The organism is Streptomyces geranii (assembly GCF_002954775.1).
Taxonomy (GTDB): Bacteria; Actinomycetota; Actinomycetes; order Streptomycetales; family Streptomycetaceae; genus Streptomyces; species Streptomyces geranii.
Genome location: NZ_KZ672952.1, coordinates 600,659 through 831,344 on the forward strand (window position 1 = coordinate 600,659; position 230,686 = coordinate 831,344).

Sequence of the window (230,686 nt, forward strand, 5' to 3'; positions counted from 1 at the left end):
TACCACCGGTTGTTCGGCGGACAGCTGCTCGCCCAGTTCGTGCGGGCGGCCTCGCTCGCCTGCCCCGACAAGCGGGTGAAGTCCGTGCACGCCCTGTTCGCCCGCGCCGGGCGGACCGACGAGCCCGTCCGGTACGAGGTGACGCGTCATCACGAGGGCGCCACCTTCGCGACGTTGGGAATCGTCGCCCGTCAGTCCCCCGGCGCCATGGCCACCGCCTCGGTGTCGCTGCACGCCCCCGAGGACGGCCCCGACCACCAGACGGCGTTCCGACTCCCCGCCGTACCGGGCGAGGAGCACTCCGTGGACCTGGATCTGCTCCCCTGGGAGACCCGCGCGGTCACCGACCTGGACACTCCGAAGGCGGAGTCACCCGAGTACGACCTCTGGATGCGGACCCCGGCCGTCGCGCCCGAACTGGCCCCGGCCCTCACAGCGTACGCCACCGATCTGAGCCTCATCGGCACCGCGCTGCGGCAGATCGAGGGGGTCGGTCAGCAGGACGCGAACAAGGTGTTCACCTCGGCCGTGACGGCACACACCGTGCGCTTCCACCGGCCCTTCCGGACCGACTCCTGGCTGCTCCTGCGCCAGCACAGCCCCCTTGTGGCACACGGCCGTTGCTACGGCCGAGGCGATGTCCTCACCGAAGAGGGCTCCCTGGTCGCCTCGTACGCCCAGGAAGCCCTGCTCCGGTTCAAGGACACGAAGAACTGACCGGACGTCAACTCACGGCGCGGGTACCTCGATCACCGTCGCCGAGCCCATGCCCCCGCCCGCGCACATCGCGGCGACACCGATTCCGCCGCCGCGTCGGCGCAGTTCGTGCACGAGGGTGACCAGCATGCGGGCGCCGGTGGCGGCGACCGGGTGGCCGAGCGAGCAGCCGCTGCCGTTCACGTTGACGCGGTCCGGGTCCAGGCCGAGTTGTTTGACGGCGGCCACTGGTACGACCGCGAAGGCCTCGTTGATCTCGTAGAGGTCGACGTCGGAGAGCGAAAGCCCGGCGCGTTTCAGGGCTTTGGGGATCGCGGTCACCGGGGCGAGGCCCATGTCGGCGGGTTCGACGCCGACGGACGCCCACGCCCGGACCGTACCGAGCGCCGGAAGGCCGAGGCGGTCGCTGGCGATGACGAGGGCCGCCGCGCCGTCGTTCGCGCCGCCCGCGTTGCCTGCGGTGATGCTGAAGCCCTCGATCTCGGGGTGCAGCGGCTTGAGCGCGGCCAGCCGTTCCGCGCTCGTGGTCCGGCGCGGGTGCTCGTCGACGGCGAGCAGACCGTGCGGGGTGTCGATCGGGACGAGTTCGGCGGCGAAGCGGCCCTCGTCGATGGCGCGTACGGCGTTCCGGTGCGAGCGCAGCGCCCAGTCGTCCATCTCGGCGCGGCTGACGCCCGCCCGGACGGCCGTGTTCCAGCCGACGGTGATCGACATGTCGGTGTTGGGGGCGTCCGGCGTGGCAGGGTGCGTGGGCGACATCCAGGGTTCCCACTCCCCGTCGACCTTGGTCACCGAACGCGGCGCGGTGGAAGCCGAGTTGACGCCGCCGGCGATGACGAGTTCGTCCATGCCGGCCCGGATGCTCGCCGCCGCGCTCTGGACGGCGGCCTGTCCGGCGGCGCAGTGGCGGTTATGGGCGAGCCCGGGCACCCAGGTGAGGCCGGTGGTCACGGCGGCGTGCCGGGCGATGACCCCGCCGCCGTGCAGGCCCTCGCCGAGGACGATGTCGTCGATGAGGGCCGGGTTCACGCCGTCCGTGGCGGCTGCGGCGGCGACGATGTGGTGGGCGAGGTCGAAGGCCGTGGTGTCGCGCAGGGTGCCCTTGAAGGCGGTGCCGACGGGAGTGCGCAGGGCGGACACGATGACTGCTTCAGGCATGGCTGGTCTCCAGGTCGGCGAGCAGGGCGCGGCGCAGCAGCTTTCCGGTGTCGGTCCTCGGCAGTTCGGCGCGGAAGACGACGGTGTCGGGTGTTTTGGCGGAGCGCAGCCGCTCCCTGACCCAGGCGCGGATCTCGTCCGGGTCGCCCTCCCCGACCAGCACGGCGACGATCCGCTGCCCCCACTCGGGGTCGGGCAGCCCGATCACGGCCGCCTCGGCGATGCCGGGATGGGTGAGGAGTACGTCCTCGATCTCGGCCGGGGCGATGTTCTCGCCGCCCCGGATGATGGTGTCGTCGGCCCGCCCCTCGATGAACAGGTAACCGTCGGCGTCGAGGCGCCCCCGGTCCCGGGTGGCGAACCAGCCGTCGGCGTCGAGCGCGGCGGCGCGTCCGCCGTACTCGCCGGAGATCTGCTCCCCGCGCACGAACACCAGCCCGGTACAGCCGACTTGGACCGGCTCGCCGCTGTCCTCGCCACGGATCTGGATCTCGACGCCGGGCAGCGCGCGCCCCACCGACCCGAGCCGCTCGCGCACCGCCGGTTCGGCGGAGACGAGGGCCTCGCGGTGGTCGTCGGGGCCGAGCACGGCGATCGAGGACGCCGTCTCGGTGAGGCCGTACGCGTTCACGAACCCGGTGTCGGGGAAGGCCCGCAGCGCCCGCTCGACGACGGGTCGCGGGGTGCGGGCGCCGCCGTACGCGAGGCTGCGCAGGGTCGGTGCCTGGGCGGTGGCGCCTTCGGGGACCTCGGCGACGATCCGGGCGAGCATCGTCGGGACGACCAGCGCGTGGGTGACGCGTTCGCGGCGGACGGCGGCCAGCCAGTCGGAGGCGTCGAAGGCGGACTGGTAGACGATCCGGCGCCCGGAGTAGAGGTTCGTGAGCAGGTTCATCAGACCGGCCACGTGGTACGGGGGCACCGCGACGAGGGTCGCCGCGTCGGGCTCGGCCGAGCCGAACTCCTGGGTGTTGAACACGTAGGCGAGGAGGTGCCGGTGGCGCAGGAGGGCCGCCTTGGGCTCGGCCGTCGTACCGCTGGTGTAGAGCACGACAGCGACCGAGTCCTGGTCGCGCGGGGCCGGTTCGCCGTCCGAGTCACCGTCCGGTTCGCCGTCCGGCTCGTGTCCGGCTTCGAGGAGTACGTCGAGGTCGGCGGGGCGCAGCACCAGGGCGCCGGGATGGCGGTCGAGGAGCCGGGCCAACTGGTGTTCGCCGAGGCGGTAGTTGAGGGGAATGAAGGGGACTCCCGCCAGGGCCGCGCCGAACAGGGCGACGGGGTGGGCGAGGTGGTTGGCACCCAGGTACAGGACGGCCGACCGGCGCCGGAAGCGGTGTGCGGCGGCCCGGGCGCGGTCCAGCAACTCCGAGGCGGTCAGGGAACGGTCGTCCGCCGTCACCACCACCCGGTCTCCGGCCGAGACGGCCATCTCCAGAATCATGGATATCGTCATGAGAATGCTATTCTCATCTCACTAGAGCCCTGCTTGCAAGAGAGGAAAACCTTCATGCAGATCAGTGGCAGCTCGGCAGTCGTCGTCGGTGGGGCGGGAGGTCTGGGCGAGGCCACCGTCCGCCGGTTGCACGCGGCGGGGGCGAAGGTGGTCGTCGCCGACCTCGCCGACGAGAAGGGCAAGGCGCTGGAGCAGGAGCTGGGCGTGCGCTACGTCCGGACGGACGCCACCTCCGAGGAGGACGTCCTGGCGGCGCTGGCCGAGGCGGAGTCGGCGGGCCCGCTGCGGATCTCGGTGGACTGCCACGGCGGCCCGGCGAGCGGCGGCCGACTGATCGGCAAGGACGGCACACCGATCAGCCTGGAGGGCTTCCGGACGACCGTCGAGGTCTATCTGACCGGCGTCTTCAACGTGCTGCGTCTGGCCGCCGCCGCGATGGCCAAGCAGGAGCCGACGGAGGACGGCGGCCGGGGCGTCGTCGTCAACACGGCCTCGATCGCGGCGTACGAGGGCCAGATCGGCCAACTCCCTTACGCCGCCGCCAAGGGCGGGGTCGTCAGCATGACGCTGGTGGCCGCCCGCGACCTGTCCCCGCTGGGCATCCGGGTCGTCACCATCGCCCCCGGTACCTTCCTGACTCCCGCCTACGGCAAGGCCGGTGACCAGCTTGAGGCCTACTGGGGCCCGCAGGTCCCGCACCCCCGGCGGATGGGCCGCTCCCCCGAGTACGCGGCGCTGGTCGAGCACATCTGCGAGAACGACTATCTCAACGGCGAGGTCATCCGCCTCGACGGTGCGCTCAGGTTCCCGCCCAAGTGACTGGCGCGAGTGAGCCGTTGGAGGCGCCGGGGTCTGCGCGGTCGCTGAAGGGGAAGGTCGCGTTCGTCGCCGGGGCCAGCCGGGGCATCGGACGGACGGTGGCCGTCGCGCTGGCCGAGGCGGGCGCGTCGGTGGCGGTGGCCGCGCGGACCGAGGAGGCCGGCCGGCTGCCGGGGACGATCCACTCGGTGGCCGACGGGATCACGAAGGCGGGCGGACGGGCGCTCGCGGTGCCGTGCGACGTGAGCAGCGAGGAGTCGGTGGCGGCGGCCGTGGGAGCGGCCGTCGCCGAGTTCGGCGGGATCGACATCCTGGTCGCCAACGCCGGGGTGCTGTGGCTCGGCCCGGTCGAGTCCACCCCGCTCAAGCGCTGGCAGCTGTGCCTGGACGTCAATCTGACGGGCGTCTTCCTCGTCACCAAGGCCGTGATTCCGTACGTCCGTGAGCGCGGCGGCGGTTCGCTGGTGGCCGTGACGACCAGCGGGGTCGGGATGACCGACCGGGGCGCCAACGCGTACTGGGTGTCCAAGGCGGCCGTCGAGCGCCTCTACCTCGGGCTCGCCACCGATCTGCGGGCCGACAACATCGCCGTCAACTGCCTTGCCCCGTCCCGGATCGTACTGACGGAAGGGTGGCAGGCGGCGGGCGGTGGCCGCGAGATCCCGCCGGAGATGGTGGAGCCGCCGGAGGCGATGGGCCGGGCGGCGGTGCTGCTGGCTGGGCAGGACGCGGGCGGCATCACGGGGACCGTACAGCGCTCGGAGTCGGTCGGCTGAGAAGCGCATGCCGGTTGCCAACTGCCTCACAGGAAAGGTCAGTTGGCAACCGAGACTTCCGGTGTGCGCCCTGCCGCCCCACCTATGCCCGTACCGCCGCGCAAGCCCCGCCGTCGATCAGCAGGTCGACGCCCGTGACAAAGCTCGCCTCCGCCGACAGCAGGAAGGCCACCCCGGCGGCGACCTCCTCGGCGCGGCCCGGCCGACCGGCCGCGGACCCGCGTACGAGTGCGTCCATGACCGGCTGCTCCGCGGCCTCCTGCCTCCCCTGCGGAGTGTCGATGACGCCGGGCGAGACCGAACAGATCCGGGCGCCGAGCGGGCCGAGCCGGAGCGCCTCCCGGCGCACGAATCGGTGTACCCCGTACTTGGCCCAGCCGTAGGCGGTGCCGCTGTCCTCCACGGCTGGTCCCAGGGCGTCGCGGAGCCGGTCGAGGAAGCCGTCGTCGAGTGGATCGTCCAGGACGGCCGCGACGGTCGGGGCCGCTTCCAGGTTGCCCAGCAGCGGGGCCATCGAGGCGAAGCACACCAGCGCCGTGCCCTTCGTGGCCAGTGGGCGCAGCACCTCGGCGAGCAGCGCGGTGCCCACCAGGTCGACGGCGAAGATGCTCCGCCAGTCGGCCATCGTGGGCGAGATCCCGGCGGCGTGGGCGACGGCGCGCAGGGTGCCGAGTTCGGCGGTGCGGGCGGCGAGGCGGGCCAGGCCGTCCCGGTCGGTGATGTCCAGGACGAACGGTTCGACGACCGTGCCCCCGTCGGCAGCGGTCAGCTCTTTCGCCGCCGCCGTCACGGTCGTCTCGTCCCGGTCGACGAGCAGCAGCGTGTCCACCGTGCCGAGCATCCGCCGCGCGCACGCCAGTCCCATGCCGCGTCCGGCGCCGGTGGCGATCCCTACCGTGCTCATGCCTCGCTCCCTCCGCCCGCCCAGAACTTCTCCAGCATCGGCTGTGCCGACCGGTCCACGAGTTCGACGAGTACGCCGCCCGGTCCGCGCAGGAAGGCGAAGTCGGACCCGGTGGAGCCGATCCGGGACGCCTCGGCCGTGTAGCCGAGGGCGGCGAGTCCGGCGCTGTCCGTGGCGACGTCGTCGGACCAGTAGCCGACGTGATGGACACCCCCGCCGGGCCCCGCTTCCCAAAGCGTGCCGGGGATGCTCCGGAGGATCTCCAGCCGGGGCGAGGTCCGCGAGTAGACGCAGCTGAGCCGCACGACGGCCTCGCCGGTCGGCAGCGTCACGGTCACCGGGCCGCCGATCTCCGCGCACCACTCGTACCCGAAGGCCGCCGACAGCCCGGCCAGGGTCCCTTCGAAGTCCTCGGCGACGATCCCGAGGTGGAACTGGTCCTCACCCCTCATGACTCCCCCACCCCACCACCGTGCTCGCCCAGCCGGGGCGGCGGCCCGTAGTCGGGCTCGTGGCCCGCGATCCGTACGGGGCTGCGAACCAGCCGGTACTCCCCCGCCGTCACCACGGCCTCCGGTGTGGCGGCGAGCGCCTGCGGGAGGGTCCGTACGGCGGCGGCCGGTACGCCCAGGGGCCGCAGCCTCGCCTCCCAGCCGCCGGCGGTGTCGTCGGCGAGGGCCCGTGTGACGGCCTCCAGTACCTCTTCCCGCCGCGCCGCCCGCTCGGCCATCGTCGGAAACCCCTCTACGCCCGCCTCGGCCGCGAAGGACTTCCAGAAGCCGTCATGGGTGATGAACAGCGCCAAGTGGCCCTCGGCGGTGGGGAAGAGCTGCGCCGGTACGTAGTAGGAGTGCGCACCGAGCGGCAGGCGCCGTGGCTCGGTGCCCTCGTTGAGGTAGGCGGAGGCACGGTAGTTGAGCTGCGAGAGCATCACATCCCGCAGGGATACGTCGACTTGGCCGCCGCGCCCCGAGACGATCTGCGCGAGCAGTCCCAACGCCGCCGTGAGGCCGGTCGAGTTGTCGGCGGCGGAGTAGCCGGGCAGGGTCGGCGGGCCGTCGGGATCGCCGGTGAGCGCGGCGACTCCGGTGGCGGCCTGGACGACGTAGTCGAAGGCGGGTTCGTCGCCCGTTTCCAGCCCGAATCCGGTCAGGGCGACGCACACGAGCCGCTCGTTCCACTTCCGCAGTGCCTCGTAGGTCAGCCCCAGTCGATGGATCGCCGACGGTTTGAGGTTGACGAGCAACGCGTGGGCGTCGGCGGCGAGTTCACCGAGTCGGTCCTGTCCGGCCCCGGTCGTCAGGTCCAGGCAGACGCTGCGCTTGCCCCGGTTGAGGCTGGCGAAGTACGCGTCGCTGACCTGGCGCGAGATGTCCCCGCCGGGCGGCTCGATCTTCGTGACCTCGGCGCCGAGGTCGGCCAGCATCATCGTGGCGTAGGGGCCCGCCAGCATGTGGCCGACCTCCAGGACGCGGATGCCGTCAAGTGGCCCGCGACTCACCGGACTTGCACCGCCAGTGCCGAGAGCATCTCCCGCGTACGGCGCTTGGAGGCGATCAGTTCCTCCCTGCCCTCGCCGATCGGCAGCAGCCGTACGGAGAGGTCGGTGACCCCGGCGTCCGCGAAGCGGCGGAACCGGGCCAGGATCGCCGCCTCGTCGCCCGCCGCGCACAGGTCGCCGATGTCCTGGGCGTCGCCGTACTCCAGCAGGCGCTGGTAGTTGGGCGAGATCTCGGCCTCGCCGAGGATGCGGTTGGCGCGTTCGCGGGCCGCGTCGACCTCCGTCGGCCGGCACAGGCAGACCGGGATGCCCGCGACGATCCGGGGCGCCGGGCGGCCCGCGCCCTCGGCCGCCTTGGTGATGCGCGGGACGACGTGGTCGGCGACCGCTCGTTCGTCGGCCATCCAGAGGACGGTGCCGTCGGCGCGCTCGCCCGCGAGGGCCAGCATGACCGGGCCGAGTGCGGCGATCAGGACGGGCAGCGGGCCTACGGGGCCGAGGTCGAGCGGGTTGTGCACGGTGAAGGTGCCGTTCTCGACGTCGACCGGGCCGGGGCCGTGCAGCGCCGCGTCCAGGACGTCGAGGTAGTCGCGGGTGAACGCGGCCGGCTTCTCGTACGGCAGTCCGAGCATGTCCCGGACGATCCAGTGGTGCGAGGGTCCGACGCCCAGGGCAAGCCGTCCGCCGGTCGCGGCCTGCGCGGACAGCGCCTGGCGGGCGAGGGCGATCGGATGCTGGGCCTGCAGCGGTACGACCGCCGTCCCGATCTCGATCCGTTCCGTGCGCGCGCCCATCAGCGCCACGGCCGTCAACGCGTCGAAGTCCGTGGGTATTTGGGGTACCCACGCGGTGTCGAGGCCCGCCTGCTCGGCCCACGTCACGTCGTCGATCATCCGCGCGACCTTACGCGCGGAATCCCCACGCTCCGGCCCGATCATCACACCGACCCGCACAGTGCCTCCAGGTACGACTGGTATCGACAGGTATCGACAGGTGTCCAGCTACAGGTAGCTCCCAGGTGCTACGGAAAAACCCCCTACTCAGGTGCTACGACGTCGCCCACACCAGCGCCGTCCGCCGCGCGTGCCCTAGGAACCGGTGCCCCCGGCCCCCGTCAGCGCCCGCATCTCCGCCACGAGCACATCGAGCGGCGTCCCGGTCGGAAACACCGCCGCCGCGCCCGCCGCCCGCATCCGGGGTACGTCCGCCGGCGGGATCGTGCCGCCCACGACTACGGCGATGTCGTCGGCCCCGGCCGCCCGCAGCGCCTCGATCACCCGCGCCGTCAGGGCGAGATGCGCACCGGAGAGGATGCTGAGCCCGACCACGGCCACGTCCTCCTGGACGGCGGTCGCCACGATGGCGTCGACGCGCTGCCGGATGCCCGTGAACACCACCTCGAACCCGGCGTCGCGCAGCGTCCGCGCGACGATCTTGGCACCGCGATCGTGCCCGTCCAGCCCGGGTTTGGCGACGAGGATGCGAGCCGCCCTGCCCATCAGAAAACCACCGGTTGCTGGAACTCGCCCCAGACCGCCTTGAGTTCGGCGACCATCTCCCCCACCGTGCAGTAGGCGTTGGCGCAGTCGATCAGTAGGGGCATCAGGTTCTCCGTCCCGTCCGCCGCGCGCGCGAGCCGGGCCAGCCGCTCCCGTACGAGGGCGGCGTCCCGGTTGGCCTTCACATCGGCGAGGCGCTTCAGCTGACGATCACGTCCCTCCGCGTCCAGTTCGTACGTCGCGAGGTCCGGCGGCGGCTCGTCGGAGACGAAGCGGTTGACGCCGACGACCGGCCGCGTGCCCGCCTCGACGTCCAGGTGCAACTGGTAGGCCTCGTCGGCGATGAGCCCTTGCAGATAGCCGTCCTCGATGGCGCGGACCATGCCGCCGTACCGCTCCAGGTCGTCCATGATCTCGACGATCCGTGCCTCGGTGGCATCGGTGAGCGCCTCGACGAAGTACGAGCCGCCGAGCGGGTCCGCGACCCGGGTCACGCCCGTCTCGTGGGCGAGGATCTGCTGAGTGCGCAGGGCCAGCGTCGCCGACTCCTCGCTGGGCAGCGCGAACGGCTCGTCCCAGGCAGCCGTGAACATCGACTGGACGCCGCCGAGTACGGAGGCCAGCGCCTCGTACGCCACCCGGACGGTGTTGTTCTGGGCCTGGGGCGCGTACAGGGAAGCCCCTCCGGCCACACAGCCGAAGCGGAACATGGACGCCTTGTCGGTCGTCGCGCCGTACCGCTCCCGGACGATCGTCGCCCAACGCCGCCGCCCCGCGCGGTACTTGGCGATCTCCTCGAAGAAATCGCCGTGCGTGTAGAAGAAGAAGGAGATCTGCGGGGCGAACTGATCGATCGTCATCCGGCCGCGCTCCAGCACCGTGTCGACATACGTCACCCCGTCGGCGAGCGTGAACGCCATCTCCTGTACGGCGTTGGCGCCCGCGTCCCGGAAGTGCGAACCGGCGACCGAGATCGCGTTGAAGCGCGGCACCTCGGCGGCGCAGAACTCGATGGTGTCCGCGATCAGGCGGAGGGACGGCTGGGCCGGCCAGATCCAAGTGCCCCTGGACGCGTACTCCTTGAGGATGTCGTTCTGGATCGTGCCGGTGAGTTTCGCGCGTGGCACGCCCTTCCGTTCGGCGGCGGCGACGTAGAAGGCGAGGAGGATCGCCGCCGTGCCGTTGATGGTGAAGCTGGTGCTGATCTTGTCAAGCGGGATGTCCTCGAAGAGGATCTCCGCGTCCGCGAGGGTGTCGAGGGCGACGCCGACCCGGCCGACCTCCTCGGTCACTTCCGGGTCGTCGGAGTCGTAACCGCACTGGGTGGGCAGGTCCAACGCCACCGACAGGCCCGTACCGCCCTGTTCGAGCAGATAGCGGTAGCGGCGGTTGGACTCCTCGGCCGTGCCGAAGCCGGAGTACTGGCGCAGGGTCCACAGCCGTCCCCGGTAGCCGGTCGCGTAATTGCCGCGTGTGAAGGGGTAGTTGCCCGGATCGGGTGGTTCGGCGGCCCGGTCGGCGGGGCCGTAGACCGCCTGGAGCGGGAGGCCTGAGGCTGTTTCGTGCGCTTGGGTCATCGCAGTTGGTCCTTCATCACCTTGCCGGTGGCGTTCAGCGGCAGCTCTTCGAGGAACTCCACGGACCGGGGCGCCTTGAACCCGGCCATGCGCTCACGGCTCCAGGCGATCAGGTCGGCCGCCGAGACGGGTGCGCTGCGTACGACGAATGCCTTGCCGACCTGCCCGAGCCGCTCGTCCGGGACGCCGATCACGGCGGCCTGGGCGACGGCCGGGTGTTCGAGGAGGAAGCCCTCGATCTCGGCCGGGTAGGCGTTGAAGCCGCCCACGATGAACATGTCCTTCTTGCGGCCGACGATCCGCAGGTGCCCCCGGTCGTCGAGGGTGCCGAGGTCGCCGGTGTGCAGCCAGCCGTCCGCGTCGATCGTCTCGGCGGTGGCGGCGGGGTCGTCGAGGTAGCCGCGCATGACGCTGTAGCCGCGGATCAGGACCTCGCCGTCGGCCGCGATGCTCACCTCGACGCCCTCGCAGGGGGTGCCGACCGTCGTCGCGATGTCCTCGAAGGAGTCGCCGGGGCGGGAGGAGGTGGCCGTGCCCGCCTCGGTCAGGCCGTACCCGGTCATGATGTGCCGGAAGGGCAGGTCGCTGACGATCCGGCGGATCAGTTCGACCGGGATGTCGGCGGCGCCGGTCACCGCCACCCGCAGCGAGGACAGGTCGTGCCGGTCGCCCGCCGCGAGGAGGGAGTGGTAGAGCGTGGGCGGGCCGGGGAGCACTGTCACCTTCTCCCGTGCCACCAGCTCCAGTACGCGGTCCACGTCGAAGACCGGCACCGGGAGGATGGTCGCGCCCCTGATCAGGGAGGCGATGCAGCCCGCCTTGTAGCCGAAGATGTGGAAGAACGGGTTGACGATCAGATAGCGGTCGCCCTCGCGCAGGGTCGCCAGGTCGCACCACTCGCCGTACAGACGGAGCGTCTGGGCGTGTGTCATCAGGACGCCCTTGGGCCGCCCGGTGGTCCCCGAGGTGAACGTGATGTCGCTGACGTCGTCGCCGCTCACCGTCCGCTCGAACGGCGAACCGCTCGCCAGGAAGCCGGACTTGAGGTCGATCACGGGCACGCCCGGCGGCGCCTCGAAGTCGAGGCCGAGGAAACCCGCCTCCACCAGGACCAGCTTGGCCCCGCTGCGGTGGACGATGTCGTGGGCCTCGGCCGCCTTGAACCGGGTGTTGACCGGGACGAGCACCCCGCCTGCGGTGAGCAGCCCGAAGGCGGCGACGATCCACTCGGCGGAGTTGGGCGCCCAGATCGCGACCCGGTCGCCCTTCCCGATCCCGGCCGCGGCGAAGGCGCCGGCGGCCGTGCGCACCCGGTCGACCAACTCGGTGAAGGTGAGTCTGAGTTCGCCGTCGACGACCGCTTCGGCGTCACCGAAGCGGTCGGCCGCGCTCAGCACCATCCTCGGGATGGTCTCCCAGTTCATTCCGGGATCAGCCTGGAGAGGTTGCCGCCCATGATCTTGGCCTGGTCCGGCACGCTCAGGTGCTGGATGGCGTCGACGTAACTCTGCGGCTGGGCCAGGCCCTCGGGGTGCGGGTAGTCCGAGCCGAACAGGACCCGGTCCACGCCCATCAGGTCGATGAGGTCGCTGAGGTCGTCCTCGTAGAACGGGCTGACGTGGATGCTGTCCTTGACGGCCTGCACCGGGTCGCCGAGGAACTCGTTCGGCATCTTCTTGTAGACGTCCCGGAGTTGGTCGAGCAGCGGCGCCACCCAGGAGGAGCCGTTCTCGATGAGCGCGATCTTCAGCCCCGGCACCCGGAACAGGGCGCCGTGGCACACCCAGGCGGCCACCGCGTCCTGGATCGGCCGCCACTCGGACACCGTACGGAAGGCGTTGGGCTTGAACGGGAGCATCTCGTTCGTCCCGCCCTCCCAGTCGCTGGTGTAGCGGGCGTAGCCGCTGTCCGAGGAGTGCATCGCGATCAGGACGCCGGTCTCGACGGCGCGCTTCCAGAACGGGTCGAACTCGGGCGCGGCGAAGGAGCGTGAGCCGCCGTAGCCGGGGACCGGGGCGGGGCGTACGAGGATCGCGCGGGCGCCGCGCTCGACCGCCCAGTTCAGCTCCGCTATCGCCTTGTCGACGATGGGCAGGGTGATGACCGGGGTGGTGAGGATGCGGTCCTTGTAGTTGAAGCCCCAGGTCTCGTACAGCCACTCGTTGAGCGAGTGGATCACCGCGTGGATCAGTTCGGGATCGTCCCGCATCCGCTCCTCGATGAGGCTGGCGAGCGTCGGGAACATCAGCGTGCGCTGCACACCCAGTTCGTCCAACAGCTCCAGCCGGGGCCCCGGTTCACGGAAGGCGGGGATGGAACGCATGGGATCGCCGAAGATCTCGCGGCGGCTCTTCCCCTCAGGGTTGCCGTACTTGAAGTAGTCCTCCATCGCCCCGGGGCGGGCGACCACCTCGAAGGTGGGGTTGGGGATGTACTCGCTGATCTGCCCCCGGATCGCGATCTTCGTACGGCCGTTCACCTGCACGTACTGGATCGCGCCTTCGTATTGCTTGGGGAGGTGCCTGGTCAGCGCCTCTTCGGTCTCGTACAGGTGGTTGTCCGCGTCGAAAAGCGGATACGGCAGCTCGCGCGACGGCATGGAGATCCTCCTTCGCAGATTACGAGAATCCTATTCTCACTTCGCACGGCCCGCAATGTCCTTGCGGAGAACGAACTTCTGGACCTTGCCGCTGGCGGTACGCGGGAACTCGTCCAGCACGTGCAGTTCCTCCGGCCACTTCTGGCGGGCGAGGCCCTCCCGGTCGAGGTGGGCGCGCATCTCGTCGAGCGTGGGCGCGGGATGTCCGGGCTTCAAACGTAGGACGGCCGCCGCGTGTTCGCCGAGCCGCTCGTCGGGTACGGCCACCACCGCGGCCTCGGCGACGGCCGGCAGGGCGAGGAGCACCTCCTCGACCTCCAGCGCGCCGATGTTCTCGCCGCCCCGAATGATGATGTCGGCCTTGCGGTCGGTGATCGTGAGATAGCCGTCGCCGTCGACGACCCCGATGTCGCCGGTGCGGTACCAGCCGTCGGCGTCGAAGGCGCGGTCGGTCAGCGCGGGGTCGGTGTAGCCGAGGCAGAGGTCCGGTCCCCGGCTGAGGATCTCACCGTCGTCGTCGAGCCTGACCTCGACGCCGGGGAGCGAATCGCCGTCGGTGTAGAGGCGCTTGGCCTCGGGCGCGGTGTGCCGGGAGCCGGTGATCGAGGGGTGCTCGGTGCTGCCGTACGAGCGGAAGACGGTGATCCCGAGCGCCGCCAGCCGGTTGGTGACGGCGGCCGGGACCGCCGAGCCGCCGAGTCCCGCGTATTTCATGCCGGTCAGGTGGCCGGGCGTGAAGTCGGGGTGGTCGAGGAGGCTCGTCATGTAGTACGCGGCGCCGCCGCCGACCGTCAGCCCGTCGCTCTTCATCAGACTCAGGGCCGCTCCCGGGTCCCAGACGTCGGCGAGGTTGACCGGGCTGCCGTCCAGGACGGGGATGAGGAAGGCGTTGATCATGCCGATGAAGTGGCCGACGGGCGCCGAGGTGAGCTGGCGGCCCCGGTCCGGCGGGTAGAGCCCGGCGAGTTGGCGGGTCTCGAAGCCGAGGGTCTGGTGGCTGTGCACAACTCCCTTGGGATCACGGGTCGTTCCGGAGGTGAACGCGACAAGTGCCGGGCCCGCGGGGTCGGTCGGGAGGATGCCGGGGAGGGGTTCGTCGGCGAGCAGGTCGTCGAAGTCCCGTCCCACGACGCCGACCACAGGCACCTCCGCGCTCAGCTCCGGCCGGTGTTCGAGATGGCCGAAGCGGGCGGCGGTGACGAAGACGCGCGGGCGGACGGCGTCCAGGATGTAGCCGACCTCCTTGCGCCCGTAGAAGTGGACGACCGGCACGACCACCGCACCGAGGAACGCCGACGCCCAGAAGACCGCCGCCGCCTCCATCCAGTTGGGCAGCTGGAAGGCGACCACGTCACCGGGGCCCACTCCGCGCGCCCTGAGCCCGGCCGCGAGGCGGCGTGCGACGCGCTCGACGTCGGCGAAGGTTCCCGTCCAGGGCCGTACCGCCGAGTGGACGCGGAACTCCGTGCCGGGGGCGGCCGTCAGCCCGCGTGCCAGCAGGTCGCCGAGCGTGTCGCGGGTCCACCAGCCCTCCGCCTCGTAGTGCTCGGCGAGTTCGGCGGGGACCGTGCGCGTGGGGATCGTTCGCATCGCGGGAACTCCCTCCCTTGTGACGAGAATTGCACTCTCGCAGAGGGAGAAGGTAAATTCCATACATGGTACGAGACCACGGTTTCCACCCGGTCCGGATCAAGCGGATCGTCCAGGAGACAGCCGACACGCGTACATACGTCCTCGACGCGCCCTTCCCCTATCGCGCCGGGCAGTTCTTGACGGTCCGAGCGTGCGGCGCTCTGCGCAGCTACTCGATGTCGAGTTCGCCGGACACCGACAGCGAGTTGATGACCACGGTGAAGCGGGTGCCGGGAGGACTGGTGTCGAACTGGATGCACGATCACCTCTCCCCCGGCGATCTCATCGAGACGACGTCCCCGGCGGGTGTCTTCTGCCTGCGCGAGGGGACGGCGCCGCTGCTCGCCCTCTGCGGCGGCAGCGGGGTCACACCGATCCTCTCCCTCGTGAAGACCGCGCTGGCCACGACCGGGCGCCGGGTTCGAGTCCTCGCCGCGAACCGGGACGCGGGGTCGGTCATCTTCGGCGACACGCTGTCCGAGCTGGCCGAACGGCACGCGGGCCGGTTCGAGATCCGGCACCACCTGGACGACCGGCAGGGCCTCGTGACAGCGCCGGAGATACGGGAGTTCGTGGCCGGCGACCTCGACGCGGACTTCTATCTCTGCGGACCGGCGCCGTTCATGACGCTGGCGGAGGACACGCTGCTCGGGCAGGGGGTCGGGGCCGGGCAGCTCGTCGCCGAACGCTTCACGGTGCCGGAGCCGACGGTCGCTGCCGAGGCGGTGGCCGAGACCGGCGCCGGTACGGTCACCGTCGTCCTCGCCGGGAAGCGGCGCACGGTCGACCAGCATCCCCGGGAGTCGCTGTTGGAGAGCGCCCGCCGGGCCGGCCTGATGCCGCCCTTCTCCTGCGAGATGGGCAACTGCGGCACCTGCATCGCCCGGCTCACCGAGGGCGAGGCCAAGATGCGCGTCAACAACGCCCTGGACGACGACGAGGTCGCCGAGGGCTGGGTCCTGACCTGCCAGAGCGAACCGGTGACCCCGCACGTCACGGTCGAGTACGAGAGCTGAGTGCGAGACACAAGACACGTGAGCCGAGAGCCGAGAGCCGACTGCGAGGACCGAAGCCCGCGCCCGCGCCCCACCGACCGAAGAGGCACACATGGTTGATCTGGAACTCGAACTGGACGACGGCCTGGCGGTCATCACCATCAACCGCCCGCACGCCCGCAACGCCATCGCGCCCGCCACCATGGACGAGCTGGACAAGGCCCTCGACGCGGCGGCGGACGCCCGCGCGCTGGTCATCACGGGCGCCGGTGAGAAGGCCTTCGTGTCGGGCGGCGACCTCAAGGAACTCGCCGCGATCCGCACCGAGGACGAGGCGCTGGCGATGGCCCTGCGGATGCGCGGCGTCTGCGACCGCATCGCCGCATTCCCCGGTCCCGTGATCGCCGCCCTCAACGGCCACGCCTTCGGCGGCGGCGCCGAGGTCGCGGTGGCAGCCGACATCCGTGTCGCGGCCGACGACATCAGGATCGGCTTCAACCAGACCGCTCTGGCGATCATGCCCGCGTGGGGCGGCGCCGAACGGCTCGCCGCACTGGTCGGCAGGGGCCGGGCACTGCTGCTCGCCGGCACCGCGCAGATCCTCGACGCGCCGGAGGCGGCACAACTCGGCCTGGTGGACCGGGTGTTCCCCCGGCCCGCCTTCGAAGAGGGCTGGCGCACGCTGGCCCGCAGACTCGCCACCCGCCCGGCACAGGAGATCAAGCGGGTCGTGTCGGGAGCCCTGACGGCGGACGAGGCGGCGCACGCCTTCGCCCGGCTGTGGGTGTCGGACGAGCACTGGCAGGCAGCGGAAAGGGTGATGTCCCGTGGATGACATACGAGTTGAGACCACAGGTGGGTACGGCGCCGCCGGAGCTGTCGCGGAGGCAGACGCCGACCGCCCACCCAGGTCCGCGCAGGCCGACCTGACCGACGTACGCACCGAGCCTGGTGGCGCGGCGGACGAACTCGGCCCCGTGCACGTCGAGTCGAGCCCGATCGGGCCGATCGTCCGTCCTCCGGACCCCACCGATCTCGTGATCCTCTACCTCCACGGCGACCGGCATCTCTCCGGCACCCCGGAGTCGGCGCTAGACCTCGCCGAGCGGCTCGCGCTGCGCACCGGTGCCGTGGTCGTCTGCCCGCGCTACCGCAGCTCGTTCCCGGGTGCCCTGGACGACGTACACGCGGTGTACGCCTCCTGCCGGGCCCGGGGGCCGGTCGCGCTGGCCGGGGAGCGGCTCGGGGCCGGACTCGCGGCCTCGCTGCTGGTGCGACTGCGGGACATGGGGGCGGCGGCGCCGCAGTGCGCGGTGCTCGGCTCTGCGTTGCTCGATCTGACCCTGGACGCGCCGAGCCTGCTGTTCAACGCGGCGGCCGAGCCCTCCTTCGACCTCGACGAACTCCGGCTGCGCGCCGCCCTCTACGCCGCCGGTACCGAGCCGACCAACCCGCTGCTCAGCCCCCTGCACGCCAACCTCCACGGGCTGCCGCCGGTGCAGCTGCTGGTCGCGGGCACCGATCCGCTGCTGGACGACTCGCTCGCGTTCGCCGCCCGCGCGGCCCGTTCCGGGGTCACCGTGGATCTGCGGGTGCGGGAGGACGCCGAGCGGCTGCGGCCCGAGACGGTGACGGCGATGGCCGGTTTCATTCGGGCGTGGACCCGATCAGAAGGGTCATCACGTCCCGCATGATCTCGGGATAGTCGGACTGCTCGTCGTCCATCAGCCACTGGAGCTGCATCCCGTCGAGCATCGCCACCAGGGCGCTCGCGGCGGCGCGGGGCGTGAGGCCGCTGGGCAGCCGGTCGCCGTAGAGCTTGGTCAGATGGGCGACGGTGTTGTCGCGGATCGTGCGGTAGCGGTCGTGGCAGAACGCGTGGGCCGAATCGTCCCCGATGAGTCCCTCCGCGACCAGCGCGCTGTGGATCTGGACGAGCCCGGCGTTCTGGTGGTCGTATGTGACGACGGCGGCGACCAGGCTCGGCAGGTCCTTGTAGACATGGTCGGCCAGGTGTTCGCGGGCGAGGTCCTCGCGGCGCTGGAGAAGCGCTTGCAGCAGGCGTTTCTTGCTGGGGAAGTAGTGCAGGACGCCCTGCCGGGTCAGCCCGGCCCGCTCGGCGACGGCGTCGATGGAGGCTCTTCGGTAGCCGCGCGCGGCGAACACCTCCAGGGCAGCGTCCAGGATCTCCTCGCGCCGGGTCGTCGTCTCCACGCGTCACCCTCTCCGCCGCCGGTACACCGATGTGCCGGTACGGTCACCTCACCACACCGGCGGCCTTTCCGGCCACTGCCCGGTCGGCAGCGGTTTCCGGCCCGGTGCGCCGAAACACCGACGCCTGCCGCCGAAACACCAACGCCCGCCGGAGAGGCGGGCGTTGATTCGGTTCGGGGCCGGGGTCAGCCGTTGGCGGCAGGCGGCTCGAAGCCCGCGACGATCACCATGTTGGAGTCGGCCGCCGCGTGCCGCAGGGGCTTGGCCTCGCCGTACTCGGCGGACTCGTACCAGGCGCGGGCCGCCTCCACCGACTCGAACTCCAGGACGACGGTCCGGTCACCGTGCCACTCGCCCTCCAACTGCTGCGGCGTGTCGTCGACGGCCAGGACCGACCCGCCGCTCGCGACCAGCGAGGCCCCGGCGGCACGGGCGTAGACCTCCAGGCCCGCCGGATCCTTGATGCTCTCGGTGACGATGACATAGCCCTTGGGCATGGATCTCTCCTCATCTGGGACCACTGTGCCGACGGGCCTCAGCTCAGCACGATGGCCCGCTCGGGGCAACTGCCCACCGCCGTGCGCACCGCGTTCTCGTGCTCGGCGGGGATCTCGGGCACCAGTACCTCGGCGTACCCGTCGTCGGTGAGGTCGAAGACCTCCGGGCACAGGGTCCAGCACACGCCGTGCCCTCGGCAGCGGTCCTCGTCCACGGCGGCCTTCATCGGGCGGGCTCCTCTGCGGGTGCGGGCGTGAACTCCAGGCCGAGGTGGGTCAGTCCGCGCAGGATGTACGTCGGCAGGTACCGGTACCGGCGGGCGTCGGCGGGGCCGTGCACACGGTCCGAGATCCTGATGTCGGACGTGCGGTCGAGGATGCGCTCGATGGCCACCCGGGCCTCGGCGCGGGCCAGGGGTGCGCCGGGGCAGGTGTGGACGCCTCGGCCGAAGGCGAGGTGGTGGCGGGCGTTGGCGCGCGTGGCGTCGAAGGTCTGCGGGTCCTCGAAGTGGCGGGGGTCGCGGTTCGCGGCGCCGTTCAGGACCATGAGCGTGGTGCCGGCGGGGATGTCGACGCCGCCGACGGTGGTGGGTGTGCGGGAGAGCCGGAAGTCGCCCTTGATGGGGCTCTCCATCCGCAGTGCCTCCTCGACGAAGTTGGGGACGCGGTCCCGCTCGGCACGCAACAGGGCCTGGATCTCGGGCTGTTCGGCGATCACCTTGAGCGCGTTGCTGAGCAGTCGGACGGTGGTCTCCTGACCGGCGGCGAAGAGGTTGGTGGCGACGCGGGCGACGTCGGCGACCTCGGGGGTCGAGCCGTCGGGGAAGGTGGCGATGGCGAGGCCGGTGATCACGTCGTCGCGGGGTTCCCTGCGTCGGTCCTCGACGTACTCCGCGAACCGCCCGTACAGGTACTCCAGCGGGCTGTGTGCCATCTCGCCCTTGGTGCTGCCGACACCGGCGCCGGACCGCGGCTGGTGCTGGAGCCGCTCGACGAACTCCTCCCGGTCGGAATCCGGGATGCCGAGCAGGTCGGTGATGACCCGCAGAGTGAAGGGCCCGGCGAAGCCGCCGATGAAGTCGCCCTCGCCCGCGGCCAGATACTCGTCGAGCTGGGCGTCGGCGAGGTGCCACATGGACGCCTCGTTCTCCTTGAGCCGCCTCGGCGTGATGAGCCGCATCAGCAGCCCGCGGTGGGCCGTGTGCAGGGGCGGGTCGAGCGTCGGCAGCTGGTCGCTCATGGGGAGTTCGTCCCGGTGGCGCTCGATCAGTTCGCTGACGTCGTCGCCCTCCAGCGGGACCGGGAACCCCGGGAAGGGCCCGGTCACCGACACGCACGACGAGAAGGTCTCGGAGTCGCTGAAGACCTGCACCGCCTCGTCGTACCCGGTCACCATCATCACGTCGTGATGGCTCTCGCGCTGTACGGGGCATCGGCCGCGCAGGGCCTCGAAGTACGGGTAGGGGTCCGCGACGGGCCCCTCGTCGCGGAAGAAGTCGATCGCGTCGAAGTCGTTCACGGCCTGTACGGCTCCCTTCGTCACCCTGACGACCGACGATAGCAATGCTCTTCAATTATGAGAAGCTCATTTCCGCCACCGGGAACTACCCTGTGAGCCGCCTTACGGAGATCAGTGGCCGTTCGGCCCGCGCCATGAGGGCGAGGGCGTCGTCGGCGGTCCGCATCACGGTCGCGCCCGCCGGTGTCCCGGCGCCCTCGGCGAGGTCGGCCAGCAGTCGCGCGTCCTTGCGCAGCAGCGGTCCGCCATGGGCGGCGATCCGGTCGAGGGTGCCCCCGGCCGCCGCGACCCGGCCGAGCGCGAAACTGGCCCCGCTGCCGTGCGCGAGGACGTCGGCGAGGCCGGCCGGGTCGATGTCGAGAGTGCGCCCGAGGGCGAGTACGTCGGCGGAGGTGGCCAGATTCGCCGTGAACAGGGCGTTGTTGAGCAGCTTGGCGACCTGCCCCGAGCCCAGCGGGCCCATGTGGACGACCGGGTCGCCGAACGTCTCGAAGACCCGTCGGCAGAAGGCGACGGTCCCGGACTCGCCGCCGACCATGACCAGCAGCCGCCCCTCGGCCGCCGCACCGCCGCCTCCGCTGACCGGCGCGTCGACCAGGGTGACCCCGCGCAGACGGGCCCGGTCGGCGAGGCGACGGCAGGTGTCGGGGTGGACGGTGCTGTGCACGGCGATCACCCCGCCCTGGCGGAGCCCGGTGAGGACGCCCTCGTCACCGGCGATCACCTCCTCGACGTCCGCGTCGTCGCCGACGCACACGCACACGAGGTCGCTGGCGGTCGCCAACTCGGCTGCGGATGAGGCCCGTTGGGCGGGCGTACCGGCGAAGGGGGTGAGCGTGGCGGGCCGTCTCGCCCACAGGGTCGTGGTGAAGCCCGCGTCGACGACGCGCCGTGCCATGGGCCCGCCCTGGACGCCGAGCCCGATGAAGCCGACGCGCATCAGCCGGCCTCCTGCGCGGCCGGTTCGGTCGCCGGTGCTTCCGATGCTTCCGGTGCCTTCGCCGTGGGCCGCTCGGGACGCCAGAAGGTCGCGAGCATCCCCGCCGTCGCCGCCACGGCCACGCCGAGCGCGATGCCGCCGCCCGCCCAGCCGGTGATCTCGATGTCCGCCGCGTGGTCCAGGGAGACCTTGCCGGGTCCGAAGACCCCCAGCGCGACCGAGATCACGGCGAGCGTCAGGACGTACTCATAGCCGTCCTTGAACACGAAGAACCCGTTGGTCCGGTGGGCGAGGAGCCCCGCGACCAGCATCACCGAGACGACGGCCGCGCAGGCCAGCGGGGTGAACAGGCCGAGGACCAGCAGCGCGCCCGCGCCGATCTCGGTGACGACGCTCATCCACGCCTGCAGCTTCCCGTGCCGCAGCCCGAGTCCGCCGAACCAGCGGGCCGTGCCCTCGATCTTTCCGCCGCCCCGCCAGTGGTTGAGCCCGTGCGCGATCATGATGACGCCCAGAACCACCCGTACGACCAGCAACGCGACCACTTCCGCGTTCGTCAACTTGCTCTCCCCTGCTGCCGTTCGGCGACCTGCGCCGCCGAAGCCTGTTCCTCGCGTGCGAGCACGCACTCCTCCACGAACGACAGCACCTTGAGGTGATAGGCCAAAGAGGTCAACCCAATGCTCAAGTTGTGTCCACCGCCCGTCTGTTCGTCGACGGCCACCCGGGGCGACGCGGTGAACAGGGAGGCGATGTCGGCGAGCGCCGAGGGTCCGCCGCTCCACACCCGCTCGTGCTCGCCGAGCGTGTAGTGGACGGGGACGCGTATCCGTGGGGCGAGCTGGGGAAACGTGTCGATCCAAGTCCGGGCGACGGCACCCTCGTACGCGGGTGAACGCGACGCGATGCGGGCGCCGCCGACCACGTCGTCCGCGTACAGGCGGGACGGCTGCCACAGCAGGTCGCGCACCCCGGCGTTCGGTGGCCGGTGGCGCCAGTCGCCGAGGATGCCGGCCGCGTCGGCGTGGTGACGGCGTCCGGTGCCGGCGATCTCCAGGCCGAGCAGGCCGGGGCCGCGCCGTTCGTCTGCCGCCATGCGGACCCCGAGTTCGGAGCCGATGGAGTGGGCCAGCACGAAGACACCGGCCCCGCGCGGTCGCGAGGCCAACAGCCGCTCCACGGCTCCGTAGGCGACGTCGACGCGCCGTTCGGCTGAGGTGAACTCGTCGGCGTGCGGGGCCGAACTCCCGTATCCGGGACGGTCGATGGCGATGACGGTGAAGCCGAGGGACTCGCCGACGCGGAGCAGGGACAGCCGGGGCCGGTCCGGGTAGTCGAAGTACCCGGAGAACGCGGCCCCGCCGTGCAGGGCGAGGACGACCGCGCGCGGCTGCCGTGCCTCGCGCAGCAGTGCCGATACGGCGATGCCGTCCACGTCTACGACGACGCGTGAGGCACCGGTCATGTGTCCGCCCGGAAGAGGATCGCACCGCTCGGGGCGAGCCCCCCGGTGCTGACCACGGCGACCCGGGCGTCCGGGACCTGGCGTGCTTCGGCCTCGCCGCGCAGTTGGGTGATGGCCTCGTGGACGAGGCCCAGGCCGTGGGTGCGGCCGTGCGAGAGCTGGCCGCCGTGGGTGTTCAGTGGCAGGAGTCCGTCGCGGGCGATGTTCTTGCCGCCGTCCAGGAAGTCCTTGGCCTCGCCGATCCCGCAGAAGCCCAACGCCTCTATCCAGGAAAGGCAGTTGAAGGTGAAGCCGTCGTAGAGCTGGGCGATGTCGACGTCCGACGGCCGCAGGGAGGTGCGGGTCCACAGGTGGGCGGACTGGCCGAGGACCTGGGGTTCGTGGGTGAGGGTGCTCTGGTCCCACTCGATGCGTTCGAGGAGCTGGGTGCCGACGGCCTCGACGAGGACGGGCGGTTTGGCGAGGTCGCGGGCCGCGTCCACGGCGGACACGATCACGGCGACCGATCCGTCGCAAGGCACGTCGCAGTCGTACAGGCCGAAGGGGGTGGTGACCATCCGGGCCTGGAGGTAGTCGTCCATGGTCATCGGATCGCGGTAGATCGCGGTGGGGTTGAGCGCGGCGTTGGCCCGCTGGTTGAGGGCGATCCAGCCGAGGGTCTCGCGGGTGGTGCCGTAACGGTCGAAGTGGCGCTGAGCGTTCATGGCGAGGGTGTGCGCGGCCGAGTACGCCCCGAAGGGCTTCATCCAGCCCGCCGCCGGTGCGCCGGCAGCAGGCGCGGCGATCCGGCCGCGCTTGACGAGTTCGCCGTACGACGACTCCCAGACCGTACGGAAGCACAGCACATGCCGGGCGAGGCCGCCCGCGACCGCGAGCATCGCCGCGATGAGCGAGCCGCCGGGGCCGAAGGTCTCGCTGCCGCCGTTGTACCAGGTCGGCTGGACGCCCAACGCGGCCTCCAGCGCGGTGACTCCGCCCTCGGCGAAGCCGCCGTAGGCTCCGGCGCCCGGGTAGGCGGCCAGACCGTCGATGTCGGCGATGGTCAACCCGGCGTCGGCGATGGCCCGTTCGCAGGCCTTCACCGTCAACGACAGAGGCGGGACAAGGAGTCGGCGCCCGACCTCCGAGGCGCCGACGCCGGTGATCGCGACCTTGTCCTCGAACTTCTCCGGGGTCACCATCGGGCGTACGTGGGACCGGAATCGGGCCGGTTCGATGGCGTCCGCGGGGAAGGGGGCCGGCTCCGTCTGGTCGGCGGCCGGGCGGAACAGGGGCAGCCACGCGTCCCCGGCCCGCTCGAAGACCACCTCCATGCGCATGCCCAACGTCAGTTCGTCCGGGGCGCATTGGACGGCGTTGGTGGTGAGGCGGACCCGGGGGTCCTCCTCGATGGCGACCTGGGCGACGACGAACGGGGTCGGCAACCCGGGTGCGGGGAAACGGTGGTTGACGGTGAAGCCGATCAACGTCGCGTAGCCGGAGACAGCCCGCACGCCGGTGTCGTGCCCGTGGCAGTAGCGGCACACCGGCTGCGGCGGATGGATGAGGGCCGCGCAGGACCCGCACTCCGTCAGACGCAGCCGGCCGTCCGCGCCGGAGGTCCAGAAGAAGGCGTTCTCCTCCGTGATCTCCGGCGCGGCCCGCCCCGGCGTGCCGGGTGTCTCGTCGGTCATGTGGTGATCTGCGCCTTCGTCTTGCGGACCGTGACCGGTTCGGCGATGCGCTGCTCGTCACAGACCCGCTGCAGCTTCTCCAGCGTCTCGTCGAGCCCCGCGCCGAGCCGGGGGCCCGGGGTGAACGTCGCCGGGAGATGGCGCATGCCCTGGATGACGCCGATGGTCTCGTAGTGCACAGTGCCCTCCGGGTCGCACCGGTAGTCCGGCATTCGGTCGAACACGGCGGTGACCATGCGCTTGAACACCGTGCGGGCGACGTTGGATCCGATGCAGCGGTGGATGCCGAGGCCGAAACTGCTGTGCCGGTTGGCCGGGCGTTCCAGGTGGATGGTGTCGGGGTCGGGGAAGACGGAGGGGTCGCGGTTGGCCATCGCCCAGGACAGCCAGAGCCGTTCTCCCTCCTTGAACTGTGTTCCGGCGATCTCGCAGTCGGCGGAGAAGGTCCGTCCGTCGCCCGGGGCGGGCGTGTAGAAGCGCAGGAACTCCTCCGTGGCAGAGTCCAGCAGGGTGTCGCGTTCGCGGCTGAGGCGGTCCCGCTCAGCGGGATTCTCACCGAGCCACTCCAGTGCGTGCGCGGTGAGCGCGGTCGTGGTGTCGAAGCCGCCGCCGATCAACAGGGCGAGTACGCCGAGGAGTTCACCGTCCGGCGGGGTGCTGCCGTTGATGTCGGCGTGGATGAGGGCGTCGACCAGTCCGGGCCTGGGGTTGGCGCGGATGTCGGCGATGGCCATGGCCAGGCCCATGCCCATGTTCCTGGCCATCTCGGCGACGCGTTTCATGTCTGGCGAGTTGGGTGGCGTGTATACGGAGGCGTGGGCCGGCTCGTTGTAGACGGTCCAGTCCTTGAGCGGGATGCCCATCATCGCGAGGGTGAGGACGGCCGGGACGATGTTGGCGAGGTCGTCGACGAAGTCGATCCGGCCGTCCTCGATCTTCTCGTCGATGGCGGCCCGCACCACCTCGTCGATGACCGGGATCCAGCGGCTGATGGCCGCCGGGGACAGGTACGGGTTGAGGGCCTGGCGGTAGTGGCGCTGTTCCGGCGGGTCCATCTCCAGGAACCCGCCCCGGGCCTGCCCCCGGTCCTTGGACGGCGGCGGGATGCTGATGCCCTGGTAGCCGCGCCGCTCGCCCTCCACGTCGTGGTCGTTGGAGATGAACTCGGCGGCCCGGGCCAGTTCGAAGACCTCGCGGTTGCCGCTGGCGACCCAGTGGCCGCCGTGCGTCTCGCTCCACGCGATGGGGCATTTGGACTGCAACTCGTGGGTGATGTCGGTGAACTGGTCCCGGTACTCGGGACTGTGCCGGTCGAAGTGGACGGTGTGCTTCTTGCGGCCGTCGACGTCATCGTCCGTGGTCATCGTGGTGTCGTTCTCCCCTCAGAAAACGAAGATCCCCTCAGAAACTGAGGATCGCGTCAGGAAACGAAGATCGCGCGTTCCGGGCACGACCTGACCGCCTCGACGACCTGGTCCTGCTGGTCGTCCGGAACCTCCTCCTCGATCACCGACGAGTGACCGTCGATCTCGCTCAGCTCGAACACCTTCGGCGCCCGCATGGCGCAGAGCGTGTGCCCCTGGCAGCGCTCCGGGTCGACTCGTACCTTCACGACCTGCTTCCTTCCTGCCGCAACTCGGTACTCACTACCGCTACTTGAGGTCCGCCATGGACTTGCCGACGTCGGCGAGCGTCATCGGCTTGCCGTAGGACTTCGTGTACTTGTACGCCGGGATGTCGCAGCGGTAGGAGCCCTGGTCCGGCTTGAAGTCGGCGACGGTCCAGCCCTTGTCGGTGGCCTTCACCACGTTGAAGCACGTGGGCGGGTTGGTGACCTTCGTCAGGTCCATGGGGGCCTGGAGTCCGCCCGCAGTCCACTCCGTCTGCTTCGTCGCGTTCTCGTACACGCACTTGCGGGTCAGTTCGTCGCACTGTCCGGCCGCGGTGGCGAACAGCAGCCAGGCGTCGAAGGAGCGCAGCGCGGGCAGCGTGACCTCGGCGTCGGGCGCGTACTTGGCGAAGAGGTCCTCGACCTGCTTGGTCGCCGGGTTGCTGGAGGCCTGTTCCAGCGGGGCGACTCCGCTGAGGTCGGCGTAGTTGTTCTGTTTGGCGATCGCGGTGCCGGTCAGCTGGAGGAAGGCGGGGCCGTAGGCGTTGTTGTTGGTGTCGATCCAGTCGAGCTGGTAGCCGGTGTTTGTGAGTGCCTGTTCGAGCTTGGCGAGCTGGCTGAACGAGCCGTTGAAGATGAGGCCCTTGATCTTCTTGCTCTTGATGGTCTGCGCGTACGGCGTCCAGTCGGAGACCCCGGCCGCCGGGTAGACGTCGGTGTAGGCCACCTTGCCGCCGATCGCCGGGATCAGTTCCTTGGCCTGGTCGGCGAGGACCTTGGTGAGCGGGACGTCGCCGGAGATGATGCCGACGCTGTCGGCGGAGTCCGGGTGGGCCTCCTTGATCAGCCAGGTGTAGTAGCCGGTGTAGGGGGCGTAGCCGACCCCGGCGCCCTGGGCGAGCACCTGGAGGTCCGCGCCGAGGGCGGTGACGGTGCTGGACTGGGCGGGGAAGTCGGGCAGCAGACAGCTGAGCCGTTCCTTGACGCCGGTGCCGTCGAAGGCGGCGCCGCCTCCGACGAGGGCGAAGTCGTCGCGGCAGGCCTCGATCATCCGCTGCTGGACCTCCATGAGCTTGGAGTCGCGGGTGACGGGGACGAGCTTGCGGCCGTTGATGCCGCCCGCCGCATTGCACCAGGAGGTGAACACCTTGGCGGCGTTGACGAATTCGGGGTTCTTGGTGAAGCCGATGTCGCTGAAGACGCCGACCTTGATCTCGCTGTCGGTGACGCCCTGTTCGGTCACGGACTTGGGGCTGCCGGAGTGGCAGACGTTCTTGAGTGTGCCGAAGTCCGCGTTGGCGGCGGCCCCGGACGCGGATGTGGACGGCTCGCCGGCACTGGAGGTGGTGGTGGAGCGGTCTGAACACCCGGCCAGGGCCAGGACGAGCGCGGTCGCGATGAGCAGTCGTCTCATCGGTCCTCCCGGTGAAGTGGTTCTGGAACTACGGGAATCACCCGGCTGGGGTGATCAGGTGACCGTGCCCGCCTCTTTCAGTTCGAGGATGCGGGGCCAGTCCAGGCCCAGTTCGAGGAGGATCTCCTCGGTCTGGGCGGCGAACTCGGGCGCGGGCCCGAGCGGTACGGGGGCGGTGACGTCGAACTGCACGGGGCTGGCGGCGAGTTGGAGTTCGCCGGCCTGCACGAGGTACTCGTTGGCCCGCACTTGTGCGTCCTCGCCGACCTGGAGGGTGTCCTGTACGGGGGCCCAGGGTCCGGCGAGGGTGGCGAAGCGCTTCGTCCAGTCGGCGAGGGTGCGCTTGCCGAGCACCTCGCGCAGGATCTTGACGGCCGACTCGGTGTTGGCGGCGATGAGTTCGGCGGTGGCGAAGCGCGGATCGTCGGCGAGGTCGGGGCGCTCGATGTGGTCGCACACGTCGGCCCAGAACTTGCCTGGCTGCAGCATCACGAAGGCCAGGTAGTGGCCGTCTGAGGTGGCGTACAGCCCGGACAGGGGGTTGGCCGGGGAGCCGTGGGCACCCGCGGGCGGGGCGATCCAGGGCCTGCCGAGGTGGAGGGAGAGAGCGGTGGCGTGTCCCATGGCCCAGACGCCGCTGCCGAGCAGGGAGACATCGACGACCGAGGCCTCGCCGGTGCGTTCGCGTCGTAGGAGCGCCGCCGCGATGCCGCCCGCGAGGTTGGTCCCGGAGATGGTGTCGCCGTAGGCGGGCGCGGGCGGGTTGATCATGCCCTCGGTACCGGCCGGGGTGATGCTGGCGGCGGTACCGGCCCGGCACCAGAAGGCGGTCATGTCGTAGCCGCCCTTCACCGCCTCGGGTCCGCGCGGACCGAGGGCACTCCCCCGGGCGTACACGATGTCCGGGTTGACGGCCCGGATGTCGTCCACGTCGATGGCGAACCGCTCGCGGTGTCCGGGCAGGAAGCTGGTGAGGAACACGTCCGAACGCCTGACCAGGTCGTACAGCACCTCGCGGCCCTCCGACCCCGAGATGTCGAGGCCCAGGCTGCGCTTGCCCCGGTTGGCGTGCTCGACATTCGGGTTCGGATCACCCTCGACGACGAACGTGCCGGTCCGCCGCAGGCCGCGCTGCGGATCGCCGTTGACGGCGTGCTCGACCTTGACGACGTCCGCGCCCCAGTCGGCGAGCACGGCACCGGCCGAGGGGACGAAGCCGTACATGGCGACTTCGAGGACGCGGATGCCCTCCAGGGGCCTCACCGGACGACCGCCGCGAAGGACTTGTACTCCAGGAACTCCTCAAGCCCGGGAACACCGCTCTCGCGCCCGATCCCGGACTGCTTGTAGCCGCCGAACGGCACGTCGGCGGCGAAGTAGTTGCCGCCGTTGATGCTGAAGGTGCCGGTACGGATGCGGCGCGCGAGGGCGATGGCCCGCTCGTCGTCCGCGCTCTGGATGCCACCGGACAGCCCGTACACCGAGTTGTTGGCGATACGGACGGCGTCGTCATCGTCGTCGTACGGGATGACCACGAGCACCGGGCCGAAGACCTCGTCCTGGGCGATCTCGCCGTCCGGGTCGACGTCGGTGAGCAGGGTGGGCGTGAAGTAGAACCCGGGGTCGACCTTGGCGCCGCCGGTGACGAGCGTCGCGCCCGCCGCGACGGCCCGCTGGACCATCCCGTCGACCTTGTCGCGCTGTTTGGCGCTGATGAGCGGCCCGGCGAAGGTCTTGGGGTCGGCCGGGTCGCCCATGCGCATCCGGGCGAGTCCGGCGGCGACCTTCTCGACGATCTCGTCGTGGTGGGCCCGGGGCACGAGGAGCCGGGTGGTGAGCGCGCAACCCTGGCCGGAGTGGGAGCAGATGGTGCCGGCCGCGAACATGGCGGCGGTGGTGAAGTCGGCGTCGTCGAGGACGATCATCGCGGACTTGCCGCCGAGTTCCAGGAACACCTTCTTCACGGTCCGGCTCGCGACCTCCATGATCCGCCGGCCGGTCGCGGTGGACCCGGTGAAGGAGACCATGTCGACGTCGGCGTGGGTGGTGAGCACCTCGGCGGCCTCGACGGAGGTGGAGGTCAGCACGTTGACCACACCGGCCGGGATGTCCGTGTGCTCGGCGATCAGTTCACCGAGGAACAGGGTGGTCAGCGGGGTGTCAGGGGCGCCCTTGAGGACGACCGTGCAGCCCGCGGCGAGCGAGGGGGCGAGCTTGGCGAGGGCCAGCTGGTTCGGGTAGTTGTACGCGGTGATCGCGGCGACGACCCCGACGGCCTCCTTCTCCACCCAGCGCCGGTGCCGCTGGCCCCGGATCTCGACCTCGCCGAGTTCCTCGGTCAGGGGGTACTTGCGCAGCAGGTCGGCGTAGAAGCGCACCAGCTTGACCGGGTCGTCGAGTTGAGGCCCGTAGGTGAGCATGCGGGGTGCGCCGACCTCGGCGATCGTCAGCTCGCGCAGCTCTTCGAGGTGGTCGGTGAGTGCCTGGTGGAGCTGGTCGAGACAGCGGATGCGGAACTGGACGTCGGTCGCCCAGCTCGTGGTGTCGAAGGCCCGGCGGGCGGCGGCGACGGCGGCCTCCGTCTGGGCGACCGTGGCGTCGGGGGCCTGGTCGAGGACCTCACCGGTGGCGGGGTTGAGCGAGGGGAAGGTGCGCTCGGTCTCGACGAGTTGTCCGTCGATGAGCAGCCGTTTCACCGCAAGACCCCCTGTACGTAGCCGAGTTGCCGCCTCACAGCCGCACCCCCTGGCCGCCGTCGACGGCGACGACCTGTCCGGTGAGCCAGCCCGCGGCGTCGGAGAGCAGGAACAGCACGGTCGGGGTCAGGTCGCCGGGCTGCCCCATCCGCCCGAGCGCCAGCCGCTGCGCCATCGCGTCCTGGTGCTCCTTCGGTACGACGGTGGCGGTGGCGTCGGTGTCCGTCGGCCCCGGCGCGATCCCGTTGACCCTGATCTTCCGACCGCCGAGTTCGGCGGCGAGGGAGGCGGTGAGGTGGTTGATGCCGGCCTTGGCGAGCCCGTAGTAGCCGGAGGCCATGTAGGAGGCGGTGGACGACTGGTTGACGATCGCGCCGCCCTCGGTCATGTGCGGGACGACCGCCCGGGTGCAGTACAGGGCGCCCATCAGGTTCACCTGCATGAAGTGGTTGAGGTAGCCCAGGTCGATCGTCGTCAGGCCCTCGCGCTTCATGCTGTGGTAGATCGCGGCGTTGTTGACCAGGTAGTCGATCCGGCCGAACTCCGCGACCGTGGCGGCGGCCAGTGCCTCGGCAGACTCGGGGTCCCCGACGTCGACCCTGACGAAGATCGCCCCGTCGATGTCCTTGGCGACGCGCTTCCCCTGCTCCTCGTTGATCTCGGCGACGACGACCCGGGCTCCCTCGGCGGCCAGCGCCCGTGCGTAGTCCTCGCCGATTCCCTGTCCCGCGCCGGTGACGATCGCCACCTTGTCCTGGAACCGCATCCTGTCTCCTTGCTCGGATGGGGCGGCTTGCTCCAATGTGGCGGAAACTACATTCTCACTTTCAGCAAATCAACCACTCGAACGTGAGAATGTCCCGTACCGATCCCCTACCGATCCCGTTCCGAAGGGAGATCTACATGATCGACACGACGAGGACAGCGGTCGTCACCGGCGGCGGTTCCGGCATCGGCCTGGCCGTCGCCGAGCGGCTGAAGACGGACGGCTACCAGGTCGCGACCCTCGACCTGAACCCCTCCGACTCGGCCCCGGCGTTCGCCCAGATCGCCGATGTCACCGACCGGGCCCAGGTGGACGCGGCGCTGGCCGCCGTCCGGGAGCGGCTCGGGCCGGTCACCGTCCTGGTCAACGCGGCAGGGATAGCCGGCTACAAGCGCTTCCAGGATCTGACGTTCGAAGCCTGGCAGCGGATCATCGACATCAACCTCAACGGCGTCTTCCACTGCACCCAGGCCGTGCTGCCCGACATGCTGGCGGCCGGCTGGGGCCGGATCGTCAACATCTCCTCCTCCAGCGCACAGTCCGGGCAGCAGTTCATGACGCACTACGTCGCGGCCAAGTCGGCGGTCAACGGCCTCACCAAGGCGCTCGCACTCGAACTGGGCCCGGCCGGCATCACCGTCAACGCGGTGCCGCCCGGCTTCATCGACACGCCCATGCTGCGCAAGGCGGAGTCGCGCGAACTGCTCGGCGGGACGGTCGAGGAACACATCGAGCGCACTCCCGTACGACGGGTGGGGCGCCCCGAGGACATCGCCGCGGCCTGCGCGTTCCTGGCGTCGGAGGAGGCCGGGTACATCACCGGCCAGATCCTGGGCGTGAACGGCGGGCGCAACACGTGAACCGCACGCGCCGCGTCACCCCGCTCCCGTACGCCGAGTACATGGAGGCGCTGGGCGCCTCGGCCCCCGACGCCCGCAAACCGCACTCCAACGCGCTCGGGCTGCTGGCCCGGCACCCCGAACTGGCCCGGGCCTTCCTGGAGTTCAACAAGTACCTGCTGGTCGACTCGACCCTGCCGAAGCGCACCCGCGAACTGGCCGTCCTGCGGGTGGCCTGGCGGCGGCGCTGCCGGTACGAGTGGACGCAGCACGTGCAGATCGCCCGCCGGGCCGGGATCACCGACGAGGAGATCGACCAGGTCCGCACCGGCGCTCCCACCCCCCTCAACCGGGCGGTGGACGAACTGGAGTCGGACTCGCGGCTGTCCGACGCGACCTACGAGGCGCTCGCGGCCGATCTGGACGACCGGCAGCTCATGGACCTGGTGTTCACGGTGGGCACGTACGGCCTGCTGGCCACCGCCTTCAACACCTTCGAGGTGGAGCCGGACCCAGGAATCCCTGACGAGAACTTCAATAACCAAGAATGAGAATGCTATTCTCATTACGGAGAAGGGAGTGATCATGCCACACTTCGCCAAGCCGGCGGCCGGAAGCTGGACCGAGCAGTACCCCGAGCTGGGCACGAGTCCGGTGAACTACGAGGACTCGATCGACCCCGCGTACTACGAGGCCGAGCGGGAGGCCGTCTTCAAGCGGACCTGGCTGAACGTCGGGCGCGTGGAGCAACTGCCGAAGACCGGCAGCTACTTCACGAAGGAACTGGCGGTCGTGGACACCTCGCTGATCATCGTGCGGGGCCGGGACAAGGAGATCCGCGCCTTCCACAACCTCTGCAGGCACCGCGGCAACAAGCTGGTGTGGAACGACTTCCCGGGCGAGGAGGTGAAGGGCACCTGCCGTCAGTTCACCTGCAAGTACCACGCCTGGCGCTACGGCCTCGACGGCGAACTGACCTTCGTCCAGCAGGAGCAGGAGTTCTTCGACCTCGACAAGTCGGACTACGGCCTCAAGTCGGTCCGCTGCGAGGTCTGGGAGGGGTTCGTCTTCGTCAACCTCGACCCGAACGCCCAGCCGCTCAAGGAGTACCTCGGCGAGTTCGCCAAGGGCCTGGAGGGCTACCCCTTCCACGAGATGACCGAGGTCTTCACCTACAAGGCCGAGATCGGCAGCAACTGGAAGCTGTTCATCGACGCGTTCGCGGAGTTCTACCACGCCCCCGTCCTGCACATGAAGCAGGCGGTGAAGGACGAGGCGGACAAGCTCTTCAACGTCGGGTACGAGGCCCTGCACTACGAGATCCACAGTCCCCACTCGATGATCTCGTCCTGGGGAGGCATGTCCCCGCCCAAGGACCTGAGCATCGTCAAGCCCATCGAACGCGTCCTGCGCAGCGGCCTGTTCGGCCCCTGGGAGGCCCCCGACATCGAGGGGCTCGACCCCCTGCCCCCGGGCCTCAACCCGGGCGGACACCGCGCCTGGGGGAACGATTCCTTCGAGTTCTTCCCCAACATGACGCTGCTGATCTGGAAGCCCGGCTGGTACCTGACCTACCACTACTGGCCGACGGCGGTGGACCGGCACATCTTCGAGGCCAACCTGTACTTCGTGCCCGCCAAGACGGCCCGCGAGCGGCTCAAGCAGGAGCTGACGGCGGTGACGTTCAAGGAGTACGCCCTCCAGGACGGCAACACCCTGGAAGCCACGCAGACGATGCTCAAGAGCCGGGTCGTGACCGAATTCCCGCTCTGCGACCAGGAGTTGCTGCTCCGCCATCTGCACAAGACCGTCGCCGACCGCGTCAAGGAGCACACCGATGCTGCCCAGTGAGTTCGCGGTTCTCGAACCGTTCACGGCCTGGGTCCTGGAGACCGAACGGGAGCGCTACAGCAAGCGGTTGGCCAGCTCGATGGAGGAGATGCAGGCCTTCTACGACGTGGCGTTCCCGCTCCTGGAGCAGGCCTCCGACCACCTCGACAAGTTCCCTCTCGACGAACTCCCGGAGCCGGAGCGCAACTTGCTCCTGCTGATGTTCTCGCTGGTGAACGTGTCGTTCCCGGTCGAGGTGTGGAAGCAGGCGCGGGTGCCGGACAGCGGGGCGGCCTACATGGACCTCGTCGTCGAGCCCAAGGTCTGACCGGTCGTGGTCACGCTCAGGGCGGCACGTGTACTGCACGTCGAGACCGGGGAGTTCGAGGAACCCGGACTCGTCCACATCGACGGCGACCGGATCGGACCGGCGGGCGCCGGGGGTGACGTACTCGATCTGGGAGACGTCACCCTGCTGCCCGGCCTGATGGACATGGAGGTCAACCTCCTGATGGGCGGCCGGGGCGAGACCCCGGTGCTGTCCATGGTCCAGGACGATCCACCGCTGCGGATGCTGCGGGCCGTGGGCAACGCCCGGCGCACCCTGCGGTCGGGCTTCACCACGGTCAGGAACCTCGGGCTGTTCGTGAAGACCGGCGGCTACCTGCTGGACGTCGCCCTCGCGAAGGCCGTGGACGCCGGCTGGATCGAGGGGCCCCGGATCATCCCGGCCGGGCACGCCATCACCCCGACCGGCGGTCATCTGGACCCGAGCGTGTTCGGCGCGCTGGCCCCCGGCATCATGCCGCTCTCCCTGGAGGAGGGCGTCGCCAACGGGGTCGACGAGGTGCGCAAGGCCGTGCGGTACCAGATCAAGCACGGGGCTCGGCTCATCAAGGTCTGCGCGTCCGGGGGTGTCATGTCCCATACGGGCACGCCCGGCGCGCAGCACTACTCCGACGCGGAGTTGCGGGCCATCGTCGACGAGGCGCACCGGCGCGGGCTCAAGGTGGCCGCGCACACGCACGGCGCCGACGCGGTCCGCTCGGCGGTCGAGGCGGGCATCGACTGCATCGAGCACGGCTTCCTGCTGGACGACGACACCATCGCGCTGATGGCGGAACGCGGCACCTTCCTCGTCCCGACGACCGCGCTGATCGACGGCATGGACGTGTCCCGGGCGGCGCCCGAGCTGCGCGCCAAGGCCGCCGAGGTCTTCCCGCACGCCCGGTCGGTCGTCGCGAGGGCGGCGAAGGCGGGCGTCCGGATGGCGGTGGGCACGGACGCGCCGGCGATCCCGCACGGGAAGGGCGCCCAGGAGATGGTCGCGCTTGTCGAGCGGGGCATGGAGCCGCTGGAGGTGCTGCGGGCGGCAACGGTCAACGCGGCCGAGCTGATCGACGCGGACGATCGGGGGCGGATCGCGGAGGGCCTCCTGGCCGACCTGATCGCCGTACCAGGCAACCCGCTTGAGGACATGTCGGTACTGGCCGACGTGCGGTTCGTGATGAAGGGGGGCAAGGTCTACCGCGACGAGCGGACATGACACGAGCCGCGTGAACAGGGCAGAACAGGGCCGCTCGGCGGGGTACGCCCACCCCCGCCGAGCGGCCCTGTTCACGTACTAGGCCCGGCTGAACTCCCGCACGGCTACTGGCTCTTGATGTGCTCCTTCATGCCCTCAAGCCGGGTCAGCACCGGATACCCGCTCACGCTCAGCGCGTTGCCGTGCCCCGTCTCGTGGATGTCGAACACCGACTGGACGGCCGCGTAGAAGCCCTGCACATCGAGGCTCTGGTTGACCGCCCGCTTGGCCTGCCGGAGCCCGAAGGGCGGCATCTGGGCGATGCGGTCGGCCAGGTCCATGGTGGCCGCGTCGAGTTCGTCGAGCGGGACGACCTGGTTGACCATGCCGACCTTCTCCGCCTCGGCCGCCGTGACGGCTCGCCCGGTGAAGAGGATCTCCTTGGCCTTGCGGGCGCCCAACTCCCAGGTGTGGCCGTGGTATTCGACGCCCCCGATGCCCATGTGGACGACGGGGTCGGAGAATTCGGCGTTCTCGGCGGCCACGATGAGATCGCAGGGCCAGCAGAGCATGAGCCCGCCCGCGATGCACTTGCCCTGCACGGCGGCGATCGACGGCTTCGGTATGTTCCGCCAGCGCAGGGTGTATTCGAGATAGCGGCGGCTCTCCGCGTTGTAGATCCACTCCAGGGTGATCTCCTTCGGGCCCGGCCAGCGGTCCTTGAGATCGTGCCCGGCGGAGAAGTGCCGCCCGTTGCCACGCAGCACGATCACGCGTACGTCCTCGTCGGCCGCCGCCCGGCTCCAGGCGTCGTCGAGATCGTCGAGGAGCGACATGGTCTGGGCGTTGGCGACCTCGGGCCGGTTGAGCGTGATGACCGCGACCCGGTCCTTGACCTCGTACAGAATCTGGTCCATCCGCGTGCTCCCTCTGTCGGTCATCGGTCCCGGCGGCTATCTGGGCAGGCCGAGGATGCGCTCGGCGATGATGTTGCGCTGGATCTCGGAGGTGCCGCCGGCGATGGTCCCGCCGAAGCTGCGCGCGTACCGCTCGAACCAACTGGACGAGAACACCTCCATGTTCATGTGGAAGTGCGCGGCGGTCGAGGCGGGGTGGAGCAGGGACTCGGTACCGTGCGCCTCCAGCGCGCGCAGGGTGGCGTTCTGCACGGCCTCCGAGCCGAACAGCTTGAGCACGGACACCTCGGCCGGGTTCCGGTCGGCGCCGAGCTGCCGGTAACCCAGCAACTTCAGCGCCTGGAAGTCCATGAGCAGCGTGGCGTACCACTCCTCGTCACAGGCCGCGTCCCGGATCAGGTCCTCAAGTCGCTCGGCGTAGCTCAGCCAGAGCAGGGTCCGCTCGTGCCCGAGCGAGCCGTTGGCAACCTTCCAGCCCTCGTTGAGCGGGCCGATCAGGTTCTCCTTGGGCACCCGGACGTCAGTGAAGAACACCTCGTTGAAGTCGAAGTCGTCGGGGTGGGCGATGGACCCGAAGGGCCGCCTGACCACGCCCTCGGTGTCGGTGGGGATCAGCAGAACGCTGATGCCCTTGTGCTTGGGCGCGGTCGGATCGGTGCGTACGAAGGTGAGCAGTACGTCCGCGTCATGCGCCCCCGATGTCCACACCTTCTGCCCGTTGACGACGAAGTGGTCGCCCTCCAGGGCAGCCCGTGTACGCAGCCCGGCGAGGTCGGACCCTGCGCCCGGCTCGCTCATGCCGAGGGCGGCCGTGATGTCCGCACGCAGGATGGGCGCGGCCCACCGCTGCTTCTGCTCCTCGGTACCGAAGCTGAGGATCGAGGCGGCGATGATGCCGACGCCCTGCGGGTTGAAGCTGTGGTAGATCCGGCGCCGGGACAACTCCTCGGCGTGGGCGAGCAGTTGAGGCAGGGAGGCGTTCCGTCCGCCGTACTCGGGCGGATTGCCGGGCACCAGCCAGCCCGCGTCGAACAGCTTGCGCTGCCACTCGCGCGCCCAAGGAGGCACATCCGCGCTGGACTTGGCTCGAGGCACGGCCTCCTCGGCGGTGGGCAGATTGGCGTCGAGGAAGGCGGCGAACTCGGCCCGGAACTCCTCGATCTCGGGATCGGCGGCGAGTCTCATACCAGCAGCGCCTTCCTGTGCACGGCCGCCGTGCCAAGGAGCAGGTCACCGGCCTTGGCCCGTTTGAGGTGGATCTGGAGTTCGTTCTCCCAGGTGTAGCCCATCGCGCCGAAGAGCTGGAACCCGCTCTGGAAGCACAGGCGTTGGCACTCCCCCGCCGCCGCCTTGGCCATCGCGGCGGCCCGCGCCCGCTCCGGGGCGTCCTCGGCGATGGTGAGGGCGGAGTAGAGGGCGAGCGCACGGGCCCGTTCGATCGCGACGTACATGTCGGCGGCCTTGTGCTTGACCGCCTGGAAGGACCCGATGGCCACCCCGAACTGCTGCCGCTGCTTCACATGCGCGACGACCAGATCGAGGATGCGCCGACAGCTGCCGACGGTCGAGATGGCCAGCCCCATCAACGCCAACTCCGGCACACCGGCGACGAGTTCACTCTGCTCGACCCGAGCCACGTGGATAGTTGGATCGAAGACGGCGACCCGCTCGGCACGCACCTCGGCGCCCTCCCGTACGACCACACCGTCCGCCGTGAGAAGGGCGATCTCGTCCGCCCGGTCCGCATCGAGGACGAACTCCCCGACGCCGTCGAAGACGGCCGTCCCCGAGCCGTTCGGGAGCCGTCCGGCCAGCGGAGCGAACCAGGTGGCCGTGGCGAGGAAGGGCGTCGGATCGGCGGCGTACCCCAACTCCTCCAGGATGATCGCCAGTTCGACCGGAGGGGCCTCCAGCCACCCCAACTCCAGATAGGTGGACCAGAGTTGTTCCTCGGGCAGGGCGCGCGACTTGGCCACCGTCTCGCGGACCAGGCGTTGCAGCATCCGCTGGTCCTCGTCGAATTCAAACTCCACGCGCGACCTCCAGAAGAACCTTGCCGATGGCACCCCGGCCGAGCCGCAGCGCGGCTGTGACCTCGTCGAGCGGATAAACGGCATGGATACGAGGGCTGATGACCCCCTCGGCGAACAGTCGGTGCAGTTCGGTGCGGGCGGCGACCAGCGCCTCCCGGTCGTGCCGGGCCCAGCCGCCGAAGTCGAAGCCGTGGATCGTGACGCCCTTGAGCATCGCCAGGTTCAGCGGGATGCTCGGGATCTCCCCGCTCGCGAACCCGACGTTCACGAACCGGCCGCCCCAGCGCATCCCGCGCAGCGCCTGCTCGGAGTGCGGCCCGCCGACCGGGTCGACGACGACATCGGCACCGCCCGCCTCCTGCAAGGCCCGTTTCAGGCCGTCGTACGGCAGGACGGTCTGAGCGCCGACCTTCGCGCAGGCGGCACGCTTCTCCTCGCTCGACGCGACCGCGATCACCTCCGCGCCCAGTAGCAGAGCGAGTTCGACGGCGGCGAGGCCGACCCCACCTGCGGCCCCGAGCACCGCCACCCGCTCGCCCTCCTGCACATCGGCCACCAGGCGCAGGGCGTTGAAGGCGGTGGCGTGCGAGACGCCGAAGGCCGCCGCGCGTTCCATGGGCACGGCGTCGGGGATGTGGTGGACGCTGGTGGCGGGGACGGCGACGCGTTCGGCGAAGGCGCCGACGAAGGTGGAGCCGAAGACCCGGTCGCCGGTGCGGAAGCCGTGTCCGTCCCGGGCGACCACGCCCGCGAACTCGCTCCCCGGGGTGAAGGGCACCTCGGCCTTCACCTGGTAGGCGCCCTCGATCACCAGCACGTCGGCGAAGTTCACCGCCGCGTACGCCACATCCACCAGCACTTCGCCCTGCGGCTCGGGGATCTCCTCCACGACCACCGGGCCGCCGAGGGTGTGACAGCGGGCGGCTCTCATAGCCGGGTCGTCGCGGCCAGTTCGGCGGCCTGGGCGGCCATCGTCAGGACCGTGTCGCCGTAGAAGGCCATCTTCGGGTTGCCGCCCTCGCCCTTGACGTGTCGGGCGTAGCCCCCTTCGAGGACGATGGCCATCTTGAAGCGGGCCAGCACAACGTAGTAGTCGATCTCGCTGACGTCCCGGCCGCTGACCTTGGCGTAGTGCTCCAGGAGGTCGGCGCGGTCAGGCATGCCCTCGTAGCTGACGTACCCCTTCTGGGTGCGGTCCTCGTCGGCGTTCGGCCAGCCCATGATCACCCAGGCGAGGTCGAGGAGCGGGTCGCCGACGGTGGCCATCTCGAAGTCGACGAGGGCGGCGAGGCGCGCGGGTGCGCCGTGCTGGAACATGACGTTGGCGAACTGGTAGTCGCCGTGGATGATGCCCGGGGTCCAGTGGCTGGGCCGGTGGGCGCGCAGCCACTCGGCGGCCGTGTCGAGTCCGGGTATCTCGCGGAACTTGAACTTGGCCAAGTGGGCCTGCCAGCGGTCCACTTGGCGGTCGTGGAAGCCGTCGGGACGCCCGAAGCCCTCCAACCCCTGTGCCCGCCAGTCGACATTGCCCAGCCGGGCGATGCCCTCCACCAACTCGTAGGCCAGGCCCGGGCGTAGGGAGAGGTCGCTCTTGAAGGGTTCGGGCCAGCCGCCCTCGACGTTCATCGGCGACCAGCCGTCGACATGGCCCATGAGGTAGAAGCAGGATCCGATGACGTCGGTGTCCTCGCACACCGCGACTGCCTCCGGGTGTGGGACGTCCGTCCCGTTCAGGGCGTTCAGCACGCGGAACTCGCGCAGCATGGTCTCGTTGCGGCCCGGCGGGACCTTCTCCGGTGGCTTGCGCAGGACCAACTGGCGGTCGCCGCGCCGGACTTCGTAGATGTCGTTGGAGGTGCCCCCGGAGATGAGGGAGATCTCGACGGGTTCGCCGGGGGCGATGTCCTGGCCGTCCAGCCAGCGGGCGAGCGACTCGGTGTTCACAGGTTCTCCAGCTGCTTGCGGGCCCACTCCCGGCGTGCGGGCAGATGCTGGGTGGGCCAGAGTCCGGGGGTGGCCTCGTAGCCGCGCAGGAGATCGCGGGCCACGGTGATCTTGTGGACCTCCGTCGGTCCGTCGACGACGGCCATGACGGCCGCGCCGGTCCACATGTCGGCGAAGGGCATCTCGTTCGAGACGCCGAGGGCGCCGTGCAGATGCATCGAGCGGTAGACGACGTCGTGCAGCACCTTCGGCGTCAGGAACTTGATCGCCGCGATGTCCTTGCGGACGCGTTTGTAGTCGTTGTACTGGTCGATCTGCCAGGCCGTGTAGAGGACCATCAGCCGGAACTGGGTCAACTGGGCGTAGGAGTCGGCGAGATCGGCCTGCACCAGCTGCTTGTCCGCGAGCCGGCTGCCCTGTGTCTCGCGGGACAGGGCACGCTCGGCCATCATGTCCAGCGCCCGCTGACACTGCCCGACGACCCGCATCGCGTGATGGACGCGTCCGCCGCCGAGCCGGGTCTGGGCGATGGCGAACGCCTGGCCCTCGCCGCCGAGCAGCGCGTCACCGGGGACGCGGACGCCGTCGTACGCGATCAGCGCGTGCATGCCGTCCTCGGGGCCCTCGCCGAGCAGCCCGACGTTGCGTTCCATCCGGATGCCGGGGGTGTCGCTCGGGACCAGGAACATCGACATGCCCTTGTACGGGCTGACGTCCGGGTCGGTCACCGCCATCACGATGACGAACTTCGAGGTGCGGGCGTTGGAGGAGAAGTACTTGCGGCCGGTGATGACCCAGTCGTCGCCGTCGCGCTCGGCCCGGGTGGTGAACATCTTCGGGTCGGCCCCGGCCTGCGGCTCGGTCATCGAGAAGCAGGAGAAGCACTCGCCCTCCAGCAGCGGCTGGAGGTAGCGGGCCTTCTGGTCGTCGGTGCCGTAGCGGGCGATGATCTCGGCGTTGCCGGTGTCGGGGGCCGCCGTACCGAAGATGACGGGGGCCCAGCTCGACGTGCCGAGGATCTCGTTGATGAGGGCCAGCTTGACCTGGCCGAAGCCGCGTCCGCCCAGTTCGGGGCCCAAGTGCGGGGCCCACAGGCCCTGTTCGCGGACCTGCCGCTTGAGCGAGCGGACGATCGGGCCGGTCTCGTCGTCGAGGGGATGGTAGGCGCGGTCGGGGTAGAGGAGGTCCAGTGGGTCCACGCGCTCGGCGCGGAAGCGCCTGATCCACTCCAGCTTCTCCTCGAACTCGGGCTCGGTGGAAAAGTCCCATGCCATGTCAGCCGACCCTCGTCTCGACGACTCGATGCGGGTGAGAATAACATTCTCATTCCATGCAAGTAAGGGTCTCGAAAGTTGCGGTGCGTGATTCGGTAGGGAGCTTCGACTGATTACCGCTGGAGTGCAGTATCGTTCTACGCGTGACCGCCATCCCCGAAGAGCCAGCCTGGCGCCAGCGCGCCGTAGAGCGTTCCACCCGCGCCGCGAAACAGCGTGCCGAGCAACGCGTTCAGCGCTTCCTGGACGCGGCGCAGGAGCTCATCGCGGAGAAGGGGACGACCGACTTCACCGTCCAGGAGGTCGTCGACCGCTCGAAGCAGTCGCTGCGCAGCTTCTACCAGCACTTCGACGGCAAGCACGAGCTGCTGCTCGCCCTGTTCGAGGACGCCCTGTCGACGTCGGCGGTCGAGATCCGCGAGGCCACCTCCGGCGCCGGGGAGCCGCTGCCCCGCCTGCGCATCGCGGTGGAGATGCTGTTCGAGCAGTCGCTGCCCAACCCCGGTGTCCAGCGCCCCCTGTTCAGTGACTTCGCCCTCCAACTGCTGGTCAAGCACCCGGCGCAGGTGGCCACCGCGCACCTGCCCCTGTTGACCCTGTTCACAGAGCTTCTGGAGCAGGCGGCCGAGGCGGGCAGCATCCACGCGGACAAGCCCAGGCGGCTGGCGGCGCTCGTCATGCAGACGGTCATGTTCGCCGCCCAGGCCAACGGCGTCCCCTCGGACAGCCACGCCCACCCTGTGACCGCCGACGAGGTGTGGCAGTTCTGCCTCGGCGGAATCTCGGGCGCCTGAACCGCCACTGCCGCTGTCACTGCCACCGCTGCGGAGAGCGGCGTTCTCACTCTCCGCAGCGAGGGGGCTGCCGCCGTCAGCAGTAGAGGTTGCCGCCCGGGCCGACGCCGAGGATCGAGGCGAAGCGCTGGTAGGCGGTGACGCGGCTCTGGACCTGGGCGGGGTTCTTCCCGTCGCACTCCAGTGAGCCGTTGATCGACCGGATGGTCTGTCCGAAGCCGGCCTGGTTGACCATGGCGTTGTGCGGGGTCATCGTGCCGGGTCCCGACTGGGTATTCCAGTACCACAGGCCGGTCTTCCAGGCGACGGCCGCGTCGTTCTGCACCAGCCAGGGGTTGCCCAGCAGGTTGAGGCCGAGCGCGTCACCGGCGGCCTTGTAGTTGAAGTTCCAGCTGAGCTGGATCGGACCGCGCCCGTAGTAGGCCGCCTGGCCCGCCGGGCAGCCGTAGGGCTGGCTCCAGTCGCAGTAGTGCGGGTAGTTGGCGGTGTTCTGCTCCACGATGTGGACCAGCCCGCCGGTCTCGTGGTTGACGTTGGCGAGGAACGCCGCCGCCTCCTGCTTCTTCACGGTGTCGCTGCCGGTCTTCGCGAACGCCGGATAGGCGCTCAGCGCGGCCGTCAGCCCGCTGTACGTGTAGAAGGAGTTCCGGCTCGGGAACATCTGGTTGAACTGCGCCTCGGAGACCACGAATCCGGAGGGTACCGTCGAGCCGTCGCACGCGTACGGCTCCCAGTACCAGGTGCTGATGGTCGGGTCGTAGCCCGGGTTGTCGTGCTCGGCGATGTACGCCTTGCCGTCCGTGTAGCGGACGATGTTGCCGGTGACGTAGGCCTTGCCGGCCACCCAGGCCGGGTAGCTCGAACACGCGGCGGCGGACGCGCTCGGCGCCGGCATGAGCACCGGCGCGGCGGTTCCGAGGACGAGTGCGGTCAGGAGTGCGGAGATACGGCGCCTCGACACAGGGTCAACTCCTTCGCGGAGCACGGCCGTTCCCGCCCGAGGGCAGCGCGGAGCAGGCCCTTGGCGCACGTGCCGGCCTCAGCCGGCCACGGCGTGGGGCGGCCGTGGTGGGGGGTGTGGAGGCACACTCAACTCCCTTGGTCTGGACCAGTCAAGGGTATAGACCAGCCAACAGACCAAGGAACAACAGGAGTTCCGCGAAGAATGAGCGCGAGTCAGCTCAGCGGCTTCGCCAGCAGCGCCTTGCGGTGGCTGAACGTCTCGATCGAGTAGCGGCCGTGGTAACTGCCCATCCCGCTCTCCCCGACTCCTCCGAACGGCAGGTCGGAGACGGTGAGATGCGCGAGCGGCAGGCCGTAGCCGACGGCGCCGGAGGACGTCTCGTCGGCGATGCGCTCCCGGGTCGTGCCGGACTCGGTGAACACGTACAGCGCGAGCGGCTTGTCGCGGTCGTTGATGAAGCCGATCGCCTCGTCGAGCCCGTCCACGGTGACGATGGGCAGGATCGGACCGAAGATCTCCTCGGCCATCACGGGCGAGGCGGGGTCGACGTCGGCGAGGACGGTCGGCGCGATGTACTTGGTCGTACGGTCCTTGGCGCCGCCGGTCACGACACGCCCCGAGTCGAGGAGTCCGGCGAGCCGGTCGAAGTGCCGTTCGTTGACGATCCGGCCGTACTCGGTGGAGGTGGCCGGGTCCGTGCCGAACAGCTTCTCGACGGCCTTGGCGAGCGCGGGCTCCAGCGCGGCGGCGGTCTCCGGGTCGGTGAGGACGTAGTCGGGGGCGACGCAGGTCTGGCCGGCGTTGAGGAACTTGCCCCGGACCAGCCGGTCGGCGACGACGTCCGCGTCGATGCCGGTGTCGACGAACGCCGGTGACTTGCCGCCGAGTTCGAGGGCGACCGGGGTGAGGTGCTCGGCGGCGGCGCGCATCACGATCCGGCCGACGGTGCCGTTGCCGGTGTAGAAGATGTGGTCGAAGCGCTCGGCGAGCAGGGCGGTGGTCTCCGGGACCCCACCCTCGACGACGGCGACGGCGTCCGCGTCCAGGTACTGCGGCAGCAGCCGGGCGACGATCTCCGAGGTGGCGGGGGCCAGTTCGCTCGGCTTGACGACGACCGCGTTGCCTGCGGCGAGCGCGCCGACGACCGGGGTCAGCAGCAGCTGGACCGGGTAGTTCCAGGGTGCGATGACGAGGACGACGCCCAGCGGGTCGTACTGCGTCCAGGCGGTGGCGTCGGCGCCGAGTCGCTCGGGGACCGGCGCGGGTTCGGGGCTCAGCCAGCCGTCGAGGTGGTCGAGGGTGTGGTCGATCTCGCGGATCGTGAAGTCGATCTCCGTGCGGAAGGCTTCGGTCGAACTCTTGCCGAGGTCCGCGTGGAGCGCGGCGGCCACGTCCGTGCCGTGCTCGGTGAGGAGTTCGCGCAGGCGGCCGAGCTGTCCCTTGCGCCACTCGACGGGCTTGGTACGGCCCGTACGGAAGGTGGCGCGCAGCCGCGCCACGATGTCGGCGGGCTGCTCGGTGGGCGTGGGGTGGTTCACGGTGCCTCGCTCATGATGGATTCACACGGTCGTCTCAGTGCGCACAACCAGGATGCGGCAAATTAAATTCCCCATACACGAAGATAACCGTACGCAGTTGTCCGTCACCGCACGTGTCGGCGTCAGACCTGTGCCGTCGTGCCGTCGAGGGTCACGGCCAGGCGGTCCAGCAGGGCGCGCAGGAGTTCGTCGTCGCCGTCGCTGAGCAGCGGCCAGTCGGTGCGGACGTCGCGGTCGAGGCGGCGCCAGTACTCCTGGCCGCGCGGGGTGAGGTGGACGAGGATGCGGCGGCGGTCGTGCGGGTCGACCCGCCGGTGGACGAGGTTCTGGTCGACGAGGTGGTCGACCAGCCGGGTCAGGGTCGGCGGCGGCAGGAAGGCGGCCTCGGAGATCGCGGTCATGTGGTGACCGGCGCCGTCGGAGAGCAGGGCGAGCACGCGCCAGGCGTCGAGCGAGCAGCCGTGCTCGTCCAGGACGGGCTGGAGGCGGCGCGCGGCCAGCCGCTCGGCTCTGGTCAGGAGCCGCAGAAGATCCTGGGGCCGGCGCTGCGAAGGTGTGGTCATCCTGCTGCTCCTCGGTCCCGGGGGTACGTACATCGTATGAGACGGAATCGTACGAGCCGGAGGGGACTCCGCTGCCATGGCGTCGGCCCGTCAGTCGTCGACCTCGCCGAGGAAGGGGCGGACCTCGACCGGCAGAGTGGTCGCCAGGGCGGCCTTGCGGCCCCACTCCAGGGCGGCGTCGAGGTCGGGGGCCATGACCAGGCAGATCCCGCCGAGGAACTCCTTGTGCTCGGCGTAGGGTCCTTCGATCTCCTCGACCTCGTCGCCGAAGGGGCGCAGCACGGTCGCGGCGTCCGGGCGGTGCAGTCCGCCCGCGAAGACCCAGGCCCCGGCCTCGCGCAGCTCGTCGTGGAAGACGGTCAGCCGGTGGTTGATCTCGACCATCGTCTCGGGCGCGGACGGTTCGCCGACCGGCTTCATCGCGCTGAGCAGGTAGTACTTCATGGCGTCCTCCTGGGCATCACGGCTCTGCCCCATCTCCTACACGAAGGGAGCACCGCTGTAGAGACACAACGCACCTCGACACCGGGAGAATCTTGTCCATGACCGTCACTCCGCACCCGCTCGTCCTCGAAGCCCGCCGACTCGCCGCCGAGGTACTCGCCCCGCAGGCCGGCCGGGTCGACCAGGAGGGCGTGCCCGTGAGCAGCATCAAGGCGATCAAGCGGTCGGGGCTGCTCGGGGTGAGCGCGCCGAGGGACCACGGGGGTGCGGGGGCGCCCGCCTCGGTGGCCCGGGAGGTCGCCGAGATCCTGGCCGGGGCGTGCTGTTCGACGTGGTTCGTGCAGACCCAGCACCACACCCCGGTGAAGCTGCTGACGGAGTCTCAGTTCCCGGTTCGGCAGCGCATGTTGGGCCCGCTGTCGACGGGCGCGCTGCTTTCCGGCATCGCGTACGCGCATCTGCGGGCGTTCCCGCGCGTCCTGGTACGGGCGGGATACGAGCGCGGGGGCTGGCGCTTCGACGGGACGGTGCCCTGGTACACGGGCTGGGGACTGAACGACGTAATGCTGCTCGCGGGGCTGACCGACACGGACGAGGTGGTGTTCGCCTTCGCCGACGCGCGCGAGCAGTCGGGGCTGCGGGCCTCGCCGATCATGCGGCTGGCGGCGCTCACGGCGGCCCGTACGGTCTCCCTGGAGCTGAAGGGCCTGCGGTTGCCGGAGGAGGCGATCGTCCTGCGCACCCCGCGTGAGAAGTTCGCCCTGGACGACCTCCCCCGGGCCACCAACACGAGTCCGGCCGTCTTCGGGGTGGCGTACGCGGCCCTGGACCTCCTGGCAGCCCACCCCGACGCGACGGCGACGGCCCGCTCCCTGCGCACCCGCCTGGACGCGGTCCGCCGCAACGCATACGCCCTGGCGGACCACCGCCGCCCCCAGGAGCACATCGCCCAGCGCCTGACCCTCAAGACCCGCGCCTACGACCTGATGCGCACGGCGACGACAGCGGGGATCGTGGCCGGCGGCGGCCGTTCGATGGACCTGACCAGCCCGGCCCAACGCCTGGCCCGGGAGGGCCTGTTCCTCCTGATCCAGGGCCAGACGACGGACGTGAGAGAGGCACACCTGGCCTCATTGGGAGAGTGACAGCGCCCCTGGGAAGGAAGCGCGAAGCGCACCTTCCCAGGGGCGCGGGGAACTGCGCGACCAGCCCCCACCCACTCGCAGCCAAAGAACCTACCCAGCGAACGGCACCTGCGCGGCCGGCGCAGCCACCGCCCCCGAGAACGGATGCCGCCACACCCCCCGCGCCGCCAGCCGAGGCAACACCCCCTCCCCGAACCAGTACGCCTCCTCCAGATGCGGATATCCGGACAGCACGAACTCGTCGATCCCCAGCGCGTGGTACTCGGAGATCCGATCGGCGACCTCGTCATGGCTGCCGACCAGCGCGGTCCCCGCGCCACCCCGGACCAGCCCGATCCCCGCCCAGAGGTTGGGATGGATCTCCAGTCCGTCCCGGTTGCCGCCCCCGTGCAGCGCGAGCATCCGCTGCTGCCCCTCCGACTCGCTCCGCGCGAGCCCCGCCTGGATCTCCCGTACGGTCTTCGGGTCGAACCCGGCGAGGATCCGGTCCGCCTCCGCCCACGCCGCCTCGGCGGTGTCGCGGGTGATGACGTGCAGCCGGATGCCGAACCGCAGGGTGCGCCCCTGCTTGGCGGCGAGCCCCCGCACCCAGGCGATCTTCTCGGCGACCTGGGCGGGCGGTTCGCCCCAGGTGAGGTAGACGTCGACGTGCTTGGCGGCGACCTCACCGGCGATGGGCGAGGAGCCCCCGAAGTACACCTCGGGGATCGGATCGGGCACACGGGCCAGTTTGGCGTCCTCGACGCGGAGGTGTTCGCCGGCCAGGTCGACCGTCTTGCCCTCCCACAACTCCCTTACGACTTGCAGGAATTCGCCGGTACGGCGGTAGCGAGCGTCCTTGTCGAGGAAGTCGCCGTAGGCCTTCTGCTCGTGGCTCTCGCCGCCGGTGACGACGTTGAGGAGGAGCCGGCCGCCGGACTGACGCTGGAAGGTGGACGCCATCTGGGCGGCGAGGGTCGGGGAGACGAAGCCGGGGCGGAAGGCGACCAAGAACTTCAGGCGTTCGGTGTGCTGGCTGACCATGGCGGTGGTCAGCCAGGCGTCCTCGCACCAGGCGCCGGTGGGGGTGAGCGCGCCGACGAAGCCCAGGTCCTCGGCGGCGCGGGCGATCTGGCTCAGGTAGGCGACCGTCGGCGGCCGGTTCTGTCCGAAGGCGGTGGCCGGGGTGCCGTGGCCGCCGCCGACGACATGGCGGCTGTCGCCGTTGGTGGGGAGGAACCAGTGGAAGGTGAGGGACACCGAAGATCTCCGATCGGGAACGTCGCGGGGAACGTCGTCGCGTTGCGGCAGGCCGTCGCGGGTTACAGCAGCCCGTGGCGGGGCGGCTTCGTGCCGTTCAGGACGTAGCGGCCGATGTGCTGGACCTTCCAGCGGGCCGGGTCGTGCAGGGTGTGGGTGCGGGCGTCGCGCCAATGCCGGTGCAGGTTGAGGGAGTTGAGGGCGGAGCGGGTGCCCGCGACCTCGAAGAGGGCGCCGGTGACCTCCACTGCGGTGGTCGCCGCGTGCGCCTTGGCGACGGCCACGGCGATGGACGCCTCGGCCGCCGACTCGTCGGTGAGGTCGGCGCGGGCCGCGTCCACCGTACGGGCCGCCTCGCGCAGCAGCGCCTCGGACGCCCGCAGTTGGACGGCGAGTTCACCGAAGCGCTGGATCAGCAGCGGGTCCTCGGCGGCGGTCTCGGCGCCGCTCTCGAACCAGGGCCGGCTCTTGGTCCGGACGAACTCGGCGGCCTCGGCGAGCGCTCCCCCGGCGATGCCGACGTCGATGGCGGTGTGCAGCAACTGGGCGACGGCGCCGTGGAGTTGGGGCACCTGGAAGGTGAGGTGGTGCGGGAGGACCCGGTCGGCGGGGACGGGGACCGCGTCGAGCCGGACGGTGCCGCTGGCCGTCGTACGCTGGCCCATGCCGTCCCAGTCGTCCACGACCGTGAGGCCGGGCGCGTCGCGCGGGACGTACGCCACTTGGAGGTTGTCGTCCTCGGTGCGGGCGAGGACGGGTATCCAGTCGGCGAACAGGGCGCCCGTCGCGTAGTGCTTGACGCCGTTCAGTACGTACGAACCGTCCGGTCCCGGGCCCAGGCGGGTGCGGATGTCCTGGAGGTCTCTCGTCCCGGCCTCCGACTGGGCGTTGCCGAGCCGTCGGCCCGCGAGGAGTTCCGCGAAGAAGAACTCCCGTTGCTCCGGCGTTCCCTGACGGCGGATCACATTGACGTACGCGAAGTGGCTCTGCGGGATCTGGGCGAGGCTCGCGTCGGCCGAGGCGAGCAGGCGGAAGATCTCGGCGAGAGTCTCCTGGCGTACGTCCGCTCCCCCGTGCTCGGCGGGCACGGTGACCGCGAGCAGTCCCGAGGCGGAGAGCTGGTCCAACTCCGCGCGTGGGAGCCGCCGTTCGGCGTCCCGGGCGGCTGCCCCGGTGCGGAACTCGTCCGCCAGGGCCGCCGCGACGGTCAGGGCCTCCACGTCGTCGGTGATGACTTTCGCGGTCATGGGATCAGACCGCCGCGGCGAGGAGCGGGGTGCGGCCGAGCGCGGTGGAGAACTGGTCGAGGACCTGGGTGAGGGCCTGGGCGGTGGCCGGGGCGACGGCGATGGAGCCGTCCTCGTGGGCCGTGATGTCCTTGTCGAGGGTGAACCAGCCCTGGACGATGTGGGCGGCGCCCATGGAGTTGAGGACCGGGCGCAGGGCGTAGTCGATGGCCAGGACGTGGGCGGTGGAGCCGCCGGTGGCCAGCGGCAGCACGGTCTTGCCGGTGAGGGCGTACTGCGGGAGCAGGTCGAGCAGGGCCTTGAGGACGCCGGAGTAGGACGCCTTGTAGACCGGGGTGCCCACGACGACGCCGTCGGCGCGCGCGAACAGTTCGGTGGCCTCGACGATCGCCGGGTGCTTGAAGTCGGCGCCGAGCAACGCCTCGGCGGGGATGGTGCGGACGTCGAGCGGGATCACCTCGTGTCCCTGTGCGGTCAGCCGGGCGTCGAGGTGACGCAGGAGCTTTCCGGTGCGGGAGGAGACGGAGGGGCTGCCGGAGACGGACAGGACGGTGGCCATGGGTCCTCTTTCTGGAGGCTTTCCGGGGGCGATCCGGAGGTCGGGGTGGCCCCCCGCCGGCGGGGGGCCCCCCGGGGGGCGGGTGAGGGGGATCACGTGGGCGGGGGGGGGGGCGCTGGGGGGGGGGGGGGGGCGCCGCGGCCGGGCGCGCCCACCCCGGGGGAAGTGGTCAGGAGTACCAGGTGGGTTCGGGCAGTTCGCCTTCGAGGACCCAGCGGCCGACCTCGCGCCGCTTGTAGGCGACGGGGTCGTGCAGGGTGTGGGTGCGGACGTTGCGCCAGAACCGGTCGAGTCCCTCGCTGCTCGCCGTGGAGCGGGCGCCGGTCACCTCGAAGATCCGGTTCGCGATCTCCAGGGCGACATCGGTGGCGCGGGCCTTGACCGCGGCGACCCTGACCTCGAAGTCGCCGCGCGTCTTCGCGGTGACGGCGTCGGGGTCGTCGTGCAGCCGCTGCCCCTCGGCGGCGACCGCGTCGGCGAGCGCCTCGACCGCCCAGAGCTTGGCGGTCAGATCGCCGTAGGTGTCGATGACGTACGGCTCGTCGACGGCCCGCTCGTGTCCGCCGTGCAGCCAGGACCGGGACTTGGTGCGGGTGTAGCCGGCCGCCGTGTCCAGGGCGCCGCCCGCGATGCCGAGGTAGAAGTTGACGAACACCAGTTGGATGGTGGGGACGTTGAGGGTGTTGTAGGTGCGCGGCCGGAACTCCTTGCCGACGTATCCGGCGGCCGAGGACCACGGTGTGCGGACCCGGTCGAGGGTGACGCCGCCGCTCTCGGTGAGGCGCTGGCCGATGTTGTCCCAGTCGTCGTGGAAGGTCAGGCCCTCGGAGTCGGAGGGCACGATCGCGAAGACGTGCTGGTCGGTGCCTTCCAGGATGCCTTCGAGGACGGTGACGTCGGAGACCCTGCTGCCGGTGGAGAAGGACTTGCGGCCGGTGAAGAGGAGGTCGTCGCCGTCCTCGGTGACCACGACGTCCTTGTCGCGCGGGTTGACGGCCCCGCCGAAGAACCACTGGCCCCGGGCGGCCTCGGCCTCCACGTGCTCCCACTGTTCGCGGGTGCCGACCAACCGGGCGGCCCAGTTCCAGAGGTAGTGGTAGCCGAGGAGCTGGCCGATGGAGCCGTCGGCCTTGGCGACCTCGCGGACGACCCGGTAGGCGGTGGGCCAGTCCTGGCCCCCGCCGCCGTGCTCCGTGGGGCCGAGCAGGGTGACGAGGCCGGAGTCCTTGAGGAGGCGGACCTCGGCGTGCGGGGTCGCGCCGGCCTGGTCGCGTTCGGCGGCGTCCTCGGCGAGGACGGCGGCCACCTCGGTGGCGCGGGCGATCCAGTCCTGGGCGGTGTGCGGGGCGGGGCGGGTCCGCCAGTCGGCGGGCGTGGCGATGCTCATCTCGATGACCTCCTCAGACCTGGGCGGGCGCGGACTCGGGCGCGGACTCGTGGGCGGCGTCGGGCAGTTGGGCCTCCAGCTCGCGCACGAGCGGCAGCACCCGCTTGCCGAAGTACTCGACCTCCTCGTGGTAGTGCAGGAAGCCGAGGAGCAGCAGGTCGACGCCGAGCCTCTTGTACGCGACGATGCGCTCCGCGATCTGTTCCGGGGTGCCGATGAGGCCCGTACGGAAACCGTCGTTGTACTGGACGAGGTCCTCGAAGGTGGAGTCCTGCCACATGCCCTTGCCGTCGGCTGCGGACTGTCCGGCCTGCTTCACGGCCGCGCCGAAGCCCTCTACGGCTTCCCGGTCGGCGTTCGCGACGATCTCGCGGAGCGTGTCGCGGGCCTCGGCCTCGGTGTCGCGGGCGATCAGGAAGCCGTTGAGGCCGAACTTCGGTGCGCGGCGGCCGACTTGGGCGGCGGAGGCCCGTACGTCGGCGAGTTGCTCGGTGACTCCGTCGAAGTCCTTGCCGTTGGAGAAGTACCAGTCGGAGACCCGGCCTGCCATGGCGCGGGCGGCGGTGGAGTTGCCGCCCTGGAAGATCTCGGGGTGCGGGCGCTCGGGGGTGTTGAGGGGCTTGGGCTTGAGGGAGAAGTCGCGCAACCGGTAGAAGTCACCGGCGAGTTCGGTGTGGTCCTCGGTCCAGATCTGCCGGAGGGCCTGGATGAACTCCTCGGAGCGGCGGTAGCGCTCGTCGTGCTCCAGCCAGGGCTCACCGAGGGCGGTGAACTCGCCCTTGAACCAGCCGGATACGACGTTCACCGCGAAGCGGCCGTTGGACAAGTGGTCGGCGGTGGCGCCCAGTTTGGCGAGGACACCCGGGTGCCAGAGCCCGGGGTGGACGGCGGCGATGACCTTCAGGCGCTGGGTGGCAAGGAGCAGGGCGAGGCTGAAGCTGGTCGACTCGTGCTGGAACTCGGCGCCGTAGCTGGCCATGTAGCGGACCTGGCTGAGCGCGTACTCGAAACCGTTGTTCTCGGCGAGGACGGCGAGTTCGCGGTTGTAGTCGTAACCCCAGTCGGTGCGCTGCTCGATTCGGCTGGTGACGAGTCCACCACTGACGTTGGGGACCCAGTAGGCGAATTTCACGGGCTCTGTCGGAACGGGCTCTGCGGGAACGGCCTCTGCGGACATGCGGAACTCCTGTTGCGGAATGCGCTAGACGTTTCCGGGCACGCCGATTCCGGCCGGAGCGAAATCCGGCTGGATTTCAGGCGGTTGCGGAAAGGGCGCGGCGGATCGGGTCGGGGATCAGGCCGCAGTGCAACAGGAGGCGCTGGAGACGCGCGCGAGGTCGACGTGCCGTCGCCGCGTGAGGTCCAGTCGCTTATTCATGTCCTCGATCGTGACAGCCGCCGAAGAGGGCAGTCAAGGAAAACCCGACCGGTCTCGTATCGCGGACCACCTGATTTCACGAAGGCGTGACAGGGAAACCCTTGAACCGGCCGCCCGGCGGCCCGCATTCTGCTGCGGTGCGCATAGAGCAGCTGGAATACATCGCGGCCGTCACCCGGCTCGGTTCGCTGCGCCGGGCGGCCGAGGAACTCCGCCTCTCGCAGCCCGCGTTGAGCGAGACCGTACGCAATCTGGAACGGGAACTCGGGGTCGACCTGCTGGAGCGGAAACGGTCCGGGGCGACGATGAGCACGGAGGGCCGGGAGCTGCTGCCGCACATCGTCAACGTGCTGGACGCGGTGGACCGGCTCAGGGCGGCGGCGGGCGAACAGCACCGCATCAGCCGGATGGTGCGCGTCGGCACGGTGAACGCGGCGACGGTGCCGCTGCTCATCCCGGCCGTCCGGGAGTTCCGCGCGGCGCACGAGCTGACGCAGGTCGAGGTGGTGGACGTACAGCAGGCGGAGATCCACCGGGGGCTCACCGAGGGCGGTTTCGATCTCGGCCTGGTGAACCAGCTGGAGGGCGACGACGTGCCCGCCGGTTTCGAGAGCACCGTACTGCTGCGCGGACGGCCCGTGGTGTGCGTACGTCCGGACAGTCCCCTGGCGGCCCGGCCGTCGGTGTCGGTGGCCGATCTGCTCGCCGGGCCGCTGATCGCGATGCGCGCCGGCTATGTCATGCACCGCTATCTGCACCGGCTGATGGGCGGCGACGGCGCGGCCTTCGCGTACTCCACGGACGGCGCCGAGATGGGCAAGCTGATGGTCGCGGAGGGGCTCGGGGCGACCGTACTGCCCGACTTCAGCGTGATCGGCGATCCGCTGGAACGGGCGGGCATCCTCACCCACCGGCCGATCGCGGAGGACGACACCACCCAGGTGCTGCTGACGCTCCAGCGCCGCCGGGCGGAGTCCGTGCCGCTGGCCGCGCGGGACCTGCACGACGTGTTCGTGCGCCGGGCCCGCGAGCTGGGCGGGACACTCACCGTGCGGGACGGGGAGCCCAGCGTCACCGAACTACACATAAAGGAAAAGTAAGAGCAGAATGGGATAAAGCGGCGTTCACCGCACACCGCGTCGGACGCGGTACGGCCTGCACAGTCGAAGGAGACGAGTCATGGCCAACGTCTCGCCCACCAGAGGTGACATCTCCAGTCACCCTGACGTACACGAAATGCGGGCGCGGTACGCCCGTATGCTCGGCGGTCGCGATGTGGCGCTCGTGGACGGACCGGTGTTCCTCGTCGGTCTGTACTGCGCGGCATCCCCCTGGATCCTCCACTACACGACGAGCCAGCCCCCGCTCGTGACCCACAACCTGATCATGGGCATCGCGATCGGTCTGCTGGCCCTCGGCTTCACCAACACCCCCGAACGCATGTACGGCCTCAGCGGGGCCCTGTGCGCGATGGGTATCTGGATGATCGTCTCGCCGTGGATCGTCGGCGACAGCCCTGACGCCGGTGTCGTGCTGAACAACATCATCATCGGCGCCCTGGCCCTGTTCCTGGGGCTGCTGAGTGCGGGCGCGACGGCGAAGAGCTCCAACAGGTCATAACCCGGAAGCGGGCCCGGTCCTCGGAGGGGACCGGGCCGCTCGCCGTCCGGCCCACGGTTCAGCTCACGTTGAGCGCCGTGTCGTCGATGACGAAGGACGTCTGGAGCACGGAGCCCTCGACGCCGGTGAACTTGACGGTGACCGTCTGCCCCGCGTAGGCGCTGAGGTCGAAGCTGCGCAGGGTGTAGCCACTGGCCGCGTTGAGGTTGGAGTAGGTGGCGAGGGTCGACAGCACCGTGCCGCCGCTGTTGAGGACCTGCGGTTTGAGGGTGTCGTACGCCGTCGAGGTGGTCGTCTCGGCGGTGTCGATGTGCAGATAGAAGCTCAGGGTGGCCGAGCAGCCGGACGGGATCGTCACCGACTGGGCGAGCGTGTCGGTGTGGGCGGAGGCGTAGCCGTTCAGCCAGGCCTTGTAGGAGCCGGTACGGGCGGCCTGGCTGCTGGAGCTGGTGATGACTCCGCTGGTCGCGGTCCAGGACGAACTGCCGGACTCGAAGCCGGGGTTGGCGAGCAGCTGGGCCGCGGTGCAGTCGCCGTCGCCGCCTCCGTCGTCCCCGCCGTCGTCGTCGGTGGCGCCGGAGAGCCAGGCCGTGGCGTTGAGGGCGAGTTCGGCGTTGGTGCCGGCGGTGTCGTTCCAGCCGTCGTACAGGGTGTTGCCGGACTGGCCGGTGCCGTCGTCGATCGGGGAGCTGTCACCCCAGAAGGCGACCCGGCCGCTGCCGAAGGTGCTGGTGGCGAAGAAGGCGCCGGTGTTGCCGGAGTAGCCGGTGCGGTAGACGAGGCCTTTGACCGAGGAGTTGGCGGAGGGGCTGAGGGTGGCCGTCGTACCGCTGCGGATGATGCTGCCGGTGACCGTGCCGAAGGAGCCGTTGAGGACCGGGTCCGTGCTGCTGGAGACGGCGCTCGGGTCGTCGGTGCTGACGTTGAGGGTGTCGACGGTGAAGCCGAAGGGGTTGGTGCCGTCGACGCTGTTGTTGCTCATCAGGTCGTTGATGATCTCGACGGCGTCCTCGCCGTCGTTGTTGCGGTCGGCGCCGGTGTGGTCGGAGACGAGGAAGAGTCCGCCGCCGTTCTGCACGAAGGTCATCACGGCGGTCTTCTCGGCCGTGGAGAGCAGGACGTTCGGCTCGGGAAGCACGAAGGTGTCGAAGTTCTGCAGGTCGGTGGCGGCCGAGGTGCCGTAGGTGATGGTGCCGCCGGAGGCGAGCGTCTTCAGCGAGTAGTCGCCGGTCCGCTGCAGGGCGACGCCCCAGGCGGAGATCGCGCCGGTCCAGTCGGTCTCGGAGGTCGGGGTGGAGTCCTGGCCCAGCGGGTCCGGCTGGCTGGTGCTGATGATCCAGTCGGCGTTTCCGGCCGTCTCCGCCTTGGAGTTGTCGAACAGGACGCGGTGCGCGGTGGCCGCCTCGGCCGGGGCGGCCGTGGACAGCTGGACGACGGCACCGGCACCGAGGAGACCGAACACGGCCACGGCCGTGGTGACTCCGGAACCGAGTCTTCGCTGCGGGGAGTTTCTGAACGAGGGCATCCGGCGAACCTCCGTCTGGGGTGGGAAGAGGTTGTGCGAGGAGCGAGTCTCCGCGCGTAGAACGACCATCGACGGTCTCCCGCGCAACGCAATGTTGAAATGTACATGACGATTACGAGGCTGAACAGACTGTCCCGGCCGGCAGCGGGCAGTAGTTCAGACACAGGCAATGCGGCATGGAGGGGCGGAAATGACGATCTCCAGCATCATCGGCGCCATCATCATCGGCACCGTCATCGGTGTACTGGGCCGACTCGTCGTCCCGGGACGCCAGCGCATCGGCATCCTCTGGACGATCGGGGTCGGCATCGTGGCCGCGCTCATCGGATCGGCGATAGCCGCCGGATTCGACGTGGCCGACACGGACGGCGTCGACTGGGTCGAGTGGCTCATCCAGATCGGCCTCGCGGCCTTCGGCGTGGCCGCGCTGGACCGGGCGAAGGCGCCGGGGCGCGGCAGGGGCAGCAGGCGGCACTGAGAATTCCGTTGCGGGCACTGAGCGAAGGGCGTTAGACAGGCCCGGCGGAGTCCTGTCGGCGCTTCCCCGCGCCTCCAAGGGGCGCGGGGAAGCGCGTGACCAGCCACGACGGATCTGCAGCCGAAGTGCCGCCGCCACTCACCGCCACGGAGACGACTTGCCCCCACGCATCACCGCCCTCACCGACCCCGACGTCAGCGCGTCGAGCCGAAGGCTCGCCTGGCTGGCCGCGGCCCCGGACGGCACCCCGCTCGGCTCGGCCTTCCTGCGCCTGTTGACCAGGGCGGGCCAGGAGCACCTGGCCGAGCTGGAGATCGCGGTCCATCGCGCCGAACGCCGACAGGGGGTCGGCAGCGGCCTTCTAGAAGCGGCCGTGGCCACGGCCCGGAGCGAGGGCAGACGGTCGGTGGTGGCACAGGCCGAGGAGGACTCCCCCGGCGACCGTTTCCTGGCGGACCGGGGTTTCCGCCGGGTGCTGACACTGACGTACGCCCGGCTGGTGCTGGCCGACGCCGACCTCGCGGAGATCACCCGGGTCGCCGAACTCCCGCATCCCGGTTACCGGTTGACTTCCTGGGAGGGCACCGTGCCGCCCGAGCTGGCGCGGAGCTACGCCGACTCGCGCCGAGCCATGGACGACATGCCGATGGAGGACACCGACTACGGCACGGTGGTCTGGGACGTCGACCGCGTCCTGGCGGCGGCCGAGGCCGTCGCGAAGCGCGGCGATCTGCTGCACACCGTGGCCGCGCTGGACGCGGCGGACGGTTCGGTGGTCGGCTTCTCCGAGCTGGTGACCCCGGGCGACGGCCGCGGCGACGCCCAGCACTACGGCACGGCCGTACTCCCCGAGCACCGCGGCCACGGCCTGGGCCGCTGGATGAAGTCCGAGTCGATCCGCCGGGCCCGGGCGGCCCACCCCGGCCTGACGGGCCTGCTCACCGACACGGCGAGCAGCAACGCGCCGATGCTGGGCATCAACGCGGAACTGGGTTACGTACCCACGCATCGGGCGGTGGAGTTCCAGCTCGACCTGTGAGGCCGCGGGCGACCTCGCTCCCCGTGTCGGCCGACGCCCCCCTCAGGCCTCGTACACGTACGGCGTCGTGGTGGTGAGCGGTTCGAAGCCCAGGCGCTCCAGGACGGGTCTGCTCTGATGGGAGGCGTCCACCTGGAGGTAGCGGTAGCCGCGTTCGACGGCCGCGCGGGCGCGGTGGGCCACCAGCGCGCGGTAGATGCCCTTGCCGCGCCAGCTCTCCACCGTGCCGCCGCCCCACAGGCCCGCGAACCTGGTCCCGGGGACAAGTTCCATGCGGGCCGCGCTCACCGGTTCCTCGCCGGCCAGTGCCACCACGGCCACGACCGTGTCCGGTTCGTCGGTCAGACGGGCGAGGAGTTGGCGTCGCAGGCGGGAGCTGTCGGTGCCGAAGGCCTTCTCATGGACGTCCGCCACCAGGTCGACGCCCGCCCGGTCGGTCACCGGGGCGATCCGGATGCCCTCGGGCGGCTCCGTCTCGAAGGTCAGGGCGGAGACCTCGCCGATCATCAGCGTCTCCTCGGGCTCGGGCGTGAACCCCGCCGCCCGCAGCCGCTGCCCCAGGTCGATGGGGAAGTCGTGGCCGTAGAGCTTCCACTCGAACTCGTGCCCGAGGGCGGTGTAGTGGCGGATCTGCTCGGCGATCGCCTCCTCGGCGGTGTCCGCGTCGAGGTCGGACCAGACCACTCCGTTCCACCCCTGGGCGTCGGCGACCTGGCGCACAACCCCGCCCACCCGTTCGATCCGGGCGTCCGGCCCGTCTGGCTGGGCCCCTTCGCGCATGTCCCGGTCGTAAAGGGCGAGCACTCCTGCATGATCCATGCCGTAACTCCAGCATCCCGCTGCCGCAAGCGCAACGGTATTGACGGCTGCGATACGTCACCCTGCCAGTGGTTCGCATACGCGAAGACCGATTCGGCCGGGCTGCGGCGACATTCCGCCGTCGCCCTGCCTCGCCCGCCGTACGGACGTACCCTGCACCCGGAAACCGCACCACGAGGAGGACCGGTCGGTCATGGTGAAGAGCGACGAACTGCCCTATCTGCGCCGCTGTGTGGAACTGGCCGCCGAGGCGCTCGCGGCCGGTGACGAGCCGTTCGGCTCCGTCCTGGTGGGCGAGGGGGGCGCGGTCCTCGCCGAGGACCACAACCGGGTGGCCTCCGGCGACCGCACCCGCCACCCCGAGTTCGAGCTGGCCCGCTGGTCCGCCGCCCATCTGACCCCGGAGCAGCGGGCGGCTGCCACCGTCTACACCTCCGGCGAGCACTGCCCGATGTGCGCCGCCGCGCACGCCTGGGTGGGCCTCGGACGGATCGTGTACGTCGTCTCCGCCCGGCAACTCACCGACTGGCTCGACGAGTTGGGCGTCCCGGCCGCCCCCGTACGCCCCCTGTCCGTCAACGAGGTCGCGCCCGGGGTGACGGTCGAGGGGCCGGTGCCCGAGTTCGCCGAGCAGATGCACGCCCTGCACCGGCGCTTCCACACCGGGTCCACCCAACAAGGCTGACGGGTACGGGAGTTCGCCGCTAGCCCAGTTCGAGCGTGGTCACCCCGAAGACCCGCTCCCGCGCGAACTCCCGTACCGGGCCCGTGTACATGCGTGCCGTCTCGAAGGACGGTGTGAAGCCGGCCTCCGCCACCAGCGCGACGGCGGCCGTGTTGGGCTCGGGCACGTCGATCGCGACCTCCGTCCCGGCCGCGTCGCCGGTCAGCGCGGCGAACAGGGCCCGGGCGTCGTCGGGCGTGTCGGCGAAGAGCGGGCCGATGCGGGGCGCGTCATGGCCGGGGCGGACGACTCCGTAGCCGGTGACGGAGCGGTTCCCGGAACCGTCGTCCGCCGCCTCGCACACGAAGGCACGGTGACCCGGCGCCGTCAGCCAGTACGCCAGGAAACGGGGGCGGTCGGCGGGCGTGCAGAGGGTGTCGTACGCCGCGATCGCCGCCAGGTCCTCCTGTCGTACGGGACGCACGCGCGCCGGGACGTCGGCGGCGGGGGCGGTTCCGGTGAAGCGGAGGGTGCGGTGGGCCGGTGCGAAGCCGGAGCGGCGGTAGTTGTCCTGCTGGGCGACTACGCCGTCGAGGCCGACGGTACGGGTGCCCGCATGGGCCAGCGCGGTCTGCCAGGTGGTGAGGCCGTAGCCCCGGCCGCGCAGGTCCGGGCGGACCAGATAGAAACCCAAAAAGGCGTACGCGTCACCGTAGTTGACGACCGAGATCGCCGAGACCGGCTCCCCGTCGAACCCGCCGAGCCGTCCGACGAAGAAGCCCTCGGGGTCCTGGGCGAAGAACCCGGCCGTGTCCGACAGCCCCGGATTCCAGCCCTCGTCGGCCGCCCATCCGGTGACCACCGGCCAGTCCTCGGGCGTGGCCCGGGTGACGACCAGGTCTTCGGGGCCTGGGGAGACCGGGCGGGCGGAGGAGGTCATGGGGTGTGCTCCGTTCCGTTCCATGGGGGGATACGACCCCATCCGACCATGACTCCTGGGTGCCGTGCGACCACCCAGTGTCACCGCCGCCTCTGCCCGGCCGCCGGGAGGCGAGCCCCTGGGCGCCCGCTTATCGTGTTCGAGGGCGTCGTCCCGGTCCGCAGCCGGAACCCGTCCAGGGAGGCATTCATGCGGTCCGCGTACCGACGCCGGGCGCTCGCCTCGGCCGCGGCGCTCGCCCTGCTCGGGGCTGGCCCGCCGGCGGTGGCCGCGGCGGCCGACGAGCCCCGCCTGTCCCGCTTCTACGACCAGGAGATCGACTGGTCGGTCTGTGCCGCGGGCGCCGTGGACGAACCGCCGACGGACGGCTTCCAGTGCGGCAAGGTCACCGTGCCGCTCGACTACGCGAAGCCCGACGGCGCCACCATCGAACTGGCGATGGCCCGCTACCGGGCGACGGGCGAGTCGCGGGGTTCCGTGCTGCTGAACTTCGGCGGTCCCGGAGGTCCGGGCGTCAGCCAACTCGCCTATGACGGCAAGGACTTCATGGGCCTGACGAACGGCTACGACGTGGTCACCTTCGACCCGCGCGGCGTCGGCCGGTCCTCCCCCGTCAGCTGCGGCGAGGGCATGGACGCGGACGCCGAAGTCGTCGGCGACGACAACGGGGAAGACGGCGAGAACCCGCGTGTCGTCCTCGAACAGCTGCGCAAGGCAGTCCGGGCGTGCGTCAGGCACTCCGGGCCGGTCCTGCGGCACATCGGCACCGTGAACGCCTCCCGCGACCTCGACGTGATGCGTGCGGCCCTCGGCGACAGGAAGCTCAACTACCTCGGTTTCTCGTACGGGACCCGGCTCGGCGCGGTGTACGCGGCCCAGTTCCCGGGGAAGGTGGGCCGGTTCGTCCTGGACGGCGTCGACACGCTCACCGAGTCGCTCGCCGAGCAGGGGCTCGCGGGCGCCGCAGGACAGCAGACCGCGCTGGAGGCCTTCCTCGCCTGGTGCGTGACCGACATCGCCTGTCCGTTCGGCCAGGACGTGCGGGTCGCGAGGCAGCGGGTCGTCGACCTGGTGGACTCGCTCGACCAGGACCCGCTGCCGACCGGCTACGGCGACCCTTTCTCCGGGCAGGACCTGGTGGGCGCCATCGGCCAGGGGCTCTACAGCAAGCGGATGTGGCCGCCGCTGGAGCGGGCGCTGGCCGGACTGGTCGAGGACGGGGACGCGTGGGGGGTGATGGGCTTCGCCGGGCGAGGTGTGGCGGTTCCGCCGAGGCAGAGTCCCGTACGGCCTCGGTCCGTGGACCGGAGTCCCGCGGGCCTGAGTCCTGTGCGCCTGAGTCCTTCTCCGCCCTCCGACGGGCGGCTGGTCGACGAGGCGGAGGTGCCGATCGACAACTTCCCCGCCGCGCTGATGGCGATCAACTGCGCGGACGACCCCGACCGGCCCACCGCGGCCCGGATCACCGAGGATCTCGCCGCGCTGCAGGCGTCGTACGAGAAGGCCTCCCCGGTGTTCGGCCGCTACCGGCTCACCGAGGTACTGACCTGCTACGGCCGACCCAAGGGCACGGACTTCATCCGGACCCGGGTGCGGGACGTCGACGCCCCGCGGATGCTGCTGGTGGGCACGCGCGGCGACCCGGCCACGCCGTACCGCTGGACCACGGAGACGGCCGCGCGGCTGGGCTCGTCGGCGGTCGTCCTCGACAACAAGGGCGAGGGGCACACCGGGTACGCGTCCTCCAAGTGCGTGCACCGCAAGGTCGACGCCTTCCTGCTGTACGGCTCCCTCCCGGCCGACGGCAGCTCCTGCGGCGCGGACGAGGCCTACTGAGGGCCCCTGGCGCCGCTACTGCTCCCGGCCGCCCTCGCCGCCCGTGGACGGGGCACCGAGGAGGTCGGACAGGCCGCGGTCGACGGCGTCGCCGAGGTCCTCTCTCCCGGCCGCCACGACGGCGAACGTCCGCAGCAGGAAGCGGCGCAGGGCCGGGGTGTCGAACTGGAGCAGGGCCAGGCCGTGCGGCGAGTGCAGCTCCAGGACCGTGCGCGCGGGGCCGCAGGGCCAGATGTGGACGTCGCCGCCCCCGGCGGGCCGCCGTACGCCCTCCTCCAGGAGGCTCCGGGCAAAGGTCCAGCTCACCCCCTCGCCGTCGAGGGCGACCTCGGCGGGGAAGTCGATGTGCACGGCCAGCGGATCGGTCGAGGCGTAGCGGAGCGTGGCGCGGACGGGGAGCTCCTGCTCCTCCGAGGTGATCAGGCGTGCGCGCGCGGGCTGTTCGAGGGTGACGTCCATGGCAGTCTCCGCTCCGGTTCGGGTCGACGATGGCGATGCCGACGCGTTGTGCCGACGTGGTGTTACGACCCCGAAATGGCCCCTCCGATTACGCGGATCCAGCAGCTTTTATTGTGAGCTGCATCACTAACGTGCGCGGTTTTCCACGAGGAACGCGATCCTCCGGGCGATTCAGGGGCAACCTGGCGGTGCGCCCCGGCAACACCTGGCCGCCAATCGCACAAAAGGTCGTCGAACACACGACTGAATGAGATGCCACTCATCTCCATCGGTCCATCAAGTCACGTACCCCGCCTACGACTTGATCCACCCGACGCGTACCGTTTCCGCACGAGGAAAACCGGCCGAGAAGACTGTGGCATATGCCAGAAGCACCACCGCATCGGGTGTTGCCAAATCCCTTACAGGGCGTCGCAGGCTGTGCAACAGTCGTAACCGGTCCTTCCTTCACCCTTGGTCGTACCGTCCCTTCATCGGAGTGCGTCATGCCGCCCCATCTCTCCGCGGACCGTCCAGCCGCCCAGCCGCCGCCGAGCGGCTCGGTCGAGGCGCTCATAAGCCAGGCCCGCCGGCTCAAGGGCGACGTGGACGCCTCGCGACGGGACACATCGGCCGACGGCTCGGACCCGCAGGGCCGCTGGCAGCGCGCCCTGTACGACCTGGCCCTGCATCAGCTCGACGACCTGGACGAGCACCTGGCCCAGCTGCGGGACGGCCCGCAGCCGCTGCCCGAGGCCCCCGCGCCCGCCGACGCACCGCCCGCCGTCCGAGCCGTGCCGACCGCTCCCCGGCGCGGCTCGCTCCTCAGCCGGGTCGGCAGCGCGGAGTGGAACCTCCTGACGGACGAGGCCAGTTGGTCCGGTGAGCTGTACCAGATCCTCGGCCGGGACCCGGCCGCCGAGCCGCTCACCCTCGACGAACTGCCGTCCCTGGTCCTCGACGAGGACCGGCGCAGGCTCACCGTGATGGTCACCGACTGCCTGATCGACGCCAAGCCGATCGACGGCGAGTTCCGCGTCGTCCGGCCCGACGGCGGCGTACGGACCGTGCACATGATGGGCGAGCCCGTGCTCGCCGCCGACGGCAGCACCGCCTCCATGTGGGCCGTGCTGCGGGACGTCAGCGAACTGCGCCGCAGCCAGCGGACGGTGAGCGAGACCCGTGACTCGTTGCAGCGTCACCGGCACCACGCGCAGTCCGAGCGCCGGCTCGCGGTCGAGTTGCAGGAGGCCGTGCTGCCGCCGTGGCGCGGCTCCCTGCGGCTCCCGCGCCAGGGACCGCAGGCCCTGGACCTGGCCGCCCACTACCTCCCCTCCTCGACGAGCGCGCTGATCGGCGGCGACTGGTACGACGCGCTCGAACTGGCCGACGGCGACACCCTGTTGAGCGTCGGCGACCTCACCGGGCACGGGGTGACCGTGACTTCGGGCATGGCGATGCTGCTCGGCGCGCTGCGCGGCATGTCCGTGGCGGGCACCCGACCGGGCCAACTCATGTCCTGGCTCAACCAGTTGCTCGACGCCGCCGTCCAGCCCGCCCTGGGCAGCGCGATCTGCTGCCGCTACCGCCCCGCGACCCGCACCCTCACCTGGGCACAGGCGGGACACCCCGCCCCGCTGCTGTTCCGCGGCGGGACGGGGCGTGTGCTGAACCCGCCGAGCGGCGTGCTGCTCGGCGCGACCTCGGGTGCCGTCTACGGCGAGGCCGAGGAGACCCTGGAACCGGGCGATGTGCTCCTCCTGCACACCGACGGACTGGCGCCCGGACACTGGGAGGACAGCTCCGCCGCGGACCGCCTGCTGGCACTCGCCCCGCGCTTCGGCGAGGCGCGGACCGCGCAGGAATGCGTCCGGGCGGTGGTGGAGGAGTTCGGCGAGACCGAGCGGGAGGACGACGCCTGCGTACTCGTCGCCAAGGTGGCCCCGTAGCGGTCTCCGTAGAAGCCTGCGGGGGCTGAACCCCACAGTAGTCGGCCCCGCAGCAGTCGGCTGGGCCCTAGACCCGCCCGGTGTTGCCGCCGCCTCTCCCCTTCGCCTGCCTCGGCAGCGACAGCTTGATCTCCTCGCGGAGTTCGTTGATCTTCGGGTAGCTGGAGTACTGGGCGGTGAGCCGGTACATCTCGCGCAGCCGGTCCCAGGTGCGGTGGGAGGAGTTGTCGCCCATCGACATCAGCGCCAACCGCGCGTAGTTCGCGGCCTGTTCGGGGTCGTCCGCGATGAAGCAGGCGGAGGCCATGGACAGGTAGTCGAAGATCCTCGACCGCTGGCGGGTCTCGACCCGGATCTCCAGGGCCTTCACCGCGTAGTACTGGGCGTGCACGGCCGCGCCCGGCTCGTGCTCGGCCAGGGTGCGGTAGGCCAGGGCCTGCATGCCGTACAGGTCCTCCGCCGTGAACAGCTGCATCCAGCTCGGCGGCGGCACATCGCCCTTGTCGGAGACGAAGAGGTCCTCCGCCTGGCCGAGGGTGCGGCGCATCGCCTGGCCGTGCCCCATCGACGCCTGCGCCCAGGCCTCGACGGTGTGCAGCATGGCCCGGGTCCGGGGCAGGGTCTCCTCGCCCGAACCGGAGTTGGCGAGCTTCATGAGGTCGAGCGCGTCGTCCGGGCGGCCCAGGTGCACCATCTGCCGGGCCGCCCGGGAGACCGCCTCCCCGGCGCGCGGGCGGTCGCCGCCCTCCCGGGCCGCGTGGGCGGCGATGACGAAGTACTTCTGGGCCGTGGGTTCCAGGCCGACGTCGTGCGACATCCAGCCCGCCAGGACGGCGAGGTTGGCGGCGACGCCCCACAGGCGCTGCTGGATGGGTTCGGGGTGCCGGTAGGCGAGCATGCCGCCCACCTCGTTGAGCTGACCCACCACCGCCTTGCGCTGGAGTCCGCCGCCACGGGCCGCGTCCCATTTGCGGAACACCTCGACCGCGGTTTCCAGTTCCTCGATCTCCTGCCACCCGATGGGGGCGGCCTCGTACCGGTCGAAACCGGCAGGGTCAGCGGTATCCGTGTGCAACGGGTTGTCGAGATCGGGTGCGTCGGCGGAGAGGGTCGGGTCGGTGTGCAGCCAGTCGTGCATGGCACTGCTGAGTGCGGAGCCTGCGGTGAGCGCGACGCCCGCACCCACCAAGCCGCGTCGGTTGAGCATGAGGTCCATTCCCGTGAATTCGGTGAGGACCGCGGCAGTCCGCCCGGGCGTCCACGGCACACCGTCGGGAGCTTCAGCGCTCCCGGCGCCCGGCCGTTTTCCCACACGCCCGTGCCGGACCAGACCTAAGTCCTCTATGGTCACGACACGGCCGAGCCGCTCGGTGAACAGGGCTGCCAGTACGCGTGGCACCGGATCACGCGGGATCTCTCCCGTGTCGATCCACCGCCGCACCCGCGAGGTGTCGGTCGCCAGCTGGGGGTGGCCCATGGCCGCCGCCTGCCGGTTGACCAGTCGCGCGAGTTCGCCCTTGGACCAGCCGGCCAGGCCGAACAGGTCCGTCAGACGAGTGTTGGGTTGTCCGCTCACGTCAAGCCCCCAGGTTCTCGGCTGAGTTGACAGTAACCGTCTGTCAGTTGCTGAGCGACTATTCGCCAGGGTTCGCCAGGGCTCGCCAGATGGTGTGCCACTGGTCAACGGGTGTCGGGTAGGAATGCGCCACCCCGACCCGGTCGCCATCCTGTTACGGCAGGAACACTCCCCAGGGTGTACCGGAGCGGCCGGGCCGGGCGGCGCACGACCGACGCAGGCACACGAAGGGATCTGTTTCGCCCATGTACGCAGCATCGTCCTCCGTGTCCGCCCCTCCCCGGCTGCTGCACCCTCGCCCGGGTGGCAGCGGCCCCTACCTCGACCCCGCGCGGCAGGCGGCCCCCGCACTCGGTGCCGGTGCCGCCCGCGCCCGGCGGCTGCCGGGAATCGGTACGCAGCCGCTGAGCGGGAGACTCGACCTGTCCGGCGCCCAGGGCGCGCAACTGCGCACGGCGATCGCGTCGGTGCACCGGATCTGCCCGGAGTTCGCCCCGGTGCAGGTGCTGCGCCGCAGCGGACGCTCGGTGCTCCTGGTCGGGACGACCGGGCGGAGCACGGCCGTCGCGAAGTGTTTACTGGACCAGTCCCCGGCCTGGGCCGAACGCATCCGGCACGAAATAGCCGCCTACCGCTCGTTCGTCCGGCACCGCCCGCCCGTGCGGGTGCCCCGGCTGATCGCGGCGGACCCGGACAACTGCACCCTGGTCATCGAGCGGATGCCGGGCCGGGTGGCGGCCCTCCAGCGGCATCCGGCCGAGGCACCGCCCCGCGCCGACATCCGGGCGGCGCTGGGCGCCATCTGCCGGCTCAACGCCTGGCGTCCCCCGGCGGGCACCTTCGACGCCCCGCTGGACTACGCGGCCCGCATCTCCCGGTTCCACGAACTGGGTCTGCTCACCGACCGGGACATGGGCGACCTCCAGAAGCTCGTGCACGGCATCGCGCACTCGGCCGGCCGCCAGGGCATGGGCCAGTTCTGCCACGGCGACGCACTCCTGTCCAACATCCTCCTCTCACCGGCCGGTCCAGTGCTGGTGGACTGGGAGCACGCGGGCTGGTATCTGCCGGGGTACGACCTGGCCACGCTGTGGGCGGTCCTCGGTGACGCGCCGGTGGCCCGGCGCCAGATCAGCCAGCTCGCCCAGGCGTCGGGACCGGCGGCGCGGGACGCCTTCCTGGTGAACCTGATGCTCGTACTGACCCGCGAGATCCGTACGTACGAGCTGGCCGTCCAGCGCTCGATGCACGAGACGACCCCGGCGGCACCGGGCCCGGCCCACCCGGGTGCCGTGCCGTCCGGCGAGGAACAGCGCCTGCTGCTGAGGCGGCTGCACGACGACTGCCAGATGGCCCGCCGGGCCGTCCGAGCGGCGGTCGGCACCCGCTGACCACGACGAAGGCCCGCGAAGCGCCCGGACAGGGGCGCGGCGCGGGCCTTCGTCGTGGGCGGACGGGAAGCGCGATCGGGCGCGAAACGCCGCACGCACCTTCATTGACATGGGAACTCACCGGCCTCTGGGCATGATTGACGGATCGTCGGGCAACCGATAGCACTGGTTTACGTATCGGCCCCGCACGCTCCCCCACACCCCCTGTCCCAGGAGGCCGCCTTGCGAGGTTCAGCCGACCCCATCTGTCCCACCGATCCAGGGCGCGGACGGCTGCGCAGAAGCGCCGGTGCGCTCGCCTCGGCGGCGCTGCTGCTGCCGCTGCTCGGCGCGGCCCCGGCCAACAGCGCCGCCCCCGACACCCGGCTGCAGAGCGCCTTCGCCACTGCGGCGGAGCGGTACGACGTGCCGCAGGGTGTCCTGCTCGCCGTCTCCTATCTCCAGTCCCGCTGGGACTCGCACGCCGGGGCGCCCAGCGTCACCGGCGGCTACGGCCCGATGCATCTCACCGACGCCCGCACCGCCCTCGCCACCGCCGCGCACCACAGCGAGGGCACGGAGGACGCGCGCGGCGACAGCGCCCGCCCGCCCCTGCACCCCACCACCGAGGTGCCGACGCAGTCCGAACTCCCGCCCCGCCTGCGCACGTTGACGAAGGCGGCGGAGCTGATCGGCCTCCCGCCCGAGCAGCTCCGTACCGACCCGGCGGCCAACATCGCCGGCGGCGCCGCACTGCTGGCCGCCGCCCAGCGCGACCTCGCCGAGCCGCTGTCCGCCGACCCGGCGGACTGGTACGGCGCGGTAGCCCGCTTCTCCGGCGCCGACGACACCGCGACGGCCGCCGCGTACGCCGATGACGTGTACGACGTCCTGCGCACCGGCGAGCGGCGCACGACCGACGCGGGACAGCGGGTCGCCCTCGCCGCGCGGCCCGAACTGGCGCCCGACACCGGCCAGTTGCGGCGGACGGGGCTGCGGACGGTGTCCGCCGAGGGCACCGAGTGCCCGGTGACGGTGTCCTGCGAGTGGATTCCGGCTCCGTACGAGCAGTTCGGCGACAACGACTACGGCAACCACGACCTGGGGAACCGGCCTGCCTCCCAGAGCATCCGGTACATCGTCGTCCATGACACCGAGGGCGCCTGGGACGGCGTGCTGAACATGGTCCAGGACCCGACCTACGTGTCCTGGAACTACACGCTGCGCTCGACGGACGGGCACATCGCGCAGCATGTGAAGGCGAAGGACGTGGCCTGGCACGCGGGCAACTGGTACGTCAACGCCAAGTCGATCGGCCTGGAGCACGAGGGCTTCCTCGCGAACCCGGACGCCTGGTACACGGAGGCGATGTACCGGACGTCGGCCAGGCTGGTGCGGTACCTCGCGGCGAAGTACGGCATCCCGCTGGACCGCCAGCACATCCTCGGCCACGACAACGTGCCGGGTCCGACCACGTCCACGGTCCCCGGGATGCACACGGACCCGGGCCCGTACTGGGACTGGCAGCACTACTTCACCCTGATCGGCCGCCCGTTCGAGCCGACGGCCCGCCGGGGCGGTGACAGCGGTGTGGTGACGATCCGCCCGGACTACGCGACGAACCGCCCGGTGTACACGGGCTGCGTCACGGCGGGCCAGCCGTGCGCGGCCCACGGTTCGAGCGAGGTACGCCTGTACTCCCAGCCGGACACCACGTCGGCGCTCGTCAAGGACATCGGGACACACCCCTCGGGCGACGGCACCTCGTCGACCGGCGTCAACGACGTCGGGTCGCGGGTCTCCACCGGCCAGCAGTACGCGGTGGCGGAGCGCAGGGGCGACTGGACGGCGATCTGGTACCTGGGCCAGAAGGCCTGGTTCCAGAACCCGCCCTCGAACCCGACGGCGGTGAACGCGACCGGCGCGGTGGTGACCCCGAAGGACGGTCTGACGGAGATCCCGGTGTACGGCAGGGCGTACCCGGAGGCCTCGGCCTACCCGGCGGGCGTCCCGGCACAGGCGGTCTCACCGCTGCCGTACAAGCTCCTCGCGGGCCAGAAGTACGTGGCCGGGGACAAGGTGCCGGGCGAGTACTACTACGCGGTCACCTTCGACACGGCGTCGCACCGGGTCGTGGTGGGCAAGGAGCAGTACTACGAGATCCAGTACGGCCACCGGGTGGCGTACGTGAAGGCGGCGGACGTACGTCTGACGTTCGCCTGAGGGACGTACGAAGGCGGGAACACGGGAACGCGCGGCGGGGGGGGGGGGGGGGCCCGGCCACCCCCCCCCCCCCCCCGCGCGTCACGTGACTGCTAAGGCCTACTGGGTCTGGAAAAGCTCCGCGGGCAGCGGCTTCAGGAGCGCGTAGAGATCGTCGGTGATGGGACGGTCCCAGGCCGCGATGGTCACGAGGACGTTGTCGCTGCGGTCGAACTGCACGCAGGCGATCCGGCTCTCGGAGAGCTTGAGGCGGCGGACGATCAGGAGGTTGTCGCCCTGCATCACCGGGACGTCCTCGGTGCCGACGACGGTGACCTCCTCCTCGTTCTCCAGGGCCAGCAGCAGCTGGGCCACCTCGAACGGGACCTCGTCCTCGGCGACGTCACGGGCCGGGGAGCCCTCCGGCAGATTGCCGATGACCATCGCGGGACCACGGCCGCCGAACAGGTCGTAGCGCAGGAACACGCCCTGGCAGCTGCCGTCGGGCGCGGGCAGCAGGCCCGCGCCCAGATTGCCGGGCCAGTCGCCCGGATCCATGGCCAGAACATCGAAGTCGGGGCCGGCGGGAGTGGCGCTGCGGCGGCGGAGGAACGACATACAGCCATGGTACGGGTCCTGCCGAACCCCCACGTCCCTCGGGCGGCCCTCTAACCGACCTCTTGACCCTGCTTGTGCCGTTCGTGATGACGGGCGACGCGGGCGCGGTTCCCGCAGGAGGGCTTGCACCACTCCTGGCGTGGGTGTTCCTTGAGGAAGTAACGCACGCAGCGGGGTGCGTGGCAGGCCCGCAGCCGGGCCCGGTCGGGACCGGCGAGAAACCCGACGGCGGCCCGCGCGAGCACGGCCACGATCTCGCCGTCGCCCTGCACGCCCCGGTGACGCACGACGGGTTCGGCGCCATCGACCCAGTCGAGCACGAGCACGGTGGGCGTACGGGCGGCGGCATCATTGAGCCGCCGCAACGCCTCGGGCAGTGGCAGCAGCCGCGCCGCATCGGCCGGGCTCGGTTCGCCGGGGCGGACCGCGCGGGCGAAGAGGGTGCGGACGGCGGCGCGGAGTTCTCGTACGGCGGTCAGGGTGGCCTCGTCGGCGACGAAGCGGGGGGTGTTGGGCAGGGTGTCGGGGTGGGCGCGTACCCAGGCGGTGAGGGTGGTGGGGTCGGTGAGGGCGTCGGTGAGGGCGAGGTCCAGGGTGAGCTGGGCGTCGCTGGGGATCGGGTCGCGCATGAACTAATGCTAAACCCGACCCCACCCATTAACCCGACTTTTCTCCGCCCCCGCCGCCCCTACCCGTCCCATCCTTCGGGGGCTCCGCCCCCGAACCCCCGCTCCTCAAACGCCGGAGGGGCTGAATACCCAGCCCTAGCGGGGGTCTGGGGGCGCAGCCCCCAGGGATGGGACGGGTAGGGGCGGCGGGGGCGAGGAAATCCCAGGGCACGCCGGATCTCAGGTCAGGTCGAACTCCCCTTCCCGTGCCCCCGACACGAACGCGCCCCACTCCGCGGGCGTGAAAATCAGGGAAGGGCTGTGCGGGCGGCCACTGTTTCGCATCGCGATGAATCCCTCGACAAAGGCGATCTGGACATCCCCGCGCCCACTGCTGCTCGACTGCCAGTCGGCGTTGCTGAGGTCCAGCTCCGGCTTGTCCCAGCCCGCGAGCGGGTGCTCCTGGATCGTGCTCTCGGCCACGTCCGTGCTCCTCCCGGTTTCGTCGTCCGCGGGCCAGCCTAGCCATCGCTTCCTGCCGCCGACAGGCCACGTGAGGGGGATGCTTCAGGAGGTGGGCGGTTCGCTGCCGACGAGCCACATGGAAAAGAACTGGGAGCCGCCGCCGTAGGCGTGCCCGAGGACCCGGCGAGCCCCGTCCACCTGGTGTTCTCCGGCCAGCCCCCGCACCTGAAGCGCCGCTTCCGCGAACCGGATCATGCCCGAGGCACCGATCGGATTGGTGGACAGAACACCCCCCGACATGTTGACGGGGAGATCGCCGTCCAGCTCCGTGACCCCGGACTCCGTCAGCTTCCAGCCCTCCCCCTCCGCCGCGAACCCGAGGTTCTCCAGCCACATGGGTTCGTACCAGGAGAACGGCACGTACATCTCGACGGCGTCGATGTCCCGGCGCGGGTCGGCGATCCCGGCCTGCCGGTACACGTCGGCCGCGCAGTCCATCCCCGCCTTCGGCGACACCGCGTCCTTGCCCGCGAACAGTGTCGGTTCGCTGCGCATCGCGCCGCCGTGCAGCCAGGCCGGCCGGCGCGGCGAGCGGGCCGCTCCGGCGCGGTCCGTGAGGACCATCGCGACGGCGCCGTCCGAGGAAGGGCAGGTCTCGGAGTAGCGGATCGGGTCCCACAGCATCGGCGACGCCTGGACCTTCTCCAGCGTGATGTCGTGCTCGTGCAGATGCGCGTACGGGTTCTTGAGCGCGTTCCGCCGGTCCTTGTACGCGACCAGCGAGCCGACCGTGTCGGGGGCGCCGCTGCGTCGCATGTACGCACGCACGTGCGGGGCGAAGAAGCCGCCCGCCCCGGCCAGCAGCGGCTGCTGGAAGGGGATCGGCAGGGACAGGCCCCACATGGCGTTCGACTCGGACTGCTTCTCGTAGGCCAGGGTGAGGACGGTGGCGTGGACCCGGGACCTGACGAGGTTGGTGGCCACCAGCGCCGTCGACCCGCCCACCGAGCCCGCCGTGTGCACGCGCAGCATCGGCTTGCCCACCGCGCCGAGCGCGTCGGCGAGATACAGCTCCGGCATCATGACGCCCTCGAAGAAGTCGGGCGCCTTGCCGATCACGACGGCGTCGATGTCGGCCCAGGTCAACTCCGCGTCCGCGAGGGCCCGTTGAGCTGCTTCGCGCACCAGCCCGGCCATCGACACATCCCGGCGGGCCGCTACGTGCCTGGTCTGGCCGATCCCGACGACCGCCACGTGTTCACTGGGCATGACGGGGCTCCCCTTCGAGTACGGCGACCAGGTTCTGCTGGAGACAGGGCCCGGAGGTGGCGTGGGCGAGGGCCCGGTCGGACTCGCCCCGGTGGATACGGGCGGCGGCCTCGCCGATGCGGATGAGCCCGGCGGCCATGATCGGGTTGGCGGCGAGGGCACCCCCGGACGGGTTCACCCGGACGTCGTCACCGAGCCGGAGTGCTTTCCTCAACACCACCTCCTGCGAGGTGAACGGCGCGTGCAACTCCGCGGTGTCCACGGGGCGTTCGAAGGCGCCGGCCTTCTCGGCGGCGAGCCGGGTCGAGGGCGAGTCGGTCAGCTCGCGTACGCCGAGGGAGTGGGCCTCGATGCGGTGGTCGATGCCCCGGATCCAGGCGGGCCGCTCGCACAGTTCCCGGGCCCGGTCACCGGCCGCGAGGATCACCGCGGCGGCCCCGTCGCCGATCGGCGGACAGTCCCCGGTGCGCAGCGGACGTACGAGATAGTCCCCTTGCGGCACCGAACCACGCAGCTGGGCATGCGAGTTGGCCTCGGCGTCCGCGCGGCTCCGGGCGGCGACGGCGGCCAGCGCGGGTTCGTCGGTGTAGCCCTCGTCGATCAGCGCCTGGGCCTGGAGTGCGGCGAGCGCCACGGAGTCCGGCCACAACGGCGCCACGTAGTACGGGTCGAGCTGCCGGGTCAGGACGTCGCGGACCGAGCCCGGCGAGGACTTGCCGTACGAGTAGACGAGGGCCGTGTCGGTGTCGCCGGTCAGGAGTTTGGTCCAGGCCTCGTACAGCGCCCAGGCCCCGTCCATCTCCACGTGCGACTCGGAGATCGGCGGCCAGGCGCCGACGCCGTCGAGGGCGAGGGTGAAGGAGAAGGCGCGGCCGGCCAGGTAGTCGGAGGAGCCGGAGCAGGTGAAGCCGATGTCGCTGGTCTTCAGCCCGGTCCGGTCGAGCACCTCGTGCAGGACCGGCATGAGCATCTCGACTTCCGACAGGTCCTCGCTGGTGCGCCGGTGATCGGTCTGCGCGAAGGCGACGACGGCGATATCGCGGGTCACAACAGTTCCTTTCACAGCAGTTCCTTGAACGTCTCGTAGTCCGCGTCGGGTTCGCCGGTCGGCCGGTAGTGGTCGGGGTAGCCGCCGCCTTCCGTCCACACCGGTTCGACGCGCAGGCCCATGCGCACCTGGTCGTAGGGGATGCCGCCGATCCGGCCGTGCAGGGCGAGGTCGGCGCCGTCGAGGGCGATGTGGGCGTAGACGTACGGCACTTCGATGTCGAGGTTCTTCGCCTTGATGTTGACGATGCAGAACGTGGTGACCGTGCCGCCTGGCCCCACCCGGACCTGCTCGGAGGTGGCGACACCGCAGGTCGGGCAGGCGCCCCTCGGCGGGACGTACACCTTCCGGCAGGACGGGCAGCGTTCGCCGACGATCCGGCGGTCGGCGAGGGCGGTGATGTAGGCGGTCTGGGCGCGGCCGGGCGAGTAGGTGTAGTCAAGGCGGGCCTGGGCGACGATGCCGGTCACCATCGACTCGAACTGGCCTTCGTGGGCGGGCGGTTCGCCCGCGCTCGGGCTGTCGTGCGGTTCGAAGCAGGCGATGTCCGTGATGGCGCCGGTGCGTTCCGGCGCCCAGCGGACGCGGACGCGCATGCCGGTGTGGACGGCGTCGGGGCCGGGGGCGTCGAGGACGTGCAGGAGGGCCGTGTCGGCGCCGTCGAGGCGGACCAGGACCCAGGCGAAGGGCGTGTCGAGGGGCTGACCCCGGCGCGGGGCGTGGTTCCAGGCCCAGGTGGTGACGGTGCCGGTGGGGGCGACCTCGACCAGGTCGCGCAACTCGTCGGCGGTCACCGGGTCGTACTCGACGGGCGGGACGAGGACGCGGCCGTCGGTGGTGCGGACGCCGAGGACGACCCGTTCGCGCAGGCCGGTGAGGAAGGCGCTCTGGACGGGGCCCAGGGAGCGGGTGAAGGGGAATTCGACGACCAGGGGGGCTTTGAGGATCTCGGTGGTCATCCCGGGAACTCCTTCGCGGTCAGGCCCGCTTGTAGACGGGCGGGCGCTTCTCGGCGAAGGCACGGGTGCCTTCCTTGGCGTCGGCGGTGTCGAAGACGGGCCAGCCGCGCTTGAGTTCGGCGGCGAGGCCCTCGGTCTCGGTCAGCTCGGCGGTCTCGTAGACGGACGCCTTCACCGCCTCCACCGCCAACGGGCCGCAGGCGTTGATCTGTTCGGCGATCTCCAACGCCTTGTCCAGGGCGGTGCCGTCGGGGACGACATGTCCGATCAGGCCGATGGCCGCTGCCTCCTGGGCGCTGTACGGGCGGCCGGTCAGCAGCATCTCCAGGGCGTGGGTGCGCGGGATCTGGCGCTGGAGGCGGACCGTGGAGCCGCCGATCGGGAAGAGGCCGCGCTTGACCTCGAAGAGCCCGAAGGTCGCCGACTCGCCCGCGACCCGGATGTCGGTGCCCTGGATGATCTCGGTGCCGCCCGCGACGCAGTACCCCTCGATCGCGGAGATCACCGGTTTGCGGGGGCGGTGGTGGCGCAGCATCGCCTTCCAGTGCAGATCCGGGTCGGCCTTGAGGCGGGGGCGGTACTTCTCCCCCTCCATGCCGCCGCCGGCCAGCGCCTTGAGGTCCATGCCCGCGCAGAAGGCGCCCCCGGCTCCGGTGAGCACGACGGAGCGGACGGAGTCGTCCGCGTCCGCCTCGACCCAGCCGTCGTACAGGCCGACGAGCATCGGCAGCGAGAGCGCGTTCTTGGCCTCCGGCCGGTTGAGCGTGAGCACCAGTGTGGCGTTCTCACGCCGAACGGTCAGGTGTTCCGTGCCACCCATCGACCGTCTCCCCTCTGAAAGAACGAGAACAGGTGAAAGAACGAGAACAGGTTGCAGTAGCGGAGGAAGCACTTCAAGGGTTTTCTGACAGGTAGTCAGATTTCTTCGGCGCGGCCCCTTCACAGTTGCGGCGCCCTTTGCTCTGATGACCGGCGAGCCGACAACCGGCGGCGGTGCCCGGGGTCAGGAGGAGCGGTGGAGTACAACCTTGCCGACCTGTTCGAGTCGGTGGTCGACGTGGTGCCCGACCGAGCGGCGCTGAAGTACCTCGACCATCCGGGCACGGGCGCGGAACGGCCGCTGACCTACGCGGAGTTGGACGCCGCCGCCAACCGGATCGCCCACCATCTGATCGACAGCGGGATACGTCCGGGCGAGCATGTGGGCCTGCATCTCTACAACGGGATCGAGTACCTGCAGACCGTGCTGGGGTGCCTGAAGGCACGGATCGTGCCGGTCAACGTCAACTACCGGTACGTCGAAGAGGAGTTGGTTTACCTCTACCGGGACGCCGACCTCGTCGCCCTGGTCTTCGACGCGGAGTTCACCGAGCGGGTGGCGGCGGCCCGGCCCCGGGCCACGGCGCTGCGGCATCTGATCCGGGTGGGCGAACCGGCTCCGGACGCGCCCGAGTTGGACGCGGTGGACTTCACCGCCGCCGAGGCCGCCGGGTCGCCCGGGCGCGGCTTCCCGGAGCGCTCCGGTGACGACCAGTTCATCATCTACACCGGCGGCACGACCGGCATGCCCAAGGGGGTGATGTGGCGTCAGGAGGACCTGTTCTTCTCGGGGCTGGGCGGCGGCGCCCCGACCGGTGAGCCGGTCAAGTCCCCGCAGGAGCTGGCCGAGCGGGTCGCGGCTGGCGGCGACGGGATCACCTTCTTCCCCACTCCCCCGCTGATGCACGGCACTTCGACCCTGACGGCGTTCATCGCCTTCAACTTCGGCCAACGGGTGGTGATCCACCGCAAGTTCGTGCCGGAGGAGGTGCTGCGCACGATCGAGCGGGAGAAGGTCACCAGCGTCTCCCTGGTGGGCGATGCCATGCTGCGTCCGCTGATCGACGCGCTCAACGGGCCCATGAAGGGCACCGACTGCTCGTCCATGTTCAGCGTCTCCTCGTCCGGCGCGATCATGTCGGAGACGGTGCGTGCCCAGTTCCAGGCACTGGTCCCGAACGTCATGCTGCTCAACAACTTCGGGTCGTCGGAGTCCGGCTTCAACGGGACGGCAACCGAGGACTCGGGCCCCGAGCGCGGCTTCCGCATCCGCGTCAACGCCCGCACACAGGTGGTCGATCCGGCCACCCACGAGCCGGTTCCCCCGGGCGAGGTGGGCCGGATCGCCCAGCGCGGCCACGTACCGCTCGGCTACTACAACGACCCGCGCAAGACGGCGGAGACCTTCTACGAGAAGGACGGCGAGCGGTGGGCGCTGCTCGGCGACATGGCGACGGTGGACGAGGAGGGTGTCGTCGTCGTGCTGGGCCGGGGATCGCAGTGCATCAACACCGGCGGCGAGAAGGTGTATCCGGAGGAGGTCGAGCAGGCGCTCAAGTCCCATCCGGACGTGTACGACGCCCTCGTGGCCGGCGTCCCTGACGTGACGTGGGGCAACCATGTGGCGGCGGTGGTGCAGTTGCGGGAGGGGGCGACGCGGCCGTCCCTGACCGACGTACAGCTGCACTGCCGTACCCATCTCGCGGGCTACAAGATCCCCCGGCAACTCGTCATCGCGGAGGCGATCCAGCGGTCACCGAGCGGCAAGGCGGACTACCGGTGGGCACGGGAAGTGGCCGTAGCCGCAGATCAGTAGGGTTTGTTCAACGTCGGGTCAACGATTCCGGGCACCTGAACCGAAGGTGAATCCGAGCCGTACCGGTAGTGTCGGCGTCGGCCGTTTGGGCCGCTTCGTCACGCACCACCGGTCATCGCACGGAAGGACACTTCGGGTGTCGCACCTCACGCCCCCTCGTCAACTCCCGGAGCCGGACGCGGACGCACCGAACGGGACCACGGCCGAGGACACCTCGGCCGCTCCCGTACACGAGGAAGCGGTCAAGGAGCCCGAACCGGCGCCGACCGCCGAGGCGGAGGAATCCGCCGAAGCGACGGCATCCGACCCCGCGTCCACCGACGAGCCCGACCCGAGCGACGGCACTGCCGACTCGTCCGTCCGCCCCGGCTGGTTCGGCTGGCGCCGTCGTTTCCCCCGCACCGCGCGTGGCGTGAGCGTGGGCACGAGTGTCCTGGCCGGGGTGCTGGTGCTCGTCGTGCTCCTGATACCCAACCGTCTCGACCGGATCACCCCGCAGTCGTTCTTCCGGCTGCCCGTCGAGGCGATCTTCCTCGCGGCCGTGCTGCTCGTCCTGCCGTCGAGGGCGCGGCGGATCACGGCGGTCGTCCTGGGGGCGTTCCTCGGGCTGTCGACCGTCCTGAAGTGTCTCGACATGGGCTTCTACCAGACCCTGGCCAGGCCGTTCGACCTGGTCTTCGACTGGGTGCTGCTGAGCAACGGGGTGGACTTCCTCAAGGACTCGCTGGGCCGCTCGGGCGAGGTGCTCGTGGTGATCGGCGTGATCGTCCTGGTGATCGCGGTGCTCGTGCTGAGCGCGCTCGCGATGGTGCGGCTGGCCGACCTGATGGCCCGGAACCGCCCCGTGGCCGTGCGCGGCACGCTGGTCCTCGGCACCGCGTGGATCGTCTGCTTCACCATGGCCGTGCAGCCGGGCGGGGTGACGATCGCGACCAAGGGCTACTCCCAGTACCTCTCCAACAAGGTGCAGTACGTCCGCGAGGGCCTCGGGGACGCCGAGGTCTTCGACAAGGAGCTGCGCGTCGACGCCTTCGCCGACACCCCGTCCGACCAGCTGCTGACCGGGCTTCGCGGCAAGGACGTGCTGTTCACCTTCGTCGAGAGCTACGGCCGGGTGGCGATCGACGATCCGACGATGGCCCCGGAGATCGACAAGACGCTCAAGGAGGGCGACGCCAGGCTCAAGTCGGCCGGGTTCTCGGCGCGCAGCGGCTGGCTCACGTCACCGGTGACGGGCGCGGGCAGCTGGCTCGCCCACACGACGTTCCTGTCCGGTCTGTGGGTCAAGAACCAGCAGCGGTACCGCACGGTGACCACCAGCGACCGCGCCTCCCTCACCAGCTACTTCCAGAAGACCGGCGCCTGGCGCACGGTCGGCATCGTCCCCGGTGTCCGCAAGTCCTGGCCCGAGGGCACGTACTTCGGCCTCGACAACATCTACGACTCCACGCACCTCGGCTACCAGGGTCCGTACTTCAGCTGGACGCCGGTGCCTGACCAGTTCACCCTGGAGGCCTTCCAGAAGCTGGAGCACGGCAAGAAGGACCGTGACCCGATCATGGCGGAGATCATCCTGGCCTCCAGCCACAACCCCTGGTCCCCCATCGCCCACATGATCGACTGGGACGACCTCGGGGACGGCACGGTCTTCAACAAGATCAAGGCTGAGGGCACGAACCCCACGGAGGTCTGGAAGAGCGCCAAGCGCGTACGGACCGAGTACCGCAAGGCCATCCAGTACTCCCTGGACAGCCTGGTCCAGTGGGTCCAGCGCTACGGCGACGACAACACCGTCCTCGTCATGCTGGGCGACCACCAGCCCGTCCCCACCGTCACCGGGGGCAGCGCCAACAAGGACGTGCCGATCACGATCGTCGCCCACGACCCGAAGGTGCTGGACCGCGTCGCCGGCTGGGGCTGGACGGACGGCCTCAAGCCCGCGGCCGACGCCCCCAAGTGGGGCATGGACCAGTTCCGGGACCGCTTCATGACGGCGTACGGGCCCCAGAAGAAGTAGCGTCGGCCGCCCCGCCCCGGGGAAGGGCTCCACCAGAGCCGGGAAGCCTCGGGGCGGGTCCCGTGGACGGCGACACGAGGGAGACGCCCGATGACGGACGCGACGGACCCGGCAGACCTGACGGAGTGGCTGGACGCGGGCGAACGTCTCGACGCGGAGTCCCTGCGGGCCCTCCAGCTGGAGCGGCTGCGGACCTCACTGCGGTACGCCTACGACAACGTGCCCTTCTACCGCGACTCCTTCGACAAGGCGGGCGTCCACCCCGAAGACTGCCGTTCCCTCGCCGACCTGGCCCTGTTCCCCTTCACCACCAAGGCGGACCTGCGCGACACCTACCCCTACGGGATGTTCGCGGTCCCCCGGGACCGCGTCCGCCGCATCCACGCGTCGAGCGGCACCACCGGACGCCCCACGGTCGTCGGCTACACCGACAACGACCTGTCCCTGTGGGCCGACCTGGTGGCCCGCTCGATCCGCGCGGCGGGCGGCAGACCGGGCGACACGGTCCATGTGGCATACGGATACGGCCTGTTCACCGGCGGTCTCGGCGCGCACTACGGCGCCGAACGGCTCGGCTGTACGGTGATCCCCGCGTCCGGCGGCATGACCGCGCGCCAGGTGCAGCTGATCCAGGATCTGCAGCCCGGGATCATCATGGTGACCCCCTCCTATCTGCTGACGATCCTCGACGAGTTCGAGAAGCAGGGCGTCGATCCTCGGGGCACCTCCCTACGGGTGGGCATCTTCGGGGCCGAGCCGTGGACCGAACGGATGCGCGAGGAGATCGAGGACCGGTTCGCCATCGATGCCGTCGACATATACGGGCTGTCGGAGGTGATCGGCCCGGGGGTCGCGCAGGAGTGCGTGGAGACCAAGGACGGGCTGCATGTCTGGGAGGACCACTTCTTCCCGGAGGTCGTCGACCCGATCACGGGCGAGGTGCTGCCGGAGGGGGCGAAGGGGGAACTGGTGTTCACCTCATTGACCAAGGAGGCGATGCCCGTGATCCGCTACCGCACGCGGGACCTGACACGTCTACTGCCGGGTACGGCACGGGTCTTCCGGCGGATGGAGAAGGTCACCGGGCGCAGCGACGACATGCTGATCGTGCGCGGGGTGAACCTCTTCCCCACCCAGATCGAGGAGATCGTGCTGCGCACCCCGGGCGTCGCGCCCCACTTCCAGCTCCGTCTCACCCGCGAGTCCCGCCTCGACCTCCTCACCGTCCGCGCCGAGGCCCGTCCCGGGGCCACTCCTGAGGTCAGGGACGCGGCGGCCCGTGCCATCGCGACGGCGGTGAAGGACGGCGTAGGGGTCTCGGCGGCGGTCGAGATCGTCGAGCCGGAGTCGCTGGAGCGGTCGGTGGGCAAGATCAGGCGGGTGGTTGACCTCAGGACCGACTGAGATCCCGGCTGAGATCCCGGCCGAGATCCCGGCTGGCCAGGAAACTCGCAGGTCAGGTGCCGTTGTCAGTGGTCCGCTCTAGTGTGGGTGGCGAGAGGAAGATCCGCGCCGAGGAGACAAAGAGGTTCCCCATGACGACCCTGCCCGACAGGCCGAACAGCGCGCTGCTCGTCATCGACGTCCAGAACGGCGTGGTGGCCGGTGGCCACAACCGCGACGCCGTGATCGCGAACATCAACACCCTCGTCGACAAGGCCCGCGAGGAGGACGTGCCCGTGGTGTGGGTGCAGCACTCCAGCGACGAGTTCAAGGCCGGCAGCGAACCCTGGGAGATCGTGCCGGAACTGGTCCGCCGGGACACCGAACCCCTCGTCCACAAGAGGTACGGCGACTCCTTCGAGGCCACCGACCTGGAGTCCGTTCTCGCCGAGCACGGGGTGGGTCGGCTGGTCGTCACGGGCGCCCAGTCCGACGCGTGCGTCCGCGCGACCCTGCACGGCGGCTTCGTACGCGGTTACGACGTGACGCTGGTCGGCGACGCCCACACCACGGAGGACCTCACGGAGTACGGCGCACCGGTCCCGGCCCAGGTGATCTCGCACACCAACCTCTACTGGCAGTTCCAGAGCGCGCCGGGGCGCACCGCCGGGACGGTCAGCACGGCGGAACTGACCTTCATGGGTGACGCCAAGGACTGAGTCAAGGACGAGGGCCGAGGTCGGGGCGGGACAGAGGAGTGACCGTCAGGAACCCGCGAGCCGGTCCCTGAGTTCCCGCTTCAGGATCTTCCCGCTCGCGTTGCGCGGCAGCTCGTCCACGAAGACGACCCGCTTCGGTGCCTTGAAGTGGGCGAGCTTCTCGCGGGCGTGGGCGATGAGTTCGGCCTCCGTCACCTCTCCGCGCGGGACGACGACCGCGGTGACCGCCTCGATCCAGCGCTCGTCGGGGAGGCCGACGACGGCCGCCTCGGCGACCGACTCATGGGTGTACAGGGCGTCCTCGACCTGGCGTGAGGCGATCAGTACGCCGCCGGAGTTGATGACGTCCTTCACCCGGTCGACGACGGTGTAGTAACCGTCGGCGTCCCGCACGACCAGGTCGCCGGAGTGGAACCAGCCGTCGCGGAAGGCGGCGCCGGTCTCCTCGGGCTTCTCCCAGTAGCCCTCGCACAGTTGCGGGGACCGGTAGACGACTTCGCCGGGGGTGCCGTCGGGCACGTCCTGGCCGTCCTCGTCGACCACCCGGGCGTCCACGAACAGCACCGGGCGCCCGCAGGAATCCAGTCGGCCCTTGTGTTCGGAGGGCCCGAGAACCATCGAGAGGGGGCCGATCTCGCTCTGGCCGAAGCAGTTGTAGAAGGCGAGTTTCGGGAGCCGCTCGCGCAGCCGCTCCAGGACCGGGACCGGCATGATCGACGCCCCGTAGAACGCCTTGCGCAGTCCGCTCAGCTCGCGGGTCGCGAAGTCGGGGCGGTTGGCGAGGCCGATCCACACGGTCGGCGGCGCGAACAGGCTGTCCGCCGCACCGGCCTCGACGAGGTCGAGGATCGCGTCGCCGTCGGGTGCGTCGAGGATGACGTTCGTCGCGCCGACCGCGAGATAGGGCAGCAGGAACACGTGCAGTTGGGCCGCGTGGTAGAGGGGCAGCGAGTGCACGGGCAGGTCGCCGGCGCTCAGGTCCAGGGCCGCGATGGCGCTGAGGTACGAGTGGACCAGCGAGCGGTGGGTCATCATCGCGCCCTTGGGCAGGGCGGTGGTCCCGGACGTGTAGAGCAGCTGCACCAGATCCTCGGTGCGCGACTCGGGGCCCTCGTAGGGGGCGGTGTCGGCGAGGCGGGCGAGGAGCGAGTCGTCGGCGTCCCGGAGCGGCAGGGTCCGTACGCCGTCGGGGAGCCGGTCGGCGAGGTCCGGGTCGGCGAGGACCAGGGTGCTGCCGGACTGGCCGACGATGTAGGCGAGGTCGTCGCCGGTCAGGTTCTGGTTGACCGGGACGTGCACGAGTCCGGCGCGGGCGCAGGCGAGGAAGGCGATCAGATAGGCGTCCGAGTTGTGGCCGTAGGCGGCGACCCGGTCACCGGCGGTCACGCCCTCGGCGAGCAGGACGGCCGCCGCGCGCGAGACCGCGTCTTCCAACTTCTCGTATGTCCAGGCACGCTCGCGGTACTCGACCGCGACGCGCGCCGGAACCCGTCGGGCGCTGCGTCGCAGTACCCCGTCAACCGTGCTCCCGTATTGCTGCGTCATAACCCGTGATCCTGGTTCCGGCCCGCGAAGGAGGTCAAGCTCGCAAGGCGTTCGGCGCACACATTGCGCACATACCCGTTGGTACGCTCAACCGCCCTTTCCCCAAACGATCTTGGGAGGCACGATGCGCACCCGCACAAGACGGCTCGTCGTCACCGCCGTCGCGTTACTCACCGCCACGACGGCCCTGCCCGCCGCCACGGCACAGAACCGACCGTCGGAAGCGTCGGCGGAGTCACGGCAACACCCGTCCCAGGGCGGTCTGTCGGCCGTGATCCGCTATACCGAGTACGGCATTCCGCACATCGTCGCGAAGGACTACGCGAACCTCGGCTTCGGCAACGGCTGGGCACAGGCCGCCGACCAGGTGTGCGTGCTCGCCGACGGTTTCACGACCCTGCGCGGCGACCGCTCGCGCTACTTCGGGCCGGACGCCACGACCGACCTCTCGCTCTCCGATGCTTCGAACAATCTCTCAAGCGACCTTTACTTCCGTGGGGTTCGCGGCGACCGCACGGTCGAGCGGCTGCTCGCCCAGCCCGCGCCACAGGGCCCGAGCAAGGCCGTCAAGGACCTGATGAACGGCTGGGCCGCCGGCTACAACGCCTGGCTGAAGCAGAACCGGGTGAAGGACCCGGCGTGCGCGGGCGCGGCCTGGGTCAGACCGGTGACCGGGCTCGACGTCGCCACCCGCGCGTACGCGCTCACGGTGCTCGGCGGCCAGGGCGGCCTGGTGGACGAGATCACCACCGCGCAGCCGCCCGCCACCACACCCACGAATACCTCGACCTCTTCCACCACTGCGATCACCGACTCCGCCCTTCCGAACTCCTCCGCCGCCGCCAAGGGCGCGCGCGAGCTGTTCGACATCTCCGACATGGGCTCCAACGCCGTGGCGTTCAACGGCAGTACGACGGCCGACGGGCGCGGTCTGCTGCTCGGCAACCCGCACTACCCGTGGCAGGGCGGACGCCGGTTCTGGCAGTCCCAGCAGACGATCCCGGGTGAACTGAACGTCGCGGGCGGGTCGTTGCTCGGCTCGCCGACGATCTCCATCGGGTACAACGCGAACGTGGCGTGGAGCCACACCGTCGCCACCGGTGTGCCGCTCAGCCTGCACCAGCTGAAGCTGGACCCCGCCGACCCGACGGCGTACCTGGTCGACGGGAAGCCGGAGCGGATGGTCAAGCGGTCGGTGACCGTCCCCGTGAAGGGCGGAGAGCCGGTGACCCGCACCCAGTGGTGGACCCGCTACGGCCCCGTGGTCCTCTCCCCCAGCGCCGGCCTCCCGCTGCCCTGGACCACGACGACGGCGTACGCCCTCAACGACCCGAACGCGGCCAACCTGCGCTTCTACGACACTTCGCTCGGCTTCAGCAAGGCGCGCGGCACCGGCGACGTCGTCAAGTCCCTCGACGAGCACCAGGGCATCCCCTGGGTGAACACCGTCGCCGCGGACTCCTCGGGGCACTCGCTGTTCGCCCAGTCGCAGGTGCTGCCCCGGATCACCGACGAGTTGGCGGCGGCCTGCTCGACCCCGCTCGGCAGGGTCACCTACCCGGCGTCGGGCGTCGCGGTCCTCGACGGCTCACGCGCCGACTGCGCGATCGGCGACGACCCGGACGCGGTGGCGCCCGGGATATTCGGGCCCGCGCGGATGCCCACGCTGCGGGACGCCCCGTATGTCGAGAACTCGAACGACAGTGCGTGGCTGACCAACCTGGACCGGCCGATCACCGGGTACGAGCGGATCTTCGGCCCGGTGCGCACGATGGCCTCGCCGCGTACGCGCGGTGCCGTGGCCGACGTGGCGGCGCTGGCCGCCAAGGGCGGGCTGACGGTCGCGGATCTGCAGAAACAGCAGTTGGCGAACCGCTCGACGTCGGGTGCGCTGGCCGCGGCCGACGCGTCCCGGGCCTGTGCGGCGCTGCCGGGCGGAACGGCAACGGGCACTGACGGCACGGCGGTCGACGTCGGCGAGGCCTGCGGTGTGCTGGCGTCCTGGGACCGCACCATGAACAGCGACAGCCGCGGCGCACTGCTCTTCGACCGGTTCTGGCGCAAGCTGCTCGCCGCCGTGCCGGCCGCGCAGCGCTGGAAGGTGCCGTTCTCGGCGGCCGACCCGGTGGGCACGCCCAACACGCTCAACACCGAGGCGCCGGGCTTCACCAGGGCCCTCGCGGACGCGGTGACGGAGCTGCGCACGGCGGGCATCCCGCTGAACGCCCGGCTCGGTGACCACCAGTACGTCGTACGGCAGGGGCAGCGGCTGCCCGTCGGCGGCGGCACCGAGTCCCTGGGCGTCTGGAACAAGATCGAGCCCGTGTGGGACACGGCGAACGGCGGGTACCGGGACACCGCGTTCGGGTCCAGCCACATCCAGGCCGTGGGCTGGAACGACAGCGGCTGTCCGGTGGCCCGCACGCTGCTGACGTACTCCCAGTCGTCGAATGCGAAGTCACCGCACTTCGCGGACCAGACGCGGCTGTTCTCGGCCGAGAAGTGGGTCCGCGCGCGCTTCTGCGAGAAGGACATCCTGTCGTCGCCCGCGCTGCGGGTGATCCGGGTGCACGGCTGACCTACTTGCGCTGAACCAAGGATGTGGTCCCGCCCGACTGCGGGGCGGGACCACATCCTGCTTCACACCGTCGGCTCACACGGGGCGCGTCCGGCCCTCCCAGTACGGGTCGCGCAGCCGCCGCTTGTACAGCTTGCCGTTGGGGTCGCGCGGCATCGCCTCGATGAAGTCGACGCTCTTCGGCCGCTTGTACCCGGCGAGTTGACGCCCGCAGTGGGCGAGGATCTCGGCGGCCAGATCGGGGCCTGGCAGGTGTCCGGGCGCCGGTTCCACGACCGCCTTGACCTCCTCGCCCCAGTCGTCGTGCGGGATGCCGAAGGCGGCTGCGTCGGCGACGGCCGGGTGGGCGAGCAGGGCGCCCTCGATCTCGGCGGGGTAGATGTTGACGCCACCCGAGATGATCATGTCGATCTTGCGGTCCCGGAGGAAGAGATAGCCGTCCTCGTCGAGCACGCCGAGGTCACCGACGGTGAAGAAGTCGCCGATGCGGTTGCTCCGGGTCTTGCCCTCGTCCTTGTGGTAGGCGAAGCCGCCGGTGCTCATCTTCATGTAGACGGTGCCCAGTTCGCCGGGCGGCAGCCGGTTGCCGTCGTCGTCGAAGATCGCGAGTTCGCTGATGGGCCAGGCCTTGCCGACCGTGCCGGGCTTCTTCAGCCAGTCCTCGGCGGTCGCGAACGCACCGCCGCCCTCACTGGCCGCGTAGTACTCCTCGACGCAGTCGCCCCACCAGTCGATCATCGCCCGCTTCACATGGTCGGGGCAGGGCGCGGCGCCATGGATGGCGTGCCGCATGGACGCCACGTCGTACGCCCGCCGCACCTCCTCCGGCAGGGCCAGCAGCCGGTGGAACTGGGTCGGGACCATGTGGGTGTGGGTGCAGCCGTGGGCGTCGATGGCGCGGAGCATCTCCTCTGGCGTCCACTTGTCCATCAGCACCAGCCGGTGCCCGATGTGCAGGGACGCGCCCGCGAACTGGAGTACGGCCGTGTGGTAGAGCGGCGAGCAGACGAGGTGGACGTTCCCGGCGCCCGGCTTGATGCCGAAGATGCCGAGGAAGCCGCCGAGGTACGCCTCCTCGGGCGGCTTGCCGGGCAGCGGGCGCCGGATGCCGCGCGGGCGGCCGGTGGTGCCCGAGGTGTAGTTCATGACCCAGCCGAGGGTGCGGTCGCCGGGCGCCGACTCGGGCTGTCCGTCGAGGAGTTCGGCGTACGGCCGGAATCCGTCGACCTCGCCGACCGCGTACCGTGCCTCGGCCGGGAGGTCTGCCTCGTCGGCGGCGGCGCGGGCCGCGTCGGCGAACCGCTCGTGCGCGATGAGCACCTTGGCGCCGGAGTCGGAGACGATCCAGGCGATCTCGGGTCCGACGAGGTGGTGGTTGACGGGGACGAGATAGAACCCGGCCTGGGAGGCGGCGAGATACGCCACGAAGAACTCGACGCCGTTGGGCAGGACCACGGCGAAGGCGTCACCGCGGTCGAGTCCGGCGGCGCGCAGCCCGTGGACGAGCTGGTTGGTGGCGGCGTGCAGCCGTCCGGCGGTCCACTGCTCGCCGTCGGGCGCGATGAGGACCGGGCGTTCCGGGTCGGCGGTGGCCTGTGCCCAGAAACCGTTGTGAACCTCGCTCACGACTGTTCACCCCTTCCGTCGGTGTTCCGTCCCGCGATCCTGTTGATTCGGTTCACAGCCTCCTCGAAGCCGCTGGTCAGCTCGTCGAAGACGGCCTGAACGCTCCGTTCACTGTTCATCCGGCCGACGATCTGCCCGACCGGGGTGCCGAGCAGCGGCTCGACCTCGTACTTCTGGATGCGCGAGACGGCCTCGGCCACGAGCAGGCCCTGCAGCGGCATCGGCAGCGTCCCGGGCCCGTCGGCGGAGTCCCAGGCGTCGGTCCAGTCGGTACGCAGCTGACGCGCGGGCTTGCCGGTGAGGGCGCGGGAGCGGACGGTGTCGCCCGAGCCTGCCGCCAGCAGCTTCCGCGTGAGCGCGGTCGAGTGCATGTCGGCCTCGGTCACGGTCAGCCACATGGAGCCCAGCCAGACCCCCTGGGCGCCGAGGGCCAGCGCGGCGGCCACCTGCCGTCCGCTGCCGATCCCGCCCGCCGCGAGCACCGGCAGCGGACCGACGGCGTCGACGACTTCCGGGGTCAGCACCATGGAGGCGATCTCGCCGGTGTGGCCGCCCGCCTCGTAGCCCTGTGCGACGACGATGTCGATCCCGCCCTCGGCGTGCTTGCGCGCGTGCCGGGCGCTGCCCGCGAGGGCCGCGACCAGCACTCCCTGGTCATGGGCGCGGGCCACGACATCGGCGGGCGGCGACCCCAGGGCGTTGGCGAGCAGCTTGATCGGGTAGTCGAAGGCCACGTCGAGCTGGCTGCGCGCGACCTGCTCCATCCACCCCGTGATACGCCACCCGGACGCCTCCCCCTCGGCCAGCTCCGGCACGCCGTACTTGGCCAGGGTGTCCCGGACGTACTGGCGGTGCCCCTCGGGGATCATCGCCTCGACCTCGGCCTCGGTGACCCCCTCGACCTTCCTGGCCGGCATGACGACGTCCAGCCCGTACGGGCGGCCGTCGACATGGTCCTCGATCCAGTCAAGGTCGCGTTTGAGGTCGTCCGGCGCCGTGTAGCGGACCGCGCCGAGCACGCCGAACCCGCCGGCCCGACTGATGGCCGCGGCGACGGCGGGAAACGGCGTGAAGCCGAAGACGGCGTGCTCGACTCCCAGTTTTTTGCTCAGCTCCGTCTGCATGGCCGCAGGATGCCGCAGTCCTCCGGACGAGGGAAGACCTTTTCTGATACACCGTCAGATTCCTGGTTGTGGGAGGCTCCCCGCATGACAGCAGACGCAGCGCACGGACCTGGCATGACGCGTCGTCAGCTCGCCGGACGCACCCTGGCACTGGGCAGCGCGCTGACCTTCGCCGCCTTCCCGGCGGGCCCCGCCGAAGCCACCCCCAGAACGACCGGCCGCCACCCGACCCTCCGCCCGGGCTCACCGGAGCGGGCGGGCCTCCTCCCCCGACACCTGCGCCAACTGGTCACGGACGCCGAGGCGTTCCTCGGCCCCTCCCCCGACCACCCCTGGTACGCGGGCGCGGTGCTGCTCGCCGGGCGGGGCGGCACGGTGGCGCTGCATCAGCCGATCGGCATGGCGGTGCGCTATGCGGCGTACGACGAGAAGACGGACACCGGGGTCGAGTTCCCGGCCGCCGAACAGATCCCGATGACCGAGGACACGGTGTTCGACCTCGCCTCGGTCTCCAAGCTGTTCACGTCGATCCTGGCCGTGCAGCAACTGGAGCGGGGCGCGCTGGAGTTGGAGGGGAAGGTCGCCGCGTATCTGCCGGAGTTCGCGCGGGCGGGCAAGCAGGACATGACGATCCGTCAACTGCTCACGCACACCTCGGGTTTCCGCGCCTGGATCCCGCTGTACAACGCGCCGACGTACGAGCAGAAGCTCGAACTCATCTGGAACCAGGCGCCGCTGAACCCGCCGGGAACCAAATACCTCTACTCGGACCTGAATCTGATCTCGCTGCAACTGGTCCTGGAGAAGATCACCTCCACCCCGCTGGACACACTGCTCCACGACGAGATCACCGCTCCGCTCGGTATGCACCGCACGCGCTACAACCCGCCCGCCTCCTGGAAGCCGACGATCGCCGCGACCGAGGACGCCCGTACGCCCTGGTCGGGGCTGAACCGGGGCCTGGTGTGGGGCGAGGTGCACGACGAGAACGCGTTCAGCCTCGGCGGAGTCGCGGGCCATGCCGGTGTCTTCTCGTCGGCCTGGGACCTGGCCGTGCTCGGCCGTACGCTGCTCAACGGCGGCGCGTACGGCAGGGCGCGCATCCTGTCGCCCGCCTCGGTCGAGCTGATGTTCACCGACTTCAACACGGCGTTCCCCGGCGACGAGCACGGCCTCGGCTTCGAGCTGTACCAGCACTGGTACATGGGCGCGATGGCCACACCCCGCACCGCAGGGCACACCGGCTTCACCGGTACCTCCCTGGTCCTCGACCCGTCGACCGACTCCTTCCTCGTCGTGCTCGGCAACTCCGTGCATCCGGTGCGCGGTTGGCGTTCCGGTTCCGCGCCCCGGGTGGCCGCCGCGAACAACCTGGCCCGCGCGGTACCGGTCCGCCCGCGACACGGCCGTACGGCCTGGTTCTCCGGCACGGCGAACGCGACGACGGCGACGCTCACCCTCCCGCTCCTGGCCACGACAACCAACTCCCGCCTGCGCTGCGCCCTTTGGTGGGACACCGAGCCGCAGTCGGACGCTCTGTTCCTGGAGTCCTCGACCGACGGCGGCATGACCTGGCAGCCGGTGCCCTTCACGACGGCGCGCGGTGACGAAGCCCCGCAGGAGCATCCGGCGGGTACGGTCACCGGCTGGTCGGGCCGCGTCTGGCACCGCGCTTCGGCCGACCTGCCCGCCGCCCCCGCCCTGATCCTGCGCTGGCGGTACGCGACCGACCGGCTGTACGTCGGCCGGGGAGCGTACGTCGACGCCCTGACCGTACGCGGCGAGAACGGCACCATCTTCGACGAGACGCGCCCGGCGGACGCGTCCCGAATCGAGGCAGTGGGCTGGACGGCGAGCAAGGACTGACCCCGCACCCGCTCTTCCCCCTGCCCCTGCCCTCAGCCCTGCTCCGCCTCCAGCACGGCCATGGCGGCGTTGTGCCCGGGGACCCCGCTCACCCCGCCCCCGCGCACCGCGCCCGCCCCGCACAGCAGGACATTCGCGTGCCGGGTCTCCACGCCCCACCGTCCGCTGCCCTCCTCCGCGTAAGGCCAGGTCAGGTCGCGGTGGAAGATGTTGCCGCCGGGCAGGCGCAGGTCGCGTTCCAGGTCGAGAGGGGTCTTCGCCTCGATGCAGGGGCGGCCGTCGGCGTCGGTGGCGAGGCAGTCCGCGAGGGGTTCGGCGAGGTGGGCGTCGAGCTGGGCGAGGGTCGACTTCAGCAGCTCGTCGCGTACGGCGTCGTGGTCGCGGGCGAACAGACGTGCGGGGGTGTGCAGGCCGAACAGGGTGAGGGTCTGGTACCCCTGCTCGACGAGGTCGGGGCCGAGGATGGTCGGGTCGGTGAGCGAGTGGCAGTAGATCTCCGACGGGGGCGCGGCGGGCAGTTCACCGGCGGTCGCCTGGGCGTGGGCGGCGGCCAGTTGCTCGTACCCCTCGGCGATGTGGAAGGTCCCGGCGAACGCCTCGCGCGGGTCGACGGACGTGTCCTTGAGCCGGGGCAGCCGGGTGAGCAGCATGTTGACCTTGAGCTGGGCGCCCTCGGCGGGGCTCGGGGGCGCGTCGCCGGTCAGCGCGGCCAGCTCCTGCGGCGAGGCGTTGACGAGGATGTGCCGGGCGGCGACCGTGCCCTCCCCGTCGGCCGTCCGGTAGGTGACCTCGGCGGCGCGGCCGTCCGTGTCCACCCGTACGACCTCGTGGCCGGTGGCGAGGACGGCGCCCGCGTTCCGGGCGGCGCCGGCCAGGGCGTCGGTGAGGGCGCCCATGCCGCCGACGGGGACGTCCCAGGCGCCGGTGCCGCCGCCGATGACGTGGTAGAGGAAGCAGCGGTTCTGCCGGAGGGAGGGGTCGTGGGCGTCGGCGAAGGTGCCGATCAGCGCGTCGGTGAGGACGACACCGCGCACGAGGTCGTCGGCGAAGTCGGCCTCGACGGCGATACCGATCGGCTCCTCGAAGAGGGTGCGCCAGGCGTCCTCGTCGTCGACACGGCGGCGGAGTTCGTCGCGGGCGGGCAGGGGCTCGGTGAGGGTGGGGAACACCCTTTCGGCGACGCGGCCGGTCATGGCGTAGAAACGCTGCCAGGACTCGTACTCGCGTTCCCCTCCGGTGAGCCGCGCGAAGGCTTCGCGGGTACGGAGTTCGCCGCCGCCGACGAGGAGTCCGGTGGGCCGGCCGTCCCGTTCGACGGGGGTGTACGAGGAGACGGTGCGCCCGCGCACGCGGAAGTCCAGGTCGAGATCGCGCACGATCTTCCGGGGCAGCAGGCTGACCAGGTAGGAGTAGCGCGAGAGCCTGGCGTCGATCCCGGCGAACGGCCGCGTCGACACGGCGGCACCACCGGTACCGGCCAGCCGCTCCAGGACCAGCACGGACTTCCCGGCGCGGGCGAGATAGGCGGCGGCGACCAGTCCGTTGTGACCACCACCGACGATCACCGTGTCGTACCGGTCGCGGAGGTCGGGGCGCTCATGTGCGGGCATGGTCCTTGGTAACACGTGATGATCCACCCCGGCCAGGGCTGCAGGGCCGAGTGCCTTTCCGGACCCCCTCAGGGGCGCCCCCAAGGGGCGCGGGGAACTGCGCGACCAGCCACGAAGGCGCCGCAGCGAACCGACAACACCAGGCCCACACCCCTCAATGGCCGGAGGCCCGCTGCTGCCGCAACACAGCCACCCTCCGATACAACTCCACCGCCTCCACCCCCCGCCCCAACTGCTCCAGACAGTGCGCCTCGTCATTGCGACTGGCGAGCGTGTCGGGATGATCAGCACCCAGCACCTGTTCACGGGACGTGGCGACCCGCCGGTACTCGGTCAGCGCGTCGGCCCAGCGGCCGAGCCACCCAAGGCCCACAGCCACCTCACGCCGACTGACCAGCGTGTCCGGATGATCAGCACCCAGCACCCGCTCCCGGATCGCGCACACGTCGCGCGACTCGGCGAGCGCCTCCTCCCAGCGGTCGAGTCGGCCGAGGTTGACGCCGAGGCCGTGCCGGGCGCGCAGGGTCTCGGGATGGGCGGGGCCGTTGACGCGGCTGCGGTCGTCGACCAGGGCGCGGTACAGCTTGAGGGCCTCCGCGCTGCGGCCGAGCCTGCCGAGGCTGATGCCGACCTCGTAGCGGGCGGCGAGGGTGTCGGGGTGGTCGGGTCCGAGGGCCTGGGCGCGCGCTTCGGCGACCTCCTGGTAGGTCGCCAGGGCCTCCGGCCAGCGGCCCAACTGACCCAGCGCGTAGGCGACTTCGTACCGGGTGACCAGGGTGTCCGGGTGGGCGGCACCGAGGACGCGGGCGCGGGCCGTGGCCACCTCGCAGGCCATGCGGTACGAGTCCTCCAGGCGTCCCAGTCTGCTCAGGTTGAAGGCGAGGTTGTGGCGGCAGCGCAGGGTGTCGGGATGGTCGGTGCCCATCGTGCGCTCGCGGGCGGCCAGGACGGTGGTGTAGGTCTGGTGGGCCTCGAAGTGGCGGCCCAACTGCCCCAGGACGTACGCCATTTCCTGGCGGGCGGCCAGGGTGTCCGGATGCTCGGCACCGAGAATCCGCTCCCGCTCGCGGGCCACGTGCGTGTATTCGCGCAGGGCGTCGGCGGCGCGGCCGGTGCGACTGAGGGTGAAGCCGACCTCGTAGCGGCTGGCGAGGGTGTCGGGGTGGGCGGGGCCCAGCGCGTGCTCGCGTTCGGCGGCGACCGCGCGGTGCACCTCACCGGCCTCCGCCCAGCGGCCGAGGCGCCCGAGGCTGAGGCCGGCGTTGTGGCGTCCGGCGAGCGCGTTGAGCGTCTGGGGCGAGGGAGCGGGCGGCAGTTGGGGAACCGGGGCCTCGGGTCGGCCGGTGGCCGGGCGGGCGATCCAGTCGCCGGTGAGGCCGGCCGCCGGGTCGGGGGGTGTGACGGCCGTCCCGGCGCCGGTCGCCTTGTGGCCGGTGGTCATGCCCCGGGTCCAGGACGGCAACCGGGGTTCACGGGCGGCGGGTTCGGGCGGCCGGAACTGGGGCTGCGGGGTGACGAGGGTCGGCACGTACAGCGGGGTGGCCCGGCCCGCGCTGATCCGGCGGGCCAACTCCCGTGCGTCGCGCGGGCGTTCGTCGGGGAGCTTGGCGAGGAGAGCGAGGATGACCCGCTCCAGGAACTCGGGCACCTCGGCGCGGTGGCTGCGCGGCGGCTCCGGCGGGGTGTCGCGGTGTCCGACGAGCACCGCCCAGGCGTCGTCGAGGTCGAACGGCGGCACCCCGGTGGCCAGTTCGTAGAGCACACAGCCGAAGGAGTACAGATCGCTGCGCTGGTCGACCTCGCCGCCGCTGATCTGTTCCGGCGACATGTAGTGCGGGGTGCCCATCGCGATCCCGGTGCCGGTGAGCCGGGAGGTGAAGCCGATGTCGTGGCCCAGTCGCGCTATGCCGAAGTCGCAGATCTTCACCGTGCCGTCGGTCAGCCGCATGATGTTCGCGGGCTTCAAGTCACGGTGGACGATGCCCTGTTGGTGGGTGTAGGCGAGGGCGGCGGCGACCTGGTCGGCGATGTCGACGACGACCGGGACGGGCAGCGGGTGCTGCTTGTTGTCCTCCAGGAGCTGGCTCAGATTGCGCCCGTCCAGCAGCTCCATGACGAGGTAGAGCACCCCGTCGGACTCACCGAAGTCATGGACGACGGTCACCCCGCGGTGCTGCAGCGCGGCGGCCACCCGGGCCTCGCGCCTGAAGCGTTCCCGCAGGACCCGGGTGAAGGACTGGTCGTGGTGCGGCCCGAGCGGTTTCAGGCACTTCACCGCGACCTGCCGCCCGAGCGACTCGTCGCGGGCACGCCACACTTCCCCCATGCCGCCGCGCCCGATCGGATCGAGCAGCCGGTACCGGCCCTGGATCAGTCTGGTCTCCGCCATGTCCCGCTGCCGCCCCCGGTCTCCTGTCCGCCCTCCCCTGGCCTGTCCAGTATGGCGAGGTGTCCCCCGAGTTTGTACGGCGCGGGGCGCGAGCCGGGTCCGAGCCGTGACACGGCCCGCAGGATGTGTTTGGGCGGGAGTTGCCAGCGAAGACGTGCGGGAACACGGCGCAGCAGGGTGCCCGTGGCACGCAACTGCCGGGTGACGGTGGCCGGTTCGGGTGCGGCCCGGCCGTACAACTCGTGGGCGTACGGCGGCAGAGAGGCGTACGCCAGATGCGCCACGCGCCGCCACAGCACCTCGCGCGCCGGGACGAGAAGCGGGTGCGTCGGTGGACGGAGCAGGAAGTCGTCCACCTCGTGTGCGTCGGCTCCGGCGGCCAGCTCGGGCCGGACCTGCTCGAAGTAGGCGGCCAGTTCGGCCCGGTCGGCGGGCACGGCTTCGGGGTCGAGACCCACGAGCCGGGCGCTGACCAGGTGTTCGCGGATGTACCGGTCGGCGTGGGCGTCGGTGAGCGGGTATCCGGAGCGGCGATGGATGTGCAGATAGGAGTCGATCTCGGCGCAGTGCACCCACAGCAGCAGCCCGGGTTCGTCGACGGGGTACCGCTCCCCGGTGTCCGGGTCGACGGCGGACAGCATGCGGTGGATCTTCCGCACCCGGGCGCCCGCCCGCTCGGCCGCCTCCGTGGTTCCGTAGGTCGTGGTGGCGACGAAGTGGGCGATGCTCATCAGCCGGCCCCAGGCGTCCTTCCGGAAGTCGGAGTTCTGCATCACTCCGCGCACCGCGCGCGGGTGCAGCGCCTGGAGGTAGAGCGCGCGGACTCCGGCGACCCACATCATGGGGTCGCTGTGGAGCTGCCAGGTCACGGACTCCGGACCGAACAGCCCTGGGTCACCCGCGCCACTGCCGTCCACCCGATCAGTGTGACCGGGCTTCCCGGCCGGCACCAGGGTCCGGTACCGACCCGCTGCCCGTTCCCACGGCGAGGGCGGTGTCCCCGTCGGCACCCTCCACCGTTCAGCGAGGCGGAGGTCCCTCCGGATCATGTCGAACCACGACACACCCAAGGCCGTGAAACCGGTCCGCGCGGACGCCGCCCGCAACCGCACCCGGCTGCTCGACGCCGCCCGCGTCGCGTTCGCGTCCGAGGAGCCGGTGTCGCTGAAGCGGATCGCGCAGGAGACGGGCGTGGGCATCGCCACGCTCTACCGGCACTTCCCCACCCGTGAGGCGCTCGTCGAGGCCATCTACCAGCAGGAGCTGGCCCAGCTGTGCGCCGACGCCGAGGCCCTCCTCGCCACCCGGGGACCGGACGATGCCCTGCGCGGCTGGATGGACCGCTTCGCCGACTGCGCGAGCACCCGGCGGGAGACCACGGACGCCCTCCGCGCGGTCCTGGTGTCCGACATCGGGACCGTGTCCCGGGCGCGGGACCGGCTCCGCGCAGCCGTGCAGGGCATCCTCGACGCCGGAGCCGCCACCGGGACACTGCGCGACGACGTCCGCGCCGAGGACATCGTCGTCACCCTCGTCGGGATGTTCACGACGACCTCACTGGCCGGCGGGCGCGACCAGTTGGGCCGTATGTTCGACCTACTGATGGACGCCGTACGGCGCCCGGCCCCGTCGCCTACATGTTGATCATGTGACCCGCGAGGCCGTGCACGGCTTCCTGCACGGCCTCGCCCAGGGTGGGGTGGGCGTGCACATTGCGGGCGACCTCGTGGACGGTGAGGTCCCACTTCTGGGCCAGGGTCAGTTCCGGGAGCAGTTCGGTGACATCGGGGCCGATGAGGTGGCCGCCGAGCAGTTCGCCGTACTTTGCGTCGCTGATCAGCTTCACGAAGCCGGTCGCGTCGCCCAGGCCGTGCGCCTTGGCGTTCGCGGTGAACGGGAACTTGGCCACCCGGACGTCGAACCCCTTCTCCCTGGCCTGGGCCTCGGTGTAGCCGAAGCTGGCGATCTGGGGCTGGCAGAAGGTGGACCGCGGGATCATCACGTAGTCCAGCTCCATGGTCTCCGCGTCCCCGATCGTCTCGGCGGCGACCACGCCCATGGCCTCGGCGGCGTGCGCGAGCATCAGCTTGGCGGTGACGTCGCCGATGGCGAAGATGTGCGGCACGGACGTACGGCAGCGGCCGTCGACGTCGATCGCGCCGCGCTCGGTGACCTTGACGCCCGTGTTCTCCAGGCCGTATCCGGTCACGTTCGGGGCGAAGCCGATCGCCTGGAGCACCTTGTCGGCCTCCAGCACCTGCTGGGCGCCGTCCTTGCCGGTGACCGTGACCCGGACCTGCGGACCGGACTCGTCGATGGCCTCGACCCGGGTCGAGGTGAGCACGTCGATGCCCAGCTTGCGGTACTGCTTGGCCAGTTCGGCGGAGACCTCGGCGTCCTCCAGCGGGGCGAGGCGGTCCAGGAACTCGACGATCGTGACCTTGACGCCGTAGTTGTGCAGGACGTAGGCGAACTCGATCCCGATGGCACCGGCGCCCGCGATCACGATCGACCCCGGCAGGTCCTCGGCGAGGATCTGCTCCTCGAACGTCACCACGCGCGCGCTGCGCTTGGTGCCGGGCAGCAGCTTGGGAGTGGCCCCGGCGGCGATGACGCAGTGGTCGAAGCCGATCGTGCGGGTGCCGCCGTCGAAGCCGGTCACCTGGAGCGTGTGCGGGTCGACGAAGGTGCCGCGACCGCTGATCTCCGTGATCTTGTTCTTCTTCATCAGGAAGTGGACGCCCTTGACCCGGCCGTCGGCGACCTTGCGGCTGCGGCGGAAGGCCTCCCCGTAGTCGAAGGAGACCTCCCCGTCGACCTTGATGCCGAAGGTCTTCGCCTCGCGCGTGAAGACATGCGCCAGCTCGGCGTTGCGCAGCAGGGCCTTGGTGGGGATGCAGCCCACGTTGAGGCAGACGCCGCCCCAGTACTTCTCCTCGACGACGGCGACGCGCTTGCCCAGCTGGGCGGCCCGGATGGCGGCGACGTAGCCACCGGGACCGGCGCCGAGTACGACGACGTCGAAGCGCTCATCCTGCTCGTCCATGGACGGTTCCTTTCCGCTGGGGCGGCCGGCTCCGGGTAGGGGCCGGCTCGCTCCCGATCGAACGACGTGGTCATCGACCAAGACCTGGCCATCAACTCGACAGCGCGGGCGAGGCAATCATCGACGGCGGGCCGACACTCCGTCGACTTCGTGCACTCCGGCCTCGGCTGCGCACTGTCACGACCCACCACGGGTTGACTTCCAGTCACTCACTGACCTCAGGTCATCGAATATACGATGTGCGCATGCGAGGGCCAAACCGACGACAGCTGTACGCGGAGCAGACCCGGGCGGACCTGGTGACGGCCGCGCGGAAGCTGTTCGTCGACCACGGGTTCACGCGGACGTCGGTCGAGGCCATCACCGGGGCGGCACTGGTGAGCAAGGGCACCTTCTACCACCACTTCCCGGACAAGAAGGCGATCTTCGCCGAGCTGTACACGGAGCTGCTCCAGCAGGTCGGAGCACTGGGCGACGCGACATCGGAGGCGATCCGCGCCGCACCGGACCGACCTGCCACGACCGCTGTCGCCGACCTCACGCACGCCTTCCTGCGGCGGACCATCGACGACCCCCTGCACCGGGAGCTGATGGTCCAGGCACCCTCGGTACTGGCCGGGCAGTACCGGCAGCTCAACGACGCCGTCGCCGAGCCACCGCTCGAACGGCTGCTGACGGTCCTGGCCGAACGCGGCGACCTGCAGCCGGACGTCCCTCTCGGCACGGCCGCCCGCCTGCTGCTGGCCGGCCTGTGCGAGGGCAACCAGATCATCGCCGCCGCACCGGACCGCGAGGAGGCCCTGACCCGGACCTTCCGGGCGATCACCCTGCTGATGTCGGGCCTGACCACGGACGCCGCCGGCACCTCCCCCGACCTCCACGCCTGACCGCCTCCTCCCCCATCCGCCCGTTCCGTCAACTCCGTCAACGAGGCCAGGAACGAACGGGAAAGGATCAGGCGGCGGCACCCCTGGGCAGGAGCGCCTCGCCGAGCATCCGCCAGTACGGCAGCGCCGTCCCCGACATGGACCTGGAGCTTCTCGACGATGGTGTCCAGGTCGCCCCAGAAGACGAGGTCGTCGACGATACGGTCACCGGCGCCGGAGATCTCCTCCTCCGAGTAGCCGAGGCGGCGGAACTTCGCGACGTTGTAAGGGGAGTTGAGATAGATGTGCAGGTGCTCGCGAGCGATGGCGCGGGCCTTGCCGGGATCCGACTCGAACAGCACCGCGTGCTCGACGCCGAGGAACGCGTCCGGCCCGAGGATCTCGCGGGCCTGCGCGGTGTGGGCCACGTTGACGTGGTAGGTCTGCGCGCCCGACGTGCGTGCGCGGGCCAGCTCCAGCATCTTCGGGCCGTATGCGGCCATGATGCGGCGCATCGGGGTCTTCGGCAGCGGGTTGGGCGACTCGACCGCGTCCATCTCGTCCAGGTACGCGATCATGGCCGCCAGGGGCTTGCCCCCCGGGCCCGTCCCCGGTCCGCCGCCGAAGCCGAGCCCCAGCACATGCCGGTCGGGGTAGGCGTCGGCCAGCAGCAGGGCCGCGCCGCGCGCCCACCGGGCCCGCGCGACCGGATCTGCGCGATGCCGTCGACGATGGGCATCCGCTCGGTGCCGGCGAGCAGAAACCAGGCGTGCGTGAACGCGTCCCGCCCGAGCAGTTCGGGCACCCACAACGCTCCCCACCCAAGCTCCTCCAACTCCTGCGCGGAATCGCGGATCAGCGCTGCGGGCTGCACCTCGAAGTCGAAGGTGTAGACCCCGAACGTCCCGAGATCCAGGCCATCCAGGCCATCGATGCTGCTCATCGCACATCTCCTCGTGTGGGCAACCGTCACCGATTGCCAGAAGGCCGACAGCCCGGCAGCGGGCGACACGCCGGCCGGAACCCCGGTCGCGGTCTGAGGCCCGTACGAGGAGGCCCTGGGCCTGCACGAGGGGGCCCTGGGTTCGTACGAAAGGGGTCCGAGACCCGCACGAAGGGGCGGCCAGGCCGATTGCGGCTGGGCCGCCCCTTCCTCGTGTCCGCACCCACACCCGCGCCGCACGCCACGCGGCCGACCGGGTCACTGGCCTGTCGTACCGTCCAGGAAAGGCCGCAGCTGAGCCAGCAGCGCTTGCGGCTGCTCCTCCGGGATGAAGTGGCCGCACTCCGGGATCTCGGCGCCGGTGACGTCGTCGGCGTAGTCGCGCCAGATCTCCAGGGTGGGCAGGCGGGAGGGCAGGCCCACGGAGCCCCACAGTGCCAGTACCGGCATGGTGAGGCGGTGGCCCTCGGTGGCGTCTATGTCGTCCAGGGCGACGTCCTGCTCCATCGCCCGGTAGTCGTCGAAGCTCGCGCGCATCGCGCCCGGGCGGGAGAACGCGCGGACATAGCCGTCGACCGCCTCAGGGGTCAGGGCGTGGCGGTTGTACGTCCATTTCTCGAAGAAGTATTCGAGGTAGCCGCGCTTGTCGTGGCCGACCAGGCGCTCGGGGAGGTCCGGCTGCATCTGGAAGATCCAGTGCCAGTAGCCGGAGGCGAGCGTGGCGTCCAGGCGGCGGAACATCTCCCGGGTGGGGACGATGTCGAGCACGGCCAGCCGCTCCACCTGCTCGGGGCGGTCCAGTCCCCAGCGGTGGCCCACGCGGGCGCCTCGGTCGTGGCCCACGACCGAGGCCTTCTCGTAGCCGAGCGACTCGACGAGACCTGCCATGTCGGCGGCCATCCGCCGCTTGTCGTAGCCGGTTGTGGGCTTGTCGCTCAGTCCGTAGCCGCGCAGGTCGGGCGCCACGACGGTGTGGTCGGCGGCGAGGTCCGCGAGCACCGGCCGCCAGCAGTCGGAGGTCTGCGGCCAGCCGTGCAGCAGGACGAGGAGGGGGCCGGACCCCGCTCGCAGGTAGTGCAGGCGGACGCCGTCCACCTGCGCCACACCGGTGGTCACCGCGGGCTGTTCCATGGATGGGCCTCCTCGGTACAAGTGCGCCCGGACGACCGAGCCGTAAGGCGTGATCGCCCGGGCGTGATCGCGGCAGGCTCAGTCGGCGGGCTTCATCCGGAACGCGGGTCCGGGGACGCTCTCGATGTCCTCCGCCTCCACGGCGTGGCCGTCCGCGCAGTAGATCTGGGCGTCGACGTGCGCGCCGCAGCCGCGGTGCCGGGTGAGCATGGCCGGGCCCTCCGGGTCGGCGCGGTAGCGGTCGCCCCACTGCAGGAGGCCCATCACGGCCGGGACCAGGTCCATGCCCTTGGGCGTGATGACGTACTTCGGCCGGCTGCGGGAACCCGGTTCCTTGTAGGTCTCGGTGGCCAGGATGCCCTCCTCGACGAGCATCCTGAGCCGCGCAGAGAGAAGGTTGCGGGGGCAGCCGAGGACGCGCTCGAAGTCGCCGAAGCGGGAGGAGCCGTACCAGACCTCGCGCAGGATCAGGATCGTCCACTTCTCGCCCACGATCTCAAGGGTCCGGGCGATCGAACAGTTCGACGTGTCCCGGTCGAGTCGGGGGTCCAGGCCGGCGTACGGCTGAGCTTCGGTCCTCGCGTCCATGGGGGTGATTCTAGCCTCTCCTGAGTTTACTTTCACATACTCAGCAAGTAGCGTCGTCACCAGCACCTGGACCCCCGATGAGGACCACACAGAAAGGGCGGCCGTCATGAGGGCATTCGTCGTCGAGAAGTACGGCAAGGACGGCGCACGCGCCGCGGAGGTTGCCGAACCCGCGGTCGGGGAGCGCGACGTCCTGGTCAGAGTGAGCGCCGCCAGCATCAATCCGCTGGACAAGATGGTCCGCAACGGGGAGTTCAAGCAACTCCTCAAGTACAAGCACCCGTTCGTCCTCGGCCACGACGTGGCGGGTGTCGTCACGCGCGTGGGCTCCGCCGTGCACAGCTTCGAGGCCGGCGACGAGGTCTACGCCCGGCCGCGCGACCTGCGGATCGGCGGCTTCGCCGAGTACATCGCGATCGACGTGGACGACGTCGCGCCCAAGCCGGCCTCGCTCACCCTCGACGAGGCGGCGGCGGTCCCGCTGGTGGCCCTGGCCGCCTGGCAGATCCTCGTGGAGCGCGGCCAGGTGAAGCCGGGCCACAAGGTCCTCGTGCACGCCGGTGCGGGCGGCCTCGGGTCGACGGTCGTCCAACTCGCCAGGCACCTGGGCGCCGAGGTGGCGACGACCACCTCCCCCGACACCGAGGAGCTGGTCAGGAGCCTCGGCGCGGACATCGTGATCGACTACACCAAGGAGGACTTCTCCCAGGTACTGTCCGGCTACGACCTCGTGCTGGACTCCGTGGGCGGCGCGAACCTGGAGAAGTCGCTGACCGTGCTGAAGCCCGGTGGCCTGGCCGTCGGGGTCGTCGGCCCGCCGGACGCCGGGTTCGCCAAGCAGCTCGGCGCCCCCGCGTTCCTCGGGTTCGTCATGAACACCCTAAGCCGCAAGATCCGTAAGCGGGCCAAGGCCCTGGGCGTGCGCTACCAGTTCTTCTTCATGGAGGCCAACGGCTCCCAGCTGCGCAAGCTCGGCGCCCTCTACGACAGCGGCCAGCTCCGCCCGGTCATCGACACGACGTTCCCCTTCGACCGGACGCTGGAAGCGCTGGAGTACGTCGAGCAGGGCCGCACCAAGGCCGGCAAGGTCGTCATCTCGATGGCACGCGAGAGCGACTGACACCGGGCCGGGGCCACCGGAACACTCAGGCCGGCGGCATCCGCCCGCCTTCCGACGCGCGCTCCCAGACGGGGTTGCGGTCCTTGTCCACGAGGGCCGCGCGGACGCCCTCCAGGAAGTCCGGCGTACGGATCGTCGTGCGCGCCAGGGCCAGTTCGGCGTCGAGGCACTCGCGCAGCGTCCGCCGCCTGCCCCGGCTCAGCAGGGCGTGCGTGATCTCCAGGCTGTGCGGCGAGGCGGCCTCAAGTGCGGCCAGGGCCGAAGCGGCCCAGGGTGTGTCGAGGCCGCGCAGGCGCTTCTCGATCCCGCCGAGGGTCGGCGCGCTGAACGCCCGGTCCACCTCCCCTCGTACCGCCGCGAGCCCGCTCTCCCCGACCGGGGACCGTCCGGCGAGGCGGTTGAGTACGACGTCCACCGGGTCGCCGGGGTGGTCGGCCAGGGCGTCCGCGACCGCGTCGATCCGGTCCGAGGGGACGAAGTGCGTGGCCAGCCCGGTGTACAGGGCGTCGGCCGCGTCGAGGCGGTGTCCGGTCAGCCCGAGATACATGCCGATCGCGCCGGGCAGCCTCGGCAGGAAGTAACTGGCCCCGATGTCCGGGAAGAACCCGATCCCGGTCTCGGGCATCGCCAGCACCGCGCGCTCGCTGACGACACGGAAGCCGCCGTGCACGGACAGCCCGAGCCCGCCGCCCATGCACACCCCGTCGACGAGCGACACGAACGGCACGGGATATCCGGCGATCCGGGCGTTGAGCCGGTACTCGGAGGCGAAGAACCGCTCACTGGCCTCGGCGTCCCCCGCGAGGCTGTGCTCCCAGATCGTACGAATGTCTCCGCCGGCGCAGAACGCCTTCCCACCGGCGCCCGCGAGCACCACGGCGGTCGGCGGGCCGCCCTCCCAGTCGGCGAGCGCGCTGTCGATCGCGGCGACCATGCCGGTCGTGAGGGCGTTGAGCGCCTTGGGCCGGTTCAGCAGGATCCGGCCGACGCCCCGGTGGACCTCGGTGAGTACGTCGGCCGGAGCGGTGTCGGCGGCGCCAGGGGTGGGCATCGTGCGTCAGGGCTCCTTGCTCGCCGGGCGTCTGCGTCGGCGTCGTACATCGGGGGTCAGGCGTAGATCCGCGCGTAAAGGTCCTGGATCTCGTCGGCGGTGGGTACGACGGGGTTGTTGGCGGGCGATCCGGACGCGAGCGCCTGCAACGCCATGAGGGGCGTCAGGCGCAGCCACTCGCCCTTGTCGATGCCGTGGGCCTGGGATGTGGGCACCTCAAGATCCTCGCACAGGGCGCGGGGCGCCTCCACGAGCTTCCCACGCCTCCGAGGAGCACCTCACTCGCCGAGGAGTTCGGCATCCGGCTCCCCATCGCCCTGGCCATCCGCCGCGAGGCCGTGACCCACCCCGCCGTACGCACCGTCTGGACCGCGCTGCGGCACGAGGTCGCCGAACGGGCCGCGGAGCTGCTCCCGGAGTGACCTCCGGCCTCTGGGGGTTGTTCAGGGTGACTCACACCCATCTGAGTTTACTTTTCTATACTCAGCTTGTAGCGTCAGGACCAGCACATCGATCCGGCCGCGCGCGGAGAACGGGCGTGGCGGCCATCCCGAGAAGGGGCACCACCATGGGAGTAAGCAAAGAGGCACACGAGTTCGCGGACTTCCTCGCGAGCGTGAGCGCTAAGTCCGCGACCCCGGGCCTGGACCTGGGCATCGTCCGCGACATCGTCGACTCCAACCACAAGGCCTCGACCGAACCGGAAGGCGTCACCTACGCCGAGGTCGACGCCGGCGGCGTGCCCGCGCTGTGGGCCATCCCCGAGGGTGCCGACCCCGACCGGGCGCTGCTCCACTTCCACTTCGGCGGATCGGTCACCGCCTCCATGCACTCGGACCGCAAGGCCGCCGGCCACATCGCGAAGGCCGCCGGTGCCCGCTCGCTCGTCGTGGACTTCCGCCTCGCGCCCGAGCACCCCTACCCGGCGCAGCTCGACGACGCCGAGACCGCGTACCGCTGGCTGCTCTCGCAGGGCTACGAGCCGCGGAACATCGGCAGCACCGGCCACTCGATCGGCGGCACCCTCGCGGTGATGCTGCCGCTGCGCCTGCTGGCGAAGGGCGAGGCGACCCCGGGCGCGATCGTCAGTGTCTCGCCGTGGACGGACCTCACCCTCCAGAACCCGGCGGTCGACGAGAACGAGGAGAACGACAAGATGCTCAGCCGGGGCATCCTGGAGCTCTTCCGGGGCGCCTGGCTGCAGGACCCGGCGGTGGACTTCGCCTCGCCCGAGATCAGCATCGCGAACGCCGACCTGACCGGCCTGCCGCCCACGATCGTCTACTACGGCGCCTACGAGACCCTCGCCGACGACGGCGCCCAGCTGGGCCGGCGCCTCACCGACGCCAAGGTCACCACCGAGACCCGTGCACTCCCCGAGGGCCAGCACTCCTTCGTCCTGGGCGCGGGACGCGTCCCCGAGGTCGACGAGGCCATCGGGCAGATGGGCCAGTGGCTGCGCAAGCACCTCGGCGCCTGAACAGAGGCCCGCGCCCGGCCCCGGGTCCCCTCCCCCGGGCCGTCGGACCACCGCGATGCCGGTGACCGGAGCAGCGATCCCCGGCATCCCGCTCGGTCGCACCGCTCGACCCTGCCGCCGGGCGTGCGGTACTTGTGTCCGGCACCGTTTCCGCACGCCGCAACGCCCCGCCCCTCGATGCCACAAAGGAGTGCGCGATGGGAACGTACGAGGATGTCTTCCGCGCCAGTACCGAGGACCCGGAGGGGTTCTGGCTCAAAGCGGCGGAGGGCATCGACTGGGATGTCGCTCCGCACCGCGCCCTGGACTCCTCGGGGGCGCCCTTCCACCGCTGGTTCCCCGACGGGCGGCTCAACGTCTGCTTCAACGCGCTCGACCGCCATGTCGAGGCCGGCCGCGGCGAACAGGCCGCGCTCGTGTACGACTCGCCCGTCACCGGCGCTCGCCGCACCTACACCTACGCCCAACTCCGGGACGAGGTCGCGGTGTTCGCGGGAGCGCTCGCGCGGCTCGGGGTGGGGCACGGGGACCGTGTGGTCGTCTACATGCCGATGGTCCCCGAGGCCGTGATCGCCATGCTGGCCTGCGCGCGTCTCGGCGCGGTCCACTCGGTCGTCTTCGGCGGCTTCGCCCCGCGCGAACTCGCCCTGCGCATCGACGACGCGGCCCCCAAGGTGGTCGTCTCCGCGTCCTGCGGCATCGAGGGCAAGCGCGTCATCGCGTACAAGCCGCTGCTCGACCGGGCGATCCAACTCGCCGTCCACAAGCCGGAGAAGAGCGTGATCCTGCAACGCCCGCAGGAGCAGGCCGAGTTGGGTCCCGACGATCTCGACTGGGCCGAACTGGTCGCCGCCTCGGCCCCGGCCGACTGCGTTCCCGTCGCCGCCACCGATCCCCTCTACATCCTCTACACGTCCGGAACGACCGGGAAACCCAAGGGAGTTGTGCGCGACTGCGGCGGTTACGCGGTCGCGCTGCACTGGTCGATGGGGGCCGTCTACGACGTGGGTCCGGGCGAGACGATGTTCACCGGTTCCGATGTGGGCTGGGTCGTGGGGCATTCGTACATCGTCTACGGGCCGCTGCTGGCCGGTGCGACGACGGTCCTTTACGAGGGCAAGCCGGTCGGTACGCCGGACGCGGGCCAGTTCTGGCGGGTCGCCGCCGAGCACCGGGTGCGGACCATGTTCACGGCGCCCACCGCCTTCCGGGCGATCCGTAAAGAGGACCCCCGGGGGACCCTCACCGCCGACCACGACCTGACCGGTCTGCGCCATCTCTTCCTGGCGGGTGAGCGTCTCGACCCCGAGACGTATCACTGGGCGAGCGAGCTGCTGGGCATCCCGGTGATCGACCACTGGTGGCAGACCGAGACCGGCTGGCCCATCGTCGCCAACCCGGTGGGCATCGAGGCCGCACCCGTCAAGCCGGGCTCCCCCACCCGTCCGCTGCCCGGCTGGGACGTCCGCGTCCTGGACGCCTCGGGCGAGCCGGTCCCCGCCGGTACCGACGGCGCGATCGTCGTGCGGCTGCCCCTGCCGCCCGGCGCGCTCCCCACGCTCTGGCAGGACGACGACCGGTACATCGCCTCCTACCTCTCCGCCTACCCCGGCTACTACCTCACCGGCGACAGCGGCCACATCGACGCCGACGGCTATGTCTTCGTCATGGGCCGCACCGACGACGTCATCAACGTCGCCGGGCACCGGTTGTCCACCGGCAGCATGGAGGAGTCGCTGGCCGCCCATCCCGATGTCGCCGAATGCGCGGTCATCGGCGTCGCCGACGCCCTGAAGGGACAGGTGCCACGCGGCTTCGTCGTCCTCAAGGCAGGCGCCGACCGCGACCCCGGCGAGGTCGAGGCGGAACTCGTCCAGCTCGTACGCGACCGGATCGGCGCCGTCGCCTCCCTCAAGGACGTGGCGGTGGTGGCCGCGCTGCCCAAGACACGCTCGGGGAAGATCCTGCGCAAGACGATGCGCGGCATCGCGGACGGCCACGACGAGCCGATCCCCTCCACCGTGGACGACGCCGGGGTCATCGAGGCCCTGCGTCCGGTTCTCCGCCGGACGGACACCGCCACCGACTCCGCCTCCGACACCACCGCGTGAACGGCCGCACCGGAGCCTGAGCGGGCCGCGCCGGGCGCTTCCGCAGGGAGTTCTCTCTCCCACGGCAGCCACCAGACCGCATGATATTATGTTCATACTTCAATAGCGGAATGCCCGCCCCTTTGCGAACAACCACCCATAACCCAAGGACTCCCCCATGCTCAACGCCCTGTGGAACCCGGCCACCGTCGGAGAGATCGCACTGCCGCACCGGCTGGCCATGGCCCCGCTGACCCGCAACCGCGCCACCCCGGACGGCGTGCCGACCGAGTTGAACGCCGAGTACTACGCCCAGCGCGCCTCGCACGCGCTGATCATCACCGAGGGCACCCAGCCCTCCGCCGACGGCCAGGGCTACCCGGTGACCCCCGGCATCTACACCGACGAGCACATCGCCGGCTGGCGCAAGGTCACCGACGCCGTGCACAAGGCCGACGGACGCATCGTCATCCAGCTCATGCACGCCGGACGCATCGCCCACCCGGACAGCACCCCGCACCACCGGCAGCCGGTGGCCCCCTCCGCGATAAAGCCGGCCGGTGAGACCTTCACCCCGACCGGGCTGCAGGAGATGCCGGTACCGCGCGCGCTGTCCACCGAGGAGGTCTCCGCTACGGTCGAGGACTTCCGGCGTGCCGCCGCTGCCGCCATCGAGGCCGGCGCCGACGGCGTCGAGATCCACGGCGCCAACGGCTATCTCGTGCACCAGTTCCTCTCCACGAACACCAACCAGCGCACCGACGTCTACGGCGGTTCCGTCGAGAACCGGATCCGCTTCGCGGTGGAGGTGGCCACGGCGGTGGCCGACGAGATCGGCGCAAGCCGCACCGGCATCCGCATCTCCCCCGCCAACCTCTTCAACGACATCGCCGAGAGCGACACCCACGAGCTGTACCCGGCGCTCGTAAACGCCCTCGCGCCCCTCAACCTGGCCTACCTGCACATCGCTCACGGCGGCGACGAAGACCTCCTGCACACCCTCCGCAAGCTGTGGCCGACCACGCTGGTCCTCAACCGGGCCGGCGCCGACATCACCGACCGCGCCAAGGACGTCGAGGACGGCGTGGCCGATGTCGTCACCGTCGGCACCCTGGCGCTCGCCAACCCGGACCTCGTCGCCCGCCTGCGCACCGGCGCACCCCTCAACAACCCCGACCCCGCCACCTTCTACGGCGGCGGAGCGGCCGGCTACACCGACTACCCGACGTACAGCGCCTGACGCCCACACAGACCGGCGCCCGAGGGACCCCCGCCCTCGGGCGCCCCAACACGAGTGCGGCGTACGGCGGTTGGGTGACCCGAGAAGTCATCGGTCACCCAACCGCCGTACGCCGCACTGGTTGTCGCGCTCGGGTCAGCCCCGGGCGGGAGGCACCGGGAAGAGCATGCAACTGCTGGTGGCGTGCGCGAGCAGCCGGTCCGTCCCGTCGACCAACTGGGCCTGGGCGAGGGCGGTTTGGCGGCCCTTGTTGATGATCGTGCCGATCGCGCGCACCCGGCCCGTGTCCACGGTGATCCGCCGCAGGAACTTCACCGTCAGGTCGAGCGACGTATACGCCATGCCCTGCGGGAGGGTGGACTGGACGGCGCATCCGGCCGCCGAGTCGAGCAGGGTGGCGAAGATGCCGCCGTGCACGCTGCCGATCGGGTTGTAGTGCTCCTCACCCGGCAGCAGGGAGAAGACCGCCCGGCCGGGTTCCACCTCGTCGAGGGTGAAGTCGATGGAGTAGTTGATGGGCGGCCCTGGCATCCGTCCCTGCTGCAGTTCGCGCAGGAAGTCGATACCGGCCATACGCCCGGCGGCCTCCGCCAGGATCGCGGGATCTTCCCATTGATATGTACGCGTCCGTCCCACGACCGAGCACCTTCCGTCTGACTTTTACAAACGAAGCTAGCTGCCCGCGCAGCTGACTGTCAACGACGAAGCCAGCCCCTTACGATGGCGGCATGGAGTGGCTTGAGGCGAGCACGGAGAACTGCCCCGTCCAGCGCACGCTCGACGTGGTCGGGGAGAAATGGACGCTGTTGATCCTGCGGGACGCCGTCAACGGAGTCCGCCGCTTCGACGACTTCCACCGCCATATCGGCCTGTCGGAGGCCGTCCTCAGCGACCGCCTACGGAAGCTGATCTCGGCCGGCGTCCTCAGGACCGTCCCGTACCGGGAGCCGGGCAGCCGCGCCCGCAACGAGTACCGGCTGACCCGTAAGGGCTGGGACCTGTGGCCCGTACTGATGGCCCTGAGCCAGTGGGGCGAGAAGCACGCCCTCGGCGCGGAGGGCCCGGTCCTGGACATCCGGCACACCGACTGCGACGCGCCGGTCCGGGTCGTCGTCGAGTGCTCCGGGGGGCACTCGGCCCTCACACCCGCGGAGGTAACCGCGCGGCTGGGCCCCGGCGCCCGCCCCATGGCGTGAGCCGAACACCGCCGGCCGCCAGCCGCTGGCCACATGCCGCGAGTCGGCGGCCAGTATCGGTCGACATTACATATCGACCGTAATATTACATGCGTCAGGCCATGGATTACCCTTGGGTTCGGCAAGGGTCTGCCCCTCTGACTGAGCGAATGGAGAAAGCTCGTGGTGCGTTACGCCAAGGAGCACAAGCAGGTGACGCGGCAGCGCATCATCGAGAAGGCCGGTCAGCGCTTCAAGCAGGACGGCATCGACGGCTCGGGCATCTCCACGCTGATGTCGGACGCGGGGCTCACCAACGGCGCCTTCTACGCCCACTTCACCTCCAAGGACGACCTCGTCGCCCATGTCGTGGCCGAGGAACTGCGTACCCAGGTCGCGAGGTACGGCACCCTGCGGCCCGGTCGGCCGGGTCTCGAAGACCTGATCCGCGAGTACCTCTCCCCCGAGCACCGCGACCACCCCGGCCTCGGCTGCCCCTCCGCCGCCCTGCTCGACGAGGTCGGCCGCTGCGAGGCCGGCACCAAGCAGGCCTACACCGACGGTGCGCGGGACATCGTTGCGGAGATCGCCGCCCGGCTGGCACCCGAGGATCCGAAGTCGGCGCGCGGCACGGCCATCGGGCTGTTCACCATGCTGGTGGGGACGTTGCAGCTGTCCCGGGCGCTGGCGGACGGGAAGTTCTCCGACGAGGTGTTGGAGCGGGGGATCGAGAACGCGCTCGCGCTCATGGGGTGAGGCGGTGCCGCGCAGGAGGGGTGCGACATCCTCGGCGCCCAAGCCTCTCGACCTCGGGGCTCTCGGGCTCTCGGGCTCTCGGCGCCCAGGGTTGAAAAGTGACGGTGCTTCACGCCTGCCACCGTCCCCGTCCGCCGTCCCCCCGCCTACCGCTCCAGGAACTCGACGGCCGTCTCGACGAACTGCTGGTGGAACTGGAAGATGCCGCCGTGCCCGGCGTCGGGGTAGATCACCAGCTCGGCGTTCGGCAGCCGGCGCGCGAGGTCGGCCGAGTTCTTCGACGGCACCATCCGGTCGCTGTCACCGTTCGCGACGAGCACGGGCTGGGTGATGCCGGAGAGGTCCTGGGGCTTCTCCAGACCCCAGCGGTGGATGGCCTTGAGCTGGTTGTTGTACGAGATCGGGGACATCGCCTTGTCGCGGTCGGCGGTGCGCTCCTTCAGTCGCCCCAGGAACTCCTTGCCGGCCTTACGACCGCCCGCGGTACGGGTGAAGAAGAGGAACTGCTTCGGGTCCTGGAAGGTGAGCAGGGCGCGGGCGGTGTCGAGATGGGACAGCACCGTCACGTTCTTGATGCCGTCGCCGCCGGCGGGACCGGTGCCGGTGAGGATCAGCTTGCGGACGAGCTGCGGGTCGGTCCGCACGATCACCTGGGCGATCATGCCGCCCATCGAGAAGCCGTGGATGTCGACCTGCTCCAGGCCCAGCGCCCGGATGAAGGTGACGGCGTCCCTGGCCATCTCCTGGATGGTGCGCGGGGTCGAGCCGGTGGACGTACCGACGCCTCTGTTGTCGAAGGTGATGACCCGGCGCTTGGCGGCGAAGCCGTCGACGACCCGGGGGTCCCAGTTGTCGAGGACCCCGTAGAGGTGGTTGAGGAAGACCACCGGGACACCGGACCGGGGGCCCAGTTCGCGGTAGGAGAAGGTCACTCCCCCGGCGGTGACGGAACGGGTCTGCGCGTTCTTGTACGACGTCACGATGTCGCCTCGTACGTCCTGGGAGTCACTCATGGTCATGCCCTTCGGCGTGGGGATGCGCTTCCCGGCCGCGGGTGCGGCCGGCGGGGTCGACGATCGGAGACCGAGGGAGCAGGAACCCTGAGCGGTTGAGTTCCCCGGCTTCTCGTCGACTATTAGATTATGACCATACTTTAATGAGTCCGCAAGCCGCCGGGGGTCGCGCGGGTTCCACTTGACGGTCGACAAGACCTAGAGATTACGATCATCAGATGACCACTCAAGCGCTCGTATTCGATGTGTTCGGCACGGTCGTGGACTGGCGTTCGGGCGTCGTGCGCGACATCCGACGGCTGATGCCCGAGGTGGACGCCGAGGCGTTCGCAGACGTCTGGCGGGGCCGGTATCTCCCGTCGATGGACCGGGTACGGCGTGGCGAACTGCCCTGGACCAACCTCGACGACCTGCACAGGGCGTCACTCGACGAGCTACTGGTCGAGTTCGGCGTGCCGGATGCGCCCGAGACCGTACGGGCCGAACTCGTGCACGCCTGGCACCGGCTCGACCCCTGGCCGGACTCGGTCGCCGGGCTGGAGCGGTTGAAGAAGCGGTTCGTCATCGCCTCGCTGTCCAACGGCCACGTCGCGCTGCTCGTGAACATGGCCAAGCACGCCGGACTGCCCTGGGACACCGTCCTGTCCGCCGAACTCTTCGGGCACTACAAGGGCGACCCCGAGGCCTACCTGGGCGCCGCACGACTGCTCGGACTCCAGCCGGAGCAGGTCACGATGGTCGCCGCCCACGTCGACGACCTCGCCGCCGCCCGGGCGTGCGGTCTGCGCACCGCCTACGTGCACCGCCCGCTGGAGTTCGGCCCGCAGGCCGCCGTCCCGCCGCCGAGCAGCGACCCGGAGGCCGATGTCTCGGTGGACTCGCTGACGGAGCTGGCGGAGCACTTCGGCGCCTGAGGCTCACCTACGGCGGCGGCTTCGGCGAGCGGCTCGCAGTGATCCGACGGGCACACCCACGTCAATTACATTACGTTCGCAATACAATAAGTCGAGGGGAGCCCCACGCGGAGCGAGCGACCCCATCCGAGCACGAAGGAGCGCCCATGCGGTACGGGAAAGAGCACAAGCAGGCGACCAGACAGCGGATCGTCGCGGCGGCCGGGCGCCGGTTCAAGCGGGACGGCATCGACGGCTCGGGCATCTCGGCCCTCATGAAGGACGCCGGGCTGACCAACGGCGCCTTCTACACCCACTTCACTTCGAAGGACGACCTGGTGGCCACCACGGTCGCCGACCAGCTGCGGACACAGAACGCGAACATCGTCACCCAGGCCGCGCCTGGCCGGGCCGGCCTGGAGCAGATCGTGCGGTGGTATCTGTCGGCCTGGCACCGCGACAGCTCCGACGAGGGCTGCCCCTCCGCCGCCCTGCTCGACGAGATCCGGCGCTGCGCCGATCCGACCAGGCGGGCTTACACGGACGGCGTGCTGATGGTCATCGACGGCATCGCCGCCCGCCTGGCCCCCGACGATCCGATCTCGGCCCGCACCAAGGCGCTCAGCGCCTACGCCATGATGGCCGGCACCCTCCAGCTCTCCCGCGCCCTCGCCGACCGGCAACTCGCCGACGAGCTGCTCAAACAGGGCATCGACAACGCCTTCACCCTGCTCGGCATCGGGCAGGGACAGGAGCTGGGGCGGGGACAGGGGCAGGGGCACTCCCGGGCGGCCGTCCGACCCGACTCCCGCACCGGACACGCACCCCAGGCTCGACTTGCGGCTCCCGGGCACGCCACTTAATCCTATGGCCGTAATCTAATAAATCTCGGGCCCGAGATGCGGAGACGACGACGAGAGCCCGAGTACGCGGAGGCGGGGCGTACCAAGACCGGGAAGGTCGTCGTCACGATGACCTGACGGAACACCGCCCTGCCGGTCGGCCGAGTCCGTCACGAGTAGATCCGGGAGCGGCTGCTCGTCGCGTGCACCGACCACTCGCTCGAACACGGGCTCCCCGACCGGCTGGAACCGCTGGCCAGGGCCGCGGGCACCTCCAGCCGGATGCTGATCTACCACTTCGGCACCCGTGACGCGCTGCTCCGCGAGATCCTCGGCCAGGCCAGACAGCGTCAGCTCAAGGCCTTCACCGACCTGATCAGCCTGCGTCCCGACGAGCCCTACCCGACCACCCTGGCCCGTGCCTGGTCCGCGATCTCCGGCCCGGAGGGCGAGCCCTACCTGCGGATATTCAGCCGACTGCACGACACCGCGGGAGAACCCCTCTGGCCCGGCTTCCGGCGGACGGCGACCACCGACTGGCTCGCACCCCTGGAGGCAGGCATGGGCAGCCTCGGGCGCCCCGAACTGGCCACCGTCGTACTCGCCGTGATCCGCGGCCTCCTCATGGACCTGGACGCGACCGGCGACATCCGCCGCACACACCAGGCCTTCCACGACTTCCTCACCACGATCGACGGCGCCTGAGCGCCTGCCTCTGACCTGATGAGCACTGCGCTGAGCGACTAGCGCCGCACCCGGGGCATCCCCAGCCCGATCCACGAGATGATCTCCCGCTGGATCTCGTTGTTGCCGCCCCCGAAGGTGAAGATCACCGCCGAGCGGTAGCCGCGTTCCAGTTCGCCGTGGAGTATCTCGCCCGCCGAGCCCTCCTTCAGCGCGCCCGGGGCGGCGACGATCTCCAGGAGCCAGGCGTAGGCCTCGCGGCGGGCCTCGGAGCCGTACACCTTGACCGCGGAGGCGTCCTGCGGGGTGAGGGTGCCTTCCTGGACGGCGTTCACCATCTGCCAGTTGAGGAGTTTCATCGCGTCGAGCTTGGTGTGGATCTGGGCCAGCCGACGCCGGACCCAGGGCAGGTCGACGACGCGGCGGCCGTCGGCGAGCTTGGTCTCCATCGCCCAGCGCTGTACGTCGTGCAGCGAGCGGATGGCCATCGTGCCGTGGGCGGCGAGGGTGACGCGCTCGTGGTTGAGCTGGTTGGTGATCAGTCGCCAGCCCTGGTTCTCCTCGCCGACGCGGTGGGCGACGGGGACGCGGACGTTCTCGTAGTAACTGGCGGTGGTGTCGTGCGAGGCGAGGGTGCGGATGAGGGTGCAGGAGTAGCCGGGGTCCGTGGTCGGCATCAGGAGCATGGTGATGCCCTTGTGCGGCGGTGCCTCCGGGTCCGTACGGACGGCCAGCCACACCCAGTCCGCGGTGTCGCCGTTCGTCGTCCAGATCTTCTGGCCGTTGACGACGTACTCGTCACCCTCCCGCACCGCACGCGTCTTCAGAGCGGCCAGATCGGTGCCCGCCTCCGGCTCGCTGTAGCCAATCGCGAAGTCGATCTCGCCCGCGAGGATCTTCGGCAGGAAGTACGACTTCTGCTCGTCGCTGCCGTACTTCATGATCGTCGGACCGACGGTGTTGAGGGCCATGAGCGGCAGCGGTACGCCGGCCTGGGCGGCCTCGTCGAAGAAGATGAACTGTTCCATCGGGGTGAGCCCGCGGCCCCCGTACTCCTTCGGCCAGCCGACGCCGAGCCAGCGGTCGCTGCCGAGGCGGCGGATGGTCTGGCGGTAGAAGCGTTTCTGGGTGGCCGGTTCGCCGAACCGCGAGTAGGCGCGGTCCGGCACCAACTCCGCGAAGTAGGCGCGCAGTTCGGTGCGCAGCCGCTGCTGCTCGGGCGTGTATTCGAGATGCACGGCGCCTCCTGCTGGCTCCCCTGGGCCGGACCTGTCGGCGCACACGGTAGAACGTGTTCCAGAAATTGGGAATGGCGGTGCGTGGACGGATACGCGGGCAGGTCGCACGGTTCCCCGCGCCCCTGCGGGGGCGTTCATGGCCGGCGCTCGGCGCATACAGTGGCGCGACCGGAGGCCGAGGACGAACGTGGGAGCGAGCGGATGACGAGCCGAGTGCTGTTGATCTCACCGGCGATCAGCGCGGCCCTGCGGGAGGCCCGTTTCGACGACGACTGCCCGCTGGACGCGTCGGGGCTGCGGCTCGCCCGGGCGGCGGCGGGGACGCTGCCGCCGGTCTCCCGGGTGTGGGTCTCCCCCACCGTGCGCTGCCGGGAGACGGCGGCGGCACTGGGCCTCGACGCCGGTCCGGAGCCGGGTCCGGCCGCTCTGGACGCGGGCCGTTGGCGCGGTGCGACCCTGGCCGAGGTGACGGAGAAGGACCCGGAGGGGCTGGCCCGGTGGCTGACGGACCCCCTGTCGGCCCCGCATGGCGGCGAGTCGGTCGGCACGCTGTGCGACCGGGTGGCGCGCTGGCTGGACGACACGGCCGCCCAGGTCACCGGCCGGTCCGTCGCTGTCGTCGAGCCGGAGGTCGTACGGGCGGTGACGGTACGGGTGCTGGGGGCGCCCGAGTCGGCGTTCTGGCGGGTCGACGTGCCGCCGCTGACGGTCACGGAGGTGAGCGGTCGGACGGGGCGCTGGAATCTGCGGGTGGGGCGGCAGCTCGTCGCTTCGCACGGGGAGCACGATGAGCCCAACGCGCCCAATGCGGCCAAGGAGCCCGAGGAGCAGGGCGCGGAGTAGAGGCGCTCGGGTTGTTGGGCAGTGGCGGCCCGGCGGTTCCTCAGGCCGCGTCCCGCTCCTGCCCGGGGGCCGGCGCCGCCAGCGTCCGTACGAAGTCCGCGCATGCCTGTGCGCACTCGCGGCAGGCCTTGGCCGCGTCCCCGGCCCCGAGGTGGTCGTCGAGGAGCTGGGCGGTCTCCAGGCAGACCGTGCGGCACCACTCCAGCTGGACGCGGAGCGCGGCCTCGTCCTGGGGCGCCTGTTCGGAGAGCAGTCGGCAGGTCGCGTCGCACACCTCCGCGCACAGGATGCCCTTACGGCGTACCAGGGCGTCGTCCGTGGACCCGTCCGGGTCGACGAAGCTCGCGCGCAGCGCGGACGTCCGTGCGCACTCCGTGCAGGCCTGGGCGCAGACGAACCGGTCCTCCAGGAACCGGAAGAGTTCCTCCTGCGAAGGCGCGGACGAGGCTGAGGACGAAGACATATGTGTGGTCTCGGTCGTAGGGGTCACTTCGAACGGGTTGCCGCAGCCGGGCCCGTCAAACCCCGGCCGCGCTCTTGCGGTCAGCTGTCGTAGTCGACGGTCAGGGTCTCCGAGACGGGGAACGACTGGCAGGTCAGGACGTAGCCCGCATCGACCTCGGCGGGTTCGAGGGCGTAGTTGCGGCGCATGTCGGCCTCGCCCGAGGTGACCAGGGCCCGGCAGGTGCCGCAGACGCCGCCCTTGCAGGCGAACGGCAGGTCGGGGCGGGTGCGCGCGGCGCCGTCCAGGACGGTCGACTCCCGGGACAGCGCGGTCGTGGTGGAGCGGCCGTCGAGGGTGATCGTGACGCGGCTGACCGGGCCCTCCAGCACGGCGTCCGTGTGCTGGACCTGGCGGAGCTGCTGGTCGTCGGCGTAGAAGAGTTCCTGGTGAACCCGGTTCGCGGGCACTCCGAGCCCGGTCAGCAGCCGCTGGGCGTCGCGGACCATGCCGTGCGGTCCGCACAGCCACCAGTGGTCGGTGCCGGGGACGTCGACGAGGCCGGCGAGCAGCGCGGCGAGCCGTTCGGCGTCCAGGCGGCCGGAGAGCAGCTCGGCCTCGCGCGGTTCGCGTGACAGTACGTGGCCCAGCTGGAAGCGCGTACGGTACAGGTCCTTCAGGTCCGCGAGTTCGTCGGCGAACATCACGGTGTCCGTACGCCGGTTGCCGTACAGGAGGGTGACCTGTGAGCGGTCGTCGGCGGCGAGGACCGACTCGGCGATCGACATCATCGGAGTGATGCCGGAACCGGCGGCGATCAGGACGTGCCGGCCGGGGGCGGTCAGGTCGGGGGTGAAGGCGCCGGTCGGGGTCATCACGTCGAGGACGTCACCCGGGCGCACCTCGTCGACCAGCCAGGACGAGAACAGGCCGCCGGGCACCACCCGTACGCCGATCCGCGGCTGCTCGCCGACGGGGGCGCAGATCGAGTACGACCGCCGCTCCTCACGCCCCTCGAACTCGCGGCGCAGGGTGAGGGACTGCCCGGGTGCGAAGGCGTACTCGGCGGCCAGGGCGTCCGGCACCTCGAAGCCGACGGTGACGGCGTCCGCGCACAGCCGTCGTACGTCGGCGACCTTCAGGGCGTGGAAGACCGGGCGGCGGCGGGCGGTGGCCGGAGTGGCGCCACCGGCCGCCGGGGCCTGGGTGCTCGGGGAGACGGTCGCGGCCATCAGATCTCCTTGACGTACTCGAACGGCTCGCGGCAGGCACGGCAGCGCCACAGGGCCTTGCAGGACGTGGCGGCGAACCGGGAGGTCTCCTCGGTGTCCGCCGAGCCGCAGCGGGGGCAGGGGACTGTGCGCCGGGTGGGCAGCAGCGAGAGGGTGACCGGGCCGCGGGGGGCGGCTGCGGGCGGGGCGATGCCGTGTTCGGTGAGCTTGCGGCGGCCCTCCGGGGTGATCCAGTCGCTGGTCCAGGGCGGGTCGAGGACGGTACGGATCTCCACGCGCGCGTACCCCGCCGCGCGCAGCCGGGTGGCGACTCCGGCGCGCATCTCGGCCATCGCCGGGCAGCCGGAGTAGGTCGGGGTCAGGCTTGCCACCACCGTGCCGTCGCCGGTGACCTCCACGCCGCGCAGGACGCCGAGGTCGGCGAGGGTCAGCATGGGCAGCTCGGGGTCGGGCACCCGCTCGGCGATGCTCAGGGCCCGCCGGACGTCCTCGGCCGCTGTCGCGGTGACGCTCACCATGTCGCCTCCGGGTGGGCGCGGGCCACGCTCTGCAACTCGGCGAGCAGCGGCACCAGATGCCCGGTGTGCCGTCCGTCGCGCCCGGCGCCGGGCGCCGGCGGCACCGGCGGCAGGGTCAGCCCGGCGGCCTCCGTGACCTGCCGCAACACCTCGACGACCTCGCTCCGGACGTCGTACGCCGTGAACAACTCGTCGAGATTCGGGGTCACTTGGTCGAAGGCCGTGCGCATGCGCCGCCGGGACTCCTCGGTGCCGTCGCCGAGGCGGACGGCCCATTCGGCGGCGTACTGGCGGTGGTACGTCAGCTCCTTGGCGCCCTTCGCGGCGATCGCGGCGAGCACGGGGTCCTGGTGCGCGGCGAGCCGTTCGAAGTGGGCGAGGCGCCAGCTGGACAGCACCAGGAGCCGCGCGACGGAGAACGCGAAGTCCCCGATGGGCAGTTCGGCCAGGGTCACGTTGCGGAAGTCGTCGGCGTCCCGGAAGTAGGCGTACGCGTCCTCGCCGCGCCCGGTGCCGTCGACCTGACCCGCGCGCGCGTAGAGCAGCCGGGCCTGGCCGAGCAGGTCGAGGCCGATGTTGGCGAGCGCGACCTCCTCCTCCAGCTCGGGGGCGCGGGTGCACCACTCGGCGAGCCGCTGGGCCGACACCAGTGCGTCGTCGGCGAGTTCGACGCAGGTCGCGGCCAGTTCGACGGGGTCCACGCCCTCGGGCACGGTCGTGTCGACGCCGTGCAGCGGGTCCTCGAACCCGGTGCCGAAGGCCCAGCGGGCGTCGCTGCCGTCGTCGTGGCCCTCGGCGAGGGAGAGATAGACGTGGTCGTCGTCGTGCGCGCTGTCGCTCATGTCCGCTGCTCCTTTCCTCTGGTCCTCGGGCTAGATGTGCGGGACGTCGTCGGGGATGTCGTAGAAGGTCGGGTGGCGGTAGACCTTGTCGGCGCTCGGCTCGAAGAACGGGTCCTTCTCGTCGCGCGAGGAGGCGGCTATGTGCTCGGAGCGCACCACCCAGATGCTCACCCCTTCGTTGCGCCGGGTGTACAGGTCGCGCGCGTGGGTGAGGGCCATCCGGTGGTCGGCCGCGTGCAGCGAGCCCACGTGGACGTGGTTCAGGCCGCGCTTGCCGCGGACGAACACCTCGTACAGCGGCCACTCGTTCGAAGACGTTCTGTCGCTCATGCGGTTGACTCCTTCGTGGCACGCTCGTGCTGCTTGGCAGCGTGTGCGGTGGCCGCCTCGCGGACCCAGGCGCCCTCCTCGTGGGCGGTCCGGCGCCGAGTGATCCGTTCGGTGTTGCAGGGGCCGCCGCCCTTGATGACGCGCATCAGCTCGGCCCAGTCCGGGGTGCCGAAGTCGTGGTGGCCACGCTCCTCGTTCCAGCGCAGCTCCGGGTCGGGCAGGGTCACACCGAGTTTGTCGGCCTGCGGGACGGTCATGTCGACGAAGCGCTGACGGAGTTCGTCGTTGGTGTGCCGCTTGATCTTCCAGGCCATGGACTGCGCGGAGTTGGGCGAGGCGTCGTCGGGCGGGCCGAACATCATCAGGGAGGGCCACCACCAGCGGTCGACGGCGTCCTGGACCATCTCCCGCTGCGCAGTCGTACCGCGCATCATCGTCATCAGCAGTTCGTAGCCCTGGCGCTGGTGGAAGGACTCCTCCTTGCAGATCCGCACCATCGCGCGCGCGTACGGCCCGTACGACGACCGGCACAGCGGGACCTGGTTGCAGATCGCGGCGCCGTCGACGAACCAGCCGATCACGCCGACGTCGGCGAAGCTCAGCGTCGGGTAGTTGAAGATCGACGAGTACTTCTGGCGGCCCTCGATGAGCCGCTCGGTGAGGTCCGCGCGGTCGGCGCCCAGTGTTTCGGCGGCCGAGTACAGATACAGCCCGTGTCCGGCCTCGTCCTGGACCTTGGCGAAGAGGATCGCCTTGCGGCGCAGCGAGGGCGCGCGGGTGATCCACTCGCCCTCCGGCTGCATGCCGATGATCTCCGAGTGGGCGTGCTGGGCGATCTGCCTGACCAGCGTCTTCCGGTAGCCCTCGGGCATCCAGTCGCGCGGCTCGATCCGGCGGTCCCGCGCGATCGTCACCTCGAAGTGCTCCGCGAGCGGCTCCTCGGCCGCCTGCCCGGCACCGCCCGCGTCCGAGGCGGCGGAGTGTGTCGTCGTCATCGATACCCGCTCCCCAACCGACCATTCGTTCGGTACCCAGTGTGACGAATTTTTCGCGCCCGCACAAGCCGTCGCGGAGACCGTCAGTAGGTGGCGCGTCCGCCGCTGATGTCGTAGACCGCGCCGGTGGAGAAGCTGACGCGGTCGGAGGCCAGGAAGGCGACCAGTTCGGCCACCTCTTCCGGGCGGCCGGTCCGGTGCATCGGGATGAGCCCGGTGAGACGGTCCAGCACCTCGGGCGCCGTGTCGGCGTTCATGGGCGTGGCGATGACCGCGGGCGCGATCACGTTGACCAGGACACCGCTGGTGGCCAGCTCCTTGCCTGCCGACTTGGTCAGGGCGATCACGGCCGCCTTGGACGCGGAGTACGCCGAGAGACGGGGATTGCCGTCCTTACCGGCGATGCTGGCGAGGTTGACCACCCGGCCCCAGCCGCGCTCCCGCATCCCGGGAACGAAGATCCGCATCGTGTTGACGGTGCCCAGGACGTTGACGTCCAGCACCCGGCGCCACTCCTCGGTGGTGGTCTCGGTGAGCGGTTTGTTCGGTCCGACGATGCCCGCCGAGTTGACCAGGACATCCACCGGTCCGATCTCGGCGGCGATCCGGCGCAGCGCCTCCTCGTCGGTGACATCGGCGTGCACGTCGGCCTGGCTGCCGGTGTGGCCGCCGGCGCCCTGCGGGGCGAGGTCGAGGGTCGTCACCTCGACGCCTTCGGCCCGCAGCCGTGCGGCGGTGGCCGCGCCGAGTCCGCTCGCGCCGCCGGTGACGAGGGCCGATCTGATGATCGCCCCGCCCCCGTCCCTCCCGGGGTGTGCGTCAGTGGGATTCACGGCTCACCTCCGAGCCGCTGGACCCGATGAGAAAGTCCAGGTCGGCGCCGGTGTCGGCCTGCTGTACGTGGTCGACGTACAGGCGTTCCCAGCCGCGCCTGGGGTTGGCGTAGCCGGTCAGCGTGGCCTCGTTCGGGGTCCTGCGGGCGAGTTCCTCGGCGGGTACGTCGACATCCAGGCGCCGGGCCTCGACGTCCAGGTCGATGACGTCGCCGGTGCGGACGAGGGCGAGCGGGCCACCTGCCGCCGCCTCCGGGGCGACGTGGAGGACGACGGTGCCGTACGCGGTGCCGCTCATGCGGCCGTCGCAGACGCGGACCATGTCGCGGACGCCCTGTTCGAGCAGTTTCTTGGGCAGCGGCATGTTGGAGACCTCGGGCATGCCCGGGTAGCCCTTGGGGCCGCAGCCGCGCAGGACGAGTACGGAGTCGGCGTCCACGTCGAGGTCCGGGTCGTCGATACGGGCGTGGAAGTCCTCGATCGAGTCGAAGACGACCGCCCGGCCCCGGTGCCGCAGCAGGTGCGCGGAGGCCGCCGCAGGCTTGATCAGCGCTCCGTCGGGGGCGAGGTTGCCGCGCAGGACCGCGATGCCGCCCTCGGCGACGAGCGGTTTCTCGCGGGTGCGGATGACCTCGGCGTCCCAGATGGGCGCGTCGTCGAGATGGTTCACCAGGGGCTCCCCGGTGACGGTGAGCGCGTCGGGATCGAGCAGGTCGCGGACCTCGCGCAGGACGGCCGACAGGCCTCCGGCGCGGTGGAAGTCCTCCATGAGGAAGCGGCCCGCGGGCTGGAGGTCGACCAGGACGGGTACGCGGGAGCCGATCCGGTCGAAGTCGTCGAGCGACAGTTCGATACCCAGGCGTCCGGCGATGGCCAGCAGGTGCACGACGGCATTGCTCGATCCGCCGATGGCGGCCAGGGCGACGATCGCGTTGTGGAAGGACGCCTTGGTCAGGAAGGTGCCCGGCCGGCGGTCGGCGGCGACCATGTCCACCGCCAGCCTGCCCGTGCCGTGGGCGGCCTCCAGCAGGCGGCTGTCGGGCGCCGGGATGCCCGCGACCCCCGGCACGATCGTGCCCAGCGCCTCAGCGACCAGGGCCATCGTCGAGGCGGTGCCCATGGTGTTGCAGTGCCCCCGGCTGCGGATCATCGCCGACTCGGAGCGGGTGAACTGCTCCTGGGACAGCGTCCCGGCCCGCACCTCCTCCGACAGCCGCCACACGTCGGTGCCGCAGCCCAGCGGCGTACCCCGGAAGGTCCCGGTCAGCATCGGCCCGCCGGGGACGACCACCGCGGGCAGGTCCACCGAGGCCGCGGCCATGAGCAGCGAGGGGATCGTCTTGTCGCAGCCGCCCAGCAGGACGACGCCGTCGATCGGGTTGGCCCGCAGCATCTCCTCTGTGGCCATCGCCGCCATGTTCCGCCAGAGCATGGCCGTCGGCCGGACCTGGGTCTCGCCGAGTGACACCACGGGCAGGTCCAGCGGGATGCCCCCGGCCTCGTACACGCCGTTGCGGACCGAGGCCGCGACCTCGTTGAGGTGCGCGTTGCAGGGCGTGAGGTCGGAGGCGGTGTTGGCGATGGCGATCTGCGGGCGGCCGGTGAAGGCGTCGTCCGGTGTGCCCCGGCGCATCCAGGCCCGGTGGATATAGGCGTTGCGCCCCTGCCCCTCGTACCACTGTGCGCTGCGAAGCTTCACCGGCGACCCTTTCCAGCAATTGGTACGGTGGTCTACCCTTCGGAACCTGATGGAGCATAGACAGATGTACGAGGCCACGTCAGCCCCCGTGCCGGAGGAAGTCGCCGGGGGCGAAGGCGACGCGGCGCGGCTGGTGGGCTCCGACCGGGTGCTCGCCGTCCTCAAGGAGCTTGCGCGGTATCCCGACGGCGTGGGCCTTGAGGAGCTGACCCGGGTGGTCGGCAGCCCCAAGCCGACCGTGCACCGCGCGCTGGGCGCCCTGCGCCGGGCCGGGCTGGTCGACCAGGGTGCCCGCGGTCGTTACGTCCTCGGGGACGAGTTCCTGCGGATGGCCTTCGCGCATCACGAGGCCCGCCCGGAGCATGTCCGGGTACGGCCCGTCCTCGACGCGCTGGCCGAGCGGTTCGGCGAGACGGCGCACTACGCGGTCCTCGACGGCCTTGAGGTCGTCTACCGCGCCAAGGTCGACCCGCCGGACGGCGCCGTCCGGCTGACCTCGACGGTGGGCGGCCGGAACCCCGCGCACGCCACCGGCGTCGGAAAGGCCCTGCTCGCCCACCGGTTGACGACGGCCGCGCAGGTCGAGGCCTGGATCGGCGATTCGCCGCTCGTCCCCCGCACACCCCGGACCCTGTGCACGGCCGCCGACCTGTACGGCGACCTGCGGGCCACCCGCGACCGGGGGTACGCCGTGGACGACCAGGAGAACGAGCCGGGCGTCAACTGCCTCGCCCTGCCCGTGTACGCGACCTCCCCGACGACCCCTTCGGGCGCCGTGAGCGTCAGCGCGCTCACGTACCGGACACCGCTGGCCACTTTGGTCGAGGCGGTGGCGGAGATCCGGGAGCTGCTCGGCCCCTTGGGCGAGCCGTACGGCTGAGCCACCAGCACAACCCCGTCCACACCGTCCCGCCGGTCGAACTGGAGACTGACCCCGTGTATCTCATGCGCATAGGTGCCGCAGGCGCCGAGAAGCCCGTCGCCCGGATCGACGACGAGACGTACGTCGATCTGTCCGACACCGTCACCGAGTTCGACGAGGCGTTCTTCGGGTCGGGCGGTCTCGACCGCGTCCGCCCGGTGGTGGCCGAGCGGACGGCGGCCGGTCAGGTGTCCCGGTTCGCCGGGGAGCGGATCGGCGCACCGATCGCCCGCCCGCACCAGATCCTGTGCATCGGGCTCAACTACCGTGACCACGCGGCCGAGAGCGGCATGGCGGTGCCGGACGAGCCGATCCTGTTCACCAAGTCGCCCAACACCCTCGTCGGCCCGAACGACGACGTCCTATCCCGCGCGGGTCCGCCAAGACCGACTGGGAGGTGGAGCTGGGCATCGTGATCGGCCGTCGTACGAGCTATCTCGACTCGGTCGAGGAGGCACGGGACGCCATCGCCGGGTACGTGGTCGTCAACGACGTGAGCGAGCGCGCCTTCCAGTTGGAGCGGGGCGGGCAGTGGGCGAAGGGCAAGTCCGCCGAGACCTTCAACCCGGCGGGCCCCTGGCTGGCCACCACCGACGAGATCGACGACGTCCTCGCGCTCGACATGTGGCTCGATGTGAACGGTGTCCGCCGGCAGACCGGCAACACCAAGACGATGATCTTCGACCCGTATTTCATCGTGCACTACCTCAGCCAGTTCCTGGTCCTGGAACCCGGCGACCTGATCAACACCGGTACCACGCCCGGCGTCGGCATGGGCCTCAAGCCGCCCGTGTATCTCCGTCCGGACGACGTCATGGAACTCGGCATCACCCGCCTCGGCACCCAGCGCCAGCGCGTGCTCGGCCCACGGTGAACGCCCGTGGCCCGATGCGCGCGTTCGTCCTGACGGCCCCCGGGAAGTACGAGGTCCAGGAGGTCCCCGTCCCGGTGGCCGCCCCCGGCGAGGCGGTCGTGGACGTGGAGCGGGTCGGCGTGTGCGGTACCGACATGGAGTTCCACACCGGGGCGATGGCCTATCTCCACCAGGGCCACTCCTCCTATCCGATGCGCCTCGGCCACGAGTGGGCGGGCCGGGTGTCGTCGGTCGGCGACGGTGTCGACCCCGGGTGGATCGGCCGCCGGGTCATGGGCGACACCATGCTCGGCTGCGGTGTGTGCCGCCGTTGCCGACGGGGTGCGCAACACGTGTGCGAGCAGCGGCAGGAGGTAGGCATCCGGGGCGGCCGGGCCGGTGCGCTGGCCGAACAACTCGCGGTACCCGCCTCCTCGTTGCACGCCCTGCCCGACGCCGTCGACTCGGTCCTCGGCGCACTGGTCGAGCCCGGGGGCAACGCCCTGCGCGCCACCCAGGCCGCCGAACTCCGGCCCGGGGACCGGGTGTTGGTGCTGGGCCCTGGAACGATCGGGCTACTGGTCGCGATGTTCGCCCGAGCCGCCGGTGCGGAGGTCCACCTGATGGGTGCGACCGACGGCTCACTCGCCTTCGCCCGCGAGCTGGGCTTCGAGCACGCGTGGCGGGAGGACTCCCTCCCGGAGCTGCCGTACGACGCCGTCGTGGACGCCTCCAACGCGGCCCATCTACCTGACCTGGCGCTGCAGTTGGTCGAACCGGCGGGCCATGTGGTCTACATCGGCCTGTCCGGCGCACCGAGCCGCATAGACACGCGCACACTCGTCCTCAAGGACGTCAGCGCGGTCGGCGTGCTGTCCGCCTCCCCCGGTCTCGACGCCACCATCCGTGCGTACGCCGAGGGTTCGGTCGATCCGAGGCCGTTGGTCGCCGCGACGGTGGGTCTGGATCAGGTGGGTGCCGTCCTCTCGGGTGACCGTCCGGCGGGCGCGGGTCCGGGACCGAAGTTCCATGTGGACCCGCGCCTGAGGTAACGGGGTTCAGGGTGCCGCGATCTCGGCGGATTCGGCGATATCAGTGATATCGGTGATGCCTTCGATGACGTGACGGAGGAAACCGACCGCCGTGCCGCCGTCGCAGACGCGGTGGTCGAAGGTCAGGGTCAGATGGGCCACCTTGCACACCTCGACCCAGGGGCGTTCGAGATGGCACCGTCGACGCCGAGCACTCCGTAGTCGTTGAGGGTGAAGGTGCTCGCCGCTCAGGCCAGGGGCTTCTCACCTCGCGGCAGCTCGTCCGTCCGGACGTCGGCGTCCAGGACCTGATGCCGGCCTTCCCCATGGCGGGCGGAGCTATGGCGGACAACGGCGTCGTCCCCCGCGAGCAGCTCAACGGCCGCGTCCGGGCCATGCTCCACCGGGCCCTCTTCCTCGACCGGACGGACCTCCGCCGACACGCGGAGGCCCGTCCTTCGGGAGGGCCCGACGGGGGCGTACGCCGGTCAGGCCTTGGCCGGCTTCACCTTCCGGTCGGTGCCGTTCACCCGCACGGTGACGTTCCCGCGCGTCCGCGCGCGGTCGGCCACGATCCTGTACGAGGTGACCTTGCCGTTTCGCCATTCGCAACTGACCTCGTACCCGCCGCGGGCACGCAGGCCGGTGAAGGAGCCCTTCGCCTTCCACTCGTCCGGGAGGGCGGGCAGGAGGTGGACGACTCCGCCGTGGCTCTGCAGGAGCATCTCCGCGACGGCGCCCGAGATGCCGAAGTTGCCGTCCATCTGGAAGGGCGGGTGGTTGCAGAACAGGTTGGGCAGCGTGTTGTAGGTCAGCAGTCCGCGCAGCATGATCCCGGCGCGCACCCCGTCGCCGAGACGGGCGAAGAGGGCGGCCCGCCAGGGCCAGGTCCAGGAGCGGCGGCTGTCGCCCGACACCGTCGCGGCCGTGAAGGGGACGCCCTCCTTCTCGCCGCAGCGCGCCTTGAGCGACACGAGCGCGGCGGCGGCGAAGTCCCAGGTGTCCGGGGTGATCTGGCGGCCCGGGTAGACCGCGAAGAGGTGCGAGGTGTGGCGGTGGATGTCGGTGGGGCTGTCGATGTCCTCCTGCCACTCCTGCAGTTGGCCCCAGCCACCGATCTTGTTCGGCGCGAGACGCGCCTGCATGTCGGCGACCTTGGCCCGGTATGCGGGGTCCGCCTTGAGGACCGCCTCGCAGTCGAGGTAGTTCTGGAACAGGTCCCAGATGATCTGCTGGTCGTACATCACGCCGTCCTCGCGCGGCCCGTGCTCGGGCGACCAGCCGTTCGGGGAGACGAGGAGCCCGTCCGCGCGCTCCTTGAGCTGGTCCTCCCAGAACTCGCAGATCTCCTTGATCATCGGGTAGGCGGTGGTCCGGAGATACCCCAGGTCCTGGGTGAACGCCCAGTGCTCGTACAGGTGTTGGGCGTACCACGCACTCGCGACGGTGTTCCACTCCCACGAGTTGCCGCCGAAGATGCTCTGGCTGGTACGGGCGGTCCAGCCGCGCGTGTCGGCGCCGAAGGCGTTGCGGGTCGCGACGCGGCTGGGCACCGCCACCTGCTCGACGAAGCCGACGAGGGCCTCGTGGCACTCGGCGAGGTTCGTCGTCTCGGCCCCCCAGTAGTTCATCTGGATGTTGATGTTGGTGTGGTAGTCGGAGGCCCAGGCGGGCTGGTTGCTGTCGTTCCAGAGGCCCTGGAGGTTGGCGGGCAGGCCCTTCGGGCGGGAGGAGCTGATCAGCAGGTAGCGGCCGTAGTCGAACATCGCCTGTTCGAGGGTCGGGTCCTGGCCGCCCGCCGCGTACCGCGCCAGCCGGACGTCGGTGGGCAGGGCGGCGACGGCGTCCCCGGAGGTGCCCCAGTCGACCGAGACACGGTTCATGAGGGCCCGGGTCTCGGCGGTGTGCTCGGCGCGCAGCCTGTCGTAGGACCGCCGGGCCGCCTTGCCGATCGTCCGCGCGACGACCGGCGCCGGATCGGCTCCGCGCCACCCGGCCGCCGCGTCGAGCTTGTAGTCGGTGCGGGCGTCGAGGAGCAGGGTCAGGGTCGTACAGCCACTGAACCGGAGCGTCGCGCCATCAGCACTGAACTCGCCGTCGGTGTGCACCGCTTGGACGGTGCAGGCGTGCTTGAGGCCGTTGCCCATGACACCGCCGAAGGCGATCCGGCGGGCGCCGGCGTCGACGGTCGTCGGCGCGTTCTCCTGACCGGACGTCAGCGAGATCGTCCCGGAGAGCCCCTCGGGGGCCTGGGCCGTGTACCGGAAGACCATGACGTCCGCGGTCCGGCCGGCGAAGGCCTCCCGCAGGACGCGCTGTCCCTCGGCGCCGAAGCGGGTGGTGTGGACGCCCTTCCCGAAGTCGAGGCTGCGCCGGTAGTCGACGACCGTGCGCTGCGTACGCGTGTCGAAGGTGTCGCCCGCCAGCGATATCTCCGCGATCCGCAGCCCCTGAGCGGACGCGCCGGGGCGCAGGGTCAGTCGGTAGACGCGGTAGGCCGTGCTGTTGGCGACCCGGAAGATCCGTCTCTCGCCCCGCCCGGCGAAGGGCTGTGCGGGGTCCTGGGTGTCGAGGGTCGTCCAGGCCTGCCCGTCCTGCGACGCTTCGAGCCGCCAGCTCCGGGGGTCCTCGCGTGGACGGTCCGGGGCCGAGGTGAGCGCGTACGAGGTGACGACGGCCGCGCGCGACAGGTCGGCCTGCCAGACGACCTCGGGCACCGAACCGTCGACTCGCCACACCGTCGCCGGATCACCGTCCACCGAGTTCGAGATGCCCAGGGCCCGCGCCCCGGTCCCGGCACCGGACCCCGTCGAATGCCCGCTCGGCGAGGACAGATACACCGAGCCGACGCCGCCGAGATCGACGCCCACCAGCCCGATCTCGCTCACCTGGAAGTGGCTGACGCCCGGCTCGGGGACGAAGTCGAACCGGTAGAAGCGGTAGGCGGCGGGGTCGGCGCAGGTGAACTCCTTCGTCTGGAAGCGGCGCTCGAAGGGCGCGTCCAGCGTGCGGCTGTCCAGCGTGGTCCAGGTGGTGCCGTCGGCGGAACCCGAGAACGTCCACTCCTGCGGGTCGCGCTGCGGCACGTCGTTGGCACTCGTCAGCCGGTACGCCGCGACCGTCACGGGATCGGGCAGCTCGGCCTGCCACCGCACCCGCGAACCGGGCCCCTCGATGCACCACTTGGTGCCGGAGGAGCCGTCGTACGACTTGTCGAGACCCTCCGAGGCCGAGCTGCTGTACGGCCCCCCGGGAGCCGTGACCTGCGGGCGCGGACGGGAGGCGAAGGTGACCAGGACGTCGCCGAAGGTGCGGTAGGACCCGAAGCCGGTCACCCCGGTGTCGAAGTCGCTGTCCGGCTTGCCTGCGAGCGCGTTGTCGTAGTCGTTGAGCCCGCCCCACAGGCTCTGTTCGTTGAACTGGATACGCTCCGCGTCCGGACCGGCGAAGAGCATGGCCCCGAGCCGCCCGTTGCCGATGGGCAGCGCCTGGGACTGCCAGTCCGCGGCGGGCACGCGGTACGTCAGCGCCTTGCGGGTGAGGGTCGGCGCCTGGTGGGCCGGCGACCCGCCGCTCGCCGCGGCGGCGGCCTGTTCCGCAGGGGTGCCGCCGGTCAGCTGAGTGACGAGAGGTGCGAGGGCAAGGGCACCGCCGAACTTGAGGAGGCTGCGTCGCTGCGGTTCGGACTCGCTGATCAAAGTGAGAACTCCCGGTCCATTCATCGGCTCTTTCACGGGATGTGGCAGCCACATCGACACCTGTCGAGGGCGCGATCATCGTCGCCGGACAATAGATCGGATGTCTAGAGGCAGGCGTCAGCGAAAAGCCGGCCGCGACCGCTGCGAATCGTCCACACCACCCGGGCTCTTGCCACCTCCCATGACCACCACCCCCCACCCCGGAGACCGGAGTTCGGGGAGACCCGGGAGCCCGAACCGACGGTGAGGACGCAGCCGCGACTCGCGACCAGGTGCGGCCGGGCGAGGCTCGCCGCCGGCCACACCGAGTCCGGCTCGGCCCGCATCGTGAACGCGAAGTCCTGGTACGGCTGTTGGTCCAGCGCGCCGTGCCGCCCGCCTCGCCCACGAGGCGCTGTGTCTCCAGGGCGCCCTCGTGCAGCAGATCGCCGCCCACGACGATCGCCCCCTCGGCCGCGAACCGCAGTGCCGCCGCCCGGCCCTGGCCGCGGGCCGTGCCCGAGATCAGGCCACCTTTCCTTCGAGCCGCCTCATCCGGTTCCCTCCCGCAGGGCGTCGGAGACGGACTTCACCCCGCCGTGCGCGGTGAGGCCGCCGTCCACGGGGATCTCGGCTCCGGTGATGAAGGACGCGTCGTCGGAGAGCAGGAACACCACCAGCGGGGCGATCTCGTCCACCGTGCCGGTGCGGCTGAGCGGGGTCTCACGGATGTTGGCCTCGCGGAAGACGGGGGCCGCGGAGGCCGTCATCCCGGTCTCGATGAAGCCTGGGTGGACGGTGTTGACGCGGATGCCGCGCGGGCCCAGCTCCGTGGCCGCCGCCTTCGACAGCCCGCGCAGCGCCCATTTGCTGGCCGTGTAGGCGACCGGGTAGTGGCCGGTGAGCGCGGCGGTCGAGCCGACGTTGACGATCGACGCGCCGGGCGGCATCAGCGGGGCGAGGTGCTGGATGCCGAGCAGCGGCCCGGTGACGTTGACCGCGTGGACCCGGGCCATGTCCTCGGGGCGTACGTCGTCGAGGCGGGCCCGCCAGGTGACGCCCGCGTTGTTGACCAGACCGTGCACCCGGCCGTACGACTCCCGCAGCTCGGCGGCGAGTTCGGCCCGCTCCTCGTCGCTGGTGACGTCGAGGCGGCGGCAGCCGGGGACAGCGGTGACATCGGTGGCCCTGACCCGGGCGCCCTCCCGGGTCAGGGCCTCCGCCTCGGCCGCGCCCTGGCCTCGGGCGGCCCCGGTGACGACAACCACCTTGCCCGGCAGGCGCTTCACGGCCGCTCCCGGGTGCGGCGGCGGCCGGTCGGCAGCGGCACCCGGTCGACGCCCGCGACCACGGTGTTGGAGACGGTGCCGAGGCCCTCGACGGTGAGCGTCACGGTGTCGCCGGGCCGGAGCGGCGGCGGGTCCTGACGTCCCCGGACGCCCCAAAGCTCCGCCAGACAGCCGCCGTTGCCGCAGGTGCCCGAGCCGAGGACGTCGCCCGGACGGACGACGGTACCGCGCGAGGCGTAGGCGGCCATCTCCTCGAAGGTCCAACTCATGTTGGACAGCAGGTCCTTGCCGACGACCTCGCCGTTCACGGAGGCGGTCAGCGACAGCCGCAGGAAGCCGTCCGGGTCCCGGAACTCCGCCAACTCGTCGGCGGTGACCAGGTACGGGCCCAGGGTGGCGGCCGTGTCCTTGCCCTTGCAGGGACCGAGGTTGACCTGCATCTCGCGGGACTGGAGGTCGCGCGCCGACCAGTCGTTGAGGATCGTGTAGCCGACGATGTGGTCCCGGGCCTGCTCGGGCGTGAGGTCCCGGCCCTCGCGGCCGATGACCGCGGCGACCTCCAGCTCGAAGTCCAGCACCTTCGAACCCGGCGGCACGGGCACGTCGTCGTACGGGCCGATGACCGCGTAGGGGTTGGTGAAGTAGAACGTCGGCGCGTCGTACCAGGCCTCCGGCACCCCGGCGTTGCCGTCGATCGAGCGCCGTACGCCCTCGACGTGTTCCTCGAAGGTGACGAAGTCCCGCAGGGTGGGCGGCTCCAGCGGTGCCAGGAGCCGTACCTCGGACACCTGGAGCCCGGCCGGGGCGTCGAGGGCGGCGGCGCCGACGGCGAGCAGCGCGTCGAGGCCGCCGCCGGAGCCGATCAGCTCCGTGAGCGAGCGCGCCCCGGGCACGGGGTGCAGGGTGCCGTCCTTCCCGACGACGGCGACACGGCGTTGCCGCTGGTGTTCATAGGTGGCGAAACGCATGTGCGACTCCTGGCTCCGACGGGCGTCGGCAAAAAGACGGGGGACCCGGGGGATCAGACCGGCGGGGCGACGAACACGCCGCGGTCGACGTCGTTGAACGACTCCTTGGCGATCAGCTCGTTCATCGCGTTGGCCGTGCCCCACTGGTCGGTGACCTCGGGCCGGGAGAAGTCGTAGACGTGCGGATGCCAGGTGTCCTCGTCCAGCACCTCCAACTCGGTGGTGTACTCGACCGTGTTGCCCTGCGGGTCCAGGAAGTACGTGAAGGTGTTGTCGCCCGCCATGTGCCGGCCAGGACCCCAGAGCTTGCGGGCGCCGGAGCGGATCACCCGGCCGGAGCCGCGCATGTACTCGTCGAGGCCGCGCATCTCGAAGGAGACGTGGTGCAGGGCGGTGTGCGGGCCCTGTGCGATCGCCATGGAGTGGTGCTGGTTGCTGATCCGCATGAAGTGCATGACCTCGCCCAGGTGCGGCGAGCTGAGCGTGTCGGAGAGCCGGAAGCCCAGGTGGCGCTCGTACCACTGGCGGGTCCTGTCGAGGTCCGGGGAGTTGAGGACGACGTGCGACAGCTTGACCGGGATCGCCTCCTTCTCCTCGATCCTGCGGTGCCGCCGGACCTCGACCTCGGCGGAGACCTCGATCGTGCGGCCGTCGACGTCGAAGAAGCGGAAGCCGTAACCGCCGCCGGGGGTGTCGACCTTGCCCGGCCGGGAGAGCAACTGCACTTCATCGGCCAGGAGTTGCTCGGCGAGGGCGTCCACGTCGGCCGGTGAGGCGGCGCCGTACGAGACGAGGTCGAGGCGCTTCTCGTCCGCTTTCCGCAACCGTACGACGTACTGCTCCGGCGAGCCCTCGGCGGCCAGGAAGGAGATCCCGGAGTCCTCGGCGACCTTGGTCAGACCCCAGACGCCGGAGTAGAAGTCGAGCTGCTTGTCGTAGTCGGGCACGGCGAGGTCGACGTGCCGCAGATGGGTGAGGAGGCGTGCGCTCATGGTGTCAGTCCTTCCGGAGGAGTGCGGCGGCGTTGCCGCCCCGTACGGCGTGGAAGTCGGGGTCGGGGAGACCGGCCGCGCGCAGGGCGCCGACGGGGTCCCCGGTGCCCATGTCGAAGGGGAAGTCGGAGCCGAGCAGGACCCGGTCGGCACCGGCGACGCGGATCAACTCCCGCAGCACGTAAGGGTCGTGGACGAGGGAGTCGAACCAGATCCGCTTGAGGTAGCTGCTCGGCGGGTGCGCGCAGCCGGTGCCCGCGTCGGGGCGGGCCGACCAGGCGTGGTCGGAGCGGCCGATGTGGGTGGGGAGATAGCCGCCGCCGTGCGCGGCGATCAGCTTCAGGCCGGGATGGCGGTCCAGCACTCCGGAGAAGATGAGGTGCGAGAGCGCGACGGCGTTCTCGGTGGGCTGGCCGACGGTGTTGGAGAGGTACCAGCGGTCGAGTCGCTCGTCGAGCGTGCAGCCGAAGGGGTGCAGGAAGAGGAGCGCGCCGGTTTCCTCGGCACGCGTCCACAGGGGTTCGTAGGCGGGATCGGACAGCTCCCGGCCGGGTGCGTGCGAGGAGATCTCGACACCCAGCAGCCCCTGATCCAGGGCGTGTTGGAGGGCGACGACGGCCGGTTCGGGGTGCTGGAGCGGCACCAGTCCCAGGCCGTACAGCCGGTCGGGGGCCTGTGCGCAGTGCGCGGCCGTCGCCTCGTTGGCCAGCCGGTAGACCTTCTCGGCCGTCCCCTCGTCCGCCCAGTAGTGGTAGTGCGAGGGCGACGGGCTGACCAGTTGCACGTCCACGCCCTGGGCGTCCATCGCGGCCAGCCGCGCGGCGACCTCGGTCAGCTCCGGGATCCGCTCGCGCACCATGGGGCCGCTCACGGCGAGGGACGCAGCGCCGTTGCGGCGGGCGTCCAGCGCCCTGGCCTCGGCGAAGCCTGGGAGGTCGGCCACGAGGGCCTCGATCCGGGGGATCAGGACATGCGCGTGGACGTCGATCACGGGCGCGGTCACGGCAGTTCCTTCACGACAGTCATGGCAGTTCCTTGACGACGGTCATGGTGCGGCCGATCAGTCCGGGTACGTCGGCGTCGTGGACGCCGTCCAGTTGCCACCGGCAGAGCTGTACCGACGCCTCGACGACGGTCCGCACCCGGGGGATGCGGCGCTCGTAGTACGCCTGGAGCAGCTCGCCGTCCCAGTCGCGTCCGCCGGTGAGCAGCTCCGCGAGGACGGAGGCGTCCTCCAGGGACATCGCCGCGCCCTGGGCGAAGGTGGGCGGACAGCAGTGGGCGGCGTCCCCGATGAGGACGACCCGGCCCCGGTGCCAGGAGCCCTCGACCAACAGCCGGTCGAACCCCGTGTAGTTGACCTGGGCCGGGTCGGTGATGTGCTTGCTGATCTCGGGCCAGGCCCCGCCGTACCGCTCGGCCAGCCGGCGCATCTCGTCGGCGTACGTGGCCGGGTCGATGGACTTGCGGTCCCGGTTGGCCTCGACGACATAGGCGTAGATGGTGTCGCCGCCCGTCGGGGTGTAGCCCGCGATGTAGGCGGGGCCGCCGAAGGTCAGGTCGGTGCGGGTGACCCCCTCCGGCCGCGGGGCGGGCGCGCGCCAGATGGCCATGCCGACGGGCTCCGGCGTCTCGCTGATACCGATCGCGGCGCGGGTCGCGGAGCCCACGCCGTCAGCGGCCACCACCAGGTCGTAACGTCCCTCGGTGCCGTCGCCGAACCGCACGGAGACGCCGTCCGCGTCCTGCTCCAGGGTCTCGGCGGTCGTGCCAAGGCGTACGTCGGCACCCGTCGCGCGAACCGCGTCGATGAGGATCTGCTGGAGTTGTGGCCGACGCAGTCCGAGGGTGGCGGGCAGGTCCTCGCCGCCGGTCCGCATGTCCTCCTTGACGAACAGGAGGGTGCCGTCGGGAGCGGTCACGCCCAGGGAGCCGTAGGCGAAGCCGGACGCCTCGACCTGTTCCCAGACGCCGAGTTCGCGCAGGACGCGCAGGGCGTTGCCCTGGAGGGTGATGCCGGAGCCGGTGGTGGCGTTCCAGTCGGGCCTGGCCTCGATCAGGTCCACGGCGATGCCGGCGCGGCGCAGCAGGATGGTGATGGCGCTTCCGGAGGCGCCGCCGCCGATGACGAGGACTCTTCGGGGGATGGACATGGGGGAACTCCCTTGTTCCGCCGGTTACTTGACGGCGATCGGGTTGACCGGGGAGCCGACGGCCCCGGTGATGGGCAGGGGCGCCGCGGTGAGCCAGAACTCGTACACGCCGTCGTCGGCGCAGTCGGCGGCGAGTGCGTCGGGGTCCCACATCTCGCCGATGAGCAGGCCGATGTGCGGGATGGCGACCTGGTGCAGCGGCTGGAAGGCGTGGTCGAACTCGTTGGGCCGGACCTCGAAGCCCCAGGTGTCGGTGGCGATCGCGGCGATCTCGCTGCGGTGCAGCCAGCCCGCGGTGGCGAAGGACAGTCCGGGCGAGTCGCCGCCCGCGTAGTCTCCCCAGCCCTCGCGCCGGGCCCGGGCCAGCCGCCCGGTGCGGACGACGACGATGTCGCCGCGGCCGACGGTGACCCCGTGGGCTTCGGCGGTCGCGGTGAGATGCTCCTCAGTGATGGCGAAGCCGTCGGGCAACTCGCCCTGGTCGCCGATGACTTGGCCGACGTCGAGGAGTACGCCGCGACCGGCGACGTGGGGCGCCATGTGCTCGATGCCGGTGACGAGGTCGCCGTCGGAGGTGACGACCTTCTCGGCCGCCCGGCCGTTCCACGCTCTCCCGTGGTCGAAGATGTGCCCGAGGCCGTCCCACTGGGTCGAGCACTGCAGCGGCATCGCGATCACGTCGTCGGCGCCGCCGATGCCGTGCGGGAAGCCCTGGTTGCCGAGGGCCGCGTCGGTGCCCGTGTCGAGCATGGTGTGCACGGGGTTGGTGCGCCGGCGCCAGCCCTTCTGCGGCCCGTTCATGTCGAAGCGCTGCGAGAGCGAGAAACTCACGCCCCGCCGGACGAGGGCGGCACCCTCACGGCGCTTGGCCTCGTCGAGGAGGTTGAGGGTGCCGAGGACGTCGTCCTCGCCCCAACGCCCCCAGTTCGAGTACGACTTGGCGGCCTCGGCGATCGCGCCCTCGGGATCGGCCCGGTCGAGCGTCACCGGGACACCTCCGCGACACAGCGGGTGCGCTGGGCGCCCAGACCGGTGATCGACCCGTCCATCACGTCGCCGTCACGCAGCAACCGCCCCCAGTGCATGCCGTTTCCGGCCGGGGAACCCGTCAACACCAGGTCCCCGGGCAGGAGTCGGGAGGTCTGCGAGATGTACGACACGATCCGGGCGACGCCGAAGAGCATGTCCTTGGTGGACTCGTCCTGCATCGTCTCGCCGTTGAGCTTCAGTGTGACCCGCAGATCGTCGGGGTCGGCGATCGACGCGGCGGGCACGATCCAGGGGCCGAGCGGCGTGAAACCGGGCGCGTTCTTGGAGCGCAGCCAGTCGGTGCCGATGGCCTTCATGTCCCGGCGGAACACGGTGGCACGGTCGGTGAGGTCGTTGGCGATCGTGTAACCGGCGACGTACTCCAGAGCCTCCGCCACCGGCACCCGATGCGCCGGCCTGGCGATGACGGCCGCCAACTCCAGCTCCCAGTCGGGCTGTTCGGCCCAGGCGGGCAGCACGACATCGTCGTAGGGACCGGTGATCGCGCCCGGCAGACCGATGAACACGTACGGCAGGTCCTCGGCCGCCCGCCGGTCCATGATCCCGGCGACCTCGGCCCTCGCCTCCTCGACCGTGCGCGGATCGTCGGGCGAGCGGTGCGCGAGCTCCAGATCGATCACGTGCTGCCGGTAGTTGGCGCCGGACTGGAAGATCTGCCGGGGCTCGACGGGCGCGTGCACCCGCAGGCCGTCGAGCGGCTGCCAACCGGCGTCCGCGTCCGACACGAGTTCATGCAGACGGGGCAGTACCGCCGCCCAGGCCTCGAAGATCCCGCGCGTCGTCAGGGCGGGGTCGTCGAGTGCCGTACGAAGGTCCAGCACCCGCCCGCCGGAAACCACAAGGCCGGGGAAAGGTGCCTGGTCAGGGGCGGAGAGAGTACCCAGGGCGAACGGTCCGGAGAAGGACGTGGAAGGGGCTGCGGGTTTCACGGGAATGTCCTCCAGATTGCGAGGTGACCAATCTGGCCCCGGCTCCCGTAATCTGGGAAATCGATTCTTTGGATGTTGATCATCCACTGTATGGATGCCGCTGACCGGGGCGGCCCTGTTCTGGAGGCGTTGTGCACCTGTCCGGCCTCGATCTCAATCTCGTGCTGTCCCTGCGGGCCCTGCTGGAGGAACGCAACGTCACCCGCGCCGGCCGGCGCATCGGCCTCAGCCAGCCCGCGATGAGCGCGGCACTGGCCCGGCTGCGCCGCCACTTCGACGACGAGCTGCTCTCCCGGGTCGGCGGCCAGTACGAACTGACGGCCCTCGGCCGCGCCCTGCTCGACCGGACCGCCACCGCCTGCGACCTGCTGGAACGGGTCTTCAGCAGCAGGGCCGACTTCATGCCGGGCAGCGAGGAGCACGAGTTCACCCTGCTCGCCTCCGACTACGCCGTCGCCGTGTTCGGTGCCGAACTCTCCCGGACCGTGCACGCCGAGGCGCCCGGGGTACGGCTGCACTTCCAGCGGACCCCGCCGGACGTCACGGAGGACACCGGGACACTGCTCAGCACGGCGGACGGGCTGCTGATGCCGCACGGCATCATCGGCGACTTCCCCACGGTCGAGTTGTTCACCGACCGCTGGGCCTTCCTCGTCGCCGAGACCAACGACGAGGTCGGCGACCGGCTGACCATGGACGACCTGGCGCGACTGCCCTGGGTCACCTACCAGCGCACCTACGACGCGCCGGCCGCCCGGCAGCTGGGCATGCTCGGCATCGAGCCCCACGTCGAGGTGTCCGTCGACAGCTTCCAGGTGCTGCCCTTCATGGTCGCCGGCACCCGGCGGATCGCCCTGGTGCAGCAGCGCCTGGCGGAGCGGATCGGCCAGGTGGCCCCCGTACGCCTCATGGAGCCGCCCTACGAGGCGGTCCCTGTCCAGGAGGCGCTGTGGTGGCACCCGGTGCACACGTACGACGCGGCCCATATCTGGCTGCGGGAGACCGCCGCCCGCGTGGGAGCGGGGCTGGCCGCGTCCGCACCGGGGCTCGTCCACCCGGCAGCAGCACCGGAACAGTCGCCGACACCGAGCTGATCGACGGAAGGCGTCCTCGGACCCACCGGCATCCAAGGCATGGATGATCAACATCCTCGATATCGATCGGGTGAGGGCTAGGCAGCGCCTGGGCGGTGGCCCATAGTCGTCTCAACCCGGCACCGGAGCCGCACCATCCGCCGCTGCCGGGACCGCGTGAGGACCCGGCGATCCGGCCCTCCGCGACGCCCGGCAGTCACGGCGCCTCACACTCCGGCCCTGCCGCGGGCGCCGGGCGGCCTCACCCGCACGGCCGCTCCCGTCCCCTCCCGACCCGCCAGGTGGAGTTCCGCATGCCCGCTCCCGTGCCCCCGTCCCCCTCCTCCGCGGTCGCCGACGGCGCCCCGCCCGAGGAAACCGTCTCCGGTCCCGGTCACCGGCTGCGCATCACCCTGCTGATGGCGGGCAGCTGCCTGCCGATCCTGGGCGCCGTACTCATCGCCCCCGTACTGCCCCAGATGCACGACCACTTCGCCGACGTACCGGGCGTGGACGTGCTGGTCCCGATGGCCCTCACCGTCCCGGCCCTGTCCCTGGCGCTGCTGGCTCCGTTCGCGGGTGTCATGGTCGACCGGATCGGCCGGAAACGTCTGCTCGTCGTCGCCACCGTGCTGTACGCCTTCATCGGCACCGCCCCGCTGTGGCTGGACTCCCTCGGCGCGATCGTCGCCAGCCGCGCGCTCGTCGGTGTCGTCGAAGCCGCCATCATGACCTGCTGCACCACCCTGATCGGCGACTACTACTCGGGCCGCCAACGCGACCGCTATCTCGCCCTGCAGACCATGTGCGCGTCCATCTCCGCCACGGCCTTCTTCGTACTGGGCGGCGCGGCAGGCTCAGCCGGCTGGCGCACCCCGTTCTGGGCCTACGCAGTGACCCTGCTGCTCGCCCCGGCCATGGCCGCCTTCCTCCCCAAGTCCTCGCCGACCAACCGAAACTCGGCCCTCTCCCCCACCGTCTCGGAGCAGGCCGAGCGACCCTTCCCGTGGCGCCCACTGGCCGGCACCTGTGCGCTGACCGTCTTCGGCGCCGTCCTCTTCTACACCGTCCAGGTGGAGATGTCCTTCCTCCTGGACGACATGGGCGTGACCGACCCCGGCATGATCGGACTGGCGATCGCCGTCTCCAGCCTGGCCACGGTGATCGGTGCCGTGGTCTTCAGCAGGGCCGGTCGCGGCCCGGCCGCCTGGCTGCCCGTGGTCTTCGCCCTGTGCGCCGTCGGTTTCGCGGTGATCTCGCTCGCCCCGAACCCCGTCGTCCTGACCGCCGGTGCCGTGATCAACTGCTTCGGCGGCGGCATCATGCTGCCGAGCCTGCTCACCCTCGCCCTGTCCAAGCTCGACTACGCCGACCGCGGCCGGGGCACCGGCCTGTGGACGGGCACCTTCTTCATCGGCCAGTTCATCTGCCCGTTCGTGGTGCTCGCGCTCCAGTCCGCCGTGGGCAGCCTGGAGGGCGCCATGGGCGTGCTCGCGCTGGCCGGAGCGCTCGGCGCCGCCGGGCTGGGCCTCACGGCCCGCCGACGGCGGCCGGTGGTTGTCGGGGAGCCGATCGAGCGACTGGCGGGCTGAGCGGCCGGGAGGCCAGAACACGGGCCCCGGCCCATGGTGATCGGCATCGCGGAACCTCCACCGCGATGCCGATCGCCCCACTCGCCAGCGTCTGGACATCTGTGCGCGGTCGCCCGCTTCGCCGATCTCGCCCGCTCCAGGTCACCCCGAGGCCAGCTGCTCCGCTATCTCCGCGATCCAACCGGAGGTCTTCGCCGGGTCGTTGAGGGACTCGGCCCACGCGTCCGGCTCCAACTTGTGCTTGGCGGGGCCGGATTTGAGGGCGATGAGCAGGGACCTGGCGGACTCCCGCATCTCGGCCGTGGTGTTCCGGGAGATGTCGGGGCCCGCGGCCAGGGCGTAGATCTCGCGTGCCATGGCCTGTCGTTCGCCCTTCGACACCTTCTTCCAGAACTTCATCGCGTGCTGCAGCGACTCCTTGCGGGAGGCCGCCTCCGCCGGGGTCTCGCCCTGCGGCGCCCAGCGCTCGGGGTGGTGGACCTCCTCGTAGCGCTTCGTCGCGGCGCGCAGCGCCTTGTACATGGTGACGCCGAGGACGAGACCGGCCCCGGCCCCGGCGAGGCCCCATCCGACCGGGTTGCTCGCCAGCCCGACCGTTCCCGCCGCGACCGCCGTCACGACGCCGGCCGCGGCCTTGACGGACTCGCCCCCGCCGCCGGCCGCCTCCTTGCCGATCTTGGTGAGCTGCTTCTTCCTCGCGTACTGCTGCACCTTGCTCAGTTGTTCCACGTCGTTCTCGGCCTGCTGGAGGTTCTCGGCGGCGTCGCGGGCTTCGTCCATCGCCTCCAAGGCGGCGTCGATGCCCTCGGAAACGAGCTCAAGCCGTTCCGGGCCCTCATGCTCCCAGTAGGCGTCCAGCGCGACGTAAGCCTCCGCTGCGGCCCAATTCGCCTGCACACGCGCCTCGTTGAGCCGTGCCAGTGACTCCGCCTGGACGAGGTGGGGATCTCCCAGCTTCTTGATCTGCTTGTACTTGCCGGCCGCTCCCCCGATACGGAAGGCGGACCGCGTGGCCTTGATCGCGCCGATGGAAGCGCCGGCGATTCCGCTCGCCTCGGATGCCACCGCGGCGTCCGCCGCCTTCTGGACCTTGGTCACCTCTTTGGCGATGGCGGCGCTGTAGCTTCCCGAAGCGGCGGCGCCGACGACCGTGTCGGCGGCCTTGGTCTTGGCCTTCTTCTTCGCCTTGTGGTGGTCGGCCCCGTTCTCGTGCTTCTTGGCGTCCTTCATGTTCTTGTACGCGTCCATGCCACTCACCACGGTGCCGGCGGCCTCCGTGAGGAGGTTGCCCGACGCCGCGGAGGTCCCCGAGGCGGCGGCGGAGTGCTTGAGTCCCTCGTTGGCCGCGACGGCGGCCTGCTGGGTCAAGCCCGCGTTGGTGGGGGTCTGGAAGCCCTTGACGAAGGTGTCGATGGGTTCGAGATTCTTCTTGAACCTGTCGAGCAGCGCGGCGATCCGATCCCGATAGTTCTTCCTCTTCGCACCGGGCGACGCGTCGCCCTTCGCCGCCGCGCTCCCTTTCTCGCCGCCCCGAACGCGCTGCACCACCGCGGTCGTGGCCCGGTTGCCGGCGCGGGACTGCATCTCCAGGAGGGCACGCTCCAGCGGGCGTGCGGACGCACTCCCGGTCCGACTCCCTCCCTCACGGTGCCGGGCCGATGTCAGGGAGGGCGCGGACTGCCGTGTCGGGGTGCGGTGGATCGGCGTGCTCATGGAAGGACCTCTCCTGTACCGGACCGGGCGAGGCGAAGGTAGCCGGACCTGGCCAACAGAAGGGGTACGGCGGAGAAACTCCCCACGGAGAGTGTGGGACGCGTGTGATGGACCCACCGGCGTGCACCATCTGCCGGCCGGGGTGAACACGACGCGGCAACAGCCGCTCGGGATCGGGAACTCAGTCGCGGGTGGCGAGTTCCTGGGCCAGTTCGGCGCAGCGCACTCGGGCCGGGGAGAAGTCGTGGGGCAGCTTGGTGACCGCCTCGAACGCGCTCATGCCACCGTCCTTGGCATCCCGCTCCGGTGTGTCTTCGGCGTCCTCGGGGTGTGCAGGGTCCAGGGCATCGAGGAGGGCTTCTTCGTCTTCCGCGATCCCTGACTCTTCGATCACCGCCATCAGGGTCTTCTCGAAGGCGTGACGCTGGGCGGCCGTCGCGGCGACGCGCGGGTCGCCGACGGCGACGGTGTCGTCGAGTGCTTCCTCGGCGGTGTCCACCCGGTCGGACTCGGCCCGGAGTTCGGGATGGGTGGCCAGCGCGATGAACCGTGATGCCTGCACGGCCGCGCCGAGAGGGCCGAAGATCCGCTCGGTGACGAGCAGGGTGTCCAGGTCCGCCTGACGCAGCGAGCCCTCGGGAAGATTCTTCAGACGGCCGCTGACTGCCTCGGAGAGCAGGCCCGTCCGGCTGCCCTCGGCCCGCATCCGCCGCACGCGGGCCCGCTGGCGGGCCAGCTCCGCCTCCTGGGCGGCGAGGGCCCCTTCCAGCCGGGCCAGGGTGACCTCTATGCCGTCACCTTCGTTTTCGGCGGACCCGGCCACGGTGGCGGTGGCGGTGATGAAGGCGTCACGGATGTCGTCCAGGGCGATTCCCGCGTCGGCCATCTTCCGGATCCACAGCAGCCGGACCACGTCCTGGAATCCGTAGCGGCGGCGGCCGTCGCCGCCCCGTCCGGGTTCGGGGATCAGGCCCATGTCGTGGTAGTGCCGGATCGCCCGCGGTGTCGTGCCCACGAGGGCCGCCACGTCACCGATCTTGGCCTGTCGCGACACGAAGAAGGAAATGGGCATCGGTGAAGGGCCTTTCACACACGGACGAGGACAACTCCACCTGATCACATGACGCTACGGCAGGTGCAAACCTGCGCCTGCACCGCCACGTCGAGCCGTCCCGAACAGCACCAGCCAAGCAAAGCCCTCACCGTCGGCGGCCGGCGGTTCGGTCACGGCCTGTTCCGGCTTGCCCAACTGCCGCCAGGCGCGCGCGAGATCGGTGCACATGCGGCTTAGACGCTCGGCGGTCGTGAGCTGTTCAGGCGGCAAGCCGCAGGGTGCGACCGGCTTCGAGGGCTGCGCCTGCTGCGGGAGGCGGTGACCGGCCGCCCGCTGGGCTTCCTGGATCATCGCGGGAACCCGGTGGCGGTCCCCGGCGACGGCGGCCGTGTACGAGGTGGTGCAGGCCGGCCCTGGTGGCGCAGGACAATCGCCGACTCGCGGGCGGCTGCCGCGACGACGAGTGCGGAGCCGGAAAGGTCCGCGTACGTGATGCCCCGGTCGGCAGTCAGCCGGGCCTGCTGGTGACCGCCGAGTTTGCCGAGGAACTGGGCGATCGGCGTGCAGGAGGCCGAGAGCCTCGCGCAGCCCAGTTCCGTACGAGACCGGGCGGCGAGACGACCGTCACCGAGCAGCCCCGGAAGCCTCCCGGCCGGCTCGGCGTGCCGGCTGCCGTGAGCAGCAATGCGACGTCGCATGGGGTCCTTCTCGCCCACGCCAACGAACGTCAGCAGCCGCGCGGCTGCCTGCCGGCCGGCACGTAGGACGCGATGCTCCACGACACACCCGCCCGGCAGATGAGGACGCCGATGCCCATCGCGACTCCTCGCCCGGAGCTGTGCGATGTCCCAGGCGGCGGCAGCGACATCGGCCAGCCCATGCGGTCCAGTTCCGCCCCGCACCTCGACCAGGTCTCCTTCGCCCCGCAGAACCTGCACATCGGCGCCTCGACCGGCTTCTCGTCCACGGCGGTCGCCCAGCACAGCGGGCTCTGCCTGGAAAACCCCGGCCAGTCGACGGCCGACGGCACCCAGCTCCAGCAGAACACCTGCGGCACCGGCCAGGAGCAGCGCTTCGACTTCCACCCCGTCAGCGGCGCCACCGACACCTACACCGTCGTCAACCACTCCAGCGGCAAGTGCCTCGACATCTCAGCCTTCTCCACCGCCAACGGGGGCGCCGTCCAGCAGTGGACCTGCCACGGCGGCACCAACCAGCGCTTCACACTGAACGCCGTGACCGCGCTGGGCAACAGCCACGACTACCAGCTCGTCGCCGTCAACAGCGGCAAGTGCGTGGACGTCAGCGGCATCTCCACCGCCACCGGCGCCAAGGTCCACCAGTGGACCTGCGACGCGGCGAGCGCCCTGACCACCAAGAAGAACCAGATCTGGCGACTCACCGGAAAGGACTGACAGGCGGCGCATCCCGCTGCCCCATCCGCCGAACCGGCGATGACACGGGCCCGTACTCCCCTGCGGCGCCCTGCCAGAGGGCCACGACACCCCGGTCGTGGCCCTCTGGGCGCTCGCGACCACGGCATTCGGCGACTGTCAGGTCAAGCTCCAACAGCGCATTGAGGGTGATCCGTTGCCCGCCTGCTCAATGGGACGCCGTCTGAACTTCGGGACCGTTCCGTCCCGACGAGAGCGAGAGCCGCTCCGCCTGTCGCCCCGGTACCGTGGCTTCGCATGACCGACGCCGAGATCGAGATCACCGCGGACCTGGTCCGCGACCTGCTGCAGGAGCAGCATCCGGACCTCGCAGGGCTGGCCATCCGGGAGGTGGCGGGCGGCTGGGGCAACCAAATGTGGCGCCTCGGGGACGAGTTGGCCGTGCGCATGCAGCGCATGGACCCGACCCCGGAGCTCCAGCTGAAGGAACGGCGGTGGCTACCGGTGCTGGCCCCGCGCCTGCCGCTCCCGGTGCCGCTCCCGGTGCGGCTCGGCAACCCGTCCGAGCGCTTCCCCAAGCACTGGACCGTGATGACATGGGTTCCGGGCGAGCCGCTGGACCACGGCACGATCAGCCGCGGCGCCCACGCGGCCGACACGCTTGCGGGCTTCCTCCGCGCACTCCATGTGGAGGCACCCGTCGAGGCGCCGGTCTCTACGGACTTCGGTACTCACCCCAAGAACTGCGCGGACGGCTTCGAGAACTTCTTCCGGGCCGTGTGCCCCGACGACATCGCTGCCGACGTCCGGGCCGTGTGGGACGACGCCGTCGCGGCCCAGGAGTGGGAGGGCCCGCCGGTGTGGGTGCACTGCGATCTCCATCCCGCGAACGTCGTCGTCTCGAACGGAACGCTCTCGGGCATCGTCGACTTCGGTGCCTTGTCCGCCGGCGATCCGGCGTGGGACCTCGCAGCCGCATGGGTGCTGCTGCCCGCGGGCATGGCCTCACGGTTCTTCGACATGTACGCGCGTGCGGACGAGGCGACGATCCGGCGTGCCCGCGGGCTGGCCGCTGTGAAGAGCCTGTTCCTGATGCTCATGGGGCAGAACGGAGAACGGGGCCTTCCCGGCGGCAAACCGCACTGGGGGCCTGCGGGCCGGGCGGCACTTGAGCGTGTTCTGAAGGGTGCTTGACGCACGCTTCCGGCACAGCGCAGCCGACACCTTCCTCTACGGCTTCCCGTATCTGATCCGCCTGATCGACCGCCGTCCTCGGCAGCGGCTGCGCCGCATCGGCAACGCCTTCTCGCCGAGAGCACCACCACCAGGAGGCGTACGAGGTCCTCCCAGCCTCCAGGCCACCCATGCCGGGGAGAACAAGACGGGCGACCGGCAGGCGGTGCGCCACACGGAACGGCCACGCGTGCGGTGCCGACGGGCGCACCGCGTATACGAAGCGGCATGCGCACAAGCACGGCCCTGCGATCGAGACCGTGTCGAGTACGAAGTCACTGCCTGCGGCGTGCGGGAGGCAGGGGCACGGGTTCGACGCCCTCGACGACGGTGTTGCTGATCACGCCGATGCCCTCGACCGTCATGGTGACCGTGTCACCGGGGGTCAGCGGCGGGGGTTCGAAGGCGCCGGCGCGACCCCAGAGTTCGGCCAGGCAGCCGCCGTTGCCGCAGGTGCCGGAGCCCAGGACGTCGCCGGGACGGATCCAGGTGCCTCGGGAGGCATACGCGGTCATCTCCTCGAACGTCCAGGCCATGGCGGCCAGTTGATCCTGGCCGACGGTCTCGCCGTTGACCTGGACGGTCAGGGCGAGGTCGAGGAAGCCCTCCGGGTCGCGGTGGGGTTCCAGTTCATCGGCGGTGACGAGCCAGGGGCCGAGGGTGGTGGCGGTGTCCTTGCCCTTGGCCGGGCCGAGTTTCACCCTCATCTCGCGGCCCTGGAGGTCGCGGGCGGACCAGTCGTTGAGGATCGTGTAGCCGAGGATGTGCTCGCGTGCCCGCTCGGGGGTGAGATCCCGGCCCGCTTTGCCGATGACGGCGGCCACTTCCAGTTCGAAGTCGAAGCGCAGACAGCCTGGCGGCAGGGGTACGTCGTCGTGGGCGCCGATCATCGCGTACGGGTTGGTGAAGTAGAACGCGGGGGCCTCGTACCACTCCTCGGGGACGGTGTCGCCGTATCCCCGGGCGACGCCCTCGACGTGGCTCTCGAAGGTCATGTAGTCGCGCACGGTCGGCGGTTCCAGCGGTGGCAGCAGCCGTACGTCCGTCAGGGGCAGCGGCAGGGTGCCGGTCAGGGCGCGTTCGCCCGCCGCCCGCAGGGACTGCTCGCCCTCCACGATCAGGTCCAGCAGCTCGACGGGATATTCGAACGGGTGGACCTGGTCGCCGACAACGGCTCCCGACCGCCGTTTCCCGTCGTGGACGAAGGTCGCGAACCTCATGCCGTGCTCCCCTCCGCCTCGGCGGGCCGGGTGCCACCGGTCCGGAAGCCGACGAATACGGCGGCGATCACGGCGGCGACCGCACAGGCGACGGCGGTGAGGATCAGGCCGTTGTTGTAGCCGTGGGCCAGGGCGTCGGTGGTGTAGGGGGCGAGTTTGGCGCTGAGCGGGCCGAGGTCGGCGGTGTGCAGGGCGATCGGGCCGCCCTCGTGCAGGACTGCTGCGGCGATGCCGTGCTCCTTAGGGGTGAGGCCCAAGTCGGCCAGCCCGCCGGTGAGTTGACTCGACGCCAGGCCGAGGGCTACGGCGCCGACGACCGCCGGGCCGAGGGTCTGGCCGAGGTCGCGGACCAGGCTGGTGGTGGCGCTGGCCATGCCGGTCAGGGCGGGCGGTACGACGTTGACGGCGGCGGCGGTGATGGCGGCGACGACCAGGCCGAAGCCGACGCCGTTGAGCACCAGCGGCCCGAGCAGGGGCACCAGGCCGGTCTCGTCGATCGGCACCGCCCGCAGCCACAGTTGGGCGACGGCCAGCGAGACGAACCCGGTGACCAGCATGGGGCCGGGTCCGACACGGTGCAGCAGACGGACCAGCAGCGGCCAGATGAACGGGGTGATGCCCTGGACGACCAGGAAGGGCACCGCCGTCCGGAAGGGGCTCTGGTGCTGGATGACGCCGAGGCGGATGCTCAGGTCGTACGCGCCGCCGAGGAAGCCGAACATGCCGATCACCGCCATCGCGGCCGACGCGGCGAAGGCCGGCACGCGGAACAGCTCCAGGCGCAGCATCGGGGCCACGCTGCGGTTCTCCACCAGCACGAACGCGGCGAGGAACACGGCGAAGGCGACGAAGCACGCGACGACGGGCGCCGAGCCCCAGCCGTCGGAGGGGCCCTGGATGATGCCGTACAGGAGAGTCAGCATGGCCACGGCGATGGCGATCTGCCCCGGCCAGTCGAGCGAGCGGCCCTCGGGGGCGCTGGACTCGGCGGCCAGCAGCCGGGCACCCACCGCGGTGAGCACGGCGAGCACTCCGGTCACGCCGAACGCCCACTGGAACGCGACGTGTTCGACGATCCCGCCGGACATCAGCGGGGCGATCAGGGCACCCAGCGACAGGGCCGTGGTCCAGGAGGCCAGTCCTTTGGCGCGCGCGGCCGGTGTCGGCGTGGCGGCGATGACCATCGCCAGGGAGGCGGGAAAGAGCGCGGCGGCTCCGATTCCGGAGATCGCCTGACCGGTGATCAGCTGGGCCGCCGAGTCGGAGGTGGCCGACACCAGATAGCCGACGGCGGACAGCAGCGCCGCGCCGACCACGAGTTTCCTACGTCCGTACAGGTCGCCCACGACGCCGAAGGTCAGCGCGAGGACGGCGGCGGGCACCAGGAAGGCGTCGCTGATCCAGGTCAGTTCGCCGCCGGACGTCTGGAGGGTGCGCTGCATGACGCCGTTGATCGCGGCGGGCAGGACCAGCCCGATCTGGGCCAGGCAGACGGCCAGACAGCCGGCGATGATCGTGCCGGTGCGGCGGGCCGTGGAAGCCGTGTCGGCCGTGGCTTCACCGGACGACGGGGCGGCGGCGGGTGGGTCGTGGGCGGGAGTGGAGACCATGTCTCCTCCTTGCGGGGTCGGAGCAGGCGGGGAGGCGTCGTCAGACGCGGGGGCAGAGTTCGGCCATGCGGCCGAAGAGGGCGGGGCCGTCGAGCGGGGGCAGTGCGGGGTCGAGTTCCCGGTAGACGGTGTGGACGTTGACGGCGAGGCGTTCGCTCTCGTCCAGGTCGGCGAAGCGGCCGAGGCGGATGTCGCGGGCCGCGTCCAGGGCCGGCATTCCGGCGGTGAAGCGGGCGGTGGCCTGCTCATGGACGTATTCGAGGTAGTCGCGGATCTCACGGACCGTCCGCTTGGTGGTGACGGGGCCGTGGCCGGGTACGACGGTGTCCGCGTCGAGGTCCAGCAGCAGATCGCAGGCGGCGAGCCAGCGGGCGAAGGGGCCGTGCCAGACAACCGGGGTCGCGCCGGCGAAGACGATGTCGCCGGTGTAGACGGTCCGGGCCCGCGGCACGTGGACGATCGTGTCGCCGGCGCTGTGCGCGGGACCCACGTCGATGAGGCGGACCTCGGTGCCGCCGATGTCCAGGACGGTCTCGCCGTCGAAGGTCCGGTTCGGGAGGGCGGGTTCGATGCCGGTGTGGTCGAAGCGGCCGAAGATCCGGCGCGCGAAGTGCCCGGCGGGGCTGTCCATCCCGGTCAGCGCCCGCATCTCGGCCGGACCCACCTGACGCATGTCCGCCAGGGACCCGCGGGCGGCGATGATCTCGGCGTGGGCCACGAGCTGGTTGCCGAACCAGTGGTCGCCGTTGCCGTGGGTGTTGACCACGGTGGTGATCGGCGCGACGTCGGTCAGCGGGGCCAGCGCGTCGAGCATGATCCTGGTCAGCCGCAGGTCGTAGAGGGTGTCGACGAGCACTGACGCGCCCCGGCCGGTGATCAGCCCGGCGTTGCTCATGCCCCAGCCCGCATCGCCCGCGATCCAGGCGTGACAGCCGTGTCCGAGTTCGACACGGCCTGTCCGGGATGCCACGGAAGCCACGTTGCCTCCTGTCCGGCCCCGCACAGACGGCGAGACCTGGGTTCATTTCTGGACTGAAGTCCATCAATGGCCGACAATCTAAGAAAATGGTGTGGCGGCGTCAATACCCCGGCGGCCCTGTGCTGTACTGACGGCCATGAGGAACCCGGAGGCAGGAGTCGAGACCGTGCCCGCAGCGCCGCCCGCCGGACGCCGGGAACGCAAGCGGCAGCAGGTGCGCGACCAGCTCTACGCCGCGGCGCTGCACCTGTTCGTCAGCCAGGGGTACGAGGCGACGACCATGGACCAGATCGGCGAGACCGCCGACGTCGCCCGGGCCACCGTCTTCAACCACTTCTCACAGAAGGTCGGCTTCCTGGAGGAATGGGGAGTGCGCCGCCGCGCCCGCGTCAACGAGATCCTCGGCTCCCAGCACGCCGAGGGCCTGCCGGTCGGCGACCAACTGCGCCGCTACCTCAAGGAGATGGCCGACCTCAACGTCGCCTCCCGCGCCGAGACCACCGTCCTGATGGACGCCTCCGCCCGGTACGGCCGTCTCCTCCAGGACCCGTCCCTGGAGACCGAACTCGCCAGGATCGTCGAACACGGGCAGCGGCGCGGGGAGATCAGGGCGGACGTCGACTGCGACCAGGCCGGACAACTGCTCGCCGCCTGCTACTTCACGACGATCCTGCGCTGGATCCGAACGGAACCGGCCCCCTTCGACCTGCAGCAGCGGCTCGCCGGCGCGCTCGGCATCATCCTGCGGGGCGTCCTCGACGACGACGTGACCTGACCACGGCAGGTCGCCCTCGATCCATGCCTGTCAGCTCCGACATGCGTGTCCGCACCCCCGACTCCAGACTGTGAGCACCGGGATCCGGACCGTGAGGAGTGCCGTTCATGGCTTCGCTGCTCTATCGCTTGGGGTGTTTCGCCGTTCGGCGGCGCTGGTACGTCACTCTGCTGTGGATCGTGGCCCTCTTCGGCTTCGGGTTCGCCTCCGCCAAGGCGCCCGAGGTGCCGGAGAGCACGTTCTCCGCGCCGGGCATCGAGGCGCAGCACGCGTTCGACCTGATGGAGGAGCGGTTCCCCGGGGCGCAGGCGGACGGGGCGACCGCGCGGATGGTGTTCGTCGCGCCGACGGGAGAGAAGGTCACCTCGGCCGAGAACCGGGCGGCCATCGAGAAGGCGGTCGCACGGGCGGCGGGCGGGCAGCAGGTCGCCTCCGCCGTGGGGCCGTTCCAGGCGCGGGCGGTGAGCGAGGACGGCTCGACCGCGTACGCGACCGTCAACTACACCGTCACGGCCGACGACCTCACCGACGCCGCCACGAACACCCTGCGCGCCGCCGCCCAGTCGGCCCGGGACGCCGGACTGACCGTCGAGATGGGCGGTACGGCGCTGGCGAGCACGCCCGAGGCGGGCCACGTCGGTGAGGTGATCGGTATCGTCGTCGCCGCCGTGGTGCTGCTGGTCACCTTCGGTTCCATGGCCGCGGCCGGGCTGCCGCTGCTGACCGCGGTGATCGGCGTCGGCGTCACCATGACCGCGATCACCACCCTGGCCAGTACGTTCGGACTGTCCTCGACCTCCGGCACCCTGGCCACGATGCTGGGGCTGGCCTGCGGAATCGACTACGCCCTGTTCGTGGTCTCCCGCTACCGCGAGGAGCGGGCCAACGGCCACAGCACCGAGGAGGCGGCCGGGCTGGCCGTCGGCACGGCGGGATCCGCGGTGGTCTTCGCGGGGATCACCGTCGTCATCGCGCTCGCCGGGCTCATGGTGGTCGGTATCCCGATGCTCACCAAGATGGGCCTGTGCGCGGCCGGCGCCGTCGTCGTCGCCGTGCTGGTGTGTCTGACACTGGTCCCGGCACTGATCGGCTTCTGGCCGCAGGCCGTTCTCTCCCGCCGGTACCGGCTGACCGGACTGCGCGTCCAGGGCGTGCTCGGCAACCTGGGCAGCCGCTGGGCGGAGTTCGTGCAACGCCACCCCTTCCCCGTCCGGTTCACCGCCATGTGCACCCTGATCGTGCTCGCGATCCCCGTGCTCGGCATGCAACTGGGCATGCCCGGCGACGAGGCCAAGTCCACGACCACCACCGAGCGGCGTGCCTACGACGATCTCGCGGAGGGCTTCGGACCAGGCTTCAACGGCCCGCTGACCGTCGTCGTGGACGCGCGGGGAGCCGACGATCCGAAGGCCGCCGTGGCCACGGTGGAGAAGAAGATCGCTGCCACACCGGGTGTCGTCTCGGTGAGCGCACCCCGCTTCGACACGGCGGGCGACACCGCGGTCTTCACCGCCGTACCGGCGAACGCGCCTACCGACAAGAAGACCGAGGATCTCGTCCACACGATCCGCGACGAGCGCTCCGCGACCGTGGCGGGCACCGGGGCGGACTTCGAGGTCACCGGCACCACCGCGCTGAACATCGACGTCACGCAGAAGGTGCAGCGGGCGCTGATCCCCTATCTGGCCGTGGTGGTCGGCCTGGCGATCGTGCTGCTGCTGATCGTCTTCCGGTCGATCTTCATCCCGCTCAAGGCGGCCATGGGCTTCCTGCTCTCGGTGCTGGCCGCCCTCGGCTGTGTGGTCGCGGTCTTCCAGTGGGGCTGGGGCGCCTCGCTCCTCGGCGTCGAGACGACCGGCCCGATCATGAGCATGATGCCGATCTTCCTCGTCGGCATCGTCTTCGGCCTCGCCATGGACTACGAGGTCTTCCTGGTGTCGCGCATCCGTGAGGCATACGTCCACGGGCAGAGCGCCGGCGAGTCGATCACCACCGGCTTCCGCTACAGCGCCCGGGTAGTCGCCGCAGCCGCGCTCATCATGACCGCGGTGTTCGCCGGCTTCGTCACCGCCGACGACTCCATGATCAAGATGATCGGCTTCGGCCTCGCCACCGCGGTCCTCTTCGACGCGTTCCTGGTCCGCATGGCCTTCGTCCCCGGCGTCCTCGCCCTGCTCGGCGACAAGGTGGCCTGGCTGCCCAAGTGGCTGGACCGGATCCTCCCCCACCTCGACGTGGAGGGCGAGTCCCTCAGCCGCGCCCACCAGGTGCCCGCCCCGCAGCAGGACGAGGAGCACAAGGACCCCGACAGCAGCGTGCTCACCTGACCCTTCCCGGGCCCGGCCTCCGCTCACCCCACGTGCCCGCAGAGCGGGCAGTACGTCTCGGTGATGGGCAGGCAGTACCAGTTCGGCAGCAGGGTGGGCAGCTCACGCATCGCGAACACAGGTCGGCACTCCGGCAGTTCGGCAGATTCCACGCCGAACAGCTCCTCCGCCGATCCGCTCGGCGATCACCGCCGGGGTACCTTCTTCACCCGGCGGTCGATCCCCGGCACAGCACACACCCGAAGCCCGTCGTGACGTCCAGGCCTGTGGCATCGATGCCGAATCACGCCACAGGCCCGCGGCGGAACGGCACAGCCGCGTACGAGCCGACGACCGCGAACCGCCGAGGCCGCCCGCGCGCTTCCAGGCACCGAACCACGCGGGCACCACCCATGCGTAGAGCCGAGAGCTCCAGTCAACCCCGACGGGATCGAAGCATGTCTGGCACTTCCGAGAGTCACGAGGATCTGATCCGCGTGCTGATCGTCGACGACGAGCCCGGGCTCGTCGAGACGCTGTCCGTGGCCGTCACCGAGGCGGGCTGGCGGCCCTATGCGGCGGCCGACGGAGAGAGCGCGCTGCGCGCGGCACGGGGCTGTGCGCCGCACGCCGTCATCCTGGACGGCATGCTGCCCGGGCTGGACGGAGTGCAGGTGCTGCGCCGACTGCGGTACGAGAACCCCAGGTTGCCCGTTCTCATGCTCACCGCCCGGGACGCGCTGGAGCACCGTATCGACGGCCTCTCCGCGGGAGCGGACGACTACGTGACGAAGCCGTTCTCGCTGGAGGAGGTCGTGCTGCGGCTCCGCGGCCTGCTGCGCCGGGCCGGTGTCGAGGACGCCATGCCCGCACGTCGAAAGGCCCCGGCTACGACCACGGACACGACATGCAGCCCACCAAGAGACCGATGTCGGCGTCCGATCACGCCGCCGCGTAGCTCGCGCGGAACAGTTCCTGCGCCCGTTCCACGTCCCTCAGCGTACGGAGCTGCACCTCCAGATCACCCGTCCCATGGTGACCGAGACCAGACACGTCCCGGGTGAAGCCCGCAACCAGGTCGACGTCCCTCGGGGCGACCTTCAGGTAGACCAGCAGTTTGCTGCGCTGCGGCGGACACAGGCAGGCGAAGTTCCGCAGCCGCTGATACGCCCGGTAGGTCTTACGCTCGACACGGTGCACGCCGTCCCCGAGCCCGAGCAGGGCCTCGTCAACCGCGCTCGCCAGTTCCGCCATCGACGAGCCCTGGACTGCGGCCGCCTCCCGGGCAACCGCCTGACGGCGCGCCCTACGTGCTACCTGCATGCCGCCGCTCACGGACGCCACGGTCTCCAACCCGAGGAGGTCGCTGCCGAAGAGTCGGTAGCGGACCAAGTCGATCGACCGCCGGTGCTCGCGGACGGCGTGGACGTCGTAGCGGGTGAAGTCGCCGGCGATGCAGATCAGACGCGGGCCGCTCGACAGGACCTGGGACGCGGCCGTCACTCCGAGCCGGTCGCGGACCCGGTGCTCGAACTCGGCACGATGGTCCATCAACCACGCCAGGTAGAAGAGACCCTGGTTGATGACTCCGGCGTCGACACCATGCTTGTACTCGACGATGACCGGTAAGCCGTTCTCGTCCAGTCCGAGCGAGTCGATCCGACCTCCGTGAACCGGACCGGTGCCGTATTCGCTCACCAGGAACCGGACGCCCAACAGCGCCACCATGTGTGCCTCGACGAGACCCTGTACATCCACCTCGACGTCAGCAAGACGCGGCACGACCTCGGTCATGCCGCTTTTCGTCGTGTTCATGCAGAACAACTTCAAGCCGATGAAGAACGTATGACGGAGGCCCATTCGCTCAGGTTCGACCGACGACTGCACGGCGCACGCGCCCGAGGCGTGCACGCCGTCCGCCTGCGTCCAGCACCTATCCAGCTCGGTAAAAATCTAGGGGCCTGACTCCGAAGAGCCAGATCCCTGTTGACCTGAGTGTTTGCCAGATCATCGAAGTGGCGTTAGGTCACCCGCAGACATATTCAACGAGGCCACACCCGAACGGGCGTGGTGGGAATCGGCGTTCTCCGCTGTGCTGCTTCGAGCTACCTGGACTTGGAGGACGGCGATGAACGGTCCTGGCGACATCTTGCGGAGCTCTGCGGCACGATTCGGAGACAAACACGCGTTGATCACGGCCACCCGCACGCTCAGTTTCGCTGAGCTCGACACCTTGAGTGACCGTGTCGCCGCCTGGCTCGTCGCGCAGGGCGCGCGGCCCGGACAGCCGGTCACGCTCTACGCTCAGAACTGCTGGGAGTGGGTGGTGACCTACCATGGCGCGCTGAAGGCGGGCGCCGTGGTCAATCCTGTCAACGTCATGCTCACTCCGGAGGAGTTGGCGTTCGTGCTGCGGGACTGCGGCGCCACAGCCGTGTTCACCGGCGCCGAGCAGGCGCCGACGGTCGTCGAACTCATGCGCGACCTGCCGGACCTGACCGCGGTGGTGTCCTTCGGCGATGCCACGGGTACGGAGAGCTTCGCCGAAGTCCTGAACCATGACGGACCCGCACCGCACCCCACGGTCGACCCCGACTCGCCGTCCACGATCGGCTACACCTCCGGCACGACCGGACACCCCAAGGGAGCGGTACAGAGTCATCGGGCAGTGCTGTGGAACTGCGCCGCCACAGCCACCATGCACGGACGCAATGCCGAGGACGTGGTGGTGACTGCGCTGCCGGCCCCGCACGTCTACGGCAACGTGGTGATCAACGCGACCTTCCTGGCCGGGGGCACCGTCGTACTGATGGAACGCTTCGCACCTGCAGAGGCACTGCGGTTGATCGGCGAACACCGGGCCACCCTGTTCGAAGGCGTGCCCACGATGTATTCCATGATGCTGGTCGATCCCGGGATCGAGCGGGCCGATCTGTCCTCGTTGACCCGCTGCACCGTGGGCGGGCAGACCATCGCGCCAACCACCGTCGAGCGCTGGCAAGACCGGTCCGGTGCCCCGCTGATCGAGTTGTGGGGCATGACCGAGATCGCAGGGCTGGGAACGACGCATCCCGTGCACATGCCGCCAGTGCCCGGTTCGATCGGAGTGTCGCTGCCGGGCGTGGAGGTGCGCATCGCCGATCTCAAGGACATCGGACGCGACGCAGCGCGCGGGACGCCCGGCGAGCTCATGGTGCGAGGTCCGGTCACCATGCTCGGATACCACAACAATCCGGAGGCCACCGCCCGAACCATCGAGCCGGACGGCTGGTTGCACACCGGCGACATCGCCACGATGGACCAAAGCGGCCATGTCTTCGTCGTCGACCGACGAAAGGACATGATCATCACCGGCGGCTACAACGTCTACCCGGCTGAGGTAGAGCGGGTCCTCGCAGCGCATCCCGCAGTGGCCATGGTCGCGGTCGGCCCGATCCCGGACCCGGTCAAAGGCGAGCTCGCGTGTGCGTACGTCGTGGCGGCAGCCGGTTCGAATCCGACGGAAGAGGAACTCATCGCTTACGCGAGTGAGCGCATGGCGGCCTACAAACGGCCACGGCTGGTCCGACTCGTCTCCGACCTGCCCAAGACCTCGACAGGAAAGATCATGCGCCGTGAGCTGATCAAGCAGTTCGAGGTGTGACCGGCCCGCTTCGTGACGCGCCTCCGGATGCTCGGCAAAAAGTCGGCAACACTCGCGGGGACTCGGCCCGATCAAGGTGGTCAAGCACAGGGCTCGACCCCGGCGACGGGTGAGAGCAGACCGGGCCGGGCACTGGAGTCGGCGGTGTTCGGCGACATCGGCTTCCGCGGCTGTCGATCACCTCAGCCGCGGATGAGGGGCACGTGACGGATGTCAGAGGAGGCCCTGGGCGCGAGCATGGGAGATGAGTTGGGCCCGGTTCCGCGCGTTCAGCTTCCGCATGACGTTGCGAAGGTAGCTCTTCACGGTGTTCAGAGACAGCCCCAACTGATCGCCGATCTCGACGTTGGTGTCTCCGACCGCGACCAGCCGCAGCACGTCATGTTCCCGCGGCGTGACCACCGCGCAAGCAGATTCGGTCACAGGACGGTGGTATCCGCCGGTACGGAAAACCTGCCGGAGCGCCTCGCGCAGCGTCGTCCCTGAGGCGTCCTTGACCAGGAGTCCGCATGCGCCTGCGGCGAATGCCGAGCCGACGGCGGCATGTTCGGGGAAGGCGGTGAAGAGCAGGATGCGGCTCTGCGGCGACACCGCGCGCAGACGGGGCACCACTTCGGGCGCGAGACCGTCGGGCAGCCGGAGGTCGAGGAGGACGACGTCGGGCTGTCCTTGTACGCATTGTCGAAGTGCGTCCGCGGCATCGGCGGCATGCCCGATGACCGCGATGTCGGAGTGCCGAGCGAGTTGGGTGATGACACCGTCCCTCACCACTGGGTGATCATCGACGACCAGCACACGGATGTTCGAAGTGGTCAGCACGGGAGCTCCATTCGCCAAGTCGTCCCACCCTCCGGCTCGCTGGCGACCCGTACCGTGCCACCGACGCGTCCAACGGACTCGGCAGTGCTGGTCAGACCTAGGCCCGGCTTGTAGTCGAGGGGAAGGCCAATTCCGTCGTCGGTCACCGCAACAATGATTCCGCCTCCGTGTCGCGGCCCCGCGGTCACCACGACGGCAGACGCCTGTGCGTGCTTCTCGACGTTCAGCAGAGCCTCGCGGACTCCGGTGACGAGCACGCTGGTACGGCTCGCAGACAGACTCGGTGGCTCGTGATCCAGCACGACGAGTTCGGAGGGGATGCCCGTGCGTTCCGCGAAAGCGGTGCAGTCCGAGCGCAGCCCGACCGACAGTTCGAGAGCGGCGGGCGAGGCCCGCAGGGTGCGCAGTGAGTCACGCAGTGCGGCCGAGGCTTCGTCGGCCTGGTGACGGATCCGCGCCAGCCGAGCGGTGAGTTCCGGGTCCCCTGAAGCGGTCTCCGCCAGCCTCGCCATCCCGGAGCCGATGGCGAACAGCAGTGCGCCGACACTGTCATGGAGTTCCGCGGCGAGTCTGCTCCGCTCTTCGTACACCGCGACTTCGCGGGCGAGCCGGGAGCGCTCGGCGACCGCCACGGCAAGCGCGGCCTTGTCGGCGACCTCACGGACCTGATCAACGGCCCGGCCCCCGAACGTGCCGTCCGTACGCGCTCCCAGGGCGAGGACTCCGAAGACCTGTCCGTTGTGATGCACGGGAACCGCGAGAAGGCGTCGAATCCCCTCGGCCGAGATGTGGTCATCGAACGTGTGGGTGATGGATGTGGAGCCGAAATAGTCGTCGACCCACGCCGGTATGCCGTTGAAGTGCACCTTGCCGGTGAGGCCATGTCCGAGGGGCACGTGCAGGCCCGGCAGCATCGCCGTCCGGTCACCGACCACCTGGCTGAGCCCCAGATGGTGCGGGCGGCCGTCACCGGGTCCTGAAATGGGCTCGGCCATCCATGCGACGTCACCGCCCGCCACTATGAGCTGCAGCGCGCCCCGTACAGCTCGTCGGCGATCAAGCAGCTCGATGAGCTCGGCGTGCTGTGTCGCGAGGGGATCCATGTCTCCCATGCACTGCTCCCGGCATTGGATCGAGCACTGTCCGCCGAACGGATTCAGACCTGCAGCACGACTTTCCGCACTCCCTCGGCGCGGGAATCGAACAGGCGGTATGCCTCCGCTGCCTCGGCCAGGGGCAGGCGGTGTGAGACGAGGGAGGTGACCGCGTCCTCGTCCAGCAGACCAGTGTCCAAGGCGTCGAGCACGGCCGGCACCTCGCGCTGGATCGAACAGAGCCCGAAAGCGACGTCCAGGTTTTTGGCCAGCGCCAAAATGACCGCGAGTTCGGCACTCTGCTCTGCCGCGCCGACCACGGACACCCTGCCGCCTTTTCGAGCGACCTGGAATGCGAGGTTCGTCGTCGCGGACGTTCCGACGGCGTCCACGACGACGTCCACGCCAAGACCCTTCGTGAGGTCCAGCACAACGACCGCACCGTCCTCCGCGGGGACGCTCTCGATACCGAGCGCCGCCGCGGCGGCCCGCCGGTGACCGACGAGGTCCAGGCCGATCACTCGGGAGGCGCCCATCGCCATCGCCGACAGTCCGGCGCCGACGCCGACCGCGCCCAGCCCGATCACGGCGACGGTGTCACCCTCACTGACCCCTCCTCGGCGAGCGGCCAACCATGACGTCGGGAGGTTGTCCGTCAGCAGCAGACCCAGGTCGTCCGAGACGGCCGACGGCACTGCCAACAGGTTGTGGTCGGCCACCGGCACGAGGAGCTGCTCCGCCTGGCAGCCACCGAGTCCGGGAATCCCCTGGCCGTAGATCTGCGGACTCATGTGCTGCCCGCACAGCATCGGCTCCCGGGCGAGACACGGTGGACAGTTCCCGCAGCTCACCGAACCGAAGACGAGGACGCGATCCCCCTCATGGAACTTCCGCACCTCGGCGCCGACGGCCACGACCGTACCGACCGCTTCGTGGCCGAACCCGAACGCGACCGCCCCGGTCTGCCTTCCGTCCTGGTACGGATGCAGATCCGAGCCGCACAGCCCGGCTCGCCAGACACGGACAACGGCCTGATGAGGCTCGCCGATCCGCGGATCCGGAATCTCCTCCACTCGCACGTCTCGTGCCCCGTGGTACATGACGGCCCGCACAGCAACTCCTTTCTCCGGACAAACGTGGCATGGCTCACGAGGTACCGAATGCCTTCTTGAGTGCGTCGGCCGCGTCCGACATCGCCTCGTCATTGCGTCGCAGCAGACCGACCATGATGAAGAAGCCGTGGAACACGCCCGGGTATCGCTTGACGGTGACCTCGACACCGCCGGCGCGGAGGAGTTCCCCATAGGCCTCACCGTCGTCACGGAGCGGATCGTGCTCGGCCGTTACGACGAGCGCCGGAGGCAGTCCTTCGTGGCTGGCGGCGCTCGACGGTGTCGCTCGGGGGTCCTTGCTGTCCGTCGCGTCACGCAGGTAGTGGCCCCAGAACCACTCCACGTCCTGTCTCGACAACATCGGCGCCTCGGCCTGCTCCACACAGGAGGGTCGTTCCACGCCGTACTCGGTCGCCGGGTAGGCAAGGAGTTGGAAAGTAATGTGCGGCCCGTTCTCGTCCCGGGCTCGCAAACAGATCGCAGCCGAGAAGTTCGCGCCCGCACTGTCCCCCGCGACGGCAAGTCGCCCGCCGTCGGCGCCGAGTTCGCCCGCGTGATCGGCGACCCACTCGACGACGGCGTAGGAGTCCTCGAACCCGATGGGGAACTTGTGCTCCGGAGCAAGACGGTAGTCGACGGACACCACGACGCATTCGGCGCGACTCGCCAACTCTCGGCACACCCCGTCCACCGTGTCGAGGCCGCCGATGGACCAGCCCCCGCCGTGCATGTACACCAGCACAGGCAGGCCGTCCTTCGTCACCGGGCGGTACACCCGGACCGGGACATCACCGTGAGGCCCGGGAACGCGCCTTTCGTACACCTCGTGCATCTCCGCTTTGCGTGACGCGATGTTCATCGCCGCCATCGTTCGGCAGGCCTCAAGGTCCTGCTCGTGCAGACGGGGGCTTCCTGCGGTCATGTCCGCGATCGCCTGCGCATCCGCGTCCAGCGTCATTGTCCAGGCCTCCCGGATAGATGGGTCGAGTACTTCTGTCGCCTTCTGCGATCTCAGACGCTACGAAGAATCAAGCCCTCGCAATTGCCGTCCTCCCACCACTTGTTCATCACCTCCCAGAAGGCGACTTCCCCCGGCGCATAGGTGTTCGCGAAGAACGCTCGCGAAACGTTTCCGTAGCCATTGAAGAAACCTGGTGTGCAGTTCATGAAGTACGCCGTTCGCGGCTTGTTGAGATCCCGAATGGTCTTCACCCAAGCGCTCTGCGCATCCTCGGTCGGCTCGATGTGGTTCCGGGCGTTCTGCTTCGTGTGTGCGAGCAGCCGGGCGACGTGGACGGCCTTCTGGTCCAGCATGAAGGTGAAATTGGCGATGTAGCCGTTCTGGCTCAGCCCCAACTCGAAGAAGTTCGGGAATCCATGGGTGTAGAAGCCGTGCAGGGACTTCAGGCCGTCCTTGAAGGTGTCGGACAGCGTGCGGCCTTCCCGGCCCCTCACCTCGTAGCCGTAGACCCCGGCGTCAAAGGTGCCGGTGTCGAACCCTGTCGCGAAGATGATGCAGTCGACCTCGTAGGCCTCACCGCCGACGACGATCGCGTTCTCCCTGATTTCATCGATGCTGTCGGGGCTGTACAAGAGGTGCACGTTCGGTCGGTTGAAGGTCTGGTAGTAGGTGTCGCTGAAGGACGGACGCTTGCATCCCGAGCCGTACCAGGGCTTCAGCATCTCGGCCGTCCGGGGATCTTCGACTATCTCCTCGATCTTGTTGCGGATCTGTTGGCCGCGCCACAGGTCCGCGAGTTGACGGAGTCGGACCGTGTCCTCCATCCCGAGTTCGCCGATCGGCACATCGACCAGGTGCTGGCCCATCGTGTAGGTGAAGGAGCGCGAGAACCCGTCGTCGACGAGGTCCTCGCCCACGGGCTGCTGCGCCATCCGGCTGTTGAAGCTGAGGTGACGCTCCGCCTGCCAGCCGGGTCTCAGAGACGCGGCCCACTCCATGTCGGTCGGCGCGTTCCCTCGCGCGTCCACCGCGCACGGAGTCCGTTGGACGACGAAGAGCTCCGCGGCATCCTCCGCAAGGTACGGAATGGCCTGGATCGCCGTCGGGCCGGTGCCGACAATGGCAACCCGCTTGTCGTTGAGGCCGGTCATTCCGCCCTGGTTCGAACCACCGGTGTACTCGAAATTCCATCGACTGCTGTGGAACACCTCGCCCTGGAACTTGGAGATTCCAGGAATCCGCGGGATACGGGATTTCTGCAACGGTCCGTTCGCTCGCATGACATACCGGGCGCGGACGACGTCTCCCCGATCGGTGCGGCACTCCCAGAGCGATTCGTCCTCGACCCAGGTCAGCGATGACGCGGCGGTGTGGAAGAGAGCGTGTTCGTACAGGCCGTAGTGTCGGGCGATGCGCTGGGCATGCTCAAGGATCTCGTGACCCTCGCTGTACTTCTGCGTCGGGATATACCCGGTCTCCTCAAGAAGCGGCAGGTAAATGTACGATTCCACGTCGCAGCGCAGACCCGGGTACCGATTCCAGTACCACGTGCCGCCGAAATCCCCGCCCTGCTCGATGATCCGGATGCTGTCCGTGACGTTGTGCTCCTTCAGGCGCGCACCTGTCAACAAGCCCCCGAACCCGCCGCCGAGGATCAGAACCTCGACTTCCTCGGTGACCGGCTCACGCTCGACCACCGGCATGAACGGGTCACCGGACGAGACGTCCCGCTGATCATCCAATCGTTCGAAGTCGCCGAAGCCCTTCCGCTGCAGGCGGGACTCCCGCTCCTCGCCATAGCGCGCCATGACAGCCTCCGGGTCGAAGTCGATCTTCACTTCGACTCCGGACACGGGCAGTTCGATCATCATCGTCAGCTCTCCTTCGTTGGAGTCGATTCACCGACGGGGCCGGTCGGATGCCGGGGCGGATTCAGGTCGACCGCCAAGAGCCCATCGGCGCGTGCCAACCGCCGCCCGGACACAGGGGATCGCGAGTTCATCGCCGAGCACCGAGGCTCCTGCCGCCACGCCTCAGGAGATCCGGTCACTCAACTGCAGTTCTACGACAGCTCAGACTGAGAGTCAAGCAATCAGACTCAGTGTAAAGTGAGCAGCCTCAAAGTACATCGAAACCCTGATCCGCACACCCTGCCGACCGCGAACAGCACGCCACCGAGGGGCCGCGCCAACCACGGCGCGCAGCCGGCCCTTGGCGCCTGTCAGTTACTCTGGGCGCTCGGTTAGTGGTCGGGCACGAAGGGCGCCGGCAGAGCTCGGGACCCCAGCAGAGCGTTAGTCGCGCGTCGGTCACGACGATCGAGAGGCGGACGAACATGCAGGCGGGTTCCACGCGACCGCCAGGACCACGCGCATCCTGGGACAACCGTGGCAACTGAATCGGGGGCGGCGAGCCAGAGTCTCGCCGAGGAGTATCACCAAGCTGCCCGTCGGCGTCTTGACGACGCCGCACGCTCGGTGTTCGCGGCCAAGGGCTATCTCCGGGCCAGCATCAGCGAGATCGCCGCAGAGGCGGGAGTCAGCCGTAGCACGCTGTACGCGTACTACAAGACGAAGGCCGACCTCATGCGGGCCATCACCGCCGTGCTGGCCGAAGAGTGCGCCGACGCCATGGGCCGACTCGGTGACATCCTCGTGGACGGCACTCAGGACGACATGCACGCCTGGCTCGACGAGAGCGCGGGATGGTACGAGAGGCATCGATCGTTGGCTCTCGCCGCGCAGGAGGCCAACCTGAGCACTGAAGGCGGAGCCAGGGACGAGGATGTCGTACGCCGTCTGATCGACGCCGCAGGCCGATGGGTCGAGACCTGGCCCCCCGAGCGGCGGGCGGAGGCGAGGCTGAGACTTGAGCTGTGCAGGTTGCAACTCCATCACTACCTGTGGGGGTTCGCACCACTGATGGTCGGCGACGAGGTGGACGTGGTCGAGATCCTGGCCGACATGTGGTGGCGTGAGCTGCGGCCGGTCGGCGAGTGAGCGCCGAGCACGGGCGTCGGGGCTCTGCGGGCCGCGCGACGCCGAGCGGTTCCCCGCCGCGAGGGCGGCCGAGCCTTCGTGAGGAGCAGAAGCAGGTCACACGTCGCCGTATCGTCCGAGCAGCACATTCGGTCTTCGTGCGCCGTGGATTCACCAATGCGTCGCTCGACGAGATCGCGAAGGCCGCGGGGGTCAGCCGCCAGACGCTCTACCTGCACTTCGACTCCAAAACCGACTTGATGACGGCCGCGGCTGCGGATCTCGGGGCCGAGATCAGGCAGCTCCTCCGTGGCCTCGTCCCGGTGCTCATGGACGGCGACCGGCAAGCGCTGCGCGGCTGGCTGAGTGCGGCGCTCGCCGGCATGGAGCAGCACCGTGACATCGCCCGTGCGACTCAGGAATCGCAGCTCGAGGAGCCGGCGCGGGCGGCGGAGTCGGTGCGCGAGGTCGTCCTGCGGGCGGTCGACCCGTGGATACTCCGGTGGCCGCCCGATCGACGCGCGGAGGCCCGTGTCCGCTTCGAGCTGTGTCGCCTCCAACTGCAGCACTACGCCTGGGGGTCCACGCGTGAAGTGGTGCCGGTCCCCGGCGACATCGCGATCGACGTGCTCACCGACCTTTGGTGGGGCACATTGATGGAGCCCCTTGCCGCTGTGCACGCGAAGGCTGGAGACGACGCGGCGGAGAGCCCACAAGGTCCTCGACGAGCGGGCGGTCCGTGACATCGGAGGTGCTGGTGCAGGTTGTCGCCACGACGATGCACAGGCCCGAGACGGCGACCACCTGTTCCAGGAACAGCCCGGACACAGTGGCTTGTCGGTAGAAGGAAACGGCCGAAGCGCTCGAAGATCCGCCGAAAGCAGGACCAGGTCAAGTCACCCCCGAAAGGGTGTGCCGCCCCGCCTTCAAGATCTGCATGATTGGCCTTCGTCGGAGCAACGAGGAGGTCCGTATGACGGAGGAACATCAGAAGGTCGCGATCGTGACCGGGGCCGCAGGGGGCATCGGTGGGGCGACTGCGCGCAGGCTGGCTCACGAGGGCTTCCGAGTGGTGCTGTCCGACTTGCACCCCGGGACCGCCGAGCCTCTCGCGAAAGAGCTGAACGGGAAATTCCTGGTCGCCGACGTCACCCAGGAGGAGGAGGTCGCGGCACTGGTCGAGACCGCGCTCGCTAAGTACGGGCACCTGGACGTCATGGTCAACAACGCAGGCGTGATCGGCGCCATCGGCAGCATCACCGAGATCGCCGACGCGGACTGGGCCCGTACCCAGGCAGTGCTGCTCAGCAGTGTGTTCTACGGCATGAAGCACGCGGCGAGGGCCATGCGCACCGCGGGCCGGGGCGGGGTCATCCTGTCGACGACAAGCATCGGCGGGCTCGCCCCGCTCGCTCCGCACGCATACGTCGCAGCCAAGGCCGGGGTGATCGGGCTCACCAAGTCGGTGGCGGCAGAGCTCGCCCCGGACGGCATCCGCGTCAATGCCGTCGCGCCCGGCCACGTTCCGACCCCCCTGACGATCTCGGCGCTGGGTGACGAGGAGACGATGCGGAAGGTGACCTCTGCGCAGGTCCCGATGCCTTATCTGACCGAACCCGAGGAAGTCGCGGGCGCCTTCGCCTACCTCGCGAGTGACGACGCCCGCACCGTCACCGGCCAGACACTCACGGTCGACGCCGGCGTGCTGGTGACCCGCCTGCCATCGGGCTGGTACACGAAACCGCCCACCTTCGTCGGCAGCTCAACGCTGCCGGACTGACCGCCGACCCGGCCACTCCGTGAAGAGTGTCCGGAGGCTGACCAAAACGCAACAACTACGGCAGGCACCAGCAGTTCGTCCTCCAAGACGCCGACAAGACGGCCGCGAATCGGCGGCCTGCTCAGCCTTGAGGCAGAGCAGGGCATCTCAGGTACATACCTTGCGGTAGCCCACCTCCGGGACATACGCCCGCCACTGAGCTTCCGTCAGGTCCTTTCCCCCGGCCCGGGTACAAACCTGGGAAACCGATCGGCCCGTGTCCACCGCATACCGCTGAAGAGGTACATGCGGCCCGCCGGCGTACAGAGTCCGGTTGTCCGTGCTGAAGGCCAAGGTGTCGATGCCCTCGCCCGGTGTCGGAAGCGGGCCGCCAAGGGGCTGTTGGGTCGCGGTGTCCCAGAGTTGGAGCGCGCCCGCATCACCGCCTACCGCCAGAGTGTGGCCGTCGGGGCTGAGGGCGAGAGAACGGACCGCCTCGGGTGTCTCCCCGAGGGGGGCCGGGAAGAGGTTGCGCAGGACACCCGCCCGGTGGCGCAGGTCCCCATCCCACAGGGCCACTCGGCCCGTCGAATCGCCCGCCGCCAGGCTGTTGCCGTCGGGGCTGAAGGCGAGCGCGCTGACCGCATCGCCCTGGACGAGGTCCTGTGCCGCCACATGACCGTCGACTACACGGCCCACCCGGTTGTCGCCGACCACCAGTCCCCCTCGAGGACTTACCGCCATGTGAACGCTGGCCAGGCGGGTATCGGTGGTGGTGTGCAGACGACGGCCGGTCGTCAGATTCCAGGCCTCGGTGCTCAGGCCGCCGATCGTCGGTGTGCGGGTGGCATAGAGGGCATGGCCGTCCGCGGACAGCGCCAGGGCGGTAACCGCCGCACCCGCCTCCGACCTTGACAGGTCCAGGGACGCGCGCTCATGGCCGCCCCCTGTCATGTCCCAGATCGTGACACGCAGCGAGGTCGCCGAATATCCCGGCGTCGAGATCCCGTACGCGAGTGTTTTCCCGTCGGGGCTGAAGTTCGTCAGGGGTTTCGTGCGCTGCGGTACGACCGGATGGGCCGGGTCCCGTGAGACCGGTACCGGCGGTGACGGCAGCGTGCGCAACAGACGGCCGTCCCGGGTGTCGCGGAGTTCGAAGCGGTACGAGGATCCCGTGCGCGCGGCCGTCACCAGCACCCGGCCGTCGGGGCTCAGCCGCCCGCCCGCCAGCGGCGACGCCCGCCAAGCCGATGTCGTCGCGGCCGACAGATCGAGCGTGTGGACCGTGCCCCCTTCCAGGTAGCGCAGAAACGCGTGTTCCGGGTCCCACGCGAGACAGTCGTAGAGGTGCTGGTTGTTCAACGAGTGCCGGAACACCGGGGTGCCCGGGTCGGACAGCCGCCAGACCTGGACCTCGCCGGCATCGGCCGTCGCCAGAAACCTGCCGTCGGCGCTGAGCGACACGTATCGTGCGCCGGTGGCCCGCACCTCGGCCACCTGCCGACGCGACCGTGTGTCCCATACGTCGACGCCGTTCCCGGAGACGGTCGCGAACCGGGTACCGGTGCCGAAGCCCAGCGCCGACCGGTCGCCGCAGATCCGGCCGCCCCTGTCCCACGCGCCGGGGAGCCTGCGATGGCGCACGATGTCCCACACCTGCGGGGCGTGGCCCGACGGGCACACCGCGACCAGGCTGTCGTCGGGACTCGGTGCCACGTTGGCACGGTCGGCCCGGTGGGTCTCGAAGAGCAGGCGGTTGTCCGCGACTGAACGGACCCGGACGTGGTTCTCGCCGTCGGCACCCTCCAGGTATGTACGGCCGCTCGCACCGATGGCCACCTCCGGCAGGACGGGGTCCGGGCCGGCTCCGGTCCAGCGGCCGGTGGTCGTGTCCCACAGCCGTACGCCTCCCGTCTCCTGCGAGATCGCGAGGACCCGGCCGTCCCGCCCGACCGCCAGCACTGCGCCCTGCGGCAGTGGGCCCCGGCCGGTGCGGCGGTGTGTGGCCACGTCCCAGCGCTGCCAGACATCGTCGTCGACGGTGAGCAGTCCGCGGCCGGAATCCACCAGGAAGCGCTGAGTGGCATACCCCGGGGCGGGGTCGGTGAAGGTGTCGAGTTCCGTCTGGACGACGGAGCCGAGCAGGGCGCGCCGGGTCTCGGGCAGCGGGGCGATGTTCCAGGCCGCAGCCCCGAGAAGGAGGGCGGCCCGTGGGTCGGTGGTGCGCAGTCCGTCGGCGACGGCGGCGATCCGGCGGGCGGTGTTCTCGGTGCGCTGCCGCACGGCGACCAGGGCGACCATCAGCGCCGCCGCGAGGACCGCTGACAGCGCACCCACCAACATCCGCCTCCGGCGTCTGGAGCGGATACGAGCCGCGTGTTCCGCCTCGCGGGCCTCGACAGCGGCAACGAGGAAGGTCCGCTCCGCCGCAGTCAGGGCGGGGTCACTCCTAAAGGACGGGAAGTGCTCCTCCGCCCGCGCCAGACGGCTGCCCCGGTACAGGTCACCGGGATCGCGGTCGTGCTCCAACCAGTTGTGGGCCGCCTCGGTCAGCCGACGGTGATGCCGCAGACGTTCCCGGTCCTCCTCTATCCATCCGTGCAGTCGCGGCCAGCCTGTGATCAGTGCCTCGTGGGCAAGCTGCACGCCGTCCTCGTCCACCGCCAGTAGCCGGGCGCGGGCCAGGCGCTCCACTACGTTCGGCGCCTCGGGGTCGGCGAACTCGTTGAGATCGGCCCGGGTCAGGGGACGCCGAGTGTCACGGGTGCCTTGCCCCGGCTCGACCATGCGCGTCAGCAGGCGGCGGGCGGTGCGTGCCTGGGCCGGGGACAGCCGCCCGTACGCCTCCTCGGCGCTCGCCGCGATCGCGCCGCGCACTCCGCCCGCCGCCTCGTACGCGTCCAGAGTCAGGGTGCGGGCCTTGCGCCGCCGCCAGGTCTCCTGCAGGACGTGGGAGAGCATCGGCAGCCCGCCGGGCTCGTGGAGGAGGTCGTCGATGAGCCGTGCGGTCAGTTCCCGCTCCACCAGGTGCCCGACCGACTGCGCGGGCTTGACGATGGCGTCCCTCAGTTCGTCCGCCGTCATCGGGCCGAGCAGCAGCCCGGCGCCGTCCAGGGCGTCCGCCAGTCCCCTGTGCTCGGCGCAGCGGGCGTAGAAGTCGGCCCGTACCGTGATCAGGACCCGCAGTCGGCTGTCCGGTTCGCGGGCGGTGAGCAGCAGGTCGATGAAGCGGGAGCGCTCCCGTGGGTCTCGGCAGAGCGTGAAGATCTCCTCGAACTGGTCGACCACGACCCAGCTCTCCGGCTCTCCGGGCGCGGGCGCCAGCAGATGTCCGTACGTCGTCGCGGGCCGGGTTCCGGGGGTGAGTACCCGCAGCGCCGACGGGCAGTCGCGCTGCCCCATCTCCTCCCGCAGCCGGGGGATCAGCCCGGCCCTCAACAGCGAGGACTTGCCACTACCGGACGGCCCGAACAGCACCGCGAGTCGCCGGTCGCACACCAGACGCCGCAGCCGGTCGATCATCCGGTCACGACCGAAGAACAGTGCGTGGTCGTCCGTCTCGAAGCGGGCCAGGCCCCGGTACGGCGGCTCGACGCCCTCCGGATCCTCCCGGCCCAGCCGGTCGAACTCCGCCTCCGCCTCCTTCCAGCGGGACTCCCACTCACCGGGGTCGCCCCCGCATGCCCGTGCGTACCCCTGGACCACGGCGAGCGACGGCAGCCGCTCCCCTCCGGCGGCATGCGCCAGCGTCGTCACCGAGAAGCCGGCGGTCACCGCCATGGACCGGTACGAAGGACACCCCGCGGCCCGGCGCAGCTCCCGCAGCTCATGGGCGAAGCGCTGGACCGGGCCGGCCTCGGGATCCAGCGGTCGCTCAGGTCGTCCCATGGTGCACCTGCTTTCCCACAGCTGATGAAAACGACATTCAAGAGCGCTCAACATACGATTCGCCCGGTCCGCGAGTAAACCGTCCGAGATGTGAGGTTGATGACGCCCGCACTCAGGCGCCTGCGGACAACCACGCCGCGCAGGAAAGTTGTTTGTCCTGATGAAAGGACGTGCCTGACAACTCTCCCGTGTCCAGTGTCGATTCCGGGCCGCCGCATTCCGGCGTGGCCCCACCCCCGCACGAACCGGAGAGCACCAACATGTCCCAGACACTCAAGACCAAGAGAAAGTCCCGGCTCCGCAGGGCCGCGGTCATCGCGGGCAGCGTGACGGCCCTGACCGCCGGTCTGGCGGGCAGCGCGTTCGCCGCAGCCCCCGATCCGCTGCCGTACCAGGCCTCCGCCTTCCAGGACAAGTACCAGCCGTTGTTCGACTACGACCACGACGGCTGCTACCCCTCCTCCGCCGTCGACAAGAACGGGCATCTCAACGGCGGCCTGAACACCGTCGGCGACCCAGGCGCCGGCTGCCGGTTCATCGGCCGGGCCAACACCTACGTCCGGTCCGCCTGCGACGCGACCTGGTGCGCGTACGTCTACACGCTGTACTTCGAGAAGGACCAGGGCCCGATCGGTGGTCACCGGCACGACTGGGAGGCCGTAGTGGCCTGGCAGAAGCGCGGGCAGGAGGCGCCGTCGTACATCTCCGTCTCCGCGCACGGCGGGTACAGCAGCAAGGCGTTCAACACGATCGAGCGTTCCGGCAACCGCGCCCACATCGTCTACCACCTGGACGGTGGCTCCACCCACGCCTTCCGCTTCGCCAAGGCCGGTGAGCAGCCGGAGGCCGTCAAGGGTGTCTGGGACCGGCCGGCCCTCGTCGCACTGGACAAGCTCAAGCAGAGCAACCGCACGGCGTTCGACGCGCTGTGGAACAGCAACTGGATCGAGCCGGGCCTGACCTTCGGCGCCAACTTCCCCATCCAGGACAGGGACGGCCACTTCCAGACCACTCTGACCCGGGCACGCGAGAGCGTGAACAAAGACCTGGGCAACCCCATCCCCAGTTTCAACCCGAACGTCGCCTTCTGAGGCCGTTCCCCGAACCACGGCCGTCGACGCGTACTCCCCCAGCGTCGGCGGCCGTGCTGCATGCGCGGCGTCGGGTCAGCGCGACGGCACCCAGGAGGCGGGCCGGGTAAGGCCTTCTGTTGTCCCGCACCAGGTGGTCGGAGCCACGTGCTGAGCCGAGCCCTCCCGGAGACGACGCCGGGGCGGGCACCTGAATACGGTGCCCACCCCGGAACGCTCTTCACCCCGAACTACGGAGCCTGCACCGCACGCAGAGCGACGGCACTGCGGACCTTGTGGTGCTTGTCGCTCCACGTGATCGAGCCGAAGTTCCAGTCGCCGTAGGCCGCGTCGGTACGCGTGAAGGTGACCTTGTAGGTCGCCGTACCGCCGGGCGACACGACCAGCGTCCTCGGCGAGACAGTGGCCCGGTAGCCGGGCGGCGTCTGGAGCGTGACGGCGTAGACGCCTGTCTCGCCGCTGATGTTGGTGACCCTGCGGGTCACGGTCTGCCCGCCCGCGAGGTCACCGACCGCGATGGTCGGGTTGTTGAGGTCGCTCGGGTCGGTGTTCGGCACTCCGGCGCAGGGGTCGCCGCCGCCGTCGGTCACCGGCGGCTGGCCGATGGCACACAGGTACGCGGTCCAGTCGGCGGAGGTGGAGTCGTAGACCAGGCCCGGGTCGTCGGCGGTGTTCGGGACGACATGGCCGGAGCCGTAGTCGAGGGGGGTGGCGGCGACGCCGCCGGAACGCTCGATCGGCCTGCCCGTGTCGGTCTTCGTGCTCGCAGTGGTCATCAGGGCCGACTTGACCTCCATGGGGGACCAGTCGGGGTGCAGCTGACGCAGCAGCAAACCGAGGCCCGCCACGTGCGGGGCGGCCATGGACGTGCCGGACAGGATGCCCTGCGCACCCTTGTACGTGCCTCCGTCGCCGCCCGGCGTGGTGCCCGCGACGATGTCCACGCCGGGGGCCGCGATGTCGGGCTTGAGGAGGTCACCGTCGCTGTTGAGGTCGGGACCGCCGGAGGAGAACCCGGGGATCTGCGGGGCCTCCTGGTGCCCGGAACGCGCAGCGGTGAGTTCGGCGGTGGCACCGGAACCACCGGCGTACGCCTTGACGGCTTCACCGTCGGCCTTGGCGAGCTGCAGGCTCGGCAGGGTATGGGAGTCGACGGTCTGCTCGTCGGTGGTGTTCATGTTGTACAGCACCATGCCCACGCCGCCGGCCGACTTCACCTCGGCGCTCTTGGCCGGGCGGGGCACGCTGCCGCGGGCGCAGACCACGATCGCGCCCTTGACCGTGTCGGGGTCCAGGGTGCCCGGCACACACATCGCGGCCTGGTTCCCGTCCGCCCCGCTCCTGGCCGCCTTCGCCGCGTCGATCAGGGGAGCGGAAGGGACCGGGGAGCCGCTGCCGCTGACCCCGGTGTACGAGACGCCGCTGCCGAGGGTGACGGTCGCGCGATAGCCCGTGTCGTGGGTGGAGGCGGCCACCGTGGTCAGCCACGGGACGCCGTTGGAGGCCGTCCGGGGGCCGGTGTTGCCCGCCGCGGCAGCGATGAAGACTCCCGCCTTGGCCGCGTTGAACTCGGCCATGTACTCCGGCCGGTTCGCGGGCGCGGTGTTGCTGCCGCCGAGGGAGAGGTTGATGACGTCGACGCCGTCGGCCACGGCCTTGTCGAAGGCTGCCACGATGTCCGCGGTCCAACAGCCGCTGCTCCAGCAGACCTTGTAGGCGGCGATGCGGGCGGCCGGAGCCAGGCCGGATATGTGTCCGGCTATGCCGGTGTCCGGCACGGCGGCCGGGACGTCGTGGTTGCCGGCCGCGGTGGTGGCGGTGTGCGTGCCGTGGGACGAGGCGTCCATCGGGGACGCCCAGTCGGTGTCCGAGGGGTCGGTAACACCCTTGTTGAAGTACTGGGCGCCGATCACCTTGTTGTTGCAGGTGACCAGGTGCGCGGTGTCCGCGCCTCGGTCACAGGTGCCCTTCCACTTCTTGGCGATGATCTCGGCGTCGGGACGGGGCTCCGGGAGGGCCGCGAGCGACGGGTTGCCGGTGTCGATTCCGGTGTCGATGACACCGAGGATCATGCCCTGCCCGGCGTTTCTACGGCCGCCGGGAATCTTCGAGTAGAGGCCCTTGCGGTCTTTCAAACCCAGAAACCGAGCGACGTCAGGGGGTTGAAGGGCTCCGGTACCGGCCGCGCCGTTGGCTGCGGTCGTCGCGGTGGGGTGGCTCGCGACATTGCGCGTCAGCGAGACGACGCCCGGAACTCGGGCGAGCCCATCAGCCTGACGATCCGTCAGCTGCGCCGAGAAGCCGTTCAGCACATACGAATAGGTGTAGAGCGGCTTCACACCCGGCACCGCCTCCAGCACCTCGTCGCGTTCCCGCTTCAGGTCACGGACGTGGTCACGGACGGCCTTCGTCGCCGTGTCGAGCCGCTCACCCTGAGGTGCCGCGGTGCCGGGATCGGTCGCGACGGGTGCGCCGGCGAGCTGGACGAGGTAGGTGGTCTTCGGGGCGGCGCCGGACGGCCCTTCTCCCTGCGAAGCGGCCTGGACGGGCGTGGCACCGGTCAGGAGAAGCCCGCCCGCCAGGGCCGGAGCAAGCACGGACACAATTCTGCGGCCGATGCCGCGACATCGGGCGGACTGCTGTTGGGACACGATGGACGGCCTCCCCCGCGCATGCCGGTCAGACGCATGCGCACGATGGTGTGATGAGCGATCAAGCCCTCAAGGGCGCCGTCATCGTGTTACGGGAGAGGTCACCGAGAAAAGAGGGAAGATCTTGAACTCTACATAACTACACACCGCCTCCACAGAGTTCACATGCCGCCCAAACCAACTGGGCAGTGACCACTACCCAGTTGCGGAAACATCGGGCGTCAGACCGGTCGGGCACGGGAACCCGACATGCCGGTCATCCCTCGTACGGCCCGCAAGGACGGGCCTATGCTGCCACCTCGACCGAAGCCGCTGTGACCGATCCCCACCCTCCGTTGATGACGGGGAGTGGCCTACCCACTCCCAGGCGACCGGAGACGACCCAACTGCTCACCAACGACGAAACACTGAAGGTCCACCGGCGGAACCGGGACAACCGCGAGGTCCTCAATGAGCGGAACCCCGCATCGTGGACCATGATCGACACCGACGCGCACACCCTCCGCCTCGCGACGCCCTTCACGTCCGGCGTCGGTGGCCAAGCCGGCCCCGCACGCTCGATGTGCAGGGAGGTGACCGGATGGTGACCGCCGCCATCGACCTCTTCCACACAGTCGACGGGTCCCGCGAGGCGCCCACGCTGCTCCTGGTGCACGGCTGGGGCGGCGACGGTCGCCAGTGGTCGTGGCACGCGGAGGAACTGCGCGAAACATTTCGCGTGGTCGTCCCCGACCTGCGCGGACACGGCCGCTCCCCCGTCCCGGACCAGGACAACACCCCGGCAGCGATGGCCAATGACCTGGCGGCGCTCATCACCCACCTGGGAACCGGGCCGGTCGTCGCCGTCGGCCACTCCATGGGCGTCCAAGTCGTCAACCTCCTGGCCATCGGCCACCCGGAGTCCGTACGCTCCGTCGTCGCCCTCGACCCGGCCCACGGCGCACACGGTGCCGAGCTGGACGACATTCCCCGGCGACTGGCCGCCTTCCGCGAGAACGGTGCCCGTGAGGCCGCCGCGTTCATCTCCGGGGCCTTCTCAGCACAGGCCTCACCCGGTCTGCGCACCGCGCACATCCGCACGATGCTCGGCACCCCGGACCACGTCATCGCCCAGGCGTACGCGGGCATGTACACCGATCCGGGGGCGGTCGGCATCCGCCCGCGCAGTGAGGAGTACCTGCGCCTGCGCACACAGCCCGCGCTGACGGTCTGGACCTCGTCGGAGGCTGCCGCATGGGAACGTACGGCGGCGCCCGGCTCCCGCGTCGAGCATTGGCCCGCCACCGGCCACTATGTGCACGAGGAGCGCCCGGAAAACACGATCGGACTCATTCGGGAGTGGGCCGACCGGGACTAGCACTCCAGCAGCGGCTCGCTGTCTGCCCTCCCACGGCTCGCGCGAAGCCTGCGTGAACAGGTGGTCGACGAGGCTGAAGCGCGACACCCGCTGGGACTTCGGGACGGCCGAGACGTAGCCAGTGGCGGCCTCTTCCCCCGAGGCGACGGAAACGCCATTCCTGACCATGAGCGGAAGCGGCTGCCGCCCAGGCGTCCGGCAGCGGCAAGGCGAGCGACCGCAGCTCGATCGGCATGGCCGACCCTCCTCTCGCGTGGTCCAGGGCTTGGCCATTCACAGCTCGCGGTTCACGAGGCCTGGCCGCGAGCGGTGGCGTAGGCGGCGAGGGCGCTGATCTGGCACTTTTCGGCGCAGTCGGCGGTACTGGAGTCTTGACTCTGAAGACCCGCGGAGATCGTGCCCTTCTTGATGAAGCCCGGTGGCGTCGAGGATGCGCGCCCTGTCGTCCTCGACGAGTTGCTCGGCGACGGCCCGTTGAGTCAAGGCCGCAGGCGTTCGGGGGCGATGCCCGGCGTATTCGGCTGACTGCCAGCCGTTCTTGCGCAGGAAGAGGTCGTCGAGTTCATGGTCGCTTTCCAACGGAACGCGACGACCTCACCTACCGGAGTCGAGACAGCACGCGTGTCAACAAGCCGTCGGCTTCGCACTTGCCGTCCCGGGGGTTCCGTTTCCATCGGCTCATACGTATCGTCTATAGAAATCGGTTGCTACCAACAGATGCAGCAGCCGTGATCAGCATGCAGAAATCGGTTGCATACAGAAAAGCAATGATCGACATGTCGAACAGTGCCCGACTGGCTGAACATGGAGAGCGCGCATGACCACTGCCCCGTACCGCGATCCGGTGCACGACGGGGCCACCGACCCGACGCTCATCCGACATCGGACATCGGCATCGCAGTCAGCACGGATGACGGCCGGAGCTGGTCGTACCAGGGGATCGCGGCGGGCTGGACATCGAGCCGGGCCGCAACACCTTCTGGGCACCCGAAGTGCTCTGGCACGACGGGACTCACCACATGTACGCCTCCTGTCTCACCGGCGTACGAGCCAACTGGAGCGGCCCGGCCCGGATCCTCCACCACACCTCGCACGACCTCGAGACCTGGACCCGCCGGCCGGAGCAACTCCTCGACCGCGCGCCCTACGGACACCACGCCATGGCCGTCGAACAGGGCGACGACCAGGCTCTCCTGACCTACTTCGCCCACGACGAGAGCGGCACCCCACGGCAATCCTCCGTCCGGACTGCTCAACTCACCCTCCAAGACGGGGCATTGGCCTGCACCGCCCAGGCTCCCCGCACACTTCTGCGCCCCGAACCGACCCCGCCCACCGCGGCGGCACCCGCACCCAGACCGAGAGGTAGACCCACCGATGCACCAGTCCCCGGCCCGCTTCACCCTCGACCCCGCGTTCGAAATCGGCGAAGTGAACCCGCGCCTGTACGGCTCGTTCGTCGAGCACCTCGGCCGCTGCGTCTACGACGGGCTGTACGAGCCCGGCCACCCCCAGGCCGACGAGACCGGGCTGCGCAAGGACGTCCTCGAACTCATCCGCGAACTCGGCGTCACCACGGTCCGCTACCCGGGCGGCAACTTCGTCTCCGGCTACCGCTGGGAGGACAGTGTCGGCCCCGCCGAGCAGCGGCCCAGGCGCATGGACCTGGCCTGGCACTCGCTGGAGACCAACCAGTTCGGGCTCGCCGAGTTCATCGACTTCTGCCGCAAGACGGACGTGGAGCCGATGATGGCCGTCAACCTCGGCACCCGGGGTGTCGAGGACGCCGTCCGCCTCCTCGAGTACGCCAACAACCCCGGCGGCACCGAGCTGGCCGATCTGCGCATCGCGCACGGCGCCAAGGAACCGTACGGCATCCGCATGTGGTGTCTGGGCAACGAGATGGACGGCCCCTGGCAGATCGGCCACAAGAAGCCCGAGGAGTACGCGCGCCTCGCCCGTGAGACAGCCAGCGCCATGAAGATGGTGGACTCGAAGCTCCAGCTGGTCGCCTGCGGTTCCTCCGGTTTCGGGATGCCGACCTTCGGTACCTGGGAGGCGACCGTCCTGAACGAGTGCTACGAGCAGGTGGAGTACGTCTCGCTCCACTCCTACTACGGGTTCGAGAAGGGCGACACCGACCTCGCCTCCTTCATGTCGTGCGGCGAGGACGTCGAGCGGTACATCAGGGGTGTCGTCGCCACCTGCGACCACATCGGCGCCAAACTCAAGTCACCGAAGAAGATCATGCTGTCGTACGACGAGTGGAACGTCTGGCACGCCAGCCGGTCCCCCATGGCCCCGCCGGAGGAGGACGGCTTCGCCTACGCGCCGAGGCTGCTGGAGAACACCTACTCCCTCGCCGACGCCGTACTGACCGGCTCCCTGCTCATCGGCATGCTGCGGCACGCCGACCGGGTCACGTCCGCCTCCCTGGCCCAGCTCGTGAACGTCATCGCGCCGATCATGACCGAGCCGGGCGGGCCCGCCTGGAAGCAGACGATCTTCTACCCCTTCGCCCAGGCGTCCACGTACGGGCGGGGCCGGGTACTGCGCGTAGAGCCGGACAGCCCGCGCCAGGACACCGAGCGCTTCGGCGAGGTCGACCTGCTGCACGCCACCGCCGTCACCGACGACCGGACCGGCGCCGTCACCGTCTTCGCCGTCAACCGTGACCTGGAGCGGGGCCTGCCGCTGGAGGTGGAGCTGCGCGGGTTCGGCGACGGGCTGCGGGTCGTCGAGCACCTGGTGCTGGACGGCGACGACCCGCAGGCCTGCAACACCCTCGACGCCCCCGACCGGGTCACCCCGCGCACGGCGACGGGCGCCGCGGTCTCCGGCCGTGTGCTGCGCGCCGAACTCACCCCGATGTCCTGGAACGTCATCCGCCTGACCCGAGCCGAGAGCTGACGAGAGACATGTCTTCCTACACCGAACGCCAGGGTGGCCTTGAGCGCCGAGACGGCGAGGAAATCCTGCGCATCGAGCCCTGGGGCCCGCACGCCGTGCGGGTCCGGGCCGCCGCCGCGACCGCGATCGACCCGGTACTGCCAGGTGCGCTCGACACCCCCGCGCCCGGCGCCGAGGCGACCGCGTCGGTCCTGCCCGACGGCACCGCACAACTGGTCAACGGCCGCATCACCGCGCACGCCGACGCGCAGGGCCGGCTCCGTTTCACCGAAACCGCCACCGGCCGGGAGCTCCTGGCCGAGAAGAGCGGCTGTATGTGGGGCTTCGGTCCCCGCGTCCACCGTCCGCTGCCCGACGGCTCGCTCCACATCGAGCAGCACTTCGAGGCGTACGACGGTGAACGCGTCCACGGCCTGGGGCAGCACCAGCACGGCAGTTTCGACCAGAAGGGCTACGTGGTCGACCTGATCCAGGGCAACACCATCGCCACCATTCCCTTCCTGCACTCCTCCCGTGGCTACGGCCTGCTGTGGAACAACCCGGCTCTCGGCCGCGTGGAACTGGCCGCCGACACCACCCGCTGGACCGCCGACCGCGGCCGGCAGATCGACTACTGGATCACAGCGGGCGATCCCGCCGAGATCCTGGCGTCGTACGCCGACGCCACCGGCCACCCGCCGCTGCTGCCGGAGTGGGCAAGCGGCTTCTGGCAGTCCAAGCTGCGCTACCGCACGCAGGACGAACTCCTCGCCGTGGCACGGGAGTACAAGGAGCGCGGGCTGCCGCTGTCCGTCATCGTCTGCGACTTCTTCCACTGGCCGAAGATGGGCGACTGGCGCTTCGAGGAGAGCGAGTGGCCCGACCCGGCCGCGATGACCAAGGAGCTGGAGTCGCAGGAGGTCAAGCTCGCCGTGTCCGTCTGGCCCACCGTCGAGGAGGGCAGCGAGAGTTACGACGAACTGCGCGCCGTCGACGGTCTCGTCGGGGACACCGACGGGGACGGCGCACCGCTGACCAACGCCTGGCCCGCCCGGGGCCACGGCACCGACTACCAGCCGATGGCGTACTTCGACCCCACCGGCGCCGATGCCCGCCGCCTGCTGTGGCAGCGCCTCAACGACAACTACCGCGCCCAGGGCGTCACCGCCTTCTGGCTGGACTCCGCCGAGCCCGACATGCCGGCCGCGCTGTCCACCCGGGCCGTCTACACCGCGGGCCCCGGACCCCAGGTCACCAATCTCTACGGGATGTACGAGGCCCAGGCCGTCGCCGACGGCCTGCGCGAGGCGGGCGACGACCGTCCCCTGTCGCTGATCCGCTCGGCATGGGCGGGCAGTCAACGCTACGGCGCCGCCCTGTGGTCCGGCGACATCCCCAGCACCTTCGACTCCCTCTCCCGTCAGATCCGCGCCGGTCTCAACGTCGCCATGAGCGGTATCCCCTGGTGGAACACCGACATCGGCGGCTTCGGCGGGGGCGACCCCACCGACCCCGCCTTCCGGGAACTGCTGGTCCGCTGGTTCCAGTACGGCACCTTCAGCCCGATCATGCGCCTGCACGGCGACCGCGCCCCCAACCAGCCCTTCACCGCCGACTTCACCGGCGGCCCCAACGAGGTCTGGTCCTACGGCGACGAGGCGTACCCGATCCTCACCGCCCACCTCCACCTCCGCGAACGCCTGCGCCCGTATCTCAGCGAACTGTCCGAACAGGCGCACGTCACCGGCGCCCCGCCCATGCGCCCGCTCCTCTTCGGCTTCCCCGAGGACGAGCAGGCCTGGGAGGTGGACGACCAGTTCCTGCTGGGACCCGACATCCTCGTCGCCCCGGTCTACGAGGCGGGAGCCCGCACCCGCACGGTCCACCTGCCCGCCGGCACCCGCTGGCTCGACCCGGCCACCGGGACGGTCCACGAAGGAGGACAGCGGATCGAGGCGGCCGCGCCTCTGGACCGAATCCCCGTCCTCGTCCGTGAGGGTGCCGCCGTCGCGTCGGTTCTCACCGGCTGACGGGACCCCGCGCAAGTCCGGGCAGGCTCAAGGCCCCTGGCAGGAACGATCTCGCAGGAGGGAGTTCCGCCCCAGGGGCCCCACCTGTCCACCATCGGCACCCGCACCGACCTGGCCGTTCACGAGGTAAATCTTCTGAGTAAACGCCCCACCAAAAACTCGCAAAGGGTGCACTTTACATATTGACGGTTGATCTTTAGCTTCTTACCTTCCCTTTATGCGAACCGGTTCGACTGCCCGGAGCGCGCCTCCCTTCCCCCCACTTCTCGTGACCGGTCGCCGGAGACAGTGCACCGGTTCGAGCAAGGAGTTGCCGTGAACCTCGGTGAGATCTTCTCCGAGCCGGTGTGTTGTGGAGCTCTGTGCCCTGCGCGCTGAGGGGCGAGCGCCCCTGTCTGAAGAGACCCCGTGAGGATCCAGGGCGGGGTGGCCCGTTGACGAGGCCCTCGATGGTCAGATCCAGAACACCCCGGAAGTGAAGTGAACAACTCAATGATGGATGTGGGGAGTCTCCCTGTGCCCCTGACCACGTTCGTGGGCAGGGGCGGGGACCTCGCCGAGGTGTGCCGTCGTCTGGAGGTGACGCGGCTGCTGACGCTGACCGGTGTGGGAGGTGTGGGCAAGTCACGGCTGGCGGTGCAGGTGGCCACCTCATCCGTCACCACCTTCGCGGACGGGACGTGGGTGATAGACCTGGCCGCGGTGAGGGAGCCGTCGGTGGTGGCTGGGACGGTCGCCTCCACCCTGGGGGTGCCGGACGTCGGCGCACAGCCTGTCGTTGATCAACTCGGCGGATATCTTGCCTGGCGGCGGGCGCTGATCGTGCTGGACAACTGCGAGCACATCGTCGACGCCTGCGCCGAGTTGGTCCAGCAGCTGCTGTCGGCCGCTCCGGGCCTGTGCGTCATGACGACGAGCCGCCAATCGCTGGGCCTCATCGGCGAGCATGTCCACATCGTGTCGTCCCTGCCCCCGGACGAGGCCGTCGAGCTTCTGCGGGTTCGCGCTGCCGCCGTCCGGTCCGAGTCCCGGGTCACCGACGTGAACCGGGACCATGCCGTCCGGCTGTGCGCGGAGCTGGAAGGGTTGCCGCTGGCGATCGAACTTGCGGCGTCGCGGCTGCGTACGCTCACCGTCGATCAGGTGGCGGACCGGCTGGAGGACCGCTTCGCACTGCTGACCGGCGGTAGCCGGACCGCGTCTCCGCGGCAGCGGACCCTACGCGCGACGGTGGAATGGAGCTACGGACTGTGTTCCCCGGCCGAACGGTTGCTGTGGCACCGACTGTCCGTCTTCGCCGGGAGTTTCGCCCTGGAGGCAGCCGAGGGTGTATGCGCGGGCGAAAGCATCCAGGCGCACCAGGTTCTGGATCTCCTGGGCGGGCTCATCACCCAGTCCGTCGTGCTGACCACCGAAGCCGAGGGCCTGCCCCGCTACCACATGCTGAAGACCATCCGCGAGTACGGCCGCGAACGCCTCACCGAGTCAGGAGAGGAGGAATGCCTTCGGCTGCGACACCGCGACTTCCATCTGGCCCTCGCCGAGCAGATCGCCGACGGCTGGCACGGGCCGGGTCAGGAGCTTGCCCTGGCCAGGATGCGTGCCGATCACCCCGATCTACTGGCTGCCTTGGACTGTCCCGGCGACCCTCAGGTCACACTGGCCCTGGCTGCGGCGCTGCGCTACCACTGGTGCGTAGGCGGCTTTCTCGGTGAGGGGCGCCGTAGGCTCGAAGGGGCGATCGAGGTCGCCCCGGAGCCCACCCCGGCCAGAGTCGAGGCGCTCCTGGCGGCCGGCTGGGTGGCACTGCTGCACGGCGACCACGCGGCGGCCGACCAGTGGCTGGATGAAGCCGCTGAGTTGGGCAGGCAGTTGGACGACCCGGCGGTACGCGCACGTGCTCAGCACCTCCGCGGCATCCTGGCGGCGGTGTTCCGGGAGCAACCGCATGAAGCCGTGTCCATGCTGGAGGATGCGGTGGCCGCCTACACGGCTCTGGGCAAGGAAGCCGAGACGGCCCTCCCTCTGTTTCAGCTTGGCCTCACCCAGCTCGGTCTCAGGGATCCGCAGGCGACCGGGACCTGCGGGCTGGCACTCGCCGCAGCGGAGGCGCACGGTGACCGGTGGGGCCACGCGCACGCACTGTGGGCCCTGGGCCTTGACGCCTTCTCTCGCGGTGAGCCGGAGAAGGCCATGGAGTCGACCCGCGCCGCGCTGAAGATCGAGCAGGGTTTCACCGACTACGTCGGGGCCGTACTGATGGTGGAGGACCTTGCCTGGATGTCCGCCTCATGCGGCTACCACCAGCAGGCGGCACGGCAGCTCGGCGCCGCAGGTGCCCTGTGGCGAGACATCGGGATCGCTCCTTCCGCCTTTCCGTTGTTGGCCGAGCGCCATGCCCAGTGCGAGGAAGACGTCGTACAGGCTTTGGGGTCGGCCGGGTACGAGAAGGCGTTCGCGGAGGGCGGCGTGGCCGACAGCCGCGCCCGGGCCATCGCGGTCGCCTTGGAGTCGGGCATCGAACCGGTCACCCCGGTCGCTGTCCCAAGCCCACTCACACCCCGGGAGCGGGAGATCGCCCCGCTGGTGGCCGGGGGCATGAGCAACAAGCAGATCGCCGCCGAACTGATGGTCTCCCCCCGCACCGTCGACCGCCACATAGACAACATCCGCACCAAGCTCGGCTTCAGCCGCCGCACGCAGATCGCAGCCTGGTGGACGGCCCACCATCTACCGGTGGTTCGTTGAATCCGGCGGTAGAGATCTGAGCTCGACGTTTATGGTCCGTAGTCGCACAAAACCTCGAACTTACCGTCGTTTTCGGCTGACTGCCGGACGTGAGAGCGGCCTCCGCCTGATCCTGTACTCCGTCGCAGAGGCACTTGACCAGCACGAAGGCCGTAGCCATGAGTCTGCGAGCTGAAGATCGTCGCCGACTTCGGCGAGGAGACCTACACCCTCGGCTGATCTGATCGGCAAGGGTCGCCAAGACCCTCGAAGGACTCAAGCAGATCGGTCGTGATCCGGTCGAAGGGCGCCGTAGCGGGTTGGTTCTCCACCCACCAGGCCGCGATCTGGGTCCGGCGGAAGGAGCTGAGCTTGGCGCGGATGTTCTCCATGTGACGGTCGACTGTGCGCGGGGACAGGAACAGCCTCGTGGCGATCTGCTTGTTGCTCAATCCCTGCGCCACCAGCTCGACGACCTCCTGTTCCCGGAGGCTGAGCGGGTTCCGGTCCACGGAAGTGTCAGTCGCCGCACGGACAACGACGATGTCGAGAGCGAGCGCGATGGCCTCGGCTCGGTTCTTGGCCGCTCTGCCCGCGGCGAACGCCTCCTCGTACACGCCCCGACCCACAGCCCGTACGATCTCTTCCTCACAGCGGGTATGGCGCTCCACCAAGTGCGGGAAGGCCGAGAGGGTGGCGCCGATCTCCCGCCACACGGCATCTGCGGCGCCCAACTGGCGGGCCGCCCGCTCGTGGTCACGGCAGGCGGACGTCAGAACGGCGAGATCCTCCAACATGAACGCGGCCCCCATGTAGTCCGCGAAGTCCTGCTGGATCTCCAGCGCGCTGCGCAGATACTCCATGGCTTCACACGGTTCGGCGCGTAGAGCCGCAGCGTTGCTCATGGCCCAGAGCGCGTGCGCGCGACCCCACTGGTCGCCGTAACGCTCGGCCACGGCCAGTGCCCGCTCGGCGGTCCCGGTCCCACGCGGATCACCGCACACGAGCTGTACGAAGCTCAACTGGAACAGCGGCATGGCGTTCTGGGACTCCTGCCCCAGCCCGGTGTTGTCGGCCACCACCTGTTCCAGCAGCGCCATGGCCTGCTTCGGCTCCTTCTGGAACGTCCAGGCCAGCGCCCCCCGCATGTGCAGGACGTTCGGGCGCACCGTCGGGTCGCCCAGCACGGCACCCAGGTCCTCGGCTTCGTCCAGGCATCGGTGGGCCGCCACGGGGTCGCCGAGCAACAGCATCGTCCAGGCCACGGCCAGCAGCGCCTGCGCGCGCGCCGGGGTGGGCTCGGGTGCCGCGGCGAGGGCCGCGTCGAGCCGGTGGCGCCCCTCCCGGAGGAAGCCGCCGAGGCACCAGTGGTAGGAGAGCGCTCCGGCGAGAACCAGTGTCGCCTGCGCGTCCCCGGGGCAGTCCAGGGCCGCCATCAGGTCGGTGTGATCCGCGCGCAGCCGCGCCAGGGCCTGCTGTTGGCCCGGCCCGTACCAGTGGTCGGCGACGTGTTCGGCGATGGCGATGTGGAAGTCGCGGTGACGCAGTCGCAGAGTTTCCTCCGCACCGGACGCGACGAGCCGCTCCCTGCCGTACTGGCGGATGGTCTCCAGCATCCGGTAACGCGGGAATCCTTCCGCCTCGGTGGTCAGCAGGACGGACTGGTTGATGAGTCCGCTCAGCAGGTCGAGAACGTCGCAGGCCTCCAGACCGTCGCCCGAACAGACGCCCTCGGCCGCCTCCAGGGAGAAGGACTCCGGGAAGACCGACAACCGGGCCCACAGCAGACGCTCCTCCGGCGAGCACAGCTCGTAGCTCCACTCGACCGTCGCGCGCAGGGTGCGGTGCCGGGGAAGCGCGGTCCTGCTGCCGCCGGTCAGCAGCGCGAAGCGGTTGGTGAGCCGGTCCGACAACTGTTCCACGGTGAGGGTCCGCAGCCTCGACGCGGCGAGCTCGATCGCCAGCGGTATCCCGTCCAGGTCGGCGCAGAGCCGCGTGACCGCACCGTCCCCGACCTGCGACAGTCGGAACTCCGGTCGCACGGCCGCGGTCCTGACCCCGAGCAACTCGACTGCCTCGTCCAGCCTCAGGGGTGGGACGGAGTAAAGGTGTTCGCCGCCGATGCCGAGCGCCTGCCGACTGGTCGTCAGCACACGGAGCTGCCCGGCCGCGGAAAGGAGTGCCTCGGTCAACTCGCCACACGCGTGCACGTGTTCCTCGCAGTTGTCGAGAACGATCAGTGCCCGGTGCCCGGCCAGACGTGCCGTCATCTGCTCCAGGACCGGCCGGGTTCCCAGGTCCGGCACCCCGAGCGCCATCGCCACGGCGGTGGCCACGGTCCTCGTCCCCGCGTCCTCCACCGGGGGTACACGTGCCGCCGCCAGATCAACCAGCCACACGCCGTCCGGGAACACCTCCCTCAAAGAGGAGGCCACCACGAGCGCCAGCCGCGTCTTGCCGATACCGCCCACTCCGGTGAGTGTCACCAGCCGCTGGGTCTCCAGGAGCCGGCGGACGTCGTCAACCTCGGACCGACGGCCGACGAACTCCGTGAAAGCCTCGGGGAGGTTTCCCGCCCGCAGGACTCCGACAGCCATGTCCTTCTCCTTTCCGGCGGTCCCGGAAGGGCGCCGGCAAGCTCTCCATGCGTCGCGGCCGGGGGAAGCGGATCTCTCACGTGTCTGGGTGGGGGTGACAACCAGTGACGTGTCCGTGCCGCTAGCTTCGCTCCTCGAACACGGCTTGCCCCCTTGCGCAGCCGCGACTTCAAGAATCGAACAATATCAGCGGGTGTAGGTGAAAACCCATAGGTAGCGGGCTACTGACGCCTATCTCATCTGATGCACCAGTGACGGATGGTTCGTCGGACTCGGGCGCGTAGCGGATCGCGCCGACGTTGATGGACGTATGCGTGTGGCGGGCGAGGAGACCACCTCGCGCTCGCACGGACCTGGGCCCGCGCATGACGGATGCCCGGCTGCGCTGTGCACAGCCGGGCATCCGTCACTCGAAACGCTCGCCCCTGCCGACCCCTGTCATCCCTGCCACCGCGGGCTTCGCGACAGGGTTCGGCGCTCGTCGGCCGGGGTGCAGGTCACCACCAGCCTGCCTTCACCGCACCGTCGGGCGAGGCCCTGACGGCCTTACTTCGAATTCGGCAGCGGGATGACGAACTTCGTGCCCGCCTTGTGGGCCGTGGTGGTCTTCTTTGTGACCTTTTTCGCGGCCTTCTTCGTGACCTTCTTCGAAGTCTTCTTGGCCGCAGTCTTCTTGGCGGCATTCTTCTTTGCCGCCTTCGCCTTCTTGGCCGCCTTCTCCTTCGCGGCCTTTTCCTTGGCTGCCTTTTCCTTGGCTGCCTTTTCCTTGGCTGCCTTCTTCTTCGCGGCCCGCTCCTTGGCGGCCTTCTTCTTCGCCGCCCGCTCCTTGGCCGCCTTCTCCTTCGCGGTCTCCTTCTTCGCGTGGTCCTTCACGACACCGGAGGACGCGGCGACATCGCCCGCGATGAAATTGATCTTGCTGTCGTAGGTGGCGACCAGGGAGTCGGTGACCGATGACGGTGCCGAGGTGGTCACGTCCACCGCGTCCGTGTACGGGTTGTAGACCGCGCTGGCGCCGTAACCGGCGTCCTGTATCTGCGTCATCGCGTCGCTCTCGATCGACGAGACCTCGTCGTTGCTGGCGAACTGACTGTACTCACCGGTGAGTACGATGCTGGAGTCGGAGAAGCCGGTGAATCCGTCCGGATAGGTCCAGGTATCGGGGACGCTCCCGCCCGTGAACACCAGGGTGACCTCGCCGTTGTCGTCGACGTACTCGGTGAGGGCGTTGTTGAGATCGCCGATCTCCGTGATCAGCGCCCAGTCCTCCTCACTGATCCCCGGGTCGCCGGCCACGATGTTGATCTTGCTGTCGTAGGTCGAGACCAGCGAGTCGGTGACCGATGCCGGCGCCTTGGTGACGACGTCCACCACGTCCGTGTCCGCGTTGTACTCGGCGATGGCGTTGTAGCCGCCGGCCTTGATCTGGTCGATCGCGTCATTCTTGATCGACAAGACCTCGTCGTTGGTGGCGAACTGGCTGTACTCGCCGGTCAGCACGATGTCGGAGTTGGAGAAGCCGGTGAATCCGTCCGGGTAGACCCAGGTATCGGGGACGTTTCCACCCGTGAACACCAGGGTGACCTCGCCGTTGTCGTCGACGTATTCCAGAAGGGCGTTGTTGAGTTCGCCGATCTCCGTGACGAGCTGCCAGTCGTCCTCGCTGATGCCCGCGTCGGAGGGGGCGATCTGCGCGTATGACGGGGCGGCGGCGCCCAGCATGAGCGAGGCGGACAGGATGGCGCCCAGGAGGAGCTGTCGGGGCATTCTTCTTCGCATTTTCCCTACCTTTTGATCGACCGTGCGCCCGCATGCGATGTCACCCACCGCATGCACGAGGGTGCAGGGGTTTCTGGAGTGATCTGACGTAATGGCACTTCACCCCGAGCGCAGGGTTTTTCCTGCGTCGAGTCGCGTTCGCGGATTCCGGGAAACGTCAGGACCGGGCGAACGGGTCTTCTGGGCCGTCGCGGGATGCGGGGTGGCGGGCACCGTTGAGGTTGTCGCGCGGGACGTCACCGAGAAGGGTCGGGCGTGGGGTGGGCGTCCCGTGAAGGGGCGTCGCGAAGGCGAAGCCGTGGGTCGGGTGAGCGGTGCCCCGGCCCGGGGCCGTCACGGTGGCGGCCTGGTTCAGCCTCGGTGCGCGTCATGGCGACAAGCTTTGAGGTGGGGACTCCGTCGGCGCCATGGGGGTTTTTGCGCATTCGGAAGCGGTGGGTACCAAAAGTTCGTTGAATGATGTATTAATGATCCACATCGTATGCCGGTGACCACCACACCGATCAGGCCCTGAGCCCAACGGGCCCGCCCCTGTTCGCCCAGGTGACGAGGGATTCGTGGTCGACGGACCGTGAGCCGGTCGCCCTGACGCGGCCGGGCCCGCCGGGTGGGTACGGCCGTCCCAACACGGCGCGGAGCAGGGTGACGCCGTGCCGGCCGGACAGGCTTGCTTCCCTTGAGTACAGCCCTGAACTGCGTGTTGTCGTTCCGCGCAGGTCGGCGAACCGCAAATGCGCAGAAACACCCATGTCGCCTGGCCGGCTCCCATGTCCATGCTTGCTGCCGCACAGCCGGATCACGCCGGGCGGCCACAACCGCTTTCGGCCCCCTGTCCCCACGACAGCCCTGCCCCGATGGGGAGGGCCGCCGTCGGGGCATGCCGGACGCCGCTTCGTACGGCAGGCGAAATCTCCCCTCCAGGTGCCGCTACGCGGATCCGGTGCGGTCCACCTTGCAGCAGACAGAAGGAAGTGGAATGAGATCAGGAACGAGACGTACGCGTCTGGCCGGGGTGCTGGCAGTGAGCGCCGGCATCCTCGCCGGGACGCTGGCGATACCCAGCACCTCGGCGGTGGCCGAATCCACCTTCTCGACGACGGGTTCCTCCGTCTCCTCGGCCACCACCGCTGAGACGGGTCCGACCGAAGCCCAGTGGAATCGCATCAACGCGGTCTCGGAGAAGTACTCCGCGCTCGGGGTCTCCACGGACGACAACGGGACCGACCCCGTTCTGCGACTCCCCGCGGGCACCACCCCCGCGGAGAAGGCCGAGGTCGAGGCTGCGCTTCCCGACAAGGCCGGCGTCGCGGTGAAGACGAGCCGGTTCACGGAGAAGGCGATGTCCGCGATCTCCCAGGCGGTGACGGATCGCAAGTGGAACAGCGAAGCCCACACCTACAGCGTCAGCACCAGCTACGACGGCGCGTCGGACAAGGTGCTCGTCCGGACCGACGCTCCTCTGTCCGCCGTCAAGGGACTGCGTGCCAAGTATGGGAAATCCATCTCGATCAGGCAGTCCCGTTTCGAGCCCAGAAACCGATTCACCCAAACCAACCTGTTCTACGGTGGAACCGCCCTCATCGGAGGATCGAGCAACGCAAACTGCACCGCCGGCTTCAACGCGTACCGGCCTGTGACCAACCACGACTACATGCTCACCGCTGCGCACTGCTACACCCTCAAGACCAAGGTCTATGTCCGCACGATGAGTGGTGAGCGTGGGACCGTGATGGGACAAATCGATGAGCGGTACTCCAGCTACGACACAGGACTGATCTACCGGATCGACCATCAGAACCAGGCATACGACGCGCACATCTGGAACGGAGGTTACGCGGAGAGCACCAGCAGGCTGTTCGTCCGTGGAGAGCAGTCCGTTTCGAAGGGCTTGAAGGTGTGCGTGAGCGGCGCCAGGACGTTCGCCCACTGCGGTCACCCCATCCAGGACACCAACTTCGGTACCTGCTACGGGGGCACAGACATCTGCATCACTCACTCACGCGCTTTCACCTTCACCCGAGGTGGAACCAACTGGCCCTGGTACAACAACGGAAGGGTCGCCAAGCCCGGTGACTCCGGCGCCCCTGTCTACACGATGGACAAGACCGAGTCCGCCGCCTTCATCGCTGGCATGTTCTCGGGCGGGGTCGGTGACATGTGCTGCGACTCCTTCCGGATGATCGCCATCAAGTGGAGTGCGATCCGCGACGGGCTGGGCCTCCGTCTCCGAACGTACTGACCACGACCGCTGACGGCGTTCACACCTCCGGAGCCCGGCGGACGCCGCCGGGCTCCGGCCCCCGGTCGCGTTACGGGCGACCGGCACCGCCCCTCGGGGCAGACTCCCCGCCACGGAACTGACTCCCGTGCACGGGCCCGCCCCGCCGCGTCGAAAAGTCCGGACGGAGCCATCCGCCCTGGCGTCCCTTCCACAGACTTCACAGCAGCGGCCCCGAACCACCACGGAGCCGTGTCGTGCAACCACCCTGGAGCCCCGCAATGTCCCATTCCCGTACCAGCGCCGGTAACCCGGCCACGCCCATGAACCAGGGCGGCGCCCAGGGCCGGCACATCGGCATCAGGCTCGGCGCCTGGCTGGCGTCCAGCGTCCCGTACTTCGGGCCTGTCACCGGGGTGGCGGCCCTGTTGTACGGCCTCGCCCTGGTCATCGCCGGTTCCGACATCAACGCGACCGTCACGCAGATACTGAACTCCGGCGCCTGGTTCGCGGCCTCGACCTGGACCGCCCTCGGCTACCAGACCGGCGCCACCGTCCTGCTGTTCCTCCCCCCGGCCGCGGCCGGCTACCTCGCCTACGGCATCGCGGGACGGGCCGGAGTGGTCCCCGCCGTCATCGGCGGCATCGCTGTCTCAGGGGTCCAGGGCGGTGTCCCCCTCGGTCTCGTCGCCGGCGCGGTCGCGGGTGCGGTCACCGTCCTGCTGCGGCGCGTCACCGCCCCGCCGAAGCTCCGCGGCATCACCCACTCCGTACTGACTCCCCTGCTGGCGAGCGCGGCTTCCGCGTTCGTGGCCGTCGCGCTGTGCGGAACGCTCTTCGACATGCTGCTCGGGGCTCTGGAACACCCGATGATCGTCCTGCAGTTCAAGTACCCCGTGACACTCGGCCTGCTGCTCGGGCTGATGGTCTGCTCCGACTTCGGCGGGCCGCTGAACAAGGCGGCCCTCTCCTTCGCCATGATCGGTGTGGGCGGCAACGTCCCGGCGAACTTCAGCCAGCTCAACATGTCCATCATGGCTGCGGTGATGGCGGCCGGCGCGGTCCCCGCCCTGGGCCTGTCGCTCGCCAGCCTCGTGCGCGGCAAGGTGTTCAGCCAGGCGGAACGCGACTACGGCAAGTGCTCCTGGCTGTTCGGCCTGATCTCCCTCCCCGAGGGCGCGATTCCCTTCGTCATCGCCGACCCGCTGCGGACGATCCCCGCTTCCATGGCGGGCAGTGGCGTCGCCGGCGCCCTGGTCATGCAGTTCTCCACCACGGTCTCCGTGCCGTTCGGCGGATTCCTCAACGTAGGCGCCATGGGCAAACCGTTCCTGTTCGCCCTTGCCGTCGCGGCGGGCGTACTGACCACCGCCGCCCTCGCCATCGGCCTCAAGAGCCTCCGGCGCACCCCCGCACCGGCCAAGTCGGTGAAGAGGGCCCGCGGCAGCCGGAAGATGGTGCCGACGGCCGTCTGAGCACATCCGTTGCCGGTACGTCGCCAGGCCCAGGAGCGGGCCTGGCGACGTACGGCGACCGCGCGGGACCCCACCCGGCGAGGGACACACTGCCGTTACTGGATCCGTGAACCTCGCTTCACTCGGCGGCGGACGGGCCGCCTGAGCGCTGCCCGCACCCACCGCATCCTGCGCATCTGCGAGCGCCAGGACCCCTCCTTCCTGGCCGCGGCGCGGGCGCCGGTCGAACTCGGCGTCGGACGGAGAGGTACGCCGGTGCAGCCACTGAAGCAGCGAAACCGTGGCATCGCGGTTTTGGATGCCTACCCCGGCCACCTCGACGGCCAGGAGCAGGTCGAAGCAGTCCTCCGCCAAGGGCTCGCAGAGAATCAACGGGTTGCTTCACCCGGCTTGTTGGTCTGCTGTGGATGTCTCCGAATGACGGTTCGCAAGGGCGTGCACGAGTCCATGCCCATTTCGCCTGTTCCCCGTTTCGCGAAGTCGGAGATCAGCCGCAGAACACGAAGGAAAACTCCGCGGGCGCGACATCAAGCCGGTGTTCGGGCAGCACGGCGGGTCCGCAGGACGCGGAGCCGATGCCCTGAAGGGCGTGGTCGAGGTTGACCCATACCGTGTCGCCGGGTGTCAGGTCCGTGGTGTGGCGTGCCGTGTCGAGTTGTTCGCTCGTCCAGCGGCGGGCGGTGAACCAGAAGACCGGCTCGCCCTCGATCCGCAGGGCCGGGCCGGTGCCGCCGGCGGAGAGTTCGGCATGGCGGACATCGACCCGCGAGCCGTTCTCCTGCGGGCGCACGTATGGGGTCTGCATCGCGTCGACACTCATCCTGTAGCGGCCCAGGCGCGACGCGGCTCGGGTGTCGGGGTAGGCCTCGCCGGGGCCGCCACCGAACCACTGCGCCTGGTCGTACGTGGCAGGCAGTCCCAGTCGGACGCCGAGCCTGGGCAGCGGTACCGTCCAGTCGCCCTCGGGAACGACCGAGACGGTGAGCCGCAGCCGGTCCACGTCAGCGGTCCAGCGGTACGTCGTCCACAGACCGAGGTCCGTGGCGGCGGGGGCCACCCGGGTGCGGACGACGAGTTCTTCGCCGGTCGACTCGATGGCGTCGATCCGGTGGTGGAGACGGTGCAGGCCGAGTGCGCGCCAGAGTCGGTCGTACTGATGCTCCGGCGTCCATTCCGAGGCCTGGTCGTTGTCAGTCGGTGCCCGCCATGCGTCGAGACGCGGTCCTGCAGTGACCGGGACCGGCCCGACGCGGGTCAGGGCTCCAGTGCGGGAGTCGAAGGCAGCCGGTCCCAGCGTGATCACCGCGCCGTCCGCGGCGGGACGGGGCACGGATCCGCGCGCCGCCGGGAGGGCGGGCCGGGGAATGACGGAGAACTGGACCCACGCCACCTCGTGGCCTTCGGCGGCCCACGCGTTGTCCTCGGCCAGGACGGCCCGTACGGTCCACTGCGTCTCGGCGCCGTCCGGGACGTCCGGCGGCACGGGCAGCTTCACCTCGGCCGATTCCCCGGGTGCGACGACGGGCACGCCCAACCTGCCGGTTCCGACCGCCTCGCCGTCGGCTTCGAAGGTCCAGGTGAAGGCGAGATGAGACAGGTCCGCGAAGTCGTGGAGGTTGGTGATCCAGACTGTGCCCGCCGCGCCGTCGCTCTCGATACGGACCGGTTCGACGACCTTCTTGTACTCGGTCAGACCCGGCGAAGGAGTGCGGTCGGGGAAGACCAGGCCGTCGCAGACGAAGTTGCCGTCGTGCAGCTCCTCGCCGAAGTCGCCGCCGTACGCGTAACCGTGCTCCGGGTGGGACAGACCGTGGTCGATCCACTCCCAGACGAAACCGCCCTGGCAGCGCTCGTACCGCTCGAACAGCCGCTGGTACTCGCTCAGTCCACCGGGGCCGTTGCCCATGGCGTGCGCGTACTCGCACAGGACGAAGGGCAGGGTCCGGCGCCTCGCGTCCAGTTCCGGGTCGTCCAGCGGGTCCTCTGCGCCCTGACCGATGCGCTCGACCTCGGCATGGTCGGCGTACATCCGTGAGTACATGTCAGTGTCCGCGCACGACCAGTCGCCCTCGTAGTGCAGGAGGCGGTCCGGGTCGCGGTCGCGGATCCAGCCGGCCATGGCGCTGAGGCCCGAACCGGTGCCGCATTCGTTGCCGAGCGACCAAATGACGATCGAGGGGTGGTTCTTGTCCCTTTCGACCATCCGAGCGGCGCGGTCGAGCAGGGCCGGTGTCCAGCGTTCGTCGTCGACGGGGTTGGCGCGCCAGCCGACGGGGTGGAAGCCGTGGGTCTCCAGATCGCACTCGTCGATCACCCACAGTCCCAGCTCGTCGCACAGGTCGAGGAAGGCGGGATGCGGCGGATAGTGGCTGTTACGCACGGCGTTGATGTTGTGCCGCTTCATCAGCAGCAGGTCGGTCCGCATCGTCTCCGCATCGACCGTCCGCCCGCTCTCGGGGTGGAACTCGTGGCGATTGACGCCGCGGAAGAGAATCCGCCTGCCGTTGACCTTGATGACGCCGTCCTCGACGGCGACTGTACGGAAGCCCACGCGCAGCGGGATGCGCTCGCCGGCAGTGGCCAGCTGGGCGTCGTACAGCCTCGGGGTCTCGGCGGTCCAGGGCTCCACGTCCACCGTCGCGCTCTCGCCGGTGGCGAGGTCGAGGCCCAGCTCGGGCACGGTGACACGGCCGGGAACCTCGCTGTCGACGCGCAGGGTGCCGGCGTCGGCGCGGTGGTCGTACGAGGCGTGGACGAAGAAGTCGCCCGCCGCGCACTCGGGCCGGTGCAGCAGCGTCACCTCGCGGAAGATGCCGGGCAGCCACCACTGGTCCTGGTCCTCCAGATAGCTGCCTGAGGACCACTGGTGGACTCGGACGGCGAGCACATTTCCGTGCGGCCTGAGCAGTGCGCCGACCGGGAACTCGTGCGGCAGACGGCTGCCCTTGAAATGGCCCAGTTCCTCACCGTTGAGCCAGACCCGGGCGAAGGACTCGACGCCCTCGAAGCGAAGCAGCGCCTCTCCCCCGCCGGGCCAGTCGTCGGGCAGGTCGAATTCCCTGAGGTGGTCGCCGGTGGGGTTCTCGGTGGGCACGTGCGGCGGGTCGACGGGGAAGGGGTAGACGACGTTGGTGTAGGCCGGTGCGCCGTGCCCCTGGAGCACCCAGTGACCGGGCACGGCGATCTCGCCCCAGCCCGACGCGTCGTGGCCCGGGGCCGCGAAGGACTCGTCCTCGGCGTGCGCGGTCGGCGAGAGCCGGAAGCGCCACATGCCGTTCAGCGGCAGACGGATCGCGTCGGAGGCGGCGTACCAGGTGCGCGGCGGCAGCACACCGTGGCCGGGTGAGTAGTCCTCGAATGCGGGACGGCAAGGACCCTGGGCGGGGTTCATGATGCTCCTCGGTCGAATCGTGCAGGACCCACGGACTCAGCTCAGCACACCGCGAGATGCCCGCGACAGAAACCGATCACTGTCCTTGAATAGCCAATCTTGTTGTTGTTACGCACACAACCCCCCTGATCCAGGCCTCTTTTCCGCGTCCTGCCCGTTGACCCTCCCAATCAGTGACACCTAGCGTAGAGATCGGTTGCTATCACCTTGTCCTCGCACTGTGCCCGAAGCCGGAGGCCACCGCCTTGTCCGAACGTCCCTTGGCGTTGTTCGCCATGAGTGCCGAGACCCTGCCGAACGTCTATCCCCCGGACGTGATGGACCGGATTCGGGCTTCCGTCGACATCGACCCCAGCCTGATCGTCCGGGACTTCCAGGACCCTCGGGTCCAGCGCGTGCTGCCCGCCACCGAGATCCTGCTCACCGGCTGGGGCTGCCCGCACATCGGCGCCGAGGTGCTCGACGCGGCGCCGAAGCTGCGCGCCGTACTGCACGCGGCCGGAACGGTGAAGGCGATGCTGGCCCCCGGCTGGTGGGACCGCGGACTGGTCGTGTCATCGGCCGCGACCGCGAACGCCCTGCCTGTCGCGGAGTACACCCTGGGCATGATCATGCTTGCGGGCAAGGACCTGTTCGCCGCCCGTGAGCGCTACCGTGCGCAGCGCACCTTCACCGTCGCCGAGATCCTGCCCGGCATCGGCAACTACGGCCGCCGGGTCGGAGTGGTCGGTGCGTCGAAGATCGGCCGCCGACTGATCGAACTGCTACGACCGTTCGACTTCCAGGTGTCCCTGGCCGATCCCTACGTCACCGAGTCCGAGGCAGCCGCCCTCGGCGCGTCACTGCTCCCGCTCGACGACCTGATGCGCGAGAACGACATCGTCACCGTCCATGCGCCTGCCCTCATAGAGACCGACCGCCTGATCGGTGGCCGCGAGCTCGCACTGATGCCCGACGGGGCCGTGCTGATCAACACCGCGCGGGGCAGCCTGGTGGACACCGACGCGCTCGTCGCGCACCTGCGCACCGGCCGGATCAACGCGGTGCTCGACGTCACCCATCCGGAACCGCTGCCCACTCGATCGCCCCTCTTCGACCTCCCCAATGTCTTCCTCACCCCGCACCTGGCCGGCTCCCAGGGCAACGAGGTGCGCCGTCTCGGCCTGTACATGACGGAGGAACTGGAACGGCTGCTGACCGGGCTGCCGCTTGTCCACCAGGTCGACCACACGGGGCTGGAGCGGGCCGCATGACCGAGACTCACGCTCGACTATCGTGAGCATCCACGCGGGCAACGGGGGCTTGGGGAGACAACAGGTGCACAAGAAGGCAAGGGGCCAGGCCCACGCCGAGGCCTCGACCGTCCGGGATGTCGCGGCACGCGCCGGAGTCTCCGCGGCCACCGTCTCCCGGGTCATCGGGGGTACTTACCCGGTGGCCAAGGACACCCGGGCCAGGGTGCTGCGTGCCATGCGCGAGCTGGACTACGTCGTCAACGCGCACGCCCAGGCCCTGAGCGGATCTCCCAACAAGACGGTCGCGTTCATCGTCGACGACGTCACCGGACCCTTCTACGCCCACATCGCACGCGGCGTGGAACAGCAGGCCGCCGCCGAGGGCCGGCTGTGCATGCTCTGCACCACCCATGCCGACCCGCAGCGCGTCTTCACGATCGTCGAGACGATGCGCGAGCAACGGGCCGACGCCGTGATCGTGGTCGGCGGCGCCTGGGACGACAAGGCCTATCACGACCGCATGACGTACTTCGCGCAGGCTCTGGACCGAGCGGGCTCGCGGCTGGTCCTCATCGGCCGTCCACCTCTCGGCAAGGACATCCCCGCCACCGTCGTGGAGTACGACAACGAAGGCGGCGCCTTCGCCATGACCAGCCATCTCCTCAGCGCCGGCCACCGGCGCGTCGTCTACCTGGGCCGGGTTCCGGGGCTGTCCACCAGCAGCCAGCGCGTCAGCGGCTTCACCCGCGCACACGAGACACTGGGTGTCGATCTGGATCCGTCACTGATCGTGGACGGTCAGTTCTCCCGCAGCTTCGGCTATCAGGGAACACGCGCGCTCCTGACGTCCGGCGTCAAGTTCGGCGCGCTCTTCGCGGCCACCGACATGGTCGCCGCGGGTGCCCTCCAGGCACTGCGCGAAGCCGGGGTCCGCGTCCCCGAGGACGTCGCCGTCGCCGGCTACGACGACATCCCGCTCGCCATCGACGTCTATCCGTCTCTGACCACGGTCAACATCCCCCACGAGGAACTCGGCCGCACCGCGGTCCGCCTCGCGCTCCACCGCGACGAGTTCCCCGAGGCCCAGCACCAGTTGCTCGGCACGCACATCGTCGTCCGGGACTCGACCCGGCGCTCCGGCCGCTGACCTCCGGGGGCACATCCCGAGCAATGGCACGGGATGCGCCTCCGCATGCCCGTTTGCGCCGCGCCTAGAAACCGATCTCTAGATCACCCTCGCACCAAAATCTTCACAGGCGGTTCGAAATACCGTGCACACGCAGGGAATTTGCCCGTAACAGAAGATTTCCGCGCACGACACCTTGCCCGCGCGAAGGCACCGATCTAGCTTCCGTAGAGACCGATTTCTACGCACCGCTCCGACGGGGGCTGAGAAGCGGGTCGACACTTCATGCCCGGATCCCCAGGAGGGGTTTCATGAACCGCAAGCAAGGCAGAGTCGCCGCGGCGACCGCGGCAGCGCTCTCCGTCGTCCTGGCCGGCTGCAGCAGCGGCAACAACACCGCCGCCGGCTCCGACGGACCGGTCACCATCGAGATGTGGGGCTGGGGCGAGACGCAGTACACCCAGCCCATCGTGGACAAGTTCAACTCGACCCACACCGACATCAAGCTGAAGTACGTCAAGCAGGCAGACGACACCAGCACCGCCGCGAACGTGCGCAACGCGGTCGCGGCCGGCAAGGGCGTGCCGTGCCTGGTGCAGAACTGGGGCGGCGCCGAGGTCCCGAGCCTCGCCGCGGAAGGGCTGCTCGCCGACGTCACGGAGTACGTCGAGCCCTACGTCGAGAAGGGTGTCTTCAACAAGGCCGCCCCCGCCGGGGCCCAGGCGGGGGGCAAATACTACGGCGTGCCCTCCGGCTCTCAGCCGTCGTTCATGCTCATCAACCGGGCGGTCTACGACAAGTACGGCGTCGACGTCCCCAAGACCTGGGACGACGTCATCACGGCCGGCAAGACACTCAAGAAGCACGGCGTGTACGTGATGAACATGGCCGGCGAGGATCCCTCCACGCTGGTCGGCCTGGTCCAGCAGGCAGGCGGCTCCTGGTACGGGATCGACGGCGACTCCTGGAAGGTCGACTTCCTGTCGCCCGAGTCGCTGAAGGCCGCCGACGTCGTCCAGCAGTTGGTCGACAACGACCTGGTGGCGAACCAGACATACATGGACAAACCCGCATTGATCAAGTACTTCGACTCGGGCAAGATGGTCTCTTTGGTGACCCAGGTCTGGCAGCTGGGCGCCTACGAGATCGACTACAAGAAGTCGCTGGGCGACTGGCAGGCGATCGACCTGCCCCAGTTCTCGGACGCGACGCAGTTCACGACCATGGCCCACGGCGCCGCGGAACTCATTCCCAAGGGCTGCGAGCACCTCAAGGAGGCCGTCGAGGCCTCGGTCTGGAAGATGACCTCCAAGGACGCCATCAACGCCTCCTACAACTCCCAGACCAAGTCGTACTCCTGGCCGGGCGCCATCCCCGACCCGTCGCCGTGGGTCGACTCCGCCGTGCCCAGCAAGCTCTTCGGCACCCACAAGTCGGAGACAAAGGAAGTGATCCTCAAGTCGGTCAAGGCCGGCCGGGACTCCTGGGTGGTCGGGCCGAACTACACCGGTGTCTTCGCCGAGCTCCAGGACCAGTGGGCGCAGGTCGCAGCCAAGAAGATCACGGTACGTGAAGCTCTGGAGCACATGCAGAAGTTCACCGTCGACGACCTGAAGTCGAAGAACATCAACGTCGAAAGCTGATCCCATGACTGTCGCCGGCCAGCAGCCTCCCCGTACCGCGCCGTTGAGATGGAAGAAGGTCATGGCGCTCAAGGGCGCCTCCTTCACCGTCCCCTTCTTCCTCGGCTTCGCGCTCTTCACCGTGACCCCGATGGTCATGGCCCTGAAGCAGAGCCTCTACAAGGCGCAGAGTTCGGGGCTGGGCTTCGGCGGGAAGACGATCCAGTTCGTCGGTCTCGACAACTTCGTCCAAGGTCTCCAGGACATCCGGTTCTGGAGCGCTATGGGAAGGGTCGCGCTCTTCGCGGCGATCGCCATCCCGCTGATCCAGCTGGCCAGTGTCGGCCTGGCGCTGCTCCTCGACGCGGCCTCGCAGCGCCTCGCCGACCGCTTCCGGCTGCTGCTCCTCGTCCCCTTCATGATCCCGGGCATCGTCGCCATTCTGATCTGGATCTACCTGTACAGCCCGGTGGTCGGCCCCCTGACACCGTTCTTCCGGCTCTTCGGGATCGAGGCGGACTTCTACAGCGGTTCCATGATCTGGATCTCGATCGGCAATCTCATGGCGTGGAGCAGCATCGGGTTCAACATGCTGATCGTGTACGCCGCCCTGCGCGCCGTACCCCCGGAGATCTACGACAGCGCGCGCATCGACGGTGCCTCGGAGTGGCGGATCGCCTGGTCGATCAAGGTGCCGCTGGTACGCCGGTCGCTGGTCCTCACCAGCGTGCTGAGCATCATCGGGACCCTGCAGATCTTCAGCGACCCGATGCTCTTCCGGTCGATGACACCGGAGACCGTCACCCGCGACTTCACTCCGATCATGGCCATCTACGACTGGGCCTTCAGTCAGGGCGAGTTCAACTACGCGGCCGCCCTGTCGATCATCCTCGCGCTCGTCGTCGGCACGGCCTCCGCCCTCTTCTACCGGCTCACGAACAAGGCACCCACCTCATGACCACGATCCTGGACACCACCACTGGGCAGCCGGCCACCGGTACCACGCCCCCGGGCGTTAGGCGGCCGAGGATCCGGCTGCGCGCGGAGCCCGGCCGAAGCCGTCACAGCACCCGCACCAAGGCCCTGGTCATCTCCGGTCTGGTGCTCTTCACGGTCTACTCGCTGGCCCCGGTCTGGTGGCTGATCGTCGCGGCGACCAAAAGCCGGGGCGAGCTGTACACGTCCAACGGCCTGTGGTTCACGGACATCAACCTCTGGAACAACCTCAAGGACCTCTTCACCTACCAGGACGGCATCTTCCTCAGGTGGATGGGGAACACCCTGTTCTACGGCGTCGTCGGCACCGCCGGCATGACTCTGGTCTGCGTGGCCTGCGGCTATGGCCTGGCCATGTACGAGTTCCGGGGCCGCGGCTTCCTCATGGGCTGCATCATCGGCTCCTTCCTGGTGCCGGGCGCCCTGCTCACCATCCCGTCCTTCCTGCTCTTCACCGACCTGGGCATGGTCGACACCGCCACAGCGATGATCGTGCCGAGTTTCTTCAACGCCTTCTCCGTCTACCTCGCCAAGGTGTACGCCGAAGGGGCCATCCCGCCGGAGCTCCTGGAGGCCGCACGCATCGACGGCGCAGGCGAGTACCGCATCTTCTTCCAGATCGGTGCCCGCCTGATGTCCACCGGCGCGGCCACGATCTTCCTGCTCGGGTTCGTGGGGATGTGGAACTCGTTCTTCGGGCCCCTGGTGTTCCTGCGCAGCAGCGAGAAGTGGACCGTCATGCTCGGCCTGTACTCCTGGCTGAAGGTGAAGACCGACAGTTCGGTCGACCTGGTCAGCCTGGTCGTCGTCGGCTCGATCATCTCCCTCATCCCGATGGTGATCCTCATGCTCTCCATGCAGCGGTACTGGCGTACCGGTGTCACCCTCGGCAGCCTGAAGTAGCCCTGGGCCGGACGGGAAAGAAGAAAGGCAACCCCACATGCATCAGTCCAGGGCGGTCATCACGGTCGACGCCTCGGCGGCGGGAACACCCATCAGTCCCGATATCTTCGGGATCTTCTTCGAGGACCTCAACCACGCCGCGGACGGCGGCCTGTACGCGGAACTCGTCCGCAACCGGTCCTTCTCGTACTCGGAGGACGACCGCACCGACTGGCATTCCCTGACCGGTTGGGAACTCATCGGAGCCGCCGGAGTGACGGCGGGCGCGGACGGCCGCCCGTACGCCGAACTGCGCGTGGGCGACCCGGGTACCGCGGCGGGCCTGCGCAACGGCGGCTTCGGAGGGATCGCCATCACGGCCGGCGCCCGCTACACCGTGCGGGTCCTGGCCCGCAGCGTCGCAGGCGGACCGGCGGAACTCACCGCACTCCTGGAGACGACGGTCGGCGCGACACTGGGCGCGGTGACCGTCGGTACGGTCGCCTCCGACGAATGGACCTGGTACACCGGCACGGTCGAGGCCACGTCGACCGATCCCGACGCACGTTTCACCATCCTCGCGGACACCCGAGGCTCACTCCACCTGGCATTCGTCTCGCTCTTCCCCGAAGCCACCTACCGCAACCGGCCGAACGGGCTGCGCGCCGATCTCGCACAGGCGATCGCCGACCTGAAGCCGAAGTTCGTCCGATTCCCCGGCGGCTGTCTCGTCCACGGTGACGGCCTGGGCAACATGTACCGCTGGAAGGACACGCTCGGCCCGCTGGAGTCGCGCCGCACCCAGCGGAACCTGTGGGGCTACCACCAGTCCGCCGGGCTCGGCTACTTCGAGTACTTCCAGTTCTGCGAGGACATCGGCGCCAAGCCTCTTCCGGTGGTCGCCGCCGGGGTCTGCTGCCAGAACACACCGGGCGGGCAGCAGGCCATCGGCGAGGAGGACATGCCGGCGTACATCGAGGAGGTGCTGGATCTCGTCGAGTACGCCAACGGACCGGCGGACTCCCCCTGGGGCTCGGTGCGGGCGGCGGCCGGCCACCCCGAGCCGTTCGGCCTCGAGTACCTGGGCATCGGCAACGAGGACCTCATCACCCCCGCGTTCAAGGACCGCTTCGCCCGCATCCACGAGGCACTGCGTGAACACCACCCGGAGCTCACCCTGATCGGGACGGCCGGCCCCTCGCCGGTCGGCGACGAATGGGAGGCCGGCTGGGACTTCGCCCGCAAGCTCGGCGTCGAGGTGGTGGACGAGCACGCTTATAAAAGCCCGCGGTGGTTCCTGGAGAACACCCACCGGTTCGACGACCTCGACCGCTCCGGCCCGAAGGTCTACGTCGGCGAGTACGCCGCCCGGTCCAACACCATGCTCAGCGCGCTCGCCGAGGCCACGTTCATGATTGCCATGGAACGTGCCGGCGACGTGGTCCAACTGTCCTCCTACGCCCCGCTGCTGGCCAAGGTGGGCAACACCCAGTGGGTGCCGGACCTGATCTACTTCGACAACACCCGCGTCCACAAGACGCTCAACTACCACGTCCAGCAGATGCATTCGGTGAACTCCGGCGACACCCGGCTGCCGCTGACCGTCTCCGGCGGCCCGGCCGACCCCGCCCGGCCAGAGCCGGATTCCGACCGGCGCGGCATCAGCCTCGGCACCTGCGCCTCCCGGGCGGAGTTCGCCGACATCCGGGTGAACGGCAGTGCGTCCGGCGGCTGGGAGCCGCTGGCCGGGACATGGGAGGCCGTCGAAGGCGTTCTCCGCCAGACCGACGACGACGGGCAGGCCGTAGCCGTCCTGGCCGCCACGGCACCGGCCGGGGACTGCGTCATCACCCTGCGGGCCCGGCGTACGGGCGGGGCAGAGGGCTTCATCGTCGGCTTCGGACGGACCGCCCCGGGCGACCACTACCAGTGGAACCTCGGAGGCTGGAAGAACCTCTCCCTCACCCTTCAGCGCAGCGACGACACCATCGTCCACGACCTGGTCGATCCGGTACCGCACCCCATGGAGACCGGCCGCTGGTACGACGTCCGGATCGAACTGCGCGGCAGCCACATCCGCTGCTTCCTCGACGGAACACCGGTCCACGACCTGGTCGACGTACGGCGTGCCCCGGAGCGCTTCGCCGTCTCCTCCGTCCGCGACAGCCGGACCGGGGACGTGATCGTCAAGGTCGCCAACACGACCGCGAACACGGTGACCACCGTTCTCGACCTCCGCACTCAGGATGAGCGGTTCCCGCAGGTCACCGCGACCGTCCTGACCGCCGACCCGGATGACGGCAAGCCGTTCGCCCCGGCCCCCGCCGATCCGGTCACCGTGGCTCTGCCGCCCTCCGAGCCGGCCGAGCACGAACTGCCGCCGTACTCCTTCACCGTCTTCCGCGCGACGCGGCACCCCGCTTCCTGAACACCGGAGCGTTCCCGGAGTTCTCCTGACCACCGCCCGACCGAAAGGGACGTTTCGCCATGCTTGAATCCGCTCTGAGTCGCCGTCGTTTCGTCCAGACAGCCGCCGTCGGAGCCGCCGCCACGGCGAGCAGCTGGCTCTGGCAGTCGGCGCCCGCCGCCTACGCGGCCGAGTCCGCAAGGACCAGGGCCGCCGGACTGGTCGACAGACTCGTCCTCGGCGACGAGGACTCCGAAACCGCCCATGCCCTCATCACCGACGGCAGCTCCGTCGTGACGGGTGGCAACGCTGTCAAGGCGCGCGTGGCCACCCCCCTCGACCCGGCCACGGTCCGGGGCGGCGAACTCCGCTTCACCATGAAGACCGACCCCTCGGCACAGAACTACCTGACCCTGAAGCTGTGGGGCGAGGACAGTTCGGCGTACACCACCCTCGCCTACCTCAACGGCGAGCAGATCGGCTTCCGCCGCAACTCAGACTACGAGCCGTTCAGCTTCGGCTTCTCCAAGCCGGTCCCTGGCCGCTTCTACTACTCGACCGTGATGCTGCCGATCGAGATGACCACCGGCCGCGAGCAGGTGGAGATCACCCTGCGCACCTACGACGGCGGCTACTCCGGCAAGGTGACCTCGAACTCCCGCGGCTACTACGCCGTCTACACCCACACCGCCGGCCTGCTGGACGTGTCCGGCGAGGACCTGCCCTCGTACACCCCGCCCGCCAGTACCCCGGCCGACCTGAGCGACGACGAGAAGCAGCAGCTCATCGACGACCTGCGGGCGACCCAGATCAACATCTTCAACATCCTGTCCGCCAATGTCGACGCCTCCGCCTCCGGCAACATGTCGATCGTCCGGTACGTCGACGACCTGCGTTTCTACGCCGGGGCGCTGACCACCGACTGGTGCCCGGCCACCACGGCGGCGGAGCGGAAGACCGCCCTGCTGCGGCTCTTCAAGTGCGTCGACAACCACGTCAAGGACTACTACGGAAACACCGGACTGGTCCTGCGCGGCGGCCACCAGGGCGACTGGGGCGGCTACTACGGCGCACTCGGCGAAGCCCTCTACATCGCCGAGAACGTCATCGCCGACGACGACATCTACGGCCAGGACGCCTTCACCGCCTTCCTCGACGAGGAGTTCACCACCGGCACGGAGAACGGGAACACCTCACTCAAGGACGTCGACTTCGACGGCTCCACCCTGACCCGGCGGGCCGCCTGGGGGCGTTGCCTCAAGGCCAACTTCGACTTCGCCCGCGCCCGGCTGTCGTACATCTACAACCAGGTGCTCTACACCTACGAAGGCGCCTGGGAGGCCCACGAGGGTCTGCGCGTCATCGGCTCCTCCTTCTACGAGGGCCGGGCCCGCAGCCACGCCATCCTCGGCGAGGCCCTCGGCTTCGTCCCCTTCCTCGGCGAAGAGGTCCTGGTGGGCCCGGACGGCGAGGACCTCGACCTGTACCACTCGCTCTTCTACCACGACACCCAGGCACGCTTCACCGACGACTTCGTCCAGATCGTCGGCAAGGGCCTCGCCAAGAGCAAACTCGACGCGGACGGCGAGATCGTACGGCGCCTGCCCTACGGCAAGCACTACACCGGCATCACCGCGGCCGGCCTGACCCGCGAGAACACCTACGTCGGCAACTACGGCGAGGAGGCTTCCCGTTACTGCGGCGAGTACTTCTTCAAGACCCTCGGTCACAAGGGCGACGAGCAGCTCAACGACGACATCCTCAAACTGACCCTGACCAACCTCCACGCCCGCGGTTTCACCCGCTACGCGGGGGCCGACGACGCCGGTGAGAACCGGCTGATGCGCACCGAGGGCTTCATCGACGAGCGCAACATCTACGTCCCTGGCATCCCCGGCTACTCGACCCGCAGCAACTGGGGCCAGTCGCTGTTCCTGGCCGCCGTCGAAGCGCACATGAAGTCCGACCCCGGCCGCTACGCGGGCTCCGAGTGGACCGAGTACCGGGGTTACGCGGCCGAGGCGGTCGGCTTCACCCAGCAGCAGCTCGCCGACCACCAGTACTTCAACCACTTCGACTACGTCACCGCCTGGCCCAAGGTCGACCTGCGGATCGCCGAGACCTGGGCCTACCTCAAGACCCGGGAGCCGGCCGGGAAGGTGCTGCCGCAGACCGACTTCGGCGCCTACAGCTCCACCGAGATCAGCGCGCTGGGCGTGAACCCGGACGACTACCGGCAGTTCGCCTGGGTCGACATCGACAACATGTTCGTCTCCCTGCGCGACGGCGACCTGCGGATCTTCGGTTCGCTGTTCGTGCAGAACCGGGGCGTCGCCGGGAGCGGCCGGCTGCACGTGATCGCCCCGACGTACGAACACATCGTGCAACTGCACACCAACGGCCTGTTCCAGCACCGCGACTACTGGGCCCGCACCGACAACATCGACGCCGACTTCATGGAGGACATCGGCACCGGCGACAACTGGGCGCCGCAGGCGCTCGCCGGGGAGATCTGCCCGATCGCCTACCAGCCGGGCGTCGGCACCGTCCAGCGGGAGAACTTCGAGGCCGACACCCCCTACTCCGGCTACACCGACTTCCTCACCGCCCGCTACGGCTCCTATCTCTTCGGCGTCAACACCACCCGCAAGGACTACGGCAACAAGCAGACCTACCAGCTCGCCGTCCCCACCAGCCACCGCGGGTCCACCATCCTCGACCTGGTCTCCGGGAAGAAGCTCAAGATCAGCGACGGCAAGGTCTCCGTCGCGCCCTTCACCGCAGTGATCCTCAGGCTCTCCGAGGGCACGACCGAGGTTCTGCTGCCCTCCGTCGTCCGCTACGCCGCCGCCCTGCCCGGCGACAACGACATCGGCCTCACCTGGACGTCGACCGCGGGCGCGGAGTCGTACACGATCAAGCGCGCCACCCGTGAGAGCGGCGACTACGAGACCGTCGCGAGCGGCGTCAAGGGCTTGTACTGGAGCGACACGAAGGCCAAGCGGGGCCGCACGTACTACTATTCGGTCACCGCCGTGAACAGCGCCGGGCGCGGCTGGGCCTCCTGGCGCGCCGAGGCCACGCTCGCGGCACCGACGTCCGCGAACCTGCTCGGCACCTGCTGGCGCGACGACCGGCTCGGCTCGCAGACCAAGGGCAGGTCGTCCGTGAGCGGCGCGACGATCTCCATCGCCGGCGGGAACGGCACCGGACTCGGCAAGGGCGACGACTACCGGGTGGACAGCCGGGACATCGAGGACTCGCTGCTGTTCGTCAGCCGGGTCCTCGCCGGAAGCGGATCCGTCACGGCCCGGGTCGACGACCGAAGGGGCGCCCTGACCGGCCTGATGCTGCGCGACAAGATCGACGCCAACACGCGCTATCTCTACTTCGGCGTCGACGCCGACGGCAAGCTCGTCCTCGGCAACCGCGACCGGGACAGCCGCCACGACTGGCAGGACCAGGTCCGCTCCCCCCGCTCCGCGGACGTCAGCGACTTCAGCGCCGCCGACTACCCCTACCTGCGGCTGACCCGCGACTACCAGACCCACCAGGTCGTCGCGTTCGCCTCACCCGAGGGCAGCACCTGGACCTACGTCGGCTCCATGCTCATGCCCCTCCCCTACGCCGTGCACGCCGGCGTGGCCGCCTCCGGCGACGCGACCCTCGCCACCGTCAAGGTGCAGGACGCCCGCAACGGCGCGCTGCTGCCGTACATCGCCGCCCGCACGGACGACAAGGCCACCGTCGCCTGGAACAAGCCCGAGGACGCCGTCGGCTTCACCCTCTACCGGACCACCGACGCCGAGACGGCCGCCACCGACCCGCTGAAAAGCCCCGTCGGCTGGGACAAGGTCGCCACCGACACCCGGGAACGCAGCTGGACCCAGAAGGAACTGCGCCACGGCAGACGCTGGTTCAAGGTCTCGGCCTCGCTCTCGGACGGCGGCAGCGCGGTCTCCGCGGACTCCGTGGTCGCGGTCGCCGAGACCCTCGCCCAGGTCCTCGCCACGGCCCGCAGGACCGACGCGTCGGCCTACATGGAGGACAGCTACACCGCCTTCACCGCCGAACTCGACCGTATCGAGACCGAGGGCGCGAACTCCGGTGCCGACCTGGACGCCCTCATCGACGCCGTGTACGCCTCGTACGACCTGCTGGAATCCAACCGCAAGCTGGTGGTGGGAGCGATCCGGTCGCTGCGGGCCGTCGCCCTCCCGACCTACTACGCCGCGTACGGCTCCGACGCCCTCGGTGTCCTGAGCCAGGTCACCACCGCCAGTGGCGACACCGCCAAGGAGCAGGCCACCTTCACGGTGGTGGCCGGGCTCGCCGACTCCGCCGGCTTCTCGTTCCGCTCCGCCGACGGCCGCTACCTGCGCCACTCCGGCTTCCGCATCCGGCTCGACACCAACAACAACTCCTCCCTGTTCGCGCAGGACGCGACCTTCCACGCCGTCACCGGATCCGGTGACGACCAGGCGGTGCGGCTGATGTCGCACAACTTCCCCACCCGGTGCGTCCGCCACCGGAACTACCAGCTCTGGGTGGACGAGTACGACTCCACCAACTCCCTCCTCCAGTCCGACAGCTCCTTCATCCCCCTCCCGCCCTCCTTCTGAAGCAAGCCCCTGGTCGAGATGCCGCCGCCGTCCGTCCCCCACCGGCCGGCGGCGGCCTCACACCGCACAACTCCATAACCTCGCCATTTACTTGGAGAGAAAAATGCAGGAAAACAACGCCCGCCAACGCAGTCGGCGCGATGTTCTCAAGGCAGCGGCCGGTGTGTCCGCCGCGGCCGTGACCACTCCCCTGCTCACCGCGTCCCCAGCCTCCGCCGTGACGTACGTCCACCCCGGCCTGCTCCACACCTCGGCCGACCTCACCCGCATTGCCACCCAGGTCTCCGCCGGAGCCCAGCCATGGACCGCGGGCTGGAACACTCTCACCGCCAACGCCCACGCGGCCAGCGCCTGGACACCCAGCGCGGTCGCCACCATCTACCGGGGCGCCGGGACTCCTGAGAACTACGGCCTGCTCTACAACGACATCGCCGCCGCCTACCAGAACGCCCTGCGCTGGCGCATCACCGGCACCACCTCGTACGCCGCGTGCGCCGCGACCATCCTCAACGCCTGGTCGAACACGCTCACCTCGCTCCAGGGAACGGCCGACGTCTTCCTCTCCTCCGGGATCTACGGCTACGAGATCGCGAACGCCGCCGAAATCCTGCGCGGCTACAGCGGGTTCGACCTCGACGCGTTCAAGACCATGATGCTGAACGTGTTCTACCCGCTCAACAACAACTTCCTGGTCAACCACAACGGCGCCTACCTCAGCAACTACTGGGCCAGCTGGGACCTGTGCAACATGGCCTCCGTCCTGGCCATCGGCGTCCTCTGCGACGACTCCGCCAAGGTCGACCAGGCCGTGAACTACTTCAAGACGGGCGGCGGCATGGGCTCCATAGCCAACGCCGTCCCCTACGTCTACGCCGACCAGGGCCTGGCCCAGTGGCAGGAGAGCGGCCGGGACCAGGGCCACAGCATGCTCGGCATCGGCCTCATGGCCAGCGTGTGCGAAATGGCCTGGCACCAGGGCATCGACCTCTACGGCTACGACAGCAACCGGTTCATGAAGGCGTGCGAGTACGTCGCCAAGTACAACCTCGGCGAGGACGACGTGCCCTTCACCGACTACTACTGGTTCTACGGCGCGCCGGGCGTGTGGTCGGGGTCCCAGACCTTCACCGAGATCTCCACCGCCGGCCGGGGCGAGGTCCGCCCGGTCTGGGCGCAGCTGTACAACCACTACGCGGTGCGCAAGGGGCTGTTCGTGCCCAACACCGCCGCGATGGCGAAGGTCGTCGAACCCGAGGGCGGCGGCGGTGACTACGGCCCCAACAGCGGCGGCTACGACCACCTCGGCTTCACCACGCTCACCTCGACCGAGCAGGCCCGCACCACCCTGCCGACGGGCGTGACACGGTCGTTCCAGTCGGTCAACTTTCCGTCGTACTACGCCTCGTACGGCTCGGACAGTCTCGGCTACCTGACACAGGTCACGTCGAGCAGTACAACCGCCGTCAAGCAGCAGGCGAGCCTCACGATCGTGGCTGGCCTCGCCGACTCGGACGGCTACTCCTTCCGTCTCTCCGACGGCCGCTATCTGCGCCACTTCGGCTTCCGTGTCGTTGCCGCCACCTCCGACGGCACGGCCACCTTCAACGCCGACGCCACCTTCTACGCCCTGCCGGGCTCAGCCGGTGGGTCAGTGCGCCTGGTGTCGTACAACTACCCCGGGCGCTGCATCCGGCACCGCGGCTTCGAACTCTGGGTGGACCCCTACGACCTGCTCAACCCCGGCTTCCGGGAGGACAGCTCCTTCGCGCCGGTCACCGCCTGGGCCTGAGAAAGGACACGTCCCTGCCCCGGCGTGGGCAGGGACGTGCGGGCTGTACACCGCGGGCGGTGAGGGAGGCTGCGTCTGGCGACGTCATCCGACACACCGGACCGTCGAGACGGCGCGATGCGGGACCCAGGGAATGGAACTCCTGACGGCGGTGCGGACCGGCACGTCCGCCGGTGCCCACGCCCTTGCCGCGCTCGTCGGCCGCCTCTGATCGCTCTCCGGCTGGCTCATCACTCATGGCCCCTGTTCGATGGAGGTGTGACCTTGGGCCTCGGTGAGGAGTGCGCAATCAGGGCTGGGCGGGACTGGCGGACAGAAGGCGCCGGTTCGGCCGCGTGGTTCAGGATCGACTCGGTGTATGGGAGCCGCGTCACCGTCCAGCGGACCGGCGGACGCACAGACGTCCCATGAACTCCGAGTGCCGATCACCGGGCTACCGGAACGCCAAGCGCTTGGCCATGGCTGTCCTGGTAGCGCGGACGGCCTCTCTGATCGGCGAGCAGCCTACGCCGGATCACGTCATCCTCGACGGCCGCCGCCGCGGCGAGCGCAAGAGCCGTGGCGCCGTCGATCACCGCGCGGTCACCCGCGGGCGACACCGCCGCGGCGGCGAAGCTCTGGTGGTGAGGCGTGGCCTCCACACCGAGCAGGGCGATCATGGGGTGGATCGACGGGAGGTACTGCGAGACGTTGCCCATGTCGGTCGAGCCGAGGGTGCCGCCGTCGGGCTGTGGCGTCAGCTCGTACCCCAGTTCCTCGACCATCACCTTGTCGAAGAGATCCGCGAGATCGTCGTCATGTCTCAACGGTGCGTAAGGCAGCTCTGGTTGCGCTGTCTCCAGCTCGCACCCACTCGCCAGCGCGGCCCCTTCGAGCACCCGCCGCACCCTGGCGCGCGCGTCGTTCCACTCCCCCTCGGCGATGCCGCGGATCTCCACCTCGACAACACCCGTCTCCGGGATGACGTTGGTCGCGGTGCCGGCCTCGACGACGAAGGACCCGACGGTGACCGTCCTGCGCAGCTGCTGACGGAGGAGACCGAGTCCGACCTGCGTGAGCGTGATCGCGTCTCCCGCGTTCACACCGTCGTGCGGTGCGAAGGCGGCGTGCGCGGTCTTCCCGCGGAACGTGGCGACGATCCGCTCGTAGGCCTGTGTGGTGATCCCGCGGGAGACCATCTGGGCGAACGGCCCTCCGTGCACCATGAGTGAGAAGGTGGCATCGTCCCAGGCACCTCGCTGGAGCATGAGGATCTTGCCCCCGCCGAGTTCCTCGGCCGGCGTGCCCAGGAACTTCACCCGGATGCCGAGCCGGTCCGCCACCGCGCGAAGCCCGAGGGCGGCTCCGACCCCGGCGGCGGCGATGATGTTGTGGCCGCACGCGTGACCGATGCCGGGCAGGGCGTCGTACTCGCCGAGGACCGCGACGGTGACCTCACCGGTGCCGTACGTCGCCTCGACGGCGGTCGGCAGGTCGTAGACACCGCGGACCACTTCGAAGCCCTCGGCTTCGAGGAAGTCGGCGACGCGGGCCGAGGCACGGTGCTCTTCGAAGGCGAGCTCGGGGTCGTGGCCGATCGCCTGGCTGAGGGCGACCAGCCGATCCCGGTTCGTGTCGATCACGGCACGCACCTGTCGGCGGACGGTCGGGACCGCTCCCGCGACTTCAGGTGTGCCCCGGTCCTGGACGGGGGTCATCAGAGCGCTCCGATCCGGGCGGGCTCGGCGGTGGGGGCGGATGTGTCACGCGGACGCGGCGACCCGAGCAGCAGGGCGAGGAGCGCGGCGGCCACGAGGATGCCGGCGAACACGTACCAGATGACCTGGAAGGCATGCAGTGGTGTGCCGCCGGTGGCTGTCACCAAGGTGGCCATGATCGTCGCCACGAGGGCTCCCGCGAGCGACCCGCCGAGCGTACGGCCCGTGTTGTACAGGCCCGACACGGACGCGGGGGCCGACTGGGGAGCCCGGTCGATGACGACACCGGGCAGGACCGCGAGGGCGATGCCGGTACCGAGCGAGTTGAGTGAGAACAGGGCTGCGACGACGAGCGTGCCGGACGGGCCGGTGGCGAGCACCGCCAACCCGACGACCGGCACCAGGCACGCGAGGCACACGGCGAGCCGCACACCGAGCCACCTCACGACGAGCGGTGCCACGAGCGTGCCCGCCGTCAGGAACGACACCGTGAACGCGAAGACACCGCCGATCGCGCCGGTGGACACGCCCGCCCCGTAGCCGGACTCGGCCGGATCGGCGCCGAGGTAGAGCACGGTCGGGGTCACGGAGCCGAAGAGCGGCATGGAGACGAGGGCACCGAGCAGCAGCGGCACGCCAAGACGGGCCTGACGCAGCACCTTCACGTCGAACAGCGGCATCCGGGCGCGGTTCTCGACGACGAGGAAGAGGAGCAGGAGGGCCACGCCGACGACGAGTGGCGCAAGTGTGGACGGCGACGTCCAGCCGACGTTCGTCCCTGCCGCGAGGCCCGACATGACACCGATGAGCGCGACACCCAACGTGCCCGCCCCGGCCCAGTCGACGGCCCGGCCGGGGTCACCCGCGGTGGCGGGTACGACAAGGCCGACGACGACGGTCATCACGACGAGCGGGGCCGCGCCGATCAACTGGGTGACGACGAGGTCGTCGACTGCTTCCATGAGGTAGCCGCTGGTCAGGGCGCCCAGCGCCACGCCCAGGGTCAGCGCGCCGACGAGCACGCCGACGGCGCGGTTCGCCGTGTCCGGACGGTGCCGCTTCAGAAGTGACATCTCGATCGGCAGCATGGCCGCCATCGGGCCCTGGACGACCGAGCCAACGATCAGGAAGGTGAAGGTCGGTGCGACCGCGATGAGGAGCGAACCCGCGGCGGTGAGCGAGGCGGCGACCACCAACAGCCGTCTGGGGCCGAACCGGTCCGCGAGGTTGGTCATCAACGGAACGGAGACCGCCGATGACAGCAGGCCGACGGCGATGACCCATCCCAGGTCCCCGCCGGTGATCCCGTAGTGGGAACCGATCTCTCCGAGCAGCGGGCCGATCCAGCCCTGGATGACTCCGGCGAAGAATTCGAGAGCGAGGAGGGTGGGGAGGAGGGCGACTCCGACGCTGGTTCTGGCGCTGTCTCCTGAGGCGGATGCTTCGTTCATGGGGATGGTCCCGTTCGTGGGGTGGCACTGGGCAGGTCGGCAGCCAGGATCAGCCGCGCGCGCAGAGTGCGGCTAAGATGCACGAAGTTCGCGTAAAAGGAGTGATGATTGCAGCAGAACAGCCTGGATAAGCTGGATTTGCAGATTATCCACGCGCTCCAGATAGAGCCGAGAGTGGCCTGGAACGTACTCTCCGGCGTGCTCGGCAGTGACGCCGTGACGCTCTCCCGGCGCTGGGCACGCATCGAGCGCGCGGGGCTCGCCTGGATCACCGCGGCTCCAGGTGGCCCGGACCCCGGAGGCACACTGGCACTCGTGGAGTTCGTCTGCGAGCCGGACGCCGTGCTCACGGCCGCGGACGCCGCCGCTGCCGATGCCGCGATCTGTTCGATCGACCTCACCGCGGGCCGACGGGAATTCATCGCGACGCTCGTGGTCCGCGACGACGCGGAGCTCGCCGAGTACGCCCTGAACCGCATGGGTGCGATCCCCGGCGTACGGAGCGTTCGCACGCACGTCGTCAACGAGATGCTGCGACAGGGGGCGGACTGGACCGTCGACACGTTGGGCCCCACCCAGCGCAGACACATCCCCACGCCGCGCCCACCTCGCGCGGGCTCCGCCAAGCGAATCGGGACGGCGCTCACCGCCGACCTCTGCCGTCTGCTGTCCCGCAACGGCCGCGCGACCTGTGCGGCACTGGCCACGGAGCTCGGCATCAGCGCCCAGCAGGTGAGCGACGCGATCGCCCGCCTGCGGCACGACGGGTCGCTCGTACTGCGGACCGATGTCGCGGCCTGTCACTCGAACTGGCCGATCGCCACCTGGTACTTCATCCAGGCCCCCGCCGCCACGGTGATCGGGGCCCGAGGGGTGCTCGACGGCATGCCGACGGTCCAGTTCGCCGGAAGCGCGACCGGACCGTTCAACCTGATCGTGGCGGCGGGTGCCCGCGCGAAGCAGGAGGTGCTCCATCTGGAGGCGGAGTTGGAGCTTCGTCTGCCGCACGCGCGGATCATGGACCGGTCCGTCGTCCTCCGGCGGCACAAGCACCTGGGACGACTGCTCGACGCGTCCGGCCGCGCGAACGGTCAGTTCGTTCCCCTGCGGTGACTGGCGCTCCGGTGCGATCACGGCGGAGCGCCACAGTGTCTGCCGCCGCGGACGTCCTGCCGAAGTGTTCGTCGCAGCCCAGGCAGACCGGCGGAAGGACGACGGTCCGCAGGCAGGTGCCGTGTCGTGAGGACGGGCTTCCGCGTCTGCGCTCGCGACCCCGGTCGCCCGAGGTCAGCCGCGGGCCCCTGCCGAACATGACCGGACCTGGCCCGTGGGCTCCTCAGGATGGACTGCGCGGAACTCGTACGGGACACCCGGCGCGGGGTCCTGGGGGTGCCGGGACTCAAGGCGGCGGCCGACAGTCATGCGCGGCGGACGGTGATGACGCCGGGGACAGTGGTGTCCGGGAGCGTGCCGGTGCGGGCGAACTCGGCCCACAGGGCGCGTACCGGCCTGCCGTCCCTCTCGACCTGGTCCATGGGCAGACCGCCCAGAAGCGCTGCGCCGGTCCAGGCTTCGCGGTGGGGAAACAGCAGCGGCACATCGGCGGCGTGGGCGGCCCTGAGAGGGTTGTCGCGCGCTCCCCAGGTGACCGTGTAGCGGTGGATCCGGCCGCCGCCGCGCTTCATCCTTCGCACGAGCCGGGTCATGCCGCGGCCGAAGACCAGCCAGGTCAGAAGGGAGACGAGGACCGGCCGCAGGAGACGCCCGGCGAAGGGGATCCTGACCAGCTTGGCGAACGGCGGCAGGGAGTCCACGTAGAAGGCGGCTTCACGGCTGGTACGGCCGATGAGCACGTCGATGTCCCGGGCCGCCTCGGTCCAGGCTTGGTAGACCTCGCTCTCGGGAGGCAGCGGCTCGTGACCGTACTGGACGCTGAAGGCCATGGCGGCCTTCAGGCCGTGCGGTGCCGCCTGCGCCGCCACCTCGGGGAGCGCGGCGAGGACCTGCTCGGCGTCGAGAGTCAGGTCCAGGGACTCGGCTGCCCGGGCCATGTCCCGTGTCATCGCCTCCCGGCCGCGCCAGACGCCCAGCGGCGCGCTCTGGATGATCGCGCGGCGGAAGAGTCCGCGAGTGCCGTCCGCGATCATGAGGTGGGCCACGGCGTCGCCGCCCGCCGACTCCCCGAACAGTGTCACGCTGCCGGGATCTCCGCCGAAGGACTCGATGTTGCGCTGGATCCAGCGCAGGGCCTCGATCTGGTCGTACAGCCCGAGGTTGGCGGGCCGATCGGCATGCCCCAGGTAGCCGAAAAGGCCCAGCCGGTAGGTCACCGCGACCACGATCACCCGCTGCTCGCGCACCAGGGCGGCCGGGTCGTACGCCGGGGTGTCAGCGACCCCGTTGGTGTAGGCGCCGCCGTGGATCCAGACCATGACGGGCAACCGCTCGTCGGGTCCGAGGTCGGCGGGCAGGGTGACGGACAGCCGCTGGCAGTGCTCGTCGTAGGCGACGCCCGCCCGGTAGGGGCCGACGATGCGCTGGGTGATCGGGTCGGGGGGCTGTGGACAGGCCGGGGCCGGCGTGATGGCGAGAACGGGTTCGGCGGCGGGCGGTTCCGGGCAGGGGCGCTCGAAGCGGGCGGCGCCGGCGTACCGGATGCCGGTCGCTCGGATCAGGTCGCCGTCACGCCGGGCGATCACCGTTCCCGCGGGGCAGTCGAAGCGGGGCGGCCCGTCCGCGCTGCCGGGGTGCGGCTGGGAGAGGGAGTGCTGGGTCAACGTCGTTCCTCCGACTGGTTGTCGATCACTGGGATTGGCCTGTCCGGCGTGGCACGGCCGCCGGCGCGCCGGACGATCCAGCCGTCAGCGGGGCCGGGCCCGCTCCAGGCCGTGCGGCGGAGCGAGCACGCGCGGAGACCCGTTCCCCGATGGTCCCGTCCTTGGGACGGGACGGAGCGGGCGCGGTGCACCCGGTCGGCACGCGCTCACATCCGGGCTCTGATCTCGCGCTTGAGGATCTTGCCGGTCGGCCCCTTGGGCAGTTCGTCCACGATGCGTACGGCCCTGGGGTATTTGTAGGCGGCGACGCGGTCGCGCGCGTACGTCCGCAACTCCTCGGGCGTGGCTGTGCTGTGCGGCCTCAGGGACACCACGGCGATGACCTCCTCGCCGTGCACCGGGTGGGCGACGCCGACGACGGCGGCCTCACCGACGGCCGGATGACTGTGGAGCACCTCTTCGATCTCGCGCGGGTAGACGTTGTAGCCACCACGGATGATCATGTCCTTCTTGCGGCCCACCACGTAGTGGAAGCCGTCCTCGTCGCGACGCCCGATGTCCCCGGTGTGGAACCAGCCGTCGCGGATGGCGGCCCGGGTCTGCGAGGGATCGTTCCAGTATCCCTTCATGACGTTGTGACCACGGACGACGATCTCACCGCGCTCGCCCGGGAGCACGTCCTTCCCGTCGTCGTCGACGAGGCGGAACTCCACCCCGTCGACCGGGGTTCCGATCGAGCCCGGGCGCCGGGCGTCGGCCCGGTTGAACGACGCGATCGGGGAGGTCTCCGACAGCCCGTAGCCCTCCAGGACCACGCACGCGAAGGTGTCCTCGAACCGGGTCATCACCTCCACCGGCATCGCCGCGCCGCCCGAGACGCACACCCTGAGCCGGGAGAGGTCGTACGCGGTGGCGGCGGGGTGGTTGAGGAAGGCGACGTACATCGTCGGAACGCCGGCGAAGACGGTGACCCGGTCCCGCACCAGTACCTCGAACGCCTCGGCCGGGTCGAAGCGCGGCAGGAGCGTCAGGCAGGCACCTGCCCGCACGGCCGCGTTGAGGGAACACGTCTGTCCGAAGACGTGGAACAGCGGCAGTCCTCCGAAGACCACGTCGTCGGCCCCGATCGCCATCAGGTCGACGGCTATGTCTATGTTGCGGCCGAGACCCGCGTGGGTGAGTTCGGCTCCCTTGGGCCGACCGGTGGTCCCGGAGGTGTAGAGGATCACCGCGGTGTCGTCGCCGCCGCGGTCGGCGACCTCCGCCGTCTCCGGTGAGCCGGCGAGCACGCCGGGGAACCCGTCCGGGTCGACCAGTACCGTCGTCGCCCTCGAGAACCTGACCCCGGCTTCGGCCGCCTCCCGGAATCCGGCCCAGACGAAGAGCAGCCGGGCTCCGGAGTCCGTCAGGTAGTGGGCGACCTCCGCCTCCTTGAGGAGCGGGTTCATCGGTACGACGATCCCGCCGGCCCGGAGGATCCCGAAGTACAGGACGGCGAACTCCGGAACATTGGGCAGCATCAGGCCGACCCTGTCGCCAGGTCTGATTCCGTGCGCACGCACAAGACCCGCGGCGCGACGGCTCAGCCGCTCCAGGTCCTCGTACGTCTGAGCGGAAGCGCCGAAGCGAAGGGCGGTCCGCCCTGCGTACTGTGCGGCGGATCGCCGCAGGTTGAGGGCTATGTTCACGCTCACCGTCCTCCCGGTCGACTGGTCCCGCCCATGGTCCGGCGGGCCGCCCCTGGACGGCAACGTTCGCCCGCACGGAATACAAAGGTCCGGACTTGTGCGCATGCACAATCAGGGTTTGGATACCGCCATGCGGAAACACGCGGGTCCGGGGCAGGACACGGACAGTGGGAGCACACCGGCACGGCCGGACGCGCGGATCGTCGCGGCCTGTGACGTACTCCTGGCGAGGTCCGGCGAGCTGGCTGACGGCCTGGCTCGGCTGATCATGGAGAAGGAGACCTTCTACGCCGACAACTTCGGCCGGGACGAGCTCGCCGCCGTCCACCGCGTCAACATCGACGCGATGCTCACCAGGCTGGCAGGGCGTCCCGGCCCCGGTCTCGACGCCCCGCGCGAGACCGGGCGCCTGCGTACCGAACAGGGCGTGCCGCTGTCAGTGGTCCTGCGGGCCTACCGGCTGGGCGGCACCTACGTGTGGGAGAGGCTCGTCGATGCGGCCGGCGACGACGCCGGCACCCGGGAGGCGATGCTCGCGTACGTCACGCAGGTGTGGGGAATCATCGACGACTTCTCCCAGGCCCTCACCGAGAGGTACCGAGAGGCCGACCACCTGCAGGACGCCCTCGACGCACGGCGCCGTGAAGGTGCGTTGGCGGCCGTCCTGACCGGGCACGTCACCAGAGCCACGGGAATGCGCGAACTGGCGCAGACCCTGGGGCTGCCCCGCGCCGGACAGCTGGTGGTCGTCGCGGCCGCAGCGACTCCGGGTGCCGGTCCGCTCGCCGACATCGAGCGGACACTCACCGCGGCCGGTGTCGGCTCCGCGTGGCGCACCGACCTGGCCCACCAGGTCGGGATCGTGGGACTCACCGGCGCCTTTTCCATGGAGCGTCTCTGCGGCCACCTCTCCTCGATCGCGGCCGAGGGCGTCGGTGTCAGCGAGCGGTTCGCCACCCTCGAACAGGCGCCGCGGGCCCATCGCCAGGCTCGTCTGGCGATGGCCACGGCCGGTCCGGGCCAGGTGGTGCGCTGCGAGCGGTCACCGATCGCGGTACTCCTCGCCGGCGAGCCCGAGATGTCCCGCGACCTCATGCGGTCGGTGCTCGGCCCGCTGCTGGAACGCCCCGACCGGGAGCGGGACATGCTCCTGGACACTCTTCGCGCCTGGTTCCGGGAACAGGGCTCCGCGAGCGGGACGGCGCGGTCACTGTGCTGCCATCGGAACACCGTCCGGTACCGCCTGGCCAAGGTCACGGAACTCACCGGCCGGGAACTGCAGGACCCCGTCGCGTCCGCCGAGCTGTACTGCGCGCTGGAGGCGGAGCGCATCAGCCGAATCGCCTCAGAGGACACCGCTGCGATTCCCGTGTCGGGGCGTCCGGCAGACTGACTCCAGGACGCTCGCGGGCACCGCGCCGGTCCTGGGCACACTCCGGCCGACGAGCCGGTCCGCCAGGCCTGGCGGACCGAGGCCGCAGATGGCAGCGGGGGGCTTGGAGTCAATCTGCCGGCAGGACCAGCGCGCCCTTATGGAGCTGAAGCCGAACACTCGCTCCGCACAGCATGCCGTCGGCCCGAGGAAGGACCGCGCGGCGGCGTGAAGACGCCAGGACGGCGGGGTCCGGTCACACCCCGATCGTGAGCGGCCAGAGGTCGAGCGGAACGGTCTCACGGGCGTGCTCGTGTCGATCCAGAACCCGCCCGATGCGCTTGACCTGGCGCAGTGCGAGCGCGGTGTGGAGAACCTCCAGGTCGGTGATGCGTTCGACGAGCGCGGCCTGGAGCACCTGCATGTCGGCGACCGACCGCAGCCACACCGTCAGCAGCAGGTTCGCCCGGCCACCGGTGATTCCGACGCACTGCCGCGTCTCCGGCAGTGACGCGAGCTGGGAGGTGACGGCGTCGTGCCGGGCAGGCGGTACCCGGCACCAGAGCGAGGCGGCGACCGGCCAGCCGGACAACGGCTGGGCCACCTCGCAGCGGATGATCACACGCTTGGAGACCAGCAGCGAGTCGAGACGTCGGCGCACGGTGCTGATGCTCAGTCCGCTGGCGTCGGCGAGGTGGCTGTAGGAAGCACGGCCGTCGGCGGACAGAGCGGTCAGCAGCGGTAGGTCGCGGGACCCGATGGGGCGGGGCGTCTGTTCGACCGGCCGCGGTCCGCCGCTCAGGATCCGCTGCCGTTGGGCGGCCGTCAGCGCCCGCAGGGTCCACCGGGCGGCCTCGGCGACAATTCGCGTGGCCACCTGGGCGCGGGTACCGGTCACGCCGGGAATGACCCCCAGGTCCGTGACCAGGAACTCGGAGAGGGCAGCGAGTCCGCCGACGAGAACGGTGAGCAACAGGTCGCTGCCGCCGGTGATGTGCTCGATGGTGGCCACCCGTGTGTCGGCGGCGAGCCGTTCCGCCACGGCGTCCGCGGTTCCGGCCGCGCACCCGACCTCCACGAACACCACGAGTACCGCACCGACACCGGCCGCCCCGGGATACACCGAGATCCACGCCCGGCCGGTCCTCACGAGACGTTGCCAACGACGGGCAGCGGTGGCCGGATCGATGTCCAGCACCGAGGCGATCAGTGTCCAGGACGCACGCGGACTGATCTGCAGCGCGTTGACAAGTTTCAGCTCCAGCTCGTCCAGTTCGACGAAATCCCGCATCAGACTCCTGTCAACAACATAATCCTGCACATCGGCGAGTGTAATCACACCCCTGCGCATCCTCTGTCGTGTCATTCGGGAACACACGCAAAAGGTGACGGCATGGCACACATGGCAACAGATCCCAGGGTCCGGACAGCAGCTTCCACGGGCAGACGGCGAGAACTCACAGCGGCGACAGTGGGCTCGGTGGTCGAGTCCTTCGACTGGAGCATGTACGCGGTTCTGGTCCCGTTCTTCGCGGCCGAACTCTTCGGCGGCGCCGGCGCCGGCTCCCTGCTCGCGGCGTACGCGGGATTCGCCGTCGGCTTCGTCGCCCGGCCGCTGGGCAGCGTCGTGATCGGCAGGATCAGCGACGTCCGCGGGCGCCGGACGGGCTTGGTCGTGGCGATGGCCGGTATCTCCGCGGCCAGCCTGGGTCTCGCGGTGACCCCGTCGTCAGGCACGATCGGCGTGTGGGCGGGTGTCCTCGTCGTGGTGTTCCGTCTGGTGCAGGGCCTGGCTTACGGCGGCGAGGCACCGACCGTCGCCGCGTACGTCACCGAGACCGCGCCGCCCACGCGCCGGTTCCTGTTCAGCGCGGTCTCCTACAGCGGGAACGTGGTCGGTTCCCTGCTCGCCTTCGGTGTTGTAGCGATCATGTACGCGGTACTCGGCAAGGAAGGCCTGGCCGAGGGCGGCTGGCGCTGGGGCTTCGGCGCGGCCGCCCTGGTCGGCCTCGCCGCGCTGTGGGTCCGCCGGTCCGCCCCGGAGAGCGAGGACTTCCTGCGCGTGAAGGCCGAGGCTGCCCCACGCCCCGGTATCCGTGCCGCGCTGCGCGACCACCGCTGGTCCGCGCTCACCCAGCTCCTGTTCACCGTCGGCAGCACCGTCAGCTTCTACTTCTGCCTGCTCTACCTGCCCACGTACGCGGCCGGAATCGGTGCGGCGGAGCAGGCCTACGCCTCCTCGTTCATGACCCTCGTCCTGGTGTTCGTGCTGGTCGCGATGCTGGCCGGTGGCCTGGCGGCGGACCGGTTCGGCCCCCTGCGGGTGCTGCGGACCGGCCTCGCCCTTCAGCCGATGTGCCTGCCGCCGTTGCTGTACGCCATGCAGTACGGCCTGCTGCCGTTCCAGGTGGTGGCCGTGGCACTCGGTGTCCTGCTCGCTCCCCTGCTGGCGCTCGGCAACGTCCTCGCCGGAATGCTGTACCCGACAGAGGTCCGGGCGATGGCCGCGGGGCTGGTCGCCGCTGTCGGGGTGACCGCCTTCGGCGGTACGTTCCCCCTGCTGGCCGAGTGGATGCACGGCAGGGGCGCCGGCGCGGCCATTCCGTACTACGTCACCATCTGCCTGCTGGTGCCGCTGGCCGGCCTCTTCACCATGAGACGTGTCCCGGGACTGGTCGCCGACCTGAGTTCCACCGCGCCGCTTGCCGCGACCACCACCGGGAGGCAGGCCGACGATGTCTCTGTGTGAGGACGCACGCACGCTACAGGGCGACCTCGTCGACCTGCGGCACCGCCTGCACCGCGAACCCGAGATCGGCCTCGACCTGCCACGTACCCAGGAGACGGTCCTGCGAGCGCTCGCGGGGCTGCCGCTGGAAGTCACCCTCGGCAGGAGCCTGAGCTCGGTCACCGCGGTGCTGCGAGGATACGCGCCCGGCCCGACCGTGCTGCTGCGCGGTGACATGGACGCGCTGCCCGTCACCGAGCGCACCGGTCTCCCGTACGCCGCGGCGGCCGACCGGATGCACGCGTGCGGACACGACCTGCACACGACCATGCTCGCCGGTTCGGCCCGGCTGCTGGCCGCGCACACCGACCGGCTGGCCGGGAACGTGGTGTTCATGTTCCAGCCCGGCGAAGAGGGCCAGGACGGCGCAGGCCACATGCTCCGCGAGGGAGTGCTCGAGGCCGCCGGACAACGACCGGTCGCCGCGTACGCCCTGCACGTGACGAGTTCGGGGCTGCCGCAGGGGATGTTCACCACCCGGCGCGGTCCGATCCTGGCCGCTTCCGACACGGCCTACGTGACCGTTCGGGGCGCCGGCGGACACGGGTCCATGCCACACCTGGCGCGCGACCCGATCCCCGCCGCCTGCGAAATGGTCCTCGCCCTGCAGACCCTGGTGACCCGCTGCTTCGACGTCAACGACCCCGTGGTGGTCACCGTCGGCTCGATGCACGGCGGCACCCAGCACAACATCATCCCCGAAGAGGTGCGTTTCGAAGCGACCGTCCGCTCCTTCTCCCCCAGCGCGTGCGCTCGGGCCAGAGACGGCATCGTCCGGGTGGTGCGCGGTGTCGCGGACGCCCACGGTGTGGAGGCGGGAATCGACTACCAGGACGGCTACCCCGCCACCGTCAACAACGCCGCCGAGGCGGAGTTCGTCGCCGACACCGTCGCCGAACTGCACGGCGAGGAGCGCTTCACCTGGGCGGCGCACCCGCAGCCGGGCGCGGAGGACTTCTCCCGGGTCCTCGACGAGATACCCGGCTCGTTCGTCGCCCTCGGTGCCACACCCTCCGACGCGGACCCGGACAGCGCCGCCTACAACCATTCACCGCTCGCCGCCTTCGACGACGCCGTCCTCTGCGACGGCGCCGCCCTCTACGCCCACCTCGCACTCCGCCGACTGACCGTGGAGCAGTCTCTGCCGACACGCTGAGAGAGACGGCTCCGAATGAGGCGGACGACTGCTCCCGCGCGAGCGCGCAACCCGACCGCGCCCCGGTCCCGGGCGCCGGGAGACACAGTTGGCCCCTTGCGAACCCGCGCAGCCCTGAGACAGGTTGGGAGTGGCGAAGTCGGCGGCGAGCACTCGGCATTGCTCCCGTGCAGCGGCTCGTTCCCCCGACACACCCGGCCGAACGGGATCCGGTCCGTGATTGCGCGGCGGTCCGCCGCTTTGACCTTGGCGCCCCGCGTATCGAAAGGGGCCGTGTCGTCCACGACCACCCCGCAGAAGGCGTCGGACTCGTGGACGGGCGGTCGTCCGTCGTGGACGTCGCCTCTCACGAGGGCACGGTGACACGCTTCTTGCACGCGGTCGGGATGACCTCGGCTCCGCAGGAACGGCTCGCCGGCGTCCTCGCCTTCGGCGGCGTCTTCAAGAGTGCCCCCCGCGTTCACGCCGACTGAGGGAAACCCCGACTTATCGCCACCAGAGCCCTGAGTGTTCCCTCTTCGATACGCCAAGGAACAGCAAAGAGCTGATGTCGGAGGGATTGCTGGCCGGGCAAGCCGGTGCTAGCTTCGCCGAACCGGTTCGACGAAGAGGGGCCGCCCGATCGCTCCCCAGGCATCAACTCCCCTACATAGAAATGCGAGTTGTAACGCCTGCCACCTCGAAGTGTTCTCCGCCTTCAGACAGGAGAAGTCGAATCGGTTCGACTTGCCATCCCCCAAGGATTGAGGACGACTTCCATGCCATCCGCTGACAGATCCGCCCGGCGCCTGGTTCCGGCCGCCGTGGCGGTCGCTCTCGGCGTGGGCCTGCTGACCGCACCCACCGCCCCCGCACAGGCGGCCGACACACCCGAACCCGTCGCCCGCTACACCTTCGACCAGGACGATCCCTCCTCCGGCGAGATCACCGACAGCTCCGGCAACGGCCTGTCGGCGACTCTGGTGAACGGCTCCACCGCCGAGTCCGTCGAGGGCTCGGACGGCGGCAGGGCGCTGGCCCTGCCCGGCGGAGCATCCACCTCCAGCGGGGCGTACGTCCGCCTGCCCCGCGAAGTGCTCGCCGACACCGACGATCTGACGGTCTCCGCCCGCGTGAAGTGGAGCGGCGACAAGTCGTCCTGGCAGCGGATCTTCGACCTGGGCACGAACACCACCAAGTACCTCTTCGCCACCCCCTACGCCGGCAACGGCCTGTTGCGCACCGCTGTCACGACCGCGGGCGGGGGTGCGGAAACACAGGTGGACGGGTACGCGATGCTCCCGGCGGACGCCTGGAAGACCGTCACGGTCACCCTCGACACCTCCGCCGGCCGGCTCACCACCTACCTCGACGGCGTGGCGGTCTCCTCTGCCAAGACCGGCATCAAGGCCAAGGACCTGCTGGACAGTTCCGCCACGGCGGCCGGTTACATCGGCAAGTCCTTCTGGCCGGATCCCCTGCTCAAGGGCGCCATCGACGACTTCACCGTGTGGCACTCGGCGCTCAGCTCCGAGCAGGTGGCCGGCACGGTCGGGGACCTGCCCACCCTCCAGGACCTCGCACAGACGTCCTTCGAGGCCCGCACCACGACCGGGACCGCCCCGTCTCTCCCCGCCGCCGTCCGCTCCACCTTCTCGGACGGCTACGACCGCGACACCCCGATCACCTGGGACGCCGTACCGGCCGACGAGTACGCCGAACCGGGGACGTTCACCGTCGCCGGGAACGCCGCCGGACGCGAGGTGAAGGCAACCGTCACCGTGGTCCGTGAAGGCCAGCTCACCGTCGATCTCGGCTCGGACACCGGCACGTTCCACGGCGGCGCCTCGGGCACCCTCTATGGCGTGTACGGGCCGGACGTCCCCACCAACAACCTCATCGAGGGCATGGGCCTGCGGACCGTCTCCACCAAGGCCCAGGACGGCCCCCAGCACCCCGGTGCCGACGCGCTGGAGGTGGTCAAGCCGCTGGCCGACTCCACCGACGGCGACGTGTACATCTATATGACCGACATCCACCGCGGCTTCCCCTACCAGTGGCCGGGCGACACCCCCGCGGAGAAGGTCAAGCTCTACGAGGAGAAGATCGCCAAGCAGGTCGACCAGGTGCTGAAGCTGCCGGAGGAGTACCAGGACAACGTCGTCTTCGTGCCGTTCAACGAGCCCGAGGGCAACATGTTCGGCACCGGCGAGTGGAGCTACAACGGCGTCAGCTGGCTCAACGACCCCGACAACTTCCTCGCCGCCTGGGACGACGCCTACAAGCTCATCAAGAGCAAGATGCCCGACGCCCGGATCTCCGGCCCCAACACCAGCATTCTGTACGACCAGGTGAAGGGCTTCCTCACCCACACCCTGGCCGCCGGAACCCTCCCACAGGTGATCACCTGGCACGAGCTCAGCCACCCGGAGGCGGTGCGCGAGAACGTCGCCAAGTACCGGGGGTGGGAAAAGGAGCTGTTCAAGGGCACCAGCCGCGAGGGCACCCAACTCCCCATCAACATCAACGAGTACGCCTTCAACTACCACACCTCCGTCCCCGGCCAGATGATCCAGTGGGTGTCCGCGATCGAGGAGTCCAAGGTGGACGCCGACATCGCCTACTGGAACATCGACGGCAATCTCTCCGACTCCGCGGTGCAGTCCAACCGCGGCAACGGCCAGTGGTGGCTGCTGAACTCGTACGCCTCGATGAGCGGACACACCGTCACGGTGACCCCGCCGTTCCCCGGCGAGAACTACACCATGCAGGGCGTCGCCACCCTCGACGAGAAGAAGAAGCAGGCCCGGCTGATCTTCGGCGGCTCCACCGGGAAGGGCCACATCACCTTCTCGGGCGTCCCGAAGAAGGTGTTCGGCAAGCGCGTGCACGCCTGGGTGCGGGAGATCGAGTGGAGCGGGCAGGTCGGGGACTCCTCCGGGCCGAAGCTGCTCACCGAGACGGACCTGAAGGTGGGGGACGACGGCACTGTATCCGTCGACTTCGGCAGCGGTTCACTGCCGGCGCTGAAGGAGTCCTCCGCGTACGAGATCGTCCTCAGCCCGGCCGGGCAGGCGAAGGGCACGCAGTCCGCGTCGACCGTCTGGCAAGACTCGTACGAGGCGGAGGACGCCGCCCACACCGGGTCCGGCTACACGAAGAACGGGCCGGAAGGCTCGCCCCGTGACGTGTCGAAGTTCTACACCTCCGGCGGCTACAGCGTGGGCGGTCTGCGCACCGGCTCGGACATGACACTCGACTTCACGGTGGACGTGCCCGAGGACGGCACCTACGACCTGAGCGTCTTCGCCAACTCCCTCAACACCTATGACAACGTGAAGGAGCAGGGCCCCACGAATGTCTTCCTGCGCGTGGACGGCGCGGCGGACAGCGAACAGGAGCTCAACCTGCCGCTCGGCTACAAGTGGGTGGTGTGGGACCACACCGACACCAAGGTGAAGCTCACCAAGGGCAAGCACACCCTGACGCTCTCCGCCAGGAGCCTCGACGGCAAGCGCGTCACCAAGGGCGACGCCATCGTCGACCGCCTCACCCTCTCCCTCCCCCGCGCCTCGGCCGAAACCCAGGTCTACGAGGGCGAACTGGCCTGGCTGGACGGCGGGGCACGGCCCGTCCACGACCTGCCGAAGCACACCAAGGCCCCCGCCACCGGCTCGGGAGCGGCCCGGCTCGCGAAGGGCCAGACGGCGACGTTCTGGGTGTACTCACCTGCTGACCGCGAGGCGACACTCGACGTCGACACCCTCGGCGGCACGGGCGCCCGGCTGTCCGTGAACGGGCACGACGTCCTGCGCCTAGCCAAAGGCGGGAGCCGCGTGGCGGTCTCCCTGTCGGGCGGCGTCAACAAGGTGACGCTGACCGGAGGTTCGTCCACCACCCTCGTCGACCGTCTCACGGTCACGCCGACGCAGGGCGCGCTCCCGACGCGTACGTACGAGGCGACGGACGCGAAGCTCGCGGGCTCGGCCGCGCTCACCCCGCTCAGCCTGGCCACCGGCGGAACCGCGATCACCGGCATCGGTGGCGCCCCGGGCAACGACAACACCGCGACGTTCACCGTCGCCGCCGATCGGGCAGGCCTGTACGCGCTGCGCATCCGCTACTCCAATCCGGAGCAGGCCGAGGCAACCCACTACAACCCTGACCCGCTCGCCCGATACGCCGACCTGATCGTCAACGGCGGCGAGACCCGGCGGGTCGGCTTCCCGCACAGCTTCCACCAGAACAACTTCTGGGAGCTGACCGTCCCCGTCCAGCTGAAGAAGGGGAAGAACACGATCACCTTCCGGTCCGAGGAGCTGCCGAACTTCGACGGCACCAGCTACGCCTCGGACACCTTCCCCGGGGTACTGCTGCGCTCCCGCTACGCGCCCCTGGTCGACAAGATCACCGTCGCACCGTACGCACGGCAGACACGATGAGATGACCCCCACCAGTGGCGGTGCGGCGCGCTGAGTGATCTTGACAGTGTGTGGTGTGGCTTGGGTGGGCGACCTGATGGGAGGGGTTGCCATGGTGATGAAGCCGCTATTGGTGGAGCCATCACCGGCCCAAGTCTCCGCGTACGACGGCAGTTACGGTCCCGGGATCCGGTGCACCGATTCCTCGATGCAGGGTTCGAGGCCCTGGACGAGACCGCGGCCCAAGGTGTCGTCCAGACTCTTCCGGCACTGGCCGAGCCTCTGCCCCGCGACCGCGGCGTCGACCTCGATTCCTCCTGGTCGTCGGCGTTGCTGCACCCGGATGGTTTCCGCTGGAGACGCGCCCGGGGCAGCATCCGGCACCGGCCGACCCGGCCCTCCAGACCGCCGCTTGATAGCTGCTGGAGGGTCTACGGCTGTACGGCTGAGGTCCGAAGTCGGCGTCGAGAACCTGTACTTCCGGCCTTGAGGCCGACGCATCAAGTTGTTCGGCCTCAAGATCCGGGTTGATGAACAACTTCCCCGCGCCAAGACTCGTTACTGACCAGCGGGTTTGCGTTGCGGGCGCTCAGCGTCGGCTTCGACAGCTGGTCCTCGACCTTCCAGCCCGTCGTCGCGCAACGCTGCCGGGGCCGGGGCTGGACGGGACCCACCCAGGAGGACCACCAGCCAATGGCATTCACGCGTCTGAAGAACAGATCCATCAAGGGCCGAGCGGCCGGGACCATCGCAGTTCTCACCCTCGGGGCTTCGCTGATCGCCGCCCCCAGCGCCTCGGCGGACACCGATCCGGGCCCCGCCCGGCTGCTGCAGGCATGCAACAACCATGAGACCGACGTCTGCGAGTTCCACCCCCAGAGCTACACCAGCTACATCGGCCCGATCCACACGGTTGGCGACCTGCTCTACAACTGCGGCAGAAACGTCAATACGACCACGGTCAACTGGACGGACACGACCGGCTCCACCAACTCCGTCGGCGTCAGTCTCGGCGCGAGCATGGAGATCGAGAAGATCTTCAAGATCGAGATAGAAACCACCTACACCCACACCTGGCTGACCTCGCACACGACGGGTCAGACGACCACGATCAACGTCTCGCCGGGCGACGTCGGATGGATCAAGCGCGGCACCGCCAAGCAGCAGGCCACGGGCTGGTGGGAAATCCACTTCGGCAAGCGCTTCTACGGCCACTACATCTGGTACATCAACAACTACAAGGAGTCCGGTCCCACCGGGAAGACCGGATTCGTCGCCCCCGACGACCGCGTGATGACCTCCGCCGAGCGCTCGTCCCACTGCCGCTGAGCAACCACCTCCTCCCGCCGTCTGCGCCGGCCCCCCTCCGGGCCGGGGCAGGCGGCGGGCCTCCTGAGGGAACAGACATGACCGCACACAGGACTGCCCGGTGCCGGGCCTGGGTGGTGCCGGCGGCCGTGACGGCCGTACTGCTGCTCTCGGGCTGCGGGCACGGGCAACAGCAGCAGGGGACCTACGCCAGCGGAGGCGACCCCGGCCAGGGACCGATCACGCTCGGCGCCGACCACTCACCCGAGAGCCGTGTCGTCGCCGCCCTGTACGAGAAACTGCTGACCGACGCCGGTGAACAGGTCACGTTGGCGCGCTCCTCCTACGCGAGCCCAGCTGACACCGCCAAGGCCGTCGTCACCGGTCGGCTCACCCTGGCCCCCGCGTACGAGACCACCTTGTTGCGCGCCCTGGGCAGCACCAGCAGCATCCCGGGGGACATCGGGGGAACGCTGAGCATGGTGCTGCCCGTGGGCATCACCGCGCTGCCGCCCGCCGCCGCGCAGCACGGCCCGGTCATCGCCGTCAGCCGGGCCACCGCCCGGCACCATGACCTGCGCAGCCTCGCCGATCTGGCCGACACGCACCGCCGCTTCACCCTGGGCGGCCCGGCTGCCGGGGCGTCCCAGGCACCATCGGCGGGCACGCTGAGCGCGGCGTACGGCGTCCCGCTCACCCCGGTGGGCACGTCCGGCCCGGCGGACCTCCAGGTCCTGCGCGGCACGGATCCGGCGATCGCCCGCGACGGTCTGGTGGTGCTGACCGACCCCAAGGGGGTCATCCCACCGGACCACGTGTTCCCCCTGATCGGCTCCGACTACGCGGGCAAGGCCACCCGCACCGCACTGGCCCGGCTGGACACCACCCTCACCACCGGCCAGCTCGCCCTCCTCGCCTCGGCCGTCACCAACGGCCAGAGCCCCGACCAGGCCGCCACGGCGTGGCTACGGGCCAAGGGCATGCTGGCTTGAGTCCCGCAGCCAACTCCCTCTACCCGAAAGCACGGTGACCGTTCAGTGATCCGCCTCTTCCGCCAAGAGCGTCGATTCGGTGCGGCTGCAGATCTGCAACAAGCGTCCGGCGAACCAGAAGTTCTACATCGTCGGCTACAACCAGTACCACGACTGGGCCACCTCCACGCCCCGGCCCGTCAAGCCGTACAGCTGCTACGACCTCACGGACATGTGGTGGGAGACCAACCGGACCTTCGAGCTCCACTGGGAGGTCGGGAACTCGGTCCCGAACTGGAAGCAGCGGCTCTGGTACATCCCGGGCACCGCCAAGAACGGTGGCCGGCAGAAGGCCGCCATCGCCTGACCCGGGCAGCGGCCCGTGTGCGCGAGACCAGCGGTGTGCGGATCCGGTCAGCCGCCACACACCCGGCGGTACGGCACCTCGGACGCGTACAACCGCCACTGGGCCCTCGTCAACGTGGCGCCGCCCGCACGGGCGCAGACCCGGGTGACGGCCCGGGTGGGATCGACCGGGTAGCGCTGGAGCAGGGCATGGGGACCGGCCGCGTAGAGCGTTGTGCTGTCGGGGCTGAAGGCAAGGGAGCCAATCTTCTCGCCGGGAGTGCTCAGTGGGCCGCCCAAGGGCTGCCGGGTGCCGAGGTCCCACAGTTGGAGCGTGCCCGCGTCACCTCCGACGGCCAGGGTGCGGCCGTCCGGGCTCAGCGCCAGGGCGCTCATCTGCTCGACCATGTCGCCCGCCGCGGTGGGGAAGACGTTGCGCAGCACACCTGCCCGGTGTTCGAGATCGCCGTCCCACAACGTAACCCGCCCGGACACGTCGCCTGCCGCCAGCCGGGAGCCGTCGGGAGCGAAGGCGAGATCAGCGACCCGGTCACCCCCGACAAGGTTGTGCAGGGTGAGGCTCCCGGACGGCAGACGGACCGCGCGGTCTCCGCGCAGAAGCAGCCGTCCGTCAGGGCGGACGGCCAGCCCGAGATCGGTCGACCCTGGAAACACGGCGGTGCGGCGACGGCGTGCGACGTCCCACACCTCGTCGTTCAGCCCGTCGCCATCGGACAGGCGGACCGCGTACAGGTCCCGGCCGCCGGGGCCCAGGGCCACTGTGGCCACCGAAGCGTCGGGCGAGGGCTCCGTGAGGTCCAGCGTGGTCCGTGTGCGACGGCGCGTCAGGTCCCAGAGGGTGAGGCGCTGAGAGGCCGCGCCCTGGCCGGGGCCTGAGACACCGTACGCGAGCGAGGTGCCTTCGGGACTGAACGCCATCAGGGCCTTGGTGCCCTGCGCGGCGACCGCATCGGCGGGGTCGCCCGGGGCAGGAGGGGGTGGGGGTGGGGACGGCAGCGTCCGCACCACGTGTCCGTCACGGGTGTCGCGCAGTTGGAAGCGGTAGGCGCTGCCGGAACGCTCGGCGGTCGCGAGCGTGCGGCCGTCCGGGCTGAGGAGCACGGCATCCACCGGCTCGTCGTTCCAGGCGGAGGTGACGGCCGATGTGAGGTCCAGGGTGTGGGTGGTGCCCGCTTCGAGGTAGCGCAGGAGGGGACGGGCGGGATCCCAGGCGAGACCGCCGTACAAATCCTGGTTGTCCAGGGGGTGGCGGAAGACCGGTTCGGCCGGCGACGAGAGCCGCCAGGCGCTGATCTCGTCGCCGTCGGCGGTCGCCAGGAAGCTGCCGTCCTTGTTGAACGCGGCGTACAACACGCCCGGGACGTCGAGGTCGGCCACCTGGCGTCCCGAAGTGGTGTCCCAGACGCGGACCTCATGGTCCGAGACGACGGCGAGCCGGCCACCGCCGCCGAAGACCATCGCCGAGTTCCGGTCGTCGCAACTGGCGCCGGAGCGGTCCCAGCCACCGGACAGCCTCCGGTGACCGGCTACGTCCCAGACCTGGGGAGCCTGGCCGGTGGGGCAGACGGCCACCAGATGCTCGTCGGCGCTCGCGGCCACGTTCGCCCGGTCACCCGCGCGGGTCTCGAACAGCAGCCGACCGTCCGTGACGGCTCGCAGTTCCACCCGGTCATCGCCCAGGCTCGTGGTCAGGTAGCCGCGTCCACTTGCGTCCAGATCCACGGCGTCGTCCGCCCGCAGCGGAGGCCCGGACCACCGGCCGGTGCGCCGGTCCCACAGCCGCATGCCGTGCTCCCCGGAGATGGCGAGCATCCGGCCGTCCGGTCCGGCCGAGAACACCTCACCGTCCGGCAGCCGACCCTGGGCGCTCTGGCGGTGGTCGGCCACGTCCCAGGTCCGCCAGGTCCGCCCTTCGGCGCTGAGCAGCGTCCGGCCCGAGTCGACGAGGAAGCGCGATGAGCCGTTCCCCGCCGCCGAGTCGGTGAAGGAGTCGGTCTCGGGCTGGGCGAGCGCGCCGATCAGAGCCCGCCGGGACTCGGGCAGCGGTGCGATGCGCCAGGCCGCGACGCCGAGCAGTTGCGCGGTGCGGGGATCCGTGGTGCGCAGGGATTCGGCGATCTCGGCGACCCGGCGGGCCACGGTGTCGGTGGTCTGGCGTTGATTGTCCCTGTGCTGCTGCCAGGCCACGAAGCCCGCGATCAGCGCCACCGCCAGGAAGGCCGACACAGCGGCCGTCAGCGAGCGCGCCCGATGGGCGGAGCGGACAGCGGCCCGGCGTTCCGCCTCCCGAGCCGCGAAGGCGGCGAGGAGGAACTCCCGTTCCACCAGGGTCAAGGTGTGGTCCCGCACGGGATCGGGGAACAGTTCCTCCGCAAGCGTCAGCCGGCTCCCCCGGTACAGCGCGCCGGGGTCGCGGTCGTGCTCCAGCCAGGCGCGGGCCGCTTCGGTCAGCGCCCTGTGGTGACGCAGCCGCTCACGATCTTGCTGTATCCAGCCCTGCAGCCGGGGCCAGCAGGTCATCAGAGCCTCATGGGCGAGGTGGACGCCTTCCTCGTCGACCGTCAGCAGGCGGGCGCGGGCGAGCCGCTCGACCACCACCGGCACGTCCGGGCCCACCCACTCGTCCCGTTCGGCCACGGTCAACGGGCGCCGGGTGTCCGGAGCGCCGCGTCCGGGCTCGACCAGCCGCAGCAACAGCTGGCGGGCCGCGCACGCCTGGTCCGGGGTCAGCTCCTCGTACACCCGCTCGGCACTCGCCGCGATCGCACCGCGCACCCCACCCGCAGCCTCGTACGAGGCGAGGGTCAGCATCCGGCCCCGGCGCCGCTTCCAGGTTTCCAGCATGGCGTGCGAGAGCATCGGCAATCCGCCGGGCTCGTCGAGAACCTCCTCGACGATCCGCGCGGTCAACTCCCGTTCCACCAGAAGCCCCACCGCCTGCGCCGGCCTCGTCACCGCCTCCCGCAACTCCTCCGCGGTCATTGGCCCGACCAGCAGCCCGGCACCGTGGAGCGCCTCCGCCAGCTCTCGATGCTCACCGCACCGCGAGTAGAAGTCGGCCCGTACAACGATGAGTACGCGCAGCGGGCTGCGCGGATCGCGGGCGGCGAGCAGCAGATCGATGAAACGGGACCGCTCAGCCCTGTCCCGACAGAGGGTGAAGACCTCCTCGAACTGGTCGAACAGCACCCAGCTCTCCGGCTCACCCTCCGCAGGGGCCAGAAGATGCCCGTACGTCGTGGCGGGCCGGTCCCCAGGAGTGAGCACCCGTAGCACCGCCGGGCGGCCCCGGTCCGCGATCTCCTTGCGCAGACGGGGGATCAGCCCGGCCCGCAGCAGCGAGGACTTACCGCTGCCGGAGGCCCCGAACACCGCCGCGAACCGATGCCCGCACACCAGCTCGGCCAACTCCCCGACAAGCCGTTCCCTGCCGAAGTACAGTCCGTGGTCATGCGGCTCGAACCGGGCCAGCCCCCGGTAGGGAGGAGAAGCCTCCTCACCGTCCACGCACTCCATCGCGGCCGTCTGCGCCTGGACCTCCTTCCAGCGCACCTCCCATTCGGCCGGATCCCCGCCACAGGCCCGTACGTACCCCCGCACGACCGCGAGGGACGGCAGCCGCTCACCCGCCGCGGCCTGCGACAGCGTTGTCACCGCGAAACCCGCCGTCCGGGCCATGTCCCGGTAGGACGGGCTCCCGCCGGCCCTGCGCAGCTCCCGCAGCTCATGGGCGAGCCGCTGAACGGGACCGGCTTCGGGGTCCACAGGTCTCTCGGGACGCCCCATGGATGCACTACCTCCGCGTACTTGTCCAAACGATCTGTCCATGGCGAGGCCAGACCAGAACAACGAACTCACTTACCGCTGGGCCGACGGGCACCGCCCGCAGGTTGACCGCGTCGGCGAAAGCGGCGCCTGCTGGATCCTGCGCCCTATCTCCTCCGGCGAAGGTCGCTCGCCACTCAGGGCGCAGGACGCGACATTCCGCGATCCGGCCCCGCACCGGGACACGACGGCGGCCTGGCCAGTTGTCGAACCGGTTCGCGTGGGGTAAAGCTACGAGCACCCCAACTTGGCTGTCAACGTCTCTGATGCAACCATTCCTCCGGGTGAAAATTGTGCATAACGCTCGCTCCGAGGGCGTTACCGAGTGGACGCGGCGCATGTCCGCTCGTTGTGGGAGAACGGAGCGCCACTCGGTTTCGTCGCGGCGACGACCAGCTGCCCGCCGCGAGCCGGGCCAAGTGCCTCGGTCGGGTGAGACATGTGCGCAGACCTCGGTGATGAGTGGTCCGTCATGGCTCTTGTCTTCTCCAGCTGCGAGATGTGCCGGATGGCGTCCGCTGCCCGCTTCCGCGGATGTGAGGGGGAAGCGCGCCAGAGGCGCCGGACCGGGCAGCTGACCTCGTGGCTGAGTGCCTGGCGGGCACTGCTCAAGCTGCCGCTGCCGATGCGGGCCGCCGCGAGGTGACGCGGCACAAGCGTGGCCCGGGGCTTCACGGAGACGACACGTATTTCTACGGGTACCGGGGTATTCCGCTACGCGTACCGCGGGCGGGTGGTGTTCGGACCGCCCACCCCGAGGAGCGGGAGGAACTTGGCCGTCAGTGCCGACGGCTCAGGTGTGACTACGACGCGCGTCGGCCTACGGGGCTCCTGCCGCCATGACAGGAGCCCCGTAGGGAAGGAGGGGACGGGTCAGCTCTTGCCGAGGAGGGTCCAGATCTGGTTCTTCTTGGTGGTGAGGGCGCTCGCGGAGTCACAGGTCCACTGGTGGATCAGGGCGCGTGCGGTGGTGGATATGTTGGAGACGTCGACGCATTTTCCGCTGTTCACAGAGACCATCTGGTAGTCGTGGCTGCCTGTGCTGACGGGGTTGAGGGTGAACTGCTGGTTGGTCCCGCCGTGGCAGGTCCACTGCTGGACGGCGGCGCCGTCTGCGGTGGAGAAGGCGGAGACATCGAGGCACTTGCCGCTGAGTTCGTTGACGACCGTGTAGGTGTTCGCCAGGCCGGCGACCGGCTTGAAGTCGAACATCTGCTGGTAGCCGCCCTCACAGTAGTACTGCTGGTACTGCGTACCGTTGGCCGTGGACAGGCCTGTGTCGTCCAGGCACTGGCGGCTGTTGGGGCTGATGGCGATCGTGGAGATCGTGGTGTTGGACGGCGGGAGCAGGGTGACGGTGTAGGCGTCCTTGGCGTTCGTCCACGGGACGGTGAGGGAGGCGGCGTTGCCGCTGACCGTCAGGGTGGTGTCGGAGACGGTGGTGGGTCCGCTGACGGCGTTGCCGTTGTCGTAGGGGTTGCGCTGGACGACGGCCCGGACCTGGCCGCTCTCCACGACCGAGGTGGTGCCGAGGCCGGTGAGGTTGACGGTGACGGTGCCGGTGTTGCCGTTGCTGCCGAGCAGGATTTTCGCGTTCTTGGCGGTGTTGTCCTTCGTGGCGTAGCCGTCGGTGTTGGTGCCGGGGGTGACCTTGACGGTGCTGCCGGTCTGCGAGCCGTAGTAGCGGTACGCGAACCACTCGCCGAGCGGCAGGTACTGGCCGACGCTGTTCTTGGTGAGGAGGGCCGCCTGGTAGTCGTGCAGGTTGGTGCCCCCGCCCCAGTTGGCGCGCAGGCCGTCGATTCCCGCGTGCTCCAGCCGTGAGATGTACCAGCTGCCACCGCCGGGGTTCTGCTCGCCGGGGAGACCGTACTCGTTGACCTGGTACGGGCGGGTGTTGGTCAGGCCGGCCGCGGCGAGGGTGGAGTCGGCGACTGCGGCGTCGGCGACCGGGTCGCCGGAGAGGTCGTGCCAGCTGTAGATGTCGGGGGCGACGTTGTTCGCCTTGACGTAGGCCAGATACGTGGTCCACCAGCTGCCGGACACGCTCGGCGTCTTCGAGATGCTCGGGCCCACGATCAGCTGGGA

Annotated in this window: 187 protein-coding genes and 4 pseudogenes (2 of these 191 cut by a window edge); 79 read left to right on the top strand and 112 right to left on the bottom strand. The window is 70.0% G+C overall.

Going from position 1 to position 230,686, the window contains the following annotated elements; genetic code table 11:
• Positions 1-717, top strand: partial view of an acyl-CoA thioesterase gene (locus CW359_RS02455; RefSeq protein WP_105967989.1) — the 3' portion only. Its footprint begins 93 nt before the window's first position; only the last 717 of its 810 coding nucleotides appear in the window; its start codon lies off the left edge, out of view; it ends in the stop codon at positions 715-717.
• A 12-nt stretch (positions 718-729) separates the two neighbouring features.
• On the opposite strand, the gene CW359_RS02460 is transcribed toward CW359_RS02455, so the two are convergent.
• Together CW359_RS02460 and CW359_RS02465 are read right to left on the bottom strand one after the other, a co-directional pair.
• Complete coding sequence (locus CW359_RS02460; RefSeq protein ID WP_105967990.1) at positions 730-1,875, bottom strand: thiolase family protein; 1,146 nt, start codon at positions 1,873-1,875, stop codon at positions 730-732.
• Positions 1,868-3,328, bottom strand: a complete 1,461-nt coding sequence (locus CW359_RS02465) for a class I adenylate-forming enzyme family protein (RefSeq protein ID WP_232838178.1) — start codon at positions 3,326-3,328, stop codon at positions 1,868-1,870. Before CW359_RS02465 ends, CW359_RS02460 begins: the two co-directional genes overlap by 8 nt.
• Before the next feature lie 54 nt (positions 3,329-3,382).
• Between CW359_RS02465 and CW359_RS02470 the strand changes: the two genes are divergently transcribed.
• The gene (locus tag CW359_RS02470; RefSeq protein ID WP_105967992.1) at positions 3,383-4,147 is read left to right on the top strand and encodes an SDR family NAD(P)-dependent oxidoreductase; all 765 of its coding nucleotides are present in this window, start codon (positions 3,383-3,385) and stop codon (positions 4,145-4,147) included.
• Positions 4,144-4,923 (top strand): SDR family NAD(P)-dependent oxidoreductase, encoded by a 780-nt coding sequence (locus tag CW359_RS02475; protein ID WP_107503103.1) that lies wholly within the window; start codon positions 4,144-4,146, stop codon positions 4,921-4,923. Before CW359_RS02470 ends, CW359_RS02475 begins: the two co-directional genes overlap by 4 nt.
• A gap of 82 nt (positions 4,924-5,005) precedes the next feature.
• On the opposite strand, the gene CW359_RS02480 is transcribed toward CW359_RS02475, so the two are convergent.
• The 9 genes from CW359_RS02480 to CW359_RS02520 form a co-directional block, all read right to left on the bottom strand.
• A complete protein-coding gene (locus CW359_RS02480; protein ID WP_105967994.1) occupies positions 5,006-5,827 on the bottom strand; it encodes an SDR family oxidoreductase in 822 nt (273 codons plus the stop codon).
• A complete protein-coding gene (locus tag CW359_RS02485) occupies positions 5,824-6,279 on the bottom strand; it encodes a VOC family protein (RefSeq protein WP_105967995.1) in 456 nt (151 codons plus the stop codon). Before CW359_RS02485 ends, CW359_RS02480 begins: the two co-directional genes overlap by 4 nt.
• Positions 6,276-7,328: a CaiB/BaiF CoA transferase family protein gene (locus CW359_RS02490; protein ID WP_105967996.1), complete on the bottom strand. Its 1,053-nt coding sequence runs from the start codon at positions 7,326-7,328 to the stop codon at positions 6,276-6,278. Before CW359_RS02490 ends, CW359_RS02485 begins: the two co-directional genes overlap by 4 nt.
• Positions 7,325-8,266 (bottom strand): LLM class F420-dependent oxidoreductase, encoded by a 942-nt coding sequence (locus CW359_RS02495; RefSeq protein WP_269805579.1) that lies wholly within the window; start codon positions 8,264-8,266, stop codon positions 7,325-7,327. Before CW359_RS02495 ends, CW359_RS02490 begins: the two co-directional genes overlap by 4 nt.
• Before the next feature lie 150 nt (positions 8,267-8,416).
• A complete protein-coding gene (locus CW359_RS02500) occupies positions 8,417-8,827 on the bottom strand; it encodes a cobalamin B12-binding domain-containing protein (RefSeq protein WP_105967998.1) in 411 nt (136 codons plus the stop codon).
• The gene (locus CW359_RS02505) at positions 8,827-10,404 is read right to left on the bottom strand and encodes a methylmalonyl-CoA mutase family protein (RefSeq protein ID WP_105967999.1); all 1,578 of its coding nucleotides are present in this window, start codon (positions 10,402-10,404) and stop codon (positions 8,827-8,829) included. The genes CW359_RS02500 and CW359_RS02505 overlap by 1 nt, the downstream gene beginning before the upstream one ends.
• On the bottom strand, positions 10,401-11,828 hold the full coding sequence (locus CW359_RS02510) for a FadD3 family acyl-CoA ligase (RefSeq protein ID WP_105968000.1): 1,428 nt from the start codon (positions 11,826-11,828) through the stop codon (positions 10,401-10,403). The genes CW359_RS02505 and CW359_RS02510 overlap by 4 nt, the downstream gene beginning before the upstream one ends.
• Positions 11,825-13,003 (bottom strand): amidohydrolase family protein, encoded by a 1,179-nt coding sequence (locus tag CW359_RS02515; protein ID WP_105968001.1) that lies wholly within the window; start codon positions 13,001-13,003, stop codon positions 11,825-11,827. The genes CW359_RS02510 and CW359_RS02515 overlap by 4 nt, the downstream gene beginning before the upstream one ends.
• A gap of 36 nt (positions 13,004-13,039) precedes the next feature.
• Positions 13,040-14,593 carry an AMP-binding protein gene (locus CW359_RS02520; RefSeq protein WP_105968002.1) on the bottom strand — a complete coding sequence of 518 codons (1,554 nt, stop codon included), beginning with the start codon at positions 14,591-14,593 and terminating at the stop codon, positions 13,040-13,042.
• A 65-nt stretch (positions 14,594-14,658) separates the two neighbouring features.
• Here CW359_RS02520 and CW359_RS02525 point away from each other — a divergent pair, with 65 nt between their 5' ends.
• The 3 genes from CW359_RS02525 (at position 14,659) to CW359_RS02535 (ending at position 17,324) form a co-directional block, all read left to right on the top strand.
• The gene (locus CW359_RS02525) at positions 14,659-15,651 is read left to right on the top strand and encodes a ferredoxin--NADP reductase (RefSeq protein WP_105968003.1); all 993 of its coding nucleotides are present in this window, start codon (positions 14,659-14,661) and stop codon (positions 15,649-15,651) included.
• A 91-nt stretch (positions 15,652-15,742) separates the two neighbouring features.
• Positions 15,743-16,465, top strand: coding sequence for an enoyl-CoA hydratase/isomerase family protein (locus CW359_RS02530; protein WP_105968004.1), 723 nt, complete (start codon positions 15,743-15,745; stop codon positions 16,463-16,465).
• On the top strand, positions 16,458-17,324 hold the full coding sequence (locus tag CW359_RS02535) for an alpha/beta hydrolase fold domain-containing protein (protein ID WP_232838180.1): 867 nt from the start codon (positions 16,458-16,460) through the stop codon (positions 17,322-17,324). The genes CW359_RS02530 and CW359_RS02535 overlap by 8 nt, the downstream gene beginning before the upstream one ends.
• Here the strand turns inward: CW359_RS02535 and CW359_RS02540 are convergent.
• The 14 genes from CW359_RS02540 to CW359_RS02605 all read right to left on the bottom strand — a co-directional run bounded on the left by CW359_RS02540 (position 17,278) and on the right by CW359_RS02605 (position 30,423).
• Complete coding sequence (locus CW359_RS02540) at positions 17,278-17,844, bottom strand: TetR/AcrR family transcriptional regulator (protein WP_105968005.1); 567 nt, start codon at positions 17,842-17,844, stop codon at positions 17,278-17,280. The genes CW359_RS02535 and CW359_RS02540 overlap by 47 nt on opposite strands.
• Before the next feature lie 185 nt (positions 17,845-18,029).
• Complete coding sequence (locus tag CW359_RS02545; RefSeq protein WP_105968006.1) at positions 18,030-18,341, bottom strand: DUF1330 domain-containing protein; 312 nt, start codon at positions 18,339-18,341, stop codon at positions 18,030-18,032.
• Positions 18,342-18,379: 38 nt separating this feature from the next.
• Positions 18,380-18,568, bottom strand: coding sequence for a ferredoxin (locus CW359_RS02550; RefSeq protein ID WP_105968007.1), 189 nt, complete (start codon positions 18,566-18,568; stop codon positions 18,380-18,382).
• A complete protein-coding gene (locus CW359_RS02555; RefSeq protein ID WP_105968216.1) occupies positions 18,565-19,860 on the bottom strand; it encodes a cytochrome P450 in 1,296 nt (431 codons plus the stop codon). Before CW359_RS02555 ends, CW359_RS02550 begins: the two co-directional genes overlap by 4 nt.
• A gap of 85 nt (positions 19,861-19,945) precedes the next feature.
• Complete coding sequence (locus CW359_RS02560; RefSeq protein ID WP_105968008.1) at positions 19,946-20,800, bottom strand: NAD(P)-dependent oxidoreductase; 855 nt, start codon at positions 20,798-20,800, stop codon at positions 19,946-19,948.
• Positions 20,800-21,360: a DoxX family protein gene (locus CW359_RS02565; protein ID WP_105968009.1), complete on the bottom strand. Its 561-nt coding sequence runs from the start codon at positions 21,358-21,360 to the stop codon at positions 20,800-20,802. The genes CW359_RS02560 and CW359_RS02565 overlap by 1 nt, the downstream gene beginning before the upstream one ends.
• Complete coding sequence (locus tag CW359_RS02570) at positions 21,357-22,265, bottom strand: alpha/beta fold hydrolase (RefSeq protein WP_105968010.1); 909 nt, start codon at positions 22,263-22,265, stop codon at positions 21,357-21,359. Before CW359_RS02570 ends, CW359_RS02565 begins: the two co-directional genes overlap by 4 nt.
• A complete protein-coding gene (locus tag CW359_RS02575; protein ID WP_105968011.1) occupies positions 22,262-23,938 on the bottom strand; it encodes a thiolase C-terminal domain-containing protein in 1,677 nt (558 codons plus the stop codon). Before CW359_RS02575 ends, CW359_RS02570 begins: the two co-directional genes overlap by 4 nt.
• Positions 23,935-25,302, bottom strand: coding sequence for a cytochrome P450 (locus CW359_RS02580; RefSeq protein ID WP_105968012.1), 1,368 nt, complete (start codon positions 25,300-25,302; stop codon positions 23,935-23,937). Before CW359_RS02580 ends, CW359_RS02575 begins: the two co-directional genes overlap by 4 nt.
• A 56-nt stretch (positions 25,303-25,358) precedes the next feature.
• Entirely contained in the window at positions 25,359-25,550 is a 192-nt protein-coding gene (locus tag CW359_RS02585) for a ferredoxin (RefSeq protein WP_105968013.1), read from the bottom strand.
• A 40-nt stretch (positions 25,551-25,590) separates the two neighbouring features.
• The gene (locus tag CW359_RS02590; RefSeq protein ID WP_105968014.1) at positions 25,591-26,961 is read right to left on the bottom strand and encodes an ABC transporter substrate-binding protein; all 1,371 of its coding nucleotides are present in this window, start codon (positions 26,959-26,961) and stop codon (positions 25,591-25,593) included.
• A gap of 54 nt (positions 26,962-27,015) precedes the next feature.
• Entirely contained in the window at positions 27,016-28,224 is a 1,209-nt protein-coding gene (locus CW359_RS02595) for a CaiB/BaiF CoA transferase family protein (RefSeq protein WP_105968015.1), read from the bottom strand.
• A complete protein-coding gene (locus CW359_RS02600; protein ID WP_105968016.1) occupies positions 28,221-29,657 on the bottom strand; it encodes an aldehyde dehydrogenase family protein in 1,437 nt (478 codons plus the stop codon). The genes CW359_RS02595 and CW359_RS02600 overlap by 4 nt, the downstream gene beginning before the upstream one ends.
• 34 nt (positions 29,658-29,691) lie before the next feature.
• Entirely contained in the window at positions 29,692-30,423 is a 732-nt protein-coding gene (locus CW359_RS02605) for an SDR family oxidoreductase (RefSeq protein ID WP_105968017.1), read from the bottom strand.
• A gap of 137 nt (positions 30,424-30,560) precedes the next feature.
• Here CW359_RS02605 and CW359_RS02610 point away from each other — a divergent pair, with 137 nt between their 5' ends.
• The 5 genes from CW359_RS02610 to CW359_RS02630 are packed head-to-tail and all read left to right on the top strand — an operon-like array spanning position 30,561 to position 34,638.
• A complete protein-coding gene (locus CW359_RS02610; protein WP_105968018.1) occupies positions 30,561-31,283 on the top strand; it encodes an SDR family NAD(P)-dependent oxidoreductase in 723 nt (240 codons plus the stop codon).
• Positions 31,280-31,813 (top strand): carboxymuconolactone decarboxylase family protein, encoded by a 534-nt coding sequence (locus tag CW359_RS02615; protein ID WP_198655043.1) that lies wholly within the window; start codon positions 31,280-31,282, stop codon positions 31,811-31,813. The genes CW359_RS02610 and CW359_RS02615 overlap by 4 nt, the downstream gene beginning before the upstream one ends.
• A gap of 34 nt (positions 31,814-31,847) precedes the next feature.
• Positions 31,848-33,113 carry an aromatic ring-hydroxylating oxygenase subunit alpha gene (locus CW359_RS02620; protein WP_105968218.1) on the top strand — a complete coding sequence of 422 codons (1,266 nt, stop codon included), beginning with the start codon at positions 31,848-31,850 and terminating at the stop codon, positions 33,111-33,113.
• The gene (locus tag CW359_RS02625; protein WP_105968019.1) at positions 33,100-33,420 is read left to right on the top strand and encodes a hypothetical protein; all 321 of its coding nucleotides are present in this window, start codon (positions 33,100-33,102) and stop codon (positions 33,418-33,420) included. The genes CW359_RS02620 and CW359_RS02625 overlap by 14 nt, the downstream gene beginning before the upstream one ends.
• A 6-nt stretch (positions 33,421-33,426) precedes the next feature.
• Positions 33,427-34,638: a metal-dependent hydrolase family protein gene (locus CW359_RS02630; protein WP_105968020.1), complete on the top strand. Its 1,212-nt coding sequence runs from the start codon at positions 33,427-33,429 to the stop codon at positions 34,636-34,638.
• A gap of 104 nt (positions 34,639-34,742) precedes the next feature.
• Here CW359_RS02630 and CW359_RS02635 read toward each other — a convergent pair whose 3' ends face one another.
• Genes CW359_RS02635 through CW359_RS02660 form a run of 6 tightly spaced genes read right to left on the bottom strand, consistent with a single transcriptional unit; the run spans position 34,743 to position 40,785 of the window.
• A complete protein-coding gene (locus tag CW359_RS02635; protein ID WP_105968021.1) occupies positions 34,743-35,534 on the bottom strand; it encodes an enoyl-CoA hydratase in 792 nt (263 codons plus the stop codon).
• Positions 35,535-35,570: 36 nt separating this feature from the next.
• Entirely contained in the window at positions 35,571-36,719 is a 1,149-nt protein-coding gene (locus CW359_RS02640) for an acyl-CoA dehydrogenase family protein (protein WP_105968022.1), read from the bottom strand.
• A complete protein-coding gene (locus CW359_RS02645) occupies positions 36,716-37,567 on the bottom strand; it encodes an acyl-CoA dehydrogenase family protein (RefSeq protein ID WP_105968023.1) in 852 nt (283 codons plus the stop codon). Before CW359_RS02645 ends, CW359_RS02640 begins: the two co-directional genes overlap by 4 nt.
• Positions 37,557-38,498, bottom strand: a complete 942-nt coding sequence (locus CW359_RS02650) for an NADPH:quinone oxidoreductase family protein (protein WP_105968024.1) — start codon at positions 38,496-38,498, stop codon at positions 37,557-37,559. The genes CW359_RS02645 and CW359_RS02650 overlap by 11 nt, the downstream gene beginning before the upstream one ends.
• The gene (locus CW359_RS02655) at positions 38,495-39,511 is read right to left on the bottom strand and encodes a phosphotransferase family protein (protein WP_105968025.1); all 1,017 of its coding nucleotides are present in this window, start codon (positions 39,509-39,511) and stop codon (positions 38,495-38,497) included. Before CW359_RS02655 ends, CW359_RS02650 begins: the two co-directional genes overlap by 4 nt.
• Positions 39,508-40,785: an acyl-CoA dehydrogenase family protein gene (locus CW359_RS02660; protein WP_105968026.1), complete on the bottom strand. Its 1,278-nt coding sequence runs from the start codon at positions 40,783-40,785 to the stop codon at positions 39,508-39,510. Before CW359_RS02660 ends, CW359_RS02655 begins: the two co-directional genes overlap by 4 nt.
• Before the next feature lie 143 nt (positions 40,786-40,928).
• On the opposite strand from CW359_RS02660, the gene CW359_RS02665 reads away from it, so the two are divergent.
• On the top strand, positions 40,929-41,579 hold the full coding sequence (locus tag CW359_RS02665) for a TetR/AcrR family transcriptional regulator (RefSeq protein ID WP_105968027.1): 651 nt from the start codon (positions 40,929-40,931) through the stop codon (positions 41,577-41,579).
• A 76-nt stretch (positions 41,580-41,655) separates the two neighbouring features.
• Here the strand turns inward: CW359_RS02665 and CW359_RS02670 are convergent, their stop codons facing one another.
• The 4 genes from CW359_RS02670 to CW359_RS02685 all read right to left on the bottom strand — a co-directional run bounded on the left by CW359_RS02670 (position 41,656) and on the right by CW359_RS02685 (position 45,088).
• On the bottom strand, positions 41,656-42,540 hold the full coding sequence (locus CW359_RS02670) for a glycoside hydrolase family 19 protein (RefSeq protein WP_105968028.1): 885 nt from the start codon (positions 42,538-42,540) through the stop codon (positions 41,656-41,658).
• Between the two features lie 215 nt (positions 42,541-42,755).
• Positions 42,756-44,081, bottom strand: a complete 1,326-nt coding sequence (locus CW359_RS02675) for an aldehyde dehydrogenase family protein (RefSeq protein WP_105968029.1) — start codon at positions 44,079-44,081, stop codon at positions 42,756-42,758.
• 122 nt (positions 44,082-44,203) lie between these two features.
• Positions 44,204-44,644 carry a MarR family winged helix-turn-helix transcriptional regulator gene (locus tag CW359_RS02680; protein WP_105968030.1) on the bottom strand — a complete coding sequence of 147 codons (441 nt, stop codon included), beginning with the start codon at positions 44,642-44,644 and terminating at the stop codon, positions 44,204-44,206.
• Between the two features lie 90 nt (positions 44,645-44,734).
• Complete coding sequence (locus tag CW359_RS02685) at positions 44,735-45,088, bottom strand: YciI family protein (protein ID WP_105968031.1); 354 nt, start codon at positions 45,086-45,088, stop codon at positions 44,735-44,737.
• 98 nt (positions 45,089-45,186) lie between these two features.
• On the opposite strand from CW359_RS02685, the gene CW359_RS02690 reads away from it, so the two are divergent.
• Positions 45,187-46,233, top strand: a complete 1,047-nt coding sequence (locus tag CW359_RS02690) for an acyl-CoA dehydrogenase family protein (protein WP_105968032.1) — start codon at positions 45,187-45,189, stop codon at positions 46,231-46,233.
• A 90-nt stretch (positions 46,234-46,323) separates the two neighbouring features.
• Here the strand turns inward: CW359_RS02690 and CW359_RS02695 are convergent, their stop codons facing one another.
• From CW359_RS02695 to CW359_RS47490, 6 genes are all read right to left on the bottom strand, one after another.
• Positions 46,324-47,472, bottom strand: coding sequence for an LLM class flavin-dependent oxidoreductase (locus CW359_RS02695; protein ID WP_105968033.1), 1,149 nt, complete (start codon positions 47,470-47,472; stop codon positions 46,324-46,326).
• Between the two features lie 62 nt (positions 47,473-47,534).
• Positions 47,535-48,719, bottom strand: coding sequence for an SfnB family sulfur acquisition oxidoreductase (locus tag CW359_RS02700; protein ID WP_105968034.1), 1,185 nt, complete (start codon positions 48,717-48,719; stop codon positions 47,535-47,537).
• A 4-nt stretch (positions 48,720-48,723) separates the two neighbouring features.
• Complete coding sequence (ssuE, locus tag CW359_RS02705) at positions 48,724-49,278, bottom strand: NADPH-dependent FMN reductase (RefSeq protein WP_105968035.1); 555 nt, start codon at positions 49,276-49,278, stop codon at positions 48,724-48,726.
• Positions 49,279-49,447: 169 nt separating this feature from the next.
• A complete protein-coding gene (locus tag CW359_RS02710) occupies positions 49,448-50,665 on the bottom strand; it encodes an acyl-CoA dehydrogenase family protein (RefSeq protein WP_105968036.1) in 1,218 nt (405 codons plus the stop codon).
• 13 nt (positions 50,666-50,678) lie between these two features.
• Positions 50,679-51,842, bottom strand: a complete 1,164-nt coding sequence (gene sfnG, locus CW359_RS02715) for a dimethylsulfone monooxygenase SfnG (RefSeq protein WP_105968037.1) — start codon at positions 51,840-51,842, stop codon at positions 50,679-50,681.
• 117 nt (positions 51,843-51,959) lie between these two features.
• Positions 51,960-52,043: a putative leader peptide gene (locus CW359_RS47490; RefSeq protein WP_408647446.1), complete on the bottom strand. Its 84-nt coding sequence runs from the start codon at positions 52,041-52,043 to the stop codon at positions 51,960-51,962.
• Between the two features lie 137 nt (positions 52,044-52,180).
• On the opposite strand from CW359_RS47490, the gene CW359_RS02725 reads away from it, so the two are divergent.
• Together CW359_RS02725 and CW359_RS02730 are read left to right on the top strand one after the other, a co-directional pair.
• The gene (locus tag CW359_RS02725) at positions 52,181-53,143 is read left to right on the top strand and encodes a LysR family transcriptional regulator (RefSeq protein WP_198655044.1); all 963 of its coding nucleotides are present in this window, start codon (positions 52,181-52,183) and stop codon (positions 53,141-53,143) included.
• Positions 53,144-53,222: 79 nt separating this feature from the next.
• On the top strand, positions 53,223-53,663 hold the full coding sequence (locus CW359_RS02730) for an SPW repeat protein (RefSeq protein ID WP_105968039.1): 441 nt from the start codon (positions 53,223-53,225) through the stop codon (positions 53,661-53,663).
• A 58-nt stretch (positions 53,664-53,721) separates the two neighbouring features.
• Here CW359_RS02730 and CW359_RS02735 read toward each other — a convergent pair whose 3' ends face one another.
• Complete coding sequence (locus CW359_RS02735) at positions 53,722-55,188, bottom strand: M6 family metallopeptidase (protein WP_105968040.1); 1,467 nt, start codon at positions 55,186-55,188, stop codon at positions 53,722-53,724.
• Positions 55,189-55,378: 190 nt separating this feature from the next.
• Here CW359_RS02735 and CW359_RS02740 point away from each other — a divergent pair, with 190 nt between their 5' ends.
• Both CW359_RS02740 and CW359_RS02745 read left to right on the top strand, forming a co-directional pair.
• On the top strand, positions 55,379-55,666 hold the full coding sequence (locus tag CW359_RS02740) for a GlsB/YeaQ/YmgE family stress response membrane protein (protein ID WP_105968041.1): 288 nt from the start codon (positions 55,379-55,381) through the stop codon (positions 55,664-55,666).
• A 157-nt stretch (positions 55,667-55,823) separates the two neighbouring features.
• A complete protein-coding gene (locus CW359_RS02745) occupies positions 55,824-56,705 on the top strand; it encodes a GNAT family N-acetyltransferase (protein WP_105968042.1) in 882 nt (293 codons plus the stop codon).
• Positions 56,706-56,747: 42 nt separating this feature from the next.
• Here CW359_RS02745 and CW359_RS02750 read toward each other — a convergent pair whose 3' ends face one another.
• A complete protein-coding gene (locus CW359_RS02750) occupies positions 56,748-57,524 on the bottom strand; it encodes a GNAT family N-acetyltransferase (RefSeq protein WP_105968043.1) in 777 nt (258 codons plus the stop codon).
• Between the two features lie 193 nt (positions 57,525-57,717).
• On the opposite strand from CW359_RS02750, the gene CW359_RS02755 reads away from it, so the two are divergent.
• A complete protein-coding gene (locus tag CW359_RS02755) occupies positions 57,718-58,209 on the top strand; it encodes a nucleoside deaminase (RefSeq protein ID WP_105968044.1) in 492 nt (163 codons plus the stop codon).
• 19 nt (positions 58,210-58,228) lie between these two features.
• On the opposite strand, the gene CW359_RS02760 is transcribed toward CW359_RS02755, so the two are convergent.
• Positions 58,229-59,128, bottom strand: a complete 900-nt coding sequence (locus CW359_RS02760) for a GNAT family N-acetyltransferase (RefSeq protein ID WP_105968045.1) — start codon at positions 59,126-59,128, stop codon at positions 58,229-58,231.
• A gap of 189 nt (positions 59,129-59,317) precedes the next feature.
• Here CW359_RS02760 and CW359_RS02765 point away from each other — a divergent pair, with 189 nt between their 5' ends.
• Positions 59,318-60,964 carry an alpha/beta hydrolase gene (locus CW359_RS02765; RefSeq protein WP_105968219.1) on the top strand — a complete coding sequence of 549 codons (1,647 nt, stop codon included), beginning with the start codon at positions 59,318-59,320 and terminating at the stop codon, positions 60,962-60,964.
• A gap of 15 nt (positions 60,965-60,979) precedes the next feature.
• Here CW359_RS02765 and CW359_RS02770 read toward each other — a convergent pair whose 3' ends face one another.
• Positions 60,980-61,423 carry an SsgA family sporulation/cell division regulator gene (locus CW359_RS02770; protein ID WP_105968046.1) on the bottom strand — a complete coding sequence of 148 codons (444 nt, stop codon included), beginning with the start codon at positions 61,421-61,423 and terminating at the stop codon, positions 60,980-60,982.
• Between the two features lie 485 nt (positions 61,424-61,908).
• Between CW359_RS02770 and CW359_RS02775 the strand changes: the two genes are divergently transcribed.
• On the top strand, positions 61,909-63,351 hold the full coding sequence (locus CW359_RS02775) for a PP2C family protein-serine/threonine phosphatase (RefSeq protein WP_105968047.1): 1,443 nt from the start codon (positions 61,909-61,911) through the stop codon (positions 63,349-63,351).
• A 67-nt stretch (positions 63,352-63,418) separates the two neighbouring features.
• On the opposite strand, the gene CW359_RS02780 is transcribed toward CW359_RS02775, so the two are convergent.
• Positions 63,419-64,927: a DNA-binding protein NsdB gene (locus CW359_RS02780; RefSeq protein WP_105968048.1), complete on the bottom strand. Its 1,509-nt coding sequence runs from the start codon at positions 64,925-64,927 to the stop codon at positions 63,419-63,421.
• Between the two features lie 245 nt (positions 64,928-65,172).
• Here CW359_RS02780 and CW359_RS02785 point away from each other — a divergent pair, with 245 nt between their 5' ends.
• Positions 65,173-66,318, top strand: a complete 1,146-nt coding sequence (locus CW359_RS02785; protein ID WP_105968049.1) for an aminoglycoside phosphotransferase family protein — start codon at positions 65,173-65,175, stop codon at positions 66,316-66,318.
• Positions 66,319-66,540: 222 nt separating this feature from the next.
• Positions 66,541-68,520, top strand: a complete 1,980-nt coding sequence (locus CW359_RS02790) for an N-acetylmuramoyl-L-alanine amidase (protein ID WP_105968050.1) — start codon at positions 66,541-66,543, stop codon at positions 68,518-68,520.
• Between the two features lie 99 nt (positions 68,521-68,619).
• On the opposite strand, the gene CW359_RS02795 is transcribed toward CW359_RS02790, so the two are convergent.
• The 7 genes from CW359_RS02795 to CW359_RS02825 all read right to left on the bottom strand — a co-directional run bounded on the left by CW359_RS02795 (position 68,620) and on the right by CW359_RS02825 (position 74,286).
• Positions 68,620-69,117, bottom strand: a complete 498-nt coding sequence (locus tag CW359_RS02795; protein ID WP_105968051.1) for a hypothetical protein — start codon at positions 69,115-69,117, stop codon at positions 68,620-68,622.
• A 50-nt stretch (positions 69,118-69,167) separates the two neighbouring features.
• Positions 69,168-69,746, bottom strand: coding sequence for a CGNR zinc finger domain-containing protein (locus CW359_RS02800; RefSeq protein WP_105968052.1), 579 nt, complete (start codon positions 69,744-69,746; stop codon positions 69,168-69,170).
• 219 nt (positions 69,747-69,965) lie between these two features.
• Positions 69,966-70,208, bottom strand: coding sequence for a DUF397 domain-containing protein (locus CW359_RS02805; RefSeq protein WP_055523791.1), 243 nt, complete (start codon positions 70,206-70,208; stop codon positions 69,966-69,968).
• Between the two features lie 84 nt (positions 70,209-70,292).
• Positions 70,293-71,459: a thiolase domain-containing protein gene (locus CW359_RS02810; protein ID WP_105968053.1), complete on the bottom strand. Its 1,167-nt coding sequence runs from the start codon at positions 71,457-71,459 to the stop codon at positions 70,293-70,295.
• Positions 71,449-72,507, bottom strand: coding sequence for a thiolase domain-containing protein (locus CW359_RS02815; protein ID WP_105968054.1), 1,059 nt, complete (start codon positions 72,505-72,507; stop codon positions 71,449-71,451). The genes CW359_RS02810 and CW359_RS02815 overlap by 11 nt, the downstream gene beginning before the upstream one ends.
• Before the next feature lie 11 nt (positions 72,508-72,518).
• Positions 72,519-73,466 (bottom strand): Zn-ribbon domain-containing OB-fold protein, encoded by a 948-nt coding sequence (locus tag CW359_RS02820; RefSeq protein WP_105968055.1) that lies wholly within the window; start codon positions 73,464-73,466, stop codon positions 72,519-72,521.
• A 19-nt stretch (positions 73,467-73,485) separates the two neighbouring features.
• Positions 73,486-74,286: a crotonase/enoyl-CoA hydratase family protein gene (locus CW359_RS02825; RefSeq protein ID WP_105968056.1), complete on the bottom strand. Its 801-nt coding sequence runs from the start codon at positions 74,284-74,286 to the stop codon at positions 73,486-73,488.
• 195 nt (positions 74,287-74,481) lie between these two features.
• Here CW359_RS02825 and CW359_RS02830 point away from each other — a divergent pair, with 195 nt between their 5' ends.
• The 4 genes from CW359_RS02830 (at position 74,482) to CW359_RS02845 (ending at position 80,220) form a co-directional block, all read left to right on the top strand.
• Complete coding sequence (locus tag CW359_RS02830; RefSeq protein WP_105968057.1) at positions 74,482-76,101, top strand: acyl-CoA synthetase; 1,620 nt, start codon at positions 74,482-74,484, stop codon at positions 76,099-76,101.
• 136 nt (positions 76,102-76,237) lie between these two features.
• Positions 76,238-78,118 (top strand): alkaline phosphatase family protein, encoded by a 1,881-nt coding sequence (locus tag CW359_RS02835; RefSeq protein ID WP_105968058.1) that lies wholly within the window; start codon positions 76,238-76,240, stop codon positions 78,116-78,118.
• A 90-nt stretch (positions 78,119-78,208) separates the two neighbouring features.
• The gene (gene paaK / locus CW359_RS02840) at positions 78,209-79,522 is read left to right on the top strand and encodes a phenylacetate--CoA ligase PaaK (protein ID WP_105968059.1); all 1,314 of its coding nucleotides are present in this window, start codon (positions 78,209-78,211) and stop codon (positions 79,520-79,522) included.
• A 131-nt stretch (positions 79,523-79,653) separates the two neighbouring features.
• Positions 79,654-80,220: a cysteine hydrolase family protein gene (locus tag CW359_RS02845; protein WP_105968060.1), complete on the top strand. Its 567-nt coding sequence runs from the start codon at positions 79,654-79,656 to the stop codon at positions 80,218-80,220.
• A gap of 45 nt (positions 80,221-80,265) precedes the next feature.
• Here the strand turns inward: CW359_RS02845 and CW359_RS02850 are convergent, their stop codons facing one another.
• Complete coding sequence (locus CW359_RS02850) at positions 80,266-81,765, bottom strand: acyl-CoA synthetase (protein ID WP_105968061.1); 1,500 nt, start codon at positions 81,763-81,765, stop codon at positions 80,266-80,268.
• A gap of 124 nt (positions 81,766-81,889) precedes the next feature.
• On the opposite strand from CW359_RS02850, the gene CW359_RS02855 reads away from it, so the two are divergent.
• Entirely contained in the window at positions 81,890-84,343 is a 2,454-nt protein-coding gene (locus CW359_RS02855; protein ID WP_105968062.1) for a penicillin acylase family protein, read from the top strand.
• A gap of 75 nt (positions 84,344-84,418) precedes the next feature.
• On the opposite strand, the gene CW359_RS02860 is transcribed toward CW359_RS02855, so the two are convergent.
• Positions 84,419-85,969: an acyl-CoA synthetase gene (locus CW359_RS02860; RefSeq protein ID WP_105968063.1), complete on the bottom strand. Its 1,551-nt coding sequence runs from the start codon at positions 85,967-85,969 to the stop codon at positions 84,419-84,421.
• A complete protein-coding gene (locus tag CW359_RS02865) occupies positions 85,966-87,093 on the bottom strand; it encodes an NAD(P)H-dependent flavin oxidoreductase (protein ID WP_105968064.1) in 1,128 nt (375 codons plus the stop codon). Before CW359_RS02865 ends, CW359_RS02860 begins: the two co-directional genes overlap by 4 nt.
• A gap of 84 nt (positions 87,094-87,177) precedes the next feature.
• On the opposite strand from CW359_RS02865, the gene CW359_RS02870 reads away from it, so the two are divergent.
• Complete coding sequence (locus tag CW359_RS02870; protein WP_105968065.1) at positions 87,178-88,959, top strand: serine hydrolase domain-containing protein; 1,782 nt, start codon at positions 87,178-87,180, stop codon at positions 88,957-88,959.
• A gap of 32 nt (positions 88,960-88,991) precedes the next feature.
• Here the strand turns inward: CW359_RS02870 and CW359_RS02875 are convergent, their stop codons facing one another.
• The 3 genes from CW359_RS02875 to CW359_RS02885 all read right to left on the bottom strand — a co-directional run bounded on the left by CW359_RS02875 (position 88,992) and on the right by CW359_RS02885 (position 93,875).
• Positions 88,992-90,569: a phytoene desaturase family protein gene (locus CW359_RS02875; protein WP_105968066.1), complete on the bottom strand. Its 1,578-nt coding sequence runs from the start codon at positions 90,567-90,569 to the stop codon at positions 88,992-88,994.
• Positions 90,570-90,723: 154 nt separating this feature from the next.
• On the bottom strand, positions 90,724-92,958 hold the full coding sequence (locus CW359_RS02880; protein WP_105968067.1) for a serine/threonine-protein kinase: 2,235 nt from the start codon (positions 92,956-92,958) through the stop codon (positions 90,724-90,726).
• Positions 92,940-93,875 carry an oxygenase MpaB family protein gene (locus CW359_RS02885; protein ID WP_232838181.1) on the bottom strand — a complete coding sequence of 312 codons (936 nt, stop codon included), beginning with the start codon at positions 93,873-93,875 and terminating at the stop codon, positions 92,940-92,942. The genes CW359_RS02880 and CW359_RS02885 overlap by 19 nt, the downstream gene beginning before the upstream one ends.
• A 130-nt stretch (positions 93,876-94,005) precedes the next feature.
• Between CW359_RS02885 and CW359_RS02890 the strand changes: the two genes are divergently transcribed.
• Complete coding sequence (locus tag CW359_RS02890; RefSeq protein ID WP_105968069.1) at positions 94,006-94,602, top strand: TetR/AcrR family transcriptional regulator; 597 nt, start codon at positions 94,006-94,008, stop codon at positions 94,600-94,602.
• Here CW359_RS02890 and lpdA read toward each other — a convergent pair.
• A complete protein-coding gene (gene lpdA / locus CW359_RS02895; protein ID WP_105968070.1) occupies positions 94,592-96,004 on the bottom strand; it encodes a dihydrolipoyl dehydrogenase in 1,413 nt (470 codons plus the stop codon). The two genes, CW359_RS02890 and lpdA, sit on opposite strands and share 11 nt — an antisense overlap.
• Positions 96,005-96,249: 245 nt before the next feature.
• On the opposite strand from lpdA, the gene CW359_RS02900 reads away from it, so the two are divergent.
• Entirely contained in the window at positions 96,250-96,891 is a 642-nt protein-coding gene (locus tag CW359_RS02900) for a TetR/AcrR family transcriptional regulator (protein WP_157968468.1), read from the top strand.
• A 553-nt stretch (positions 96,892-97,444) separates the two neighbouring features.
• On the opposite strand, the gene CW359_RS45725 is transcribed toward CW359_RS02900, so the two are convergent.
• From CW359_RS45725 to CW359_RS02915, 3 genes are all read right to left on the bottom strand, one after another.
• Positions 97,445-97,813, bottom strand: coding sequence for an LLM class oxidoreductase (locus CW359_RS45725; RefSeq protein ID WP_198655045.1), 369 nt, complete (start codon positions 97,811-97,813; stop codon positions 97,445-97,447).
• A 258-nt stretch (positions 97,814-98,071) separates the two neighbouring features.
• Complete coding sequence (locus CW359_RS02910) at positions 98,072-98,944, bottom strand: alpha/beta fold hydrolase (protein ID WP_105968072.1); 873 nt, start codon at positions 98,942-98,944, stop codon at positions 98,072-98,074.
• A 78-nt stretch (positions 98,945-99,022) separates the two neighbouring features.
• A complete protein-coding gene (locus tag CW359_RS02915; RefSeq protein ID WP_232838182.1) occupies positions 99,023-99,532 on the bottom strand; it encodes a winged helix-turn-helix transcriptional regulator in 510 nt (169 codons plus the stop codon).
• A 106-nt stretch (positions 99,533-99,638) separates the two neighbouring features.
• Between CW359_RS02915 and CW359_RS02920 the strand changes: the two genes are divergently transcribed.
• On the top strand, positions 99,639-100,652 hold the full coding sequence (locus CW359_RS02920; RefSeq protein WP_105968073.1) for an NADP-dependent oxidoreductase: 1,014 nt from the start codon (positions 99,639-99,641) through the stop codon (positions 100,650-100,652).
• A 25-nt stretch (positions 100,653-100,677) separates the two neighbouring features.
• Here the strand turns inward: CW359_RS02920 and CW359_RS02925 are convergent, their stop codons facing one another.
• Together CW359_RS02925 and CW359_RS45105 are read right to left on the bottom strand one after the other, a co-directional pair.
• The gene (locus CW359_RS02925; RefSeq protein WP_105968074.1) at positions 100,678-101,703 is read right to left on the bottom strand and encodes an enoyl-CoA hydratase/isomerase family protein; all 1,026 of its coding nucleotides are present in this window, start codon (positions 101,701-101,703) and stop codon (positions 100,678-100,680) included.
• 56 nt (positions 101,704-101,759) lie between these two features.
• The gene (locus CW359_RS45105; protein ID WP_157968469.1) at positions 101,760-101,918 is read right to left on the bottom strand and encodes a hypothetical protein; all 159 of its coding nucleotides are present in this window, start codon (positions 101,916-101,918) and stop codon (positions 101,760-101,762) included.
• Here CW359_RS45105 and CW359_RS02930 point away from each other — a divergent pair.
• The 4 genes from CW359_RS02930 (at position 101,898) to CW359_RS02945 (ending at position 106,513) form a co-directional block, all read left to right on the top strand.
• A complete protein-coding gene (locus CW359_RS02930) occupies positions 101,898-102,125 on the top strand; it encodes a hypothetical protein (protein WP_105968075.1) in 228 nt (75 codons plus the stop codon). The two genes, CW359_RS45105 and CW359_RS02930, sit on opposite strands and share 21 nt — an antisense overlap.
• A 146-nt stretch (positions 102,126-102,271) precedes the next feature.
• The gene (locus CW359_RS02935; protein ID WP_105968221.1) at positions 102,272-103,183 is read left to right on the top strand and encodes an alpha/beta hydrolase; all 912 of its coding nucleotides are present in this window, start codon (positions 102,272-102,274) and stop codon (positions 103,181-103,183) included.
• Between the two features lie 197 nt (positions 103,184-103,380).
• The gene (locus CW359_RS02940; RefSeq protein WP_105968076.1) at positions 103,381-105,294 is read left to right on the top strand and encodes a propionyl-CoA synthetase; all 1,914 of its coding nucleotides are present in this window, start codon (positions 103,381-103,383) and stop codon (positions 105,292-105,294) included.
• Positions 105,295-105,451: 157 nt separating this feature from the next.
• Positions 105,452-106,513 (top strand): alkene reductase, encoded by a 1,062-nt coding sequence (locus CW359_RS02945; RefSeq protein ID WP_105968077.1) that lies wholly within the window; start codon positions 105,452-105,454, stop codon positions 106,511-106,513.
• 135 nt (positions 106,514-106,648) lie between these two features.
• Here the strand turns inward: CW359_RS02945 and CW359_RS02950 are convergent, their stop codons facing one another.
• Positions 106,649-107,149: a PaaI family thioesterase gene (locus tag CW359_RS02950; protein ID WP_105968078.1), complete on the bottom strand. Its 501-nt coding sequence runs from the start codon at positions 107,147-107,149 to the stop codon at positions 106,649-106,651.
• A gap of 92 nt (positions 107,150-107,241) precedes the next feature.
• Here CW359_RS02950 and CW359_RS02955 point away from each other — a divergent pair, with 92 nt between their 5' ends.
• Both CW359_RS02955 and CW359_RS02960 read left to right on the top strand, forming a co-directional pair.
• Entirely contained in the window at positions 107,242-107,709 is a 468-nt protein-coding gene (locus CW359_RS02955; RefSeq protein ID WP_105968079.1) for a winged helix-turn-helix transcriptional regulator, read from the top strand.
• A gap of 162 nt (positions 107,710-107,871) precedes the next feature.
• Positions 107,872-108,444 carry a TetR/AcrR family transcriptional regulator gene (locus CW359_RS02960; protein ID WP_105968080.1) on the top strand — a complete coding sequence of 191 codons (573 nt, stop codon included), beginning with the start codon at positions 107,872-107,874 and terminating at the stop codon, positions 108,442-108,444.
• Positions 108,445-108,590: 146 nt separating this feature from the next.
• Here CW359_RS02960 and CW359_RS02965 read toward each other — a convergent pair whose 3' ends face one another.
• Complete coding sequence (locus CW359_RS02965; RefSeq protein ID WP_105968222.1) at positions 108,591-109,457, bottom strand: alpha/beta fold hydrolase; 867 nt, start codon at positions 109,455-109,457, stop codon at positions 108,591-108,593.
• Positions 109,458-109,675: 218 nt separating this feature from the next.
• Between CW359_RS02965 and CW359_RS02970 the strand changes: the two genes are divergently transcribed.
• From CW359_RS02970 to CW359_RS02980, 3 genes and pseudogenes are all read left to right on the top strand, one after another.
• The gene (locus tag CW359_RS02970) at positions 109,676-110,371 is read left to right on the top strand and encodes a haloacid dehalogenase type II (protein ID WP_105968081.1); all 696 of its coding nucleotides are present in this window, start codon (positions 109,676-109,678) and stop codon (positions 110,369-110,371) included.
• 146 nt (positions 110,372-110,517) lie between these two features.
• A pseudogene (locus CW359_RS02975) lies at positions 110,518-111,084 on the top strand (TetR family transcriptional regulator); the annotation flags it as partial.
• Positions 111,085-111,474: 390 nt separating this feature from the next.
• Positions 111,475-111,897, top strand: coding sequence for a TetR/AcrR family transcriptional regulator (locus tag CW359_RS02980; RefSeq protein WP_232838183.1), 423 nt, complete (start codon positions 111,475-111,477; stop codon positions 111,895-111,897).
• Between the two features lie 38 nt (positions 111,898-111,935).
• On the opposite strand, the gene CW359_RS02985 is transcribed toward CW359_RS02980, so the two are convergent.
• Complete coding sequence (locus CW359_RS02985) at positions 111,936-113,114, bottom strand: acyl-CoA dehydrogenase family protein (RefSeq protein WP_105968084.1); 1,179 nt, start codon at positions 113,112-113,114, stop codon at positions 111,936-111,938.
• Between the two features lie 201 nt (positions 113,115-113,315).
• On the opposite strand from CW359_RS02985, the gene CW359_RS02990 reads away from it, so the two are divergent.
• On the top strand, positions 113,316-113,957 hold the full coding sequence (locus CW359_RS02990; RefSeq protein WP_105968085.1) for a histidine phosphatase family protein: 642 nt from the start codon (positions 113,316-113,318) through the stop codon (positions 113,955-113,957).
• Positions 113,958-113,997: 40 nt separating this feature from the next.
• Here the strand turns inward: CW359_RS02990 and CW359_RS02995 are convergent, their stop codons facing one another.
• The 8 genes from CW359_RS02995 to CW359_RS03030 form a co-directional block, all read right to left on the bottom strand.
• Positions 113,998-114,420 carry a four-helix bundle copper-binding protein gene (locus CW359_RS02995; protein ID WP_105968086.1) on the bottom strand — a complete coding sequence of 141 codons (423 nt, stop codon included), beginning with the start codon at positions 114,418-114,420 and terminating at the stop codon, positions 113,998-114,000.
• An 80-nt stretch (positions 114,421-114,500) separates the two neighbouring features.
• Complete coding sequence (paaE, locus tag CW359_RS03000; protein WP_105968087.1) at positions 114,501-115,631, bottom strand: 1,2-phenylacetyl-CoA epoxidase subunit PaaE; 1,131 nt, start codon at positions 115,629-115,631, stop codon at positions 114,501-114,503.
• Complete coding sequence (gene paaD / locus CW359_RS03005) at positions 115,631-116,149, bottom strand: 1,2-phenylacetyl-CoA epoxidase subunit PaaD (protein ID WP_105968088.1); 519 nt, start codon at positions 116,147-116,149, stop codon at positions 115,631-115,633. The genes paaE and paaD overlap by 1 nt, the downstream gene beginning before the upstream one ends.
• Complete coding sequence (gene paaC / locus CW359_RS03010; protein WP_105968089.1) at positions 116,143-116,991, bottom strand: 1,2-phenylacetyl-CoA epoxidase subunit PaaC; 849 nt, start codon at positions 116,989-116,991, stop codon at positions 116,143-116,145. The genes paaD and paaC overlap by 7 nt, the downstream gene beginning before the upstream one ends.
• A 30-nt stretch (positions 116,992-117,021) precedes the next feature.
• Positions 117,022-117,321 carry a 1,2-phenylacetyl-CoA epoxidase subunit PaaB gene (gene paaB / locus CW359_RS03015; RefSeq protein ID WP_105968090.1) on the bottom strand — a complete coding sequence of 100 codons (300 nt, stop codon included), beginning with the start codon at positions 117,319-117,321 and terminating at the stop codon, positions 117,022-117,024.
• Positions 117,318-118,316 (bottom strand): 1,2-phenylacetyl-CoA epoxidase subunit PaaA, encoded by a 999-nt coding sequence (paaA, locus tag CW359_RS03020; protein ID WP_105968091.1) that lies wholly within the window; start codon positions 118,314-118,316, stop codon positions 117,318-117,320. Before paaA ends, paaB begins: the two co-directional genes overlap by 4 nt.
• Before the next feature lie 83 nt (positions 118,317-118,399).
• A complete protein-coding gene (locus CW359_RS03025; RefSeq protein ID WP_232838184.1) occupies positions 118,400-119,149 on the bottom strand; it encodes an SDR family NAD(P)-dependent oxidoreductase in 750 nt (249 codons plus the stop codon).
• The gene (locus tag CW359_RS03030) at positions 119,136-120,848 is read right to left on the bottom strand and encodes an IlvD/Edd family dehydratase (RefSeq protein ID WP_105968092.1); all 1,713 of its coding nucleotides are present in this window, start codon (positions 120,846-120,848) and stop codon (positions 119,136-119,138) included. The genes CW359_RS03025 and CW359_RS03030 overlap by 14 nt, the downstream gene beginning before the upstream one ends.
• Before the next feature lie 49 nt (positions 120,849-120,897).
• Between CW359_RS03030 and CW359_RS03035 the strand changes: the two genes are divergently transcribed.
• The 3 genes and pseudogenes from CW359_RS03035 to CW359_RS03045 all read left to right on the top strand — a co-directional run bounded on the left by CW359_RS03035 (position 120,898) and on the right by CW359_RS03045 (position 123,675).
• Positions 120,898-121,728, top strand: coding sequence for an IclR family transcriptional regulator (locus CW359_RS03035; RefSeq protein WP_105968093.1), 831 nt, complete (start codon positions 120,898-120,900; stop codon positions 121,726-121,728).
• Between the two features lie 56 nt (positions 121,729-121,784).
• Positions 121,785-122,644, top strand: a pseudogene (locus tag CW359_RS03040) (fumarylacetoacetate hydrolase family protein).
• A gap of 14 nt (positions 122,645-122,658) precedes the next feature.
• Positions 122,659-123,675 carry a zinc-dependent alcohol dehydrogenase gene (locus CW359_RS03045; protein ID WP_105968094.1) on the top strand — a complete coding sequence of 339 codons (1,017 nt, stop codon included), beginning with the start codon at positions 122,659-122,661 and terminating at the stop codon, positions 123,673-123,675.
• Positions 123,676-123,681: 6 nt separating this feature from the next.
• On the opposite strand, the pseudogene CW359_RS03050 reads toward CW359_RS03045, so the two are convergent.
• From CW359_RS03050 to CW359_RS03100, 10 genes and pseudogenes are all read right to left on the bottom strand, one after another.
• Positions 123,682-123,893 (bottom strand): annotated as a pseudogene (locus CW359_RS03050) (2-oxo acid dehydrogenase subunit E2); the annotation flags it as partial.
• Positions 123,894-123,902: 9 nt separating this feature from the next.
• Positions 123,903-124,097, bottom strand: a complete 195-nt coding sequence (locus CW359_RS03055; protein ID WP_105968095.1) for a hypothetical protein — start codon at positions 124,095-124,097, stop codon at positions 123,903-123,905.
• 45 nt (positions 124,098-124,142) lie between these two features.
• The gene (locus CW359_RS03060; protein WP_105968096.1) at positions 124,143-127,352 is read right to left on the bottom strand and encodes a glycosyl hydrolase family 95 catalytic domain-containing protein; all 3,210 of its coding nucleotides are present in this window, start codon (positions 127,350-127,352) and stop codon (positions 124,143-124,145) included.
• A 530-nt stretch (positions 127,353-127,882) separates the two neighbouring features.
• Positions 127,883-128,620, bottom strand: coding sequence for an SDR family NAD(P)-dependent oxidoreductase (locus CW359_RS03070; RefSeq protein WP_105968097.1), 738 nt, complete (start codon positions 128,618-128,620; stop codon positions 127,883-127,885).
• Positions 128,617-129,588, bottom strand: coding sequence for a fumarylacetoacetate hydrolase family protein (locus tag CW359_RS03075; protein ID WP_105968098.1), 972 nt, complete (start codon positions 129,586-129,588; stop codon positions 128,617-128,619). The genes CW359_RS03070 and CW359_RS03075 overlap by 4 nt, the downstream gene beginning before the upstream one ends.
• A gap of 53 nt (positions 129,589-129,641) precedes the next feature.
• Positions 129,642-130,580: a VOC family protein gene (locus CW359_RS03080; protein WP_105968099.1), complete on the bottom strand. Its 939-nt coding sequence runs from the start codon at positions 130,578-130,580 to the stop codon at positions 129,642-129,644.
• Between the two features lie 4 nt (positions 130,581-130,584).
• Positions 130,585-131,583 carry an amidohydrolase family protein gene (locus tag CW359_RS03085; protein ID WP_105968100.1) on the bottom strand — a complete coding sequence of 333 codons (999 nt, stop codon included), beginning with the start codon at positions 131,581-131,583 and terminating at the stop codon, positions 130,585-130,587.
• 19 nt (positions 131,584-131,602) lie between these two features.
• Positions 131,603-132,733 (bottom strand): FAD-dependent oxidoreductase, encoded by a 1,131-nt coding sequence (locus tag CW359_RS03090; protein WP_105968101.1) that lies wholly within the window; start codon positions 132,731-132,733, stop codon positions 131,603-131,605.
• A gap of 24 nt (positions 132,734-132,757) precedes the next feature.
• A complete protein-coding gene (locus tag CW359_RS03095) occupies positions 132,758-133,720 on the bottom strand; it encodes a cyclase family protein (protein WP_105968102.1) in 963 nt (320 codons plus the stop codon).
• A complete protein-coding gene (locus CW359_RS03100) occupies positions 133,717-134,712 on the bottom strand; it encodes a fumarylacetoacetate hydrolase family protein (protein WP_198655046.1) in 996 nt (331 codons plus the stop codon). Before CW359_RS03100 ends, CW359_RS03095 begins: the two co-directional genes overlap by 4 nt.
• 131 nt (positions 134,713-134,843) lie before the next feature.
• Between CW359_RS03100 and CW359_RS03105 the strand changes: the two genes are divergently transcribed.
• Both CW359_RS03105 and CW359_RS03110 read left to right on the top strand, forming a co-directional pair.
• On the top strand, positions 134,844-135,806 hold the full coding sequence (locus CW359_RS03105) for a LysR family transcriptional regulator (protein ID WP_105968103.1): 963 nt from the start codon (positions 134,844-134,846) through the stop codon (positions 135,804-135,806).
• Positions 135,807-136,099: 293 nt separating this feature from the next.
• On the top strand, positions 136,100-137,377 hold the full coding sequence (locus CW359_RS03110) for an MFS transporter (protein ID WP_105968104.1): 1,278 nt from the start codon (positions 136,100-136,102) through the stop codon (positions 137,375-137,377).
• A 141-nt stretch (positions 137,378-137,518) separates the two neighbouring features.
• Here the strand turns inward: CW359_RS03110 and CW359_RS03115 are convergent, their stop codons facing one another.
• From CW359_RS03115 to CW359_RS45115, 4 genes are all read right to left on the bottom strand, one after another.
• The gene (locus CW359_RS03115) at positions 137,519-139,090 is read right to left on the bottom strand and encodes a hypothetical protein (RefSeq protein ID WP_105968105.1); all 1,572 of its coding nucleotides are present in this window, start codon (positions 139,088-139,090) and stop codon (positions 137,519-137,521) included.
• 181 nt (positions 139,091-139,271) lie between these two features.
• Positions 139,272-140,162 (bottom strand): MerR family transcriptional regulator, encoded by an 891-nt coding sequence (locus CW359_RS03120; protein ID WP_105968106.1) that lies wholly within the window; start codon positions 140,160-140,162, stop codon positions 139,272-139,274.
• Between the two features lie 54 nt (positions 140,163-140,216).
• Positions 140,217-140,495 (bottom strand): hypothetical protein, encoded by a 279-nt coding sequence (locus CW359_RS45110; RefSeq protein ID WP_157968470.1) that lies wholly within the window; start codon positions 140,493-140,495, stop codon positions 140,217-140,219.
• On the bottom strand, positions 140,492-140,842 hold the full coding sequence (locus CW359_RS45115; RefSeq protein WP_157968471.1) for a hypothetical protein: 351 nt from the start codon (positions 140,840-140,842) through the stop codon (positions 140,492-140,494). The genes CW359_RS45110 and CW359_RS45115 overlap by 4 nt, the downstream gene beginning before the upstream one ends.
• 111 nt (positions 140,843-140,953) lie before the next feature.
• Here CW359_RS45115 and CW359_RS03125 point away from each other — a divergent pair, with 111 nt between their 5' ends.
• Complete coding sequence (locus tag CW359_RS03125) at positions 140,954-141,559, top strand: RICIN domain-containing protein (protein ID WP_232838185.1); 606 nt, start codon at positions 140,954-140,956, stop codon at positions 141,557-141,559.
• Between the two features lie 276 nt (positions 141,560-141,835).
• Entirely contained in the window at positions 141,836-142,732 is an 897-nt protein-coding gene (locus tag CW359_RS03130; protein ID WP_105968107.1) for a phosphotransferase, read from the top strand.
• 314 nt (positions 142,733-143,046) lie between these two features.
• On the opposite strand, the gene CW359_RS03135 is transcribed toward CW359_RS03130, so the two are convergent.
• Genes CW359_RS03135 through CW359_RS03145 form a run of 3 tightly spaced genes read right to left on the bottom strand, consistent with a single transcriptional unit; the run spans position 143,047 to position 146,571 of the window.
• Complete coding sequence (locus CW359_RS03135; protein ID WP_105968108.1) at positions 143,047-143,991, bottom strand: fumarylacetoacetate hydrolase family protein; 945 nt, start codon at positions 143,989-143,991, stop codon at positions 143,047-143,049.
• Complete coding sequence (locus tag CW359_RS03140) at positions 143,988-145,601, bottom strand: MFS transporter (protein WP_105968109.1); 1,614 nt, start codon at positions 145,599-145,601, stop codon at positions 143,988-143,990. The genes CW359_RS03135 and CW359_RS03140 overlap by 4 nt, the downstream gene beginning before the upstream one ends.
• Positions 145,602-145,641: 40 nt before the next feature.
• Positions 145,642-146,571 (bottom strand): MBL fold metallo-hydrolase, encoded by a 930-nt coding sequence (locus CW359_RS03145; protein WP_232838186.1) that lies wholly within the window; start codon positions 146,569-146,571, stop codon positions 145,642-145,644.
• 175 nt (positions 146,572-146,746) lie between these two features.
• Between CW359_RS03145 and CW359_RS03150 the strand changes: the two genes are divergently transcribed.
• Complete coding sequence (locus tag CW359_RS03150) at positions 146,747-147,355, top strand: TetR/AcrR family transcriptional regulator (RefSeq protein ID WP_105968111.1); 609 nt, start codon at positions 146,747-146,749, stop codon at positions 147,353-147,355.
• Between the two features lie 107 nt (positions 147,356-147,462).
• Entirely contained in the window at positions 147,463-149,682 is a 2,220-nt protein-coding gene (locus tag CW359_RS03155; RefSeq protein ID WP_105968112.1) for an MMPL family transporter, read from the top strand.
• A 23-nt stretch (positions 149,683-149,705) separates the two neighbouring features.
• Here the strand turns inward: CW359_RS03155 and CW359_RS47055 are convergent, their stop codons facing one another.
• Positions 149,706-149,834, bottom strand: coding sequence for a hypothetical protein (locus tag CW359_RS47055; RefSeq protein ID WP_269805577.1), 129 nt, complete (start codon positions 149,832-149,834; stop codon positions 149,706-149,708).
• Between the two features lie 285 nt (positions 149,835-150,119).
• Here CW359_RS47055 and CW359_RS03160 point away from each other — a divergent pair.
• Positions 150,120-150,518, top strand: a pseudogene (locus CW359_RS03160) (response regulator); the annotation flags it as partial.
• A gap of 85 nt (positions 150,519-150,603) precedes the next feature.
• Here CW359_RS03160 and CW359_RS03165 read toward each other — a convergent pair.
• Complete coding sequence (locus CW359_RS03165) at positions 150,604-151,521, bottom strand: DUF5655 domain-containing protein (RefSeq protein WP_105968113.1); 918 nt, start codon at positions 151,519-151,521, stop codon at positions 150,604-150,606.
• 268 nt (positions 151,522-151,789) lie between these two features.
• On the opposite strand from CW359_RS03165, the gene CW359_RS03170 reads away from it, so the two are divergent.
• Positions 151,790-153,304, top strand: a complete 1,515-nt coding sequence (locus CW359_RS03170; protein WP_105968114.1) for a class I adenylate-forming enzyme family protein — start codon at positions 151,790-151,792, stop codon at positions 153,302-153,304.
• 213 nt (positions 153,305-153,517) lie between these two features.
• Here CW359_RS03170 and CW359_RS03175 read toward each other — a convergent pair whose 3' ends face one another.
• From CW359_RS03175 to CW359_RS03195, 5 genes are read right to left on the bottom strand one after another with little or no spacing between them, the layout of a single operon-like run.
• The gene (locus tag CW359_RS03175; RefSeq protein WP_198655048.1) at positions 153,518-154,099 is read right to left on the bottom strand and encodes a response regulator; all 582 of its coding nucleotides are present in this window, start codon (positions 154,097-154,099) and stop codon (positions 153,518-153,520) included.
• A gap of 17 nt (positions 154,100-154,116) precedes the next feature.
• On the bottom strand, positions 154,117-155,235 hold the full coding sequence (locus CW359_RS03180; RefSeq protein ID WP_105968116.1) for a GAF domain-containing sensor histidine kinase: 1,119 nt from the start codon (positions 155,233-155,235) through the stop codon (positions 154,117-154,119).
• Positions 155,236-155,279: 44 nt separating this feature from the next.
• Entirely contained in the window at positions 155,280-156,329 is a 1,050-nt protein-coding gene (locus tag CW359_RS03185; protein WP_198655049.1) for an alcohol dehydrogenase catalytic domain-containing protein, read from the bottom strand.
• Between the two features lie 34 nt (positions 156,330-156,363).
• A complete protein-coding gene (locus CW359_RS03190; RefSeq protein ID WP_105968118.1) occupies positions 156,364-157,287 on the bottom strand; it encodes an alpha/beta hydrolase in 924 nt (307 codons plus the stop codon).
• Positions 157,288-157,340: 53 nt separating this feature from the next.
• A complete protein-coding gene (locus CW359_RS03195) occupies positions 157,341-159,161 on the bottom strand; it encodes a flavin-containing monooxygenase (RefSeq protein ID WP_105968119.1) in 1,821 nt (606 codons plus the stop codon).
• 516 nt (positions 159,162-159,677) lie between these two features.
• On the opposite strand from CW359_RS03195, the gene CW359_RS03200 reads away from it, so the two are divergent.
• The 3 genes from CW359_RS03200 to CW359_RS03210 all read left to right on the top strand — a co-directional run bounded on the left by CW359_RS03200 (position 159,678) and on the right by CW359_RS03210 (position 162,048).
• Positions 159,678-160,289 (top strand): TetR/AcrR family transcriptional regulator, encoded by a 612-nt coding sequence (locus tag CW359_RS03200; RefSeq protein WP_105968120.1) that lies wholly within the window; start codon positions 159,678-159,680, stop codon positions 160,287-160,289.
• Positions 160,286-161,011 (top strand): TetR/AcrR family transcriptional regulator, encoded by a 726-nt coding sequence (locus CW359_RS03205; RefSeq protein ID WP_105968121.1) that lies wholly within the window; start codon positions 160,286-160,288, stop codon positions 161,009-161,011. Before CW359_RS03200 ends, CW359_RS03205 begins: the two co-directional genes overlap by 4 nt.
• A gap of 230 nt (positions 161,012-161,241) precedes the next feature.
• Positions 161,242-162,048 (top strand): SDR family NAD(P)-dependent oxidoreductase, encoded by an 807-nt coding sequence (locus tag CW359_RS03210; RefSeq protein WP_105968122.1) that lies wholly within the window; start codon positions 161,242-161,244, stop codon positions 162,046-162,048.
• A gap of 147 nt (positions 162,049-162,195) precedes the next feature.
• Here CW359_RS03210 and CW359_RS03215 read toward each other — a convergent pair whose 3' ends face one another.
• Entirely contained in the window at positions 162,196-165,915 is a 3,720-nt protein-coding gene (locus tag CW359_RS03215) for an nSTAND1 domain-containing NTPase (protein ID WP_105968123.1), read from the bottom strand.
• A gap of 260 nt (positions 165,916-166,175) precedes the next feature.
• Here CW359_RS03215 and CW359_RS03220 point away from each other — a divergent pair, with 260 nt between their 5' ends.
• The gene (locus CW359_RS03220; RefSeq protein ID WP_105968124.1) at positions 166,176-167,006 is read left to right on the top strand and encodes an NPP1 family protein; all 831 of its coding nucleotides are present in this window, start codon (positions 166,176-166,178) and stop codon (positions 167,004-167,006) included.
• 230 nt (positions 167,007-167,236) lie between these two features.
• On the opposite strand, the gene CW359_RS03225 is transcribed toward CW359_RS03220, so the two are convergent.
• Positions 167,237-169,603 (bottom strand): S8 family serine peptidase, encoded by a 2,367-nt coding sequence (locus CW359_RS03225; RefSeq protein WP_232838188.1) that lies wholly within the window; start codon positions 169,601-169,603, stop codon positions 167,237-167,239.
• Positions 169,604-169,995: 392 nt separating this feature from the next.
• Between CW359_RS03225 and CW359_RS03230 the strand changes: the two genes are divergently transcribed.
• From CW359_RS03230 to CW359_RS03250, 5 genes are all read left to right on the top strand, one after another.
• Positions 169,996-170,244, top strand: a complete 249-nt coding sequence (locus tag CW359_RS03230) for a hypothetical protein (protein WP_157968473.1) — start codon at positions 169,996-169,998, stop codon at positions 170,242-170,244.
• Positions 170,238-171,014 carry an alpha/beta fold hydrolase gene (locus tag CW359_RS03235; protein WP_105968126.1) on the top strand — a complete coding sequence of 259 codons (777 nt, stop codon included), beginning with the start codon at positions 170,238-170,240 and terminating at the stop codon, positions 171,012-171,014. Before CW359_RS03230 ends, CW359_RS03235 begins: the two co-directional genes overlap by 7 nt.
• A 1,377-nt stretch (positions 171,015-172,391) precedes the next feature.
• On the top strand, positions 172,392-173,924 hold the full coding sequence (arfA, locus tag CW359_RS03240) for an arabinosylfuranosidase ArfA (protein ID WP_105968127.1): 1,533 nt from the start codon (positions 172,392-172,394) through the stop codon (positions 173,922-173,924).
• 8 nt (positions 173,925-173,932) lie between these two features.
• Positions 173,933-175,933: a glycoside hydrolase family 31 protein gene (locus CW359_RS03245; protein WP_105968128.1), complete on the top strand. Its 2,001-nt coding sequence runs from the start codon at positions 173,933-173,935 to the stop codon at positions 175,931-175,933.
• Positions 175,934-176,449: 516 nt separating this feature from the next.
• Complete coding sequence (locus CW359_RS03250; protein ID WP_332874956.1) at positions 176,450-178,681, top strand: ATP-binding protein; 2,232 nt, start codon at positions 176,450-176,452, stop codon at positions 178,679-178,681.
• Positions 178,682-178,884: 203 nt separating this feature from the next.
• Here CW359_RS03250 and CW359_RS03255 read toward each other — a convergent pair whose 3' ends face one another.
• Positions 178,885-181,257, bottom strand: coding sequence for a LuxR C-terminal-related transcriptional regulator (locus CW359_RS03255; protein ID WP_105968130.1), 2,373 nt, complete (start codon positions 181,255-181,257; stop codon positions 178,885-178,887).
• Between the two features lie 546 nt (positions 181,258-181,803).
• Positions 181,804-183,024, bottom strand: a complete 1,221-nt coding sequence (locus tag CW359_RS45730; protein ID WP_198655050.1) for a hypothetical protein — start codon at positions 183,022-183,024, stop codon at positions 181,804-181,806.
• 988 nt (positions 183,025-184,012) lie between these two features.
• Between CW359_RS45730 and CW359_RS03265 the strand changes: the two genes are divergently transcribed.
• Both CW359_RS03265 and CW359_RS03270 read left to right on the top strand, forming a co-directional pair.
• A complete protein-coding gene (locus CW359_RS03265) occupies positions 184,013-185,275 on the top strand; it encodes a chymotrypsin family serine protease (RefSeq protein WP_157968474.1) in 1,263 nt (420 codons plus the stop codon).
• 260 nt (positions 185,276-185,535) lie between these two features.
• Positions 185,536-186,729, top strand: a complete 1,194-nt coding sequence (locus CW359_RS03270) for a fructose-specific PTS transporter subunit EIIC (protein ID WP_232838189.1) — start codon at positions 185,536-185,538, stop codon at positions 186,727-186,729.
• A 487-nt stretch (positions 186,730-187,216) separates the two neighbouring features.
• Here the strand turns inward: CW359_RS03270 and CW359_RS03275 are convergent, their stop codons facing one another.
• A complete protein-coding gene (locus CW359_RS03275) occupies positions 187,217-190,120 on the bottom strand; it encodes a glycoside hydrolase family 2 TIM barrel-domain containing protein (RefSeq protein ID WP_105968132.1) in 2,904 nt (967 codons plus the stop codon).
• A gap of 245 nt (positions 190,121-190,365) precedes the next feature.
• Here CW359_RS03275 and CW359_RS03280 point away from each other — a divergent pair, with 245 nt between their 5' ends.
• The 8 genes from CW359_RS03280 (at position 190,366) to CW359_RS03315 (ending at position 204,799) form a co-directional block, all read left to right on the top strand.
• A complete protein-coding gene (locus CW359_RS03280; protein ID WP_105968133.1) occupies positions 190,366-191,373 on the top strand; it encodes a hydroxyacid dehydrogenase in 1,008 nt (335 codons plus the stop codon).
• 64 nt (positions 191,374-191,437) lie between these two features.
• Positions 191,438-192,502 (top strand): LacI family DNA-binding transcriptional regulator, encoded by a 1,065-nt coding sequence (locus tag CW359_RS03285; RefSeq protein ID WP_105968134.1) that lies wholly within the window; start codon positions 191,438-191,440, stop codon positions 192,500-192,502.
• A 290-nt stretch (positions 192,503-192,792) separates the two neighbouring features.
• Positions 192,793-194,124, top strand: coding sequence for an ABC transporter substrate-binding protein (locus tag CW359_RS03290; protein WP_105968135.1), 1,332 nt, complete (start codon positions 192,793-192,795; stop codon positions 194,122-194,124).
• A 4-nt stretch (positions 194,125-194,128) separates the two neighbouring features.
• The gene (locus tag CW359_RS03295; RefSeq protein ID WP_232838190.1) at positions 194,129-195,061 is read left to right on the top strand and encodes a carbohydrate ABC transporter permease; all 933 of its coding nucleotides are present in this window, start codon (positions 194,129-194,131) and stop codon (positions 195,059-195,061) included.
• Positions 195,058-196,002 carry a carbohydrate ABC transporter permease gene (locus CW359_RS03300; protein ID WP_105968137.1) on the top strand — a complete coding sequence of 315 codons (945 nt, stop codon included), beginning with the start codon at positions 195,058-195,060 and terminating at the stop codon, positions 196,000-196,002. Before CW359_RS03295 ends, CW359_RS03300 begins: the two co-directional genes overlap by 4 nt.
• Positions 196,003-196,039: 37 nt before the next feature.
• A complete protein-coding gene (locus tag CW359_RS03305) occupies positions 196,040-198,409 on the top strand; it encodes an alpha-L-arabinofuranosidase C-terminal domain-containing protein (protein WP_105968138.1) in 2,370 nt (789 codons plus the stop codon).
• Between the two features lie 59 nt (positions 198,410-198,468).
• Positions 198,469-203,010 carry an AbfB domain-containing protein gene (locus CW359_RS47060; protein WP_105968139.1) on the top strand — a complete coding sequence of 1,514 codons (4,542 nt, stop codon included), beginning with the start codon at positions 198,469-198,471 and terminating at the stop codon, positions 203,008-203,010.
• A gap of 103 nt (positions 203,011-203,113) precedes the next feature.
• On the top strand, positions 203,114-204,799 hold the full coding sequence (locus tag CW359_RS03315; RefSeq protein WP_157968475.1) for an AbfB domain-containing protein: 1,686 nt from the start codon (positions 203,114-203,116) through the stop codon (positions 204,797-204,799).
• A 425-nt stretch (positions 204,800-205,224) separates the two neighbouring features.
• Here the strand turns inward: CW359_RS03315 and CW359_RS03320 are convergent, their stop codons facing one another.
• Positions 205,225-206,496 (bottom strand): M20 family metallopeptidase, encoded by a 1,272-nt coding sequence (locus CW359_RS03320; RefSeq protein WP_105968140.1) that lies wholly within the window; start codon positions 206,494-206,496, stop codon positions 205,225-205,227.
• Positions 206,496-207,947: an MFS transporter gene (locus tag CW359_RS03325; RefSeq protein ID WP_105968141.1), complete on the bottom strand. Its 1,452-nt coding sequence runs from the start codon at positions 207,945-207,947 to the stop codon at positions 206,496-206,498. The genes CW359_RS03320 and CW359_RS03325 overlap by 1 nt, the downstream gene beginning before the upstream one ends.
• Before the next feature lie 174 nt (positions 207,948-208,121).
• Here CW359_RS03325 and CW359_RS03330 point away from each other — a divergent pair, with 174 nt between their 5' ends.
• Entirely contained in the window at positions 208,122-209,060 is a 939-nt protein-coding gene (locus tag CW359_RS03330; RefSeq protein ID WP_105968142.1) for an Lrp/AsnC ligand binding domain-containing protein, read from the top strand.
• Between the two features lie 305 nt (positions 209,061-209,365).
• Here the strand turns inward: CW359_RS03330 and CW359_RS03335 are convergent, their stop codons facing one another.
• Both CW359_RS03335 and CW359_RS03340 read right to left on the bottom strand, forming a co-directional pair.
• The gene (locus CW359_RS03335; RefSeq protein ID WP_105968143.1) at positions 209,366-210,724 is read right to left on the bottom strand and encodes a carboxylesterase family protein; all 1,359 of its coding nucleotides are present in this window, start codon (positions 210,722-210,724) and stop codon (positions 209,366-209,368) included.
• 206 nt (positions 210,725-210,930) lie between these two features.
• The gene (locus CW359_RS03340; RefSeq protein ID WP_105968144.1) at positions 210,931-212,517 is read right to left on the bottom strand and encodes a long-chain-fatty-acid--CoA ligase; all 1,587 of its coding nucleotides are present in this window, start codon (positions 212,515-212,517) and stop codon (positions 210,931-210,933) included.
• 25 nt (positions 212,518-212,542) lie between these two features.
• Here CW359_RS03340 and CW359_RS03345 point away from each other — a divergent pair, with 25 nt between their 5' ends.
• Positions 212,543-213,805: a PucR family transcriptional regulator gene (locus CW359_RS03345; RefSeq protein WP_198655051.1), complete on the top strand. Its 1,263-nt coding sequence runs from the start codon at positions 212,543-212,545 to the stop codon at positions 213,803-213,805.
• Positions 213,806-214,040: 235 nt separating this feature from the next.
• On the opposite strand, the gene CW359_RS03350 is transcribed toward CW359_RS03345, so the two are convergent.
• On the bottom strand, positions 214,041-215,075 hold the full coding sequence (locus CW359_RS03350) for an Lrp/AsnC family transcriptional regulator (protein ID WP_198655052.1): 1,035 nt from the start codon (positions 215,073-215,075) through the stop codon (positions 214,041-214,043).
• Positions 215,076-215,264: 189 nt separating this feature from the next.
• Here CW359_RS03350 and CW359_RS03355 point away from each other — a divergent pair, with 189 nt between their 5' ends.
• From CW359_RS03355 to CW359_RS03380, 6 genes are all read left to right on the top strand, one after another.
• Positions 215,265-216,533: an MFS transporter gene (locus CW359_RS03355; protein ID WP_157968476.1), complete on the top strand. Its 1,269-nt coding sequence runs from the start codon at positions 215,265-215,267 to the stop codon at positions 216,531-216,533.
• A complete protein-coding gene (locus tag CW359_RS03360) occupies positions 216,520-217,728 on the top strand; it encodes a M20 metallopeptidase family protein (protein ID WP_105968147.1) in 1,209 nt (402 codons plus the stop codon). Before CW359_RS03355 ends, CW359_RS03360 begins: the two co-directional genes overlap by 14 nt.
• Positions 217,729-218,486: 758 nt before the next feature.
• Complete coding sequence (locus CW359_RS03365; RefSeq protein WP_105968148.1) at positions 218,487-222,149, top strand: LamG-like jellyroll fold domain-containing protein; 3,663 nt, start codon at positions 218,487-218,489, stop codon at positions 222,147-222,149.
• A gap of 672 nt (positions 222,150-222,821) precedes the next feature.
• Complete coding sequence (locus tag CW359_RS03370; RefSeq protein WP_105968149.1) at positions 222,822-223,457, top strand: hypothetical protein; 636 nt, start codon at positions 222,822-222,824, stop codon at positions 223,455-223,457.
• Between the two features lie 77 nt (positions 223,458-223,534).
• Positions 223,535-224,428 (top strand): glycine betaine ABC transporter substrate-binding protein, encoded by an 894-nt coding sequence (locus CW359_RS03375; RefSeq protein ID WP_105968150.1) that lies wholly within the window; start codon positions 223,535-223,537, stop codon positions 224,426-224,428.
• Positions 224,429-224,507: 79 nt separating this feature from the next.
• Positions 224,508-224,774: a hypothetical protein gene (locus CW359_RS03380; RefSeq protein WP_105968151.1), complete on the top strand. Its 267-nt coding sequence runs from the start codon at positions 224,508-224,510 to the stop codon at positions 224,772-224,774.
• Between the two features lie 47 nt (positions 224,775-224,821).
• On the opposite strand, the gene CW359_RS03385 is transcribed toward CW359_RS03380, so the two are convergent.
• Together CW359_RS03385 and CW359_RS03390 are read right to left on the bottom strand one after the other, a co-directional pair.
• Positions 224,822-228,559 (bottom strand): nSTAND1 domain-containing NTPase, encoded by a 3,738-nt coding sequence (locus CW359_RS03385; RefSeq protein ID WP_105968152.1) that lies wholly within the window; start codon positions 228,557-228,559, stop codon positions 224,822-224,824.
• Positions 228,560-229,471: 912 nt separating this feature from the next.
• Positions 229,472-230,686, bottom strand: the 3' portion of a protein-coding gene (locus tag CW359_RS03390) for an RICIN domain-containing protein (protein WP_232838192.1). Its footprint extends 660 nt past the window's final position; only the last 1,215 of its 1,875 coding nucleotides appear in the window; its start codon lies off the right edge, out of view — the gene reads right to left on this strand; it ends in the stop codon at positions 229,472-229,474.

Coding starts and splice junctions, on each gene's coding strand:
- CW359_RS02460 (WP_105967990.1), bottom strand. CDS start 1,875: ATGCCTGAAGCAGTCATCGTGTCCGCCCTGCGCACTCCCGTCGGCACC.
- CW359_RS02465 (WP_232838178.1), bottom strand. CDS start 3,328: ATGACGATATCCATGATTCTGGAGATGGCCGTCTCGGCCGGAGACCGG.
- CW359_RS02470 (WP_105967992.1), top strand. CDS start 3,383: ATGCAGATCAGTGGCAGCTCGGCAGTCGTCGTCGGTGGGGCGGGAGGT.
- CW359_RS02480 (WP_105967994.1), bottom strand. CDS start 5,827: ATGAGCACGGTAGGGATCGCCACCGGCGCCGGACGCGGCATGGGACTG.
- CW359_RS02485 (WP_105967995.1), bottom strand. CDS start 6,279: ATGAGGGGTGAGGACCAGTTCCACCTCGGGATCGTCGCCGAGGACTTC.
- CW359_RS02495 (WP_269805579.1), bottom strand. CDS start 8,266: ATGATCGGGCCGGAGCGTGGGGATTCCGCGCGTAAGGTCGCGCGGATG.
- CW359_RS02500 (WP_105967998.1), bottom strand. CDS start 8,827: ATGGGCAGGGCGGCTCGCATCCTCGTCGCCAAACCCGGGCTGGACGGG.
- CW359_RS02505 (WP_105967999.1), bottom strand. CDS start 10,404: ATGACCCAAGCGCACGAAACAGCCTCAGGCCTCCCGCTCCAGGCGGTC.
- CW359_RS02510 (WP_105968000.1), bottom strand. CDS start 11,828: ATGAACTGGGAGACCATCCCGAGGATGGTGCTGAGCGCGGCCGACCGC.
- CW359_RS02515 (WP_105968001.1), bottom strand. CDS start 13,003: ATGCCGTCGCGCGAGCTGCCGTATCCGCTTTTCGACGCGGACAACCAC.
- CW359_RS02520 (WP_105968002.1), bottom strand. CDS start 14,593: ATGCGAACGATCCCCACGCGCACGGTCCCCGCCGAACTCGCCGAGCAC.
- CW359_RS02525 (WP_105968003.1), top strand. CDS start 14,659: ATGGTACGAGACCACGGTTTCCACCCGGTCCGGATCAAGCGGATCGTC.
- CW359_RS02530 (WP_105968004.1), top strand. CDS start 15,743: ATGGTTGATCTGGAACTCGAACTGGACGACGGCCTGGCGGTCATCACC.
- CW359_RS02545 (WP_105968006.1), bottom strand. CDS start 18,341: ATGCCCAAGGGCTATGTCATCGTCACCGAGAGCATCAAGGATCCGGCG.
- CW359_RS02550 (WP_105968007.1), bottom strand. CDS start 18,568: ATGAAGGCCGCCGTGGACGAGGACCGCTGCCGAGGGCACGGCGTGTGC.
- CW359_RS02560 (WP_105968008.1), bottom strand. CDS start 20,800: ATGCGCGTCGGCTTCATCGGGCTCGGCGTCCAGGGCGGGCCCATGGCA.
- CW359_RS02570 (WP_105968010.1), bottom strand. CDS start 22,265: ATGACCGGTGCCTCACGCGTCGTCGTAGACGTGGACGGCATCGCCGTA.
- CW359_RS02575 (WP_105968011.1), bottom strand. CDS start 23,938: ATGACCGACGAGACACCCGGCACGCCGGGGCGGGCCGCGCCGGAGATC.
- CW359_RS02580 (WP_105968012.1), bottom strand. CDS start 25,302: ATGACCACGGACGATGACGTCGACGGCCGCAAGAAGCACACCGTCCAC.
- CW359_RS02590 (WP_105968014.1), bottom strand. CDS start 26,961: ATGAGACGACTGCTCATCGCGACCGCGCTCGTCCTGGCCCTGGCCGGG.
- CW359_RS02605 (WP_105968017.1), bottom strand. CDS start 30,423: ATGCGGTTCCAGGACAAGGTGGCGATCGTCACCGGCGCGGGACAGGGA.
- CW359_RS02610 (WP_105968018.1), top strand. CDS start 30,561: ATGATCGACACGACGAGGACAGCGGTCGTCACCGGCGGCGGTTCCGGC.
- CW359_RS02620 (WP_105968218.1), top strand. CDS start 31,848: ATGCCACACTTCGCCAAGCCGGCGGCCGGAAGCTGGACCGAGCAGTAC.
- CW359_RS02625 (WP_105968019.1), top strand. CDS start 33,100: ATGCTGCCCAGTGAGTTCGCGGTTCTCGAACCGTTCACGGCCTGGGTC.
- CW359_RS02635 (WP_105968021.1), bottom strand. CDS start 35,534: ATGGACCAGATTCTGTACGAGGTCAAGGACCGGGTCGCGGTCATCACG.
- CW359_RS02640 (WP_105968022.1), bottom strand. CDS start 36,719: ATGAGACTCGCCGCCGATCCCGAGATCGAGGAGTTCCGGGCCGAGTTC.
- CW359_RS02650 (WP_105968024.1), bottom strand. CDS start 38,498: ATGAGAGCCGCCCGCTGTCACACCCTCGGCGGCCCGGTGGTCGTGGAG.
- CW359_RS02660 (WP_105968026.1), bottom strand. CDS start 40,785: ATGGCATGGGACTTTTCCACCGAGCCCGAGTTCGAGGAGAAGCTGGAG.
- CW359_RS02680 (WP_105968030.1), bottom strand. CDS start 44,644: ATGACCACACCTTCGCAGCGCCGGCCCCAGGATCTTCTGCGGCTCCTG.
- CW359_RS02685 (WP_105968031.1), bottom strand. CDS start 45,088: ATGAAGTACTACCTGCTCAGCGCGATGAAGCCGGTCGGCGAACCGTCC.
- CW359_RS02690 (WP_105968032.1), top strand. CDS start 45,187: ATGACCGTCACTCCGCACCCGCTCGTCCTCGAAGCCCGCCGACTCGCC.
- CW359_RS02700 (WP_105968034.1), bottom strand. CDS start 48,719: ATGACCGCGAAAGTCATCACCGACGACGTGGAGGCCCTGACCGTCGCG.
- ssuE (WP_105968035.1), bottom strand. CDS start 49,278: ATGGCCACCGTCCTGTCCGTCTCCGGCAGCCCCTCCGTCTCCTCCCGC.
- CW359_RS02710 (WP_105968036.1), bottom strand. CDS start 50,665: ATGAGCATCGCCACGCCCGCCGACTGGCGGACCCGCCCCGCCCCGCAC.
- sfnG (WP_105968037.1), bottom strand. CDS start 51,842: ATGTCCGCAGAGGCCGTTCCCGCAGAGCCCGTTCCGACAGAGCCCGTG.
- CW359_RS47490 (WP_408647446.1), bottom strand. CDS start 52,043: ATGAATAAGCGACTGGACCTCACGCGGCGACGGCACGTCGACCTCGCG.
- CW359_RS02730 (WP_105968039.1), top strand. CDS start 53,223: ATGGCCAACGTCTCGCCCACCAGAGGTGACATCTCCAGTCACCCTGAC.
- CW359_RS02735 (WP_105968040.1), bottom strand. CDS start 55,188: ATGCCCTCGTTCAGAAACTCCCCGCAGCGAAGACTCGGTTCCGGAGTC.
- CW359_RS02740 (WP_105968041.1), top strand. CDS start 55,379: ATGACGATCTCCAGCATCATCGGCGCCATCATCATCGGCACCGTCATC.
- CW359_RS02750 (WP_105968043.1), bottom strand. CDS start 57,524: ATGGATCATGCAGGAGTGCTCGCCCTTTACGACCGGGACATGCGCGAA.
- CW359_RS02755 (WP_105968044.1), top strand. CDS start 57,718: ATGGTGAAGAGCGACGAACTGCCCTATCTGCGCCGCTGTGTGGAACTG.
- CW359_RS02760 (WP_105968045.1), bottom strand. CDS start 59,128: ATGACCTCCTCCGCCCGCCCGGTCTCCCCAGGCCCCGAAGACCTGGTC.
- CW359_RS02765 (WP_105968219.1), top strand. CDS start 59,318: ATGCGGTCCGCGTACCGACGCCGGGCGCTCGCCTCGGCCGCGGCGCTC.
- CW359_RS02770 (WP_105968046.1), bottom strand. CDS start 61,423: ATGGACGTCACCCTCGAACAGCCCGCGCGCGCACGCCTGATCACCTCG.
- CW359_RS02775 (WP_105968047.1), top strand. CDS start 61,909: ATGCCGCCCCATCTCTCCGCGGACCGTCCAGCCGCCCAGCCGCCGCCG.
- CW359_RS02785 (WP_105968049.1), top strand. CDS start 65,173: ATGTACGCAGCATCGTCCTCCGTGTCCGCCCCTCCCCGGCTGCTGCAC.
- CW359_RS02795 (WP_105968051.1), bottom strand. CDS start 69,117: ATGTCGTTCCTCCGCCGCCGCAGCGCCACTCCCGCCGGCCCCGACTTC.
- CW359_RS02800 (WP_105968052.1), bottom strand. CDS start 69,746: ATGCGCGACCCGATCCCCAGCGACGCCCAGCTCACCCTGGACCTCGCC.
- CW359_RS02810 (WP_105968053.1), bottom strand. CDS start 71,459: ATGCCCAGTGAACACGTGGCGGTCGTCGGGATCGGCCAGACCAGGCAC.
- CW359_RS02820 (WP_105968055.1), bottom strand. CDS start 73,466: ATGACCACCGAGATCCTCAAAGCCCCCCTGGTCGTCGAATTCCCCTTC.
- CW359_RS02825 (WP_105968056.1), bottom strand. CDS start 74,286: ATGGGTGGCACGGAACACCTGACCGTTCGGCGTGAGAACGCCACACTG.
- paaK (WP_105968059.1), top strand. CDS start 78,209: ATGACGGACGCGACGGACCCGGCAGACCTGACGGAGTGGCTGGACGCG.
- CW359_RS02845 (WP_105968060.1), top strand. CDS start 79,654: ATGACGACCCTGCCCGACAGGCCGAACAGCGCGCTGCTCGTCATCGAC.
- CW359_RS02850 (WP_105968061.1), bottom strand. CDS start 81,765: ATGACGCAGCAATACGGGAGCACGGTTGACGGGGTACTGCGACGCAGC.
- CW359_RS02855 (WP_105968062.1), top strand. CDS start 81,890: ATGCGCACCCGCACAAGACGGCTCGTCGTCACCGCCGTCGCGTTACTC.
- CW359_RS02865 (WP_105968064.1), bottom strand. CDS start 87,093: ATGCAGACGGAGCTGAGCAAAAAACTGGGAGTCGAGCACGCCGTCTTC.
- CW359_RS02870 (WP_105968065.1), top strand. CDS start 87,178: ATGACAGCAGACGCAGCGCACGGACCTGGCATGACGCGTCGTCAGCTC.
- CW359_RS02875 (WP_105968066.1), bottom strand. CDS start 90,569: ATGCCCGCACATGAGCGCCCCGACCTCCGCGACCGGTACGACACGGTG.
- CW359_RS02880 (WP_105968067.1), bottom strand. CDS start 92,958: ATGGCGGAGACCAGACTGATCCAGGGCCGGTACCGGCTGCTCGATCCG.
- CW359_RS02890 (WP_105968069.1), top strand. CDS start 94,006: ATGTCGAACCACGACACACCCAAGGCCGTGAAACCGGTCCGCGCGGAC.
- lpdA (WP_105968070.1), bottom strand. CDS start 96,004: ATGGACGAGCAGGATGAGCGCTTCGACGTCGTCGTACTCGGCGCCGGT.
- CW359_RS02900 (WP_157968468.1), top strand. CDS start 96,250: ATGCGAGGGCCAAACCGACGACAGCTGTACGCGGAGCAGACCCGGGCG.
- CW359_RS45725 (WP_198655045.1), bottom strand. CDS start 97,813: ATGAGCAGCATCGATGGCCTGGATGGCCTGGATCTCGGGACGTTCGGG.
- CW359_RS02910 (WP_105968072.1), bottom strand. CDS start 98,944: ATGGAACAGCCCGCGGTGACCACCGGTGTGGCGCAGGTGGACGGCGTC.
- CW359_RS02915 (WP_232838182.1), bottom strand. CDS start 99,532: ATGGACGCGAGGACCGAAGCTCAGCCGTACGCCGGCCTGGACCCCCGA.
- CW359_RS02920 (WP_105968073.1), top strand. CDS start 99,639: ATGAGGGCATTCGTCGTCGAGAAGTACGGCAAGGACGGCGCACGCGCC.
- CW359_RS02925 (WP_105968074.1), bottom strand. CDS start 101,703: ATGCCCACCCCTGGCGCCGCCGACACCGCTCCGGCCGACGTACTCACC.
- CW359_RS02935 (WP_105968221.1), top strand. CDS start 102,272: ATGGGAGTAAGCAAAGAGGCACACGAGTTCGCGGACTTCCTCGCGAGC.
- CW359_RS02940 (WP_105968076.1), top strand. CDS start 103,381: ATGGGAACGTACGAGGATGTCTTCCGCGCCAGTACCGAGGACCCGGAG.
- CW359_RS02945 (WP_105968077.1), top strand. CDS start 105,452: ATGCTCAACGCCCTGTGGAACCCGGCCACCGTCGGAGAGATCGCACTG.
- CW359_RS02955 (WP_105968079.1), top strand. CDS start 107,242: ATGGAGTGGCTTGAGGCGAGCACGGAGAACTGCCCCGTCCAGCGCACG.
- CW359_RS02965 (WP_105968222.1), bottom strand. CDS start 109,457: ATGAGTGACTCCCAGGACGTACGAGGCGACATCGTGACGTCGTACAAG.
- CW359_RS02970 (WP_105968081.1), top strand. CDS start 109,676: ATGACCACTCAAGCGCTCGTATTCGATGTGTTCGGCACGGTCGTGGAC.
- CW359_RS02980 (WP_232838183.1), top strand. CDS start 111,475: ATGCTGATCTACCACTTCGGCACCCGTGACGCGCTGCTCCGCGAGATC.
- CW359_RS02990 (WP_105968085.1), top strand. CDS start 113,316: ATGACGAGCCGAGTGCTGTTGATCTCACCGGCGATCAGCGCGGCCCTG.
- CW359_RS02995 (WP_105968086.1), bottom strand. CDS start 114,420: ATGTCTTCGTCCTCAGCCTCGTCCGCGCCTTCGCAGGAGGAACTCTTC.
- paaE (WP_105968087.1), bottom strand. CDS start 115,631: ATGGCCGCGACCGTCTCCCCGAGCACCCAGGCCCCGGCGGCCGGTGGC.
- paaD (WP_105968088.1), bottom strand. CDS start 116,149: ATGGTGAGCGTCACCGCGACAGCGGCCGAGGACGTCCGGCGGGCCCTG.
- paaC (WP_105968089.1), bottom strand. CDS start 116,991: ATGAGCGACAGCGCGCACGACGACGACCACGTCTATCTCTCCCTCGCC.
- paaB (WP_105968090.1), bottom strand. CDS start 117,321: ATGAGCGACAGAACGTCTTCGAACGAGTGGCCGCTGTACGAGGTGTTC.
- paaA (WP_105968091.1), bottom strand. CDS start 118,316: ATGACGACGACACACTCCGCCGCCTCGGACGCGGGCGGTGCCGGGCAG.
- CW359_RS03035 (WP_105968093.1), top strand. CDS start 120,898: ATGGAGCATAGACAGATGTACGAGGCCACGTCAGCCCCCGTGCCGGAG.
- CW359_RS03045 (WP_105968094.1), top strand. CDS start 122,659: ATGCGCGCGTTCGTCCTGACGGCCCCCGGGAAGTACGAGGTCCAGGAG.
- CW359_RS03075 (WP_105968098.1), bottom strand. CDS start 129,588: ATGCGTTTCGCCACCTATGAACACCAGCGGCAACGCCGTGTCGCCGTC.
- CW359_RS03080 (WP_105968099.1), bottom strand. CDS start 130,580: ATGAGCGCACGCCTCCTCACCCATCTGCGGCACGTCGACCTCGCCGTG.
- CW359_RS03090 (WP_105968101.1), bottom strand. CDS start 132,733: ATGTCCATCCCCCGAAGAGTCCTCGTCATCGGCGGCGGCGCCTCCGGA.
- CW359_RS03110 (WP_105968104.1), top strand. CDS start 136,100: ATGCCCGCTCCCGTGCCCCCGTCCCCCTCCTCCGCGGTCGCCGACGGC.
- CW359_RS03115 (WP_105968105.1), bottom strand. CDS start 139,090: ATGAGCACGCCGATCCACCGCACCCCGACACGGCAGTCCGCGCCCTCC.
- CW359_RS03120 (WP_105968106.1), bottom strand. CDS start 140,162: ATGCCCATTTCCTTCTTCGTGTCGCGACAGGCCAAGATCGGTGACGTG.
- CW359_RS45110 (WP_157968470.1), bottom strand. CDS start 140,495: ATGATCCAGGAAGCCCAGCGGGCGGCCGGTCACCGCCTCCCGCAGCAG.
- CW359_RS45115 (WP_157968471.1), bottom strand. CDS start 140,842: ATGCGACGTCGCATTGCTGCTCACGGCAGCCGGCACGCCGAGCCGGCC.
- CW359_RS03125 (WP_232838185.1), top strand. CDS start 140,954: ATGCCCATCGCGACTCCTCGCCCGGAGCTGTGCGATGTCCCAGGCGGC.
- CW359_RS03130 (WP_105968107.1), top strand. CDS start 141,836: ATGACCGACGCCGAGATCGAGATCACCGCGGACCTGGTCCGCGACCTG.
- CW359_RS03135 (WP_105968108.1), bottom strand. CDS start 143,991: ATGAGGTTCGCGACCTTCGTCCACGACGGGAAACGGCGGTCGGGAGCC.
- CW359_RS03140 (WP_105968109.1), bottom strand. CDS start 145,601: ATGGTCTCCACTCCCGCCCACGACCCACCCGCCGCCGCCCCGTCGTCC.
- CW359_RS03155 (WP_105968112.1), top strand. CDS start 147,463: ATGGCTTCGCTGCTCTATCGCTTGGGGTGTTTCGCCGTTCGGCGGCGC.
- CW359_RS03165 (WP_105968113.1), bottom strand. CDS start 151,521: ATGGGCCTCCGTCATACGTTCTTCATCGGCTTGAAGTTGTTCTGCATG.
- CW359_RS03170 (WP_105968114.1), top strand. CDS start 151,790: ATGAACGGTCCTGGCGACATCTTGCGGAGCTCTGCGGCACGATTCGGA.
- CW359_RS03180 (WP_105968116.1), bottom strand. CDS start 155,235: ATGGGAGACATGGATCCCCTCGCGACACAGCACGCCGAGCTCATCGAG.
- CW359_RS03190 (WP_105968118.1), bottom strand. CDS start 157,287: ATGACGCTGGACGCGGATGCGCAGGCGATCGCGGACATGACCGCAGGA.
- CW359_RS03195 (WP_105968119.1), bottom strand. CDS start 159,161: ATGATGATCGAACTGCCCGTGTCCGGAGTCGAAGTGAAGATCGACTTC.
- CW359_RS03210 (WP_105968122.1), top strand. CDS start 161,242: ATGACGGAGGAACATCAGAAGGTCGCGATCGTGACCGGGGCCGCAGGG.
- CW359_RS03215 (WP_105968123.1), bottom strand. CDS start 165,915: ATGGGACGACCTGAGCGACCGCTGGATCCCGAGGCCGGCCCGGTCCAG.
- CW359_RS03220 (WP_105968124.1), top strand. CDS start 166,176: ATGTCCCAGACACTCAAGACCAAGAGAAAGTCCCGGCTCCGCAGGGCC.
- CW359_RS03230 (WP_157968473.1), top strand. CDS start 169,996: ATGACGGGGAGTGGCCTACCCACTCCCAGGCGACCGGAGACGACCCAA.
- CW359_RS03235 (WP_105968126.1), top strand. CDS start 170,238: ATGGTGACCGCCGCCATCGACCTCTTCCACACAGTCGACGGGTCCCGC.
- arfA (WP_105968127.1), top strand. CDS start 172,392: ATGCACCAGTCCCCGGCCCGCTTCACCCTCGACCCCGCGTTCGAAATC.
- CW359_RS03245 (WP_105968128.1), top strand. CDS start 173,933: ATGTCTTCCTACACCGAACGCCAGGGTGGCCTTGAGCGCCGAGACGGC.
- CW359_RS03255 (WP_105968130.1), bottom strand. CDS start 181,257: ATGGCTGTCGGAGTCCTGCGGGCGGGAAACCTCCCCGAGGCTTTCACG.
- CW359_RS45730 (WP_198655050.1), bottom strand. CDS start 183,024: ATGCCCCGACAGCTCCTCCTGGGCGCCATCCTGTCCGCCTCGCTCATG.
- CW359_RS03265 (WP_157968474.1), top strand. CDS start 184,013: ATGAGATCAGGAACGAGACGTACGCGTCTGGCCGGGGTGCTGGCAGTG.
- CW359_RS03270 (WP_232838189.1), top strand. CDS start 185,536: ATGTCCCATTCCCGTACCAGCGCCGGTAACCCGGCCACGCCCATGAAC.
- CW359_RS03275 (WP_105968132.1), bottom strand. CDS start 190,120: ATGAACCCCGCCCAGGGTCCTTGCCGTCCCGCATTCGAGGACTACTCA.
- CW359_RS03290 (WP_105968135.1), top strand. CDS start 192,793: ATGAACCGCAAGCAAGGCAGAGTCGCCGCGGCGACCGCGGCAGCGCTC.
- CW359_RS03295 (WP_232838190.1), top strand. CDS start 194,129: ATGACTGTCGCCGGCCAGCAGCCTCCCCGTACCGCGCCGTTGAGATGG.
- CW359_RS03300 (WP_105968137.1), top strand. CDS start 195,058: ATGACCACGATCCTGGACACCACCACTGGGCAGCCGGCCACCGGTACC.
- CW359_RS03305 (WP_105968138.1), top strand. CDS start 196,040: ATGCATCAGTCCAGGGCGGTCATCACGGTCGACGCCTCGGCGGCGGGA.
- CW359_RS47060 (WP_105968139.1), top strand. CDS start 198,469: ATGCTTGAATCCGCTCTGAGTCGCCGTCGTTTCGTCCAGACAGCCGCC.
- CW359_RS03315 (WP_157968475.1), top strand. CDS start 203,114: ATGCAGGAAAACAACGCCCGCCAACGCAGTCGGCGCGATGTTCTCAAG.
- CW359_RS03320 (WP_105968140.1), bottom strand. CDS start 206,496: ATGACCCCCGTCCAGGACCGGGGCACACCTGAAGTCGCGGGAGCGGTC.
- CW359_RS03325 (WP_105968141.1), bottom strand. CDS start 207,947: ATGAACGAAGCATCCGCCTCAGGAGACAGCGCCAGAACCAGCGTCGGA.
- CW359_RS03340 (WP_105968144.1), bottom strand. CDS start 212,517: ATGCGCACAAGTCCGGACCTTTGTATTCCGTGCGGGCGAACGTTGCCG.
- CW359_RS03345 (WP_198655051.1), top strand. CDS start 212,543: ATGCGGAAACACGCGGGTCCGGGGCAGGACACGGACAGTGGGAGCACA.
- CW359_RS03350 (WP_198655052.1), bottom strand. CDS start 215,075: ATGCGGGATTTCGTCGAACTGGACGAGCTGGAGCTGAAACTTGTCAAC.
- CW359_RS03360 (WP_105968147.1), top strand. CDS start 216,520: ATGTCTCTGTGTGAGGACGCACGCACGCTACAGGGCGACCTCGTCGAC.
- CW359_RS03365 (WP_105968148.1), top strand. CDS start 218,487: ATGCCATCCGCTGACAGATCCGCCCGGCGCCTGGTTCCGGCCGCCGTG.
- CW359_RS03370 (WP_105968149.1), top strand. CDS start 222,822: ATGGCATTCACGCGTCTGAAGAACAGATCCATCAAGGGCCGAGCGGCC.
- CW359_RS03375 (WP_105968150.1), top strand. CDS start 223,535: ATGACCGCACACAGGACTGCCCGGTGCCGGGCCTGGGTGGTGCCGGCG.
- CW359_RS03385 (WP_105968152.1), bottom strand. CDS start 228,559: ATGGGGCGTCCCGAGAGACCTGTGGACCCCGAAGCCGGTCCCGTTCAG.